Raw genomic sequence first — 230686 nt, forward strand, 5'->3', positions numbered from 1 at the left:
AGGAAAGGAGCCTACAAATTTGAAGCATTATGTGGCAAAAGGATTAACAATTACTTCTTTATTCATAATTTCAGGATGTTCTAGCAACGCCGAAACAGCACCATTGAAAAAAGAAACGGTTCAATCTCAACCGAAAAATAAAGAAACTGCAACTGCAGTACCATCCAACTTCTATAAAGAAATTGCATCCGGAAAAATCGCGCACATTCACGGAATTGGCTATGCAGGAAATATGCCGGGTATTTCTATCGCAACTCATAATGGTATAAAAGTTTATCAAAATGGAAAATGGTTTGAGACTACTACACAGTTACACGATTATATGGGCTTTCAGGCAACGAAAAATGGATTTTTTGCCAGCGGACATCCTGAACGAGGTGCAAATTTAAAAAATCCTTTAGGGTTAATGAAAAGCTCTGATGGCGGTAATACCCTTGAAAAGCTAGCGTTCTATGGAGAATCTGATTTTCATAACCTTGCTGTCGGATACAATACGGAAGCAATTTATTTATACAATGAGCGTCCAAATTCTAAATTACAACAAGGTTTTTATTTCAGTACAAACAACGGACAAGATTGGAGAAATAGTAAGTTAAAAGGTCTTTCAAGTACGATGCATTCCTTTTCCGTACATCCGGATCAAGTTAGTGTAGTCGCGGTAAGTACTAAAGACGGTGTTTACTTATCTACAGATTACGGAAATACATTTGAACTATTCTCTACATCACTTGAATCGACAGCAGTTACATTAAGTAATGAAGATGTTATTTACGCCCCTATCAATAAACAAATCATAACGAAGAAATCAATTGCTACAAATGAAGAGACAAATATACAAACTCCATCTTTAGATGCTAAAGATGCAATTATGTACATATCACAAAACCCTCAAAATTCAGCTGAAATAGTATTTGCTACACTGAAAGCAAATTTGTTCCTTTCTACAGATGAGGGTAAAACGTGGAAGCAGATTACGAAAGAGGGAGCATTCCAATTTAATTAGAAGGGTGAATATAACTTGTTTTCAACAATTAGTGAATGGAGCTATCAACTCATGTCTCCTTTAATGGATGTCGCGAATGCTACGAAATCAGTACCTCTTTTATTTGCGTTTTTATTAGGCGTAGTAGGTACCCTTGCTCCTTGCCAATTAACAGGAAATATTAGTGCTATTACACTTTATGGCAATCAATCTTTACAAAAAGGACATGCATGGAAACATATATTGTTATTCATTTTAGGAAAAATAATAGCTTTTACAACACTTGGACTATTCGTGTGGTTTTTAGGAAAAGAGATTCAGCAAATATTAACTTTGCACTTCCCGTCGTTACGAAAAATAATTGGACCTTTATTAATTTTAATGGGGCTAATGTTGGCAGGTATTATAAAGAGCAGAAATTTCTTCTCGATCAAATTTATACGAAAACAAAATGAAGTGGGCTCATTTTTACTTGGATTCTTCTTTTCCTTAGCTTTCTGTCCGACTATGTTCGTTCTATTTTTCGGAACGCTAATTCCTTTATCTTTCTCATATAATTATGGATACTTGTTTCCAACATTCTTTTCGATAGGAACTGCTCTCCCTATCGTTATATTAATGTTTATCATCTCCTACCTTGGATTAAATGGGGCACTACTTAAAAAGAGCCGGAAAGTAGGAAAAAACATTCAGCTTATAGCAGGGATATTACTCATTTTAATTGGCCTTTATGATACTACTCTATATTGGTAATACTTACAAAAAGTAAGCTACAGTGAAATGAGCTTACCTTTTGTATCATTTTATTTATTCATTTTTTCTTTTGTTGTAGTTGGCTTAGTAAATTCATAACAAACGCCAGAAACAGTGGATCATTCTCTTTTTTAGGTGACCACTGCATAATAAGTTGTCGTGGAATTCTAATTTCTATCGGTTGCACAATGAAATCATTAATAATTTGCTTATGTAGTCCTGATACTGGAACAATTGTTATACCGTTAACCTGTAAAGCAAGTGCTAATGCTGAACTAATAGTCTCTGATTCCATTACTTTATTAACTACTATTTCATTTTTCATCAAATATGGTTCAAGTACTTCTTTACAACCAGAAAGCGGCATAATGAAAGGATAATTTTTCAACTCTTTAATAGTAAGATTAGATGGAACAAACTTTGAAGAAACCATAACATACGGATCTTCACCAATGACATCATAATGAAATCCTTGTATCAAATTTTCTTTTATAGAAATAGAAAAATCTGCACTTCCAGAAGACAACCAATCTAAAACTTCTTGATAGCTTCCCTCTCGAACTGCAAGCACATACTGACTGTGATCAAAATTACCTAATTCGATACACTCAGCCAAACAATATACTGTAACTGACGGATAAGTAGCTAATACAATCTTATACAGGCTTTTATTTTTCAATTTTAAAGCTGTTTCTTCAAGATTTTCATACTCGATTAGAAGTCGATCTACACAAACTAAAAATTCTTTTCCATTTTCAGTTAAAAGAGTTCCTTGTCTAGAGCGATCAAATAAAGTTAAAGCATATCGTTTCTCTAATTTGTTTATGATATGAGTTATAGCCGGCTGTGTCATATGTAATTCCTTAGCAGCTAAACTAATACTATTCAAACGAGCCACGTATTTAAAAACTTTAAAATCAAAAACGTTCATTCTGTTCTCCTTATATAAAAAATATTTATATCATCTATAAATAAGCTTCATTATATTTATCAACTCACTTCATATAAACTAATTATACATCATCAATATTACGAAAAAATAACCATATAAACATTAGAGGAGTGTTGATTAAATGAGTACTTACGTTTTAGTACATGGAGCATGGCAAGGTGAATGGGCATGGGAATTAGTAAAACCTCAGCTTGAGGCTTTAGGTCACACTGTTATTACACTAGACTTACCTGGAAGCGGGAAAGATATGACTCCCTCCCAAAATATAACGTTAGATTCCTATGTTAATGCAGTAACAGCTACTATAAATCAACAAAACGAAAAAGTTATTCTTGTTGGACATAGTATGGGTGGAATTGTGATCACGCAAACCGCTGAACTTATACCAAATAAAATCGATAAATTAGTATATCTTTGTGCATTCTTACCACAAAACGGAGAAAGTCTTGGTAGTAAATTAAATGGAGAAAACGGACCACAATTCTCTATAAATGAGAATGACTTGACTGCAGAACTTATACCAGAGTTGATTGAACAAACATTTTTAAATGCTACAGAAGACGGTTCTATTAAAGAATCATCTTTTAATCAAATGCGTCCTCAACCACTAGGACCGTTCCAACAAGAGCTAAAAATATCAGAAGAGAATTTTGGAACTATAAATCGGATTTATATCGAAACAACTCTAGATAGAGCGATTTCGATTGATTTTCAGCGCCGAATGAATACAGAGACCCCTTGCACGAAAATAATTACTTTGGAAGCTGATCATTCACCATTCTTTTCTAAAGCTACAGAACTTGTTAATTACTTAAATGAGTTAAGCTAAATCTCATTTAATGAAAATAGACACCCGCGGGTGTCTATTTATTATGCTAACTAGAGATTGTATTTTCTTCTCTACATTTGCATGCCCTTTTGCTTCATCTCCCACTTTCTATACAGTAGTACTGCACCAAATAAAAATACCCCTGCAACAAATGAAGCTACTGGTAACATTTTTATCATTTCATCTGGAAATACGAGCGGCAATAATGGAAATGCATACGCTACCGGAATACGTACACCAACGATTTTTAATAAAATTAGCATCAATATCATATTTAATAATGTAACTATAATCCATGAACCAATTGCAAAATACAATACCGTTCCAACAGTTGCCGATATAGTTAGTACTACTATTTGTTTAAAAGCCATTCTTTCATTGTACATCGGCTTTTGAAGTGATTCATACACGACAACTAATATTGGTGGAATAACTGCTAATTGTTCATAACCAGTTATCCAACATAAACTGATCCACACGAAATTCAGTATTAGTAGTTACCTTCATTCTTTCTCATCCCATACACTTACAAAACAAGGAGTATTTACAGGCATTGACACTTATTAAAAGATACGTTACAATTACTATACATTAATAAGTAACTAATGTAATTAAATCTAACTAGAGGTGAAAACAAATGAAAAACATTTTATTCCGTATTAATGAATTATCAAAAAAAGAAAAAGCATCTGGATTAACAGTTGATGAAAAACAAGAACAACAAATGTTGCGTCAAAACTATACACAAACATTTCGTGGAAGCTTAGATTCCATTTTATTAAATACAAAAATTGTTGATCAACATGGTCTTAACGTTACACCAGCGGCATTACAAGATGCTCAAATACGTTTAAAATTAAGCAAATGAGTTCCGCGCTAAAGAATTTCAATAAAACCTAAAAAGAGCTGGATTTCCTATATAGAAATTCCAGCTCTTTTTATTGTCTTTTCTAATTTAGTAAACGAGCGATACATCGCAATTCTCCACGATACAATCATCGCAAATGCGAGTAAGAAAAACATTCCGCTTAACTGTGCTAAATCAATTGATTGACTTAAATATGATTTTAACGCTACTCGTACAACCAATAATCCGACTAAAATAAATATGAATGCTTTTGACGGTTTCATAAATATATGCTCGGCCCTTATTTCGAGCTTAGTTGTTTTAATTAGAAATATAGAAAAAATAAGTCCTACACTAATTGCCTCTACTATTTCTAACGATGTTAATCGAAACTCCGGTAAGAAGTACATCATTGCACCAGTACTCATAAAAATTGGCGGTAATATAATTTTCTTTTTCGTTACCGGTTTTTTCGCTGCTTTAAAGCGCAGAAACATGACACCAACAGCCATACAAACCGCTACAATACTTGATAAAAGTGCTATCATACTCTCCCCACTCCTATCTATTTAACAGACTTTTTGAGCAAAATCATAAACCAAACGAGCCCGATACTTATAATAACATGACCTAATCCAGCCATATGGCTTAAACCGTTAAAGTCAGTTCCATTTACTTGTAGAAGACCTCTCCATAACATTGTAGCAATAGTAAAAATTAATCCTACATTATAAACAACAAACCATGCACAAAAACTCTTTGTTTCTTGTACATGAAACACTTTACATAAAGCTAAAGCAATTAAAAAGAATACGAAACCGAGCACTAATACATGTGTATGCACCAATTGCAACATTGTGGACCCTTTAATTCCTTGTGCTTTCGTATACTCTCTTGCAAATACTCCTGATAATAGACCAATAATTAAGTAAATGAATGCCGTATTATATAATCTCTTCATTCTATTCCTCCTGTTGTAAACTTTCTATATTCGCTGCAATTATTTTAAGCAAAGTTTATGAACAGAATATGAACAAAATATTACATTCAACTTTCAAAAATAAAAAAGCCATTCCACAATTCATATTTGTGGAATGGCTTTTCAATTTATTTTAAATCTTCTATTGAGAAAGCGCCTGGAAGTAATTGCTCAACAGTCACTTCTTTTTCATCGCCTTTTACATTCGTTAGTAAAACTGGCATTTTTGGTTCACAGAATTCAGCTATCACTTGTCTACAAGCACCACATGGTGAAATTGGTCCATCCGTTTCGCCTGTAATAACCAAGTAACTAAAATCGCGTTCACCTTCTGATACTGCTTTAAATATTGCTGTTCTTTCTGCACAGTTACATAAACCGTAAGAAGCGTTTTCTATATTACAACCAGTATAGATTTTACCTTCTTTCGTAACTAATGCTGCACCAACAGGAAATTTAGAATACGGAATATATGCTTTCGATAACATCTTATTTGCTTCTTCAATATATTTTTTCTTATCCATATTATTTCCCCCTCAAAGTAAATGTAATGATAATTAGTCAGTAATAACTGTATGAACTAATTTAGGAGCCACTGCTGTTTCAGCGATAGAAATGTTTTCATAAATTTTAGCTTTTACATCTTCTACATTTTCGCGATTTGCATAAATCGTTACGAACGGCTCGCCTTCTTTTACTGCATCGCCCACTTTTTTACGTAACATTAATCCTACCGCTAAATCGATTTCATCTTCTTTTGTTGCACGACCAGCACCAAGTAGCATAGCAGCGATACCGATTTCATCTGCAACAATGTTTGAAATAACACCTGAAGTTTTAGCAGGTACATCAATTACATACTTCGCCTGTGGCATTTTTTCTGGATTGTCTACAATTGAGCTATCTCCGCCTTGATTGCTTAAGAACTCTTTAAACTTCTCAGTTGCTTTTCCGTTTTTCATAACTTCAATTAGCATTTCACGAGCTTCTTCTAATGTATTTGCTTTTTTCGCAAGTACGACCATTTGACTTCCTAATACGAGTACTAATTCTGTTAAATCTTCTGGACCTTCACCTTTTAACGTATCAATCGCTTCTTTCACTTCTAGAGCATTACCAATCGCGAATCCAAGAGGTTGTGACATATCTGAAATAACAGCCATAGTTTGACGTCCTACATTATTTCCGATACGTACCATTGCATGTGCTAATTCTTTTGCATCTTCTTCTGTTTTCATAAATGCGCCAGCACCTGTTTTTACATCAAGTACGATTGCGTCAGCACCAGCTGCAATTTTTTTACTCATAATTGAACTTGCGATTAGAGGAATTGAGTTTACTGTTCCTGTTACATCGCGTAATGCATAAATCTTTTTATCTGCAGGTGTTAAGTTTCCTGTTTGTCCAATAACAGCTACTTTGTCACGGTTTACAATATCAATGAACTGCTCTTTCGTAATTTCAACGTGGAATCCTTCTACCGCTTCTAATTTATCAATTGTTCCACCTGTATGTCCTAAACCACGACCAGACATTTTGGCTACTGGTACGTCTAAAGCAGCTACTAATGGTCCTAATACTAAAGTTGTTGTATCACCAACGCCGCCAGTTGAATGTTTGTCTACTTTAATTCCTTCAATTGCTGATAAGTCGATCGTTTCTCCCGATTCAACCATTGCCATCGTTAAATCTGCACGCTCACGATCTGTCATATCTTTAAAGAAGATTGCCATTGCAAGTGCACTCACTTGATAATCAGGAATACTTCCATCTGTATATCCATTAATAAAGAATTTGATTTCTTCAGTCGTTAATTCTTTGCCGTCACGTTTTTTCGCAATAATATCTACCATTCTCATTACAATCACCATTCCTTTTTATATGATATGAATCTATTAAAATAATAAGCCCACGATTGTTGCGGATAAGAAACTTACTAATGTTGCACCGAAAAGTAATTTCAAGCCGAATCTTGCGACTACATTCCCTTGCTTTTCATTTAAGCTCTTAACTGCCCCTGCAATAATTCCAATTGAAGAGAAGTTTGCAAATGAAACTAAGAATACAGATATAATCGCTGTCGTTCTATCTGAGAAATTAAAGTTTCCTTGTGCTAAATCTGTCATAGCGACAAATTCATTTGATACTAATTTCGTTGCCATAATATTTCCGGCGTTAACTGCTTCATGCCAAGGTACACCCATAATAAATGCAAATGGTGCAAATACATAACCAAGAATTTCTTGGAATGAAATACCGATTACACCTTTAAATACTGCATTAATGAATGCGATAAGAGCAACGAAACCAACTAACATAGCTGCCACTGTAATCGCAACTTTAAATCCGTCTATAATGTATTCTCCTAATACTTCAAAGAAGGTCTTTTTCTCTTCCTCTTGTACTTCTAACATATCTTCTTCTTCAGTAACTTCATAAGGGTTAATAATAGAAGCGATAATAAAACCACCGAATAAGTTAAGCACTAAAGCGGTTACAACATATTGTGGTTTTAATAACACCATATATGATCCAACGATAGACATTGAAACAGTAGACATTGCAGATGCACATAATGTATACATTCTTTTCTCTGGCAATAATCCTAATTGTTTCTTAACTGAAATAAACACTTCAGATTGTCCTAAAATCGCAGAAGCAACAGCATTATATGATTCTAGTTTTCCCATTCCATTTACTTTACTTAATGCTAGACCGATAGATTTCACAATAATAGGTAATACTTTAATATGTTGCAAAATACCTATTAAAGCTGATATAAATACGATTGGCATTAATACACTTAAAAAGAATGAAAACTCTTTTTGATTTACTAATCCACCAAATACGAAATTCACACCGTCAGCGGCATATTTTAATAGCTCTCCAAAACCATCTGCTATTCCGCTAATTAATATGTTCCCCACACTTGTATTTAATAATAAAAACCCCAAAATGAATTGTAATATAACCATCGTTATGATTGGGCGATATTTGACTTTCTTTCTATTATTACTAGCAAGCCAAGCGATACCTAAAATCAATACGAGGCCAAAAATACCAATTAAGTATTTCATAAGCCGTCTCCTCCCATTCGTATCCGCTTACATTTTTTGAAAGTTGTTAAAGCAATAGATACACTTTACTTTGTGTATCTATTGCTTTTGACTTCATTAATGATTAGTAGTTATCTGTAGCACCTTTTGCATCGTTTAATACGATTGCAACACTAGCACTTGCTCCAACGCGAGAAGCTCCAGCAGCCACCATTTTGTCTGCATCTTCACGTGTACGAACGCCACCAGATGCTTTTACACCAACGTTTGGTCCTACTGTTTTGCGCATTAATGCGATATCTTCAGCAGTTGCTCCGCCAGTTGAGAATCCAGTTGAAGTTTTTACGAAGTCAGCACCAGCTTTTACTGATAATTCACAAGCGCGTACTTTCTCTTCATCTGTTAATAGGCAAGTTTCAATGATTACTTTTACAAGAGCTTTTCCTTTTGCTGCTTGTACTACTTCATAAATATCTTTTTCAACGAACTCATTGTCACCATCTTTTAATGCACCTACGTTGATTACCATATCAACTTCAGTTGCACCTTTTGCGATAGCATCTTTTGTTTCGAATGCTTTTGTTTCAGTCGTACTTGCTCCTAATGGGAAACCGATTACAGTACAAACATCTACATCATGTCCAGCTAATTCTTCAGCAGCTAGCTTTACCCATGTAGGATTAATACAAACAGAAGCGAATTTATATTCCTTTGCTTCTTCGATTACTTTCATAACATCTTCTTTTGTAGTATTAGCTTTTAAAATTGTATGGTCAATTAACTTTGCAATATTCATTATCTTCACTCCTCATATCTTTTAACAACTTCATTCTAACTCTTAGTTGAACAAATGTAAATATACTTTTGAAATTTTGTTCATTCTTTTTTAGAAGGAATCTCTTGTAGTAAATAAAGTGCATTCTAACTAAGAAACAATTCATATATATAATGAAAACTTTTATATTAACAATGGTAGTATGTATCTCAATATCCATAATTATTTTTAAAAAGGCCATTTGTATTCAAAAACACTCCCATAATTCATACATAGTAAAATAAAAGGCTTTCTCAAAATTAAAATCTTGAGAAAGCCTTTTATTTCTAATCTTTTTGATAATGTAACAATTCCTTCGCCGTATGCTGATCAATAATTAATACATTTGCATACCCGCCACGTAACGCACCATCAATTGATTTTATTTTTCTATTGCCACCAGCAACTAAAATAGAGCGTTTCTTCAATTTTAATTCTTCTAACTCAATCCCAATTGTACGTTGATTAATTTCTTCACTACTAATACTTCCGTCTCCATCAAAGAATCGTGAACAAATGTCACCGACCGATTGTTTTTTGAGTAAACTTGTTTCATCCTTATCGAAATAACCTAATCGGAATAATAGTGCTTCGTCTCGCACTGTCCCTACAGTGAAAATTGCAATATTTGCTTGTTTCCCCATTTCGATAATGTGATGAATATGTCGATCCTGCTCTACTAATTCCTTTGTCACTGCATTATCAAATATTACTGGTAGTGGTAAATTTCTTGGCGTCGTTTGAAAAGCATCTGCAAATAAAGCAATGGTCTCATTCGCATATGTATTTACACTCGAATGACTAATACCACCTTTTAACTGGACAACTTCTACACCTTTTACATGTTGCGGTACGATTTTTCTAGCGATTTCATACATCGTCATTCCCCAGCTTACACCAACGATATCACCGTTTTTAACCGTCTTTTCCATATACTCAGCTGCATATTTACTAATATACTCTGTAATCGTTGCATATTCTGGCACTGGTGAAAACACAACATGTGCCTCTAACAAGTTGTACTTTTCTTTCAATAAATTCCCAACGTTATCTAAATCCGCAAATGGATCGGCTATGCTAATTTGAACAAATCCTTTTTCTTTCGCGTATTTTAATAATCTAGAGATCGTCGGTCTTGAAATATTTAATTTATTAGCAATTTCTTGCTGACTATAATCTGATTGATAATATAATCTTGCAACTTCAACGCTTAATTGTTGTTTATCTTTATCCATAGTAACTCATTACAAATCCCTTCCTGTATTTCCCTTTCGTTACAAGCATTATACAGCTTTATGCAAGAAATTTCGACTACCGAATTTTATCCACCTATACTTCTACACCACTTAGTATATACAATGAAACTTTATTGCGCTGCTTACTTTTTACACCCTTATAGGAGTTGGGCGCTTGTTTATAAGCGCCACTCCCCTTCTTTGATACACTTCCATTTGCTAGATTAATAAGCATTTCAAATGCCATAACACGATTTCCTAGTCCTATTGTTATTCCTCACTTTCCACTTGAAATATTTTATCATTGTAATATCTGTTTATTAACTATCATTTCTCTGAACACTTACTTTACTTCATTCATAAATAGTCTAACGTTTTCAGCGATTTCTTTGAATTTGGTATGGTGTAAATAATGTGATCCATCCATGGTTACTACTTTTCCGTGTACCGAGTCTTTGATCTGCCCTTCATGCAGAGGTATCCATCCTGCTACACCTTCATTATTCGCTTGTACAAAGAGAAGAAGTGGAAGATATTTAGGGAAGGTTAAACCTTGAGCACCTTTAAAATTAGACGAAATATGGTCCATCTCATTCAAAGTTGTGTCATTATACATGTTTTTATTCGAAATCATTTTCATTTGCTCTACGGTTTTTTCATCAAATGCCAGTCCAGCATAGGGGTCAGCACTGATTTTCATAGTCAATCTTAAGAGACCTGATTTTTTGAGATATGCAAACGTTTTTAATGGGAAATTGATATCCATACCCGGTTGTGTTGCAACACTGCTATCGATTCCGACAAATGCAGTCACCTCGTTTGGATATTTGTTCACATAATCAATTCCATAAATGCCTGTAATGGAGTGGCCCATGAGCATATATCTGTTAATATTAAGCTGCTGTAGAGCTTCATGAACTTCACTTACCATATTCTCCGTGGTTCGCTCTTTTACAGTTTCATCACTTAATCCATAACCGAAAGGCTCTACCGCAACAACTTTGTAAAATGGAGATAATTCATCGATAAGAAGCTTAAAATCAAGCCCTGGAGTAGCTGTTCCATAACCAGGCAGGAGCACGATGGTTTCCTCGCCCTCGCCTTGAATTAGCACATTCATGTTTTTCCCGTCTACAGATACGTGCTGCCCGTAGGGCACTATTCGTTTTTGCTCCGAATGACTACTCATCACATTTACGATATAAACAATACCTAAAAAAAGTACAATGCCTAGAACGATTGCTCCTATGATTTTAAGTAAGATGTTTCGCACTTTCTTTATTTTCATTCCACTCAGCGTTTTCTTTTCCTCTTGTTGTGTCACTGTCATCTTCTCCTGTCCTGATCTGTTTGTTTGCCTTCCTTCATGTGCCTGTAATGAAACCTTAACCAATGAAGATGTACTCCCCATGACGACAATATGAACTGAATATGAACGGTCAAAAAAATGCTACGGCTCTATATGCAAGTAAGCTTGCATATGAGTCGTAGCATAGAGAATGAATCTAACTAATCTGTTGGTGTAGTGATTGGCAAGGTGACAATGAAGGTCGTTCCTTGACCAGGTTCACTTTTCACTCGGATGTCACCTTGATGAAGCGACACGATTTGTTTAACGATAGCGAGTCCCATACCACTTCCGTCATACTTCCGACTGTGGGAACGATCGGCCTTAAAAAAACGCTCGAATATACGCTTCTGGTCGTCAAGGTGAATACCAATACCAGTGTCGGATATTAGGATTTTCACGTTTTTGATATCTTGTTTGATGCTTACGTTAATCACGCCGGCATCCTCGGAAAATTTGATGCTATTTCTGAGGATATTCGTCCATACCTGATTTAACAGGTCATGATCAGCCGTTACTTTAACTGTCTGTAAATCAAGCTCAAAATGTATATCGCGAGCAGACCATTGTGGCTGGAGTGCCACGATTATCCGTCGGATTTGTTCATCGAGGCTGAGCGTGACGAGCCGCAGTTGCTTTGACTGCGATTCAAGCAAACTCAGTTTTAGCAGGCTATCGCTCATTTTGGACATCCTTTTCGCTTCAGCGATGATAATATCAAGATAACGGCTTCGTTCGTATTCTGAAAGTTCAGCTTGCTTAAGCACTAGAGCATAACCAGATATCGAAGTGAGCGGAGACTGAACCTCGTGTGACACGTTCGTTACGAATTCCCTGCGCATCTGCTCCAGTTGCTGCAGATCGTGCATCATTTCTTCGAAGCTACGAGCCAAAGTACCCAGCTCACTCGTTTGCTTAATATTCAACTTGACGTTGAAATCTCCAGATGCTATCCGCTTGGTCGCTTTTGTCAGCTTTTTGATCGGTCTTACCAGGAATACAGAGGCAACTAGAATCAATAAGCTTCCTGCAATCAACGAACATGTTGCAAAGACCAATGCCCACTTTATGACAAAAGAGGCTGAAGGAGGGGCGAGCGATTCCAAAAATATCGCTTTCGTTCCCATTTCCGTTTTCAACGGCAACCCTAAGAGGACCGTGGCAATACCATTAGGAGTGTCCTGAACAACACCTCCATCTAATACTTTCTTTAGTTGCTCCATCGTCACAGGCGCAGGTTTGTGTCCATGAAGTTTACCGTAAGACTTGAACTGACCCGTTGCTTCGTAAATTCGAATATAATAAGAATCGAGCTGCTTCATTTCACTTACGAACAAGTCCGCTTCATGTAACGGAAGGGTCTTGTAAATCCGGACGATGTCTTGGCCAAAGTTACGTAAGTTGATTTGAGCATTTTCGTTCAATTTATCTTCGAATATCCAAGTTGACACAAAAAAAGAAATGATCGTGCCCCCGATGATGGAGACTAAAAATGTCAGGATAACACGTATATATAAGGATCTGATCATTCATAAACCTCAAGCCGATACCCAAGCCCGCGCACCGTTTCGATCCGAAAATCGGGTGTTGTCGCGAACCGTTCACGCAGCCGTTTAATATGTACGTCAACCGTTCGATCATCTCCGGCGTAATCGATACCCCAAATCTGATCGATCAACTGCACGCGCGTATAGACTTGTCCGGGTGTTCCAGCGAGCTTATACAATAATTCGAACTCCTTTAGCGGCAATGTAAGCGACTCCGTCCCTTTCATCACCTTATAGGTCTGTCGATCAAGGATGATGTTCCCGAAATGGATCGTCTGCGTGGAGCCAATCTTGTATCGTTTGAGTAGTGCCCTAACACGAACCGTCAACTCTAACGGATCGAATGGTTTGGTTAAATAATCGTCCGTCCCAAGTTCGAAACCTTTCACTTTCTCCCAGGTTTCTCCTCTCGCAGTCAGCATAAGTAAAGGTAGATCAGGATTGGCTCTTCGGAGCTCCTTGATTAACGTCCAACCATCCATAATCGGCATCATAATGTCAAGTACGACAAGATCGACATTCGTTGAGATGTAGACGGCCAGTGCTTCCTTGCCGTCCGCTGCTTCAACTGTTGCGAATCCGTCGTTGCGTAGAAATAAACAGACGAGTTCGCGAATGTTCGCATCGTCGTCAGCAACTAGTATAGTAGGCATCGGTTCCCTCTTTCCCCTGTTTTCCACCGCATTATTTCAAGCAATCATTATACTATAAATTAACACGTATGTTGGTTAACCAAAGTAATACAGTTTCTTGATTTATCGACCTGTAGAATTCAAGTGTTTCTTTCAAACTAATTTGCTACTCAATTGACAAGGCTTCACAAAGAAACAGGCGTGTGAAACCTGCAAATGACAAGCGTTTGTTTTGTCGTATAATCTGTATATATTACCATATAATTACCTCCTGATTTTTGTATATTATAGTACTACATCGACACATAATATATAACTTTTTCTCATTGCTTCTTGAACTAATCTGCTCCGTTCAAGAAGAACCCTATTAATTTAAATAACTCAGATTTTAGCAAAATTAAATCAATTCAAATGATACCCACCTTTTAGTAATCTCAGAAAATTTCTTAGTCGCGAGTGCGGTTGGTTTTCTTATAGCTAATCCAATAGTTCGATAGCTATCACTTTCAAGTGGAATGGCTGTAAAAGAAATTTTTGATGTCGGTATAATCATTTCTGGCAATATACTAATTCCTAGATTATTCTCCACCATGGAGATCACTGAGTATTCATTCATATTTTCGAATCGAATATTGGGGCTAACTTTATTCTCCCTAAATATTTTTTGAATATCATCATAACACTGATATGTTGGCATAATAAAAGGTACATTTTCTATTTGTTGCATTGATACTTGGTTTTCCTTACATAATGGGGATTGGTTAGATACAACACATAAAAGTCGATCCCTCTTCAATTGTACGATTTCAAAGGATTTTTCAAATGATTCAAAGTAAGTACCATTATTAATAAATCCACAATCTAATCTCCCGTTTTGTAACCAATTCTCAACCTCAGCATAGTTTCCTTCCAGTAATTCGATTTCAATATTTGGAAATTTATCCTCCGTTTTTTTAAGAATACCAGGAATCCAGTTTTTAGAAACACTCGAACCCCCCCCCCACTCTTACTGTTCCTTTTTGGAACCCATTGATAGCGGCTACTTCCTGCTTCAGCATGTTGTTATAGTATAAAATTTTCCGAACGGTAATTAAAAGCTCCTCTGCATTTTTGGTCAATGTTAAAGTAGAGTGATTACGAATAAATAAAGGAAAGGAAAACTCTTTTTCCAAACTGCTAATTGCATGACTTACAGCAGATTGGATGAAACCTAACACTTCTGCAGCTTTTGTAAAACTATTGAGTTCTACCACTTTGTTAAAGTCACTATGGTCCTCCTCATGAATTTTATTCATGTTCCCATTATATTTCTTCGTTTTATTTAATGCCATTACCAAAATATAATAAGTGCATGCTCTATTATATGACCCTTGACAAGGGATGTATTTTTCATGGAAGGATGAAGTGCAATGCAAAAAATTTTAGTTACAGGTGCTGCAGGTAAGATTGGCCAGGATGTTACAAGGCCCCTAGATAAGCAAGGGAATTACCAGTTACGGCTAGCCGATATTAACTTATCTGCTTTAGAAACTTTTAAAGATACAAATCACGAAATCATATATTTAGATGTTTCTGATTTAGCTGCTTGTCAAGAATTTACGAAAGGTATAGATATAGTTATACACTTGGCAGGTAATCCTTCACCAAATGCTGATTTTTATGGCTCCTTATTAGAAAATCATATAAGGGGAACCTATAATATTTTTAGAGCTGCTAGTGATAATAATGTATCCAAAGTGATAGTTGCTTCCAGTGCTCAAACAATTGAAGGCTATCCTTTGGATTATCAACCACATGCTTATTCACCCACGAGACCCAAAAATATGTACGGGGTAAGTAAATGTTTTGCAGAGGCTGTTGCTTCTTATTTTGCTTATGAAGAAGGGTTACAAAGTCTTGCTATTCGTATAGGTGCATATGATGATTATAATCCATATGGTAAACCACTAACAGCTAGAGATATGAGTGCATACTTAAGCCCAGAAGATTTTATGGACCTTCTCTTAAAGTCGATGACGGCAAAGAACTTACCTCCATTTTCAATTTTACATGGTGTATCTAACAACAGGTTTAAACGAATTGATATTGAAGGAACAAGAAAGTTAGTTGGTTATAGCCCAAGTTCTGATGCTTTTGTACTAAGTGGTATTAAGTTCTTTGATTCTTGATAAAGGCATATCTAGAAAAGAGATTATATTATTGTTATTTAGCTTTTATGTGTTCTATTTTCAATAGCTACAGTTTCTATAATCATAAATATTCCAATTTACCCAGATAGAGCACACTATTCTTCTGTCTCATTTGCAGAACAGATGTTCTTTTCCTTTTCAACATAATAGATACCCCTTTAGACAATCATATCTAAAGGGGTAAAACCAAGCCATGTTCTGCTAAAACACTCGTTAGTTGAAGAACAGAACTATTATTCCCAGGCATAATCCCTATCACTTCTAATGTGTCCGTGTCCACAAATACAAGTGGTGCAGCAAGGTTATTATTATCAATTTGACCAAACATTACCCCAAGGCTACATTGATAAAACACATGGCAAGCTTATAGGTAAAATTACAAACCCGGTTCTCACAAAAACCAGGATAAAAAATAAACAGTAGAACTGGTCCACTGTTTATTTCAACACGCCTTCATGTAATTTTTCTGTATAATCTTTTACATCCTTCCAGCTATCTTTCGCTGTATGTAAATCCTCTTTTATAAACGCAAACTCTTCAGGGCTTATTCCTTTTACGTTTTGAAGTAAGTTATTATATTTTGCCCCTACTGTATACCACTGATTTGATATGTTTTGCAGTGCCGTAATTGCTGCATCGATTGTTTCAGTCATGTTTGTTGTTTTATTTTTTACATCTGTCAAAATTGCGACTTCCGCTTGCGCTCCAGAAATTCTATCTTTTAAATTGGCTATTTCTCTTTCTGCATTTGCGATATCTTTTTTCGCAATCGCAATCATCGGTCCGCCAGCAAGACATGTTATTAATGCTACGCAAAGTACACCACCCGCGATAACCATATCATTACTCTTTTTAATTGAATCGTTATATGTATTAATTTGTTGCTCTAATGCTGGAATACCAGCATTCGTACTCGCCAAAATCGAGGTTAATTGATTTGTGTCTTCTTTAAAACTGTTTGTATCTTTCGCCATTCTATCGCGAAAAGCTTTCAAATTACTTAGTAATACATCTACCTCATTTTGATTCTTTACAATATCGGCATACAATTTTTCTAAATCCGCTTTTAACTTTACGTTATCCTTTTGATCAATCGCTATTAACATGTCATTATAATACGCTTGAAAAGTATTATTGTAATCTATAATATTTTGATCCGTTTTCATAATTTGAGGCTTCATACTATTTAACCAATACGCCGCATTAATTTTTGCATCTCTTTGGTGCTGAATCATATTTCCTTTAAACTCACCATTAATCGAACTTATTTTACTCAAGTCAGTCTCTTGCTGATTTTGAATTAATTTTGCATATGAATCCATTGCAAATATGCTCGATGTCGTTTGTGCCATTACATCTTGGAATCCTGCTGGTCCGAGAGAATAGCTTTTCGCACTTTCTTGTAATGCTTTTACGTTTTGTTCTGCTGCAAAAGGGTGCAAAGGAAATGCATTACTCGTTGCCACCCCAGCAATCATTAGCGTCAATAGACATTTTTTATAAAAGCTTCTCTTCATACTTTTCACCTATTTTCTTTATAAGAATATAAAAAGCTCCTGCTCACAACTGAACAGGAGCTTCAACTCATCCATCAATACGTAACGCTCTAACGATTCGTATTTGATTATGCTTTTTTCGTATCTACTACTTTAATATCTTCCGCATAGATCTTTTCTGCATAGTCTTTAATGTTTTTCCAGCTATCTTTTGCAATGTTCAAATCTTCTTTAATGAAAACAAGATCGTTTGGACTAATTGAATCTACATTTTGAAGTAAAGAATTGTATTTTGATCCCATTGTGTACCATTGATTTGAAATATTTTGCAACGCTGTAATTGCAGTATCAATTGTATTTGTTAAATACTCCGTTTGTGTTTTAATGTTTGTTAATCCAGCTACTTCTAATTGAGCGGTTGTAACTTGTCCTGTTATTTTTTGAATTTCAGCTTGTGCATTATCAAGCTCTTTCTTCGCTAATACGATACCAGCTGTACCACCACCTACAGCGGCTGCACCACCTGCAATTAATGCGACCCCTAGCGGCGTTCCTGCACCTGTCGCAATAACTACTGCACCACCGATAATTGCAATTGGGCCTAGTGCTGTCGCCACTGATGAACCGATAATAATTGCATTATATTTACTAATTGCTTCATTGTACGTTGTAATTTGATTTTGCAGAAGCGGGATTCCTGCATCTTGACTTGCTAAAATAGATGTAATTTGATTTGCATCACCCTTAAAGTTTTGCGTATCAGACGTCATTTTATTTCGGAATTTCTTCAAGTCTTCTACTAACTGATCTACTTGCGCTTTATTTTCATTAATACTACTTGATAATCTAGTTAACCCTTTTGTAAGAGTCGCTTTATCTTTTGCATCTACCGCATCAACTAAAGTATCATAATAGTTTTGGAATTTCGTATTGTAATTGATAATATTTTGATTCGTTGAAATAAGCTGTGGCTTTAATACATCTAACCATTGCTTCGCATTTCCTCTCGCTGTATCTTGATGCTGAATGACTTTTCCTTTTAAAGCCGCATCAACAGATGATACATTACCAAAGTTAACATTACCTTGTTTAATAATTGTTAAAGCGTACAGATCCATTACTAAAGCATTTGAACCTGTTCTTTCCATTGCATCTTTTAAGCCTTCTGGTCCTAATGAGTATTCTTCATAGTCATTATAAGCTTTTGCTACCGCATGAACTGGAGCTTGTTTCACTGTGCTTTCAGCTGCATACGTATGGGCTGGCATGATGTTTCCTGCTGCAAATACTGCCATAAGTGCTGATAGAGCCATTACTTTATATGGTTTTTTTGTCATTTTTCTTCTCTCCCTATATCGCTAATTATTTTTTTGTTTAATGTACTTCAACGTTTGTAATGTAATCTTCAAATTGATTTGTTTGTTTATTCATTTCATCACTTACTTTTTTAATTTGATTGAAATGTTTTTGAAGTAAACTACTGTCTGTATATGTGCCTTCTTCAACATTCTTTTGAATTTGGATCATATTATTGTTTAAAACTTTCCAATCCGTTAATAACGTTTCTAAAGTTGTAATTTGACGATTGATTAGTTCTGTAAAGCTACTTACTTGATCTTCAACAAATGTAATTTGTGTCGCCTCTGCTTCAGTTTGTGATAACTTTTGAATAAGTGGTAGTAGCTCTTTTTGCTTTTGCTGAATGCGAAGAGCTGCTTCTCTCGTTTGACTATCGGCAGCATTTACAATTTCATTACTTAAAGTACCGATAGAAACGAAATCAATTGTTTTCGTCTGCGCAGTTTGATTTGTAATTGTAAATACTTGTTTACCGATATTAATAGAACCTTTAATAATTTCTTGAGGCCTGTTCAAAATAGTCGTTAATTCAGCTTGAATTTCCCCTTGAATTCTTTTAATATCTTCTCTTAATTTCACAATATCTCCACTTGATCCTTGTAGTGTTTTTATTGCTTCATCAGCTTTAATTGATAAGTTGCTACTATCTTTGTCTAATACCGTTTTAAATCGATTTAACTCTAATAAATCTTGCTCCATACTCTCTTGAATGCTTTGTACTTGTAATTGTAATTTTCCATATGCGCCTGTAAAATCTGCTTTTGCTTGTTCATCTTCATTTATGTTTCCTGCTAGTTCATAGAGTTTACTATAATAGCTATTAAATCGAGTGCTATATCTCATCATCTCTTGATTTAAATCGATTAGCTTCGGATTATATTCATCAATCCACTCTCGTACATTTGCCTTTGCAAACTTTTGATGATTCGTTAAGCTGCTCATCGCATTCACCTTAATGTCTGGCTGTTGTAAAATAACCAATCCGTATGCTTGTATAAGCGGTGACTGTGATCCTAACATTCTAATTGAATTGGATAATGTATTTGGAGCAATTACATTTTGTGCATATACTGTTTTCACTTCTGGTTGCCCCTCCTTAGCGTAAGCGCTTACAGGAATGAAGCAACTCGTAGATACTGCTGTAACCAATAACCCTGTAATTAAAGTTTTTTTCACTTTAACTCCTCCTATGTATTAGTAACTATTACTATCCCATTTTATTATTCTATTTTCTTGCACGTAATTTGAGATGGTTAAAATAGAGAACGTTCTCACCGTGATTCATGTACGAACCATCTCTCCCAACTTTTATTGCTACAGTACTTACTTATTGTTATAAAACATTTCATATGTGATTAGTATGAATAACATTGTATAAAATTTCTATTTTATAGCCATTTCCACATTCACACAGTGAATATATTACATAAAAATATTATTCATTTTAAACTAAATAACGTACGTAAATATGAAATTCCGTTTTGTTTTCATGTAAGTTTTGTACTGTAAGGTCATTTAAACACAGCTATTTATATAACGTAAAGAAGTATTTTGATTCCCTTTATTTTCAAGATTCTCTGTCCTTATTTCAAAATATAATCCACTTCACTTTCCCGATGAAAATATCCATATGTAACAACAAAAAACACTACTTACTTACAATCGATAAAATTATACTAATATATCTTTTGAACCCGTATGCAATTATGCATAGTATATACATAAAAGGGATAGCTTCAATTTCTTGAAGCTATCCCTAAAAATCTTCTTATTTTTTCAAATGATATGGAACTGTCGTAATAACAACATTTCTTTTATAGAGTAAATACGCACGTATGAGTAAACTAGATTGATTATGAAGAATGTTATGCCAACCTTTTTTCGGTATGAACTGTGGTATAACGACCGTAACTCGGTAATTTGATTCACTCGCTTTATATTGCACTGTATCAATAAACTTTGTTAGCGGTTGAATAATACTTCTATAATGAGAATGTAAGGTAACAAGTCTTACTTCAGGTTGCCACTTCTTCCACTTCTCTTCAAATTTCTTTTCTTCTTCTCTGTCAAAAGCAACATATACAGCGATAACTTGATCTGCAGAAAGAGCCTTCGCATAGTTCAATGAATTTTCCACCACATGAGTCATACCCGCTACAGGAACGACAATTACATTTCCCTCAATTGGAACAAGTGGTTCACAAGTTTTTAAACTTAATTGATCACCCACTGCATCGTAATGCTTCTTAATTCTATGGAACAAGAAGATGATGGCAGGTAAGAAAATAAGGATCGACCAAACTTGTGCAAACTTAGTTAAAAAGAACATGCTCATTACGATAAAACTAATAACTGCACCAATTAAATTGACCGTTAATCTCAAAGCCCATCCTTCAGGTTTTTCACGAAGCCATTTTAATACCATACCACTTTGAGAAAGTGTAAATGGAATAAATACACCTACTGCATATAACGGGATTAAATGTTCTGTTTGTCCTTGGAAAGCTACAATTAAAATAATCGAAGCGATTCCAAGTATAATAATACCGTTTGAGTAGCCTAGGCGGTCTCCTCTAATCGTAAACATTCTCGGAATAAACTTATCTTTCGCAAGGTTAACTGCTAATAGCGGAAATGCAGAATACCCTGTATTAGCAGCAAGAATTAATATTAAAGCTGTTGTACCTTGTATGAAATAGTACATGAAATTACGTCCAAATGTTTGTTCAGCAATTTGTGAAACAACTGTTACTTCTTTACTTGGATTAATTCCATAATAATAAGCTAAAAAGACAATTCCTGAAAATAAAACTGCAAGTAATGCCCCCATTGCAAGCAATGTTTTCGCTGCATTGTTAGGTGCAGGATCCTTAAAGTTCGGAATTGCGTTAGAAATCGCCTCAACACCTGTTAAGGCAGAGCTTCCTGAAGCAAATGCTCGTAACAGTAAAAACAAACTAATGCCTGCAACTGGCGTTCCAATCGGCGTGTGTAAGGCCTGCGACACGTGACCAGTTAAAATATTGTATATCCCTACCCCAATTAATATAAATAGTGCTAGAACAAATAAATAAACAGGATATGCTAAAACGGAAGCTGATTCCGTTACCCCTCTTAAATTTAATATCGTAATTAATATAACAAATACAACTGCAATAATTACACTATGTGCATGTAAGCTAGGAAAAGCAGACGTGAGCGCATCTGTACCTGCAGACACACTTACTGCAACAGTTAAAATATAATCGACTAATAAAGATCCTCCAGCTATTAACCCTGGATTCATCCCTAAATTTTCTTTTGATACAACATACGCTCCTCCGCCATGCGGGTAAGCGAAAATAATTTGGCGATAAGATAAAATAAGAGCAGTTAATAACACTAATACCCCAACAGCTATCGGAATGGAATACCAATAAGCTATTGCTCCAAGACCTGCTAATGCGATTAATATTTGCTCTGGTCCGTATGCGACCGATGACAATGCGTCAGAAGATAAAATGGCTAGCGCCTTCGTTTTATTAAGCTTTTGCTCTCCTAACTCAGTTGATTTTAACGGCCTTCCAATTAAAAATCTTTTGATTGATGAAACCACTGCTGTCCACTCTCCAATAATTTTGTACGAACTTTTCTGCTAGTTACAGCGGATAAACTATTTTTTCAGAAAACAAAAAATGTCTACAAGCCATAACGAAATAGACTTGTAGACATTATTTTTTTTGTCGCACAAGCTCCACCTTCCTTCTCAATATAACGCTTACGAGGTTAGCTGTCGGATTCGGGCCTATGAGTAGCCCTACCTTTTTAAGGATTCACCCCATTGGATTAAGTAATAATCCATAAGAACGGGTCCCCCGTACCATGCGGTTTCAGCGATTTAGAAAATTGAAACTGTGGATTATAATACTCCTTTATTTTCAAAATGTAAACAAAAATTTTGAAAAAGAAAAAATTTAAAATGATTGCGCATAATCCGCTGATAAATATACATAATGAATATTAAAAAATCGATAAAGGAGACCCATATGTCTAAAGAAAAGAAGCCTATTTTTTCCGATTCCTATTTAGATGCATTAGCAAATGAAATTAATCAATTATACGATAAACGTGAACAGGAAATAAATTTGACAGATAGAACGAAAAGAAATAAATAAGTTGTCATAAAAAAGAAAGCAATACACTTATATATTGCTTTCTTTTTTATTTTTTCATACATCCAATTCTATTGCTGATTTGTTAAAGGTCCTTTCTTCATACACCTTTAAATTTTGATATACCGCACCCAATAACGGCGCTTCTATAGAAAATTGTTCTGCTGCATCTAGTAAATATCCTTGTAAGTGCTTCCCTTCAATAGACGAACCTTTTTCCATATCCCGCTGCATCGATGACTTCATATCATACGAAATTTTATCAATTGTTTTCATATGTTCCTGGGCAATATCTTCCTTAACTGGTGCCCCTATATATTTCATAATTTGCACACATTCTTCAAATAAGTTTTGGATAAAATCACGTCCACCTTCACTTTCGCGAATCGGTCCTATTGGTGCACGCATTAATGTTGTCACACCTGACATTACAGTAATAAATAAATATTTATGCCACATATCTTGTGTAATATTTTCACTTAAAACAAAACTAGATTTCGTACCTGCAAATGCTTTAGCAATATGCTTTATTCTCTCTGAATCTTGAGGCTTCATTTCTCCAAACAGAAGTCTATTGGCAGCGCTAGTTTGTACAATTTCTCCTTGATCGTTTAACGTCGTCTCGATAAAGCATAAACCGCCAATCACTTTCTCCACGCCAAATTCTTTTTGTAATAGTGATACATGAGCAATACCATTTAGCAATGGAATTATGGCAGTATTTTCACCTACAAACGGCTTCAAATCTTGAATTGCCTCGTTTAAGTGATACGCTTTTGTTGAAAATAGAATAACATCAAACGGAGAAGTTCTATCTTCTTTCGTTATTAATTTCGGTTCAAAGGAAAAATCCCCGTTAACACTACGAATAACAAGTCCCGTTTCCTCTAATTGCTGTTTTCTTTTACTGCGGACAAGAAACGTCACATCTTCCCCTTTTTCGACTAATCGGCCACCAAAAAATCCTCCGACGCCACCCGCTCCTAATACTAAAATACGCATACAAACATCCCCCTTTTCAAAATACAATTTTATAACATTTAGTATACATAACATTATACATGTCCCCTACTAAATAAGCTGAATTTTCATTCTTAATCAAGTGTAAAACAGTGGTTATTTTCAAATAAATTTGGGCATGTTGTTTTTATAGCATATATGAAAGGAAACAATGTAAATGGAGGCAATACAAACAATCGAGGAAAAAGATGTAACAACAGCTATATTTCAATTTATATTCCCGTTTTCTTTTAAAACTGGATATGAACAAAATATGTTCCCTTTCTTACAGAAAAATGATTTTCGCCCTTTTCGACTCGATCATCTTGAAAATGAAAATACATACTACGGAAAGTTTCAAGTTTCGCATCAAAATATGGAAGCATACTATCTTTCATTTACAAATAAAATTCTATTTCCTCACTCAGAGCATCAAAAAGGATTACAGCGCTATTCTAAAGACCTTAACTTAACTGGACATTTAACAACAAATTTGATTTCTGTTCCATTCAAGATTCATTCTATTGACGTAACACTTTGTCCTTATGAGCTTGGCTTCTTAACAATTCGAACAGAAGTAGAGTCCGCTCCAAACATAACATTATCAGAAGCAATTGAATTCGCCGCTCGCTTCCGTGTACTTGAAACTAAAAATGATACAAACGAGACTATCTGTATTGAATGTAATGGAAAAAAATATTCACAAGTAGAGAAGCTCATATTCGGCGATTTATTTCATGGCTTAACAGACTTCTTTGAGAACAAAAGATTGCGGAGTTCTTACTTCCAAACATTCCCCTTCTTTGAAGATCAACGAATGTATGTACAAACTTTATTATCCATAAGCAAAGAGTCAGACCTTCATGTAATCGATGTATACCGAGCTTCCAGTCTTTCCGGATTAACAGACGATGGTAAGCCGTATATTAGCGCAAATAATGTTCCTTATATTCAAGATTATTTAATAAAACATTCTTATCAAAGATGGGCTCCTAATCGCTACTTTATTATGGAAGAACATATTTTCACATGTATAACAAACGAAGGTGAACACGAATTCGCTAAACTTGCTAGTCAAATGTACGGGGAGTTTTATTACGCTTTGTTATTAAATCTATTTCATAAAGTTGTTTTATTAAAAATGGCAAACGCTTATGCTGAGCTTAATATTGAACAAGATACAAATGAAATAGAGAAATTAATTTATTCAATCAATTCATTTACAGCGAATTACTTTTCTTTAGAGCTAGTATCCCAATCACAGAGTGAAGATATTTTCTTCCGCTTAAGAAATCTATTTAACATTGAGGTACTATACTCGAATGCAAAACAAAATCTTGATAGTTTGTTTAAATATCAAGAAAACGTCGCTTCTAAAAAAGATAGCCTTTTACTATTAATTTTAACGCTATACTCTGTAGTAGGCCAAATGTTAGGATTTACAATGATTGATCTTTTAAGAAACACCGATTCAAACAAAATATCGTCGCCACTTGAATTTTTCGCTCTTTTAATAGCAATTAGCGGCATAGCCATTTCATTTATTTTAGGTGCGCAAAGTTTATACCAATGGAGTCTACAACTTAAACAAAGAAAATCATGGGTAAAACAAACTGTACTTTCTGCTGTGAAAGAGAAAGATGATAAGAAGTAAAGAAGGTCATTTTCAAATTACAAATACGTGGTACGCTTCAGTAAATGAAATTTTTATCAGCGATTTTCCAAATATATCGACTTACCGACAAAAAAGCAGAACCGGACAATATAAAAAAGGTACTCCACCATAAAGTTTGGAGTACCCTTTTTTATTACACGAATTCCACTTACTTCCCTGCTTCGATTTTCTCTAATGCAGCAGCTACTTGCTCTTCCGTTAATTCATGTTGTATTACGTAGCGGTTACGTGGGCTTACACGACATTCATGAGAACATGCGCGTAAGTGTTTCGCTTCGTTTTCTTCAGAACATAAAATTTTCTTGTTACATTCTGGATTTGAACAGTTTACATAGCGCTCACAAGGTTCACCAGTAAAGTGGTCTTTACCAACAATAACATGTTCTTTTTGGTTTACTGGTACAGCAATACGCTCATCGAACACGTAACATTGTCCATCCCATAGCTCACCTTGTACTTCTGGATCTTTTCCGTACGTTACAATTCCGCCGTGAAGCTGACTTACATCTTCATAGCCTTCTCGAACTAACCAACCAGAGAATTTCTCACAGCGAATTCCGCCTGTACAGTACGTTAAAATCTTTTTGCCTTCAAGTGTTTCTTTATTTTCTCTAATCCAGTCTGGTAATTCACGGAATGATTCAATATCTGGTTTAATCGCACCTTTAAAGTGACCTAAATCAAACTCATAATCATTTCTTGCATCAATGATAACTGTGTCTTCTTGTTTCATTGCTTCATAAAAATCTTTTGGCTCTAAATACTTCCCAGTTACTTCGTGTGGGTTGATGTCATCTTCTAGACGAAGTGTAACTAACTCTGGACGAGGACGTACGTGCATTTTCTTGAATGCGTGTCCCTCTTCTTCATCTATTTTAAATACGATACCGTCAAAGCGTGGATCGTTGTTCATTGCTTCCATGTATTTCTCTGTTTGTTCTACAGTACCAGAACAAGTTCCATTAATACCTTCTTTAGCTACAAGGATTCTTCCTTTTAACTCAAGTGAATTACAAAATTCTAAATGCTCTGCAGCGAATTCTTCTGGGTTTTCAATTGTTGTGTACATGTAATATAGTAATACTCTATATGGTTTTGTAGTTGCCAATGTATTTCTACCACCTATCTAATTTTTAAAATCATGTATAAGTTAACGTTCATATCAAAACATATATAATAAGAAAATGAATTCACATTTTCTTCTCTTTATACTATTTTCTATCAGTTAACAAAAATAAAAAACAAGATTACACATCAAAACACTATGGTTAAGTTGTAATCCCAATATATTATATATCATACAAATGCAATTCCATCAATGAATATGCTGTATTATCGGCTTTATGTTCACATAAATTTCAAAAACAGCCCTTTAATTCATTATGTTTCCCCACGCCATCACACCATAAACTCCCAATTTTTTATAACACCACACCATCCATTGCATAAAGGCATATAATTTGCACTAAGGAAACATTTATGTTCAAATAAAAAATATCATCTCATACATTTAAATGTATTGAAATAATGTGTAAGAATAAATACAATAATTTCATCAAGTTAACATTTCAAAGGGGAAAACTACTATGAATAAAGATATAACAAAAGATGAACAAGTCCCTTCTCAAAGTACAACTGTTCAATCAGCACACTTAGCTTTAAGTGGCGAAACGAAAGGTTGGAAAAGACTGTTACCGTTTTTAGGACCCGCTTTTATCGCGTCAGTTGCTTATATTGACCCTGGTAACTTTGCTACAAATATCGCAGCTGGTTCACAATATGGATATTTACTATTATGGGTTATATTCGCTTCTAACTTAATGGCAGTATTAATTCAAACTTTATCAGCTAAATTAGGAATTGCTACGGGAAATAATTTACCTGAAATCGCTCGCGAACACTTTCCAAAACCTGTGTCTATTGGCTTATGGATTCAAGGTGAACTCGTTATTATGGCTACAGATTTAGCTGAATTTATCGGGGCAGCACTCGGATTGTATTTATTATTTGGAATTCCGATGTTACCAGCTGCTTTAATTACAGCAGTCGGATCATTTATTATTCTTGAGTTTCAACGCAGAGGATTTCGTCCACTAGAAGCTATTATTACAGGGATGATTTTTATTGTAGTAATAGCATTTGGGATTCAAGTTTTTTATGCAAAGCCAGAATTAAGCCCTCTACTTTCAGGACTTTTCATTCCAAAATTCCAAGGTGTAGACAGTATATTACTGGCAGCAGGGATATTAGGTGCAACAGTTATGCCACATGCAATCTATTTACATTCTGCATTGACACAACGCCGTGTGGTCGGTACAACTGACGAACAAAAGAAAAAGATTTTCCGTTTTGAATTTATCGATATTATTATTGCAATGGTTATCGCTGGAGCAATTAATGCGAGTATGTTAATTGTTGCTGCTGCACTATTCTTTAAAAATGGCTTGCATGTTGAAGATCTTGATGTTGCTTTTAACCAGTTCAGTACTTTAGTCGGTCCAGTATCGGCTGCTTTATTTGGAATTGGGCTCTTATCAGCAGGACTATCTAGCTCTTCTGTCGGTACAATGTCAGGTGATATTATTATGCAAGGTTTCATTCGAATGCATATTCCGTTATACTTACGCCGCTTTATTACAATGATTCCACCATTAGTTATTATCGCTTTAGGTGTAAATCCAACTTACGCTCTAGTCATGAGCCAAGTCGTCTTATCATTCGGTATTGCTTTTGCATTAGTACCACTTATTATGTTTACAAGCAATAAAAAAATTATGGGTGCGCTCGTCAACCACCGCATAACAACCTTTATAGCTTGGATCATTGCTGCACTTGTTATCATTTTAAATATTTTCTTACTGTATCAAACATTTGTAGGATAATAGAAAAAGGTATTCCAATAAAACTGGAATACCTTTTTTCATTACCACTTATGTATGTACCTCTTTCTGGCATTATCGCACCTTTCTCAGTTCGAAAGTAAAGTGGTAATCCTTCCGAACAAAACATGCTCACCTTGGATGGATCCTGCCTTTGATGATGAATATGTAAATGCGGCTCACTTGAACTTCCAGAGTTACCGACTTGGGCAAGAACCTCTCCTTCATTTACATGTTGTCCTTCCCTCACTTTAATTGATCCTTTTTTTAAATGGGCAAGAATCAAAAATGTCCCTGATTCATCTAGTCGTAAATAAATATGATTCCCCGCCATTGACTGAAAATCATCCTCTCCTGGAACTACATCTATTTCATCATTATTGATAGATACAACTGTTCCAGAAGCTGGTGCCATTACTTTCGCTCCATATATTCCATAATCCCCTAAATTACTACTTTTCACTTCAGCAGGCGGAATAAGAATATCATATGCCCATCGTTCATTTGGTTTTATAACATGATAGTTCGTTTCTAATCGATCACCGCCCCAGCCCACTAATGTTCGTTCATTCAAAGGAAAGCGAACGACTGCTTTAGGACTCATAGATTGTACATCTGCTGGGTAAGCAAGTCCCCCTATATTAGCAAACCATCCTAAAGGCCAAGCTCCAATTATAGAGAAAAGAACGATGAAGAGTATTGTTCTATCTATTCGATTTCTGAAAATTCCTTTCCACAAAAATAGTAATACTGATCCTATCAAAATAAAGATTGATACTAAGCTAAAGGCTTGTAAACCCCACCAAACAATGACTGATATAACACCATGTGCTAAATAAACTACACTCCAACTTATAATTAAAAACGCAACTAAAATTACTAATACATATTTCTTCCACATGCTGTATCCCCACCCTCATATCTTTGTTCTACATGATACGAAGTGAAAATTACGACATATAAAAGAAATACTTACGACTTTCTTACAATTCTTGATAATGCGGTAAAACGGTGGTGAAAACAGTTTCTTTCTCGTTACTGCACACAGTGATATCCCCTTTATGAAGCTCTGCTATACTTCTCGCAATTGCAAGTCCCATTCCTTTTCCACCCGTATGAGAGCTACGTGATTTTTCACCACGATAAAACTTCTTAAAAACGTAAGGAAGGCTCTCATTTGAAATGCATTGTCCAAAATTTTTAATTTCTATTTCAACATTCATACCTCTTTTAGAAACTTGAATAAAAATCTCCTTTCCGTCTTTCCCGTACATAATACTATTACTAATTACATTTTCGAATAGTCTCACCATAAGCGCTACATCCATTTCCACATGTAACTCCTTATCACCATTAATACAAAAGCTCATATCGGCATCATCTAGTTGTGGTACAAAATCAATCATGATTTGTTCAATGAACGCTTTCATATTTACTACACTTTTATGTAATTCAATCTCCCTATAATTTATTTGACAATACTCTAATAAATCATCTACTTGATTTTTTAATTCATAACTTTTTCGCTTTAATATACTTACATACTGTTCACATTCTTCTCTATTTGAATGAAGCTGATTTCCTAACAGGTCCGCGTAACCGATTAGAGATGTTACAGGTGTTCGTAAGTCATGAGAAATATTACTAATCATTTCAGTTTTCATTTCCTGCGATTTTTTTTCATTTTCGATAGACTCTTTTAAACTTTTAGCCATTCTATTAACATTCGCTGCTAATTCACCAATCTCGTCATTTTTTGAAATAGGTATATGTATTTCAAAATTACCACTACTTATTTGCTTCACACTCTTGTTAATTTCAGATAATCTTTTCATCATTGTTTTTGTCATGAATGCAAAGTATATTGTAGTAAAAGTTAAAAAAGCTATTAAATATAAAAATGAATATTTTTTCTCTAATTCGGTAACTTGACCATATATATTTCCAATTAATATTTGAAACGTTATTATACTTACAGTTGCTAATAAGATGCTACATATGAATGCGATAAAAAACTTAGCTCTAATGCCTTGGAATGATTTAATCTTCAATTTTATATCCGACTCCCCAAACATTTTGAATAAACTTCGGCTCTTTTGGATTCTCTTCAATTTTATTTCTTAATCTTGCAATATGAACCATTACTGTATTATTACTTTCATAGGCCCTTTCTTTCCAAACGCTCTCATATATTTCTTCAATAGTAAATACACGATTCTTTGCAGCGGCCATTAAGTACAAAATATCATATTCAGTTCTCGTAAGATTGATGGTTTCTCCATATAACATTACTGTTCTAGACACTTCATCTATTTCTAGACCTCTAATGTTTATTTTCTTTTCTATTCCTTGGACCGCATTTTGATTGAAATATGTATACCTTCTTAATTGAGCTTTCACTCTCGCTATAAATTCAATTGTACTGAACGGCTTCACAATATAATCATCTGCTCCAGTACTAAATCCAACGACTTTATCTAAGTCCGATGATTTTGCACTTAAAAACATAATTGGTAAACTATGTTTCTCTCTAATTCTTCTACACAATTCTATACCATCCATTTGTGGCATCATAATATCCAGAATAGCAAGTTGAATACTGTTATTATTTATTATTTCTAAAGCCTCTTCTCCATTATGAGCACTAAAAACTTTAAAACCTTCTTGCATTAAATTCGCTTTAACAAATCGAACAATATCTTGATCATCATCTACAATTAAAATTGAGTTTTTCTCCATATACAAACCTCTTTTTGAAATATATTCCACAATTAATTTTATCACAAATCAAAACCATACTTCCCTCTTGAATAATCTTTATTTTCAGATTACATTATATAATAACAACACATTCTAGTTTCAGAAGAAATGGAGTGAAAGCATGTTTCCTATATTGAAAACCGACCGACTCATTTTACGAGAACTTACCGAAGAAGATGCACCGGGTATACTACAATGCTTTTCTAATACTGATGTACTGCGCTATTATGGCCAAAAACCATTACAAGATGTTGATCAAGTAAAACAAGTCATTCATAACTTTAAGCTCAGTTACAATGCAAGAAGCGGTATAAAATGGGGAATCGAATTAAAAGACAAGAAAGAACTCATTGGAACAATCGGGTTTCATGATTGGTCTTCTGAGCATAAACGAGCCAATATAAGTTATGCCTTTCTTCCTGAACACTGGGGAAATGGATATGCTACTGAAGCTGTTTCTGAGGTTATATCATACGGTTTCCATACCATTCATTTAAAGCGTATCGGGGCAATTGTATTTCTTGAAAATGAGGCTTCCAATAAAGTTCTATTAAAATTAGGTTTTGAAAAAGAAGGAGTTCTAAAAAATTATATGTATCAAGATGATATTCCATATGATACGAATTTTTATTCTTTATTAAAATCGCTTTAATAGACTCTATTATTAAGTAAAGACCTTCCTATAGCTAGGAAGGTTTTTACTTAATAGGGATAAATAACATTATATTTTTTAAGTTTTTACCAACCTGTACCATGTTCGGAGTATTGAATAATTTCAGTTTGAGATGTAATACTTGATTTAACTTGCTGTGTATCTTTAAATACATTCACATTTAATAGCGTAAGAACTGCTAACAAACTTAATACCCCAATTTTTTTCATTTTAATGCCCCTCTTTCATTTCTTTTCTCATAAAACTGAGAAGCTATTTGCTGTGAGTAATCTTTTACATATCCAAAAACTTTCTTTAACTCCACTTATTTCATCAAAAAGCAAACTATATCTTAAATTAATAAGTGCATAATATAACTTTATATTTAGATCCTTAATAGTATCAATTTGGTACTCAATAGTTTCCTTATGTTGTTTTGCTTTTGCTATATTTCTCAAACGAATTTCACAATTCCACCCATGAAGCAATTTTTCATTTCTTCCATTGTAACCACGTCTATACTCATGGAATTTATTCTCCCCTTTACTTAAAATTAATATAAGTATAACAAATTACAAAAGAATAAAAATAGAATATTAAGAATTTTAATCTTTCTCAACGAAAATCATACTTTAGTATAAATAAACACAGTAACCATATCTATTATACTTAAAATACAAAAAAACTAAGTACTTATATAAAGCACTTAGCCTTTCTCTTTTACTCCTTAATTATATAAGCATTCTTATAAGTATAAACACCACCAAATTGATGCTTTTCAATTCCCTTTACGTAATCCTTTTGTACATATGCTGAACCAATATGATACAGCGGTGCTACAGCTGCATCTTCTAATAATACTTGCTCAGCTTCTAGCAATGCTCCCCATCGTTTCTCTGGTTCTAGTACAAAATCAGTTTTCGCTTTCTTTATTAATTCATCGTAACGAGCATTAGAGTAATTCATTTTATTATTTGGATTACCCGTCGTAAATAGCTCTAAATAACTAATTGGGTCTTTATAATCAGGTCCCCAATTTGCCATAGTTATATCGTAATCCCCGGTTTGTTCTAACTGTAATTTTTGCTTAAATGGCTGTTGTTTAATTTGTATCGTTAATCCATGCAAATTCTTTTCTAAGTCACCTTTTATATATTCTGCCATACGTTTTGCATTATCTTGTTCAAACGTTAAAAACTCGAGGTTTACTTGCTCTACTCCAAGCTCTTTTTTCGCTTCTTTCCAAATCTTTTTTGCATTTTGCAAATCATATGAAGATAGATCTCCGTTTTCTTTTCTAAAATCTTTACCAGTCTCTTCGTTTACATGACCAACTGGTACAAGTCCGCTTGCAGATTTTGCCCCATTATTAATAAAGTTAGCAACAAAGTCCTCTTTATTTAACGCTAATGAAATAGATTGACGCACCTTTTTATTTGCTAACGCACTATTTTTCTCATTAAAACGTAGCATAGCAATTCCAGGATCACTCGACATATGTAATTCCTTATTCCCTTTATACTTGTCTACAAATTGAGAATTAATAGGCACCCGGTCTAAATCACCAGCTTCGTATAAATTAACAGCCGTCATTGTATCCTTTACAATCTGAAAGTTTATCTCGTCTAATTTCACTTTCTTTTGATCCCAATATGTAGCATTCTTCTTTAATTGAAACTCTTGTTCATGCTTCCATTTCTCTAATACAAATGGCCCGTTATATATGAGATTACTAGGTTCCAATGCATAATTCTTTCCTTGTTCTTTCAAAAATGATTCATGCTGTGGTAAGTATATCGGCAGTGCTAACAACTGTAAAAAATACGGAATTGGCTGTTCGAGTTCCACTTCTAACTTATAATCATTTATTGCTTTAACGCCAAGGTTATCAAGAGGCATTGTTCCTTTATTAATTTCTTTCGCATTTTTCACATGAAAGAGCATGTACGCATATTGAGACGCTGTTTCAGGATTAATTGCACGTTTCCATGCAAATATAAAATCATTTGCTGTCACACTGTCTCCATTTGACCATTTTGCATCTTTACGCAAATTAAATGTATATTTTTTACCATCTTCACTTCTTTGGAACGATTTTGCTACTGCTGGAATAGGCTGATCTTGATCATCTAATACATACAAACCTTCAAATATGTTTTGCATAACGTGTGTTGATGTACCATCCATTGTTTTCGCAGTATCAAGAGAAGGAATTTCTTCTGCTACTGTTACATTTAATACTTGTTTTTTTGCCTCAGTGTCACTTTTATTCGCTTTATTATTACAAGCTGTTAATAATAAAGTTGTAACAAGTGCCATTACCATTAAATGGCTCTTTTTTCGCTTCATGAATTGTTCTCCTTAAGTATAAAATATTATAAAGCGTTATATATTATAGCAGAAATATGAACAGAAAGATGCGACATTCTTTTGAATATTTATTCGTTCCAGAAAAAAAGCTATCCTTTTAAAAAAGGATAGCTTTTTCAAATACCTATCTTTGTAAACCTCGTTTATAACGACTTGCTTCAAATATAATACGCTCTTCATCTAACGTTTTACATTCACCATTCCAAACGACACGTTTTCCGTTAATAATTACATCGCTTATATCTTTTCCACTAGCTGCATATACAAGGTGCGATAATACTTCATCTGCTGGTTGTAAATGCGGCTTATTAGATGGGTCAATCGTAATAAAATCAGCACACTTTCCAACCTCAAGTGATCCTGTTTGTTTCATGCCGATTACTTCAGCAGCTCCTTTAGTCGCAAGTGTAAGAGCAGTTTCAACTGGTAACGCTGTTGCATCTTGGTGAATACCTTTTTGTAGTAAAGTCGCTATACGCATTTCTTCAAACATATCTAAATTGTTGTTAGATGCCACACTATCTGTTGCAATTCCTACTTTCATTCCTGCTTCTAGCATCGCTTTTACATTCGCTATACCAGAACCTAGTTTTAAATTACTATTCGGGTTATGTGCTACTCGAACATCATGTTCTGCTAAAAATGCACGCTCATTTTCATTTAATACTACACCGTGTGCAATAACTGTTGGGCGTTTAAACAACCCACAACTTGCTGCATATTCGACTGGACGCTTTCCGTACTGTGCTTCAATATCACGTACTTCACGCTCTGTTTCCGAAAGATGAATATGAACCATCGTTTGATTTTCTACTGCAATACGTGCACATTCTTCTAACAGTTCAGTAGAACATGTATATGGACTATGCGGTGCAACCATCGTAGTTAACATGCCACTTTCGTTATAGTAACGCTTCACATATTTCTCAGCTTCTTCAATTGCTTTCTTTTCATCTTCCTTCGTTCCGAAGCTAAATAAAGTTCTTGAAACAGCAGCTCGCATTCCACTCCTTGATACCGTTTCCATAATTGCATCTTGATCTACTCCAATTGGATTAAACATGTCAGAAAATGATGTTGTACCACTTTTCACCATTTCAAGTAATCCTAATTCCGTGCTAGCGACCGCAAGCTCTGGAGTAAACTGACTTTCCAGTGGCCAAATTCTCGTCTCCAGCCATGGCTGTAATAACATATCATCGCCAATACCTCTTAAGAGACTCATTACAACATGTGTATGTGTATTTACAAGCCCTGGTAAAACCCACTTTCCTTTCATGTCAATTACTTCATCTACTGCAAAATCATTAGTGAATTCTCCGCTCTTTACATCTATAATTTGATCATTTTCTACAATGATATATCCATTTTCTATCACTTCGTTTTGTTCATTCATCGTTACAATTGTAGCGTTTACATAAGTTGTTTTCAAAAGTATTTCCCCTTTCAACTCTATGAAGTTCCCTTTAATAAGTTACCACCATTATAGTAACTTATTAAAGATTAAGAGTCAAAAGATAATTTGAATTCTTTCATTATCTTTTTCTTCAAAATGCTATATTGTTTTTCATTTGTATCTGCAAATGCTTCTTCTCGATTTGATTTCTCATCCAAATAATTCAATTTCCGACTGAATTGAGTCTCTGTAAAATCAAACCTCTGTCCATTTATACAGTTATAAAAGTGCCACACCTCCCCTATTTTTGTCTTCTTAATTTTTCCTCCGCATATACCTTGAACGACTAAAGCCGTTACACCACACTGTCCCTTTGCTGGATTTTCAAGAGTCCACTTTGAACTTGTTTCAATCGACCACGATTTTATTAGTGCTTCATATATTCTTTTTGCCTTTACGTCATCCATTTTCAGCTTCTCCTACTATTAATTGTTTTACACATCATATTTCAAAAGAGGTAGTAATCGCCCCTTAAAAACCGTTGATGGTGTTTCCCCGATTAATTTTGCTCCCATCTTCAAGTAAAACCCTTTTGCATTCGGATCACTATCAATCGTAAAACTTTTTATTCCTAGTTCATTTGCTTGCTCTATTACAAACTTCCACATTATTTTGCCATATCCATTCCCTTTGTAACGAGGATGAATGTATAAAAAGTCGAGAGCTTTATCATTACGTAAAAATGTGAAAAACCCAATCTTCGTATTATCGTTTTCTAAAACATATACAAAATTATTATTTATGTACTCTTCTGTAATTGTTAAATCTTCCTTACAAGCAAGTATGAATGCTTCACTATATTTCCACGTTGCTTTTGAGTGTAATGCGAGTTCACTTAATTCATTTGCTTCACTTAATAACGCTTTTCTTATCTTCATGATGCTTTCTCCTCACCTTCAATATGTAACCTATTAAAATGATTCGAAAAGTAATTAAAAAAACCTCTTATTTCCGTAAATAAGAGGTTACTTTTATAATTCTTCAGAATAGGTAACAATTTATTAAAAGAAAAAGAACGCCATTCCTGAAAATTGGCGTTCTTTTTCTTTTAACCTTTATAGCATATTATATTAAGAATCATTTTTGCACTTCTAAACAGTTTCTACTACCCCTTCAAGCATTGTTCCATTTTTAGCATAATTCGTATGCCAAGAAAAAGCTTTTTCTAAAACATGAGGAGTTTGTCCACCTCTTGTTTGTGCTTCTTCGTAATAAGCTCTTAGCTGGTCACGATACATTGGATGTACGCAATTCTCAATAATTAGTTCCACTCTTTCTCTTGGCGCTAATCCTCTTAGGTCAGCATACCCTTGTTCAGTGACGATAACATCTACATCATGTTCCGTATGATCTACATGAGAAACGAAAGGAACGATACTTGAAATGTTACCACCTTTTGCAATCGATTTAGTAACAAAGATAGCTAGACGTGCATTTCTCGCAAAATCACCAGAACCACCAATACCATTCATCATCTTTGTGCCTAAAACGTGAGTAGAGTTAACATTTCCGTATATATCTAATTCCAAAGCCGTATTAATCGAGATTAATCCAAGGCGGCGAATGATTTCAGGGTGATTAGAAATCTCTTGCGGGCGCATCATTAATTTGGCACGATATTTTTCAAAATTGGAAAATACTTGTTGCATTTTCTCTTCAGAAAGCGTAATTGAGCAGCAGGAAGCAAAATTGACTTTCCCAGCATCCATAAGATCAAAGACCGCATCCTGTAACACCTCAGAATACACTTCTAAATCTTCAAACTCGGAATCTAACATTCCATGAAGAACTGCGTTGGCCACTGAACCAATTCCCGATTGTAACGGTGCTAAACGATTTGTTAATCGACCTACTTTTACTTCTTTTCGAAGGAACTCTATTAAATGCTGTGCCATAATAACAGTTTCTTCATCCGGAGGAACAATTGTCGATGGTGAGTCCAGTTGGTTCGTAAACACAATCCCTTTCACTTTTTCAACATCAATCGGAATGCCAATTGTTCCAATTCGATCATCCGTTTTTACGAGCGGAATTGGTAGTCTTTCCCCTTGTTTACCTGGTTCATATAAATCATGTAGCCCTTCTAGCTGCGCGGATTGAGCCATATTCATTTCAATGATAATGGACTTAGCATTTAAGGAAAATGCTAAGGAATTTCCAATTGAAGTCGTTGGAATAATCATTCCGTCTTCAGTAATCCCAACCGCTTCCAAAATAGCAAAATCTATATCCATAACGTCAGCACGAAGTAACTCTGCTGTATGAGATAAGTGCTGATCCACAAATAAAAAGTCTCCGTTATTAATTCCTTTTCGCATAGTCGCATCAGCTTGGAAGGGTAATCTTTTCCTTAAAATTCCTGCTTCCGCAAATAATTTATCTACATCAGAACCTAAAGAGGCACCAGTATAAACATTTACTTTAAAAGATTTATCATTCTTAACTCGGTTTACAAGCGCAAATGGGACTGCTTTCACATCACCTGCACGTGTAAACCCACTTAAGCCTAAAGTCATTCCACTTTCAATCCATGAAGCTGCTTCTTCAGGTGTAACTACGCGATTTTTCAGACGTTGATCCCTAATTCTATCCAAATTATTCTCCATATGTAATCCCTCTCCCTGTAAATATTCATAATTATTTTACACTTTAACAGTATCCAAATAGGGATTTCAGTATACAATGCCGAAAATTCAGATAAAACAGCGAATCTAGGTTCTAAAGCAGAATAATTTAGAATCCTAGAAGCTTACGAAAATAACTGGCGTATGATTGACTAACTGGTACCCTCTCTCCGTTATCCATCGAAAGTACAAAAGTAGAATGCGTATCAGGATAAATCGCTTTAATATGATTAACATTTACAATAAAGGCACGGTGGCATCTAATAAATGAATCTTTCGGAAGCAAGTATTCGAATTCTTGCAGAGAGTATTTATGTGTGCCTGTTAACTCTTCTGAATTCACATACGTCTTTTTATCTTTCGCCTCTAAATACATCACCTTTGAAAAAGGGACCGGAATCCAGCCGTCCGTTGTTTTTAAAGTAACGACTGACTTTCCATCCGTTAAAGCTGGGTAAATAGCTGTCACGCAACCTTCAAGCTTTCCATTATTTGAGAATGGTACGGCCATACCATGATAAGGAATACCAAAAACATCCCGATTAATAAACTCAGAAGTTTTTTGGTTCGTCACCATTGCTTTATGAGCAATCGTGCCTTCCTTTATAGGATCACCGGCGCTAATCTTTAAATCAATTCGTTTACTTGGCCGATAGTATATATATTCTTTCGTATTCGATACAGCAATCGAAATTTCATCTGAAAATAATTCCCCAACAACATCTAATAGTAAACCTAATGTTTTATCTTCCATCCTATTAACACCTCATTCACTATTATACTACTATTTGAATAGGTATCTGTTGCTTTTAGATGTAGTGCAAGTTCACTGATTTCACCAGCTTCAATTACTATCAATTTTCTCACTCTCATAATTGTTTCCCACCACCTTCAAAATATGAACTACTCAAACATTCCGAAAAGCAATTTAAAAACCATTATTTTCATAGTCTTTAAATCAACTTGCTTCTTATATTACTTGCATTATAAAATAGAAAAGTATGCTAAAAAACATTTCATTTAGGGGGAATTGCCTATGCCGTTGGATTCCATTTCAGGTAACGAATATTCCAACATTTAAAGGAGTGCCTGAAATTTGTTAAATTCATATATCAATTCATTCTTATATAAAAATGCCGAAAGATTTAACGGAACAATTTTAATAGCCCATAAAGAAGAGACTCTTTATAATCAATCATTTGGAAAAGCTAATTATAATTGGGACATACCTAATACATCTACAACGAAGTTTCGTATCGGATCCATAACTAAAATCTTCACAGCAGTTTCAATTTTAATGCTTGTGGAAGAAGAAAAATTACAGCTACATGATACTTTAGATCGATTCATTCCAAATTTCCCAAACGGAAATCAAATTATGATCAAGCATTTATTAAATCATACTGCTGGAGTCGGTAATATTACTGCTCAACATGACTTTTTATTACAATCTTTACAGCCTCGAACACCGGATGAATTAATACAATGGATTATTGCATGTCCCTTTGAATCTAGACCTGGTGAAAAATTCAATTATTCGAATTCAGGTTATATTATACTAGGAAAAATTATTGAAGTTATAAGTGGCATGTCTTATGAGGAATTTCTTAAAAAGAGGATTTTCTACCCACTCTCTATAATAAACACAGGTGTTGATTTGAATCATTTCATTCAAAAACATAAAGCAACTGGGTATGAGTTACATCCGAATCACGGCCTACAGAACGCAGCATTTATTCATATGTCCAATTCATATTCAGCTGGTGGATTAGTTTCTACAGCCGAAGATTTATATAAATTTGATAAAGCGCTAAAAAAAAATCGCTTATTATCAAGTATGATGACGTCTCGTATGTTTACTGCAGAATCTTACGGATATGGTTACGGTTGGAATATTGCTATGACTGAAAAAAATAATAAACTTATATTCCATCACGGCGGAATTAACGGCTTTACGTCCTCCTATTTACGATTAATTGACAAAGAGGCTACAATCATCATTTTAAGCAATGTATCTACACTATTAACATCGATTCTTGCTAATGAAATAGCTTCTTATATAGAAAGTAATTTTTAAATCTATTATAATTTGTAAAACCGTTCAGCAATTTGAACGGTTTTACAAACAATTTAGTTCACCTTAGCCCCATAACATCTTGCTACTGCAACTGCCTGCGCTATATCTAATTTCACATTTTTTAAATTAAAACTTGTAAAATCTATTCTATCAACTATCGCCCCTTTTAAATCTGCACCGCTAAGTTTCGCCTTACTTAATATTGCACCTGTTAAATCCGCTTCACGTAAATCTGCTTTTTCTAGATTACATTCATATAGGTCAGCTTCAATTAAACGTATACCCTTTAACATTTGTTTACTTAAGTTCGCAAACCTTAAATTCGTATATGACCAATCGCCCGATATTATAGTTATTCCGTCTAAATTCGCTTCTTCAAAATCAGAACCAGTCATTTTACATTCTTCAAACTTGGATACGAATAAATTCGCACCAACAAACTTACAATTTGCAAATGTAGTTCCTTGATGGATAGAAGCGTTAAAAAGAGCACCGGTAAAATCACATTCTATGAAATTACAATTTTCAGTAGAAACTTCTGATGCATCTATCCCTCTAAAACGGCATTTTATGAAAGTACAATTTTTCAATTCCTCTTCTTTAATCAAAACATCTTGAAAATCTATTTCTACATATTCTTTATTTACAAATTCACTCATAACTATTCCTCCATCTCTTTAAAGAAACCTCACTTCAAAAAAGTGAGGTTTCTTCTCATACGATATGCTTATCTAACCATAAAATCAAATCTTTAAATACTTCATCTCGATTTACTTCATGGAACATCTCATGTCTGCCATTTTCATATAAACGCAGTGTTACATCTTTCACGTCACATTTTTTATAGTTTTCATATACTTCTTTTACACCTTTCCCCATATCCCCAACAGGATCACGATCTCCTGAAAAAATATGTATTGGAAGGTTTTTCGGTGTTTTCTTGAATTCTTCCAGTTTATTTACTTCTAATACACCAGAAAATAATTCTCGATAAAAACTCGTCGTACAAATGAATCCACATAACGGATCCGCAATATATTTATCAACTTGATTATTATCTGAAGATAACCAATCAAATTTTGTACGATTTGGTTTAAAGTGTGAATTGAAGTTTCCGAAAGATAAAAAGTTTAGCATCGGACTTTTCGTTTTTTCCCCGCGTAATTTCATCTCAATTGTCGCTACTTTATGACCGATACTTCCTAAAAGCCCTGGATTTCCACCAGTTCCTGAAATAAGGAATCCATCATATAATTCACCTTTCAGTTGTACAGCACGTCTTGATAAAAAAGAACCCATACTATGTCCAAGTAAAAATAACGGGCATGTCTGCTCTTTTCTTATCGTTTCTGATACAAAAATCACATCAGATACAGCCTTACTCCAACCTACATTTGGTTCAAAATGACCATAATCTTCTTCTCTTTTCACTGTTTTCCCATGACCTTTATGATCATGTGCATAAACACCATACCCTGCTTCTAATAACGCAGCAATAAAGTCTGTATAAACACCTGCATGTTCTGTCATACCATGTGCAATTTGAATAATCCCTCGCGGATCTCCTTCTGGTAGCCATTTACGTAAATAAATTTCCGATCCATCCAATGCCGTAACGAAACTTTCCTGTACGTTCATTTCGTCAGCCCCCAACTCTATTATGTATATCAAAAAATGAATATCCATTCATTATTCTTATTATGTATTATATGCAATTGCCTTCATTATGACAAATGCCTTCAACTGTCAAACTATTATGTTGACGGAACGAAAATAAAATTATATAGTTACTTACATAAAGTAATTATTTTTTTTTTTAGGAGGTTTCTATTATGATGCCATCATTATTTTTAGCACACGGGTCACCGATGCTCGCTATTCAAGATACAGACTATACAAGTTTTTTAAAAACACTCGGAGAAACATATAAACCGAAAGCAATTGTTATTTTCACTGCTCACTGGGAAAGTGAAGTATTAACGATTTCTTCATCAGATAACGAATATGAAACAATTTATGATTTTGGAGGTTTTCCTCCTGAGTTATACGAAATCAAATATCGTGCGAGAGGTTCTTCTAACATCGCATCTATGTTAGAAACAAAATTTAAAAACAAAGGTATTCCAGTCCATCATAATATGACGAGAGGTTTAGATCATGGCTCATGGACACTCTTGCACCGCATGTATCCAGAAGCAAATATTCCTGTCGTCCAAATTTCAGTCAATCCATTCCTTCCTGCAAAAGAGCAATTTAAGATTGGAGAAGCGCTTAAAGGACTTGGACAAGAAGATATCTTAATAATCGGTAGCGGTGTTACCGTTCATAACTTACGAGCTTTGAAATGGAATCAAACGACACCCGAACAATGGGCAATTGAATTTGATGATTGGATTATTAAACATATGCAGACTACTGATAAAGATGCATTATTTAATTGGGAGAACAACGCCCCTCATGCACAATTAGCAGTACCAAGAGCAGAGCATTTTGTACCTTTATTTATCGCTATGGGAAGCGGTGAAAATAACGGTGAAATCATTCACCGCAGTTACGAGCTTGGTACATTAAGCTATCTTTGTCTTCAATTTTAAAGAAAAGGATGAAGCAATCGTTGCTTCATCCTTTTTCTTTTTCATTCACTTAGTTAACTAACTTCCAAATGTCGTTTCTCTGATACCTCTTCGTTCTTATTGTGAAAATAAACCCAAATGCACGCAATAAATAGTAATGATGAAGTAGAGAAGAAAACATATTGGAATCCCGCATGTGCTGCAATTTGTCCACCAAGTACTGGTCCAATCATATTCCCTAAAAACTGAAACGATTGATTATATCCAAATATTCGTCCCGTGACATGGGTTGGTGTATGTTGTTTTAGTAGAGTTTGTACGGAAGGTAATAGTCCTGCTTGTGCGATACCTAATAAAAACCGAAGAATTAATAGTTGCCAAGCTGAGGTTACAAATGCTTGCGGGATAAAAATAATTCCTGCAACAAACAACGCTACAACTAACGTTTTTTGAGGACCGATTTGATCTGATAATCTTCCTAGTCTTGGTGCTGCCAAAATAACCGCTAACCCTGTCGCTGACATAACTGCGCCTGCAATCATTTCAATATGAGCTGTTCCTGGGCCTTCTAAATTCTTTACATACAATGTAATAATAGGTTGAATTGACATGTTTGCAAGTTGAATAATAAATGTTGTTACAAACAAACTAATAATTAAATGCTTCGCTGGAACCATCGTCCATACTTTTTTCGTTTGTACTTTTTTTGCTTGAGCGGAGTGATTCTCTTCATGTAGGAAGAAAAAAACGATGAGAAAAGAAAGGAATAAAAAAGCTCCTGTAACAAGAAAAACATGGCGCATTCCAATTAACTCAGACAAATATCCTCCAAGTAATGGGCCGAGTAAAGAACCGCTCACGCCACCAGTTGAAATTGTGGAGATTGCCCAACCTGAATGCTCTTTTGGAGTTTCTGCTGCAATAAATGTCATCGCTGTTGAAAGGAAACCAGATACTGCTCCCATCAAAAATCTTAGTGCGACTAGTTGATACACATCCGTTACAAATCCCATAAGCGTCATAATAATCGCCATACCAAGGCTCGCACGAATAAGCATCAATTTCCGTCCATGTATATCACCAAGTTTTCCCCATATTGGTGATACGATCGCACCCATTAAAAATGTTATACCAAATGCAAGTCCCGACCACTGTGCAATACTAGAAGTGCCAGTTACTCCTAATTCCTCAATATAAAAAGATAAAAAAGGAATTACTAAACTCATACCGGCTGCAGTGGTAAAACAACCTAGCCAACAAATCATCAAATTTCGTTTCCAGCTGGCCATTTTCACACCTTCTTTCTTTAGATACCCATTCTACACCCTTTCTTGTAAAAAGTTTAGTAATTTGCTTTATTTGTAAGATTTACTACAAAACCCGCTATTTTCTAGTAAGAATCACTACATCTCTACATGTTTTTCATAAAAAAACCAACTCCCCGATATGGAGTTGGTTACTTATTCTCTATCGGTATTAAACGAGCATTACAATTTCTTTCATAAAACTCAATCGGACCTGCTTGTCCAATAATGGCATATTCATACCCATCTTGCTTCATACTATGTAAACAACGATGTAACAATTGCTTCCCTACACCTTTCACACGATTTTGCTTTGCTGTGCCCATTGGACCAAACAATACTTTCTTCCCTCTCACTACATCGTAACAAGCGAAACCTACTATCACTTCTTCTTGTTCTGCTATATAAATAGGTACATTTTCTTTATATGTACGAAATCCATACTCTATTGAATGTAACCAACGTTCACCAAATTCCTCATTAACAAAACTTGCTAATTTTTCAAAATCAGAAGGGTTAGCCTTTCTAACAGTACAAATTAAATCATTATAAGTAGGATCAAAACATTTTAGATCGACCGCTAAATCTCTTGGATCAGCTAGAATACGTAATATATCTTTTTGTATTTGTGCATTTCCAATAAACGTATTCGCGCGAAATAGTGCATCTATAACATGTCCTTCATTTATTATTACTTGCTGGAAACGTTCCATACGTTTCTTCGCTATTTGTAAAATTTCTAGCACCTTATAAGATACCTTATATTGTCCTATTTTTTTATACTCTTGATCCGGTGAATCATATTGTTTTCGTATCGAAAGTTTTTCTAAAAAATCCGTACCCACGTTACGAAACAAATACATATACAACTCGCTGCAAACTCCCGTACCTTCTTTACACATGCCGATAAACAGATGAGTTGGTTGAATAATATTACTTTCTGCCTCTTCTGCTGCAATATGCATTATGTTATGAACACGTTTCGTAAATTGAAATTCCTCCATATGTATCTCCACCCCCTATTACTTTACTATTAAACCGTAACCGTAAATAAGTGAAACAATTATACCAACTACCAATATACCTGGCAGTAAATTTGCCACCTTAATTTTAATAACACCAAGTAAGTTCAATCCAATAGCAGCTATCATAATACCACCTGTAGCTGTCATTTCTACTATAAATTGATTCATTAATTCTTTCGGGACAACACTATTAATTTGTGTTGCAAAAACTGCAATACCTCCTTCGTATAAAATAACGGGAATTGCCGAAAACACTACACCAATTCCTAAAGTTGTCGTTAATATAATAGAAATAAATCCATCGATAATCGCCTTTGTAAATAAAATATCATGATTGCCGCGAATCCCGCTGTCGAGTGCACCAAGTATCCCCATCGCGCCAATTGCAAAAATTAAAGTAGCTGTTACAAAGCCTTCTGATATGCTTCCTTTCCCTTTCGATCCAACTTTATTTTCTAACCAATCTCCTAACTGTTTTAACTTTTCTTCTAATTGTAGCCATTCCCCGATGACGGTACCAATTACAAGACTTAGTATGACAACAAGGAAATTTTCACTTTTCAATGCCATTTGAAGTCCAAGCACAGTAACCGCTAAACCGATTGCATGCATAATTGTTCCCTTCATACTTTCTGGAATTCTACTACATAATTTACCTAGTAAAGTACCAAATATAATACAAATCCCATTTACAACTGCTCCTAATATAACCATTTCTCATTCTTCACCCTTCGAATTCTTTATTTCTATATTTTGGTTTATTCATTGATTTACAGGTTATCTATATGTTAACTTAATATTGAGAATATTAACAAATGTTTTTCACTACATAAACCGCAATTTTTTGTAGTTATACATAAAGTGAAACTTTAACTAACGCGGGTTTTACTGCCTACAAATTGCGGTATAAACTCAAAAGGGAAGGTATTTATGACAACTTTACTAAAACGATTTCTGTTAATAGCCTTTTGCATTACACCAATTGTTTTATTAGTTAACTACTCTTTTACTTCAAAAGCGAAAGACAAATCCGATTTGCAAAACAAATCTAATAAAACCGCTTCAACAAGTGAAAAGAAAATAGAAGACCCGGAAATCACACTCACCTTCTCTGGTGATACAATGTTCGATTGGCAATTACGTCCTGTAATCGAAAAAAACGGGGCCGATTATCCATTCCAACATGTAAAAGAAGAAATAACAAAAGCTGATATTTCTTTCGTTAATTTAGAGTCAGCATTTACAACGAGAGAAAAGAAAGCTCCTGGACAACTATTTTGGATTAAAAGTGATCCCTCCACATTACAAGCGATAAAAAACACTGGATATGACATCGTAAATATCGGAAATAACCATACTCTTGATTATGGGCAAGATGGATTATTAGACACGATTTCTCACGTAGAAAAATTAAAGTTCCCTTACATTGGAGCCGGAAAAAATGCAAAAGATGCATATACAGCACGTGAAATGACCGTAAAAGGGAAAAAGTTCAAATTTCTTTCCTTCGTTCGATTTATGCCTGATACGAATTGGGTAGCTGGTGACAATAAACCTGGTGTTGCGAACGGATATGATTTAAATCTCGTAACAAAAACAATTAAAGAACAAAAGCAAGATGCAGACTATTTAATCGTCTATATGCATTGGGGCGTTGAAAAATCAAATCGTCCGGTAGAATACCAAAAGCAATATGTTCCTAAAATGGTTGAAGCAGGAGCTGACGCGATTGTCGGAAGTCACCCACATTGGCTTCAAGGATTTGAGTATTATAATAAAGTTCCTATCGCTTACTCATTAGGAAACTTTTTATTCCCAAGCTATGTGAGCGGGAAAAGCGCCGAAACTGGCGTATTAACTTTAACTTTTAAAGGAAAGGATGTCCAAATGTCATTCAATCCTTACATCATTCGCAACAACCAAATCTCCCCTGTAAATGAGGACGAAAAGAAAAAAGCTCTACAATATTTACAAACAATTTCAACTGACGTAGAAATTGATGATACAGGGAACATAAAAAACAAACGAAACTAGACACCGCAAGATTTATTTCTCTGTAACATACTTTACAGAATAGGTGATGAACATGCTGAAAGACTTATTAGAAAATGTAAGTTTGTTAGAGAATATTTATAAAATATCTATAGCCGTTCTACTTTTATGTTCATTTTTTTCTGTTAGACTTCTAAAAAAAATAAAACGTGAACGAAAGCTTACTACCTTTGAATTTACTATGTATGTAATCATTCGTATTGCGATATTCTTTTGGTTAACTAGCTTTATCCTTCTTGAATATGGAAAATATATTGTTTAATTATAAAAAGATAGATACAAGCAGCATTTCCACTGTTTGCATCTATCTTTTTTATTTCAGGTACAACTGTATGTTTCCTCTTTCCTTCTATTAAATAAGTAAATCAAACAAAACAGGATTTTTATTCAGCTCCATAAATTGAATATTATTTTCTTTAAAACGAGTAATTAATTGCTCATAATCCTCTTTATGTTTTAATTCTACGCCGACTAACGCTGGACCATTTTCTTTATTATGTTTCTTAATGTATTCAAAGCGCGTAATATCATCTCCTGGCCCTAATCCTTTATCAAGGAATTCTCTTAGCGCACCTGAACGCTGCGGGAATTCAATGATGAAGTAATGTTTTAGTCCTTCATAAATGAGCGAACGTTCTTTCATTTCTTGCATTCTATCAATATCATTATTTCCACCACTTAGCGTACATACAACCGTTTTACCTTTTATTTCATCTTTGTATAAATCAAGCGCTGCAATAGATAGTGCACCAGCAGGCTCAGCTACAATTGCATTTTTCTTATACAGTTCTAAAATCGTCGTACAAACCTTCCCCTCTGGTACTAAAACAATGTCATCAATTACATCTTTACAAGTTTCAAATGTTAATTTCCCTACCTTTTTAACAGCTGCCCCATCAACAAAACTATCTATTTTCTCCAATGCGACATTATCATTTTGAAGAAAAGCCTCTTTCATAGATGCAGCTCCCATTGGCTCTACACCAATAATCTTTGTAGCAGGACTAACACCTTTAACATATGTACCAACACCTGATGCTAATCCACCACCGCCAATTGCTGTAAAAATAAAGTCAACCGATTTCTCCATATCATGCATAATTTCAACTGCCACTGTTCCTTGACCAGCAATAACATACGGATCATCAAACGGATGAACGAACGTCATTCTATTTTCCTCACAATAGCGCTGTGCTTCTTGGAATGAGCTATCAAATGTATCACCAACTAATACAATTTCCGCAAAATCACCACCGAAAAATTGTACTTGCGATACTTTTTGTTTAGGTGTCGTTGTTGGCATGAAGATTTTCGACGGAATCTTCAATAAATTACACGTATAAGCAACCCCTTGTGCATGATTGCCAGCACTTGCACAAACAACGCCGTTTTGTAATTGTTCTGCCGATAAACTTTGAATTAAATTGTACGCACCACGAATTTTGAAAGAGCGAATCAATTGTAAGTCTTCTCTTTTTACATAAACGTCACAATCATATTTCTCAGATAAAACTGTATCACGTTGTAACGGTGTTTTAATAACGATATCTTTCATGCAATTATGAGCCATTAAGATATCTTCAATTTTCACTCTCTCCTTTACCTTCTGCACCATTTCATATCATCCTTATCTCTTTTAAATTGGCTCAATCGAAATTCGGGATTTTTAGGACTGCACCTGTATTCGCCGATGTTACCATTTGTGCATAACGCCCAAGCCAGCCAGTTTTCACTTTCGGTTCTGGTCGTTTCCATTCTTTTTTACGCTGATCTAATTCTTCATCACTAACTCTTACTTCTAACAATCTCTCCTCAACATCGATACAAACGATATCCCCTTGTTTAAGAAGTGCAATCGTTCCGCCTGCAGCTGCTTCTGGTGAAATATGCCCTACCGAAATACCACGTGAAGCACCCGAGAAACGTCCATCTGTTAATAGCGCAACATCTGCACCTAATCCCATACCAGCAATCGCTGAGGTTGGTGCTAACATCTCCGGCATACCTGGACCACCTCTTGGTCCTTCATAGCGAATAACAACTACATCGCCTTTCTTAACTTTCCCAAGCATAATGCCCGCAAGCGCCTCATCTTGTGAATTAAAAATAACGCAAGGTCCTTCAAATCGTTTTACTTCGGTCGCTCCGCTTTTAATAACTGCACCATCTTTCGCAAGGTTTCCTTTTAATATACGTAATCCCCCTTCTTCACTATGAGGGTTTTCGAGAGAATGAATCACTTCTTTATCTTTAATCTCTGCATGAGCAATATTTTCTCTTAACGTTTGCCCAGTAGCAGTAATACGGTCTAAATGAAGTACCCCTTCTTTTCGACTCATCTCTTTCAAAATTGCACTAATCCCGCCTGCACGATCAATATCTTCCATATGCCAATTGGAAGCAGGGCTTACTTTACATAAATGAGGTACACGTCTTGAAACGGCATCGATACGGTTCATATCGTAATCTAATCCAGCCTCTTGCGCGAGCGCCAATGTGTGCAACACTGTATTTGTTGAACCGCCCATCGCCATATCAAGCGCGAATGCATCATCAATTGCTTCTTCTGTTACAATGTCGCGTGGTTTAATATCTCTTTCAATTAAAATTTTTAATTTTTCTGCTGCTTGTTTAATTAACTCCTCACGTCTTGGATCAATCGCTAAAATACTCCCGTTACCAGGAAGAGCTAAGCCTAACACTTCACATAAACAGTTCATAGAGTTCGCTGTAAACATACCGGAACAAGAACCACAAGATGGACAGCCATGATCTTCAATATCCTTTAATTCTTCTTCTGAAATTTTACCAGATTGATAAGCTCCTACTCCTTCGAAAACAGAACTTAAATCGACAACGTCTCCTTTTGACGTTTTTCCAGCCGCCATCGGGCCACCTGAAACGAATACAGTTGGAATGTTAATACGAAGTGCAGCCATCATCATACCAGGTGTAATTTTGTCACAGTTTGGAATACAAATCATGCCATCAAACCAATGTGCATTTACAACTGTTTCTACTGAATCTGCAATAATTTCACGACTCGGAAGCGAATAACGCATACCGATATGGCCCATCGCAATACCGTCATCTACTCCAATTGTATTAAATTCAAATGGAACCATACCTGCTGCACGCACTGCTTCTTTAACAAGTTTCCCAAACTCATTTAAGTGCTTATGACCTGGAATAATTTCAATAAAAGAATTACAGATAGCTATAAACGGTTTATCAAAATCTTCATCTTTCAAACCAGTTGCTTTTAATAAACTACGGTGCGGAGCTTTATCAAAACCTTTTTTAATCATGTCACTTCTCATCTTGTCAAATCCCCTCTTACGTATTTTTCACTTACAATCACTTACTCTATTTCTTTACTAATTCTTTCGGTGCATGAATCCAACTCATCATTTCACGAAGCTCTGCCCCTACTTTTTCTAACTGATGATTTTGCTCTGCTTTTTTCATCGCATTATATGTTGGACGCCCAGCTTGGTTTTCTAAAATCCATTTCTTCGCGAATTCACCTTGCTGAATTTCTGTAAGTACTCGTTTCATTTCTTTCTTCGTTTCATCTGTAACAATTCTCGATCCTGTTACATAATCTCCGAACTCAGCTGTATCTGAAATAGAATGGCGCATGTTCGTTAAACCACCTTCGTACATTAAATCAACAATTAACTTTAATTCATGTAAACATTCAAAGTATGCAATTTCAGGACGATATCCACCTTCTGTTAATGTTTCAAAACCAGCTTTCACAAGTGCAGTTACCCCGCCGCAAAGCACTGCTTGCTCTCCGAATAAATCTGTCTCCGTTTCTTCTTGAAATGTCGTTTCAATTACACCTGCACGTGTACAACCTACACCTTTTGCATACGCAAGCGCTACACGTAATGCCGTACCCGTAGCATCTTGATGTACTGCGACTAATGCCGGAACACCATTTCCTTCTTGGAATACACGGCGAACGAGATGACCTGGACTTTTTGGTGCGACCATCGCTACATCTACGTAACTTGGCGGATTAATTTGTCCGAAGTGAATATTAAATCCATGTGAGAAAAGTAACATTTGCCCTTCACAGAGATTCTCTTCTACTTCTGCTTTATACACATGTGCTTGCTGTTCATCTGGCAATAACATTTGTACAACTTGCGCGGTTCGAACCGCTTCTGAAACAGACATTACTTCAAATCCATCTGTTTTTGCTACTTCAAAAGACTTACCATGGCGAACACCAACTACAACTTCCACACCAGAATCACGTAAATTTTGTGCCTGCGCATGACCTTGAGATCCATAACCAATTACCGCAACTGTTTTCCCTTGTAATAACTCTAAATTTGCATCTTTCTCATAATACGTTTTCATATTCCATACACCCCTTATAATTTATTTACTTGCAGTACATCAATTAATTTTTTTAACTGACCAACAAGTAATGTCGCTTCATTTTCAGTACAAACTGCTGTGAGTTTCATTTCAGAAACGCCACTAGTATCTCTTTCGTTTAAATGTAAAGAAGAAATATAATAACCACGCCGAGCAAAAATTCCACTTATACGTAATAAGACGCTTGGCTCGTTATGAATAACGAGTGAAAAAGTATGACTCATTCTTCCCACCTCTTCATAATCATTTCGTTATTCCCTTTGTTTGGCGGAACCATCGGAAATACGTTTTCACCTTCTTCTACACAAAAATCAACTACGACAGGACCTTCATGAGCAATTGCTTCTAACATCACTTGTTTCGCCTCGGTTGAATTCGTCGCTCTTAATCCCTTCACTCCATAAGCTTCTGCCACCTTCACAAAATCTGGCGAGCCGATTTTTGATTCTGATAAACGATTTTCATAAAACATTTCTTGCCATTGCCTTACCATCCCTAAAAATTTGTTATTTATAATAAATACTTTTACTGGAATATTATTTTCAGCAATTGTTTGTAGTTCTTGAATGTTCATTTGAAAAGAGGCATCGCCTGCAATACAAATGACGAGTTCTTCTTCTTTTGCAAGCTGAGCACCAATTGCCGCCGGGAAACCAAACCCCATCGTTCCTAGTCCGCCAGATGTTAGAAAAGTCCGTGGATTTTTCGCTTTATAAAAATGCGCAGCCCACATTTGATGCTGTCCTACTTCTGTCGTAACAATCGCTTCACCATTCGTTACTTCACTTACTAGGCTAATAACATGTTGTGGTTTTAACTCACTTTCTTTTTGATTGTAGGAAAGAGGGTATTCAGCTTTCCATTCCTTGATTTTCGTAAGCCATTCTTTTGTTTGTGTACAAATTTGCATATGTAACAGCTTGTGTAACGCCTTTTTCACATCACCGACAACCGGATATTCCACAGTTACATTTTTATGAAACTCTGAAGAATCTATATCAATATGTACCTTTTTCGAATGCGGAGAAAAGAGTTCTAATTTTCCTGTTACACGATCATCAAAGCGAACACCTAAAGCAAGTAGTAGATCACATTCTGTTACTGCCATGTTTGCGGCATACGTTCCATGCATGCCGAGCATTCCTAAAAATAATAAATCTCCCGGCGGATATGCACCAAGTCCCATTAAAGTGGAAACGACAGGAATACGGTTCTCCCTCGCAAATTTGATGAGTTCATCAGATCCACCCGAATGAATGACACCTCCTCCAATATAAAGAAGTGGGCGTTTAGCTTTTGAAATTTCTTTAGCCACCTCTCTAAGCTTTATACTGTCTGGCATAGGCTCTATTTTATATCCTGGAATTTCAATTACTTCATTGTAAAAACTTGTTACCTTTTCATTTTGAACATCTTTTGGAATATCAATTAATACTGGTCCTGGTCGCCCGCTTTCGGCGATATAAAAAGCTTCTTGTACAATACGTGATAAATGATTCACATCACGAACTTGATAATTATGCTTCGTAACAGGTACTGTAATCCCGACAACATCTGCTTCTTGAAATCCATCTTTTCCGATGAGAGGTGTTGCAACTTGCCCTGTAATGACAACTAAAGGAATCGAATCCATATAAGCATCCGCTAAGCCTGTAACTAAATTTGTCGCCCCTGGGCCAGAGGTAGCAAAGACTATCCCGACCTTTCCAGAAGCTCTCGCATATCCTTCTGCCGCATGAATGGCAGCTTGTTCATGACGAGTTAAAACGTGCTTCAAACCACTTCCGTATAACGCATCATACACTGGCAAAATCGCTCCGCCTGGATAACCGAAAACGGTAGTTACACCTAAATTCTTCAAGCATTGAATAACGTGTCCAGCTCCTGTCACTTCTTCACAATGCAATTTCTCACGTGTTGTATACTGTTGCTCCATTTCAATTAACTCCTCCCCCTACCTACAGTAAGCTTTCCGCTAATCCTGGAACACGTACTCCTCTTTCTCTCGTTAACTTTTTAAATTCCTCTGTCAATTGTTTCGTTACACTTCCTGGCTTCCCATCTCCAATTTCTCTTGAATCAACTTTTACAACTGGAATTAATTCTGCTGCCGTTCCCGTTAAAAATACTTCATCTGCTACATATACGTCATGGCGAGTAAACGGTCTTTCCTCACACCGAATATTAAGTCGCTCACATAGCTCAATCACACTATTTCTCGTAATACCTTCTAGCGCTCCTAAATAAGAAGGAGGTGTTAACACTTTTCCATCTTTCACAACGAAAACATTATCTCCAGATCCTTCACAAACATATCCTTGTTGATTTAACATAAGGGCCTCTAGCACCCCTGCTTGTGCCGCTTCAATTTTTACAAGTACGTTATTTAAGTAGTTCATTGACTTAATGCGTGGATCTAATGCATCTGGCGTATTACGTCTTGATGCAACAGATACAATGCTTAAACCATTATCGTAAAATTCCTGAGGGAATAACTTTAATTGTTCTGCAATGATAATAATGCTCGGTTTCACACAACTTCTCGGATCGAGCCCTAAGTCACCTTTTCCTCTTGAAACAATTAACCGAATGTAAGCATCCGCATACTCATTTTTTTGCAATGTTTGTAAAACTGCTTCTTCCATTTCGTCAACCGTCAGCGGGATTGTAAGTAAAATAGATTTTGCCGATTCATATAATCGCTTTACATGTTCTTTTAAACAAAATACATTTCCACCGTAACTACGAATCCCTTCAAATACACCGTCTCCGTATAAAAAACCGTGATCATATACTGAAACAACTGCTTTTTCTTTTTCTACAAATTCCCCATTCATATAAATGTACTGGTTTCCCATCTCACATCGCTCCTCTTTTTTCTCTCTATTTTTGCAATCTATTTCTATATCGATTGCTGAGATGAGTATTTTTAACAGAATATTCAGTATATAAACCTTAAAAATATACTCGTCTCAACAATCGATTACATTCATACTTGTAGCAATCCATTGCTGAGACGAGGGAATCGTGGTACCACTCAGCTTCCTTACACTTCTCACGAAATATAAGCTCTGCAAGTCCAATTAGACTTTTTGTTTTTCTATCGGAAACAACTCCGCTACTTTTTACTAGTTTTCAAAAGTAGTGCTCCGTGGTGATCTTCAATGATGAAATTGTTACTACCCTCACAGCTTGTAGGCAGCTCTCTGAAACAATTTTTATCATTTACTCTCCGCTTCTACGCATTCTCTTATTTTATTTTTAAAATAAAAACTCTCGCCTCAGCAATCAACTACTACAATTTAGTAGCTTTGATTGCTGAGGCGAGAGTTTCGCGGTACCACTCAGCTTCCTTATACTTCTCGCGAAATATAAGCTTTGTAGGTCCAATTAGACCCCCGTCCTTTTACCGGAGACGATGCCGTCCGCCCTCTACTCAGTTTCCCTTTCGCAAGCGATGCTCCGAGGTGATCTTCAATGATTCGATTGTTACTACTCTCACAGCCTAGGAGTAGCTCTCTGAAACGATCATAACCATCTACTTTCCTCTTCTTTGCATATACAACATATAAAGTTAGAAAATTCTTAATTCACTTTTATTTGTTAAACGTATTATAGGACGTTGTTCTTTTCATTGTCAACATATTTTCAGAAAATATTTTTAATAACGCATATATTTCCGAATCTTTTTTATTGCGCAATAAAACTTTTTGTATAATACTATATAAAACATATACATTTAGGAGGATTACAGCAATGTCCGAAAAAACATACGAACTCGCAACCTTCGCAGGCGGTTGCTTTTGGTGCATGGTAAAGCCATTTGATGAACTTCCTGGTATTCATAAAGTACGTTCTGGCTATGCAGGTGGTCATGTAGAAAACCCAACATATGAACAAGTAAAAGCCGGTACATCTGGTCATTTAGAAGTTGTACAAATCACATTCGACCCTTCTATTTTTCCATATGAAAAATTACTAGATTTATATTGGCCACAAATCGATCCAACTGATGATGGCGGACAATTCTTTGACCGTGGTCCATCTTATCGCACTGCTATTTTTTATCATACTGAAACGCAAAAAGAGCTTGCTGAAAAATCAAAACAAACTCTTGCAAAAAGCGGTATATTTAAAGACCAAATCGTAACTAAAATTCGCCCGGCTGCACCTTTTTATGAGGCTGAAGAATACCATCAACATTTCTATAAAAAGAACCCAGAGAAATATGCTACTGAGCAAAAAGAATCTGGCCGTGAAGACTTTATAAAAGAAAATTGGCAAAAAAAATAATAAAAATGGGGCTGTCCCAAAAGCTCCATGCAGCAGATTTAAGTTTAATTATTTTCTACATATCCTATTCCATAATTACTCCTAAAATGAACACTCCCCCACTTAGCAAAGCTTGAAGTGGGGTTTCTAACGTTTCGACCTAACGGACGATTAACGTCAGGGGAGTTAACACATTAGCGAGCTGTTTCACGCCTAACCCCTCTATCCCATTTGTCCATGCATTTGGGATTACTTTTCGTAAAATGTTAGCCGCAGCATTTACATCTGCATTAATTAAAGTTTTATTTGCTGAACGATATATGCCGCGCTTTATTCGTTTTCCTGAAAAAGTTGTATTTTGGTCATTTTCTCCATACGTTGGAATGAAGTCGTTATCCAGAAAACTTGCTTTCGATGTATATGATTCTTCAGTTACAACAACTTGAATGCCTACAGCATTTGCTTTGTATGTAATCATTTGAATCAGTAAATTATGCGGGATATGACAAAACGATTGTTTATTTCTTTTTCCCATATTCGTTTCTTGTTTCCAACTTTTGTTTTGACCAATAACGATTTTACAAACTTCTTCTTCTTGAGCTAGTTTTACGATGTGGTGACTAACTTTATGGAAGACGTCTTTTATTTTCAAGTAACGTTTTTGATGAAGTTTTTCTATCCTTTTAGAAGTAAAAGGTCCTTCATTCGTTTGTTTTCCATTTCTAAGAATGCTTGTAAAATGACTCTTCATTTTGTTGTAATATTGATTTATGCTTTTGACATGTTTGCCCTTAACAAGGACAGGTTTCATACCTGTGTTTGTTACGATGGTTGCAAGGTTATCAATCCCTAAATCAATACTCATATAACGAGCATTCTCTTCCATAATTTGTTCTTCAGAAGGAACATCAATTACCAATTCCACTACATATTCATTGTATTTTGGAATCACACGAACTTGTTTCAGTGTACCTTCAGTGAAACCTAGTTTCCCAATATTTAATTGTAATTTCGTCTTTGGAAACTTTAAAAATCTACCGTTTTTAATGATGCAATCTTGGTTTGTATACAGAATCTCTTTTTCAGAAGAACGAATATACTTTGGGATCCCAGGCATTCCAGCATATTTATTTGGATTCTTTTTATAGTCTTTTAAACTAGCAAAAAAAGATTTCCAATTTTGGAACAAACCTTTCATGATTGACTGGCTACATTGCGTAGGCAAAGCTCGATAATCATTTTGAATCATAGCCTTAAATAGTGCATCCAGAAAGTTGTAATCTACATAAGGTTTTTCAAAATTAGGTTCTGAAAACAAATTACATGTAATCTCTTTCTGTTCTTCTTTAGGCTTTAATTTCTCTTTTTCCAATTTCTTCTGATAGGCAAGAAGTTGTGTGTCATTCATCTTACCAATATTTTTATGAATATGATCCAGAACTTCTTTTTGCAAAGGCTGCAACTCTTTTTCTTGTGTTAATCCAGTGTACACCTGGCGTATATAAAAGTTTGTAGTGTTGTACATATTCTTAGCGTTATGACAACATTCTTGAAAATAAGAATACATACGATGCCCTTTTTTAATCCAAATTTGAAGAGTTTTATAGTTTGATGGATTTTCCTTTGTCATTTTATTCACCTCCTTGTTAAGGATATTATAGTAAAAACGGAACATACGTTTCTGTTTTTTTCTTAAAAATAAAATATTTCTTTCGATTCACCTCACCACCTTCATTTACGTTTAGAGGTGGGAGTCCTCTCGAAAGGCATGATAGAATAATATTACTAATGATTTATTGTAAATTAACTATTTGCCAGGTAATCGAATGTTACGCCAGCTACTTACGTCGCATTGACCATATGTATTATCACCTACCGCTACCAGCGTGCCGTCTGATTTCAGGCCGACCGTATGTGCACACCCCGCCGCTATCGCTACAATACCGTTCCAATCGCTTACATTACATTGACCATACTCATTCGAACCTACTGCCGCTACAGTACCATCTGATTTCAGAGCAATTGTATGATTACTCCCTGCCGCTACTGCCACAATATCTTTCCAGCTGCTTACATCACATTGACCATGTTTATTATTACCGACAGCCGTCACCGTGCCATCCGATTTCAGACCCACAGTATGAAGATAACCTGCCGCCAACTCCACCATACCACGCCATCCACTTACATTGCATTGGCCATATCGATTATTCCCCACAGTGGTCACTGTGCCGTCCATTTTAAGACCGACTGTATGCCAGTCACCCGCCGTAATCGCCACAATATCTCTCCAGCTACTTATATTACATTCTCCTTCTTTATTTCGCCCCACTGCTATTACTGTGCCATCCGGTTTAAGGCCAATAGTACGACGCCACCCCGCTGCAACCGATACAATATGATGCCAGTCGTTCACATCACATTGATCATGCTTATTCCATCCCACCGCTTCCACAGTATTATCACATTTCAGAGCGATAGTATGAGCATTACCGGTGTTCGTCGCCATATGAACATTGCCGGCTGCGACTGCTTCCATATCATACCAGACGCTTACATTACATTCCCCTTCTTTATTTCGCCCCACTGCTACTACCGTTCCATCTGATTTCAGAGCAACTGTATGACCACGACCTGCCGCTATCGTATCTTTAGGCCACCGTTTCGCTTTTAATATCTCTTCGTAATTCATGTTCTACCTCCTTGCATATAATCAACTGTATCCAAATAGATATTTTTATCAAATTTCATTATAAATGACATGACTTTTTTTATAAATTTACAACTATAAAAGAAGCCCATTATTACTTTTTCAAAAAATAAAAACCTCCAGTTCACATACTAGAGGTTCCTTCTTTATTTCTTCAATCGCTCAATAAAATCGTTCAATTTATCAAGTGATTTCATATTCTGATTACAAGCTACACCATCTTTGCAAATATAGTTTCCCTTTTTAACGAAAGTTCCTGGTACATCACCTTTAATTTCAACTAAAAACATTCCTACTTCTTCATGCCCATGACATAATGAACAAATGCTTTTTTTATTTAAACTTTGAAACGTACCTTGCAGACCAACAAACTTATTTTTATCATTTTTCGCTATAATAAATTTCCTGCTTGACCCTTTATCAATCCAGCTTAAATAAGATAATTCTTTCATATCCAGTTCTTCCATATCAGGAAGTTTTAACTTTTTCGCTTTAGGAAATAATTTTTTTAATGTTTGCGCTGTAACTTCCTGAAACGGAATGACATACGGATTTATTTTCATTAAAAACGATTCTGCATCTTCTCTATTTTGAACTGTTAATACCGTATCAATTAACTCTTTCTGTTCATCCGTTAAATTCTCAAATACATGTATTATCTTTTCAATCGCAAGTGATTTTAACGCTTGAATTACACCTCTATCATTTGCCGTTGCATGCCCATTTGCTAAAATATAAGCTTGTGACTTTATAAAATTATATTGATCACTTCTAATAAAAGCTTCCATCTTTATCACTCCATACAAATTGTTGATCTAGTTTTATTGTATACAAAGATTCAGCTTTTTGATATGTAAAAGATAACTTAGAAACGAATATTACATACTTCGATTATGTTCTACCTCTTCATTTCCTGACAAAAGAAACCATCGTCTGTTTTCCATTCTGCATATAATACATCCTCAAATTTAGTAATCCCTTTTTGCTTTATTTGTTTATACAGCCATCCTTCATCAAAGCCAGCTTCTCTCAAATTATCTTTCACTACTTTTCCATCACTAATTAATGAAATCGGTAAGTATACAGGCTTATGTTTTAAACTTAAATCATTTATAGTGGGTGATTCGTATTTACTTTTCTTCAGAACGCTTATGTTTCCATTAGGTTCCAAAATCATATATTCAACTTCTCTGATTGAAAATATGTCTTTTTGCTGCCTAAGCATTTGTTGTAGTTGATTAATATCCAAATGATTTGAACTTAGTTGTTCCCTATCAATATATCCATTACGAATAATGATTGAAGGGGAGCCTTCAAAAAAACTTCTCGTCCCTCTAAATTTTTGTGTTATCACTTCTATTGAATAGATTAACACTACCCATACAAGTACTGCATATAAAATAGACCATATTTTTATTTCCGGATCATATATAGTATTTCCAACTAATTCTCCAAGAACAATGGCAGAAATAAAATCAAATGGCGTTAACTGAGATATTTGTGTCTTCCCTAATATTTTAGTAGCAATCAATAGCACAAAAAAACCAAAAAATAGTTCTATCGTTATTTGTCCTAAATGATTCATATATGCTCACCTTTCTGCTTTTCACTCAAATGCTCTATATCCTAGTAAAAAAACGGCACATTTTTTCTATTATCTTGTCCATTCATACACAATATATCCGATACATACAAAGATAAAAGAGTCTAGTTCAAAATAATATTTGAACTAGACTCTTTTATCTTCATTTAGAATACACTATCTTTTTAATCGTTTCTCCGGAAAGAAAATACTCCTCTGCAAGTTGATGAACAGAAACCCCACTTTTAAACGCTTCTTTAATCGCTTTATTTCTTTCATCTAATTGTTTTCTTCCTCCAGATCGTGTACCCCATTTATAACGTTTTGTTTCTTGTTTTGGAATGTAAATTGTTTCACCTTGTATATACTTTTGAATTTCAGTAATTAAACTTTCTGGTAAAACCGTCGCAGCTTTAACGTATTTCATTTCTGCTCGCCCCTTATTTTTTATGGTTCATTTCAATAAGGTGCAAAGCCAAATATAAAAAATGATACGAGCTCATTTAGGCGATTGTATATTACTTATCTACCTCACGCAAAGTATCGCCATTTCCATACTTGGCTTTGCATGAGACGTTGCAGTGTCTGGCAATTGAATTATAATCGCCATATAAACACCTCCTAATATACCTTTTTCATTTTATTATATGATAAATTCCTTCCCCTTGCATCCACATCCTTTTTGAAGGTATTTTAGACTCATTATCTAAGAAGGGCTATCAGTTCGTAACGGTAAACGAACTGCAAAAAAGAGCAAAATAAAAAGGTAGCGTATCATAGAGCGATACGCTACCTTTCTTTTTAAATAATCCCAAGTACATTTAAGAATACGATAATAATCGCGATTGGTGCAATAAAGCGAAGTAAGAATAACCATAACACGAACAGTTTATAGCCTTTATTTTTACTTACACCCAGCTCTTTCATTAATACATCTTTCTTCATTTTTAAAGGAACAAAGATAGAAACTAATAAAACACCAAGTGGCATTAGTACGTTACTAACTGCATAGTCTGCTAAATCAAAGACTGTCTTTCCGAAAATCTTCAGATCACTTAATATACCAAATGATAATGCTGATGGTACTCCAACAACGAAGATTAATAATCCAACGATTAATGCCATTTTTTCACGTTTCCCTTTACCTTTTGCAGTTAAAGATGCAACGCTAATTTCTAACATCGAAATTGCTGATGTAATAGTCGCAAAGAAGAATAGTAATAAGAAAACGATGAAGAATAATTTCCCGAATGCCATTTTACTGAAAATAGCTGGCAGTACGATAAATAATAGTCCCGGTCCTTGTGACGGTTCCATTCCAAATGCGAACACAACTGGGAAAATTGCAAGTCCTGCAAGTAATGTAATAACTAATGTTAAAGCAACGATAGAAAATGCTGAACGCGGTAAACTTTCTTCTTTCGGTAAGTAAGAGCTATACGTTACCATAACGGCTACACCGACAGATAACGAGAAGAATGATTGCCCCATTGCATATAAAATGATTTCTGATGTTACGTTTGAGAAGTCAGGTTGTAAGAAGAAACGAACGCCTTCTCCAGCACCATCTAACGTAAGTGCACGAACGATTAATACAAAGAATAAAACGAATAGTGCTGGCATGAAATATTTATTTACTTTTTCAACACCATTTTGTACACCTTTACTTACGATGAAAATAGTAATAAGGATGAATAATAGCTGTGATCCTACCGCTAAATACGGATTGGAAATGATTTCACCAAACGTAGCTTCGTATGCTCCATTTCCTTCCCATAGTCTACCTGTAATTGCATTCCATAAGTATAATATAATCCAGCCTCCTACAACACTGTAGAAAGAAAGTAGTATGAAACAAGTTACAATCCCCAATTTCCCTAACCACGGCCATAATGTTTTTGGTGCGATTTCTCTATAAGCATCAACGGCCTCTTTTTGTGTACTTCTGCCGATAACAAATTCAGCTAATAATAGCGGTAAACCAATTAATAATGTGAAACCGATGAAAATAAGGAAGAACGCGCCGCCCCCTCCAATTCCGGCCATATACGGGAACTTCCAAATCGCCCCTAGACCAATCGCTGAACCTGCTGCAGCTAATACGAAACCTAATTTCGATGTCCATTGCTGTGAATTCATTTATTAATCTCCTCTCTATCTCTTTTTCTTTGTTACAATTCCGTATTTATATTGTTCTATCCATACTCTTTTCTAATACGTTCACTTCCTCCCTAATAATAAAAAAACGCCCCTACGCAAATACGTAGGGACGACAAAAATATCGCGGTACCACCCTAGTTATGAAGATACAACAAAAGTAAGACCTAAATAAAAAACGCCCCTACGCAAATACGTAGGGACGATAAATTATCGCGGTACCACCCTAGTTATGAAGCCACAACAAAGTAAGACCTAAATAAAAAACGTCCCTACGTAAATACGTAGGGACGATAAATATCGCGGTACCACCCTAGTTGTGAAACAATCTTCACCACTTTATTTGATAACGGTATAAACTACCGTCTTTCATTTCCTCATAATGTGAGATTTATGAAAGATGCTCCAGGACGAACTTCATGAATAATCTATATACTGATTCACACCAACCATCAGCTCTCTGAAATAGGGAGATATTCACTACTATACCCTTTCATTGCCCAAATATTATTTTCCGAATTGATTACTATCATTTTTATCACACATTAAAAATAGTGTCAACTTATATTTTGAATTTTTATGTATTACATTCTATTTAAAAATTCAAAATATGACTTTTGTATGAATAGTATTAGAACATTTATGGTTTATACTGTATTAACTTCTCTAGCAGGTTTATAGTAGTATACGATGAATGCAAGGCAGCACGAGTAGGAGGAAAGCATTTTGTCTACTTCAAAAGTTTTAAAAGGTACTGCTTTATTAAGTGGTGCAACAATGATTTCACGTATATTAGGTTTTATATACTTCTTCCCTTTTCAATTATTAGTCGGAACACAAGGGGTCGCTTTATATGGATATGCATATTCTTGGTACGGTATTTTATTAAGCTTCTCAACTGCCGGTATTCCTATTGCCGTTTCCAAATTTGTTGCAAAGCATAATGCGCTCGGTGATTATAGTACAAGTAAAAAATTATACAACTCTAGCGTAAAATTAATGTTGTTTATGGGCTTTTTAGGGTTTTTAACTTTATTTATTGGAGCACCGTACATATCACAATTTATTATTCGCTCGAAAACGCCAGATCCACAATTTATCGCCGATGTAACACTTACGATGCGAGCATTAAGTTTCGCACTTATTATCGTACCAGCTATGAGTGTTACACGTGGTTATTTCCAAGGTTTTCAACATATGAAACCAAGTGCCGTGTCTCAAGTCGTAGAACAAATTGCGCGCGTGGTTTTCATTTTAGTTGGCAGTTTTATCGTCTCAAAACTATTAGGGGGTTCCGTAGCTTCTTCTGTTGCAGTTGCTACGTTTGGCGCTGTTATCGGAGCGCTTGCTAGCGTTTCGATTTTAATGGTGTACTGGAAAAAATATAATAGATTAAAGCCTCCCGAAGGAGAACTAAAATCTAGGGCTTCGAATATCCCATTAAAAAATATTTATATGGAATTACTTCGATATGCAATCCCAATTGTATTTGTCGGCATTGCAATTCCGCTCTATACGTTAGTAGATCAATATACTGTTGCTGATGTCCTTAGAGCGATGGGAGAGCCGTTAGAAACAGCGAATGCCGTGTTCGCTTATATAACGAACTATGCACAAAAGTTGATTATGATTCCCGCTTCACTTGCAACTGGATTCTCGTTAACGATCATTCCGGCTATAACGAAATCTTATACAAGCGGGAAACTAGAAGAATTACAAGAGCAAATTGCAAAGATATTTCAAGTCTTGTTATTCTTCACTATCCCAGCTGCATTCGGTCTTGCTAGCATCGCTTACGATGCATTCCGTATGGTTTATGTAAATCCTGAAATTGCACTTGGTGGATCACAATATTTAATTTCATTTGCACCTTCAGCTATATTAAGTGCGATTTTCACAGTTTCAGCAGCTATTTTACAAGGAATCGATTATCAAAGAAAAACGATGATTGCTTTCTCAGTCGGTATTCTCGTTAAAGTTTTAGTAAATACACCGCTCTTACATTTATTTGGTGGACACGGTGCTGTAATTGGAACAATTCTTGGATACCTCGTTTCCAATGTTATTATGTTGTACTGCATCATTAAGTTTGCGAAATTTAAAATTGGCGAAACAGCAAAAACAGTACTCCTTATTACGATTTACTCCGCAGCAATGTCTGCTGTTGTAATTGCATTAAAAGCAATTTTAAAATGGATTATTCCTGGACAATCTTATATCGAATCACTGCTTATTGTATGTATTTGTGGCGTCGCAGGAGGACTTGTTTACCTTTTATTCGTATTAACAAGCGGACTTGCTTCACATATTCTCGGTGATAGGATTCAGCGATTACCCGTACTAGGTAAATTAGTCAAATAAAAAGAAGGGATGTAACGCATTGTTACATCCCTTCTTTTCTATTTTGCATATTGAATATGTTTTTGTTGTTCCGCAATATGTAATTCTGGAGCATGTTGTTCTACTAAATGTAATAGCTCTTCGATTAACACTTCTAACTCCTGTACACTATACTCCGGTTTCCCTATTAACGTATTCGCCATTCGCTCATATAAATTTTCAGGCTTCACACTCATTCGTTCCACATTATTCGGCATCCATTTAAACGCCGGGTGATGCACATACATTCGGTTTAAACCAAATAAAACCCCAAATATATTTCTTTGTACTTCACAAATAACATCATATAACATAAGCCAGTCTTTTCGTTTTAAAAGTGCCTCTCGATTATGCCAGCGATTGCTTAGCCAAAGGTTTTCTGAAATCATCTGTGCCGCAAGCTCTTCTGGATATGAGACCACCCTATCTTTTAATTCATTCACTTTCTCTTCTCCATACAAACTAACACCGTCATGAACGGATGATACGATACATTGTTTTTCATAGCTTATATCATATTGATCCACCACATCCGAAATAACTTTCTCTACTGTTTCTGTTAAAAAGTTACTAATCTCTAATTTAATTCCCTCTTTTGTCAAATATGTTTCCGACCATTCTTCTTCCTCGTAAGGATGATATGACAAAATCGCTCCACCAATATGATGAATAGGCCCTTTACGATCCTCATCCTCTGGTGGTACTGACCATAAAATATGTAATTCTATATCTGAATGTTTATCTTCTAACTTTCTAGCCACTGAACCTGCTAAAATAATAGCTTCGATCTTCGGATTTCTCCTATAAATCTCCGACATTTCTATTGCTTTCTCTTTTAATCCCACTTCATTTCCCCCTAAAATTGCAGTACATCGTTACTTTTTCATTTATCTATTTCGATATAACCTTTTCAAATTCCTACTAAATCATATTTCTATCCAATAACGCTGAACAATTTCACCTGTATGAGAAGAAACCACTTCATCTTCTAACACACCGCCAACCTTGTGAATCGTTTTTGCCGATGCAATATTAACTTTATCGCAAGTTATTAACACTTTCTGCACCCCTAACTTTTGCGCTTCATATAATGCGAGCTTCAATTGTTTTGTCGCGTAACCTTGGCGACGTTTATTCGGATGAACACTATATCCAATATGACCGCTTTCTCGCAATAATTCTTGGTTTAATCGATGTCTAATATTCACAAAACCTATAAGTTCCCCGTTTTCAAAACTTAAAAATTGGCTAGACGGTACTCGATTACCTTGTAAGTTTTCTCCCACTTCTTGTTTACTCACTTTTTCAAACCATTCATCAAGTGCATCAAAATTTTGTAAAGAACTACTGCCATGTGGTTGTTCATCCGCATGTAAAAATGCCTCTCGATACTCCATAATTTGTTCGCTAAATTCATTTGTCGGTTTTAATAGTTTCATTGTGTTTCTCCCCTCTTAATAACCTATAACAAACCCCTTAATAGCGCTATTTCACCATTAAGGGGTTTCCATCATTTTTATTCAAATAATCCCATACTCAAATATCGTTCTCCCGTATCAGGTGCAATACATAAAACCTTTTTACCAGCGCCTAATCGTTTTGCTATCATAATCGCTGCGTAAACAGAAGCTCCAGAAGATGGTCCAACTAATAACCCCTCTTGTCTTGCTAAGTTTCTCATTGTCGTTAAAGCCTCTTCGTCTGCAATTTGAATAATTTCGTTATACACTTCTGTATTTAAATTTTTCGGGATAAACCCTGGACTTGTTCCTACTAGTTTATGAGGACCTGGAACACCGCCCGATAGTACGGGAGATCCTTTCGGTTCTACTACTGCAATATATAAGTTTGGTAGTTTCTCTTTTAACGTTTCACCAGTCCCTGTAATAGTTCCACCAGTTCCTGCCGTTGCAACAAAAGCATCAAGCTCTCCATCCATTTGTTCATAAATTTCAATTGCAGTCGTATAACGATGAATATTCGGATTTGCTGGATTTTCAAATTGTTGTGGAATAAAACTATTTGGAATTTGCTTTTGCAGTTCTGATGCCTTCGCAATTGCTCCTGGCATTCTTTGTTCTGCTGGTGTTAAAACTACTTCTGCGCCGTATGCTTTCAATAAATTTATACGCTCTTTTGACATATTGTCTGGCATAATTAAAATCGCTTTATATCCTTTTGCAGCTGCATTCATCGCTAAGCCTATTCCTGTATTTCCGCTTGTCGGTTCAATAATTATATCTCCTGGTTTGATGAGACCATTCTCTTCTGCAACATGCAGTAAATTATAGGCAGCACGGTCTTTCACACTGCGTGACGGATTAAACATTTCTAGTTTTACATACACATCTGCTGCGTCTTCTGGAATAAATTTAGATAATCGGACGACAGGTGTATCCCCTATTAATTCTGTAACATTTTCACATAATTTCATAGTGCATCCCCTATTCTATCGTTTTCTTATCACTTGGTAATAACCAAGAAGTAAGTCCAATTAATGGTAGACAACTACATAGTAACATAATGAATTGTAGACTATATATATCAGCTAATTTCCCAAGAATTACAGAACCTAAAGCGCCCAGTCCAAACGCAAGTCCTACAATTAATCCAGATACCATCCCTACTTTTCCAGGAACAAGCTCTTGCGCATAAACAACAATTACACTAAAACTACTTGAACTAATAAAACCAATACATAAAAATAGCGGTACGACCCACACGAGCGAAACATGAGGTAATAACAGGGCAAGTGGCGCCGAACCTATCATTGAAAATACAATAATTGTTTTCTTTCCAAATCGATCTGCTAACGGTCCACCAAAGAAAGTTCCTAATACACCGGCAATCATAAATGCGAATACGAAATACTGGGCATTTTTTATAGATAAACCGTAATGTTCAATTAAGTAAAATTGATAAAAATTCCCGATACCAGCACCGTACCAAGAACGTACAAAAGTAAGAAAAACAAGAAGTAGAATAACAAATTTAATATGTGTACTTACAATCGCATTTTCCGCCTCAAGCGCAGCCCTCTTTTTTCTTCTCACAGCGCCAGTTGCTAATTCATTCCTATACCAATTTGATACGAAAATTAATAATACAATTCCTACTGCTGCAAAAGCTGTAAAACCTAAAGAGCCAATTTGGCCGAGCGGAACGAAAATTAACGCTGTAAAAATAGGAGCTAGGGAATTCCCTGTATTTCCTCCCACTTGATAAATCGCTTGTGCTAAACCTCGTTTTGCCCCTGCCGCCATATAAGCAACGCGAGCACCTTCTGGATGGAAGACTGCGGAACCTAATCCGATAAATAAAACAGAAATAATAACAATAATAAAGTTCGGTGCAAAAGCAAGTCCAATCATCCCAAGCATACTCGAAAACATACCAAGCGGTAATAAAAATGGTGATGGCTTCTTATCCGAATACATACCAAAAACCGGTTGCATAATCGATGACGTCATATTTAATGCAAACGCAATCCATCCTACTTGCATATAGGATAAATTCATCGTTTTTTCCAAAATAGGAAACAACGCCGGCACAACTGCTTGCATCGAGTCATTTAAAAAATGACCGAAACTAATCGCAAATAGTATTCGATATATCGTCGGTGTTTCCATTGTATTTTTTTTCGAAACTGCCTGCATATATGAATCTCTCCTTCCTGTACAAAATATATATTTATTACAGTAGGTGTAATAAATTCTGACTTTTGAAACATTTATATTCTATACTGGTTTCATTTCTTTTTCCAGAAATATCACTTCTTACATAATATATTTTTTCTATACGTTTTATCGGATTTATTTATAGAAATTTTCTATATTTTCTTTTATACTAGGACAGAGATGAAGGGAAGGATGACAACTATGAAGAAAAAAACTAAAGGAATCGTTGCACTCTCAATCACATTATCTATTTTTTTAACAGCATGTGGTCAAAAACAAGAGACAACAACTACCGGGGAAAAGAAAAAAGAATCTTCAAAACGCGTATTAAATATTGTAGAAGCTGGGGAAATTTCTACACTTGATTCGTCTATCGCAACCGATGGGTTTTCTTACGCTGCATTAAACAACGTAATGGAAGGATTATATATGCCTGGCCCTGACAATAAACCTGTTCCTGCGGCAGCTGAATCATACAAACTGAGCGAAGACGGAAAAACATATACATTTACATTACACGATTCAAAATGGTCAAATGGCGATCTAGTGACTGCTCATGATTTTGAATACGCATGGAAACGTGCCGTAAATCCAGAAACTGCTTCTGAATACGCACATATTATGTTCGATATTAAAAATGCAGAAAAAATAAATAAAAAAGAATTACCAATTGATTCATTTGGTGTAAAGGCGATTGATAATAAAACGCTTGAAGTGCAGTTAGAACACCCTGTTCCATACTTTTTAGGGTTAATGGGATTTGCAACATTTTATCCTCAAAACCAAAAGGTTGTAGAAGCGCAAGGGAAAAATTACGGACTTGAAGCTGCAAATGTAGTGTATAACGGGCCGTTCCAATTAAGTGAATGGAAACATGATACAAGTTATAAAATGACAAAAAATCCGAACTACTGGGATAATAAAAATGTGAAGTTAAATGAAATTAATGTAAATATCGTAAAAGATACTTCAACAGCCGTTAATTTATTTGAAAGCAAACAAGTAGACCGAATTACGATTAATTCAGAGTTTGTTGATAAATATCAAAAAGATCCGAGCTTAAAGAAGATGGAACGTCCTTCTATGACATTTTTCCGATTTAGCCAAAAGAATCCTTTATTAGCTAACAAAAACGCTCGAAAAGCTATTTCGCTAGCTTTTGATAAACAAGGAATCGCAACAACAATTTTAAATAATGGTTCTATACCTGCGAATGCATTCGTTCCGAAAGGATTTGTAAAAGGACCTGATAATAAAGATTTTCGCAGTACAAGTAATGTAAAAGTAGAAACAAATGTGAAAGAAGCTAAAACACTATGGGAAACTGCGAAAAAAGAAACAAATTTACAAAATGCTTCTCTTTCCATCATAACAACTGATGAGTCTAACGATAAAAAAATTAGCGAGTTTTTAAAAGGTGAATTGGAGAAAAACTTACCTGGATTAAAAATCACATTACAGCCCCTTCCAGTAAAAGCATTTTTAGATCGTGAAGGAAATGGTGACTATGACATTTCACTTTCTACATGGGGGCCAGATTATCCTGATCCTACAACATTCTTAAATATGTTTGTCACTGACGGACCGTTTAATAAAATGAGTTATTCAAACAAACAATACGACGAATTAATTGAGAAAACGAACTCTACTTTAGCAACTGATTTACCAGCACGTTGGAAAGCGTTCCAAGATGCAGAGAAAATCTTACTCGAAGATGATGCAGCTATCGCTCCAATCTTCCAATCAGGACTTGTATATTTAGAACGACCAACCGTAAAAGGTGTTGTTATTCGTCCATTTGCAGGAATTTATTCTTATAAATGGGCCTCTATTACAGAATAAGAAAAAGGCGATCCTAACATATATTAGGATCGCCTTTTTTATTAAATCGCAAAACGCTTATACTTTTCGTAATCACTCGTCTTACATTCTACTTCTAGTTTCGTACCTTCGTTTTCATAACTCGTAGATAAAACGTGCGCATGATTATTGAAATAAGAAACTACCTGTCCTTGATCATACGGAATTAACATTTCGCACTTCGTATACTCTTTATAGATGTGTGAGCGAATCATTTCGACAAGCTCTTCTATTCCAATATGTTTCTTCGCCGATAAATAAACGCGTTCTTCTTGTACTTTCGGAATTTCAACATCTACCATATCTGATTTGTTATAAGCATAAATGGTTGGAATATTTTCTACTCCAATTTTCTTTAACGTTTCATTTGTAATATCAATTAACTGTTCATAATTTGGATTAGCGTAATCTACAACGTGAATAAGTAGGTCCGCTTCCGCTACTTCTTCTAACGTTGAACGGAACGCTTTCACAAGGTGATGCGGTAATTTGCTCACAAATCCAACTGTATCTGTTAATAAAAATGACTTGTTATCTGGCAAATCAATATTTCGCACAGATGTTTCTAACGTCGCGAATAACATATCTTTTTCAAATACTTGTTTTTCTTCTGTACCATTATAAATTTCAAGCATCGCATTCATCGTCGTTGACTTTCCTGCGTTCGTATAACCTACTAATGCTACAACTGGTACTTCATTTTTCTTACGCTGCTTTCGTTGCGTTTGACGCTGGGCAACAAGTGCTTCTAGATCTTTATTTAAAACTGAAATCTGTTCTTCAATTTTACGACGATCTAACTCTAATTTCTTCTCACCGACACCTTTATTTTTCGTACCAACTCCGCCGCTCTGTCTTCCTAACGATTCACGAAGCCCGATTAAACGAGGCATCATATACTGAAGATGCGCTACCTCAACTTGCAACTGCGCTTCTTTCGTTTTCGCACGTTGCGCAAAAATATCTAAAATTAATATAGTACGGTCAATTACTTTGCAATCTAAATCCGCTTCTAAATTTCGAATTTGAGAAGGCGATAATTCGTCATTAAAGATTACCATATTCGCATCTACTTCATTTACATAGGCTGCTACTTCTTCAATCTTTCCTTTTCCAATATAATGTGACGGATTTACTCGTTGTAAATTTTGTGTCACTTGCCCGATTACCTCTACATCACAAGCTTCTGCAAGATTCGTTAACTCTTCCATCGAATATGCAAAATCATCTTCATTACCTAAATTTACTCCAACTAAAACTGCTCTTTGTAATAATTCTTCCATATATTTATTCCTCCATTTCGATTACGTAAAATAAAAAACACAGATCACTGCCTGTGTTTTCGTAAACGGATAAGGGTTCACCAAAGAAATAGAAGAAAGTTATACTTTCATCCTATCTCATAGTCAAAAAGTCCCAAGATCATATACGTATCCACAATAAGTGTTCACCTATACGATCCCATTCTATTTATAAAGGCAAAACAAAAAGAGGGCGTATTCGTCCCTCCCTCTTTTTCACATATAAGCTTAATAAAGGGTTCCTTTAAAATAGGCAGACCAATCCCGTTCACTCTGCACACAGACAGAGCCTTTGAGCGCTATTCAATTATTGGCACAAAGTATTGAGACGTAATCTGATTAAGATCAAAGGAAGCCCCTCCGTTCATTTTAAGTTACATAAAGTGTAGCATAAGTAATTCGCTTTCACAAGATTAAACCACCTATAGAAACAGAAAGAAAATCCTTATATATTTACTTTAATCGTCATTTTTTGCGCGTTCTTCTTACAATAAAAATCGCAAGAGCTACTATCAATAACAGACCTATAGAAAGGGTAACAACTTGCCACCAACTGAAACCGCTCACCATGTCATCTTTCAAATTGACTTTCTTCGTCGGAACAGATTCTTTTGCAATTTGACTTAAAGCCACTTTGTCCGCCCCTGCCTCATCTAATCTCTTCGTTCCATTGCACATAGATGTCTCTAACTTTCCTTCTCCTCTATTAAAAGCAAAGACTAAATACTCTCCTCCCTCCCCAAAAGGAAATGTACAGCTACTAAAACTTGTATATATAATAATTTGCGAAGAGCTTGTCCCTTTCCAAATTCTCTTCACTTCAAATAATATTTCCATTTTCCCGTCCTTCTTTTGAACTTCTAATACCTTACCTTCAAATACTACATCTGTTTTTTGTAACCTCTCTTCTGGTGATGCTTTCATACACTCACAAGCGTAAGACTTCTCTGGTAAAATAAAATAAGTAAAGCTACAAATTAAAACTAGAGACAATACATATACGATTCTTTTCAAGAATCTCAAACCCCTTTACTATCAATTTTAGAAGCTTCCGTATATTATTTGGACATCACTCCTCAAATCCCTTTTCGCTTTATTAAAATATACTGATTTTCACAAACGAAAAATCTTTATTGACATATTTATGACTTGATATTAGTATCAGGTTATAAAAATAAGTTAGGAGATGTTCCTATGCTTTCTAAATCTCGTATTACTGCAATTGGTACTTATGTTCCAAATCAAATATTATCTAATAACGATTTAGAGAAAATGATTGATACGAATGATGAATGGATTGTACAAAGAACAGGAATGAAGGAAAGAAGAATTGCTTGCGAAGACGAATACTCCTCACACTTAGCCATTAAAGCAATTGAAAATTTATGTACAACTTTTAAAAAGAACTTAGAAGATATAGACTGTATCATCGTCGCTACAACAACCGCTGACTATGTTTTTCCGAGTGTCGCGTGTCAAATACAACAACACTTCAGCATACCTCATACAATAGCATTTGATTTAAATGCGACTTGCGCTGGTTTCACATATGGCCTGCACGTTGGGAATAGCTTAATCACTTCTGGATCACACGAAAAAGTACTTGTCGTAGCGACAGAGACATTATCTAAAGTTACTGATTACACCGATAGAACGACTTGTATTTTATTTGGCGATGGTGCTGGAGCTATTTTATTAGAAAGAGATGAAAACAAACCAAGCTTTATCGCTGCTCATATGGGAACAAATGGGCACGGTGGTATTCATCTATACAGAACAAACTTATCTACTACTATGAATGGCACACAGCTGCAAACAAATGAAAAAATCGTGCAAAATGGGAGAGAAGTATATAAATGGGCAACACGTACGGTGCCAGCAGGTATAAAAGAACTATTACATACCGCTAATATGCAAATAGATGAAATAGATTGGTTCATTCCTCATAGCGCTAATTTACGCATGATCGAATCTATTTGTGAAAAATCTCAAATTCCAATACAAAAAACATTAACGAGCGTGGAATATATGGGGAATACATCTTCTGTCTCTATTCCACTCGCTCTAGATTTAGCTAGAAAAAAAGGAAAATTAAATAATGGAGACACACTTTTACTATACGGGTTTGGTGGTGGTCTTACGCATTTAGGGCTTATTGTGGAGTGGGATTTAAACTAAAATTTTTCTTTTATACAACTAACTACAAAAAAGCTGCATTCAAAGATTGGTTACCTCCCTTTGAACGCAGCCTTTTTTATCTTAATTTTATTTACCTGTCCGAGCCCATATCACAACAGGAATAAGCATGAAAGCTAACACTCCTCCAGCTAATGACAATGCTGCATAACTTGAATTCGCTACTACCATTCCTGACATTGCTCCGCCTGAAGCTCCCGCTAGTGCAATAAACACATCTATTTTCCCTTGTGTTTTTGCACGTGTGGAAGGGATAGTTGCATCAACAATTTGAGCCGTACCACTTATTAAACCGAGGTTCCATCCTAATCCAAGCAAAGACAAAGCAACAATTAATAGTATTAAAGAATCACTTGGCGCTATCGCCGCTATACTACCAGCTGCTAGTAAAATTACTCCTCCAGCTATACTCATCGTAGTTCTGCCAATTTTATCAATTAACATTCCCGTAACGAGAGATGGAAGATACATTGCACCTACATGAAAACCAATTACAAGACCTACTGCACTTAAACCGTGTCCGTGGTGTCCCATATGAACTGGCGTCATCGTCATAATCGCAACCATCACGATTTGTGTAAGTATCATTACGATTGCTCCAACAGTAATTCCTCGTTTATTTTCTATCGCTTCCTCTGTTACCACTTGCCCTTTATATGTATGTTCTTGTTTATATGTTTCTATCATATTAGCAATAAGTAACGGATCTGGACGAAGCATAACAAATAGGACAATACCCGCCAGTATAAATGCAGCTGCCGATAATATGAACGGACCAGCTAGTTCAGGGATTCCAATTGAATGAGCAAACGTTCCCATTACACCTACTAAATTCGGTCCTGCAACTGCACCAAAAGTCGTCATTACCATCGTAATACTAATAGCAGTTGCTCTTTGCTTCTTATTCGCTAAATCCGTTCCAGCATAACGCGCTTGTAAATTCGTAGCTGTGCCCGCGCCATATATGAGTAAAGAAACTAGTAAAAGAATAATACTATTTGTTAAAGCTGCTAATACAACTCCAATAGCCCCTAGTCCACCTACTATAAAACCTGCTGCAAGTCCTATGCGACGACCATGTTTTTGCGATAACTTTCCAACAAAGAAAGCTGCTACCGCCGATCCCAATGTAAACATAGCAGCCGGTAATCCTGCATATGCATCTGTCCCAAGCATTTGCTGTGCAAGTAGTGCACCTACTGTAATTCCAGCAGCTAACCCTGCCCCGCCGAACATTTGTGAAATGCTTACGATTAGTAATGTTCTTTTGTATAATTTTTGTTGTTCTTCTTCTGTATATATATGATTACTCTCTAAATCCCCCACCTTATCTAACAATTCCTCATCCTCCCTTTGAAATGAAACCCTCTTGTTAATGTACTATAGAACAACAAAATCCCCAAATTTAAAATGCTGAAATTTATTTATACATGTAAAGAGCCCCACGGTTTATGTTTTTCCCATTACCGAGGGGTTCCCAAAATAATTATACTAATTTTATCACAGCTAGCAATCCATCATTTGAATATAACTCACCTTTAGATTATTTCCCTTAGACTCCCCCTATAACTCTTTCCCCTCTCTTTTTACTCAAAGTCTTTCCTTCCCAAAATAACAAACTTACTAAAGCAAAAACTAAAATAATTGGCACACTCACTTTATATAAATCTGTAAAACTCATAGCCATCTGATTCTTAGCATAATGATTCACATCATTCGAAAATGCGAGTACTTCTTTCTTTATACTTTCTTCTTGTTTTTCAACTTCATTTGTCACTTGACTCATAACTTCTTCTCTTTTTACATCTCTATATTCTACTGGAACTTCTCTTAATACTTCATCCACCTTTTGGTGAATTAATTCATCTTTTTTCTCTTTATTTAACTCTACAAATGCTTCATTTTGATCTTTTTCTACATTTGTTTCTATACTTTGGTTCTCTATTTTTCCTTTTGTTATTTGTAATATCTCAGCTTGCTGAGCACTACTCACATGAATATTACGCACTTTTTCTTCTGCATAACGATATACCTTCTCTTTATTTACAGTTATGTTGTGCGTTAAGTTAGATACAAATATTGCAACTGCTAATACAATTCCAACTTGTCGTAACATCGAGACAACACTTTGAGAAGCAGTTAATAATTCCCCTTCAAACGAAGAAGCACTTAAAACTGTAATTGGACCTACTACTAAACCATATCCAACACCTAATATCATGCATGGAATAATTATTTCTATATTTGTTGAATTAACATCAATCATTTGCAACCAATAATAAGATAGACCCATAACAAGAAAGCCTGACAAAATAATAGTTACTTTGCCAAGCTTTTTAATTAATGTTGCTGCAACTGGTGAGACTAAAAATATCATTGCTGAAATAGGTGTCACTAAAAAAGCTGCTTCGATTTCCGTTCGACCTTGTATTTTCGTCAAGAACGTTGGAAGTAATACAGTTACTCCAATTAAAAACAAATTACTTAATATTACAACGATAGATGCTCCAACAAATATTCGATCTTTAAATAAATTTAAATTCACCATTGGATTATGAATCTTTCGTTCCACTAGAACAAATAGAATAAGAGAAATAGTGCTAATTGCATAACAAGACACAGCTATATTACTTTGCCATCCCCATGTATTGCCTTTTACTAATATGAGAGTAAAAGAAAAAATTGCTGTGCTACTTAATAGCAGTCCTATCCAATCTATTTTTGAGATAATACGTTCTTCATTTTTTATTTGTAACATAATGCAGCATAAAATGATTCCAAGAATACAAATTGGAACATTAACGAAGAACACCCATCTCCAACCGAAATTTTGTGTAATAATTCCACCTATTACTGGTCCCATCGCAGCTGATAATCCTTGTGATACTCCTAGAATTGCAAGTGCAACATGCCTCTTAGCTAATGGCATTGCTGATACACCAATTACCATACTAGTCGGAAATAAAATCGCTGCACCTACACTTTGTATAAAGCGAGAAAAGATAAGGAAATCGCCCGTATTAGCAAAAGCGCAAAGTATTGATCCACCACCAAAAATTATCAAACCAAGAATATACATCTTTGCTTTCCCAAAAATATCAGCTATCCGCCCTAGTGGAATGGCGAGTACCGCAATCGTCATCGTATATACATTTAATACCCAAGACATCTTTTCTAATGACGTATTTACACTCGTTTGTATCGCGGGTAAAGCTATATTCATAATTGTCGTATCAATCATACAAAGAAATATACCTAGACACATTAAAAAGACAACCTTAATACCTTTTGATTGCTCCATGTTCATCTACCCCTTTATTTATTATGAACAGATTTTTCATTCTTCCATTTTATTGTGTTCTTTTGCTTCTAGTTGCTCTAGTTTTCTTTTCAACGTCTCTACTTGAGCACTATACGATGCGATACCTACATCGAGTGAAATTTCCTCAACAAAAGTAATACCTTCTCTCCACTTTTCATATTTCAAACGAAGATCCGCAATGTATAGCTCTTTCCTTTCAATTTCGTCCGCAATCCATTTTTTTATCGCCTTATCATCGCTATAATTACCGAAATACATCCTCATTAAAAAATCTGAACGTAAAACATCTTTCTCTACATCTGTTTGCATGTATTGATAAAACTCTTCACGCCCTTCATCTGTAATAAAGTACATTTTCTTATTTGGTTTCCCTTCTTGCATAATAACCTCTTTCTTTATTTTCCCCTCTTTTTCCAACTGTCGTAACGTTGGATAAATCATTCCAAAACTCCCATCAAAAAAATGAGTAAATACGTCTTCGAACACAATTTTAATATCATAACCAGACAATTCTTTTTCCATCAATAAACCTAAAACAACATCTCTTCCCTTCAAAATAAGACCCCCACATTGTATATAATCAATAATCATATTAACAATGTTAATATGATTATTGATTATATACCTTATTCCGTTAATTGTAAAATGTTTCTAAATAAAAAAATACCCTGTAATTTTATTGTTCAAAATTACAGGGTAACTCTACTTTATATTTCATATGTAAACTCTGTACTATTTTACAACTGCATCTTCATTAGCTGCAAAACCCTCTGTCTTTCCCTCTTTTATTTCATGATAATACGAAGGTAATTCTATATTATGTTTTAAGAGATACTCCTCAATTAATGAAATAATCACTTTCAACGTTTTCAATCGAGCGTATAATTTATCGTTACTCGCGATAATTTGCCATTTCGCATTTGGCTTATTTGTTTTTTCAAACATGTCTTCCATCGCTTCAACATATTCATCCCATTTTTCACGGTTGCGCCAATCTTCGTCTGTAATTTTCCATCTTTTCAAAGGATTGTTCTCTCTATCTTTAAACCTCTTTAATTGTTCGTCTTTACTAATATGATAGAAAAACTTTCCGACTATATAATGATCATCTGTTAATAGTTTTTCAAAATCATTAATCTCATCATACGCTCTCGTCCACTCTTCCTTTGTAGCAAAACCTTCAACACGCTCAACTAACACACGGCCGTACCATGAGCGATCAAAAATAGTAATTTGCCCGTACTGAGGAAGTTTTCGCCAGAAACGTTGCAAGTAATGGTACCGTTTTTCATGAAGTGCTGGTGCTCCAATTGGATTTACTTGAAACCCACGCGGATCAAGGTGTTCCGTCACTCTCTTAATCGCCCCGCCTTTCCCAGCTGCATCCCAACCTTCCATAACGAGCATAACTGCAATTTTTTCTTCTTTTACAATTTGCTGAAGTGCTAATAAACGTCTCTGATATTTTTCAAGTTTCTTATTATACTTAGATTTTGATTCTATTCTTTTCGTTAAATCTATTTTAACAAGATGTCCATTTTCCATAAAACAAATCCCCCTTGTTGTATGACAATGTTATTTTAACATATTATTGGAAAATTTTCACATTAGAAAAGTTGTGTAGAAAATCTCTACACAGCTCTCATAAAGAATACAGCAGTTAATATAACCGTAATAACCGCACCTACAATATAAGATGTGTTCAACGGAATATTAAAACCAATTGTTGCATGTAAAATGCAACTTACATTCATGGGTGTCACAAATAGCATTTCACATTATATGGTATATCATCTCAAAAAGAGAAGATAATAACAAATATATTCATTAAAGAATGGGAGTTCTCTAAAAATGAAACGAAAAATATTTTCTCTCTTTGCACTAATCTGTTTAGCACTACCAATACAAGCTAGTGCATACACATTTCAATCACTACCAATCGCATCAAAGTCTAAACAATGGTATATCGAAATTGATAATTCTCATAACGTAAACAAGCAAGCATTGCAGCCAAAACAAGGTGTATACGATACATATAGTTTACTCGTAAAAAACATCGGTAATGATGTATCAAACGTAGCTGTGGAAATACTTGATAACACCCCTACCTCTAAAGCTACTTTTAATGCTACCGCTTTAAATAACAACGTTTCGAAAAGTGATACAAGCTTTGATTACATCGTATTCCCATTAGACTTTAACAGCCATAATTTCAAAGTCGTCATAACTTGGGAAGAAAAGAACTTCTCTTACAACGGCCATCCAGTAAATGAAAGTAAAAAAATGAAACAAACATTTGTATTTAATGAAGAGTAAGCCCTAATTTCTTTAGGGCTTACTCTTTCTTTTTGAAACCAGCTTGTATCGCTTCTGTCGCTTCTTTTGTAATTTCCAGTTCTGTTGCTGTCATACTAATTTTCTTATGCCAAATATGTACGGAAGGCTTTTCATTATAAAGATGTTTTATTAATACTAGTTGATTATATGTGAACTTGTTTTCTCTATGGATGGCTATATAGACTGTGAAATTTTTTGCTTCAAAGATCTTTTCCTGCAAAGTGTATTCGCTGTCCAATTCCTTTGCTACTATGTCGTTCAAGTTTTCTATAATCATATAAGTTATTCTCCTTTCCCTTATATCATCAATCAAATCGTCGAATACTCGGCACACATAACGCTACTCCAATTGTTACAAGTACTAATATAGCTAGTGTTATAATCGTTATCTCGCCACCTATGACAGTAGCTAACCACCCTACTACCACATAACCTAGTGGCAATAAAGCAAATGAACCTAACATATCAAGGCTTGCCACTCTTCCAAATGCTTCTTCTGGCACAAGCTCTTGTAAACTCGTTTCCCAAATGAGTCCAAATATCATCATACCGAAACCTTCAATTGCCATTAATGCAATTAATGCAGGTGCCCAAGCAATAAACGGCATTATTAAAAGCGCACAACTACTTATTAAAACACCACCATAGGCAAGTAGCCCCCGCTTATGCCACCGTTCTCTCCCGCCAAATATTAGCGCGGCAATTACAGCTCCAACACCAGAAGCTGCCATTCCTAATCCATACACGTATGCTTCAAAATGATGATGAACATTAAATAACCATGGAATTAATACGACGATAATTCCTGCATAACAAATATTGATGAAAGAAAAGACTAAAATTGTAATCCATAGCCACGGATGACTTTTTAAAACGAAAACACCCTCCATAAACTCTTGTTTGTAATCAATCTTCCTCTTTTCGATGGGTTTTACTTTTTTAAACTTTATTTCTCTTAAAAATAATAAACAAAAAAATGATAGCAAATATGTTACTGCATCTAGTCCAAATCCTATTCCCGCAGATGCAACTGAAACGATCAATCCTCCAAGAGCCGGTCCAATTAGTCGTATACCTTGATTACTCATTTGTGTTAATGCATTAGCTGCATTTCGAATTTCCGGTACAAATACTTTCGCTCTTACAGCCGCATACGCCGGCTGAAATATCCCTTCCATAAGCCCATACAATGCTACGAGTATATATAGAAGTGGAATTGTTAATACATCCATAAATATAAGTGTTGCAAGCAATAGCATTAATACGCAACGAATTATATCTGTAAATAACATTACTTTCACCCGATCGATTCGATCTACGACTAATCCAGCAAACGGTAACGCAAGAATATTAGGAAGCATGTACATTGCCATAGTCATTCCCATTACAACTGTTGAACCAGTCAACGAATATACAACGACTGGCAAAATCACCATCGTTATCGAACTACCTAATGCCGAAAGTAATTGACCAATCCATAAAAATTTAAAATGTGGTGACGCTTTAACTGGCAATAACAATTTACCGACATAACTTACATTTTTCTCTGTTCGTATTTCTCCTTGCATATCTCTCTCCTCTTTTCAAATGACCTTAATCTCTGGATTTAAATACAGAAAATTCACTCTTCACTTCTTTTAATTATATATGAAACTATTAAATTTTTGGTAAAAATATCAATTAGCAATAATAAATTGTATAATTTTGTATTATTATTGCGTTTTTTGGAACTAATCACTATAGTTAAACTATAAGAGACTCATTTTATAAGAGGAGAGATTCGGATGAGTACGAATTGGAAAAGTATCGAACACCGCATTTATACAATGTGTATGGTTCAGCGGAATAACGAAGTATTGCTAATACAGCGCCCCGATCATCTAGGCTTCCCTGGTTACATCGCTCCTGGCGGTAAAGTAGATTTTCCAGAAAGTATCGTTCAAGCTGCTGAACGAGAAGTAAAAGAAGAAACTGGATTATTTGTTTCAAATTTGACTTTTAAGGGATTAGATGAATACGTAAATCCGAAAGAAAATGTTCGATATATGGTATTTAACTATTGGACAGATTCATTTGAAGGCGAACTTCTTATAGACCCTCCAGAGGGCGAATTATTATGGATACCAATCGATACAGCATTAAATCTACCTATGCAAGATTGGTTTAAAGAGAGATTCCCATTATTTTTTGAAAAAGGTACGTTTGAAATTCAACGTGTTTGGGACCGAGACTTAGATAAACAAGTTGCTATGACAATTACTCATACGTAAAAAAGCTTGGAATCTCTCCAAGCTTTTCTTACTTCTCCTCTATTTTCTTAATCTCATAATCAATTTCTAAAAATTCGATTCCGAATATCCACATTTTATGGTTAGCTTCTAACATTTGATTTGCGCCCTCTTTAATAATAAAAGTCTCTGCTAATGGTAAACGTATTGTAAAGAAACGAGTATGTAAATAAATCCCCTCATCTCCCTTACTATTTCTTCTCAGCTTACTAGTAATGATTAAATCATTACACTTATTACGTAATTTCAAAACTCCCGTCATATTCGAATATGGTAAAGGTAATGCAATATTCATATATGTCTCGTTCATATATGTATGCTTTGAGTAAAGAGCTAAAAAAATAGACTCTCCTGCTTCATTTTTTCTTAACCAAGCCCTTACGTTCTCTCTTCCATCTTTCTCATCTATTACACCAACGATAGAGCCATGCATCGTTTCCCACTTGCCGCCCATTCCTAAATGTATTTGTCCTACACGTTTACTCATTTTCTCATAACAAAATGCAAATGGACGGAACCAACGAGCCCATTGAATATTCGATTGTAACTCATACGCTGTTGTATTTTCATAAAAGCGAATAATACTCATAGGAATCTTTGTCACGTCAAATGCTTCACTATGAAAATCATTCATTTTATCAACTAGACCACTGTATTCCTTGCCATCTACTAAATTTCTACTATGTAAAAATGCTCCACCAATCTTCACTTTTCCTCTTAACCTGCTCATTGGTTTCCCATAGTATTTATAATTTGGAACACTCTTTTCAATCATCCAACCGACAAATGCTGGCAACGCTACTCCAATTCCATTTACCACACCGTGAATCCAAACCATTTGTGCAATTGTAATCGTCATTACTTGTTTGAAATTTCCGTATGAGTATATAAGTGAGAACATAATTGTTACCATGAGCGTACTAGACGAAATAATTAAGAGAACCTTTGCAGTGATAGAATTAAATTTCGCTTTCCAAACGTAAATACCATATCCATAAATAGCACATAAATATATGAACACTGCAAAAAATTCAAATATCCTTGAGTATGTAATTCCTATCGCAACTGTCATAGGTGAAATAACTATGATAAACATAATTACATCATATACTTTACTTCTCTTTTCTCTTTTCCTTCCTACTAAACCAGCTGATAAGGGCAATAGAAACGCCGAATAATGAAAGTGGGCAGCTGTGAGTAAAACAATATCAGAACTAAAGTTCATAATTGAAAGCCTTGCTACTGAAGCAAAAAACCAAAAACCACCTAAAAACAAATAAATAAACGCACTATCTATAGCCGTTTCTTCTAATGGCTTCCATCCTCTTTCTAGTAATCTATTTATACCGAATAACGCAACGATCCCCGTATATACAAACCAAATTATCGCAAAGAAATATTGATTTGTTACAAATGATAACATTGCACTAATTGCTGCGACCGGATATAAAAACGATACGGCTTTATAAAATAATACATACGATCCATTTCGTGTTCTTGTATCAATAATACAAAATGACATCGGTATAAATAACAAAATAGATAATAATATAATTGCTTCAACAGGGTTTACATACGGCCACTCACATATTAGAAAAACAATATAACAAGCAAGACCAAATATTATATTTCTCATATCGTTTATTCCCTCTCTACAAATGTTCCTTTATATGAAAATAATGAACTAATTAACGGATTTCGTACTTGTACGTGAATTCGAAAACATTGTAATTCGTCATCATAACTTTCAACAATTTTTGCCTCTCCGTATAAAAGTTTCGGCAAAGGAATTTTTCTCCCAAACATATAAAACCATTGTTTCTTTGAAGCAATATGCATTGCTCCTAACTCATCAATATGAAAATTTAAAGTAGAAACGAGGATATGTGGTTCACCAAAATAATCTACAATTTCATTATTCTCTTCATCCAGTTGCATAACCGCATTAAAATATCTTTCCTTATCATGAAAATAAAACGTGCGATTCCACCTTACAATTTCTATTCCATCTTTATCTCGTCCAGCAGTATTATGTATCACAAACGGAACTTTTTTCCCTCGCTCAGAGAAAAACATTCGGAACTTCGATGCAATTTTCAAAATCAATTTAACGAAAAAAGAGCCACCGTAAATTTCATCCATTTCCCCTTCCCCAATAAAGCTATTTTCCTTCGTTATCGCATATCGTTCCTGCAATTTTGGATGAAGCCTTTTATAAGAATCCCCTAATAGTCTTTCATACATATTAGACATACATTATCCCTTTCTCGTCCTCTTGCAATTTTTTGCACTTGGCAAATCGAAGCTATTCATATAACCGACAATCGATACTCCAATTAGAAGCAGATTTAACGTAATTGGATTAAATGGCTCTGTAAAACTTGCAACATTCGTAAATCCTGCTGCTATCGTTAAGGCTATTAACATGAAAATATGTAGTATAAATAAATTACGTTTTGGAAATGGAAGTAACCATATGACACCAAAAATAACTTCTAACAACCCAATTATTTTAAGAATAAAAATACTATTTTCAGTTGAATCAATTATGACCGAAAGCATTTTCACTTCTTCTGGATGGGTAAAGATTATTTTCGGTACAATCCCTTGATATAGCCATACAAAAGCAAATAAAAAACAAACGAGCCAATATGTCATTGTTCTTCTAATTAGCAACCTAGGATGAAGCCCCTTTTCTAACCATAATTTTAAAGCATCAAAACTCCAAGCAGTCGCAGAACCTAATAACGGGCGAAAAACATATGAATCTATTACATTCCCTATACGACCAAATCTTGTATCATAATCATATTGTGTTTCAAAATGAATATATTCATTATTCGGTGTATATTTCCAATACCCACGTCCAATTTGTATAAGTGATAATTGATTGTCTGTCCAAAATTTCAAAGAAGAAATCCGTTCTCCAGTTTCTTTTCTTATCTCACCTAGCGATTCCCCTTCTCCGGCTATTTCAAGTCCAAATCCAATTTTTGTCTTATATAAAAACTTCTGTGGTTCTCCTGCTTTTTTCTCTAAATACGTGATTTCTGTAAAACGAACATCCCACTCTGTATGTATATGTGGTTCTTGTGTATGCTCCCATAATTTCTCCATTGTTGTGTTCATTTTTGTTGCTACATAAATAGGCTGTATCTTCCCCATCCTTCCACCTCCTATACTCTATATTTTTAATGTACATGCAATGAATTGATTTTGCTACATTTTTCACAAACTAATCCGAATAAAAGATAGAATTTTTAAAATATATATAAAACACTTGATTCCACGAAAAATTTAAATTATTATAAAACAAATGTTACCAACAACTTCATAAATCAAACACTCTCGCCTAAAACGTGAGATAGAGGTTGCAATACTTATGATTATTCTAATGGAGACACAGAGATGTCTATGAAATTAGATGAAAGGAAGTATTGCCGAAATCGATAATTTTCTCTGCATTTATCGATTGGGGCTGTTTTCGAATAGAAACAGAACTGTCATATGTACAGAAGTGTACGTGTGAAGAGCTATCTACAAAAAAGAGATATCATTTTCATGGTATTCCTTTTTTGGCGGTTTTTTTATTAGCTCCGTTTTCTGTTTCCCTTTTCCTGTAACAGCACCATCCTCACTTATTTGAGATGGTGTTTTTTGCTTTTCTCTGGTAACTACAGGAATATTGGGATTTATATATGTCCTAATCTATTCTTAAAAATGGATGAAAGAAGGAATTCGTAATGGAAACGATTGTACAAAAATTCGGTGGCACTTCTGTCGGAAATGTCGCGCGCATTCAACATGTAGCAAATTTAATTATTGAAGAATATGAACGAGGGCATAGTATCGTCTCTGTCGTTTCAGCAATGGGAAAGAGCACAGATGAACTTGTAGCACTTGCTAACGCTATTACAGAAAATCCGAGTAAACGCGAAATGGATATGCTTCTATCAACAGGAGAACAAGTAACCATTTCATTGTTAACAATGGCACTACAAACAAAAGGTTATAACGCGATTTCATTAACAGGATGGCAAGCTGGTATTACGACAGAATCTGTACATAGTAGTGCACGGATTACTGACATTCATACAGATCGAATTCAATCTTATCTTACTGAAGGTACGATTGTTATCGTAGCTGGCTTCCAAGGAGTTAGTGAAAACCATGAAATTACAACGCTTGGCCGCGGTGGTTCTGATACAACTGCTGTTGCATTAGCCGCTGCATTGAAAGCAAAAAAATGTGATATTTATACAGATGTAACAGGCGTATATACGACGGATCCACGAGTTGTAAAAGATGCTTATAAATTAGATGAAATTTCTTATGACGAAATGTTAGAACTTGCAAACCTCGGTGCTGGTGTATTACACCCTCGTGCTGTTGAATTCGCTAAAAATCATAATGTTATTTTAGAAGTTCGCTCAAGTATGGAACAAGAAAACGGAACAATTGTAAAAGGAGAATGTAACATGGAACAACAATCAATCGTTAAAGGTATTGCATTTGAAGATAATATTACACGTGTCACAATAAAAGGATTAGAACAAGGATCGCTTTCCACTGTTTTCTCTACATTAGCAGCTGCACATATTAATGTAGATATCATCATTCAAAGTATTACAAATGAAGGAACTGTTCATCTCTCCTTCTCCATCCACTCGAGTGATTTAAAAGAAACTTTAGAAGTGTTGGAACAAAACCACGAAGCACTTCACTATGAATCTGTAGAACATGAAAATCATTTAGCAAAAGTATCAATCGTAGGATCTGGTATGGTATCTAACCCTGGAGTTGCCGCGAATATGTTCACTACTTTAAAAGAAGAAAATATTCATATTAAAATGGTAAGTACATCAGAAATTAAAGTGTCTGTCGTTATTGACCGCCTTCATTTAGTAACAGGTGTTGAGGCGCTGCATCAATCATTTATGGCGAAAATTGAGCCTTTAGTGCAGATGAGTTAATTTTCACCGGTAAAACTTAAAACAAATGAGATGAATCTATTTCCTTCCTATATAAATAGAAAAAGAGCGGGAATATTTTGTGGGAAAGTCGAAGTCGTTCTATAGAATAACAACTACACTATCAAGTTCTTAAAACTACTTGGACATGATAGTATTCACGAAATAAAGTTCATACGTATCTCAATAGTAGAAGATTTTCGAAGTGTTGTTCGTTAACAAGATGCTATATGATATACTAAAAAAACACCTTGTCACATTCTCCTACACTGTGACAAGGTGTTTTTGTTTAGAAGGAATTTGTAACTTTTTAATAGTATAATTATGGAGATGCTTAGATAACACACTTTTATATATAAGGAGATAAAGACAATGACAAAAAACAAATTACTAAGAATGGACAATGTCAGCATCGTTGTAGAATCCCTTGATAACGCAATCTCTTTCTTCGAAGAGATTGGTTTGAAACTCGAAGGGAGAGCAACTGTCGAAGGTGAATGGGCTGGTCGCGTAACCGGACTCGGTTCTCAGTGCGTAGAGATTGCTATGATGGTTACCCCAGATGGCCATAGTCGAATTGAACTTTCGCGATTTCTCGCCCCAGCTACTATAGCAGATCACCGAGCAGCTCCTGTAAACGCCCTCGGTTATTTGCGCGTCATGTTTACCGTTGAAGACATTGACGAAATGGTAAATAGACTTACTAAGCATGGTGCAGAGCTCGTTGGCGAAGTAGTTCAGTACGAGGACTCGTATCGACTTTGCTACATTCGTGGAACCGAAGGCATTTTAGTCGGTTTAGCGGAAGAACTCGGTAACAAATAATGAAGTGATGTATTATATATTAAACCACTATATTTTTAACCACGTCCTAACTTTAGAACGTGGTTATGCTTGTTTGAGCTTTTAAAAATGTATTATCATTTTACACATAGATTTCAAGACTCTATCCAAATCGTTCTTTAACATATTACCAACATCCAAAAATCATTATAAAATAATTTAATTATTCATTTTATCCTTTCCTAGGAAATATAACTGACTCTTCTCATTTTATATCTTATCGCTCTTTCCCATGAAAAAACGATCTATATTCATTCAAAATAACTTTCTTCACGTCAGAGTAAAAGACCATCATGAATAGTGCAACGCCTAAGACAACCACCTGTATTCTTTCATAGTCAATGAAAGCACTCATAATTAATAAACCGCAGCCAATATAAAAACCAAATTCATTCTCTTTCTCAAAATCTTCATCTTCTTCATCAATATGTATTTTCTCTTTAAAGCTTTGGTTTCCTTTTATTAATTCATCTAGCATGACATTATACATTTCGCTAAGCAAAATTAAATTATCAATATCCGGACAGCTTTTATCATGTTCCCACTTATACACAGCTTGCCTTGTCACACCAATTTTCTTAGCAACATCTTCCTGCGAAAACCCTTTTGACTCTCGTAATCTTTTAAGTTGTTGTCCTAAGCTCATAACGTCCCCTCCTTTAACAAATTATTACATAAAAGGATCCAAAAAAGAAAGAAACCATTAGTAAAACTCACTGTAAACCACTCGTTTACACTATAAAAAAGAGAGAATAACTCTTTGAGTTATCCTCTCTCTTCTATTAAAACAGATGAATGTTTTCTTTTTTGCAAGCTTCACGTAAATCGTCAGGCCATACAGAAGATTGAACTTCACCGATATGTGCTTTTCGTAAGAAGTACATGCACATTCTTGATTGTCCAATACCACCGCCAATTGTTAATGGTAGTACGTCTTCTAAAATACCTTTATGGAAATCGTACTCACGTTTGAAATCTTCACCTGTTTTCGTTAATTGCTCATCAAGTGATTTGCTATCAACACGAATTCCCATTGATGATAATTCGAATGAAGATTGTAATACTGGGTGCCAAAATAAAATGTCACCGTTTAATTTCCAATCATCATAATCAGCTGCGCGCCCATCATGCTTTTCACCTGAACGAAGTGCATCACCAATTCCGATAATGAAGACTGCACCGTGTTCTTTTGCAATTGCATGTTCACGATCTTTCGGTGTTAATTCTGGATATTTATCTTCTAGTTCTTGGGAAGTAATGAAAACAATTTCTTCTGGTAAATACTTTCCAAGGAACGGATACTTTTCAAATAAGTGGTCTTCTAAATATTTGAATATTCCATAAATTGTTTGTACTGTTTTTTGTAAGTAATCTACAGTACGCCATTCTTTTTGAACGATTTTTTCCCAATCCCATTGGTCGACGTAAATGGAATGTGTTGCATCAAGTTCTTCATCACGACGAATCGCGTTCATGTTTGTATATAAACCTTCACCAGCTTCATATCCATATTCATGTAAAGCAAATCTCTTCCACTTCGCTAGTGAGTGAACAATTTCTAATTCTTCTCCTGAATGTAACATATCAAATTCAATTGGACGTTCTACACCGTTTAGATGATCGTTTAATCCTGATTTTTTCGTTACGAATAATGGTGCAGATACGCGGAATAGTTCAAGGCGTTTTGCTAATTGATCCTCAAAAAATGTTTTAACTTCCTTAATTGCGATTTGAGTCTCTCTTACTGTCATTAATGATTGATACATGGTGGTTTCCTCCTAAAATGTTTGGATGTTGTGAAAAGAAGCCAACAAAAAAAGCCCTTCTTTCCCAAAAAACTGGGACGAAAGACTTTGGTTCCGCGGTACCACCCAAATTAGCAACAGAGGTTGCTCACTTATACAGTACGGAGATGAAATATCTCGATACTGTTCTTCTTGTAACGGCGAAGTACCCGGCTAAGTCTACTTTCCTGTAAAGGATTTCGGTTAGCAACTCCAGGAGGTTCTTCATAATAGGCTTCGTATCAGGCTCACACCACCCCTGACTCGCTTAGACTACATCCTACTACTACTCGTCCTTTCATAGTCGTTTTGTTGTCACATCTCTGAAACATTTTATTAATGATTATTCTATACAAAAAATAAAGAAAGTCAACAAAAATTTAAAAATATTTTTCAATTCTTTATTTTACGGCTTTATTGATTGTTTTCAATATAACATCTTCACTTCTTTTGCCTTGTTAATCCAAAAAACGTTTCACTAAGCGAGACTAACATATACACAACAAGTAATGTAATCGTTCGAAATATAGAATCCGCAGTATTTCGTATTATTTTCATTTTCTTTATAATTCCTTTCAGTTTACTTGCAAATTCATGTTATACTATAGCATTCAAGCAGTTTATTTTTACTTAAAGTAAACATAGTCATTTATAAAGAGTATTTTCTAAATCATTGACTATTATCAAATAAGATTTTTATATAACGGAGTGATCATATGAGTAAAACGAAAGCAAAACCGAAAAAAGGTGTAGGACAAGGTACAGGAAGTAAAGGGTGGAACCGTTGGCAATCAAGTGCAAAGAAAAAGGCAGCTGCCAAGCCATACAAAAGTAAAGGCACAAAGAAGTAATCTAAATAACATTTGATTTCTTTACTTTGTACAAAACAAAATATAATTATTACAACAAAAAAGCTATGCCCTCATACATTTGAAGGCATAGCTTTTTATGTTAGATCATTAAAATATCTCGAATTTCTTCCTCAGTAATTGAGGACAATTTCTCTTCTCCCGGCTCAATCACTTCAGCGATTAAATTTTTCTTACTCTCTTGCAGTTCATGCATTTTTTCCTCAATTGTTCCGTGAGCCACTAATTTAATAACTTGTACCGTATTTTTTTGTCCCATTCGATATGCTCTATCTGCTGCTTGTTGTTCAACAGCTGGATTCCACCATAAATCGTACAATATAACCGTATCGGCACCCGTTAAATTAAGACCCGTACCACCAGCTTTTAAAGAAATGAGAAATAGATCCCCTTCTCCTTCGTTAAACCGGTCACATAGCTCTACACGTTCTTGCGAAGGTGTATTTCCGTCTAAATAAAAGTATGGAACAGCTTGACGGTTTAACTCACGACCAATAATAGACAGCATCTTCGTAAATTGAGAAAAGATTAAAATTCTCTTACCAGTACTTCTGCATTCCTCTAATATCTCTAACAGCTGCTCAAATTTAGCTGAACTCCCCTTGTAATCATCAACGAATAAAGCGGGATGATTACAAATTTGTCGTAATCTCGTTAAGCCAGCTAAAATTCTAATTTTATTTTTACGTAACGTATCTTTATCTAAATGCTTTAACGTTTCTTCCCTTAATTTCGCTAAATAAGCAGCATATAGTCTCTTTTGATCTGGTAATAACTCCGATGACTGTAAGTGCTCTATTTTATCTGGAAGCTCCTGTAATACATCTTCTTTTAGTCGTCTTAATACGAAAGGTTTTACGCGCTTTGCTATATCTTCTCGCCTTAAATCACCGAATTCTTTTCTTCCCGGTAATAATTCCGGAAAGACGACATGGAAGATAGACCATAGCTCTTCTAATGAATTTTCTACAGGCGTTCCCGTTAGTCCGAAACGATGCTCAGCTTGAATAGTTTTCACTGCTCTTGCAGTTTGCGTTGTAGGATTTTTAAACGCCTGTGCTTCATCAAGAAATAGTGTATGAAACGGCCTCGCATACGATCTTATATCTCTTCTCAGTAACGGATATGACGTAATTACGACATCAAATTCCGCTACGTCCTTTAAAATTTTTCGTCGTTCTGTTTGATTTCCATCTGCAATAACCGCTCTAATATGCGGGGCGAATTTTTTCAATTCACTAAACCAATTGTAGACGAGCGAGGACGGTGAAACGACTAATATAGGTAGCTTCTTCTCCCGAATTTCAGGCAAAACAGAATCTATAAAAGCAATACTTTGCAGCGTTTTTCCAAGTCCCATATCGTCTGCTAAAATACCGCCAAAACGGTAATAGGCAAGTGTTTTCATCCATTCGAATCCGTATACTTGATACTCTCTCATTACAGCATGTAAAGTTTGCGGTACTGTAAACTTTAATTTTTTCGGGTTTTGAATGCTTTCAACTAAATCTTGAACAGACTCATCTAAACTTAAAACATGACCCTCGTGAAGTCCGTTCATCCATTTTACACTCCGAATAAGCGGAACATTCACTTCTTCCCCGTGTAAAAACTCTTTTCGAATACCTGATTCTTTTACAAACTGATTAATTTCATTAAACTCTTTGCTCTCTAGTGATAATAAAGAACCATTCGCTAATCGGTAATATTTGCGTTTCTCTTCAAGAGCGACTAATACACCTTTAATTTCCGCTTCCGGTATTCCTTTTATATCAAAACGAAATGACAACCAATCAATTCTTTCTTTTCTTCTTACCCGAATAAGAGGCGCTGTATCCCCTTTATGAATACGTAATTTGATTGCTGTTGTCGCGTAAATATCAACTAAGCCTTTTAACGACGGAACGACGTGATATAAAAAGTTATACTCCGCTTCTTCATTATGCATAAAATAGCCGCCTTCTGTTTTTGCAAAGGCACTTTCACTCATAATGTCTAAAATCTCTTTTTCCTTTTTCTCATCACGATTAAAAACAGACGGCTGTCCGTCTTCTTCTAACGGATTGATTATGACATTTCCATAATGGAATTCAAGACCTGCTAACAAACGATTTTTCACTCGATCTAAATATAGCTTCGCTTTTAGCGACGGCGTTTCAACACGATCTGATATTACTTCATCAATGCGTACCGTTCCTAGTTTCATTAATCCTGGCACAACTTTCGCTACGAAATGTTCCATCTTATTTTCAGGAATATAAAACTGATTGCTATTTGAGCGGCTCATCATCTTTTGTAGTTCAATAAGTCGCATACAATCTTCCATAGGCAAATGATATAGTTTCCCATCGTAAAGAGCGTTGTTATACATTTCCATAACTTGAACACGATTTAGGCCGGCTATATGAAGTGTGAATCCACCATTATTTCCTTTCGTAAATTCAAAATGTAATGGCAATAAACCGTTTGACATTTGTAAGCCATGAAACAGCTGCTCATTTTGTTTCAGCTGTACATACTCAACTTTAGTAAGTGAAGAGAGCATATCTTTCCACGAAGCTGGCGGTATGAATATCATACTTTCATCTTGTTTCGCATGTACTTCTAACGCATCTTCATACATTTTTTCATTATGATACATTTTAATGAGTTGTTGTATAATCGCGTCCGTTTCTTGTTTAAAACTGTGTACATCTGGCGTGTATGTAAATTCATTGGAACAATGAAAAGTCTCTCTCTTCTCCACTTTAGAAAGAAATTCTCTAATATGATTTATAAAATATGTTTTCGCAAGTTTTAACTGAATTCCAAGAAGGGCCCCACCACTTTTCGTAGCCACTGGTGAACATATAAAGGCAACATCTAATATTTCACGTGTATCAAAACGGTGTTGTTTACTTTTTGGCCTCAGTGGTTTGTCTGCAAACAACTGAAACATCCCATTCGTTAATTGATCATTTCCGCTCATATTTTCACTACTAGCAGGGAGCATGCCACCCGTTTGCTGATTATAATTTATTTGTATGAGTACGGCTGCAACATGTTGACAGTACGTTTGAAAAGACGCTAACGAAGGACAACTACATCTCGCAACTACATCTCCCTTTTTAGCTTTTTCTACTGTAACATGAAAATCTTCATTCCCTTTTACCGTCGCCTCAAAAATTTCTTTCGTTTCATCATAATGATTCACGATTACTTTATTTGCTTTATAATAAGCTTCGCCTCTTTTATATGAGGTTTCTCCGCATACTTCTTTAATAATCGATTTATTTAATGTAAAACTCATTGTTTTGACACTTCCTTAATGTAAAACCATTTTCTCTTACTTAACATTTTACATGCTTCACGAGAAAATATAAAATGTTGATTTAACAAAAAAAGATGCTTATTTATAAGCATCTTTTCACTCTATCTCCATCAACCGTTTCGCCTCAAAATACAACACTTGAATAAATTTTTTCGTATTAATTCGTATGTGGCCAGAAGTTGCTACTTCATCCTTCGTCATTTCTGTCATCCGTTTTCTAACTACAGTGAAATCAAAAAATTTTGGAGCATAGCTTTCAAATTTCGGATTTGAAAAGTCCGTTAGTCCGAGGGAGGCTAAATGATTCAATGATTGATAAATCGCTCTTCTTACACGTTGTTCAGATGCTTTTCTTTCCTTATCTATATCTGCATCCGAAGCTATATGATCTAATTTTTTTAATGTTATTTGGTGAAAAATATCTTTTAATGCCGGAAATCCAAATTCAAATGTTTGCGCCTTTTCTTGTCCATATAAATATTCCAGCATACTAAGTAAATCTTTACTTCCGTTCTCTCCCGCAATACCTAGCTCTGATAGTAAGAAGCGTCCGGAATCTGCTATCTTTTTTGCTTCTTGCACCGGTTCATTGCGCATTTGCGGCTGCTCCCACTGAAACACGTTATTCAATGATTTTTGAATATCATGTATGGAACGCTCCAAGCGAATCCGTTCCATTACTTTTCGTACGACAGATTCAACTTCAATTTTGTTTAGTGGTTTCGTAATATAATACTCAACACCAAGTGTATACGCCTCACCAATGAGCTGTTTCGATTCAACTTGGGAAATCATAATAATTTTCCCATTGAATGAAGGCGCTATATGGCGAACTGTTTCAATGCCGTCTCTCATTGGCATGAGTAAATCAATAAATAAAATATCTACTTTTTTATAATTTAACTGTTCTGCTTCAATAAACGCTCCATCTTCCGATTCTCCAATTACTTCCCCAAGATCGCCATCCTCAATAATTTGCGAAAGCATTGAACGGAAAACTTCATCATCATCTACAATATAATAAAACAAACCTATTCCCCTTCCCGCTTTAAACTATACTCCGGTAAACAAACGATAAACTTACACCCTTTTCCAGTTTCATTGTCTTCTAATCTTACTTCTCCGCCAAGCTCTGTTACCATTTCGTGTATGTAAGAAAGTCCAATACCTGTGGACGGTGTTCCCGTTTGATCATACTTTGAAGTAAACCCAGGCTTAAATACTAATTCCTTATACTTTTGTGCAATACCAGGGCCATCGTCAATTACTTCAAAGATTACATGTTGATCCCATTTATATAACTTAATATTTATGAGACCTCTATCTTCAATTGCTTCCACTGCATTGGCAACTAAGTTATTAAAAATTGATAAGACTGTATACACGGGATATGCAGCGTGTTCACCTTCTATATGTTTAGAAAAACGTATATCTTTCTCTAGCATTTCAGCATACTTTTCATTTATTCTTACAATCATTTCTGTAAGCTCATGTCCTTCTACATACTCAGCCACATTTTTATCTAATAACAGTTTAGATAATCCTGCAAAAATTCTTTGATTATCTTTTTTTATTTCGTGCACTTCTCCTGCTATTTTCAATGCTGTTTTACTACTGGAATCATCGTTCGCTTGTAAGTTTCGATATAGTTGATATGCTTCTTGTGTAATCAATTCTGCATTTTGTAACGTTTTTTTCAAATGAACAGATTCTACATATAAATTGGACAAGTGCATTAACATTTTTTCATTTTCTTTTCGAACTTGTGATTCTTTTAATTTCGTTTCATATAAATTCATCATATTTAAAAAACCGAGTGCAAAGAAACTACGAAAAATAGCAATAATAATTAACTTATTCACTTCAGAAATTGTTATTGTTGTACCGAGCACTACCATATGATATATCGCTAGTTCTGACATACTTGCGATCATTTCAATTGTAATCCCAAGGCAACCAATAACAATTGGATTCTGATGAAACTTATTCACCCTACAAAGCGAAAAAAGACTTCCATAAATAAAATAATAAAAGAACACAGGATAGCGCAAATAAAATGATTCTGTCATATGAAATGAACCTTGCATAATCCAGTCAAGACATACGCGGAATAAAACGACACATATTCCGACAAGAACACCTGCAGCTGCTGCTGGTATTCTTCTTAAAAATAGTAATAAAAAGAAGAAAAGCGGTGTCCCAAAGCTAACGCGAAACGTATCGTTAAAAGGATGAAAATTAAGCTCTCCAGCAATCGGAACAACAACCATTAATATAATTAAAAGGGATATATCTTTCTTCCATAACTGATTCCAATTCAAAGGTGCCACTTCCTATACTTTTTGTCAGTAGTAAAAGTGAAAGCCCGTTTATTATAATAAACGGGCTTTATTTCTATATTCTAACCTTTTCTACCGCTTTTATTTGGCGATACTCTGGCTCCCAGATTGCTTCCTTCACTGCAATCTTGATATCGTTATCACTTAAGTTCTCTCTAGCAACACCTTCTGCAACAGCAACTTTCGCTACTTCAATTGCAACCATTTCCGAGATATTACGTAACTCTTCAACTTCTGGCAAAATAGGTGCTCCTGGCTGACTTGTATCTACCATGCTTGCAACTGCTTCCGCAGCTGCTGCAAACATTCCATCCGTCATGACGCTTGCACGTACGACAATTGTTCCAAGACCAAGTCCCGGGAAAATAAGTGCATTATTCGATTGTCCAATCACATACGTTACACCGTTATACGTAACCGGTTCAAATGGACTTCCTGTTGCAACTAACGCTCTTCCTTCTGTCCACTCAATTAAATCAACCGGTTTTGCTTCAGCAAGTGGCGTCGGATTCGACATTGGTAAAATAATTGGTCTTTCTACATGAGAAGCCATTTCTTTAATAATCTCTTCTTTGAATGCTCCTGCAACAGTTGATGTACCAATTAAAATTGTCGGTTTTACATGCTTCACAACTTCAGCAAGTCCGATCACATCATTTTGTTTCCACTCACTTACTTCCGCTTCTCTTCTTGCATATGGAATTTGGAAATCAAGAAGATCTTCCATATTATCTGTAACTAACCCGTTACGATCAATACACCAGAAACGCTTATATGATTCTTCTTCTGATACGCCTACGCGGACCATTGCATCTCTAACTTGATCCGCGATACCGATTCCAGCCGTCCCAGCACCAAACACAACAACGCGGTGTTCACTTAGCGGTACACCCGAAACTTTCACTGCCGATAACACAGCCGCAAGTGAAACTGCACCTGTACCTTGAATATCATCATTAAATGTACAAATATCATGACGATATTTATCTAAAATTTTTCGTGCATTTCGAGAACTAAAGTCTTCCCAATGTAATAGTGCTTTCGGGAATTGCTTACTTACCGCTTGTACAAACGTATCAATAAACTCATCGTAAGCTTCACCAGTTATACGAGGGTGACGGTTTCCAATATAAAATGGGTTGTTTAATAGTTCTTCACGATTTGTACCTACGTCTAGAATTACCGGTAGTACACGACTAGGATCGATTCCAACCGCAGCCGTATAAACAGCTAATTTTCCGATGGCGATGTTAATACCACCAACGCCCCAGTCACCAATTCCAAGTATGCCTTCTCCATCTGTTACAACGACTAAATCAATATTTTCTGCTGTTGCACCGATATTCGCAAATGCTTCTTCAATACCTGACGAATCGTTAATTGATAAATACACACCACGTGGTTTACGATATTCATGACTATATCTTTGAATCGCTACACCGACTGTTGGTGTATATACAATTGGTAACATTTCACGTAAATGATTTGTTAATATACGATAAAATAATACTTCATTTCGATCATGCAATGCTGTTAAGTATACATTCTTTAATAAATCATCCGGCTGAGAACAAAATTGCTCGTATGCTCGGCGTGCTTGTTCTTCTAATGTTAAAACTGCTGGCGGTAATAACCCTTTTAAACCTAATTCTTCTCTCTCTTCTTGCGTGAAAGCGACCCCTTTATTTAAAAGTGGTGTTGATAATACTTCTACTCCTCTTAATGTCGTTTCTAATGAACCATTAGAAGCTACTGTAAACTTACTCATAACATCCCTACCTCTATTCATATATAGCATTTCTATATTGTAAACAAAAAAGAGGGGCTTGTCCCCCCTCTTTTTTTAATTTTTCTTTAAAAGAGTTGCTCCTGCAATCCCTGGGTGTGTCATTTCGAATGGATCTAGAATTAACTCTAAGTCTTCTTGTGACAATACACCATTTTTCACACAAAGTTCTCGAACGGATTGCCCTGTCGCGATTGCTTCTTTCGCAACGCGAGCTGCTGCTTCATAACCGATATGAGGGTTCACGGCTGTAATAATTCCTACACTCTTCTCAACATACTCTTTTAAGCGATCTTCATTCGCTTCAATTCCTTTTAAGCAATTATCTGTAAAGGCACGGAAACCATTATTCATAATGCTAATTGATTGAAGTAAGTTGAAAACAAGTACTGGTTCCATAACGTTTAATTCTAATTGTCCTGCTTCTGAAGCAAGGCAAATTGTATGGTCGTTACCAATTACTTGGAATGCAATTTGATTAATTACTTCTGGCATAACAGGGTTTACTTTCCCTGGCATAATAGATGAACCTGGTTGACGAGCAGGTAGCATAATTTCCGCTAAGCCAACACGTGGACCTGATGCCATTAAGCGAAGGTCATTTGCAATTTTAGACATATTCATCATACACACTTTAAGTGCTGCAGATACTTCAGTGTATGCATCCGTATTTTGCGTTGCATCTACTAAATCTTCTGCACCAACAAGTGGTAGTTCACTAATTGTAGCTAAATGTTTTACAACTGCTTCAATATATTCTGGATCCGCATTTAAGCCTGTACCAACCGCAGTTGCTCCCATATTTACTTCATATAAGTGTTGACGTGATTGCTGAATTCGTTTCATATCACGTTCAAGTACGCGAGAGTACGCTTTAAATTCTTGTCCAAGACGAATTGGCACAGCGTCTTGTAAATGTGTACGACCCATTTTAATAACATGATCGAACTGATCTGCTTTTAATTCAAATACATCGTGCATATAGCCCATCGTTTGTAATAAACCTTCTAATGCGTTTAATGTTGCGATATGAATTGCCGTTGGGAATGCATCGTTTGTTGATTGCGCCATGTTTACATGACTATTTGGACTAATATAATGATAGTCTCCCTTTTCCATTCCTAATAATTCAAGAGCACGATTGGCCATGACTTCATTTGCATTCATGTTCATTGAAGTACCTGCTCCGCCTTGGATTGGATCCACGATGAAATGATCATGCCACTTTCCATCAAGAATTTCTTGAGCGGCTTCTGCGATCGCGCCGCCCTTGTCCAACTCCAATCTTCCTACATCTGTATTAGCAAGCGCTGCAGCTTTTTTTACAATTGCGAACGCTCTAATTAAACCTTCATGGATTTTGTATCCTGTAATTGGGAAGTTTTCAACCGCACGCATTGTTTGTACGCCGTAGTATGCATAGTTTGGTACTTCTTTTTCACCTAAAAAATCTTTTTCAATTCGAACGCCATTTTTAACTTCAGTTAATGTTGCCATGATTATTCACTCCTTAACGATTTCTTATGCTGCTTTTGTTTCTTTGACTGTTTCTACATATTGTTTTGCTTTCTCGTCATCGAATTCGCCTTCCCACTTCGACATAACAATGGCCGCTAATGCATTTCCTAATACATTGACAGCTGAGCGAATCATATCTAAAATGCGGTCAATTCCCGCAATCAATGCGATGCCTTCTAGCGGTAATCCCATTGATCCTAACGTTGCTAATACAACAACGAATGATGCCCCCGGAACTCCCGCCATACCTTTGGATGTTAACATGAGAACGAATAATAGCGTTATTTGCTCCGTCAGTGACATGTGAACACCGTACATTTGTGCAACGAACAATGCCGCTAACGCTTGATAAATAGCTGATCCAGTCAAGTTAAATGTATAACCTGTCGGAATTACGAAAGAGGCAACTGCCTTTGGACAACCGAACTCTTCCATCTTTCTCATTATATTAGGTAAAACAGCTTCTGAACTTGCTGTCGTAAATGAAAGAATAAGTTCTTCTTTTAAAATTTTCATTAATGTAAAAATGTTTACGCCAACCATTCGTGCATTAATACCTAATACAATCACAACGAATAGTATAACAGTTACGTATACAGCTAGCACTAGTTTTCCTAAAGGAAGTAGTGTTGCTACACCAAATTTTGCAACCGTAACAGCAATTAATGCGAATACACCAAATGGTGCGAATTTCATCACTTGATTTGTAACCCAAAACATCGCTTCAAGTACACCTTCAAAAAAGTTAAAAACAGGCTTTCCCTTTTCACCGATTGCTGCAACTCCTAAACCGAATAGTACTGAGAAGAATATAATCGGTAATAAGTCACCTTGTGTAATAGACTCAAATATATTTTTCGGTACAATATGAACAATCGTTTCTGCAAAGCCTTTCTTCTCTGTTGCATCTGCTGTTTGTTTATAAGAAGAAATATCACTTTGCTGTAAATTACTCATATCAACGCCAGTACCTGGTTGGAATATATTCGCTGCAAGTAATCCCATTAAAATAGCAATCGTCGTAATAATTTCGAAATAAAGAATTGTCTTACCGCCCAGTTTCCCAAGCTTTTTCATATCGCCTACACCAGCTACCGCAACAATTAATGCTGAAATAACAATTGGTACTACAATCATCTTAATTAAGTGAATAAATATATCCCCAATTGGTGTGATATAAGAAATCGCCGTTTTATTGCCATAAAAGACTGCCCCTACTACAATCCCTAAAACAAGCGCGACAAAAATTTGTGTTGCCAATCCGAATTTTTTCATTTATGTTCATCCCCTTCATGCGAACGCTTTCAATTTGAATTTATAAAAGCTACTCACACATCTTATAAGCAAACCTACAAAATCATACAAAAACCTACAAGTTCGTCACAAAAAATTCGAAAATTTTTCTTTTCTTTTTCATTGACACCTTTTCATTAAAAAGAAATAAAATATACTTGATAAGTAGTCAGATTGTTTCGTATAATCAAAAAGATATATACTTACAAAAAATCAAAATGAAAAGGAGTGGATGGTATGAAAAATTATGTACAAAAATTCGTCCTATCTTCTTCTTTTCTTTTTCATTTTCTTCAAAAGGAACAAAGGCATTTGCCTTTGTTCCTTTTTTATTGCGATCTATATAGGGGGAATTGTTATGAGGCCATATAAACGTGTCTTAATTAAATTAAGCGGCGGTGCACTTGCCGATCAAACCGGAAATAGCTTTAACTCCAAAAGATTAGAACATATCGCAAATGAAATTTTATCCATTGTTGATTTAGGTATCGAGGTATCTATCGTCATCGGTGGCGGTAACATTTTCAGAGGTCATTTAGCTGAAGAATGGGGAATTGATCGTGTAGAAGCTGATAATATTGGTACGTTAGGTACAATCATTAATAGCTTAATGCTACGCGGCGTGTTAACAAGTAAAACAAATAAAGAAGTGCGCGTTATGACTTCCATCCCGTTTAATGCTGTAGCTGAACCATACATTCGCCTCAGAGCAGTACATCATTTAGATAACGGTTATGTTGTCATTTTTGGCGGTGGTAACGGGCAACCGTTCGTTACGACAGATTATCCAAGTGTTCAAAGAGCCATTGAAATGAATAGTGACGCAATATTAGTCGCAAAACAAGGAGTAGATGGCGTCTTTACTAGCGATCCAAAACATAATAAATCAGCGAAAATGTACAGAAAACTAAACTATAACGATGTTGTTAGGCAAAACATACAAGTCATGGATCAAGCCGCTTTACTACTGGCCCGTGATTATAATTTACCCGCACACGTCTTTAACTTTGATGAGCCTGGGGTAATGAAAAGAATTTGCTTAGGTGAGCATGTCGGGACATTGATTAATGATGATGCTTCATTGCTTGTGCATGAAAACTAATTATTTCTCATTAAAAAAGGGTGTCTATAAAAGACATCCTTTTCCATTAACCCTTATAAATAAAAATCCACCAATCCTGCTAATCTCTCCTTACAACGCTCCCAAAACGATAACTTCTCAAAAAATTCTTTCGTCATTTCTTTCGAATCATGAAAATCTTGCGCTAATGCCGTATTCACTTCTGATACGATAGTTCCCCCATGAATATACAAGTTCATCTCATCATTTATATAAAAGCTACGAGCCGTAAAGTTTGTAGTACCGATAACGGTTAATTCATTATCAATAAGCATTAACTTCCCATGAAACATCCCTTTTTTATAACCGTATACCGCAATCCCGTTATTAACAGCTTGGCGAATATAAGGATACGCTGCTTCTTTAATAAGAGGAATATCTGGTTTATATGACCAAAGTACCTTTACTGTAACACCACGTTTTTGCGCTTCAATTAAAGTATTCATTAGTTCTTTATTTTTTGCTATAAAATAAGGGGTTGTAATTACGATTGAATGCTTCGCTTCTTTTATTAATTCGATATATTTTTCAGCGACGTGATGCCCATTGTAACTAGCCATAGAATGCAACGTGTTCCCTTTACTAGCTTTATTCGTACTTCTCTTTATATGTTCTGTCGTATCTCGTTTCCAATCTAAAGCGAATTGCTCTTCTAAATCTTTTGCTCCTTCTCCTTTTATCCGCACATGATAATCACGCCAATATCCAAATCGCTTATCTTTTCCTAAGTACTCATCTCCCATATTAAACCCACCTGTATATCCAATCTCCCCATCAATCGTCGTAATACGGCGATGATTACGATGATGAAGTGAATAAAAGCCAAATGGCAATTCAGGTTTTCTACTATATGTAAAATGCACACCACTTTCCCGCAATTCATTTATCATCTTTCTTTCAAATGATAAATCATTAATGCGATCAACGGATAAATAAACGTTTACTCCTTCTTTTGCCTTCTCTTTTAATAAGTTTAAAAAAGTATGGCTACTTTTATCATCCGACAAAATATAAAAATACGTGTAAATAGATTGCTTCGCCTCTCTTATATCCGTAAATAACTGTTTATAAAATGACTTCCCTTCTACATATAATTGAAAGTCACTATAATGAGGAGCGTACTCTGTCGGCATATTTTTCCCGGCTTCCATTTTCCTTCCGAGCGTAACGTCTATATGCATACAAATTAAAATAAAAATAACAATCGCAATAATAATAGAAGTAACTCGCAATATTTTTTTAATCATTTTGATTTCCTTCCGCTCAAATTACTTTCTACTTCGTAGTGTTTCATTTAAATATGTTTTCATACGAAATGTATTTCTTAATTTTTAATCGATGTTAAACAGGTAAAGGAGAGGAGAATATGAGAAAAGGAAAAACCCCTATTGTTTTTATCCCAGGGCTTTTCGGTTCTATGAGTAATATTATTATTCCTGGTACCGGTAATTGGAGCTTCGGACTTTCTGCGTTTATTTATGAACCATTCATCATGATTTTAGAAAGTATGGGGTACAAACGAAATAAAGACTTGTTCATCTGTTTTTATGATTGGCGACAGCGCATTGTTTTTTCTACCCAAAAATATTTATTACAAACGATTGCCTATGCGAAAAAAATTACAGGCTGTGATAAACTAAATCTAATATGCCATAGTATGGGCGGGCTTCTTGGACGTACTTACGTTCAAAGTGACGAATATAAAAATGATGTGAACCAGCTTATTATACTCTGTACACCAAACGCTGGATCTCCGGCAAATTATAGTTATTGGACTGGAGGTAGTCTTCCTGTCCATGCCTCTTCTAAAATAAATATCGTTCATTTTTATATGGAACAATACATTCACTATTTAAGCACCTTATATAACACGAACACAGTTGAGGCGATACATCTTTACTTTCCAGGATTACAAGATGTTATTCCGTGTAAAGATTACGGAAATTATTTATTTATAAGATCTGGCTCTTCGATTGCATTTCTTCCTTATAGTGGGATGAACACGAAAAACCCTTTCCTCGATACATTAAATGAAAATAGATTTATGATACAAAAAAGAACTATTGAAACTACATTCATTGCCGGAGATGGAGAGGAAACCATTCAATATTTACAAGTTGTCCCTTCACATTCCAAACTGAAATGGACAGACGGCAAAGTCGTCGGTGATATACTTACAAAACATGGTGATGGTAACGCTGTTCTACATAGCGTTTTTCTTCTAGAGGGAAATAAATATGTTGTGCATGCTTCACATAACGAAGTGCTCTACAAAAGCATTCCTATATTACAAAAGATACTCTAAATTACGAACAAAAAAGGTGCGGCATGAAGCCACACCTTTTTATATTTAAACAAAGTTTCTCGCATCATTATTTCTTCCAAACTTATAAATTGCAATTAAGAAGAATGCTACCGCAAAGGCGAATAAGATTAAAATATTTACATACAACTCTGAAAATGGAATTCCTTGTTGTAGTTTTGATACTGTATCTAACAACCATCTCTGCGGAAGAAAATCAGCTACTTTTTGCACCGCTTTTGGCATAATGTCATATGGAAAATAACATCCAGCGAGTAAACATGTTGGTACAATAATCATATTTTGCAGTGCATTTGCTGATGCTGAGTTTTTCGAAAAAGCGACAAGGACTAACGATATTCCAATCGCTATTAAAGCAAATAGCATGAGTACACCAATCATCACTATGAAAGGCATATTGATATTTATATGAAAAACATTCGTTAGGAATAGAATTGTAATCAGAATTTGTACTGTTAATAGCATCATATTTACCCCGACATTAGATAATATAAATTTCTTCCCATCTATTGGCGTTGATAAGAGTCTAAAATACGTTCTATTTTCTTTTTCTTTTAAAATATAACCTGATAAGTTCGCTGCTGAAAATAGCATAAACATAATAAGATAACCCATCGTTTGGTTTGTCATATCTTTATTTTTCGAAGTATCTTCTAGCGTCTCAGTTTTCATTTTAATTGAACCTTTTTGATATCCTGCGTACATACTATCAAATGCACTTTGATCTGTACCTGCTACTTTACTAATAGCTGCTACATTATCAATATAATTGTATAAATATGATTTTATAAATCCTGTTACTTGATCGCCTTTAATCGATGAAATTTCAATATGAGCTGGTTTCCCTTCTCGAACACTTTTTGAAAAACCAGAATCTAATGTAATAACTCCATCAAGTTTTTTGGAAGTGAGTTTATCTTCTACTTCAGATTCTTTAATTTTACTTACCTTTACATGATTTAATCCTTCTAAAAATTTCACCGTATCATTTGCTATAGATTGATTTTCTTTATTTATAACCCCGATATTTAACGTCCCTTGCCCCACATTCCCATACATTGAGAAGGAGATTAGTGTTCCGATTATCGGCAAACTAATAATAATGAATAACCCTTTTTTATTTTTCAAAAGTACAGATAACGTTTTTTGTATGAGCCATAAAATATCTTTCATACTATAGCCCCTCCCGTCTACGTAATGCAATAATCGCAATTAATAAAAAGAATGCTGAAATTCCAAGGTTTAAACATATTACTGGCAGTGCTGCTCCTACGTCATTTGCATAAATAATTTTCATGACAGCTGTGTTTGCCCACGTTAATGGTGATAAATTCGTAACAAAATTTTCTTCTATTACGAAATATGCACCACCAAAAATAGAAGCTAATTGCACAATAACCATAATAATCGCTCTAGATGATTCCGGTGTTTTTGTAATATATCCAATTCCTAAACCGAAGCTAATTGCTAGAAAGACTTGTGTTAATAAAATAAGAAATATGATTCCAAGATGGTCGCCCCAATTCGCTTGAAAAACATATTTACTAAATAGCATAACGAGTAATATGCACAGGGCATTTGCTACTAGGCTACCAAGTACTTTTCCAATGAATATTTCAGCCTTACTTATAGGTGCAGCAATGAGACGATCTCCTGTTTTACGTATCCGTTCTCCTCGGATTAAAGAACTTGCTCCCATCGCAGCATATAGTGCAATCATTGTTGTCATTACAACCGCATAGTAATCCATAGAACCTGGTTTTTTCGCAGCTTGTAAAGATGTTTCTTTTATATAATCATTATGATTTCCATTTGAAATAACTGCGCTCACCTTACTAGGATCAACTTTTGCAACTTCAGCCGCTACATTGTACTTATCAACAAATGTTGTAAGCATGCCTTCCACAATACTTCCCTCAATACTACTTTTGTCACTTCCGTAAAATTTCGCACCATCTTTATTTAACTCTACATAAGCAGCATATTTATTTTGCTTCACTTCTTCTTTCCCATCTATACTGCCGGAAGCTTTTTTAAAATGAATACCTGATTTATCGACTTCTTTCGTAAATGCTGCAAACGATTGAGAAAGTGTGCTACTTGCTTCATCTTTATATAGCACTTGTATATCCTTAATCGATTGACTATCACTATTAAATGCATTCGTTAACGCTGTTCCTAACACAAGCATAAGCACAATAGGAAATGCTAACATAAAAACTAAAGTTCTTACGTCTCTGAAATCTCTTTTAATATGCATAACTGCAATATTGAAGATGTTCAATTGTTGAACCTCCCTTTACCTTTTCTTCATTTACCTTTTATTTATCTCGTAAGTTTCTTCCAGTCAACGTAAGAAATACTGTTTCTAAGTTTGGAGCCTGTTCCTCTAACGAACGGATTTCAATGTCATGATTAATGAAGTGCTGAATAATTTTATTTAAATTGTTTACTCCTGCATCCGAGTTTACCTTGATTACGTTCTCTTCAATTTGAACAGCTTTCACACCATTTATCTCTTTTAACTTTTCTACATCTAAATTTTCTACTGACTTCACTTCAACCCAAATGTCTTTCGTATCAGTAATAATCGCTTTTAACTGTTCTTTCGTACCTTCTGCTATCACTTTACCGTGATCTACAATTGCTATTTTCGTACAAATCTCTTCTACTTCTTCCATGTAGTGGCTCGTGTAAATAATCGTACTTCCCATTTCATTTAATTTCCGAACAGACTGAAGGATATAGTTTCTTGACTGTGGATCAATTCCAACTGTCGGCTCATCCATAATAATTAACTTCGGTCTATGTGCAATTGCACAAGCGATATTCAGTCTTCGTTTCATCCCGCCAGAAAAGTTTTTCGGGTAACTTTTATGTTTATCGCTAAGCCCCACAAATTGAAGTGCTTCCTCTACTCTCGCTTTTAATTCAGTCCCTCTTAGCCCGTACAGTCCAGCAAAAAATTTCACATTTTCATAGGCAGTTAACTCTTCATAGATTGCAATATCTTGCGGAACGATACCGATATTCATCTTCGCAAACCGATTATGTTTCTTTATATTTTTTCCTAATATGCTAATTTCACCTTCATTACTTCTTAACAACCCAGCAATCATATTTATCGTGGTACTTTTACCAGCACCATTTGATCCTAAAAAGCCAAATATTTCTCCTTCTTTAATAGATAAAGACATATTATCTACCGCGATGAAATCACCAAATTTTTTCGTTAAATTTTTAATTTCTAATGTATTCATCATTTCACCCCTATTTCGGTTTCTCTGCTTTTAGTATAAACAAAAAAAATGAACCTGCTCAGTGCAGAAGTTCATTCTTTTCACATGAGATTATTCACTTTTTTCATATGAGATGATTCATCTTCGTCCCATTTTCTTATATCGGCAACAGCATTGTTACTGAAAAACCACTAGTTCCATCTACAATAATTTTTCCGTTTACTGACGCTGCTCGCTCCTCCATCCCCATAATCCCTAGACCTTTCTTAACGAGAGCTGCACCTTTTCCGTTATCCTTCACTTGTACTTTCACCATCTTGTTCAGTACATGAATATCGATTGAAATGACTGTCGCATCAGCATATTTCATCGCGTTCGTTAGTGCCTCCGTAACATTTTCACCGATAATCTTCCACTGAATTGGTGAAATCATATCTAAATTTCCTTTATATACGAAAGGAATATTTAGATCATGCTTACCGGCAAATTCCTCTATGAATAATTTCATACGATGAATACCAATTTGCTCAGTTGGTGGCTTCATATTTTTTAATGTAACCCGAATACTTTCAATTCCATCTTTTGAAATATGTATTGCATTTTGTAATAACTCCGCAGATTTTTCTTTATCTATCCCCATTAACCGCTTTGCTGCTTCCATTTGAATGAGCGCCCCTGTCATCGAGTGGCCAATTTTATCATGAATTTCTTGTGACAACCGATTTCTCTCTTCTAACTTAAATGTGTACTCTGATTGCTTTATGTACTCTTTATTTTCATGTAAGCTTTTCGTCAGCCGCTGCATATCTTTTCGCATCTTATCATTTTGTGATTCAATCTTTAATACACGCGATATATACCGTTCTGCCATAGTTAATACAATGAAAGAAAATGCAACAATTAATCCATATGTCATTCGAATACTTTCATCTGTAAAGATAATAGGAATCATCATAATGATAAAGAGCTGCCATTTCTTCTCTATATAACGAAATATAATTTCATATAAGTTCAATGGTAAAAACAAAATAAAGAACGGATGAATCTTCCATGTGAATAAAATAACTACGCCAATTGACACAAAAGTTAATATGTTTTTGTACGTATCTTTTTTAAATATAGAAATCAGCACGTTTACAGAAAGATATAAAAGCAAAGTCAGTATAATCCATGGTAAGTTCTCAACATTTAAATAAATGTAACTAAACACAATATATATAAAAACAATTAATTTACTTATAGTTAACCAAAATTCCATAACATTAGTCTACTTTCCCTGTTAAGTAATAAATCGCAATTTGCGTACGATGTTCAAGTCCAGTTTTCCCTAAAACTGATGTAATATAATTTGCGATTGTTCCTTCTGATATAAAAAGTTGCTTCGAAATTTCTTTATTCGAGAAACCTTTCGCAATTAATGCGATAATACTAAGCTCTCTTTCTGTAAAAAGATTTTTATCTATTTTACATTCGTCCTCTTTTCTTTCCATTAAATTGCATTTAATTTTATCAAGCACTACATCTTGCATAACAGTTTGACCGTTATATACGCCTTTTATCGCATCACGAATACGCTCTGGATCATTATTTTTTAATAAATAACCTTTCGCCCCATTCTTCACTGCGTCCAAAATATATTCATCATCATCAAACGTCGTTAAAATTAATGGTTTCGTTTTCGTCTCTTCACAAATAAATTTCGTCGCCTCTACCCCATTCATGTTTGGCATGCGAACATCTAAAAGGGCGATATCGACGTCGTTTTTTTTACAATATTCCACTGCTTCTTTCCCATCATTTACTGTATCTACCACTTCGAACTCTTCATATGTATTTAAAATAATTTTCATGCCTTCCCTAATAAAAGAATTATCATCTGCTATTAATATTTTAATTTTCATGTTTGTTAGTATGGACCTTCCCCTACTAACATTCACATCCTTTCTTCACGTAACATTTCCTACTTGCTCATTATATACTTCTCTTTACCATTTTTTCACACCTTTTTTCATATAGCCTCTTTCCTAAAAATATATTATTCTTTTTTTACAACATGTGTAGGGTGACCTGTCATTTCTTACGTCTATATAATAGAATGCGTCAAAAAGGAGGGAGAGACCCATTGAGGAAAAACAATTAATTGAAAAAGCACAGCAAGGAAGCGAACATGCTTTTCGTATCCTTGTGCAAACATATCGTCATTATATTTTCCAAGTTATCTTTTCTATTGTAAGACATGAAGAAGATGCGAAAGATGTTACACAAGAAGTATTCGTAAAAATTCACGCCTCTCTCCCAAATTATCAATTTCGCGGATTAAAAACGTGGATGGCGCGTATTGCCACCAATCACGCTATTGATTATAAGAGAAAGAAAGCTAGAGAAAACGAAGAACTCTCCTTATGTAAAGAAACTGAGGAAAATATAAAATCCTCTCATAATATTGAGGCTTTATTAGTGACGAAAGAGCAAAAATTACTCATTGCTCAAAAGCTGAGAGAACTTCCCGAAAATTACCGTGACGTCGTTCTCGCACATTACTTAGAAGAAAAAAGCTATCAAGAAATTGCTTTACAGAAAAACATTGAAGTGAAAACAGTTGAAATGAAACTGTATCGGGCAAGAAAATGGATTAAAAAACATTGGAAGGAGGAAGAGTTTCTATGATGCATTATTCAAAAGAAGATTGGCGCAATTATACATTAGATTTTATAGAGAGCAATGAACGTGAATCTATGGAAGAACATCTTTATGAATGTGATCATTGTTTAGCACTTTATATGGAAAGTATTGATGAACAACATGAAAACCTTCCAATGATAAATGATGATTCATTTACGAACGAAGTTATGACGCAAATTAATTTTGAAACGCTACAACCTAATGAAAATATAAAAACAAACTCACTAAAGCGCACCATTATTCACTACATAATTGCGACCGCGGCTACAATTATTTTCATGGTAAGTGGTTTATTCCAATATATTTTCACAGCGACATCAAATTTCGAGAAATCTTCAAAACATAACGAGTCTTCTATCTCACAACAAATTGTAAACAAATCGGTAGACTCATCAAAAAAGGACGGAGGTTCAAAGCATGAATAAAAATCCCTTTTTAGCACTTGTATTAGGGCTAATTCCCGGGCTTGGTCATTTATATTTAAAGAAGTTCGGACGGTTTATTTTATATGGCGGAGGGGCTTTATTACTATTTATCTTTGCAGCATTTTGTACAATAGCATTAGGAGCGCGTGATATTGCTTTTCTTTCTCTATTTTTACTAGTCGTGCTATGGGCGATCAATTTATTAGACTTAGTTATCACTATTATTAATCAATCGAAAAAACAAGCAACCGGAGAATTTACAGAGTCCTCTAAAGAGAGCGAACGATTTTATATCATTCTTCTATCAATCATCCCTGGACTTGGTCATTTTCAATTAGGACTTATGCAACGTGGACTTACATTTTTAGTAGCTTGTACAGGAATCGGGAGTATGATCATTTTCGTCGCACTCTTAACATCTCAAGGAAGTTTCCTTATCTTCCTTATTACATTACCTGTTTTATGGATTTATAATTTCTTCGATGCTGTTCAGCAACTACAGAAAAAAGAACGCGGCGAACAATTAGTTGACCGTACTATTTTCGAAGATTTTGAAGAGCACCGTGAACAAGGAAAGAAAAGTAAAACATTCGCTTCTATTTTAGCGATGTTCCCCGGAGCTGGGCATATGTATTTAGGCTTACAACGCCGCGGCCTTCAGCTTATGGTAGCATTTTTACTTTCAATCTATTTACTCGACTTATTAAGGCTTTCTGCATTTTTATTTTTAGTACCAATCATTTGGTTCTATAGCTTTTTTGACGCTTTACAACAAACTGCAAAGTATGGAAAAGAACGTGTAAATGACGAGCCGATTATCGATTATTTTATCAATCATCAAAGATGGATTGGTATTGGGTTAATTACACTCGGTGGTTATTATTTATTAGATCAAACAGTCCTTCCTATTTTGAATGATTACTTTGCAACTATATTTAACATTCATCTTAGCGAGCTGTATTATCGCTATTTCCAAACATCTATCGTTGCACTCCTCTTAATTGGTGGCGGCTTTAAATTGTTACTTGGAAATAAAGAAAACAAAGGTGGTACAAACGAATGAGAACATGGCGCGTTGGAACATTTTCAATGGGGCTTTCTATTATTTCATTAGGTTGCTTCTTACTATTTTCAGTTATCAAAGGTACTGAGGTATTAGATTCCTTAACAGCTTGGTGGCCTGTTTTACTTATTATACTCGGCGTGGAAATTTTACTATACCTTCTATTTTCTAAGAAGGAACAATCATTTATTAAATATGATATTTTTAGTATTTTCTTTATCGGCGTTTTAGGAAGCGCTGGAATTGCTTTTTACTGTTTATTATCAACTGGATTACTCGATGAAGTTCGCTACGCCATTAATACAACTAGACAAACGAACACGATTCCAGAAAGTAAACTTAGCATTCCTGAATCTATCAATAAAATTGTAGTAGATGCAGGTACAGACAACCCTCCTCTAACGATAGACGGAAGGAACTCAAATGAGGTTAGCCTTCTTGGAACATACGAAATGACGACAAAAGGAAATGAAAAACCAAATTTAAAACAAGAAGATTTTCTTTCAGTGCAAACGACTGGAGAAACAATGTATATAACATTAAAGTCGTTACCGTTTCATCAAAGAATGTTCGGTCATGAACCACGCGTAAAGCCGACGCTTGTACTACCACAAACGAAACATGTAGAAATTCGTGCTTCTAATCGCGATCTTTCTCTTTATCCAGGTCAATTACAAAACAATTGGTTTGTACAAGAAAGCTCAGGTGTATCTGTTCATTTAATAAAAGAAAGTGACATCTCTCTAACAGCAGTAACAAACCAAAAAGAAGCTATCGGAAATACCCCTTGGGAACAAGTAGAAGATTTAACGAAAAAAGAAGATAATACTTCAGAAGAAAATCCAGAATTAAACAACCAAGAACATTGGTATAAAAATTCGATTAAAACAGGCAACGGAACGTACAAGCTAAACATTGAGAAAGCTTACAATTTAAATATGAGTGTTATCGAAAAATAAAAAACCTTCCACAATTGTGGAAGGTTTTTTTCATATAATCGCTTTAATTCCTTCTAACACTAATCCAATCATAAATCCGCAAACAGCTCCGTTAACTCGGATCCACTGCAAATCTTTACCGACATTATTTTCAATCATTTCAATTAACGTTTTATCATCTAACTTATCAAGGTTTTCTTGCACAAGTTTTCCAATTTTCGAATGATTCTTTTCCACAAGTGTGACAACTTGTTTTTGTAACCACTCTTCTATTTTTTGAACAGTTTGTTCGTCTTCTTTTATTTTATTCATTTGTGTTTGTAAAAATGGAATAACATACTTATCCGTAAATTCTTCATTTTTCACAAAAGTAATTGCTCTTTGTTGTACTTGCTCCAGCATCTCTTTAATTTTGTCAGTAGCATTCCAATTCGTGATCCATTTTTCTTTCCAATTTTCTAATTCTTGTAGTAACGCTTCATTTTCTTTTACATTAATAATTTCCTGCCGAATTTTAGCTAATATAAGTTGTCTTGTGCTATTATCGGCATCTTGTAAGCTGTTAATATTGCTAATAATAAACTTCTGCAAAATGCCGCCAATTTTATCTTCATCTACAATATTCATAAATGATTTCAAAGTAAACTGCAAGAATCCATCTACTTTTATATTTTCCATCGCCTTCATACCTAAGCTTCCGAGCTGATAACGCGCTTCATCTTGCGCTGTCCAATCTTTCACTTTTACTAATAGGTAATCAAGTGTCTTTTCATCATATTCTTGCACAACTAATTGATCAACAAGCACTTGTAAAATGTTACTTGTATTAATTGTATGCAAATACGTTTTTAATTCTTTTTCAATAATAACAGCTAACTTTTCTGTATCTATTGAAACAATCGCTTTCTCCGCAATCGTTACAATTCCTTTTTTCACAGCGTCAGACTGCATCTCTCTCTCAGCAATTTGCAACACCATTTGTGCTAGCTGCATTTCTTTTACTTTATTCGTAATACTTTCTTTCGTTAGCCACTCATTTTCTAACGTATGAATGAGACCTTTTGTTACTCTTTTACGATTTTTAGGTAATAACGCTGTATGCGGAATTGGAATTCCCATCGGGTGACGGAATAATGCTGTAACCGCGAACCAATCCGCAAGTCCACCAACTAATCCAGCTTCAAATCCCCCTTGAATAATCTCCCCTGCTACCGTTCCTTGAAAAGGGATAGAAGCCGCAAAACCTACTCCCATAACCCCAAGCGAAATACCCGCTATATATTTAGTCTGTAATGACATCGTATACACATCCTCTTATTATGTAAAATAAAGCTTTTTTGTTATGTTTATTTGATATAAGTTCTTTATATCTATACTATAATGAACTAATGCGAAAATAACAAAGAATTTATAATAATACATATGTCATATAAATAAAAAATGAGGCCACAATTAGCCTCATTTTTCTAATATTGTTAATGACTCACCTGTTTTATAATACCCATTCATGACAGCTTTTGGAACCATACTACCTCCAGTTCCCCACACAATATGAGTACCTTTCTTCAGCTTCTCTGTTAACTGTTGTTTTTGTAAATACGCATCTTCTTTACATACTTTCACTGGCCCTATCATACCCGCTAATGCAGAAGGCTCTAAATAAATATTTTCCGTATCAGCTAGTTCTTTTAACAATCTATATAATTCTTCATCACTTACTGTGTAATTCCCACTCAAAAATGGTTCCATCGTTTTCCCGACAAACCCAGATGGTCTTCCTACCGCTAGTCCGTCCGCGTCTGTTACATTATCAATCCCGATATCTTGAACGGCAATTTTATCATGAAGTCCTGTCATTAAACCGAGTAACATACATGGTGAATGTGTTGGCTCTGCAAAGAAACAATGGACATTGTCTTTATACAATAACTTTAAACCAAATGCTACTCCGCCAGGTCCGCCCCCTACTCCGCACGGAAGGTAAACGAATAAAGGGTTTTCTTCATCCACTACAATCTCTAACTCTTCTAATTGTTTTTGTAAACGCGATGCTGCTACTGCGTATCCTAAAAATAAATCATGTGAGTTTTCATCATCTACAAAATAACAACTAGGATCTGCATCTGCTTGCTGACGCCCCTCTTCTACTGCTTTACTATAATCAGCTTCATATTCAATAACGTTTACACCTTTACTTCTTAATAAATCTTTTTTCCATTGTTTCGCGTCTGCTGACATATGAACAGTTACGTTAAAACCTAGTTTCGCACTCATAATTCCAATGCTTAATCCTAAGTTTCCTGTTGAACCTACCGCAATTGAATATTTTGCAAAAAACTCTCTACATGGCTCACTATCTAAAATGGAATAATCATCTTCTTCTGTTAACATTCCATGCTGCAAAGCTAATTGTTCAGCATGTTTCAACACTTCATAAATCCCGCCCCTAGCTTTAATTGAGCCTGATATCGGAAGTTGGCTATCACATTTTAATAATAATTCTCCTAGAATAGGTTGCTCGTAATTTTTCTCTAAAGCTTGTTTCATAGAAGGAATTTTCACTAAAGGTGATTCAATTATACCTTTCGTCTCTTTCGTTTCAGGAAAAACTTTCGCAATGTATGATGCAAAACGCTTTAACCTCTCCTCCGCATCTTTTACATTCTCTTCATTCAGTGGCGAATCTATTATTGCCGTTTCATACTTTTCCATATTCAGATTCACCCAAAACACTTCTTCTGTCGCGATTAATTTATTTAACAGTGGATATTGTTCTTTTAATTTCTCTATTCCCTTCATTTCTCTTCCTCCTCATCACCTTGTAGCTTACGATTTAATAAATTATAATTAAATTAATTTTAATATAGTTTAACATAAAAAATTAATTTAAGTTAATTTTAATTTAATTTATTTAAATATAATTTAATAACCATTAAGGAGCTTTTCATTATGGAAAATATAGATATTGGTAAAAAGATTGAAAAACAAAGAAAAGAAAAGGGTTTAACGAGTAAAGAACTAGCAACGATGGCAGGTATTACACCATCCATGTTAAGTCAAATTGAGCGTGGGTCTGCTAATCCTTCTATCCAAACATTAAAAGTACTCGCTAAAGCTCTTGATGTTCCAACATTTAGCTTTTTACTTGAAGATACAAATACAGACGATTTAATTGTACGTTCTCATAAACGCAAAAAAATGATTATCGATAATTTATCATATGAAATGCTATCACCTGATTTCACAGGAAATTTAGCAACAGCGATTATGACCGTTCCTCCAAATACAGCTTCATCAGAAAATGTACTAGAACATAAAGGTGAAGAATTAGCATTTGTATTAGAAGGGCAAATCACATTACATTTAAATGAAGAAGAATACATATTAGAAACGGGTGATAGCGTAAAAATACCCGCTTATTTAAAACATAAATGGGTAAATCAATTCGAAAAAAATGCGATTGTTTTATTTTCTGTTACTCCGCCGATTTTTTAATATTCTCCTATCGATCATGAGCTTGCACCAATCGATCTACCAAAAATATCGGGATAAATACAGGAAACTCCTTGCAAATCAAGGAGTTTCTTTCACATATTAATAAAATTCTATTTACAGTAGAGGTCTATTTTGTTATTCGGAGAAAACTTGTTATATATAATTTATATTGAGGTGTTATGAAATGAGCATTCACAAAAAAACGAAACCCCGTATTCATGTTAATTCGTCAATCTCATTAATTGATTCTCCCGTTCAAATTTATATAACTGGATTAGAACCTTTACAAGAAGTAACAATAAGAGCCTCCAGAATTGCCGAGGGAATAAATGATATATATTTAGAATCAAATGCTACCTTTATTGCAACTAAAGATGGTAATGTAAACCTTACTGAACAAGCGCCCATTACTGGCTCTTATACAGGGGTGGATGGAATGGGATTATTTTGGTCCTTAGACATTATTAAAATAGGCGAACGTTACGAGTCTACGCAAAATGATAAGAATCCACTGTCGCCTCAAAACTTAACTTTATCACTCGAAATTGATGGATCTATTATTGATGAAATAAACATATCAAGATTATGGAAATCAAAACAAATCGTTCGGTATCCAATTAGAGAAAATGGGTTGGTCGCTACTTATTTCTACAACGAAAATAAGAAAGCGCATCCAGGAATTATTGTACTCGGCGGTTCAGAGGGTGGATTAAATGAATACCTTTCCGCTTTACTTGCATCACATAATTTTTCAGTACTCACCCTCGCTTATTTCGGAATCGATAATCTACCAAAACAACTTGTAGAAATTCCCCTTGAATACATAAAAACAGCCATTGAGTGGATGAAACAACGAGAAGAAGTCACCAACAATTGGTTAGGTATACATGGGACCTCTCGAGGAAGTGAACTAGCCCTTTTATCAGCATGCTTTTTCCATGAAATAAAAGCTGTTACTTCTCTAAACGGTTCATCTATTGCATTAAGTGGGATTGTACCGTGGTCTAATGCTACAACATTACCTCCTGCTTGGACATATAAAGGAAAAGCATTACCTTATGCATCTCCGGTAAATCCCATCACCGTCGCACTCGAATGTCGTAAAATGTTTGAAGAACATAGGGGTATGCCCTATCGAAAGTGGTATAATGCTTTAACTTCAGATTCTATAGTTGTAGAGAATGCTACTATACCAGTTGAAAAAATTAATGGGGATGTATTGCTAATTGCTGGTGAAGAAGATGAAGCTAATATTGTAAGATTATCAAAAAAAGCGATTGATAGATTGGATACATTTCATTCTCCTCATTTTTATAAACAACTCGTATATAAAGGGGCTGGACATTCTATCGGCATCCCTTATTTAAGAATAAATTATAATCAGGGGAGCAAAAAAGATAACGCTTTTGCTAGTATTGATTCGTGGAAGAAGACCATTCATTTTTTTCAAAAAAGCTCACAATCCCAATTATAAAGAGGTATGCATGTATGAAAATTTCATACATGCATACCTCTTATTTTTTCGGCACCAACAAAATCCCTAAACTAATAACAAAGAAGCTCATTATTTGCTGTGCTGATAAACCAAATAGAACCGAATTCTGTTCACTAACAAGCGAAATAATAATATGAGCAAACCCCTCAACAATTAGAAAAACGCTTATATTCTTTCCATTTCCGAGCCTTTCATTTTTCATCCATAACAAGCCCATTATACAAAGGGCAAGGATGATTTCGTATACGAATATAGGATGATATAAAAATTTAGATTCATATATTTTCATTCCCCAAGGCAATGTCGTTTGTACACCTATTTTTTGGTGGAATAGAAAATAAAAAATAATACTCATACATAGTCCAATAGGTAATGTATCAAGTAAAATACGATGCGAAAATTGCTCCTTTTTACTTTTCCAAACAATATATGCACTCGCAATTATACATCCTGCTATAATATGCTTCATGCTTCCTATAGCTAATAATGCTTGCAATGGTGACCTAATAGTCCATACTGGATTTAAAATTGCCGGTGCAAATTTCCATACAAATACGATGATAAGAAAAGCATTTGTTACTGCATCCATCATTTTTTCATATGGTACACTTTCGTTCTTCATCTTGCGTTTCATCAACATAAATCCAAATAGACTTCCAATTATAAGAGATACGGGTTGTAACCTCACGATCCACTCCATCACTATGAAATCCCCTCTTAACTCTCAATTAATTTCTTAAATTTCTCTTCTAATTGATCTGGAGGTAATACGCCTCGTACTTGCTCTACGATAATTCCATCTTTATTAACAAAAAATGTCGTTGGTAAAGAAAATACTTTATAATCCAATCCAGCTACTCCGTCCATATCTAGTAAAACAGGAAACTTAAATCCGTGACGATCTGCAAATGCGCTCGCTTCTTGTACTGGATCTCCGATAGTTGCATTTACCGCAAAAATTTCAACATCCTTTTTATATTTGTCATACATATGAACTAAGTCAGGTGCCTCCATTTCACATGGTCCACACCACGATGCCCAAAAATTAATAAGATACGGTTTTCCTTTTGCATCATTTAACGAATGCAGCTTCCCATCTAATCCTTTTAACGTTATGCTTGGTGCTTTAAACCCTACTTGTGGTAATACTTCTGTTTCTTGTAACTCCGCTTGTTTTGCTTTTCTTTCTTTTTCTTCTTTTTTTGTATTATAAAAGTTAACCCCGGCCCAAATTAGTGCACCAGCCAGTATAATCGCAATTAGTTTCTTCACTTTTTTTCCTCCTCATTATTAAAAACCTGTAAATCCACCAAACAGACGAATAAAGAATGCTGTAATTTTCGTCATTTGATTTGTATACAATAAAATACCTGTTACAATCATCATTCCACCGCCAATTTTCATCATGACATTGGCATATGTAACAATCCATTTTACCTTCCCAATAAAGAATGCCATCACGAAAAATGGAACCGCAAATCCAAGCGTATACGCTGTAATATAAAGAAGTGCACCTTCAGGATTCGTCGCCCCAAGCATGAGTACAGCTGAAAATATCGGTCCAACACATGGCGTCCAACCCGCTGCATATGTCATACCGACTAAAATCGAGCGAATATATCCAGTCGATTTACTTCTATACTGCACCTTTTTCTCTGCCATAAGCCACTTAGGCTGAAACAAGCCCGTCATAAATAGCCCCATTAAAACAATAAAAATCCCACCAATTTGTTGAATCAATTTTTGGTTAGATGAAAATGTTATTCCAATCCAACTTACCGATAAACCTAACGCGTAAAATATAACCGAAAATCCAATTATAAAAAATACGGTATGTATAATCGCTGATTTTTGCATAATCCCACGATTTTCTTTTAAATCTTGAATAGACACACCTGTAATATAAGATAAATAAGATGGATATAGCGGTAAAGAGCACGGTGATATAAATGACAATACTCCCGCCCCAGCCACAAGCCAAATTGTTAAATCTGCTGCATTCATTTTATTCCCCCAAACACACTACAATGGGTAGTGTTAATCTTTAAAAAAAGAGGCTATATGCACTCTCCGACAATAAGTACAACCGATATACAGAATAAAGCTAATGTTACATATACTGAATTCGTATGTAATGGAATAGTAAGCTTTACGACTTTTTCATTTAACACTTGATTGATTCGTAAATTTATTGCTGTTTTTGCAAATGAAGCTGTAACACATCTATTTTCCATTGTCTTTATTTTAATTAATTTTAATAATGCGCTACCTAACTCGAATTTAGATTTCATTTTTCGCATTGCATATTTATCTGCAGCTAACTCCTGATACACATGATAGCGTTGCAATAGCGCTTTTAATATCGGGATGTATATCATTCCTTCTGCTAATAACGTAAAACAAAATAATTTTAACGGATCTCGATTATTTTGATGATATTCTTCATGAAAAATAATTGCATCCATTTCTTCATCTGAAAATGTTTGAAGCATCCCTTCTGACATGACAACTTTCGGACGAAATAACCCAATTGTAAATGCCGCAACTTCCGAGGTCGGCAATATATATATTTGTTTTCCTTTTCGAATGAAAGGGATAAGTACTTTTTGTAATTTTTTACTATAGAAAAATTGTCGCCAAATTCTTTTACAAACTATGAGTACAGTAAGTAATAGTAATCCAGCAATTATAATACGAATGAGCGATAATTCTTTCATATGTTGTTCTAACTGGAACAAGCAAAACTTTGAAAGAAAGAACGCCTTATTTTGAAACAGAAATGGATATGTAACGTAATACACTAACATACTGAAAAAGAGGGTACTAACAATTACTGCTAACAATACGATTTTACGCATTTGCCATTTCATTTTATTGATCCTCTTTTTTTAACTGATTCAATTTGTCTTCTAATTTTTTTATTAAAATCGGATCAGCCTGTTCTAACTCATCTAGCATATGATTTACAACTAAATCTCCAAACTCCCCCATCAATTCCTGTGTCATTTTCTTCGTTTGATTGGATAAGAATTCTTCTTTCGTTTGTATAGCACGATATATGCCACTTCTTTTCACAGTCTGTTTTTCTAAGTGTAACTTCTCTACTAACCTGTTCATAACTGTCATTACAGTATTAAAATTCACAGGTGATTCTTCACTTAATTTCTGCTGCACTTCTTTAATTGTAATACCTTCGTTAGACCAAACAATCTCCATAATCTTCGCTTCAAGCGGTCCAAAGAAATGATTTAACCCTTGCTCATTTAACTTATAGTTTTGAGTAAACATAGTATGGCTCCTTTCACACTACGAATTGTAGTACAAATTAAATGAAAGGTCAAATGCGAATGATATACACGAAAATTCACTACCCTAAATACGTACGCCATTCCATTCCATTCCTTATAATCCTAGCTTCTCTCCAAATGTTTCAAACAGATACTGCTCTAATATTTGTACACTAAACTTCTCATTACGCCCAAGTGCAAATAATTCCCGATCTTTCGCTACGATCGTATCTAACGGAATAACGACATTATCCACTATTTTTGTAATTTCAATGATGTTACTTTTTACATTTACCTCTGTTTTAAATTCAACATTTTCTAATACGATATGCGAGCGTCTTCCTGATGCCAAAAAAGTAAAGTTAGGATTTTTATAAATGCCAATTTCACTCTCTAATGGGTATAAATACTGAAAAATGATATCTCTATGTCCATCTTTTATTATTTTTTCATCCTTCTCATCATCTAAGTATTCTTTCACCTTCGTTGTAAATTCAAATCGAAAATCCACTTTTTTCACGCTCCCTCTTTGTATTTTTATATTAAATAAATATACTGAAATAATTTTACCATATTGTAATACAAGTTCCTATAAAAAGTAAAAACTCATTTGTAAAATCTCTATTATTTCCGATTTTTTTTTTAAGTATAAGCACTCATTCAATATGAATTCATGCTTCGTTATATCCATTTAAACATATTGTTTCCATATTTTGAAACAATAGTATGAAGTATTATATATCAATAAATTGTTTCTAGTTCATTTCTCTATGTAACCAGCCTCTGCTTTACTATTCCGATATATTTAAACTATATTTTCTACTTATTCATTACATTACAGAAGGAATGTAACTCTCTTCTATCGAATTTTTATATAACAAAAATGATTAGGTGGTGCTTTACTATGAAATTAGCTGTCATTGGTGGCGGTGATTTACAAGATTCAAATCAATCGCCTATTAATGAGCGACTTATAGCATTAACAAATAAACAGTATCCAAAAGTATTATTCATTCCTACAGCAAGTCATGATGATGAAAGCTATATAAAACTATTTTTAGATACGTTCGAAAAACAATTACACTGTGAAGTACAAATTTTACGTACTATAGCTGATACACCTTCTAAATATGAAATAGATGAAATGATTCAATCAGCTGATTTAATTTATCTCGGTGGCGGGAACTATATTCACATGCTTACACAATGGAAAGAACATAAACTAGACGAAAAATTATTATTTGCTTTGCAACAAGGAACTCTCATCGCAGGATGTAGTGCTGGTGCTATGTGTTGGTTCACATCTAGTATCCGCTCAGATTATGAAGATTCTGGTTATATAGAAAGCAACGGCTGGGGGATTGTGAACAAAAGATTTTGTCCACATTATAATCAATTAAATAGAATGAACGCCTTCCATTCCTTTTTACAAAATCATCAAGGTAATATAGAAGGAATTGCACTAGAGGATAATTGTGCTTTATATATTACAGAAGAATCTTTTGAAATTATCGGTGAACCTGAAAAAGCGTGGGAGTTTTATATGAGTGATAACAAACTCATTAGACAACATTTTGATATCACTTTAAAAAGCTATTTATAAACCTACACTTACAAAAAATGTCCCTAAGTATAATAACTTAGGGACATTTGCATGATTTAGCTCACTAATCGTGTAATTCGTTTCTTCTGCCATGAAAACTTATAATATGCATACTGTAATACCAAGCTGACAATAAATGCTGCTGGGTACCCAATCCATATCCCTTCTATACCAAGACTTGTATGATAAGAAAGGTAATACGCTACAGGTACTTCAACAAGCCAAATTGATACAACGCCGATAACAGTTGGCCATAATACTGTACCACTTGCTCGCATTGTCGCACTAATAATTTGCGCATGCCCGAAAATTAAATAGCTCCATAATGTAATCATAACAAGGCTGTGAGCAATATCAATTGTAGTTTGACTCGTTAAAAATAGTGATAGTATGTCTCTTGAGAACAAGTAAATAAGAGATATTAACACACCACCGATGACATAGTTCATGATAATTCCGGCTTTCACGACTTTCTGTAATCGATCAAATTGATTTGCCCCAATTGATTGTGCTGCAAAAATGGAAACTGTAATACCAAGGCTAACTGCTGGCATTTGTACATAACTTGCAACCTGGTTCACGACGCCATAAGCTGCTGTTGCATCCGAACCGTAACGATTTACAAACGCGATGACCGCAATTTCAGATAATGAAACTAATATCATATTAATACTCGCCGGAATACCGAGTCGTAGCAATAGCTTCAATAACTCCCCATCCATGCGAAGATATTTCCTTACCGTACTATCTAATTGTAGTGGGTGATTTTTCTTCTTTAAATACACTAACATAACGATAAACGTAATAACTGTAGATATAACAGAAGCATACGCTGCTCCATACACATCTAATTTCGGAGCTCCTAACCATCCAAAAATAAGAATTGGTAATAAGATCATATTTAGTGCTGTACTTACAATTAAAAAGTAAAATGGCGTTTTAGAATCTCCTGTACCTCTCATAAATGTTGTATATGCGAAATATAAAAATAATACTGGCATCGATATAAATAATATCCGTGCGTAATGTACACTTATTTCAATAATATTTTCTGGCGTTCCCATAAGGCGCATAATATCCATTGCAAAAATACTGCCTACTATCGCCAACACAACTCCAATAATAAAGGTAAATGTCAGCGTCGTACCAACGATAGCTTTTAAACGATCTTCGTTTTTAGCGCCAAACGCCTGACCAATTAAAATAGAACTACCTGAACCAATACCAATTACAAATGAAACGAGTAAGAAAAATAGAGGAAAGAATGCTGATATGGCTGCTAAATCATTAACTCCAAGCCATCTTCCTACTACTACCATACCGAATAATTGTCCAATCGATTGTAATACATTACTTAATAGTAACGGTACTAAAAACATGGACATCGACTTCCAAATCGGTTTACTCTCACTTTCTAACTTATGTGACTCCGCACCTTCTTTATTGTTATCTGTAGGTGGTTTCAAATTTCATTTCTCCTTTTATTAAAAATCTGTTTTTCAACTTCTATCTCTTTGTATAGTTGTTATTATAATGTGCTTCTATTCATTTTCTTTTCCGTATGGATTATAACTTCACCCAATATTGGCTTCCATCAGCTGTTCTATCTAAAAACCCATATTCAATTAAATATCTTCTTAACGTTACAAAATCCGGATATACACTTTCTATGACAGTATTTACTTCTTTTTCAGTGTACTTTTTATTACTATCAAACTTCGTCACTAAATGGCGTAATATAATTAATTTACGCTTTTGTTTTTTCGGAAATTTAGAAAGCGGTCCATCTAATCCTTCTGTGAAATGTACTTTTAATACTTCATCATTTTCTTCTTCCGTAATATTGTAGCGATCATCTACCATCGTCGCTGTTCTATGAATGGGTACAAATTTCGTTTGTACTTTTGATTTTTCTTCTGACAGTTCCATTAAAGCTAAAAACACTTTCGCTTGCTTCATTTTCTCTCGAAGTGTAAATCGATGATTGCGAATGGTTGAAGTACTTCCGCCATCCATCTCTTTTACAATCTCTTTATCATTCAGCCCCATATGGAAAAACTGAACCATTTTCTTTTGCAAATCAGTTAAGCCTGTATACTTCTTATCAAGATTTAATAAATAATCAAACATAGACGTATGTTCATTTTGCACATGCAATTGTACAAACTTCTCTGCTTCATACAAAACTTGATTATCTTGATAAATTACGCCCTTAATAAATGCCTCTCCACAAGCTAAACAAATATATTCCTCTGCTTCCGCTTCAAATACATACCCTTTCTTCAATTCTTCTACCGAAGCATCCCAAAACTTCTCTGAAATATCACTCATACTAAACACTCCTTTAAAATGTTTATTTAAAAACAGACAAATCTCAATATTGTTTATTACCACTTCATCATCTTAACACAATTAAAATAAACATTTCAATGTTTCGTTTGCCTATTTTATAAACTTTTACAAAAACGTCTATTAAAAGAATTTAATACAATGAAAAGCGAATGTGTTTATATAAATTCATTTTATAAGATGTGAAATAGGAGCTAAATATTCTACAAGACCCGTGGTTTACCATTAAGCAAATCGCAAAAAATACATATGCGATTAGTGAATATGGACATTGGGAGAAAGTACATTCAATTTTAACTACAAAAAAGGTGTTTCCGTATAAGAAAACACCTTTTACTTTTTATATATTCTATTTACAGTCTCTACTAAAACCTTACTCGCTTGTACAAATGTATGCTTTCGATTTCTATCTTCAACAAATTTATTAGCATAACTACCTATAATCATCATACAACTAATTATAACTAACGCTATCTTTCTATTCTTGTCAGTCACTTCATGCCACTCCACTTTTACAAAACTTCTTTTGAATTTATTCCCTCAAGAAATTTTACATGAATAATAAAACGTGTGAGTATGCAATTCTGCATATTCACACGTTTTATTACGATGTTGTGATTTAATTTAGTTACAGTACACGTATACCGAGGTGACTAACTTGAAATTTAAAGCGAAAAAGAATCCATTTCACATCATTTTTATTACATTATTTATCATTATTTTTCTCGTTTCGCTATTCTTCCAAAATGAAAATTCTATTTTTTTCACTCTCATGATGCTGCTAAATATAGTGAATCTTTCTTCATTCTATTTTTCTCACTACAATATAACTGCATCATCTCTTATTGTAAAACACGGTTTCATATTTCATACTGAAATTCCATTTGAAGATATTCGTCACGTTAAATACTCTGGTAAAACACTTCATTCAAAAAAATGGACTAGACAGCAATTAGAAATCCATTACAATTTATTTGACTCAGTAACCGCTTTTGTACCACTAGAAGAAGAAAAGTTCATTTCACTCTTAAAAGAAAATTGTCCACATATGAAAGTAATGAATATGCCTGCTAACAAATAATATATTTTGAAGCTTGTAGGAGTGCAAGTGGATGAAACATAAAAGGAATAATAAAAGAAGCCAAGATTCTATACTAAGAACCTTGGCTTCTTCTATTATTCTTTCGGAGCAATCATTTTTTTAGGATCGACAATTTCATCAAATTGTTCTTCTGTTAGTAGTCCAGATTGCAATGCTGCTTCTTTTAAAGTTAACCCATCTTTATGAGCATGCTTCGCAATTTTCGCTGCATTTTCATATCCGATATGCGGATTTAATGCTGTTACAAGCATTAATGAACGATTCACATTCTCTTTGATTACTTCTTCATCAGCTTCAATACCAACTGCACAATTATCATTAAATGAAACAATTGCATCTGCTAATAAGTGAGCGGATTGTAAGAAGTTATATGCAATAACAGGTTTAAATACGTTTAACTCAAAATTTCCTTGACTCGCAGCAAATCCGATTGTTGCGTCATTTCCCATCACTTGCGCTACAACCATCGTTAACGCTTCACTTTGCGTTGGATTTACTTTACCTGGCATAATAGAGCTTCCTGGCTCATTTGCCGGAATAATAATTTCTCCTAGACCACTACGTGGACCACTTGCCAGCCAGCGCACATCGTTAGCGATCTTCATTAAATCCGCTGCTAATGCTTTTAATGCACCATGTGTATATACAACTTCGTCATGGCTCGTTAATGCATGGAACTTATTTGGTGCAGAAATAAATTGCTTACCTGTAAATTGGCTAATTTCCTCAGATACCATCTCACCAAATTTAGGATGAGCGTTAATACCTGTTCCAACTGCAGTACCACCAATCGCAAGCTCTTTCATATATGTATTGCTCTCTGCAATCATACGCTCTGTTTTTTCAAGCATACGGTGCCATCCACTAATTTCTTGTCCTAATGTTAACGGTGTCGCATCTTGTAAATGTGTACGACCAATTTTTATAATATGTTCAAATGCAGTTACTTTTTCTGCTAACGTTTCTTTTAATTTCGTAATTGCTGGTAATACGTGATTTTCTACTGCAATTACACATGCTACATGAAGCGCTGTTGGAAATGTATCATTTGAACTTTGAGACATGTTCACATCATCATTCGGATGAATATGTACGTCAGATCCCTTCTCTTTCAAAATCTGATTCCCTCGATTTGCAATTACTTCATTCACATTCATATTTGACTGTGTACCACTACCCGTTTGCCATACGACAAGCGGAAAATGTTCATTCCATTTCCCTGCCATCACTTCGTCAGCTGCTGCCACAATTGCTTCTGCTTTTTCTTCTGATAGCTTTCCTAATTTTTGATTGCTAAGTGCTGCACTCTTCTTTAAAATGGCAAATGCTTTTACAATTTCAAGCGGCATTTGCTCTGTTCCAATCGGGAAGTTTTCTTTACTACGTTGTGTTTGTGCTGCCCATAATTTATCAGCTGGAACTTTTATTTCTCCTATTGTATCTCTTTCAATTCTGTACTCCATTTTTTCATCCCCTTGAAAATAAAATACCTACATTTCTTATAATAACAGACTTCCTCTTAAATGATAAGAATTCTCACTCATATATATAGATATTTTATATTTATTTTTAAAAATTCCTCTTGACCTAAACTTAAGTTTAGGCTGTATCCTTTCCTTTGTAACCTACTATAACAATACTGGAGGAATTCAATATGAAAAAATATGCTTTCATAACAGGTGCGAATAAAGGCATTGGATATGAAATTGTTCGTCAATTAGCAGAAAAAGATTATCACGTATTTTTAGGCGCTCGTAATAAACAACTTGGTCAACAAGCTGTAGAATCCTTACATGTTCCAAACGTTTCCTATATTCAAGTAGACATTTCTAGTGCTCAATCCATTCAAGAAGCAATCAAGAAAATCCACGAAACGACTGACCAATTAGATTTATTAATCAATAACGCAGGCATAGCACTCGACTTCCATACGCTACCTAGTGAATTAAATATTGAAATTTTACGCCAAGGATTTGAAGTTAACTTTTTCGGAACATTCCAAATGGTGCAAGCCTTTTTACCATTATTAAAGAAATCAAGCAACAGTAAAATTATAAATGTAACAACTGACATGGCTTCATTAACAATGTTTGCTAACGGTGAAACACATCCAATTAATGCATTAGGGTATAATTCTTCAAAAACAGCTATTAATGCTTTAACATTAGCTTTTAGTAAAGAATTTAGTACGAACGGCCCAGAAATTTTCGGAGTAACTCCCGGCTTTACAACTACTGACCTTAATGATAATTCCCCAGGTGGCCATACGACCAATGAAAGTGCTAAAATTATTATTAAATATGCATTAAGTGAAACAAACTATAATGGTAAAATACTAAATAAAGATGGAATTATAACTTGGTAGTAAAAGGATGAATTCTATGTATTATACGATCGGTCAAGTCGCCAAAATGCAACACTTAACTATTTCTCAAATACGTTATTACGATAAACAAGGACTGTTCCCTTTTCTTCAAAGAAATGAAAAAGGAGATCGAGTTTTTGACGAAGAAGCACTGAAATATGTAGAAATGATTTTATGCTTAAAAAACACCGGTATGCCCATTCAAAAAATAAAACAATTCATCGACTGGTCTATGGAGGGAGAGCCTACTATCCTTCAACGGTTGGAATTAATGAAACAACAGGAGGCCAATGTCTTACAGCTCATTCAAGACACTGAAAAAAACTTAAAAAAGATACAACAAAAAATTGCTAAATATGAGAACGAAATAACTTTAGCAAATACTATTACCAAATAAAAAAATCACCTTCTACATGTTGTAGAAGGTGATTTTCATTTTATGATGCTTGCTTTCCTTTATCTGCATCATCCACATACCAAATGAATTTGCCTGTATATCCGTAAATAACTGCTAAGATTAATGAAACAAAGCTTAACCACATAAACGGAACATATGAGAACGTTGCTACACCTAAAATACCAGCCATAAAAATACCATTATCAGACCATGGAACCATACCTGAAGTTAGCGTTCCACCTACTTCTGAGTTACGCGCTAATACACGTCGATCTATTTTTAATTTATCATAGCTATCTTCCATGATTTTTGGTGTTAAAATTAGTGATACGTACATCGCACAACCAAATATATTTGCTAAGAATGCCACGATTAATGTAGACAACGTTACATTACCTGCAGAATTTAATTTCTTTTCGAATTTTGATACGATTACTTTTAAAACACCTAATTTTTCAAGTAATCCACCAAATCCTAAACCGAAAATAATAACGGCTACTGAGCCAAGCATACCGTTAATTCCACCACGGTTTAATAACTTGTCAACAAATTCAACACCAGATTGAATTGAAAATCCGTTATACGCTGTTCCAATCGCCTCTCCAAAGTTCATTCCTTGGAAAAGAGTTGCCCAAATCGCACCAATTAAAGCTCCCATTGCAATTGTTGGCATAGAAGGTTTCTTCATCGCTAATAAAGCAATAACAATGACCGCCGGAACAAGCATCCATATTTTAATATCAAATTCCTTTAATAAAGCTTCTTTTAAAAACTCTACTCGATTCAAGTCTACATTATCGCCGCCGTACATCCAACCAGCTACAGTAAACATAATGCTAGTAATAATATAAGCCGGAACATCTAATACGAGCATAGCTCGAACGTGAGCAATAACATCTACTTTTGCCATAGAAGCTGCAAGAACTGTACTATCAGAAAGTGGTGATAATTTGTCGCCGAAATAAGCTCCTGAAAGAACTGCACCAGCAACAAGTGGAAGTGGTAAGCCAAGCCCTTCACCAATCGCCATCATAGCAATACCTGCTGTTCCAACTGTTCCCCATGATGTTCCTGTCGCGATAGAAGTTATCGAACAAATAATTAATGTTGCTAATAGGAATATGCTAGGGTGAATAAATTCTAATCCATAATAGATTAATGTTGGTACAACGCCACCTGCAATCCAAGTTCCAATTAAAGCACCTACTGCAACTAAAATCAGTATTGCTTCTAATCCGTTAGAAATCCCTTTCGTAATTGCATCTTGCAATTCTTGATAACGAAATCCTAATCTTAATCCAAGCGCAATTACTAAAAACCATGAAATAAATAGCGCTAATTGAATTGGGAGATCAAAAATCGTTTGGAAGGAAAAGACAACAGCAAGAAATAGTAATAAAAGAACTATGATTTCTAGCATCGATGGTAATCTTACACTTTTCATTTTTTTCTCTCCTTACAAGTCGATAACATGACGTATGTCGTCTTACATGTATGTAATATACAATTAGCGAAGACAAAACAAAATTTTCATATTATTTCGATTTATTTTTCCAGTATAATATATTGGACACCTTTTCTATTGTAAAAGTAGATGTTACTTTTCGCAATGGAAAATATAAAAAATGTTACATTTTTATTTAGATAGAACAATTCAAGAATAACTTTTTTAATATTTGCCATAACAAATTTTTTTACTATTATCCTCACCTTTTAAGGACTACCATTTTTCTCCACAAAAAAAGCACACATCATTAAAATGATGCATGCTCCACTTTTATTTATACATATTTTGTATTTCGTCTTTATTTTTAAGTATTTCAACAAACTTATCGCTACAACCTTTCGGAAATAACACTCCGAGTCCATATGAATGCTCAAACTGAAAATGAGGATGCTGCGCTTTGACCTCATTCCAAAACTTATACACGCCGAAATCACCACTTCTAACTTCAATATCATGAAATAATACAATACCATTTTTCGCGACTTTAGGTAACCACGTTCTATAATCATGAGAAACAGCTTCATACGTATGATAGCCATCAATATGCAAAAGATTTATTGTTTCATCTTGAAACTGATCTACAGCATCATCAAAAGTAGAACGAATTAAATTCCCTATATTAAGGTAGTTATCGCTCACCACTTTTTCTACTATTTGAAAAACGCCTTCTCCATATGGACCTGTATGCCCATCTCCAGCCCAAGTATCTATAGCAAAACACTTCGTAGCTAGCCCACCATCTTTTACCCCCTGACAAAAGCTAAAAAAAGAAGCGCCTAGATGTGTACCTAACTCAACCAAAGTTTCTGGTTTTTCAAATCGTACTAAATCATATGCAAAATCTAAATGTCCACTCCACGCAGATTGTGCCCGAATAATATGACTATAATTGTCAAATTCAAATGTTGGTTTATGAGTAACCCAGCTCATCACATTTCTCCTTCTACATATATTTTTAACAAACCAAATTACTCTTATCTTTATTTTTTTATCATTGTAATTATGATTTTATTTCATAAAAAGATGAAGAATTTACTCTTTCTTATTGAGGTAAAGCATCATATACATATGGATCTGTAGGCGTATTGATTTTCTCTACTTTGCTTACTTTGACAAGTGGAAATAGTGTACCTTTATATGTCGTTTCATCTAACAAACCTGTTATTTTCACCCATGTTTCCTCCGGGAGCTTTTTTACGTTTTCCCCTGCAACAATCATTCCCCAGACTGATGCATCCGCAATACAACAAGTTATACCGTATCGCGCCACTACCGCTTTATCACCCGTCACATCCTTATCATTATATATAAATCCTGAGAATGTAATTTCTTTCCCTTTAAACCCATTTACATCTTGGCCAATTGCATTCATTGTCTGTACATAATCCTTATCCTCTACTTGTATTTCTCGTTGCCCTAACATACTTTTTTCTAATTGTGATTCCACTTGATCATTCGCTTTTAAATTCGAGGTTTCATCTTGTTCTTTCCAATCAAAATTTGCCTGTATTCCCTCTTTTTCGTTCTTTTCCATACTTCTCGCCTGTACACTTTGATTCATACCCCTTTTCCCCGCTAAACTTCCATCAATTGTTACACCGCCAAATAGAAAAGCGCTAATAATTGGAACAACAAATAAAACATATACAAAGTATCGTTTCAGCCCCAATTTCAATTCCCTATGATGCACACAACAATTACAATTATCTTGTTCCTCTCTCTCATCTCCCCAGACCTGTAACGAACCAAGAAGTAAAATTACTACAAAAGCTATATACGTAAATTTAATCATTTTTGGAGCGATAAAATTATAAATATTCCCTGTTACAAGTAGTTTAAATAAGAGCATTGCTAAACCAATTAATATAATGCCACGAATATAGCGATGATAGGCCTTCTGTTCCTTTTTCTCCACTGTTTCACACCTCCTATAACGTTGTAATTTGCACAATTGTGTACACCGATAAAATAATAATTCCAATCAAAAAGAATACAAATCTCTTTTGAAAATACGCAAATAGCATGAACGTATTTTTCATATCAAGCATAGGCCCAAACACAAGAAATGCGAGAAGTGCTTTTACAGAGAAAACATGTCCAAAAGATGCCGCTATAAATGCATCTGCTGCTGAGCAAATGGATAAAACATAGCCCAATCCCATCATAATAATTGGGGAAATCACTTCATTATGCGCCACTGTATCAAGTACATTTCGATCAAAAAATGTTTGAAATACGCTCGCAAAAAAAGCACCAACCAACAAATATTTACCCGTATCAAAAAACTCATCTACAGTGTGATTCACAACATTCCTCCAGCCCCTTTTTTCTTTTTTTTGAATCGGTTCCTTTATGTCTTTTAAAACATTTTTCCCGCGATAGAAATAATACACAATTAGCCCTACTAATAGCGCCGCACAAATTGTTATCCCAAAGCGTGCATATACAATTACATCATTTTTTTGAAATGCATATACGGTAGATAAAAGAACAATCGGGTTCATAATAGGTGCACTCAGTAAAATTACAATTCCTATATGAAGAGGGAGTCCTTTTTGAATAAGTCTTCTTACGATTGGTATAATGACACATTCACACATTGGAAAAATAATTCCCACAAATACTGCTGGAATCATTGCAACAATTGGAGATCTCGGCATTACTTTTTGAATCATATCTTCTGTCACAAACACTTGAATGAGAGAAGAAACAATTACCCCTAATAAAATAAAGGGTATTGCTTCAAATATAATACTTAAAAACACCGTATTCATATTCAACCATTCTTTTGGCATACCTTTATGTAAATTTGCTAAACTTGTAAAATCTACAAAAAATAATAAAAAAAGAAAAATAGCAATAAGGACTATTCCTATTAATTCTTTTGAAGCTCTATTAAAGACCAACATTATCCCCCCACTTTATTCATATTAAATTGTATGCTTGTCCAAATGCCCTACACTACTACAACACAAATTTTATAGTTTATTTCTATTCTTAAATCGTAATCGTTATGATTTATTGTTGATTTTTTATTTTTTATCGCTTAATATAAAACGTAATCATTACGATTTAAAGGAGAGAGATTATTTCATGAAAAAAATACCTATTACTGTATTAAGTGGATTTTTAGGAGCTGGTAAAACCACTTTACTGCATCATATTTTGACTAATAAAAATAACTTAAAAGTAGCTGTTATCGTTAATGATATGAGTGAAGTAAACATTGACGCGTCCCTTATAAAAAAAGGTGGGTTTTCACGCACAGAGGAAAAACTAGTAGAAATTCAAAATGGTTGTATTTGTTGTACACTACGAGAAGATTTAATGATAGAAGTGAATCGGCTTGTTAAAAACGGTGATATTGACTATATAGTTATTGAATCTTCCGGTATAAGTGAGCCGATTCCAGTTGCCCAAACCTTTACTTATACAGACGACGTTCTTAACATTGATTTAACGAAAAATTGTCGCCTCGATACGATGGTTACAGTTGTAGATGCAAATAGATTTTGGGATGATTTTGCAGATGGAGAAAGTCTACTAGACCGAAAACAAGCAATTGATGAAAATGATACACGAGAAGTTATTGATTTATTAATAGATCAAATTGAGTTTGCAAATGTAATTATCCTTAATAAGGTAGACCTACTAGAAAAAGAAGATGTGATAGAACTCCATCATTTACTAAAGAGACTAAACCCTAGTGCAAAAATTATTGAGTCTTCATTTAGCAACGTACCACTGCAAGAAATTTTAAATACAAATTTATTCAATTATGAGGAAGCCAGTCAATCGGCGGGCTGGATGCAAGAATTAAATAGTGAACATCACACACCCGAAACGGAAGAATACGGTATCAATTCCTTTGTATACCGTCGTAAATACCCTTTCCATCCTGAACGCCTTATGAATTGGTTAGAAAAATGGCCTGTAGATGTTGTAAGAGCGAAAGGCTTTTTCTGGCTCGCATCTCGTAATAATATGATAGGGCTTCTATCTCAAGCAGGTTCCTCTATTACAATTCAAGGAGCCGGCGAATGGATAGCAGCACTACCCGAAAACGAAAGAAAACAAGTCCTTACAGAAGAACCTGAAGTATTGAAAAATTGGGATGAACGATACGGAGATCGAGTAAGTGAACTCGTATTTATCGGCGTTGATATGAATCATTCTCTGATTGAACAATCATTAGATGATTGTCTATTAACAGAAAAAGAAATGGAACAAAACTGGAATACATTTGTTGATCCTATTCCAGCTTTTACTTACACTTCATAATCAACAACAAAAAGGCTTCCGTAAAATGAAGCCTTTTCTACTTTATAGCACTCTTATTCAACAGATTCGCTTTAATAATAAACACAATTGTACCTAAAACAACTAATGCAGTATATACGATCCCAACCACATCACCTATTTTTTCTAGGCCAAATGGTAATATTATTGTACTAACTCCGACTATATAGGAAAACATCCCTGAAAGCTTCGCTAATTTATTTTTATCTCCAACAAACGTTTCTTCCTGATAACCTGCCAACAAAAACAATCGCTTTTTCACATGTATTTGATATCCTAAAAAAATTATAAATAATCCAACAAATAAACAAACCAAAAATCCCGCTAGCATATTACCACCAACCTTTCTAGAATATTTTACCACATAAAAAGTTCATCGTTCTTAATAAAAAATGTTTTCAATTAGAAATTTCAGTTTATTTACACTCCATTACGTGATATATTGCATATTGTATCCAATATATATTTTTGAAAGGAGGACTATATACCTTATGGATCCAAATCGCTTAAAAGGAATCATTATGGTTATAATTGGGGCTTGTTTATGGGGATTGTCCGGGACAGCTGCACAACAACTTTTCCAATATGAACACGTTTCTACTGAATGGTTAGTTACTATTCGATTGCTTATATCCGGTGTTATCTTGCTCATTATTTCGGCATTCGGAACGAGAAAAAAAGAAATATTCGGCATATGGAAACAAAGATCTGATGCTTATAAAATGGTATTGTTTGGCCTATTCGGTATGCTTGCAGTACAGTACACGTATTTTGCTTCTATTAAAGAAGGCAATGCCGCCGTCGCAACACTATTACAATATTTAGCTCCTATATTTATCACTGTATACTTACTTTTCAAATGGAACGTTCGTCCATCAAAAATTGATTTTATTTCAATTGCCCTCTCATTAGTAGGAACTTTCCTCTTGCTAACAAACGGGTCTGTTCATAACTTGGCTGTTTCTACACCAGCTATTATTTGGGGAATTTTATCTGGATTATCTCTTGCTTTTTATAGTTTATATTCAAAGGAATTACTAGATAGATGGTCTTCTTCTGTTATCGTTGGATGGGGCATGATTATTGGGGGTATTGGTGTAACATTACTACACTTTATTTCTACAAAAGAATTCATTTTATTATCAACTATGAAATATGTAAAACTAAGTACCCTACCGCTTATCACATTTGTCGTCATTTTCGGGACACTTATTGCATTTTATTTATACTTAGACAGCATACGATACCTGACTCCGAAAGAAACGACATTATTCGGTTGTACAGAACCACTCGCAGCTATTATTTCTTCTGTACTTATATTACACGTACCATTTCAATCTTTTCAGTTATTGGGCGCTTTTTGTGTCATTGTAATGGTGCTTATCTTAAGCCAAAAACCGGATGAAGGGAAACCCGAATTAAAGCTTGTTCATGAGAAAACGGAAAATATACAATGAAAGGATTGAATTCACTATGCCTATCCCTCAAAATTATAAAAAACAAGGAAGAGTTTCAGCAAAATCAATCGTTTTAAATCAACTACAAGATTGGATTATTGAAGGTGTACTGCAGCCTGATGAAAAAATTAATGATGGGGAACTGGCTGAAGCACTAGGAGTAAGCAGAACACCTGTAAGAGAAGCACTTCAAATATTAGAGCTTTCTGGATTAGTGGAAATGGTACCTGGGCAAAAAACAAAAATTGCTCCTATTAAGTTAGACGACATTCCTATCATTTATGAAACGATGGCTGGTCTTCACTCTATTATAGGAAAGCAAGCACTTCAAAACATTACAGACGCTAATTTGAAACTACTTTCTGAAATAAATGATGATTTCCAGCGCTCTATAGAGGAAAAAAACGCAAAACAAGCTTTAGAACTAGATATACAATTTCACAATACAATTTCTTCTATTGCTAAAAACCAATATATTGAACCCTTTTTAGAAAATATGCAACTTCACGTTTTACGCCTTGAATATTTGTTTTTCCAAAACTTTGTTCCAGCAAGTCAATCTATTGAAGAACATCATTCTATCATTCAAGCACTGCAGAAGCAGGACGAAAAACAAATGGAACAAATGATGTCTCAAAACTGGCTTCGTCCAATGAGAGAAATACAAAAAATAATTTCTACAAAATAATAATAGAGCTGGTTACACAAAATCGTAACCAGCTCACCTTTTACTAATCTATATAGCTATGCCTGAATATCTGCATAATCTTCCATGTCCTCATACTCTTTTTCCAATTCCTCTAAAGACAGCTCGTATAATTGTCGGTCACGAATCTTAAACACACCTGCTCCAATTAACTCATCAATTAAATGCCTCTTACGATTTTCAACAGCAAAACGGAGTTGACTACTCATCTTTTAAAAAACTCCTTTCTACGATCATTGAAAATGATAATCTTTATCAATTACCACTTTTGATTATAAAAGATGACTCTTTATAAGTAAAGTAATTTCATGAAATATTTACCTTACAAAGTATTTGTGGCCACATTATATATATGTATGCCGTGCGAAAAATGTTATGACACATTTTCTTATCCTTTTTCTTTCATACTTTGCAAGTTGTCTCACTATGATTAAATTCACCATCTATTTCTACTTGAATGGTGACATGTTCTACATGAAATTTCTCCTTCAATACATCCGTAGCCTCTTTTAATACACTTTGCGTTTCATTATCTTTAATAATCAAATGGCAAGTTAATACTTGAAAATCAGATGTGACAGACCATATGTGCAAATCATGAACTTCTTTTACAACCGAAATATTTAATAATGTATTTTTTACCTCTTCAACATTTATGTGCTGCGGTGCACCTTCCATCAATATATGAACCGTATCACGTGTTACACGCCACCCACTAATAATGACTAAAATAGACACAAGAATACTAGCAATCGCATCTGCAGCAGTCCATCCGAAAAATTTAATACATAGCGCTGCAATAATCGCTCCGACTGATCCTAATAGATCGCCTAATACGTGTAAGAAAGCACTTCTTAAATTCAAATTTCCCTTCACATCTCCGCCTCTCATTAATATCCAAGCTGATAAAATATTAATAAGCAGACCAAGTACAGCAATAATAAGCATCCCATTACTAGCAATCTCAACTGGTTCTTTAAAACGGCGAATTGCTTCAATAAAAATGTATACTGAAATGACAATAAGAACGACACCGTTACATAATGCCGCTAACATTTCGACTCGCTTATACCCGTATGTTTTCGCAGTTGTTGCTGTTTTTTCTCCAAGCTTAAACGCAAGTAAACTTAAAGCTAAAGATACCGCATCACTTAGCATATGCCCCGCGTCAGATAGTAGTGCTAAACTATTTGTTACAAATCCCCCAATAACTTCAGCAATCATAAAACTTGTCGTTAATACGAAGGCAATTAGTAACGCCTTTTTATTTTTTGAATGACCATGATCATGTGAGTGTCCCATACGAATGCTCCTTTAAGTGCAATATCTGTATGTTAGTATGAAACAAACTCACTCCCTTTATCCCCGATTAACTGTCCGTAAACAACCACTTCCTTCTGTATACACACTTCGCTATTTTTCAAACAAGTCCTTTTTCTCAAGCAAAAACAAGACTACTTCTTTTTTATTTTCATATTCTTTACTAAAGAAAGAATTTTTGAGGAGGGGACAAAATTGAAAAGATTATTTCTCTGTATGGAGCGTGAACTACTTGTAGTAAAAGAACAATACGGTAGCTTTGAAACAGCGTATCACTTACAAAATATGCAACCTACCTGTATCACCGTTGATCCATTCCAACAAAACCGTGTATATTGCGGAACATTTGGACGAGGTCTCTGGTTAAGTGACGATAGTGGAGATTCATGGAGACCGATTGGAGATTCTTATCGTTACTTTGATTTTCCAAAAGAAGATGGTATTCTACACTCTTCTATTACTTCCATTACGATAAGCCCTAATGAACAAGTGAACGGCTATGGCGTCGTTTATGTCGGCACAGAACCGAGCGCTTTATTCCGTTCTGAAAATGGTGGTGAGACGTGGACTGAACTTAAAAATATGAAATCATTATTATCTTCTTATACGTGGGCTTTCCCGCCTAGACCTTTTACTCATCACGTACGCTGGATTACAGTTGATCCAAACAATCCAAATACAATCCATGTTTCAATTGAAGCTGGTGCTGTTATTCAAAGTAACGATAAAGGCCATACATGGATTGATAAAAAATTTGGTGCTCCTATCGATGCTCATCAATTACTTATGCACCCTGAAGCCCCAAATCGCCTTTATGCATCATGTGGTGACGGATTTATGGGCGGACCTGATCGCGCATACCTTGAAAGTTATAACAGTGGAAACAGCTGGATATCATGCAGTGAAGGACTTGAACATCATTATTTATATAGCATGGCTATCGATCCGGCTGATTGTGATACAATTCTCGTTTCTGCCGCACCGAGTGCTGATCTCGCTCATCACCGTATACCTTATGAATCTTATATTTATCGTAAAACGAAAGATACTCCGTTCCAGCAAGTACTGCAAGGACTACCATCAGCAATCGGTACAGTCATTTCGATGTTTGCGACAAACGAAGCCGAACCACATACATTTTACACTTTAAATAACAACGGCGTGTTTCAATCCAATGATAGCGGCGAATCGTGGGAACAACTAAACATTCCGTGGAAAGATGAATATAAAACGCAACATCCGCATGCTTTACTTGTGACTAGTTCTTAACGAAAAAAAGACTGCCTAACGGTTTTAGGCAGTCTCTCTTTTATTTCTTTAAATCAATTACGATATCATCTAGAACAATATCTTTACTCTTCGCTTCTTTTTTCGGCACTTCTATTTTCTTCTCTTTTCCATTCACATACTCCACTCCACCATGATTTTCAGGTGTATGAACTCGCAAGTGTACGCGAGGTGTAACGATAAGCTTTGTTGCATTTTCGTTTAGTTTTTGGAAGGTGGCACTCCAACTACTTTTATGTGGCTCCGCTACTGTACTAGTTCCGCCATTTCCTTCACCAGCATAATGATTGCCTAAATCATCTTTTATTTCTAACTCAACATCCGCACTATCCCATATACTTCTTAATGCCTTAGATTCTTCCTGATTGAAAAAAACGATATATGACATCGGGGTTACTTCCATTTTGTCTATATTTACTTTTATTAATTCATTTTCAGAAACCTTATTAACTTTTAATTCCTTACTATCCATCGCTTTTAAACTAAGCGCGAAATTCCAGTTCCCCTTTATTGCATTACCTTCATAATCCAACTCAATTGCCTCTATATCCCACCAAACATTTGCAACATCTAACCTTTCACTACCATGACCACTCATCGTAGTCATACCTACATATTTTCCCTCTCCAACTTTTGTAACGTTCGAACTACCTCCTCCGCCATTAAAGCCCCTAACTTGCGGACTTCCAAATGGGAACGGTTTCTCTCCTAAATCTTTTTCGCTTTCAATAGAATATGTGATTGTAATTGTTCTACCATCAAACACAGCATCATTAATGGTAACCTTAACCCCATTACTCTCCCGCGTCATATTCAACTCAGTCGAAAACTCTTTATAATTTTCATATAACCCTGTTCTACCATTATCTAAAAATCGGAATATGTCACCTACAATTGGCAATCCTCCGGCATATGTAGGAAACCCGATACCAAGCGTTGCAACTGATAATCCTACTAAAATAGATGCAGCAGCGACACCTTTTTTCCAACTTTTCATCTTTTTCTTCGTACGTATCGATTGTTTTACATTACGTTTTACTTTTTCTTTTTCAATTTCAGAAGCCTCAATTTCCTCAAGCTCTTTTTCATCTATATCAATGTCATTTAATAGTTCATAAATGTCTTTCATATTGCACTACCTCCAAAATTAATATTCGTAGCATTTTGTTGTAGTTTCTTTTTCCCTCGGTACACTCGATTATCGATCGCCGCCCGGGTTAGTCCTAACTTGTCACCTATTTCCTCTGTCTTCATACCGAGAAGGTATTTCATAATGAACACCTTTTGATCTAGCGGTTCTAATTGATTAATAAGCTTTAATAACTCTTCCCTATCTTCCATAACGATTAATTCATCTTCAGCTGACTTTTCCGTACTGATATGAAACTCATCTGAAATAATTTCTACTTTTTTAGTCGCTTTCCGGTAATAATCAATCGCCTTAAATTTCGCGATTGCCGCAATCCATTTTTTAAAATCATTCGGCTCTCCATGAAATTTATTTGCGTTATTCCAAACGGAAAGAAATATATCGTTTACACATTCCTCTATCAATCCATCATTTTGAACTGGAAGAAGAACTTTATGCGTTATCCCCTTTATGAGTGGTAAGTATGTATCGACAACAAATTCTAGCGCATCTTCTTTTTGCCCTTGTAATCTTTTTATAAAATTTTTCTCATTTGATTTCATGTAGCGATTCCCCTTATTTTTTTGTAAAAGCTTTTACACCCTATATAACGTCTAAATAAATATTTTCTCTCATCTTTTTATTATTTTTTGTATGTAATGGAATACTTTCCCTTAGCCATTGTCTCACATAACTATGCGTTCAAAGAAAATTTTCTCAAGTCTGCAATTTAATTCATGTAGTACACTATTTATATAGTCATTCTTTAACTTAGTGTACATTTCACCCCGCATTAACGGGCAGTAAATCCCACCTCAAAATTGTGCGAATGCGAGGATCTTAGGTGAGGGATAACTGCCCGTTAAAGCCCGATTGGTTCAACTAATAATCATTGGGGGCTGGACACCCCCCAATGATTAAATTTTCACTTTATTTCATTAATCTACTTTTCAACATTTTAAATTAGGAGATGAGATGTGTATGTGTGGAATTACAGGTTGGGTAGATTGGAAGGAAGACCTTTCAAATGAACATGTTATTTTAGAAAAGATGGCAAATAGTATTCAGCATCGTGGTCCTGATGCTGAAGGATTTTGGTTTTCACCTCGCGCGGCCTTTGCACACCGCCGGTTAATCGTAATTGATCCAGAAGGCGGAACACAACCGAAGACATTTCGTGCTGGTGATTATACGTATGCTCTTACTTATAATGGAGAAATTTATAATTTCCGTGAACTGAGAGAACAACTTCGAAAATGTGGTCATGCATTTGAAACGCATTCAGATACAGAAGTGTTACTACATGCTTATTTAGAATGGAAAGAAGGCTGCGTACAACATTTAAACGGCATTTTCGCTTTTGCCTTATGGGATGATCAGAAGCAACAACTGTTTTTAGCACGTGATCATTTAGGCGTAAAACCGCTCTTTTATACAGAAAGAAATGACAGTATTATTTTCGGATCTGAAATAAAAGCATTATTAGCTCATCCATCTGTTCCTGCTGAAATTGATGCGAATGGCATAAATGAAATATTTGGATTAGGCTTATTTCGAACTCCAGGATGTGGCGTCTTTAAACATATTCAAGAAGTGCGTGCTGGACATTCTATAACGTTTACACGTGATAAAAAAGTAGTTACGAAGTATTGGAATTTAGAAAGTAAGGTCCATACAGATTCAATAGAAGATACATCATCACATATTTTATCTATTTTACAAGATACAGTAAAAAGACAATTAATTGCCGATGTTCCTCTCGTCTGTATGTTATCAGGAGGATTAGATTCTAGCGGCATTACTGCACTAGCGGGGAAAGAATTTGCTGCTGAAAATAAAACACTTCATACGTATTCCGTTGACTTCGTAAATAGCGCAAAAGATTTTGAACTGACATTTGCTCGCACTGGTTTAGACGCTCCTTGGGTAAAACGCGTTTCTGAGCATGTAGGGACATCGCATCATGATATTATTGTGAATGCTGAAGAATTAGCAAATCACTTATTCGTTCCCCTTCGTGCAAAAGATTTACCGAGTGCTGGTGAAATGGAAACTTCACTATATTTACTATTTTGCGAAATGAAAAAAGATGCAACTGTAGCTTTATCTGGAGAATCTGCTGATGAAGTATTCGGTGGATATCCTTGGTTTCACCAAGAAGAATTACTGTATGTAGATAAGTTTCCGTGGCTAACTAATTGGAAAAATACATCTCCTCTTCTACTAAATGAAGTAAATAACCAATGCAACTTAGAAAACTATATTGATACACGATTCCAAGAAGCGATACTTGAAGTACCTACTCTTGAAGGCGAAAACAAAAAATCCGCGAAACAACGTCAAATGTTTTATTTATTTTTAACGAGATTTCTCCCGTTCTTACTTGACCGTAAAGACCGTATGAGTATGGCGGTAGGATTTGAAGTTCGTGTACCGTTTTGCGATTATCGATTAGTTGAATATTTATGGAACGTTCCTTTCAACATAAAAAGCATTGATAATATTGAAAAAGGCATTTTACGTAGAGCACTGCAACCTGCTTTACCTGACGATGTACGTAATAGAAGAAAAAGCGCTTATCCAACTTCACAAGATCCACATTATTTACAAACAATCCGTCACTTATCACTCGACATGTGCAGTAATAAAAACAATCCTATTTTCTCACTTATTAATCATTCCACATTACTTGCGATTGCCGATGAAAGCAATAAAGAAATTAACGATTTTGAAGCAAGAAGTGCTATGGAATACATGCTTCAAGTAAATGAATGGTTGAAAACATATCACATCCATATCGCTTAACAAAAAGGAGTTCAAGGATAAAAACCTTGAACTCCTTTTATATTAATTAGCGCATCGTTTATTTTCAGTATCAATGGACCATCCAATAATAGTGGCACAATCTCTACCTTTCCACTGTAGTACATTTGTTAATACTGGCTCAATCTGTAAGCAACTTCCGTCGTGCAATATTTCTACTAAAGATTGATCATCATCAAACCTTCGTTTATCACACTCTAAAATACCGTCCGTTGCCATTACAATGTGATTCATTCCTTTTTCTAATCCTCTTACACCTGACGTAAAGCAAGGTGTATTTGCTGCGAAAATATTTTTTCTACCAATATATTCGTAATTCTTCCGTTTATTTAATCGCCCTTTACCATTCTTCGTTTTCTCAGAATGGAATAAATATGCGAAACAATCACCAACTGATAGCCAATATAAAAATTCGCCTTTTCGTAAACAAATTAAACATGCAAGTTCCTCATCATCTTGATCACATTTTTCAATAAACAACTCATCTGTAAATAACGCTAATAAGTACATATGTGTATGATGAAAAGCTAAGTGTATCGGGTAGGAAAATAACTCTTTTAATTTCTCTTTTCTTTCTGAAATTGCTTCTATTATATAATCAATATTTTTTGTTTTATGGTGTGTATCAAAAATCATAACAAATTCAAATTGTAATTCAGGATCCCACCAAGCAAGTACCGCATCTCCTCGTTCATACGCATCACTCTCTTGATTTCCCCCATATACGCCGACTGAAAGAGGACCACATTTTTCAACATGTATTTCATCTACATACATCTGTTCATGACTCATCCATTTGAATGTATTCACAGCTACCATCCTCTCTCTTGCTAAATGTATACCTTTACACATAGATTACCTTATATTTCAATAAAAATAAACTTTTTCAACATTTTTTATCCAAATAAAAGGATTTTATTTCTAAACTAACGAATATATCTTATTATACGATATAAAAATAGGAGGGGATTTATCATTATGAAAGAAATCAATCAACATTGGGAAAGTATTTATTATCACTTACGATATGAATATGAAGACAACCTTTCCCACCAAGCCATTCGTATTTTACAAATCGTTTCTCGTGAGAAAGATATAACAATTGGAAAAGTCGCTACTGAGCTTAATCTCTCTCATAACACAGCGTCTGAACACATAAAACGCCTTATTCAAAAAGGATTTATCATGAAAGAAAGAAACAAACAAGATGAAAGGGTTGTGAACCTTACTTTAACGAAAGAAGGAATTGAAGTATTAGAAAAGCATACTTTACTAGATAAAGAAAAAATAAAAATATTAGAATCACAGTTATCAAAAGAAGAACAACAATTAATCGAAAAAGCCTTTTCATTATTAGCGAAGGAGGCAAAGTATGCATTTCCTCGTTAAAGTAATCGTTTCCGCACTTATTATTGGCGTTATTACTGAAGTCGCTAAACATTATAGTACGATAGGCGGCTTTATTGCTGCCCTTCCACTCGTTAGTTTACTAAGCCTATTTTGGATTTCTGTCGAAGGTGGGAACAAACAAGAATTAAGTCAATTTGCTATAGGCGTATTATATGGATTTCCTGCATCCGCACTACTATTATTTATCGTCTATATTAGTCTAAAAAACTCTTTTTCACTTAGTACATCTGTCCTGTTCGGTATAGGTGTTTGGTGTATCGTTTTTGCTTGTCAAAAATTATTTCAAGCTTAATTAGGAGGGTTTATTATTTATAAATTTGTAGAGGTATTGGGGCAAACTATAGAAGTATATATAAAAGGAAGTAGTAAACAAACGGTAGTCATTCAAACCGGAATGACTTGCTCATTTTATGATTGGTTTCCTATTATAGAAAAGCTTTCACAGCACTTTACAGTCATTTCATACCATCGCCCAGGTTACGGAAAAAGTGAACTAGGGAATCATTCCCGTACTACATTACAAGTAACAAAAGAACTTCATTTATTGCTACAAAAGCTGGCTATTCACGAGCCAATCATTCTAATCGGTCATTCCTATGGCGGCTTATGCGCACAACATTTTGCGATGTTACATGAAGATAAGCTGCAAGCACTTATTTTAGTTGATTCTACTTCCATGAACTTACACCGACTAGATGAACTTCATTTACCAATTTCTGATCAGACTGACTCGGATGATATGTGGCTTCAAAAATATAATACATACTCCAAAATGAATGTAGACATGCTTTATAATGAACTAAAACCTATACTTGCTAACCAATCAAGACAGTACATTGAATTTTCTATCTCTCCTCTATTATATAAAGCGACAGCTGCTGAACTGTCCGAGTGGAAATATTGCGCTCGCTCAATAAAAAAACAACATAAAACATTAGAAATACCATTAATCGTTATCGGTAGAGATCCTCAATATTCTACTAATCAATTGATTGAGGGTGGTATGCCAAAAGAAGAAGCTACACAACTTGAAAGTATGTGGCAAGAACTTATTCGTGAACAATTAAATCTCTCAATAAACAGCCAATACATTTTAGCTGAACATGCTAGTCACGGGATAGAAAATGATCGCCCAGATACTATCATTGAAGCCATTCACTCATTGTCCATAAAAAAAGGAAGCAACTGAAGTTGCTTCCTTACTTATCTATTCATAGTCTTCTTCGTCATCATCAACTTCTTCATAATACGAACTCCCATTGCTTACATATATAGGGCCATTCGCAACATCAATACGTAATACCCATGCCCATGGCACAGCTAAACGTTTATGTATTGCTCTCCAAAAGTTCATTGATTTTCTTTCGTACTCCTGGAACTCCTGAAGTAACTCTTTGTAGGAGGAACCGTCTAACTGAATATTTGCTTCTAGCAAACGAGAATGGGCATAGTACTGCAGCTCTAGTTCAGCAGCAATCTCCATTTCTTCTTCCGTTGCCATACCTATAATTGCTCCATCTGCTGGTGCGATTTCATATACGTTGTGAACTTCAATAAGCCCTTCTTTCTCTTTCTCAAACATGTAAACAGCCTCCTTTAACCAATATTTTTTATGTTACAAAGTCATACTTCTACAATACCTTCTCTCTTTCCTCTTTTTTTGATAAACTTTTACAAAATGTTTATCCGATGACCTGTTTTCTCTACTCTTTCAGCAGAGCTGAAACAATTATTATCAAAAGTTAATTTATACACATCAGGCATATGAAGGGTTCTCCAAAACTGAAAATCATATTTCGAATCAAAATAATTCATGAGTAATACCATAATATTCCCATGAGTACCTATTACAATATTCTTACCTTTATATTTTTTTAATATACTTTGCATACATGTTACAGCACGTCTTTGTGCTACATCATTTGATTCTCCGCCTTCGTATGCAAAAGTCCAGTCTTCCCATACCTTCTGAAGAGCATTATTAAAATCCTGTACTGGTTCTTTACTTAATAGCCTTTCCCGTAAATCTTCTTCCAGTTGTATTGATAAATTATATGTATTCGCTATCCCTTGCACGGTTTGAATCGCCCTTTTGTACGGGCTAGAGATTACAATATCAATATGTTTATCTTTTAATAAACGTGTTACATTCTCTGCATCACAATACCCTTTATCAGATAAAGGCCGTTCCCGTTCTTCTTTTGTATATGTAGAGTGGGCATGGCGAACGAAATATATTGTCGTCATTTTTCAACTTCCTTTCTTATTTTCAATTTATATTCAATGAGGTAAATAAGAAATCCTGTATCATAAAAAGAAAAGGACACTTTCTAAAAAGCGCCCTTGTTTACATAATAAAATTATTTCATTATAATTTCCTTCTAAACTCTTCATTTGTTACAGCGTCTTGAATAAAATAATCTATATTATTTCTCAATTTTTGGTATGCAACTTGATCTTCTATATCGTTAAACATAATTACAACTTCTACCTTATTCCCCTTCTTATCTGTAGTATACAGACTTTTTGTCAATACGAATGCGGTAGAGCCACCTTTTTGCCCAGCGAATTCTAACTTACTATTATTAACTGTTCCTTTGAAAATATTCTCGATTTCTTCTTGCATTGATTTTGGAAAATAATTTCTACTATTTATCTTTTCCATTATACTCATATAATCTTTAGCGTTTGCACCCACTAATCGATCCGACCAAATTCGCTGAAATTCCATATCTACTTTTAATGGAATATCCCGTTTTTTCCATTCTTCTTCATCTTTCATCCATTCATGTATTTGTAACACATGTTTATTATATTCATCCTTTGACATGTTACTTATCATTTCTAACGATTGATTTTCTGGCTCATGAAGCTCTTTTTCTACATATCCTCTCATATATAGTGAAGCAGTATACGAAGAGAACTTGTCATGACTAGTAAGCTCTAACTCTTTTATACTTTCATTTACTCTTTCTATTCCAAGCTTATCTAACAAATATGTTGTATTTGCATTAGAACTATAATGAATCATCCCTTTAGCGACTTCTTCTAAAGCGATCTGTCCATTTTTCACTAATTCTCTCGCTTTGGCATCTTCTAACCAGTCAGGATGTGCGCCACCATCAGTGTTTTTAACGTAATATTTTTCTAGCTCATGCAATGAAATTTGTTCATCTCGACTTATTTTTCCTTCTGACACTTGTTTAGCAAATTCAACAGCTATTACGATCTTTGCCGTACTCGCTAATGGCAATTTTACATTTTCATTTATAGATGTTAATACTTCCCCATTTTTTCTAATTAGTAATGAACATGTTTTATCATCTTTATGTTCTTTTATGTACTTTAATACATAATCAGGATCTTCTTTTGACAAATAGTACTTCATAATAACAAAGAAAGCTATAACGGCTACTATAATGACTCCTGCAACAATTCCTATAATCTTTAATATGTTCACAATATGCCCCCTCTAGAAATTCCCTTCTATATAATAATTATAACGAATTGAATTACAAAATTAAACAAAACAGAGTAACTCTTCCTAAAATAGAAAGAGTTACTCTATTTCACATGATGTTATTTGTCCGTTTAACGTAACGATTATATTTGAGTCGTGACTTTCTTTAACGCTATTTAGTCGATTTGAATTAGGAGGACCAATTACAACTGACTCCTTAATTGGCGAAAGGTCCTTTCCTAATTTTTCTGCACTTACACTGTATCGTATGAAAAACATGTATGTGCCTAATCATTCACATAACAAAAAAACATGCCTTCATGATGAGAGCATGTTTTGTGATATCCTTCACATTGTTTAGTTAAAAAATAAACGTTTACTTACCATGATGTAACATTAAATCACTTAATTCTTCTTCAATGTGATTTAATTTCGCAACGCATTCTTTCCATTTATGAATATAACGTGAAACCCCAACGAAAAATAAAACGATAATTGTAGAAAGAATAATACCATACACGATTGCTACAGTACTCATAGTTACACTTCCTTATAATTAGTAATGTTGTTATTAGTTATATTTTTATTATAAACCTTTTTCTTTTAAAATACTTCGATTTCAACTTTTTGTAACAAAATTGATTTTTCTAATATTTCGTTCATAAAAATGGCATATTTTTCACAAATTATACAAAACTTCACCATATGTACTATTACCATATGAGTTATATTGTTAAATAGGATAAAGTGAAATTTTAGTCAGTACGGGGTATCTATCCCACACTGATTATTAGCCCGCACCAACCATGATTTTACGGACCGTTACTGTGGGATAAAGGGGATGAAATACTATGACGACTTGGTTTATTGTTATGTTAGTTGTATTTGGAGCATTTAAAATTATCGTTTCTAGCCTTCCTAACTCTGTTATTGAATCTATTATTAGCAAGTACGAAACACATCCACAACTTGAAGAAGAGAATGTGACTATTACAATTCACGGAAATAACGTAGAAGGCGAACAGAAATCCAAAATTATTCATGATTTTAACGAAGGTTTATTTTTAGATCGCTATTATGCACCGCCACACAATGAGGGTACTCCTTTAATTATCAATGCAAAACGTGGCAAAAAAGATTTTACATTTTATATTTATAGTCATGAAGAGCATGTTGATGTTGTAAAGCAACATAAAAAGAAGGTCGTTGCTTATAGTTTACGCTCTAAAAACCTTCAAAATAATGATATGTTCGTGTCAGCTGATTTAGCTTAATACCCATATATAAAAGGAATCCATGGCATATGGATTCCTTTTTACTATTTATTGAAAAATAAGCTCTGTCTTCAAACTATCTTTCGGTAACAGCCATCCTTTTTGATCTAAACTCTGCATTAATAATTCTCTTTGTTCTTTTGCAATACTTTCCTCTTTTGTTTTAAACGAAACTTCTATTACGAAATCATCTTCTATCTTCCCTGTATTACTTAGTGGCCAAACTTCAATATTCGTTTTAATATTTTCAAATTCACCTGTATACCTCTTCATTAATATAGGACCATAAATACGAGAATTTTTGAGCATTTCTTCTCCCCAATTCGTATACAACCATTTGTTCATTTTCCCTGGCAATTTTTCTATTAACATGTTTTGAGCGGCTCGTTCGTTTGGTAAATCAAGTACTCCATATCCTTTAGCGCTGTAACTTTTCTTATTTGAAATACTTAATGTTTTCTTCTCAAATCCCCAATCTATTTCTGCCTCATAATTATCAGTTTTACTGTCAAATCCATCTTTTTTAGCTACTTCTAGTGCATCTTGAATTACACCGTTTTGAATAGGGTATCTTTTTTTATATGTTAGCTCAAAATCTTTACTAAATTCTTTCTTTCGGATTCTGGCAAACCAGCCTTCATTACTTAAATTTTTATTTGCCGTATCTAAAAACTGTACTTGTATCCTTTCATAATTTGTACCAGCCTGGAAATGCTCTAGTACATCTTGTTTCATCTCTTTGTTAGGACCTAGTACTTGTTCTGGCTTTAATAATAACTTCACTTCAAAACTAGGTGTCATTGGACTAGCAGCAACCCCCTCCTTAACGTTATAAAGGAAGCAACAAAAGAAAATACTTACGAATACAAATACTCTTTTCATATACCTATCCCCTTTACATTTCAAATGACTTCTATACGTTCCATAGTAAGTGAATATACATTTTCATACCCTGCCGTGCTAAGCTTTTTCTGTAATTGATCCGTATCCTCTTTCAAAGCGTGTACTAACACCGTATGTTCTGGTAATAATGTATTTAACATTTCTTTAACATCACTTATATTTTGGTGAACCTTATACGGAACTCGTTCCACTCTACATCCTTTACTTACACGTTCTTTCATCACCTTTTCTGCAAAACTCCCTTTCGCAATATGTCCAGTAAAGATAATGGAATTTCGTTCTTCATGCCGAAGTTGTTCATAATACAACTGTGCTCGTTTCGTTTGCATATTCGCATCACTCATTACAACTATTCCATAACTATGTTGCGTACCGATGTCATCATCCATAACTATTACGTTTCTTTTTAAACTCTCCACTAGCTCTTCAAGTTCTTCATTATTTTTGATCCAATCTTTATATACGATCATCTCTTCGAATCCATCCAAAATTTCTTGATCTACTATAATGGGCAGTTCTTTATATTTTTCATATAAATACAATACGATATCTTGTGCTCTACCAAGCGGTGGCAACGGTAATACTGCTATTCCCTTCTTCCCCGCAACTCGTACAATTTCTGCACACAGTTCGGCTACTCGTTCATTTTGCGAAACATCATCAGTGTGATACGCGGCATCTACGATGGCAACTTTTATATCGCCACGCAATTTCTCAGGTAAATTAGCTCGTAGTATATTAGACTCTGCTGAATAATCGCCAGAATAAAATACATATGTATGACTCATATCCACTAAAAACCAAACAGCGCCTAATACATGACCACTATAGCCCCATTGAAAGCGCAATGTAGGAGTAATTTGTATCCATTCATTTGGATTACTAATCTCATCAATATATACATAATTTAAATCTTTTATGTTTTGGTCACTATAAGGTACATTCCATCCTCGCGTCAGATTGTATTTTCTCCATTTTTCATAATAAGCTGGAAGTTGCTCCTTCGTATAACGAGTCGTCCAAATTTTTTTCTTATATCCATACTTCGCTAATAAAGGTAAACCCATCGTATGATCTTCATGAATATGCGATAAAAATACTGCATCTAAAAACGGCACAACTTCCCTCTCTATTTTTGGATAACTATCCTCATATGATCGATTAATACCACAATCAAATACTATTTTCGTCTCTTTATTTTTTACGAAGTAGCAGGAACGACCGTATTCTCCCGCTCCTCCCCATACTTCCATCCTCATCATGATACCCCTTTTCGTTTTTGCTCCATATGTTGCAGAAGTAATAAGCACATTGTTGTAAGTCCAACAGAAACGACAGCCATCGCCATTCCTATAGATACTTCCCCTTGTTCGAATTGAGCAAAAATAAATGTTGCTGATGTTTCTACTGATGGAGGTAGTACGAGAAGCGACGCTACTAACTCTCTTATCGAGATTGTAAATGTCATCGCCCATCCGGCAAGAATGCCCGGAATAATAAGAGGTAATATTATTTTTCTAAAAATATAAATATAATTTCCAGAAAAAATACTTCCTGCCTGTACAAGAGAATCATCAATTTGTCCGAGCGATGCTTTTACATACTGCACCGTATAAGGTAAAAAAAGAACAACATACGTTACGATAACCATGACTGGTGTATTGTAAATTGACATAGGCATATATGGTGAATTCCAAAATAAAATAAGCCCTACAACCATCACGATTCCTGGTACCATATTCGGTAACATACCGCACATATCAAGCCATTTTTCAGAGGACTTTTTCCCCTTTCGGATCATAAGCGCCAAAAACACTCCAATCATAACGGCAATAATCGCTGTTATAAGCGAAAAAAGAAAACTATTCCATAAAGCTTCTAATCCTGGAGATCCCATTGTAAATAATGCTTCATAATGGCTCGTTGTAAAGTTATTTAACTGTAAGCCGCCGCCTCTTAATTTCGATAATGAAGCAATCAGTATAGAAAAATACGGGATTCCAATTGATACGATTAATAAACCGATTACATAAACCCATGCTACAATGCGCGTAAATATAGACAATGTATACCTTTTAGATTTCACACCTTTTCCACTAACCATTGCATATGAATATTTTCGATTTAATACATTTTGCATATACCAAATGAGCATACACGCGCTAAGTAATAAAGAAGACAATGCTGTTGCACTACTAAAATCAATCGGCCAACTCGAAATAAATTTATGAATTTCTGATGTTAACACATGAAATCCTATTCTTCGTCCGAATGTAGCCGGCGTTCCAAATTCTGCAATCGTCTTTACGAAAATAAGTAAGGCACCCATTACATAACTTGACACTAATAGCGGCAATATTATTTTTCTTAAACGATAGAAGAAGCTTCCGCCATGAACTGCTGCTGCTTCTTCTTTACTACTCCCAATCTGAAGTAACGTATTTTTCAACATGAAATAAAGGAATGGGAATAAATGCAGACTCATAATTACAACCATACCTCCTAAACTAAAAAACGAGGATGATATCGTCTTTAGCATCGGAAAAAACTGTTCGAAATAGCCGTTCGGTTGCATGAACAAAATCCAGCCCATCGACCCAATATACGGCGGTGTCATAAATGGGATCATAAAAACAACATCTAGCTTGCTGTACTTTCCAACATCTGTTTTGCTCATAATGAACGCTAATGGAAATGCAAATACGGTAGCTCCTATTACTACAAGTACACCGAGAAGCATCGAGTTTAGAAAAATCCCAGCTAATCCACCACTCTGCATCACTTCAAAAGGCTTTAAAAAATTCCAACTACTATTTTCATATACACTAGAAAGTAAAATGAGAAAAAGCGGAATGACGATTAACATCGCCACAAGTAACGACGCTACCGTCATTCCAACTTGTCTTACTGACACGAATCGATTTACCATGTAATCACCATCTTATTGAAATACTTTCTTAAACTGTTTTCCTATTTCATCCTGTTCTTTCTCCACTGTTTTCCAATCAATATTTAATACTGGAATTTCTTCCACATTTGGTCTATTTTCAGCTTGTATATCTGTTCTACCAGGCAATAAATATGCTTTAGAAATTTGTTTTTGCACATCATCTGATAATAAATAATCAATAAACTCTTTTGCATCTTCTACATTTTTACTATCCTTCATAATGCCTGCTGCGCGTGGACTAATGACTGTTCCGCTTTTTGGATATACGATATCAACTGGTTCACCCTTTGCTTTTGCACTGTACGCCATATAATCAACACCAGCAATTACCATATCTTTCGCACCTGTTACAACTGGATCTAACGCTTCTTGGTTTGCCCCTGCTACTGTAACTTCATTTTTCTTAAGCTGTTCAAATAAATTCCATCCATCTTTTCCATTCTTCTTCACATATCCTGTTACAAAGTCTAAAGCTGAACCTGAAAGTGCTGGATCTGGAAGATTCACCTTCCCTTTCCATTCTCCTTTTGTTATGTCGCTCCAATCTTCAGGTGCTGCCTTCACATTTTTTGTATTGTACACAATTCCTAATGCCGAAGCACTATACCCGAAATAATGCCCTTTATCATCCGACCATTCCGAACGAAGCTTATCAGCTTGTTTCGCTTCTTTATAAGCTAACGTTTGACCATCTTTCTTTAATCCTTCCATCGCTGGTAAAGAAGCAAGTACCACTACGTCAACGACTGGTTTTTTCTTTTCAGCTTCCATTCTCGCTAAAATTTTTCCAGTTGTCCCTTGAAACATTTCCACTTTTACACCCGTTTTCTTTTCAAAGTCCTTTTGAATTTTTTCTGCCAATCCTTTTGGTCCCGCACTATATACAACAATTTTCTTTTCATTCGTAGTTTTACTTTTTGCATCTGCATTACCTGTCTTTGAGCTACACCCTGTTACTACTGCAGAAAACAGTAAAGTACATATAAATAAAGACTTAAGCGAACTGAATTTCTTCATACGATTCTCCCCCTATATGATGAATACATTTTTTTGGCACATATAACGATACTGGTTTTCCAATGCTTAATTTACTATTGTGATAAGCTGTCCATATTCCAAGTGCACCCATGTTTACTTTCATTTCATACCGTTCTCCTACATATGTAACGTGCTGAATTTCACCTGTATACATTTCGCACAATTCTTTTTTTGTCCAGCTCACATGCTCTGGACGAATCATTTGTTTACCCTCTACAAGCCAATTTGCCTTACCAACAAATTTTGCAACAAATTCATGAGACGGTTTCACATAAATGTCTTCTGGTGTTCCTTTTTGTAATACCTCTCCTTGTTTCATTACAATAATTTGGTCTGACATTGACATAGCTTCTGTTTGATCGTGAGTAACATACAATGCCGTTAAACCGATCGAATGAACGATATCCATAAGCTCTAATCGCATTTCTTCTCGCAAAATGGCATCGAGTGCACTCAGCGGTTCATCAAACAAAATAAAATGCGGTTTTGTTACAATTGCTCTAGCAAATGCGACACGTTGCTGCTGTCCACCAGAGAGTTCATGCGGATATCTTTTCTCCATCCCTTGCAGGCGAACTCGCTTTATTGCATCTTCTACTTTTTCCTGTAATTGATTCGTTTGCCTTGTAGCCCTTAAACCAAATGCGACATTTTCAAATACATTCATGTGTGGCCATAAAGCAAAATCTTGAAATACCATACCGATATTACGTTCATGAGGAGATGTTTTTATTTTTTTCGCACCAGAATACATGCACGTATCTCCGAAATATATTTCACCTTTATCTGGCTCTTCAAGTCCTGCAATCATTCTAAGTAAAGTCGTTTTCCCGCATCCCGAAGGCCCTAAAAGTGTGGTGAATTCACCTTGTTTCATGACAATTTGTAACGGCTTTAACGCCTGCGTTTTTCCAAATTTCTTTTCTAACCCACTAATTTTAATGTCCATCGTTTCACCTCTCTCCCCTCACTCTTAACCTGCTTTCATTCTATATGGAAGATTTATACTGAATGTTAATGTACTGTAAAGATTAAATTAAAAAACTTCTAATAAACTATTTATTTCTATAGATTTTTTCTATAGTTAAAATAAAAAAGGCGGCAATTCATAATGAATCTCTTAAAACTGGAAATTGTAGTGCTTATTAAGAAATACAAAAAGCTTACGATCGTTGCAGAAAAACTAGGTGTTAAACAACCTACTATTACATTCCATATAAAAAGCCTAGAAGAGGACCTCGGTGTATCTTTATTCGAATTACGTTCGGGAAGGTATTTCTTAACAGAGGCTGGTGAGGCATTACATCATTATGCTTGTAAAATAGATGCACTCATGAAAGAAGCTAGACGGGTCACGCAAGAGTTTAAAGATTTTCATAAAGGCGCTATAACAATTGGCGCTAGTTATGTACCAGCGACTTATCTTTTACCAGCAATTGTTCACCAATTTCAATGCGAATTTCCAAATATAAAAATAACACTTATGGCAAAAACAGCTCCTGAGATTCGAACGATGCTACAAAATCATGAAATTGACCTCGGTGTAATTTCTGCAGCACCGTTTGATCAATCCCTTTTAAAACAGACGAATGTAATGCCTGATACACTTGTTCTTGCTTTCTCCAAAGAACATCATTTTTCAAAAAAAGAAAATATATCACTACAAGATATTGAAAAAGAACGTATACTATTGCATCGTAATCCATCTACAACGAGAGATTTACTTACAAAATGGATGTTAGCTCATAACATTACATTCCAATCTGAAATTGAATTAGATTCATTAGAAACGATGAAACAAATTTTAAAATATGGTAATGGCGTCGCTTTTATTTCTAAACTTGCTATTGAACAAGAAGTACAACGAAATGAACTATGCTATATACCCATCCCTGGATTTGAATTTCAACGTAACATTTATACGATTCATCATGAGGACAGATGGAATTCTAAAATTATTTCTTTTTTACTACATAGCATCACTTCTTATGCAGAAAAAAGTTAAAAGGCTGTCGTTATACACGACAGCCTTTTAAACTATAACTCTATTTATTCTTCTTCGCTTCAATTTTTGCTTGCGCCTCTTCAGCCTTATCTAACGCTTCTGAAACTTTCTTCTCTTTTTCTTTCACGTCATCTATACTATCGACAGCTTTAATGAGTTTATCGATTCCTTCTTCTTCTACTTTTCTACGCTTTGCTACTCTTTCATTCACTTTCTCTTCTACATCTTTAGCTTTTTGAAGCATATTCTCGGCATTTGATGTTACAGCTGTTTCAAGTGCATCGTCTTTTTTCATTTGTAACACTTCATTTGAAATGTCTTTCGCTTCTAAATACTTACCGTCTTTCAATGCTGTTGCTCCGTGATCCATTCTCTCAGCAACTTCTTTATATGATCTCGCTTCATTTCCTGATTTCTCTTTTTCTGCTTTTGTAAACCACATCGTTGCATCACTATATTTTTCATTTTTCAATGATTGCATACCTGTTTCAATATACGTGTCATAATTACTACATCCAGCCATTACGACTAACAGAAAAAGCATTACAAAACTTAATTTTTTCATGATGTTTTCTCCTTTTCTTTGCCTGCTCACTTTACTGTAACATACATGAAAAAGAGTTTCAAAAACTAAAATACTAATTCGGTCATTTTTATAATGATAAGTCAAATTTTTATTATTTTCAAGCCGACACATCCACTTGTTTTTTCGCCATATGTTGTTTTACTCCAACTAATACAACTAACAATAACCCTCCGCCTATTGTCATCATAACAATGCTAGTTGGCAACATATCTAATAAGAATCCATATACAATCATACCTAGCGGCGCGATTGCAGTAGCAATTGTTTCAAGTAGACCGAATACACGCCCTAAGTAGCTCGGATCTGTCGTCTTTTGCATATATACTTGCATCGGAATATTCGCAAGCATGATTGATATACCAATTAACATCATAAAAGTGCCATAGTAAATAAAACTTGCCACTTTTGGAATAGTAACTAACAACGGGAAGACTGTACATAAACTTAAACCCGCAAACAAAAACAGTCCCGTATAAATAGAACGAAACGGATTATTCAATTCTTTACGTACTGATAAGGCAATCGCACCCATTAGCATCCCGACTGCTAACATTCCCTCTACAGTACCGAGTTGCTTTGAAGATAAATGCAATGTATGGACGATAATATATGGAAGTGCAACGGTTAGCCCACACGCAAAAAAGTTTACCCAAAGTGCTATTTTCATTAAACCATATATTTCATGCTGTCTTTTTACATATGAAAAACCTTCTTTTATACTCGTCAAGAAATGCTCTTTATTCTCAGCCACTTCTTTTTTGTATAAATCAAATACGATAAATAATTGCAGAATCACTGCTAAAAAGAACGTAATACTATTTAATAAAAAGAACGACTTAATTGAAAAGAAACCGAATACAACTCCGCCAATAATTGGCCCTAAAATATTTGATAAAGAAGCTGCCGTTTGATTTAAAGCACTCGCTTTTTGAATACGCCCTTCATCTACTAAATTAGGAATAGATGAGGTTAATGCAACAGAATAAAAACTTGCACAAATTGATAATAATGCTGCTGAAATATAAATAAAAAGAAGTGACGGCCCAAATATAGTAGCAAGAATAAACATAATAAGCATCGTTAAGCTACTTAATAAATCAGTACCAATAACAAGCCACTTACGATTCACGCGGTCAGCTACAGCACCCGCAATCGGACCACAAATCATCCTTGGAAGTGATCCACAAACAAGCGTAGTAGCGAACCCCATCCCTGAACCAGTAGTCTTTAATACGTATAACCCCATGGCAAATGTATAAATTCCCGCTCCTAATAAAGAAGTCATCTTTCCAATCATCATTAAAATGATATTTCTCGTCGCAATCTTCATTCTCGAATCATTTTGACCTATACTTACATCTCCCATTATGACACTCCCTTTAAAAGTTAAATTGTGTTAAACTTATTATATAATCAACTTTCCAATTTTTACAACAAAAAGTTAAATTATATTTAACTTTTTAATTATAAAGGAGCAATGATATGGCAACTCTCGGAGAAAAAATTAAAGCATTACGAAAAGAAAAAAAACTTACACAAACAGAGCTGGCGGGTTCGGAACTAACAAAAAGTATGCTTAGTCAAATTGAAAATGGAAAAGCTACACCTTCCATGAAAACATTACAATATATTGCTGAAAAACTTGAATGTGAAACGAGCTTTTTATTAGAGGAAGATGAAGGAGAAATTGTAGAACTCATTCAAAAAATGGAGCAACTCATAAAGGCAAATAAATGCGATGAAGTATATGAGGCCTTACTACCTATCGTTCAGAAAGAGCTACCTTCTACTCTAAATACGGCTCGTTTATACAAACAATTTGTAACTGCTGCAGCGATTATGAAAGATTACAACATTGAATCTTACGTAGAAAAAGCTGTTTCTATTTTTGAAAAATATAAGTTATACCGCGACAGTACAGAAACAAAATTAAAATTATCTTTTGTGATATTCACACGTAAAAAGTATGCGGAATGTTTACAACTTATAGCTAGTATTAGAAATGATTATGAAGAGAAACATTTAGAAATGGATCTTATTATACATATTGAATTATGTTTATATAAAGCCATCATTTTACTAGCATGTGGCGATTATGAAAAATGTGAAGAAACGATATTAGAAGCACTCGCATTTTCAAAAAAACATCAAGTGTATTATAAAACAGACGAATTTTACCGGATTTTATCTTATCAAAAAGTCATTACAGCTGATAAAGAACAATATTTATATTACATAAAAAAATCTGAGCAATTTGCCATTTTTACAGAAGATACTCTATCCATTGCGATGATTGATATTTTAAAAGCTTACTACTACAACACGATTACTAATGAATATACAATCGCATTAAAACATCTAGAACAATTTCGAGAAAAACTAAAAGGGCAGCCAATTTTCCAAGACGACGGATTGTATTATCTTGAAAAAGGAAAAGCTTTATACGGATTAAAACGTTACGAAGAAGCTTTACAAGCATTGCAGCGTGGTATTATACCGGATTATATGAACCATCCACTGGATCAAGCGTGGCTTACAACCGCAGGTGCATATCGTGCCCTTTGTTATGTAAAACTAAACGATAAAAAAAGAGCTCTTAAGGAGGCTACAGACGCCACAAAAAAAATACAATCCTATCCGGATTCCATCTTTTCTTCTTTTGTTAAAGAAACATTACAAATAATACAAAAACTTTAAGAATGTCTCGAAATGGTATATTATTCCTCTTTTTTAGCAAAGATAATAATGATGGGAGGAATATAAATGAATATTCAACGTGCAAAAGAACTTTCTGTGTCATCAGAACAAGCAAATGTCAGTTTTCAAGGCATGCCTGTTACAATTCAACACGTCGACGAAAGCAACGAAACCGCCCGCATATATGAAGTAAAAAATCCCGGACGCGAATTAACTGTTCCAGTTAATAGCTTAGAGGAAATATAAAAAATGCCACTTCGATTTTGAAGTGGCATTTTTCTTATGAAGCACAGATACCACTATTATTTCTTCATCTTATAATAAGAAAATGTAAATTTTATACTCTCATTCTATATTTTATGATATTGTATAATTTGGAAATGTTTAAATCTTTATAGATAAATAATATACACTTATAAATCTTTCATTTCCCACTTTATGCATGAAGGAGGAATTTTATGAACCTTTCTATATACGAAGGTTTAAGTATTATTTTTTTCATAATCATTATTACTTATGCTCTCGCCCACAAATATTTATGGTCAAAGAAATTGCTCATTATTCTATTTCTCGTTAGTAATGCTATTTACCTTATTTGGCGAACATTTTATTCACTACCAACTATTAATCTCATAAGTATTATTGCGGGTATTGTATTGTTAATTACAGAATGGGCTGGTTACTTGCAATCTATCATTTTTAGCATCGTTTCATGGAAACCGTATAAACGAAAAGAAGTACCGTTATCTACTTTCGAAACATTACCTACTGTCGATATTTTTATCGCAACTTACAATGAGCCACTTGATTTATTAAAACGAACTGTCGCTGGTTGTACAATGATTACTTATCCGAAAGAGTTGCTTAATATTTACATTTGTGATGATGGTCGACGGGAAAGTGTGAAACATCTTGCTAGTGAATTTTCTGTTCACTATATTACTCGTACTGAAAATAGTCATGCAAAAGCAGGAAACTTAAATCATGCCATGACCCATTCGACAGGTGATATTATCGTTACAATGGATGCTGATATGGTCCCAAGGGCCAACTTTTTAGAGCGAACGATTGGCTATTTTTCTAAAAATAATGTTGTATTTGTTCAAGCACCACAAGTGTTTTATAATGCTGATCCATTCCAATATAATTTATTTTTTGAAGATAACATCGCCAATGAACAAGATTTCTTTATGCGTCAATTAGAGGAAGGAAAAGATCGATTTAACGCTACGATGTATGTTGGTAGTAACGCTCTATTTCGCCGTACTGCTCTTGAAGAAATTGGAGGATTTGCAACTGGAGTTATTACTGAGGATATGGCAACTGGTATGCTACTACAAGCGAACAAATGGGAAACTGTATTTGTCAATGAAACACTCGCTGTTGGATTATCCCCAGAAACGTTTAGCGATTTATTAAAACAACGTGATCGCTGGTGTCGTGGGAATATTCAAGTCGTAAAAAAATGGAATCCTTTCACTTTAAAAGGATTATCTTTTATGCAGCGTGTTTTATATGCAGATGGCATCCATTATTGGTTTTTCGGCGTTTATAAAATGATATTTTTACTAGCACCACTATTATTTTTAGTATTTGATATTTATAGTTTAGAAATTAATTTCATGCAATTATTTATGTTTTGGGCTCCTGCCTTTTTAACGTCACAGCTTATTTTCAAAGCTGTTTCGAATAAAAAACGAACAACTACGTGGAGTCACGTATACGAAGTAGCTATGGCTCCTTATATGGGATTTGCTATTTTATCTGAAACGTTCTTACGGAAAAAGTTTCAATTTCATGTAACGAGAAAAGGCGTCCAAAATAACACGAGGCATTTTTTATGGATTGCAAGTGTCCCTCATCTCGTGCTACTAATATTAACAATTATTGCACTTATTCGGGCAACACTTATGCTCTTATACCCTACACAATATCATATTGAAAGAGAAAGTTTATATATTAATATTTTCTGGGTACTTTACAACGGAATAGCTATTATCACTTCATTATTTGTAGCATTTGAAAGACCACGTTTCCGAAACTCTGAACGTTTCGTAGTAAATTTACCAGGTACTTTACAAACCGAAGATATGACGATTTCTTGCCACGTCCTTGATATTAGTGAAACTGGTGCACGTTTTGAAGTAGATTCATCCATTCCGTTTGAAACTTTATCAAGTCTATCTTCCTATACATTATCTTTTGGGGAGGTAGAAAAGATTCATAGTACAAAAAAATGGATCCGAAGACAAGCAAATTCAGTACAAATTGGTGTATCGTTTCATGATGTATCCCATGAGCAATATTGTAAACTCATTCTTCATCTATTTAGTAAACCTGTTAATGACCGGGTGGAAAAGGTATACGATAAAGCATTTCTTACACTAGCAATTGCATCGTTCATAAAAAACACAAAGAAATCACCAAGACAATTTCGCAGGCAACATATACGTGAACAACTGATGTCTCCTGGAACATTGCATATGAATGGGATGCCGATTGAAGCGACCATTATCGACTATAGTACAGGTGGGTGCCAAGTACAAACGAATACCCCACTCGCGATTGACCAAATTATACAGATAACAATGAATGAGCGTCATATTCAAAAGAAAAAAGCGAAAGTATGTTGGATTCAAAAAAAGGGTCGTAAAATATATGCTGGATTAAAATTCACAGCGTAAAAAAAGAAAAGAAGCCTCGTGCTTCTTTTCTTTTTATTTCGTGCTAAAATTCAAACTATGAAATAATTTTCAAGGAGGAATTTGAATGAAGAACAGATCGCCAAAAAAGAGTCATTATTATGCAGTTATATTCACTTCTAATTTATCAAATGATACAACAGATTATAGTACCGCCTCTGACAAAATGGAGGAACTTGCAAAGCAGCAACCTGGATTTCTAGGTGTAGAAAGTGCACGAGAGCATTCGGGACTCGGTATCACAATTTCTTATTGGGAATCACTTGAGGCAATTGAAAATTGGAAACAGAACGCCTTACATAAAGAAGCGAAAAAAAGAGGCCGTGAGCAATGGTATGAAAACTTTCATCTTCGTATTTGCCTTGTAGAGAAAGAATTTAAGTTTCATAGAGGCACATTGTAACGATGAAGAAAAAATTAGCTCTCATTGCTGTTCATGAAATATATGGTGTGAACGACCATATGCATCACGTTACCCACTACTTCACTTCATCTCATATAGATGTATTCTGTCCTAATCTTCTACAATCGCAACATACATTTCATTATAGTGATGAAGAAAAAGCATATCATTTTTTTATGAATCATATTGGATTTGAGGATGGAAAAAAGCAAATTGACGAATTCATTACTTATCTCTCTAGTAGTTACACACACATTGGACTTATTGGCTTTAGTGTTGGCGCTACCATCTCATGGCTATGTAGTAACAATCCGAAAATAGATTTTATTATCGGATGTTACGGTTCCCGTATACGTGACTATATTCATATGAAACCAACATGTGCTACCTTACTTATTTTCCCTGAAAAAGAATCTAGTTTTTCAGTATCCTCTTTCATTCAAACATTACAGCAACAAAAGAACCCTTTATTAGAAATACAACAACTACACGGTGAACATGGTTTTCTAAATCCTTACACTGAAAAATATAACGGGCACTCTACAAAACAAGCATACAATTTAATAGATTCATTTCTTGTAAAAAGCACTCTTATAAAGGAGATTTAAATGACTCTTACATTACTCTTACTTATTTTCATATTCATTGCCTTTTTCTCCGTGCTAACTATTATTTTAGTAACCGTAAAAAAGGGAGCGTTTTCCAAACGCCCCTACTTACAATCTATTATCGTTTGCATTTTATTTTTTACAAATTGGATCTTATATTTATCAACTTTTTATGCGTTACTTCCCGAAAAAATTAGTGAGTTCCTATTTCTGCCCATTTGGTTTTTCCTTTGTATATTAGGTTTTATCACTTTCTGGCACGAATGGAGAAACAATCGTGTGTTCGCAATATGTATCGGTTTTCTTTCCTGTATTAGTTTTCTATTTGGGTTATTGTTGTTAGTTCTTTCGGGGATGTAGCTATGAAATGGGAGTAAAGACCTTATTACTTTCTTTCATTAGCAGCTTTGACCTGAACTTGGTATAATATCAAGTTCAGGTCTTTTAATTTCCCCCTAATTTTTATGTGGTTATTATATATCATCTATTTAACACTCTCTTCTTACAACCATTTCATTTTCTTTTAAAGTTAGAAATTCATAGTACTAAAAAATTGCTCAGCTACTGCATTCTCCTCAATGTACTTTTGAAGTCGTATAATCATACACAATCTTAATCCATTCACAAATTTTTTTTAACAATTGAACTCCCTTCTTTTAAACAAATTGAAACTATATGGCATTTTCTTAATGATCGTAAAACCAATGTAAAAAATTATTAATCTTTATACTTTATTATTTACGTGTTCAATTAAATAGATTACCCTCTTTATCGAGAAGGCCTCTCAATAATAAAATAACAAGGAGGAACACATGAAAACAAAAATTTTTTCTATTATTACTGCTTTAACCTTACTAACATGTTTCGCTATACCAACATTAGCAGTATCTAGTAGTTACAGTTTTAAAATGGACTATCGAGTGGTAGATGGTAGTAAAAACAAACAATTTCACACCCTTTCTAAAGGTAGTGTATATATCAATGGGAGTGCATATGTATACACTACTGATGGAGGAGCTGTGGGACCTTACGATGTAAATTATACTCTGTATAGATCTGCATGGGGTTCGGATCCTAGTTATGGCACAGTTACTGGTGCATAAATAAACCTTTCTCTGGTGCATATAATGTTGATAAAAATTCAAATGAGTACTACTTATTTATTTGGAAAACAAATGACGATGGACAAAATGTGCGAGGGAATGGAAAAATAACTAATTAAAGTATCACTACTAAACTATGAAAATATGAGGGTTTTACACATGCTAATTGACTTTGATGGTTTTATTCTTATTGGAGCGTTTATTATGTTGTTATTTTTACTTCTCTTTTTTAAGTTACACCTAAAAAAGAGAAACATGTACTTACTATTTTTTTCAATATTTTATTTGTACCTTTGTGTAGTATTTAATTATACTCAATTCCCAATTATTATAGATGAAAATATGAAAAAAGAAATTGGACAAAATGTATGGAGAGATGCTAATTTTATACCATTTAACACGGAACATTTTGCTATAACAACATCAATACTTAATATACTACTAACAATTCCTTTTGGCTTTGGTTTTCCTTATATAAAAAAGACGAATTTCAAACAGGTTGTTTTATTAGGAATTGTATTAGGATTCTTATTAGAAACTTTACAACTTTTATCAGCACTTTATGCCGGATTCACTTTTCGATATGTCGATATAAACGATGTAATATTTAATTGTATGGGTGTCATTTTAGGGTACGGTATATCAAAAGGTTTTACCCTTGTGTATAGAGCATTTATACACAAATTTGATATTAAATTGAATTCCTTTTTAAGATATATTTATGAAACAAACGACCGGTCTATATAATTTGTTCTTTAAAATTAATACAAACACAAGTATATATGAAGCGCGGACAAAAATGGATATTCTAAAAATAGTTACTCAGCTATCTTTGGAACATCTCTCAATCTTTTTATATTGTATCATACATAGAATTATTAAATATAAAGCATAAGCAATAACCATCTAAATAGTAAAAAAAGGAAGAAAAGCCAACTTTCAACTTTTCTTCCTTCTATGTTTACCTTTAGATTTCACTGTCACTGATTCACAAGGTGTGTAATATATTTGAGGCGTCGCCTTATCAACAAACATCATAAATACAATAAAACCGATAATAAAGAAAATAAACAACGTTAACAAAATTGCTCCTATCGTTAAAAGTATCATAACACCACCCCTATATTTTTCATGTTATTACACCTTTCGCTATTATATGAGCGTAATCCTTTTTAGAAAAAGAAACGTAACAAAATAATCACAATCACTCCCGTTAATACTGTACCTAATAAACTACGAGTATATATCGCTACAAGAAATGTTGGAATTGCTGCAATAAGGTAATCCCACTGCATCGTCTCATGCATAAATAAAACTTGTGCTAAAAGTGCTGCTAATATTGCAATTGGTATGTAATTTAACCATTTTAAACCCCAGTCTGGAATTTGTAGTTTGCTAAATACGAGTAGAGGTAAAATACGTGGTACAAGTGTGACAGCTCCTGCTGCTAATAAAAGTAATAATACGTCTAATCTCATTTCCATTTTTCAATCACCACTCCAATCGTCGCAGCTAATAGTGTTGCAATAATAACCGCTATACTATCAGGCATAAATAAGTGTGAAACGTATGCAATCATAATCGCTACAATTGCAACAGTAAGGTGAATTGCTAGTTTCGGTTTACTACTTATGAGCTGAAGTACAAATAATCCGATAAACATCGCTGGTAATGCATAATCCATCCCGTACGTATGCGGGTCTGGTATCCATTCACCAAATAGACCGCCAATAATGGTAGCAAGAATCCAATTTAAATACGCTGTTACGTTAAGCCCGATCATCCATCTTTCACCTAAATATCCTTTTTGCGCTGCATGCTGAACTGCAACGCCGAAAGTTTCATCCGTAATTTGCGAACCGATGATTAAGTTTTTAAATAGAGGAATTTTCGTAAAATACGGCGCAAGCGCTGCACTCATTAATAAATGGCGTAAATTAACAAAAAATACGGTGAAAATAATTGCAGAAGCAGGTGCACCAGCTGCATACATACCAGCTAATATAAATTGGGCAGAACCTGCATAAATTAAAGTGGACATAAACGCAATTTCAATGATGGAAAAACCTGCTGTTTTTGCAATAACACCAGCTGCTATACCGATGCTCAAATATCCAAATACAGTTGGTAAGCAATCTTTTACTCCTTGCTGAAATGTATCCTCGCTCTGCAAAGCTACATGTGCCTGGGCTTTACTCATCCGTGTCATCCTCCATTCCTTCTAAAGTTCGTTTTCCTGTTACGACATGAACTAAATCTATATTTTCACGCCATAACGTATCTAACTTATCCGCACCAAATTCCTTCGTGATTTCTTCAACCATAATATCGTGTCGCACATACTCTGTAGCAACGAGAACTAAAGCTGGGTCATACGTTGTAACCGCCCATGAAGTACTATCATTTGAGAAGTTCGCAATTAATACTTCCTCTCCATCACGCGCGATAACAGTTAAATGACCACCCATTCTCTTTTCAACAACGTGGGGCGTCATATAATTATGGTGAAATGTCGCGCCTATTGTTGTATCCGGAGCACCGAATAAGATTGAAAATATATGTACGCCTTCCTCTTCCCTTTGATGAATATATGGCTCAATTTCATGCACTTGATCTTCCCATACAGAAATCCATAACTCTTCCTTCGCTCTACTAATTATATTGCATATTTCTTTTAAAACACGATCATTTGAGCGAATATGCGAAATTACATCTATTTGTCGCTCTTGTTCTAAACAATTTAATTTCTCATCTAAAAATTCAAAGGACTTCTCAAAATCTTTTCGCATTCGATTCATTAATTCGGTAGCTGATACCGGTACATATTTCACCGGTTCTGACGGAACGATATGCACCGCTCCTTTATCCATCAATTTACCGAGCACTTCATAAATCATAGAACGAGGTACTCCTGTCTGTTTACTCACTTCATACCCTGTTACTGGAGAATGTTTTAATAGTCCAATATACGCTTTACATTCGTACTGGGAAAAACCTAACTTTTGTAATTCCTTTATAATTTCATCCATCAGTACCCCTCACAATCTATATAACTCTCATTTCAAAACGATGCATGTATGTTAGTAGTTATTAGTATACCTACTAATATAAAAAAACAGACCTATAAAGTCAATTGATAATTCTGAAATTTGATTCAAAAAATAAAAAGCCTTCTTATGAAAGGCTTTTTGTACGTAACACTCCTGTTATTTTAACTGCAATGTTTTTGAGGTATGTCCCTCTAAATGCTCCCGTAAAGTAGAACCTGTATACTCTTCCCTAAATACACCGGCCTTCACAAATAAAGGAATGACCCTACTTAAGAATAGATCCAATGACTTTGGAGGTCCTCCTGGAATAGCAATAAATCCATCTAACGCTCCTGCCTCAAACCTATCCATAATTTGCTTCGCAACATCTTGCGCTGTACCAACCGCAACCCAATGAGCGGAGCCAACAACTTCTGGTCGTTCTAGTATTTGTTCAAGGGTTGGTTCATTTTTAATGATGAAGTTCCGTAATAATTCGGCGTGTGTTTTACTGCGAACAGTTTGATCTCGACTTGGCAGCATCTCTTCCGTAATCTTACTTTCTAGTGGAATTCCTCTAGCATCTAGTCCGAGAACCATTTCAAGTAACGCATATCTCTTTTCTTTTGTGAGATGTTGATGAGCTTGCCTATGCATTTCTAACGCTTCTTCATATGTATCACCTATAAAGAAATATAATCCAGGTAATACGCGTATATCATCTTGCTTCCGACCATGCTGTTCTGCTCTTCTTCTTAAATCTTGACGCAGTTCTATTCCTGACTCTACATCTGGCGTTGCAGCAAAAATGGCATCCGCAACAGAAGCAGCAAAATTCCGGCCTGACTCTGAAGCACCAGCTTGAAATAATGGCATTTCTCCTGAAATATGCTGCGGAATATTAAGTGGCCCTTTCACCTCAAAGTATTCACCATTATGCTCAATAGGCTTTACCATCTCTCTAATTAAATCAGGATTATCTACTTTCAATACTTCATTAGGGTGACTCCCCCAAAGTTTTCTTACTAACGCTGTACATTCTGCCGCTTTCGCGTATCGTTCCTCAGATGATGGCATCCCTTCCTCACCAAAATTTTCAGCGCCGTCAATGGATGTGACAATATTCCACCCTACTCGGCCGTTACTAATCCAGTGTAAAGATTGTAATTGCCTCGCTAATATATATGGTGGATAAAACGAAGTTGAAGCAGTCGTAACGACTCCAATTTTTTCTGTTGCATAAGCAATAGCAGTAAACAGTAACGTCGGATCTAAAATGACATTTCCCTTATTACGAGCAATTAAATCTGGGTGCGCCACTAAATAATCTGCTTTAAAAACAAAATCTAACTTAGCCTTTTCTGCCTGTTTCGCTAACTCTACTTGTTCGTTAATTCCTGAATCAAATAGACTATCTTCTTCTTTCTTTCTAGAAATTAAACATAATCCAATGCACAGTTGTTTTTTTGTAGACATACACACCATCCCCTTGTTTTTAATTCACTTAGTTAAACAAATGTTACTGTCATTATGAAATTCCATTCCTATAGAAGTGCATAAAATGATAATGATTATCAATATCATTTTATGCTGTAACTGCAATAAAAGCAATAATAAAAAAGACTCCCACTAGCGGGAGTCTCCTATCTCAATATTTCATTCGCTTCTTTTTCATAAATTTTATCAAATGAAGTCATAACGCGTTGTGATGCTGAAATCATTTTTTGATCTGTCATAAGATCAGCCATCTCTTTCGTCATATCTACATTTGAATTTTCTAGCATATAATTTTTTACTGTCCCTACCCCGTTCGGTAAATCAGCAATGTTTCCTTCTGCTAGAGTAAAGCTTTTGTTCTCTCTTTGTACGAGACGATTATTCGCATCTGCACCTACTGTTTTTGTTTGCAGGCGAGCAATATTATTTTGCGTCACCGCATCATATAACGTACCGTCTGCTTGTACAGCTACCTTTGCTCCTTCTGGAATACGAATACGTTCATTATTCTCACCCATTACGAAAGCACCTGAAGTTGTTTGCAGATAACGATCACTATTTAATGTAAAACTACCGTCTCTCGTTAAAAACGTTTCATTATTTTTAGATGTAACGAAAAACGAAGCTGCGCCAGACGTACCGTCATCTAAAAAGAAATCTGTAGCACTATTTGTCATTTGTATATTTCCTTGTACTAAGTTCACATGCGTTGCGGCTGGTACTACAGCGTAATCAACCGAACCGATATTTGTCACAGCACCATCTCCGCGGCGATATGTGTCTTGTACATCAAATACTTTAGAAGTCATATTTTCTGCTTTAAATCCTGTTGTTTGAGCATTTGCAACGTTATTCGAATGAACATTAATGCGCTGCATGTAATTCATCATACCCATAGAACCTATATAAAGACCGTTCATATTCGTTTGAATAAGGCAGTTGCCTTATCCTTCACCTCTCTTCTACGATGTTTGTAACATTTGTTTCGCTAAATGTTCCGCTGTAGCGATATGTATATGTTGCTTCACGTCTTGTCCGTCTGTCATTAATACAATTGGAGCTGATGATACTGCTGGAATTTTCAACAATTCACCACTACTTGCTGTTTCATCAAATTTCGTAAATACGATACCATCAATATGAATATCTTTGAAATTCGTAATGATTTCAATCATGTCTTTACTTTTCATCGAAGCTGATAACGTTAAACAAATATAATCTGGCTCTACTTGTCCCATCGTTTCAATCATTTCTTCTACTGTTTCTGACGCACGATAATTTTTTCCGGCGGTATCAATTAAAATATAATCGACGCGCGCTTCTTCTTTAAAATACGTAAGCGCTCTTGTCATTGCAGCTTCATCACGTACAGCGATTACTTCAAATCCCATTGTTTTTACGTAATCTTGCAGTTGCTGTACTGTTCCAATGCGCGAATGATCTGTCGTAATAAAACCGACCGTTTTTTTCTTACCGTGAAACTGCCATGCCATTTTCGCAAGTGTCGTCGTTTTTCCAACTCCAGTTGGACCGATTAATGCAATTGTTTGCACTTCTTTTTCAAAAACGTTTTCCGTGTTGAAATGGGATCTCATATCTTCCAATATGTATCCGATCACTTCTTCTTCTGTAATCATCGTTGCATTCTCAAACTTCACTTTTAACTTTTCAGCATATGCATGAATGAAGTATTGTTCTACATCGTTTTGCTCTAGCATTCGAATTACTTTTTGAATAATAAACGGTACAGATTCTTGGTTTTCTTTTTTTACAACCACTTCTTCTTTCTTGACCGGAACAACTTTTTTCACAGCTTTTTGCTTTTTCGTTACTTTCGTTTCTTCCGTCTGTTTCACAACGACGATACCTTTTTCAAACAACTTTAATAGTTTCTCTTTCTTTCTCGTCCATTCTTCACTATTTCCTGTTTGCATCGCCGCGTATGACATAGAAGTCGTCACGTTTTCTAAATTGTGCAGTACCGATTGAATTCCGTTCGCCTTCACAATTTGTTCTGAAGGATCATTCACAACATCCATTAATTGTTCATGAAATTGACCTGTGCCTTCGTTCACTTCTTCCTGTTTATCCTCTGGAAAAGCAACTAACATTTCATAATTCTTTTTCCAAAAAAACGGGATATTTCGTTTTACACTTTCATCGACAACGTAATAATAATCTGTACCATATTGGTCAAATAACTTTCGATACAATTCATTTTTCGAAGCTGCTTTTATTCGCATTAACGCTTCTTTCTTTTCTGTACTTTCCATTACTTCACCCCCTACTATTCAATATAGGCAATTTGATCTACAACAATTTCCGGTGCTAATTCGCTAATACAAAGTACTTGCGCTTCTACTTGATAACGCTCAAGAAGTCTTACAATCGCAAATCTGAAATCTTTTCTACGCGTTAATAATACTGGTTCTCTTCCCATTAAACGAGCTTGTTTAAAGACACGCTGTACTTGTTCAACAACACGTGTTTCTAAATCTAAATCCCAGTTTAATAAATAACCTTGATAAGGATTGTTCACAACGTCCGCATCTAATTCGATTGAATCAGAGAAAAGCGCCGCATAAATTTTCCCGTCAGGATTTTTCGCATTTTCACAAATAACTTTTGAAATACATTCACGGACGAATGACGTTACACCGTCAACGTGGTTTTGATAAATTTCTTTTCCGTCAATAATACCTTCAATAATGGTTGGTAAATCACGAATAGAAATTCCTTCTTTTAGCAATTGTTTAATAACATTTTGAACGAGTGATAAGTCGATTTCTTTCTTCTTAATCTCTTCTAATAAAACGCCGTTATCATTTTCAAGCGAGTTAATTAAGTCTTTTACATGTTGACGTTGAATTAACTCATGAAGATTACGTCTAACGACAACATCTAAATGCGTAATTAATATACTAAGTGGCTCTAATACTTGATAGCCTTTCATTTGCGCATCTTGTACCATATGCTCTAAAATCCAATATCCATCTTCGCCGAAAATTGGATCTTTCGCTGGTTCTGCATCTAAATCAGCCATTACGTTCGGTGTTTTCAGTGCTAATAAATAACCTGATTTCAAAACACCTTCAGCTGCCTTCGCACCTTTAATACGAATAATGTAACGTCCGCGTGGTCTAAAACTCGTATTATCTTTAAAGTTAATGCCAGGAACGTTAATACCAAGGTCGGTAATAATCGACTTCCTCATAAGAACAACTTTATCACGAGCTGTTTCTCCGTTAATTTTCTGCTTTACAAGTGCTGCTAAATCTAAACCGAGTTCTACAATAATTGGATATTTATCTGTAAATACTCCGAATGAATCTTCCACTTGTTGCAGTTGTTCATCTTCGCCTTGAATCATTTCTAATTCTTTTTGAAGCTCGTCTTCTTTTTCTTTCTTTATTCGGTTTTTATTGCGAATTCCTAAGAAGATAATTGTTCCACCAACGAGTGCGAATGGTAGAAATGGTAGCGGAGTAAAAATACCCATTGCGATAAATAAACCACCAAGCGCATAGACAACAACTTCATGTGCTAATAACTCTTTAAAGATACCTTCTGTTACTGTATCCGCTGAACCATCAAATACACGTGTTACGATAATACCAGTTGAAATCGCAAGCATTAACGAACCAATTTGGTTTACAATTCCGTCACCGACAGTTAACTGTGTATAGTGAATAGCTGCGTCAGCAAAGCTCATGCCCTGCTGCATCATGCCAACAATTAAACCGAAAATAATGTTTACGAATAAAATGACAATCCCGAAAATAACGTCCCCTTTAATGAACTTCCCGGCACCATCCATCGCTCCGTAAAACTCTGTTTCCATATTTAACTTTTTTCGTTTTGCCTGTGCATCTTTTTCAGTAATAATACGCTGGTTTAAATCAGCATCGATCGACATTTGTTTCCCCGGTAAAGAATCAAGTGTAAAACGAGCTGCAACTTCAGCTGTACGAGATGCACCGTTTGCAACGATAAACTGGAATATGATTAATACTATGAAAATAACGATACCAATTAATAAGTTCCCGCCAATTACGAACTGACCGAACTCTTCAATAACATGCCCCGCATTTCCGTCTGTCAAAATCGCTCGCGTCGTCGATACGTTAATCGATACGCGGAAAATCCCGATTAATAACAGCATCGTCGGAAATGACTTTAATTCATCCCACTCGTTAATACTTGTTGCTCGCATATAAATAAGCACTGACATACTTAGTAAAAAAACGATAACGATATCAAGTATAAATGGTGGAAGTGGAATTAAGAGCGCCACTACGAATGACGCTGCTAAAAAGATAGAAAAATAGGTTCTTGCAGAATCTATCTTAAACACAAGAGATCTCCTCCAACCGCGCTATTATACTTCAAGTTCATTCGTTTGAATTAAATAGCGCATAACTTCAATTACAGCTACGTATAAATCTTCTGGAATCGTCTCATCTTCCTCGACTTGATAATATAAAGAACGAGCAAGCGGACGGTTTTCCACCATTGGTATTTCTTGTTCACGGGCAAGCGTTCGTATATATAATGCGAGCTCATCTTCCCCTTTTGCAACGACAATTGGAGCTGCATCAACTTGTTTATTGTAACGAAGTACGACCGAAATATGAGTTGGATTGTTTACAATAAACGTTGCGCCATCCATCTTCTTCGCAATTGTTCCTTGCAAGATCGCATGCATAAAGTTTTTTCGTTTCCCCTTTACTTGTGGGTCCCCTTCATTATCTTTATGCTCCCTTTTTACCTCTTCTTTTTTCATCTTAATATCTTGTTCGTACTCCCATTTTTGATAAATAAAATCAATAATAGAAAGAACGATTAATATAATTAAAATAGCTAAAAAGATAAATTTAATTTGCCTAATAATTTCAGTAAGTGACGCAGTCCAGTTAAATCCAATCATACTCACGATTTTCTCTAAATTCTTTTTAAAGAGAACGTAAGCAACGTAACCAATTAACCCCATATAAAACAGTGATTTCAAAATATCTACTAAACTTTTACGACTAAACAATCTCGTAAAATAGTTTTTTGGGTTAATACGTGACGCTTTCGGCTTAATGACTTTAGAAGAAAATAAGAAACCGACTTGAATCATATAATTGAATAAATGAAAAGCGTATACGAGTATTAAGATTGGAGCTGATACTTTTAGTAATAAAATCCCCATTAAATAAAAATACTCAGTTGAATCTGTATTTTTCCCAATCTGATTAAACAGCACCGCTACAGAATTTGCAATCTCAAACCCTAACCAATCTCCGAAAAAGTAAACGACAACTGCTAATACTAGTATGGAAAATAAATTATTTAAATCTTTACTCCGGGCAATATTCCCTTCTTCACGCGATTTTTTACGCTTCTGCGGGGTGGCCTTTTCTGTTTTATTATCCTTTGCCATACGCGTCCCCCTACTTCGTTAAGAAAAAGTTAAATAGTTTCGTATATTCCTCAAGCAATACATCCGTCATATTTTTAAACACATAACCGAGCATCGGTACACTCATCGCAATAAACAAAATACCACACGTAATTTTAATGACAAATGCATTCATAAAAATATTTAATTGTGGCGCGTTCTTTGCGATTAAAATTAAAACAAAGTTAATGATGAATAAACTTCCCATAAGCGGCAGAGCAATTTCAACCGCTGATGTTATCGCAAATAATAACGTTGCGAGTAGACTATCTAAAAAACTAGTCGTCAACAATTTTGAAATCGCCTCTGTATATTGAAACGACTTTAAAATCGTGGCAACGAAATAGTTAATGCCGCCAAGTGAAATAAAAATAATAAGAAAAAATATATCAAAAATGGTTGATAGTAAAGTAGACTGTGAGCCCGCATTTACATCAAACAAACTTGCTTGTGATAAACCGATATCAAAGTCTAAAATATGCCCTGCCATTTTCGGAATGTTCCACAGCATCTCTACAATTTTTGAAAGTGATAAACCAATTACAATTTGCGTTGCTGCATAAGCTGCAACGTCCCAAACTGTCTTGATGTGAGAGACATCCACTTGATCGGCCACTGTAATTGAAAGAGCAAGTCCAAATGTAACCTTTGCCATCGCCGGAATTGATCGACCTGAGAAAAACGGTAGAAAATATAAAAATGAAGTAATGCGACAAAACGCAAAAAACGTCGCCGCCCATAATTCCATATTCATTTCAGTTCACCTATCTTAGTACGAACGCAATAGCGATGGGATTTTATCAAATAAATCTAAAATAAGCATCGTTAACTCTTGGAACATCCACGGACCTAAAATGATAATAACGAGCACAATACTTGCCATTTTCGGTAAAAACGTCAGCGTTTGCTCTTGAATTTGCATCATTGCCATAATAACCGCGATAATAATAACGACAATCAGACTTACAACGGCAATCGGCATTAAAATCATAACCCCTTTATAAAAAAAGGTTTGGAAAATATCTATAATTGGTGACGTATTCATTTATATGACTCCTATCACATAGCATCAAGCGCTTCAGGCGACCGTCTTAAACATAATATCGACGATTTTTGTATATCCACCTAAATATACGAAAACGAGTATTTTAAACGGTAAACTTAAAATCATCGGCGGTACCATCATCATCCCGAGGTACATTAAAAGTGTACTAATAATCAAATCTATAAATACAAACGCTAAATAAATGAACATCCCTGTTAGTAAACCTTTTTGAATTTGCGTTAACGTAAAGGATGGTACGAGTGTAAATAAGGAAAGATCTTTCAAATCTTTCGGCAACTCTTCTCCGCGTACTTTCAGCATCATTTTCAAATCATGCTTATACGTATGCTTTGACATATATTCTTTCATAATAGGAGCTGTCGTTTCCGCAGCTTGGCTTACTGTTATTTTCTCTTTCGTCATCGGATCCCACACATCGCTCTTCAGTTGCCCGAGTACAGGCTGCATCGTAAAGAGTGATAAAAATAATGCAAGTCCAACAAGCACTTGGTTTGGTGGTAAATTCATTACCCCAAGTCCTTGACGTGTAATCCCAAGAACGATCATAAAATAAGTAAAATGTGTAAATAATAGAACGATAGAAGAAGATAATGATAAAAGGGTAACGAGCGCAAATAGTTGTACACTTGAATTACTCGTAAACTCTTTTCCATTTTCGAAATTAATAAAACCGTTCGGGGCCGCATACGCTGGATTTACAAAAATAATTGAAAAAACGATAGAAAATACGAAAATAACGGCTAATAATGATAACTGTTTCTTTATTCTCATAATGGATCCTCTACTTTTTTCGTTTCAGTCTTCACCGCGTCTTCTAGTGCTTGTTGAAACTGATTTCCTGTTCCGGTTAATTGCACAGACTGCACACCGTTATTACTAATAACAGTGAACACTTGCTTTCCGTCCACTTCAAATAAAAAGGCACTCGTTTGATGATTTAAATACACGCCGTCTTTTACTTGAATATGGCCATTTTCACCCTGCTTAAAAAACTGCTGTTTGCGCGTCTTTTTCGTCATATAATATGCACCGTAACCGAGCGCACCAAACAGTAAAACGACTTGAAATAAGGTCGTCATATACGACATATGACTCCTCCTCTACTCTTTATCTTGCATTTGACTTTGCGCTTTCATAAGCGCCGCTTGTTTCTTATCAGCTTCAATTTCAGAAATGATAATACCGAATTTCTCGTCCATTACGATTGCTTCACCGATGCCGACTTTCATATTACTTAAATACACATCTACTTTATGTCCTAAGTTTTTCTCTACTTCAAGAACATCCCCAACTTTTAACTGCTTTACATCACCAAGCGTAATAGATGACTTTCCAAGCTTTACACCAAGTTCAATCGAAATATCTGAAACAGTATCAATATGTGCTTTACCTGCTTCATTTCGCTTTCCTGCAAAATCTTCTAGTCCCATTAATGACACAGGAGATACTTCATGCTTCATATGGATCCTCCTACTCTACAAAACTTTTAAATAGGAGCGCCTTACGCGTTCCATCTTTTCCAATAAAACAATTAAATTTATGCTTTCCATCTACATAACCAAGTAATTCATCCGAAACTTTCGTATGAAGCGGAATAATATCGCCTTCTTCAATTTGTTCAATCTCACTCATTGTCATTTTCTGCTCACCAATCGCAACGTGAACAGGTTTGTACACTTGATTTACTTTCACTTCCACTTCAGACGTATACTTCCTACGTTTGTCCGAAGAATGTTCGACAATATTTTCAGACGTTAACTTATCCATAATTTCTTCAACAGATAAGAACGGAATCCCGATACGCACCGTCGTATTCCAAAAATCTGTTTTCATATTTACGTTAAGTAATGAAATGATATCGCTCGCTGTCGTAATCTTTAATGCATTCGGATCTGTTTCCGTCGTTACAAATTTCGGTTCAATCGCAACAACACTTTCAAATGATTGCTCTAAATTTTTACAAAGAAGCAAGAATATATTATCAAGCGTTAAAAACTCAAATGCTGTTAACGGTCTGCGCATCGTAAAGTTACGCTTACTATCTCCGCCAAGCCAACATTCATGAATATAAATAACGAATGCTAAATCAATCTCAATAACAATTTCTCCAAGCTCTGGTAAACCGAGATCAATTACGCAATATAAATAATAATCTTTCGGCATTTTCTCCACATACTCACTCGTAAATGGAACTTGCTCAACCGTTGAAGGCTCTAGTTCAATTGGAATACGCATACGCGCTGATAACGTCTGTGACGTCTGTTTCCCAAACGTAGAAGCAATCGCTTGCAAACTACGTAAATGCTCAACACCGAACTTCTCTGGTCTATTAAAATCATACTCTTGAAATTTCTCTTGCTTTCCTGCTTCTTGTGCGAAAGCTGGCATTTCCTCGCCTTCATTTACCGCCTTCAGCAGGGCATCAATTTGCTCTTGGCTTAATTTTTCGCCACTCATGACAATCCCCTTCCCTACCTTTTCAATTCAACGATTTCAACGTACATCTTCCCATTCTTCGTCAAAATCTTTCCGGTTCCAATCTCTTCATTCTCAAGCATAAGACGCACCGTATTTTTCGCTGAATTTTCAAGACGATACAATGTACCTTTCGTAATATGAAGCAGATCTTCAATTTTCTTTTTCGTATTTCCGATTTCAAAATAAATTGTTAACGGAATATCATCTTGTAATTTCAAATCTAGCCAACTCCCATATCATGTTCACGAAAATTTCATGTTCTCTCTATATATGAAACTTCTTATTTTGAAACGTCGATATTTAATATTTTTTTAATATATCCTTGCGTTTCTTTAAATGGCGGTACGCCTCCGTACTTTCTCACATTGCCAGGACCAGCATTGTAAGAAGCAAGTGCCAATACTAAGTCGCCGTTATTTTTCTTTAAATAACCGCTTAACTCTTTCACACCACCTTCAATACTTTCAGCTGGTGAAAAGGGATTCTTCACACCCATCTCTTTCACATTGGCTGGCATAAGTTGCATAAGACCCATCGCACCTGCATGTGACACCGTTTTCGGATTAAAATTAGACTCTACTTCAATCATTTTTTGAATTAACGTTTTCGGAATTCCGTATGTACGGCTAGTGCGATCAATAATATCCTCATACTTCCCTTCATTGGAAGAACGTATTTTTTGAATATTATACTTCTTCGTTAATTCCCACGTATCAGCAGCCTCATTTTTCGTTTCTGGGAAACGTCGTTCAAACTCTTTTTGCGCAACTTGCACTTCATCTGCTTTCTTCGTTTCAACCTTTTCTTCAGGCTTACTCGCTTCCTCTACTTTATTAATAGTTTCTGCCGGTTTATTAACAACCGCTTCTATTTTCGTAGATTGTACCGGCTGACTCATATCCTCTACTTTTGCCGGCTGCGTAGTTTCTTTCGTCTCCTTCGCAGGCTCACTCTGCAACTTCTCTTGAAAACGACTACTAACAAATGCTTGTGGACTACTTAGCTTTTGCTGAATTTGTCCTTTTTTATATGCAAGCACTTCTTTTACTATATTTCCAACTAACATAATATCACCTTTTCGGTAAACAAAGATAATCTAATATTAGAGTTTTTTTTTAAAGTTTGCAATAATCCTTTTAATAATTATGTAATAAAAAAATGAATATATTGTTAAACTGTTATTTTTTTATATTTATTAATTCGAATTTTTAGTTGACACCCGTTGTAGCAAGGATTACAATAAATCTCGAAATTGATTTTTTCGCATATTACCGTTTTTCAATTTGCAGAAAAGTCAATATAAAAAAATGGGGGTTTCTTAACATGAGAATTAATACAAACATTAACAGCATGCGTACTCAAGAGTACATGCGCCAAAACCAAGCTAAAATGAGCAACGCTATGGACCGTTTATCAAGCGGTAAACGTATCAACAACGCTTCTGACGATGCAGCAGGTCTTGCAATCGCAACTCGTATGCGTGCACGTGAAAGCGGATTAGGTGTTGCAGCTAACAACACACAAGACGGTATGTCATTAATCCGTACAGCTGACTCAGCAATGAACTCAGTATCTAACATCTTACTTCGTATGCGTGACCTTGCAAACCAATCTGCAAATGGTACAAATACTGATGAGAACCAACAAGCTCTAAACAAAGAGTTTGCTGCATTAAAAGATCAAATTGATTATATTTCTAAAAATACTGAGTTCAATGATAAGAAATTATTAGACGGATCTAACAAGTCTATCGCAATTCAAACATTAGATAATGCTGATACAACTAAACAAATCAATATTGACCTATCTAATGTCTCTACTGATTCATTAAACATTAATGCATTAGCTATTAACGGAAAAACAAATAAAACTATTACAATTTCTGCTGAAGACATTAATAAAGCAACTGCTGACATTAATAAAGCAACTCAGGCTCAACAGGGTCTTGCCGACCTAACAGATACAACACCTGCAGTTCCTGACACACCTCCAGTAGTAGGAAGTGGAACTCCAGAAAATCCTCAAACTCCTGGAGTTAAAGGTACTCCAGAAATCCCTGGATCTTCTCCTGCAGAAATCGCTAAAGCTGTTGCTGATTTTAAACAAGCTTTCGATAAAGTTAAAGGTCTTATGAGTGATTCCGCAGTTGCAGCAATGGAAACGAAATTTGCTAATTTTGAAAAAGATAAATCTTTAGCGAATGCAAAAGAAATTGGTACTACTTTTACAGCTCCAACAGCTGGTACTATTACAAAGTCTGAACAAAATGCTTCTGGAGCTATCAAATCTATCGATGCAGCTCTTGAAAAAATCGCATCTAACCGTGCAACTCTAGGTGCTACATTAAACCGTCTTGACTTTAACGTAAACAACCTGAAGAGCCAATCTTCTTCTATGGCTTCAGCTGCTTCTCAAATCGAAGACGCTGATATGGCGAAAGAAATGTCTGAAATGACTAAGTTCAAAATCTTGAACGAAGCTGGTATCAGCATGCTTTCTCAAGCAAACCAAACTCCACAAATGGTTTCTAAATTATTACAATAAGCCATTTGAGTTAGTTTCCTGAATAAACCTCTCTGCTTGCGGAGAGGTTTATTTTTTATAAAAACTTCTTTTTTTTTTGATGGAAGAGAGCATCTGCGGTGCATAGAAGCGGTTAGTGCTTATCTTGATCCCCTCTTATGCTAAAACACAAGCAACAAATAAGCATAAGCCTTTTTATCTTTTCATGACCTTTTATTAGCTTTAGAACACTGACTATATCAATCTATAAGGAGTGTCTATTATGCGTATTGGTACGAATGTTTTGAGTATGAATGCTAGGCAGTCGTTGTATGAGAATGAGAAGCGTATGAATGTTGCGATGGAGCATTTGGCGACTGGTAAGAAGTTGAACAACGCTTCTGATAATCCCGCTAATATTGCAATTGTGACTCGTATGCATGCGAGAGCGAGTGGTATGCGTGTGGCGATTCGTAATAATGAGGATGCGATATCGATGCTTCGCACGGCGGAAGCTGCCCTTCAAACTGTGACAAATATTTTACAGCGTATGCGTGATTTAGCCGTTCAATCTGCGAACGATACAAATTCAAATAAAAACCGTGATTCGTTACATAAAGAGTTTCAATCTTTAACAGAGCAAATTGGCTATATCGGTGAGACGACTGAGTTTAATGATTTATCTGTATTTGATGAACAAAACCGTCCTGTTACGTTAGATGATATTGGTCATACAGTAAATATGATAAAACATATTCCCCCTTCCCCTACACAACATGACATCAAGATTTCAACAGAACAAGAAGCAAGAGCTGCAATTCGTAAAATAGAAGAGGCTTTACAAAATGTATCACTTCATCGTGCTGATCTTGGGGCTATGATGAATCGTTTACAGTTTAATATTGAAAATTTAAATAGCCAAAGTATGGCCCTAACAGATGCATCATCTCGAATTGAAGATGCGGATATGGCGCAGGAAATGAGCGATTTTTTAAAGTTTAAATTGTTAACTGAAGTTGCACTTAGTATGGTTTCACAAGCAAATCAAATACCGCAAATGGTTTCCAAGTTACTACAATCTTAAAAAATTATCTTCCTTCTTTGAAACGATTCCATACAAAACAAAAGGGAAATACATATAAACTATGTATCTCCCTTTTATTTTGTACCCAAATTTTATTACTGCGTTACAGTCATAACCTGCCCACTACGATCAACCATAATTTTCATTTTACCGTCTTGTGCGTTATATAACCCTAATTTATGCAAATCTTGTTTACATTCTTTTACAAAGAAAGGCAATGTGCGAATTTGATTAATATCAGAGCTCGTAATGAAATGAATTAAATGATGCGTCATTTCTTTTATATCATGAACAAGCTCTTCCTTTTCTCGTTTTAGCCTTTCATTTTCAGCTCGTAATACATGTAATTCACCTTCGAGACCACGTGCGTTCTTTTCATCTTTTGAACGCTCTGCAGCCATGCGAGAAAGCTTATAGATTCCTTCCATGAACTGATGTAGTTCATGCTCTTTTCTTTCACTACACTGGCTAATCGTTTCAAAATTATCAACAATACCCGATATAACTGTTACAAGGCTTTTTTCACTCTCTGTATTTTCAACTTCTTTTCTTAATTCTTGCTTGTTTTCTTTTTTCATTTCAACGATTGTTTCTTTTTCAGGCGTATATTTTCGCTTTCGTCCTGGTTTTTGTTTTTCAATATTTTCAAACGGTATTTCAAGTTTTTTTAATTTGTAATACGTATTTTGCAATTGACTTGCTGTTTTTGGAAAAAGATTTAATTCTTTTTTACTAACGTATTTTGAAATATTAATAATGTTTAAATCGTGACGTTGGGAAAATTGATACACTTCATACAGTAACTCTAGCTCAGACTTCAGCCATGTAATTGTTGATTTTTCATACGCCCGCATCCCACCATTTTTTTCTATATCTATTTGAAATAATACCATTCTATTATGTAAATCAACTAGTTCTTCATATTTTACTTGGAATTGTTTTTCTATTTTTTTAAATTCCTCTTCTAGTTGCACATCGTTCATTTTATTATTTGACATGTTTTGTAAAAGACTTAATACATTGATTGCTGTGTGGTGATACATAATCTGTGTCACTCCCCCTCATCCTTTCACAATTCTCATCTGACTCCCATGTCTTCTCAGAAAATAGCAATTTTTTCATATCCATATTATAACATTTCGAAATTATCTGTCAAATATTAAACATACAAAAATGTATAGAAAGTATAGAAATAGAAAAATTATTTTTAATTAATATGTATAATTACATATTAATTATATTATATGGTATTTCGGATATATTTTCACCGAAAAAGTTTGCGTTACCACGAAATATTACTAAAATTATCCAAAGGTACATTTTTTTATATTTTTAAATCAAAAATCTTCAAATGAAGATTTTTCATACTTACAACCACAAACACTCCAAAAAGGTTCCATTTTTCCTCCTATACAGAGTATAGAATACTAAAAAGGAACTAACCAATACTACATATGGCTAGTTCCCCTCTCTCCACTAGAAGAATAGAGTTGTAAATAGTGTCTGCAAATCCTCACTCGAAGCCTCACTTCTTCTACTTACCTAAAACCACTCCATATCTCTGATCTCACATCGCATGAGGCTCTATTAGACAACTGATCGCCACCACGCATGGCTAAAGCTTCTATTCTAGCTAAAAAGAATCAGATTGTACACGTACAATTCTACAACTATCTCGGTGTCCCACTTCTCCCATTTATCTAAAACCACTTCATATCTCTGGTCTCACATCGCATAGGGCTCTATTAGGCACTGACCGCTCTACGCATGGTTAGAGCTTCTATTCCAGCTAAAAAAAGCTTTTCAAAACGTTTTTTACAGCACTAACTTATCAACTAAACCAATTAACTCTTGAATATCTGGCTTACTTACTTGCGCATTTGCTCCTACAGCTTCGCCTTTATGGAATAATTCATTTGTAATTAATGAAGAGAAAATAATGACTGGTAAACGATTCATTACTTCACTATCCTTAACAACTTTCGTTAAATGATGTCCATCCATTTTCGGCATTTCAATATCAGTAATTAGCAAGTGAATATGTTCAAACATTTTTTCCCCTTGCTCTTTCGCTAATTTTTCAATTTGCGCTAATGCTTCTGCACCATTGCTGAAGAAATTCATTTTCGTATATCCAGCTGATGATAATGTTTCTTCTAATATTTGGCGAAGCATCGCTGAATCTTCTGCAATATAAATAACTTTTTCAGCTCGATCTGTTTTTTGCTCTAACCCTGCAAGTGATTTGTTGTCATAACCAGTACCGCTAATTTCACATACAATTTTTTCATAATCTAATAGTAAAATAATTTTCCCATCTAGTTTTACAATACCAGATGTCGTTTCTTCTAGTCCCATAGACAATGAAGCTGGTTCATCAATTTGTTCCCACGAAATACGTTGAATACGATGCACTTCATCAACACGGAAAATAACTTTCATTTGATTTAATTCTGAAATAATAAATTTCGTTTGATCAAGTGGCTTTGTCGATTTTAAATTAAGAGCTGTCGCTAAGTTAATAACAGGTAAAATTTCACCACGTACTTGAACAACACCTTCAACTGCATGATGAGATTCTGGCACAGTTGTAACAGGGAATGGATTAATGATTTCACGTACTTTCATTACGTTAATACTAAATAGATTTTCACCAACAGTATATGTGACAATCTCTAATTCATTTGTTCCACTTTCTAATAAAATACTTTGTGCTTGTGACATAAAGGTGTCGCTCCCCTTCCATTAATTCCGTATATCTAATTATTAAGCTTTATTAAAACGAAAAAGTCAACTACCTATATAAAAAATATAGATAGTCGAACGATTTATTTTAAAAGGCGCTTACTCTTGTATAAACGAAGCAAGTGCCTCTAATAACACTTCTTGTGCTCCTACAATTTCTGTCGGCAATGCTTCCCACTTTTTCGAAAGCTCCGTTGCTACTCTTATTCTTAGCTCCGAATCCATTTCTTCTAGCACATATTCTTTCGTCGCTATATCAACATCAAGTAGCGCAAGCGCATATAATTCTGGATCATTTATTTTTTTAAATAATTGTTTCAATATAGCTGGTGCTATATGTTTTAATTTTTCAATATGAATTTCTTTATCAGAAAATAGTAACTCATATTGAATAAACGTAACATTTTCTTTAATCACTTTAAAATAGCAATTATTTTTTTTATCATTTACAAAATAACCGTTCGGGTCTGCAATAATACTCTCTACTTTACGAATTAAATCCGGCAAACTACTCGCCGCCATTACAGTCCGCTGCTCAACCTCACTTGGCGAAATGAATGTAACGCGATACTTATTCTGCGCCATCCTCCTCACCTCTCCTTTTATAGAAATCTATCTTCACATACTATCCAGAAGGCACTGGTCTACTATGAAATGATTATATCATCCCCAACCATCTCAGTACGCCTCCATAGCTCTATTCTTACAACTAGCAGCTCGTCTGGATCATAACTGTTTATCCACACTAAACTTCGCTTACCTCTTCTTATACTATCCTAGTAACTCTCCATACCTCTGTCCTTACACACCAGTCGAGGCCCTATTAGGCACTAACCGCTCCTAAACAACGCTGGGTCCTCTCTTCAACCCTAAAAAGAGCTTTTAAGGTCTTTTTAGATCTTTTTAAGAGCTTTTCAATAACTCGATGTTATTGAACCAAAATGCAATCTGCTGATCCGTTATCCCTGATAGTGTAATAAAAAACTCACGGCACTTCATCTCGTCCTTAAACAATTGATACTTCCATTCTCCTTCGCTACCAACACTTACGAAATAAAACTCATGAATACGGCCAATAGTTGATTGCTTTTCACCAAATGAATATGCAGGTACTTGCTTAATTTCAAATTGATCAGGTAAATATATATGCTCTTCTCGTTCCATTTTTAACACTTGCTCTGCAAGTTCACGTTTATTTTCGAAAAAAGGCAATTGTAAAATTCGCTCTTGTCTTGTCGTCATACGAATAAAAAACCCTTTCTACTACATTACAATTTTACTTTATGATATATTATCGAATTAAGTTTACAACTTCATTTAATACTTCATCTGAAACTTTAATTACTTTCGCATTTCCTTGGAAGCCGCGTTGATAAAGCATTAAATCAACAAATTCTACAGATAAATCTACGTTTGAACTTTCTTTTGCTGATCCTCGTACATTACCTGCACCATTCTCACCAGCAACACCTACCCCTGGAATACCCGCTGATGGTGTTGCAACGTAATTTCCATTCCCAGTTTTCATTAATCCACCTGAATTCGGGAATGTAGCTACAGCTAGTTGTCCTACAACTTTCATACTACCATCCGAATATTTCATCATAACGAAACCACCGTCAGAAATAGAATAGTCATTTGCAATTGCAGCTGGACGCCCCGTTACTTCTGTTGTAGAAAGAGTTTTCCCTGTCGGATAATTTGTTAAACCGCTTAAATCTAGTGTCAGACCATCGCCAAAAGGAATTTTAACGGTTCCACCATTAGTAATTTCACCAGTTACTGGATCCTTTTGTACAGGTTCATCTGTTTGCTTTAAATTCCCTAATGTATCAAATATAAGAGGTTTGTTGTCCGGCATGCCTTCAATAGGCTTAAATTCTTTTTCGTTTTTAGAATCATTTCTTACAGAAACTGAATATGTATATTCACCTGCCTTTGGTTTTTTAACTTCTTTACCATCTACCATCTCTGATTCAGTCTTTTGCTTAATATTTACACGTAATGTTAATGAGTTTCCTTCCTTATCAAAAACTGTGAATTCGTGAGATAATTCATTTTGGTTTCTAGGAAGGTTTCCCCCTATTGTCGCTTTATCTGTTTGAATCCCACCAACAGCTGATCCCATTGGAATATGAATTGGGCTTGGTCGTGAAGAAAAATCTACTTCTTGTGTTCCTGTTTTTACACCATAACCTAGTACATACTGTCCACCTGTATTTGTAACATAGCTATCTTTCGATACACCGAAAGACCCTTTTCTCGTATACTCTACATTTCCACCGTTACGATCACCAACTAAAAACAAACCGTTTCCTTCTATCGCTGTCTCCATCTTATCACTAGTTAAAGTAATAGAACCATCACTAAAATCTGTAGATGTCCCACTGAACTTTACACCGTTACCAATACTCTTTGGATTCGTACCAGCATAAGCACCATCACCACGTGAACCAACCGTATTATTGTATAGCAAATCATCAAAAATAGCTTTTTGCTTTTTATATCCAACTGTTTGTGCATTTGCAATATTATTTGAAGTAACACTTAATGCATTTTGTGCTGCATTCATCCCTGTAATACTTGTATATAACGCTTTAATCATAACCTTTGTACACTCCTTTTATTAATCTTGCTTAACCTCTTCATTTTTTTCTATATCATCTTTCTTCTCATCTTCCGGATTAGTTTCTGTTATCGGTTTATCAGAAACCCTTTCTATGAAACGAAGTGAGACAACTTGATTATCAACAATAAGTTGCACATCGTTATTTTCAGCAAGTCGAACTGTTTCCACTTGACCAGTCACTTGCTTTCCATTATTGCTTACACCTCTAACGTACTTTCCTAAAAACTTCATCCCTCCATCAAGAGCCGTCGAATACATCGTTGATTGCAGTTTATCTACTGCTTTCGTCATATTCTGTACTTGCTCCATAAGCGATAGCTGTGCTGTTTGGTTCATCATTTGGTTCATATCCATCGCATTAAACGGATCTTGATGTTGAAAGCTTGCTAAGAAAAGTTTCAGGAAATCATCTTTATCCATAATACCGGGTGTTTTTTGAGTACTTGCTGATACTCCGTTTGCTTGTTGAGCTGTCGACTGTGCACCAGTAACAGATGCGTTTTTTGTTTGTGCTCCTGCTTGTAACGGAATATGATTTGTACTCGTTGTATTTAATCCAACTGTTGGCACACTTTATTCCTCCAATAATCCCGCAAATTCTTTTGATTCTTGTTTCTCATGTTTTGTACTTGCTAATTGCTGCTTTTGTCTTTGCTCTTGTTCTCGCTGTTCTTTTCGATTTTCATCTTTATCTGCATAGCTAATTTGAATATTAATTTCTTTTTCTTTTAACTTCAGTCTCAATTCATCAAAAATGATTTCAACACGTTTTTTCGCATCATGTTTTTCCATTTCTACGTGAACATCAATTTGATCTCCATGTTTTTTCATAAACACCGTTAATGTACCCAGTTTTTCTGGATTTAACTGAAATAAAACACGCTCTTGTTTCACTACAAATTTTTGCAACGCTTCTACTTGTGCTTCCATTTTCTTTCCTAAGTCAGGTAACGTAACTTTCTCAGCGCCACTATTTGATTTTCCTATTTGATCCGTACCCGTTGCTTTATTTAGTAACTCCGCACCCGTTGAACTCGAATCGTTTAACACATCACCTTCCGGCAACTCTATCTTTACATCATCGCCCTCAGCTTTTGGAAGATCTACATCTAAGTCTTTGGCATCTTCTTGTTTCTTTGCAATATTACAAGTTTCTGTTTCTACAATTTTTAATGCTTGCATCGTTTGCTCTGGCATCTTCATTTTGTCTAATGTCATTTGCATTGTATCTTCTAAACATATAGCATTTTTGATATTCATATTTGAAAGAAGTTCTTGTAATTGTTGTAATTCTGCTGCGGGTAATTCGTTAAGTTTTATATTTCCATATTCTTTATACAGCTCTTGTATTTTTTGTATGTATTGATATAACAATTCTGGTTGCACACGTAATTGCTCAATTGCAACCATTTGCTCAGATACAGCTAATAACAACTGTTCTGTCTCTTTTTTTTCTTCTTTTTTTACAATTGGCTCTTCTTTCGTTACTGATTGTTTAGAAAGAATATATTCCTTTTTTTCTTCTTTTGGTGCTTCTTCTCGTTTCATTTTCTCCGTTTTCGGCTGCTTTTTATTTTCCATTCTCATCGTACGATCGAATGAAGAATCTTCACTTTTTGATTGTACTTCTAGCCCTTTTTCTTTTTGCGGAGGTAAACTTTGTTGCACCGGTAATACAGACTGTATCACTATATTCACCTCATCCATTCATACACATTTTCAAATCAAGAAGCATTTTTTCTTCCTGCTTTTCTCGTACTTTAGCAAGCTTTCTACAACCTTCTTGATACATCTCATCAATGACACGTTCTTTTTCTTTTACTTGCTCTAAAAGGCTTTCATTTTTTTGAATAAAATCTTCCGTTTTTTTAATTTTCCGATTCCATTCTTCTATTCTTTCAGGTGAAAACGTATGTGACGAAAGCATGCCAGCCATTATACGCTGCCCAGTTTGTACGACTTTACTACGCGATTTTACAACATATAAATCATATTCTTTTTTTTGTTCTATTTTTCTTTTTTCAGCTGTTAATTCATACACTTCTTTCAAAATCTGTTCTTTTTCTTGATTTATTTGCAATTTTATCGTGTCGTACTGCTGTTTATCCACCTGTTTTCATAGCCCCTTCCTATTATAACGTTCTCTTTTTCTATTATATAGTTTTTTTCCAAAAAAATCTGTGAAATATTAAAAAACAAAAAAATAAGACCTCTTGGGCAGAGGTCTTATACTGTATGGTGCATCGCTTCAACAATATCATCAAATTGGAAACTATCCGATCGACCTTGTTTTAAAAACGTATTTATACCTTCTACTTTGTTTTTACATTCAAAAATATAAGCATTTTCTGCATTTTCTTGAATCGTCCCTAATTTAAAATACAATTCATTTTCTTTATAAACAGATAAGATTTTTCTCATTTCATTTGCAAGTTGCCAATGAGTCGACGAAACGATTTCTTCCATAATCCTACTCACTGAGTCTAGCACTGAAATAGCAGGGTAATGACTGAGTGTTGCAAGTTCACGCTTTAACACAATATGCCCATCTAAAATACCTCGTGCTAAATCTGGTACAGGTCCGTTTAAATCATCCCCATCGACGAGTACGGTATAAATACCTGTTATGGATCCCTTTTGTGTTTTCCCAGAGCGCTCTAACAGCTTCTTCATATAGCTTTCCATTAAGAGTGTTTTACCACCGATCGGCAACTCTTTAACGGCAATATCGACACTTCTACGCGCGTCAGCAAAACGAGTAACAGAGTCCATCATAAGTAGTACGTTATTACCTTGATCACGGAAATATTCAGCAATAGACGTTGCAAGTTTCGCTGCACGAAGTTGCATTAGGTGACTTTCATCTGACGTCGCTACAACAACGACGCTTTTTCGCATTCCTTCTTCACCTAATTCTTTTCGAATAAAGTCTTTTACTTCCCGGCCACGTTCTCCTACTAAGCTAATAACATTAATGTCAGCTTTTGCATTTTTTGCAATCATTCCGAGTAAAGTAGATTTACCAACACCAGAACCTGCAAAAATACCAATCTTTTGACCGATGCCAATTGTTAGCATAGAATCAATCGATTTGATTCCAGTTTCAAATACGTCGGTAATTTCTTCACGTTCAAATGCATGAATAGGCGGGGCATCTAGTTTTATTTTTTGTAATGGAATATTCTCTGCATCCTCATTTAGTACTTCGCCATTTGCGCTTAACACTTTTCCGAGTAAATGATTCCCACGAGGTATGACAACATCTTCTGCAACTAATGTAACTGAATCTCCATAACATACTTTTTCTGTTTGCTCAAATGGAAGTAGCATATTGTTTTCTTTTTCAATCGCAATCACTTCACATAAAACATTATGTTCCCCAACGAAACAAACATCTCCAATTTTCGCCTTTGGCCCTTTCGCTACGAAAAACTGTTCTTGTACACTATGAACTTTACCGACTTTCGTATAAAACGGGGTTTCAATAAACGTATTCCATTTATGGTTTTCATTCATTAATAGTCGATTCATACATTTTGCTCCTCAAATACCTTCTCTTCTTCCCATTTCTGGCGAAGTTTCGCAAATATAGGTGCAAATTTAAATTCAAAGAACTCTTTCTCTTCTTCTAGAACAAATTCACCGAACTGTAAGGAGAAATCATATTTCCATTCTACTAATTGTAGTAACCAATACTCTTTCGTATTTTCCTTCTCTTCTTGAATACGTTCAAATGTTTCTGGGTGTACTGTAATGACTAATTTTTCAAACGAAGTAGGCAACGTTTGAACGATACCAGTTAAAATGGGTAACACATCAAGCAATCGTGAATCTACCGCTTGATTCACGATTTTTTCTGCTAGTTGAAAAGATTGATCCCATAATAACTCTGTCCATTCATATGCTGTTTCTTGTTGTTCTTTTTGAAACTGCATACGTGCTGCTTCCATCTGTTCCATTTGTTCATGAATATGCATTTGAAATTGCTCTTTATCTTGCAATAGCTGTTGACGCTCTCGTTCTAGCATTTGCTGTTCTTGCCTTAGTTGATTCAGTTCAGTATGTAATGATTGTTGCTGTGCAAGAAGCTCTTCATGGTCCACCTGTATTTCTTCTTCTACTTGAACTGGTATTGGTTTTGGAAATTGTAATTCATACGTTTCTTCAGAAAAAGAAACAGAATTCTTCGGAATTCTGTTTTTAAATAAGGACATCATCTTCACCTCTTTGAACGATAATTCTTCCTTCCTTCTCTAGCTTTTTCACTGTGCCTGTAATCGTTTGCTGTGCCTTTTCAGCATCCGTCATCTTAAGCGGTCCTAAGCCATCTAATTCTTCTAGAATCATCTCTTTACGGTTTGAAGACATACATGTAAATAATTTCTCTTTAATTTCTTCTTTTGCAATTTTAAGTGCTTTCGCAATAACACCGTTATCTGTAATTTCTTCTAATACACGACGAAGTGCAAGATCTTCAAGTCCGAGTAAGTCTTCAAATACAAACATGTTTTCTTTAATTTTCTCAGATAACTCATAATCCATTTCATCCAGCTTTTGAAAGACTGTTTTTTCAACACCTCGTGAAACATTATTTAAAATGTTTACTATTGTTTTCAAGCCATCCGTTTTATTAATTGCATTAAATGCCATATTATTTAATTTTGATTTTAATAAATCACCAATTTGATTTATTAATTCACCATCAACTTGCTCTAGCTTTGCAATCCCCATTACCGTTTCTACTCGCTTATGATCTGGTAATCTCTCAATTAATTGAGAAGCAAGCTGCGGTTTAATATAAGAAGCGATAATCGCAATCGTTTGTGGCGATTCATCATTAAGTACAGTAAGAAGCGGTTCTAAATCCGCAAGTGAATTTAAGAATTCAAACGGATTATCTTTGTTATACCAAAGATCTTCTAATAATTTTTCTAGTTCGTCTTCTGGCATATTTTTAAATATGCGACGAATATATTCTTTATCCGGAGTCACTAGGTTTAATTCTTTTACATTTAATTCATACAAGAACTCCCCTAGTACATTTTCTAACGTTTCCGGTTTATATACACGAAACTTCGCGATTTCACGAAGTAATACTTCTTTTTCCTCAGCCGTCATATATTCAATGACTTTTGCTGCCACCCCTTCTTCTAATGTACGAATAAGGATGGCAGCTTTTTCTTTGGAGGAGATTTCATCTAACATCGTTGTTCCTCCCTTACTGTCCATTTAACCATTTTTTAATTACTTTTGCAGTTCCTTCTACATGTTCTTTCGTAGCATCATGCACTTGTTCATCTAACGTTGGTTCTTTCGGTTCTTCTGGTTCTGGTTTTGGCTCTGGTACTATTTTTTCTTCAGGAATTTCCATAATACTTTCATTACTTGCAGCAATTTCCTCTTCTGCTAAGTATTCTTCATATTCCTCTTCTTCTTTCTTTCTCTTACGTCTTGCTAATAAGAACCATACTAGACCACCAATCGCTAATAAACCAGCTGGAATTCCACCAAATAACCACCAGTTTATACCGCTTTCTTCTGGTTCTTTCTTCTTCTCTTCTTTCGGCTGATCAAACTGAACCGTTACAACGTTAACTTGACCGTTTGTAAAGTTCCCATTTGGATCAGCTTGAAGCCCAGCTGCTGTACCGATTGCTTCTTTGAAAGTAGTCATATCCATTTTTCGTTTTACTAACGTATCATTGTCTACCCATACTACAACATTTGTTTTCGTTAATTCTGGATGTTTCTTAATCGTTTCAACCGTTTTATCTATTTCATAGTTTTCAATTTTGTTACCATTTTTATTATCATAGACGATTTTACCATTTTGATTATTGTTCGTACCGTAATTTGGCACTTCACCGTTCGCTGTAATACCAGCACCTTGTTTTGTCTCTGCTCCTTCTTGCGCAGTAGAGCTTTCTTCTTGCTCTTGTTTACTACGAAGTACACCTTTATCACCATATTTTTCTGACTGGCGTGTAACTTCATCATAGTTTACAGACACTTTCGTATTCACTTTATATTCATTCGGTTTAAACATCGTCATTAATGTTGCATCAATATCTTGCTTTAATTTACCTTCAATTTGTTGCTGCATCTCTACTTCTTTTTCATAAGAAGAGGAACTAGTAGAATGTGCTTCATCTGCTCCTTTTGAGATAATACCTTTTTTGCTATCAATCACACTTACTTCTTCTGCTTTCACGCCAGGAACTGCAGCACTAATCATTTGCTGTATACCTGCAACTTGATCTGCCGTTAATAATTGGCCACGTTTCACACCAACAGTAATCGCAGCTGTTCCTTTTGCTTTTTCTTCATCAAAAATTGTTTCTTTTTCAGGCAATGTAATTTGAACATTCGCCGTTTCAACTGTCGCAAAGTTCCTTACGATATCTTGCTCCAATTGCTTTTTCGTACCGACAATTTGCTTCATTTTTTTATCTTGCTCACTTGAACCGAGCGAGCTTTCTAATAAAATTTCCTCACCGCTTTTAGAATTAAACGGTAAGCCCATCCCATTCATTTCTTTTCGAACCCATGGAGCATCATTCTTTTGCACACGAATCGAACCATCGGCTGCTAATTGATAATCGACACCCAACTTTGATAATTCTGCTGTAATCTCTTGCTTATCTGCATCATTTAAATTTTGATATACAACAACATATTTATCTGGCAAGGTGAAGTATAAAAGTGCTCCTGTTACAATTGCTAAAAGCGCAGCACCGATTACTAACTTATGCCACGTTTTTAACGATTGGATAACATTTTTCATCTTTTCCATTTAAACACACCCGTCCACTTTCCTAAATTTGCATATTAATTAGTGACTTATAATTTTCAATAAGATTATCACGTACGAGAGCAGCCGTTTTCATTTGAGACTCAGCCTTCTTCTGCTGAATTAAAACGTCATGCGTTTCTCCTACCCCTTTAGTTAGTAAATCATATACTGCTGTTTGTGCATTGTTTTGCGTTTGATTCATATCTTCCAATAAATCAATAAACTTTTTCCCTTCAACTACAGATGTTTGAGAAGTTTTCGGTGCACCAATTGACTGAATTGCTCCAAATGGCTGCGTATTTAACATTGGTTGGATTTTCATATTACTATATTCCCCCTTATCCTCTGCCGATTTCTAAATCTTTATCAAGCATTTTTTTATTCGCATTTAATACACTTGTATTCGCTTCGTACATTTTTTGGGCAACCATTACATTCGTCATTTCAGCAGTCACATCAATATTTGGATAACGTACATATCCTTCTTCATTTGCATGCGGATGTGTTGGGTCATACACTAAGTTTTCAGTTTTATCGGCTTCAATACTTTTTATTTTCACCCCATTAGTAGGAGACCCATCTAACATATTTGCAAAACTATTGTTTGATTCTAGTACTACGCTACGACGCTCATATAAATCTGCCCCCGGAGCAGCCGTTGTATTTGCATTTACAATATTGTTAGAAGTAACTTCCATCCACTTTCTCGCTGTCGTTAGCCCTGAGCCACTTGCATTAATTGCCTGAAACATCGTTGTCTCTCCTTCTACTTTTAACGTCCGCGTGCCGCTTGGTTAATTGCATATTGTGTATTAATCGCGTTAATTGAAATACCGTATAACTGATTTGCTTTCATTAAATCTAGCATTTCTGTCGTTACATCCACACTATTCCCATCTTTATTCGTTTGCATTGACTTCGTTTGAATCTTTGCATATGTATTTTTCGTATTCACTGTCGGTAAGTGCATTTCATTCGTTTGATATAACTCTGGATTGCTCTTTAAATCTGCAGCATTGTTCTTATATAATGCACTACTTTTATTCATCTGCTCAGCAAATGCTACATCTTGTGCTTTATATCCGGGTGTATTCGCATTTGCAATATTACTAGAAACCGTATTTCGTTTCGTCACTAAATAATTCATATAATGGCCTACATCACTCACTAAATCTGGCATATTCCACACCCTTTCTTTTCTAACTTCATGATCCACTGATGGAAGTTTCACTTCATTATTTATTTTCTTATATGTATTTATTAAAATATTAACAATCATGTACCCTTACATATTTTATTCCATTTTTTCATTGTTGTCTTTAGAAAAATACAAAAATATAAAAAAGAATACAAAAAAACTGTATACACGCAATAATCTATGAAACATTTCAATATATGATCTACAAACTAAAGCTCATTTTTACATTATTTAGATTACTACTTTTCTTCATTACAGTCATAAAATGAAACCTCAATCAGCGGAAGTCTTTATTTAAACAAAGGAATGGATCCCCTTTTAAAAGGGGAATCCGTTTCTAAACTCTATCACTAAAATTTACCGTAAAATGAATTAGCTTTCATGCGCCCATCATTTGTCATAATCATTTCTTCTAAGATCTTTTGCTTATCTCGAATATGCTGCGCCGCCTTAATAATGAATGGGCTTACTTCTGCTGCAACTTGCGCACGCATTTCCTCATCCAATGTCATCATCCAGCGATTTAACATTTCACTCTTCTCAGCAAACTCTCCATCTGACACTTGCAATTCACCGATTTCATTAAAACAGCCGACAAACGTCCGATAAATATCATTGTTCATTTTCAAGTGCTCCACGATAACCATCTATTAAATCTTGTAACACTTTCACAATCGCATCCATGTCTTTTGCTTCACGCGTTACTTTCATCGTTTGAATTTGAATGCTAATCCAATCGTATAAACCATATAAACTATCATATAAATCTTTCGTAATTTCAGGATTTAATTGAAGTTTTAATTCTTCAAAAATACGTTCTAACTTTTCAAGAAGTGCATCTCCTTCTTGTAGTTTAAAAGTCTGTAAAAGCTCTTCTAAATTACGAAACTCTACAATACATCTTTCATAAATAAAAATTGTATTTTTAATCGGATTACTCGTCATAATATCATTTTGCATATAACGTTGCCATGCTTGCATACGATCACTTCCTCAACTTTCATTAATCATCACTTTTTTGTTTTGTCATTGCTTTAATTGTTTTTAATTGGCTATCAAGCGCCGCTAATGTACTCTCTAGCTTTTGATACTTCTTCACAATTTCATCTTGCTTTTGCAAGTTTTGCGTTTCAATATCTTTAATCTTTTTATCTAAATCACTTACACGTGAATCAATGTTTTTTACTCGTTCTCCAACTACACCTTTATCACCAAATAACTTATCAAGTGGCTCTTCCATCATTTTACCTAAACCGTTAGAACTAAAGAAAAATTGCTTCGCTGCATCCGGTTTTTCTTTTAACGCTTTCGTTAATGCTTCGTCATTAACTTCCATCGTTCCATCTTGCTTTAATTGAATACCAAATGTGAATAAATAATTACCATCTTGTGAAAATGTTACAACATTGTTCATAGCTTGGCGCACACTTTGCATAACGGCTTGACCTTGGAAAGCTCCACCTTTCCCAGCAAAGATATCTACTGTAGAAATAGCTTTATTATAATCTGCAACCATCTTTTTAATAATATTTGATGCGTCTGTTACGTTTGAATCACTTACTGTGAATTTTAGATCTATGCCTTTTGCTTTCGCCTCTGTTGTCTTTGGATCAACCGCTGTCTTCTCACCATCTGGTTTTTCTTCTACTTTTTGCTCAGTTACTTTTAACAATTCAATTTTCACGCCAGGAAGAGCTTCAACTGTATTGGTAGAACTATTACCTTTAATACCATTAATCGTATATTCAGCATTTTGCGCTTCATTAATTACATTAACCGCTACGCCATCCTTATTAGCTAACCCTATATCTTGAAACAATGTAGATGTATTGTCCTTAAAATTAATTACTCCATCTTCTCCCTCTTTTTTTGAGGTCATGAAAATTTTATTCCCAAGTGTATAAGCTGATACGCCGTAATCTCCATCATTAATTTTATTAATTAAATCTTTATATGTCATATCAGTTGTTACTTTTAATTCTTTACCACCTAGTTGTAATGTTTCATCTCTATTAAGCTTTGCATCTATATCGTCAATTTTATCAGAAGCTATTTGATGACGCTGCGCAAGCTGTGTAATCGTCATATTAAAAGTTCCCGCAATAGCCCCACCATCAGCTTTGACATTAATATAACCGTCTTGTGATGTTGTTACCTTTTTCTCATTTCCTTTAAAAGCCGCTAAGTTTTTAAAAGTTTGCGTGAAAGAGCTAAATTCTGATTTTAAACTTGTATATAATAGTTTATCTTGTGAAAGTTGGTTCTTTTCATTAGCATAAGGTGTCTTTCTCATTTCTAACGCTTGCATTTCTAATTCTACAAAGTTAGATGTATCGATCATATTATTTCCAAGGTTCCATATTTGTTGTCTACCACCGATACCCGTTAATGTTCCTGCCATAATTTCTCACTCCTTATAGATTACATGTAGTCTAAAATACTTGTTTTACTCATCGTACTAACAGCTTTTAACGTAGCTTCATACGTTGCGTTTATATAAGCTAAGTCAGAAATAGCTACCGCTAAGTCCACATCTTCAATGTCTTTACGGTTTTCTTGAAGTGCTAAGTTTTGCTCGCTTAAAATTGTTTTAAACGTCTCCATTGTGTTCATTGTCGAACCAACTTCAGTTGTACGGTTAATGATGCCATCTAAGTTTTTCTTATTTTCTCCTAATAACGGTTGTAAAGCTTTTTGATCACCTTTTTGCATCGCTTCACTTATCTGTTTTAACGTTTTTATAACAGGGGATAATAACGCTTCACCGTTACGAAATGCTTTTAATTCATAGCCGTCATTTAGTTGCCAGTTCACATCATTTTGTCCACCTTGATATGTACCATCTTCTGTAAATGGTGGCTTCTCTGCACTATCACCACCGAAAATATAACGCCCTTGCTCTTTCGTATTCGCTAAATATACAACTTGTTTTAAAATTTGATCAATCTCTGCACCGATAGCCTTCAATTCTTTTTCACCATTTTGCTCACTTAATGCCTGCAACATTAATTGATCTGCTCTCGTTACAGATTTAAAAACACCTTGTAAAGTATTTTCAGTTTGTGTTAATACATTTTTCGAATCCGCTAAATCTTTTTGCATTTGTTCAATATTCGCCAATGAATGTTGAATCGCAAATGATTTACTTGCCGCAAGTGGATCTTCACTCATAAGAAGGTTTTTCTTCCCTGAAGTTACTTGATTTCGGTGGTATTGTTGTTGCACATTCAAATCCATTAACTGATTCTTTGCCCAGCTTGCATTTTGAAATGTAGATACTCTCATTTCTATCTCCTCCTTATATATTTCCAATCAATTACTATCACTTATCGAATAATCGAAAATAGACTATCAAACACTTCATTCATCGTAGAAATCGCTTTAGAGTTTGCAACGAAATATTTTTGGAAGGCCATTAAATTAACCATTTCTTCTTCCATATTAACGCCTTCGACACCCATCTTTTCTTCCTGAATTCCCTCTAATAAATCCCCATGAATTTTTTGATATGCATTCACTGCACTTTTATCAGACGCAATACCAACTACGAATTGGTCTAATGCTTGTTTATAAGAAAGACCTTCTTTATAATTTCCATCTGTAATCGCTGCTAGTTTATTTGCTGTTTCAGCTGATATTTTCATTTTTGAAACATCTTTTGCAAATTCAGGGTTTAATTTCATATCTTTCGCTTGATCTCCAACGAAGAATTCTTTCCCCATTACTGTGTTCACTTCATTCTTTACAGAACCCATTAGTTCTTCAAGGTTTTTCTTATAACTAGCAATCTTCGCTTTCGTATCAATCGCTGATTGGATTGCTCCACTAGTTAAAGGAATTTCCGAACCGTAAATTTCAGCAGTCATTGGCTCTTTTTCTTTATTTAATTGAAGTGGATATGTATCTTGTCCATTTACTGTTAAAACACCATTCATTCTAACACTCGCGATATTAGGATTCATAGATTCATAAGACACTTCTATATTTGCATACTTAGACATTTCTGTAATGATACGATCACGTTCATCTAAAAGCTGATTTGGTACTTGTGTACCTGCTTGTCCAATTTTTTTATTCGCTTCCGCTAAACTAGCAGCAAGACGATTAAATTCATTGACATGCGCTCCAATATCTTCTGTCGTTTGTGCTGCTGCTGTATCTAAGCTTTTCGCCAGACGATTTACTTGACTTGTAAACTTCCCAGTTTCAGAAATTAATGTATCGTAGTAATTTGGTTGTTCTGGATTCTTTGCAACTTCACGAAAGGCATTGAAGAAGCCATCCATTAAACTAGATAATGAATTCTTTCCTGTCGTTCCAGCCATAGACTCTACACGTGATAAAGTCGAATTCATGTAGTTGTAGTAAGAGAGTTGAGATAATTGATCGTTAAACTGTTTCGTCTTCACTTCATCTGTAATACGGTCAACACCTAACGTTTGTACACCGTAACCTATTTTTTGTTCCGGTGAATAGCCATGACTTGCTCCAGCCGATCCGTAATTCACCATTTGACGCACATAACCAGGCGTATGAATGTTAGATAAATTTTGTTTCGTCGTTTGTAATCCCATTTGTGCCGCTAACAAACCCGATAACGGCGTATTATAATCAGATAGTCTCATAATGTTTCACTTCCCCTTTACAATAGTTCGTTCATAAAGATTTGTGAATTATTGTTTCGCTCTAAATTATATTCAGAAACGGAATCCACAATACTTTCTGTAGTTTTTAATAGTACGTTTAAGTAATATTGATTTTTCAAAAGAATCATTTTTACATTCTCTTCTAATTCAGCTACATTTTTTTGTAATTCTTCCATTTTTTCAATTTCTTCGTTAGAAAAATGCGAAAATAATGCACTTACGCGAAATGATTCCACGCCCTTTTCTTTACAAAACTGAACAACCATTTCTTCAAATGAACTTGATAACTTTTTTAAACCATCAATGTACTGCAATTGCTCTACTTGTAACTTTTGAACTGCATTTACATTTTTATGTTTTAAATTCTCATATATTTGTTCTCCGAGCGTTTGAATATTTTCATACGCTTTTTGAATAATAACGAGCTTTTCATATAATTGTATGTACATATAGCTTCCTTCCCTTTTACAAGACTAAATTTACAATTAAACCGTGGATTTCTCCAATCTGATTTAACATTTCTAAATGTCCCGTTTTCGTATTAATTAAATTCATAACATCTTCTAGCTCATTTAATCCCATTTCCGCCTGTTTTACAATCGTCATTTTCTGTGAATATCCGTAACGCGGATGACGAGACATGACATCTTTATATTGCAATACATTATCTACGTAAAAATTCAAAAATGATTTTACTGTGTTTTTGTATTCCATTACATTATCAAGCGTTAATTCCATTTCAATTTTCTCTTTAATTTCTCCAATGTTATCGACAAATGCTTCCATTTGTTCTAACAATTTATCTTTTTTCGGATCTGCATGCAAATTATCCGAAAATGCAAGTCCTGTCCTGACATTTGCTTCTTTCGGCATTTGAGTAGCAGGCGGTATATGCGATAAAATTGGATTATGCGAGATCGAACGCAGCATATATATCACCTATTTATTTTTTTATTTCTTCCTAAACTTAATCGTAAAATCCAGTTATTTATAATTATACTCTGAACACTAATATTTTGCAGTTATTTTTTATAAAAGATATGTTACAATTTAGCATGAGGTGGCACAAATCTATGAATATTTTTCTTTGTGGTTCAAATCAATTAACAGCATTAGATCAAGAAGAAATAAAAAAATTTTTAACTGACTATGCTCACAAACATAAAATTTACATATTATGTTATAAATCTATCGAAAATGAGATTCTTCGTTTTTTCATCGAAAACGAAAGACTCGCTCAAAATTTATGCCTTTACACGCTACAGCCGTTACAAGCATTAACAGATGAATTTCAAGAGGTCGTTGATTACTTAAAAAGACACGGAGCCGAGTATGTTGCTTTTGATCATCCTTCCGACTCCATTTACCGATCAGATTATATGTTTTTTGTAAAACAAATAATCGAAGATACTGATTTAGTTCTCTGTTTTTATAATGGGGACAAACATACATCTGTCATTCCCGTTGACGTTGCAAAAGATGCAGGAATTGATGCTGTTATTTATGATTTACCTGGTTTACATGAAAAACAGATGAAAAAAAACTTTGAACAAAAAATCCGTATGATGTAAAGGGGGAGGCACAATATCGTTATTGTGCCTATTATAAATATGATAATTGAACAAGATTATGATCATTTTATCGCAAGTTTTAAACAACAATTTAATATGGATATCGCTTCATATAAACAAGATAGAATGCGTCGTAGAATCGATGCTTTTATTTCGAGAAAAGGCTTTGAGAACTACACTAATTTTTTAAGTAATTTACGTACCGATCAAAATTTATTTTTAAGTTTTATTGATTATATTACAATTAACGTTTCAGAATTTTTTAGAAATAAAGAACGTTGGCAAACGTTAGAGACGAAAGCACTACCAAAATTACTTAAACAAAATAACGGAAAATTAAAAGTATGGAGTGCCGCTTGCGCTGCCGGTGAAGAACCATATACACTCTCTTTGATTTTATCGAAGCATCTATCTCCATTTCGTTTTGAAATACAAGCAACAGATCTTGATTTTCACATTTTAGAAACTGCAAAACGCGGTCAATATACAGAACGTTCTTTAAAGGAATTACCTGCCGATTTAAAAGAGCGTCATTTCACAAAAGAGAATGATATATATTCATTACATCAAAATATTAAGCAAAACGTCACGTTCAAACAACACGACCTGTTAATGCAGTCGTTCGATACAAATTACGATTTAATCATTTGTCGCAACGTAATGATATACTTTACTGAAGAAGCAAGGGTAAAACTTTATGAAAAGTTTAGTCGTTCTTTACGAAAAGGCGGCGTACTATTTGTTGGTAGTACCGAACAAATTTTAACACCTGAACGTTATAATCTTCAGAGATTTGATACATTCTTCTACGAAAAAATATAGAAAAAACAGGGTGAATTCACCCTGTTTTTTTGTATTTTTTCACCAAAATCATAACAAGAAATTGTGGGATTACATTCAAAAAACTAACCAATAGTAATAATTGATACGGCGTAAACGGTTTAAAATAACCCCGATGCCAACTAACGCCAAATTCAACCTCCATCTTGTATAGAAAATAATATGAAATGATTATAGATAGTATATTACCTATAATAAGAGGAATGGTATTGCTAAAAAATTTAGAGAAAAAAGCAAGAATTGAAGTCCCTATCACCATGATTACATAACCAAGCATAGATTCATTCGTAAAGTCTTGGTACATTGAAAAATATACAAAAGGAAAGCAGTATAAACAAACTATTAGAATCGTAACGATTAACTTCCTCACAGTTTCGCCCCCTTTTTGATTACATTTCATCCGTAGTGTAATTTTACACTACGGATGAAGTAATTATAAGAGCACTTTATCATATAGTTTCATACCAGTTCTAAAAACATTAAGTAATACCTTTCCCTTGTTGATGTTCTTATAAACATACAAAACCCCGAATCACGGGACTTTTTTCATGTCCACGATTCGGGGTTTCGTTCATTTTCTTATATAACTCGAATTAAAATAATAGCAACAATCCATACAAAGAGAAAAAGAAATGTCATAGACCATTTATGTTCTTGCATCGTTTGTTTCAGGGCCTGTGATAATTGTGTCATATTCATTTCTGCGAGCGCTCTCCATACACTTACATCCCGCTCTTTAGCAGTGCGATCTGTAACGCTAATTAAAATAGTTTCGTTAGACAATTTCGTTATGTAAGCAGTAATAACTGTTACCATTAAATTTATATTTCCTTCTGACGAATCGCTTTCCACTCTAGAAAGGAGTGCACTTACATCTAATAAGGGAATATGTACTTTTCTACCAAATGATAGTTGTACTTCTGCGAAATCATACGTTCCATCTAACAAAGGAAGTTCTTTTATATGCGCCTGCTTAACAAGCCCTTGTAAACTTCTCATTACTTGTTCAAATACTTTTTCTGTTTGCTTCCCTTCTCCAGATAACGTATGTAACTTTTTAAAGAGTTGTAATACTGTATCCATCTCTTTAGAAAGCATTTCCTTCATAACCTTTCCATCACCTAAACTCGCAAGTAAAATCCCAATTTCATTATTTCTCGAAATAATCTTAGACTGTCCAGTAAACACTAGATTACTATGCTTTCGTTCTTTCTGGATTTCATGTTCCGAAATAGCTGCAGGCTGTTTTAATGGTTGTAGCGTCTTATTTTCAATTGTCGTACGTTTAATCTCCATCTAAGCGCCTCCACTACTATGAAATTATTAGCCCCATTCTTTATTACTTTTTAAAACTAAAAACAATACGAATAAACCTGACATGATAGCAAATACATTAGAAGCTTGTATTCCCTGTTCGCTATTTGCTTCTTTCTTCTCTTCTGGCTCTTCTTTTTTCTCTTTCTTTTTAGAAACGACTTGATTATTATTATCTTTATCTTTTTGAGCCTTCGCTTTATTTACTTCCTTGTTGTCTGTGAGAGGCTCTTTTATAACATAAGTAATTTTTTCTTTCTCTTTCAATGGTTCTTTTATAAGATCGTTTACTTTCTCTTCTTTTTTCGGAATTTGAACAACTGGCGGTTTTTCTTCTGGAAGCGGGATTTCTACTTTCGAGTCTTCCTGCTTCTCAGTTTCTTTCTTATCTTCTAATCTATCTTCATTCTCTCGTTCTTCTATCTTTTTATCATCTTCTGTTTTTTGCTCCAAAACAGAAACGATATACTCACTTTCCTCAACGAGTTTATTGCCGGCCGCATCCACTATCTCTACAAGTAATTCGTATGAGCCAATTGGCAACGCATCCGTTATTTCAAATACTTTTTGCCAATCCATATCGCGCTTATTGTAATCTAATAAAAATGTAGTCTCTTTATTTTCTTTCCCCTTTAATGTCACGCGGACCTCTTTCACAACCGATTCTTTGTCTGCTGCCTTCACTCGCACACGTATAGAATCGCCTTGTTTCCGTTCAATTAAGTTCTCTGTTGCTTCATCAATAGTAACCTTCTGCAACTTCGGTAACTCTTTATCTATAGTCGGCGTTTCATTATTTATATGGATGAGCGGGACTTTCACTTCATTTTCAGTGAGTTCTTCTTTCTCATTTTCTTTATAGCTTTGAATGAGCTGCAGATTCCAATCACCTTGCAAATCAAAAGTTTCGACCTTGTAGTTAGCAATCCATCGCTTTGTTTCCTCTTCATACTTAAACGATAGCATTCTTTCTTGTTCATACTGATCGCCGTTTTTGGGCAAGCGCAAAATACCTTTTATACTTTGAACATTTTGCTCTTTCGGCTCTACAATAACCCGCACTTCTTCGCCAACTTTTAATTCCGGCTTATTTACTGTAATAATCCCTTGATCTGTCTCTATCTTTTTTTCGACCTCTTGTTCATTTGCTACTTCTTGTTGTTGCTCTTTACCTTGATTCACTTCCACTTGCTCTGACCGCTCTTGCACTTCTTTGTTTTCTTCTTGCATATTCACTTCATTTATTTTTTGAGCTGGCTCAATTTGTTCTTCCGCCTGACTTTGCAGAGGGACGAACAGACACATATGTATAAATAACCAGCTCATTAGAAAAAACTTTACGTTTTTCATCTACTAACTCAAACTCCTATTTCAACGACTTATAGCGATTTCGTTACTTTTACTCCGAAAAATCCATCTACATTTACAAGTTCACCATACGCCACTAATACATCATTTACATAAATACGAATTGGTTCGTCAATATCCTCATCTAGTACAACTGCTTCATTCTCTTGTAAACTTAAAATATCTTGAATTGTTTTCACTGTGCTTCCAAATACAAATTTCACGTTCATCTCTACATTTTGTAGGATGGATGTGTCCATGTATACTGGTTCCATTTGTTTTACTTCTTTAAATTCAATAGGTTGCACAACAGGTTCTACAATTTTTTCTTCTTCAATTTCTTCCGTAACAATCTCTTCTTCCTCTTCCACCATTGGATATAGAAGTCTTCTTACCATTTCTTTCGCTTCTGAAATCGGTAAAATTTGATACATTTTCGATTGAAGCAGGTCGCCAATTTCAAGGTTGAACGTAATTTGAACGAGTTCGTCCACTTTCATTGACTCTCCCAAATATTCCATTTCTTCTTTTAAGGTTACAAATTTAACATTTGGTGGTGTCATGTCCATTTTTTCTTGAAACATTTCTGACATCGCCGTCGCAGCATGCCCCATCATTTGGTTCATAATTTCTTTAATACCGCTCAGTTCTAATTCACTAAGCTCCTTCTCCGGATCAACTTCACCTGTTCCCATCATCATTAAATCTACCATTGTTAAAGCGACATCTTTCGTAAATACAAATACATTCTCATTCTTTAGTCCTTCAACAAAATCAACATTTAAAATAACAAACGGGACTGGTACTCCGTCATAATGACGAACATTGATTGATTCTACATTGGGCGTACTAATTGTAACTGGCTGATTTAATAGTGTTGACAATACTGTTGAAGCTGAACCAATTGAAATATTTGCAATTTCACCAAGGACATCTTTCTCTTCTTGTGTTAAATGCTCTTTTTCAACTTGTTCTTCTACAATCTCAGTTTCCACTACTTCTGCTGGCTCATCTTTTTCTTCTACTCCACCAGATAATTGCATTAATTTATTTACCATTCGTTTCGCATGTTCAACTGAAACAATTTGCACAAGTTTAGAGTTTACAAGATTATCTATCTTTAAATCAAACGATACTTTAACAATCGTTTGATTCCCATCAATCTCAGAAATTTTCTCCATTTCTTCTGATAACTTTACAACTTTAATTGTCGGCGGAGACATATCTACTGTATCTTGAAAGAATTCTGACATAGATGTAGCTGCGAACCCCATCATTTGATTCATCGCTTCTTGTACAGCACTTAGCTCTAATTCACCAAGTTCTTTTCCGTCTTCCACTTCACCTGTTCCCATCATCATTAAATCAGCAATGGATAATGCAACATCTTGCTTAAGGACAAGAAGGTTTTCCATATCTAATCCTTTTGTAAAATGAATGTTTAATACAACGTGTGGAACTTCGACGTCGCTTGAATCATATAAATCTACCAATTCTATGCGAGGAGCAGTAATGCTTACTTGCCTATTTAAGATTGTTGATAATACAGTCGAAGCTGAACCAAATGATATATTTGCAATTTCGCCAAGAATATCGCATTCTTGAGGCGTTAAATGCTCATTTTCTTTTTCTAGCACAATTGTGCTCGTATCCCCTTTTGTGTGTTGCTCAGGCATTTTCTCTGCCTCCTCATTTCTGTTTTTCTATCAAATGATATAAACTCTCATTTTATTTTAACAAACTTATTATATAAAACGTTAATATGTATTTATTCCCACTTTTAGATTCGTAACGATTAACCAAAAAGCTCCCCAATTGTATACAAGTGGGGAGCTTTCCTTCATTCCTATTATAAACCTTCTGGGTTTAAAATGAGGACCACTCGTCCATCACCGAGAATTGTCGCACCAGAGAAATAATTAGAACTCTCTGCAAAGAAGTCACCTAATGACTTTAGGACTATTTCTCTTTGACCGATAATTGTGTTTACAATAAGTCCATAGCTGCGATGTGTATTACGAACAATTAACACAGGAACCATTTGACCATCATATGACGCAAACGCCTCATCTACTGTTTTTTCACCAAATACAGTACTTAAATGCTTCACTTCAATAATTTGATTACGGTAATTTAACACATCTTTTCCTTGTAAGGATTGGATGTCTTCTCTCTTAATCCGAATTGCTTCAACAATATTACCAAGAGGGAAAGCATAACGTTTATCATTCGTTTGAACAAGCATAGATTGAATAATGGACAACGTTAATGGCAGTTCAATTCTAAATGTACTACCTTTTCCTTCTTCAGAATCAATAATTAAATGTCCACCTAAACTATGGATCGTATGTTTTACTACATCTAATCCAACGCCACGACCAGAAAGGTCGGATACAACTTCAGCTGTACTAAATCCTGGTTGGAAGATCAAATCAAATACTTCACGATCCGTTAATTTATTTGCCTCAGATTCTGTTACAACACCATTTTTAATCGCTTTTTCTAATACTTTCCCTTTATGAATTCCATTTCCATCATCCGTAATTTGAATAACGACATGATTTCCACTATGAAACGCTTCTAATTTAATCGTACCTGTCTCATTTTTCCCTGCATCACGACGTTGTTCAACAGTTTCAACACCGTGATCAATTGCATTACGAATTAAATGAACGAGTGGATCACCGATTTCATCAATAACAATTTTATCAACTTCGGTGTCTTCACCTGTAATTTGTAAATCGATTTTCTTCCCTAAATCTTTCGCTAACATACGTACCATACGCGGGAAACGATTGAATACCGTTTCAATTGGTACCATACGCATGTTTAGTAGTACATTTTGAATATCTTTTGAAATATCGCCTAATCGATTTAAATGCTCAATTAATTCCTTGTTTTGAATTGCTTGTGCCAATTCATCTATACGACCACGCTCAATTACACTTTCTTCAAACATGTTCATTAATCTTTCAATTTTTTCTAATTGAACACGTATGGAACGATTTTCCACTTTACCATTTTTCGTTTTTGCAGCGCTTTTAGCAGGTGTAGCATTAGCAGATTGCTTCGATACTTCTTTAGTTGATTCCACATGCGTAGCCGCTTGTAAACCTTCCTGCATAGCTTCTTGTGTACCCAATTCTTTCGAGACTACTTCTTTTAATGTATGTCCTTGCTTCACTTCTACTTTCTCAATTTCAGAAACATGAAGCACTACTTGTTTTAATTCTTCTTCACTTTGATCAGTATCCATAAATACTATGAACTCAAACCCGAAAGCATCTGCTTCAATTTCTTCAATACTTGGAACTGTTTTTTGTACATTACCTACATTTTGCAGTGCTTCAATACACATAATGGCACGTACTGCTTTTAAAATAGCATGTTGCTCAACAGTTATATGCACTTCATGCGAAGCTGCATCATTATTTATAGGTTCTTGCTCAATATATTCCGCAGGAGTTTCTACATTGCCATTCAATAATGCTTCTAATTTCTGCTTAGTTGTAATTACATCAATATTGCCCATTCCGCCTTGTTGCACATCTGCAACCATCTTCTCTAAATTATCAATGCACTCAAAAATCACATCAATAATCTCTGCATTTACAACTATATTCCCATGACGAATTTCATCTAAAACGTTTTCCATTTTATGCGTTAAATCCGCCATTTCCGTAAATTCCATACTCGCTGACATACCTTTAAATGTATGGGCTGAGCGGAATATTTCTCCCACAACATCCATATCAGTGGGATTTTGTTCTAAGGTTAGCACATTTTCATTTAGCGATTGTAAATGTTCTTCTGATTCCTCAAAAAATATATTTAATAGATCTGTTTGCATTTTCATCCCCTACCTGTCTAACAAACATTTCATTTATGTATAACAATTTAGTGTTTTAAAGCAAGAAAAAAGGGGGCCACACGCATATCCGCTATCAATGTTTAGATTCCTTGTGGCACCCCTTCTATATTAGCTGTTTGCTACTTTTGTTAAAGCTTCAATTACTCGATCCGCTTGGAACGGCTTTACAATAAAGTCTTTTGCTCCACCCTTAATTGCATCTAATACCATACCTTGTTGTCCCATTGCAGAACAAATAACGACTTTTGCACTTGAATCAATTTTAATAATTTCTTTTAATGCTTCAAGTCCGTCCATTTCTGGCATAGTAATATCTAATGTTACAATATCCGGTTGAAGTTCTTTAAACTTCTGAATTGCTTCTACTCCATTCTCTGCTTCACCAATAATTTCAAATTCAGAATTACTTTTTAATAAGTTTTTAATCATCGTTCGCATAAACATCGCATCGTCTACAACTAAAATTTTATGTGCCATTCTTTTTAATTCTCTCCTTCTATGTATAAATATATCTTAATATTTCACCTTATCATTCTCACTCATTATACAAAATAAAATGATAAAATTTAATATTTTTTTAAAAGAATTTTCGTATTTTTATTATTTTATTATCAAAATAATAATATACTATTCTTTTATATAAATGACAACGCGACGGTTTTTCTCCCAATTTTGCGGTGAATCATTTGGTACAACTGGCTTGGTATCTGCATATCCTACCGCAGCTAACCTTTTATCATCCACATTATACACTTCAATTAAGTGATGAATCATATTAGCTGCCCTTGCTGAAGATAACTCCCAATTAGAAGGGAATTTGTCGTTATGAATCGGTCTACTATCTGTATGCCCTTCAACAACAATCGGATTTGGTACTGATTGGAAAAATCCAACTAATTGACTTATTATCTCTTTCGCTTCCGGTTTAACATTTGCGTCACCCGTATCAAATATTAAATTATCTACTATAACGACACTTACCCCTGTATCCTCACGATATACATTCACTTGACTAATACCGTTATTATCTACATATGCTTTTAATTTCTTATATAATTCATCCATTCTTTTTTTCGAGACCATTTTTTCATCATTTTTTTCATGCGAAATATCTAGTATTGTATTTTCCATTACTTTCGCATCTACTTGCTCCGCGTCACTAAACTTTTCAAGCATCTTTGACAATTTTACTGCATCCTGCTTTGATGTAGCAACTAGTAATACAAAGAAAGTTAATAATAACATCGTTAAATCTGTAAAAGTCGTCATCCAACGAGGCGATCCCTTTTGCGGTCGTTTCATCATAACCATACCACTCCTTGAAATATTAGGCTGCTCGTTTTACTTTTTTTATCTTTGTTTCGTATACATATGTATCGAGTTTCAACTTTAATTTAGAAGGAATTTGACCGCGATATAATTCTGAAATCGCTTCAATAACAAACTTCTTCTCTGTATATAAATCTTCAATACCACGATACACTTTTTCAGCAAGAGGGATTGCAATCATATTTGCAAGTACTGATCCATACAATGTCGTTAACATCGCAACTGCCATCCCTGTACCAATTTGCGATGTGTCTTGCAAGTTTTGAAGCATAATGATAAGACCGATTAAAGTCCCTATCATGCCCCAAGCTGGAGCGAAATCACCAATTCTATCTAACAATATCGCTCCCTTTCTTAACTCATACACTTCCGTTTCAACATCTTTCATTAACACTTCTTTTAATTCATCTTCATCGTAACCACTTAACATTAATCGAATCCCTTTTTGAATAAAAGGATTGTCTACTTGCTCTCCATCAACTTCTAAAGAAAGTAGGCCGTGTTTTTTAGACTTTTTCGAAAAATCAACAAATAAATCTGTTAACTGTTCTAAATTTTCTTCTTTTCTATGTAAAACAGTAAAAATGCTTTTCGTATATTTTTTTATTTCTCCAAATCGATATGCCACAACAATTGTCGCTGTTGTTCCCCCTATAACAATTAAAATAGATGAAACATCTAAAAAGTTTTTAAAAGCTTTTATTCCACCGCCGCCAAGCATAATTGCCGCTATTACAATAGCAAAACCTACTATTATGCCCACTGGGCTAGAAATATCAAACTTCCTTTTTTTTCTTTCTGGTCTAGCAAACACTTGATTTTCGTCTCCCATATTTCTGCCCTTCCCTTTTCATTTTTATAAAACATTTTTTTATTTTAATAATGCGTTTTCACATATAATAAGTATTATACGCTTATCATCTATTTATCGCAATATACTCATAGAATTGACACATTTCATTTCCATATTAGAATTATAGTATGGAAATATGAGGAGGATCACAATGGAACATAACATTTTACAAGTCATTGCACTAGCAGAAAAACTAAAATATGAAATGCGACATAGCTGGCTTTCTAACGGACGTCAAGAAAGCGTTGCTGAACATACGTGGCGCATGTCTCTAATGGCCATTTTAGTCGAGCCTTATTTAGATCAAAAAGTAAATATTGAAAAATTACTTAAAATGGTTATCATTCACGACCTAGTCGAGGCAGAAGCTGGTGATATTCCTGCTTTTGATACAATGAATAGTCATGAATTACAATTACAAAAACAAAAAAATGAGCAAGAAGCCATTTTAAATATTAAACGAACATTAAAAGGTTCTCTCGGTGAGGAATTATATGATTTATGGATGGAGTTTGAAGCGAAAGAAACGTACGAAGCAAAAGTTGCCAACGCACTTGATAAGCTTGAGGTGAAAATTCAGCATAACGAAGCTGATATTGATACGTGGCTACCAATTGAGCATAAAATGACATTCCAAGTGGCAAAGCATACAAACTTTGATTCTTTCCTATCTAAATTACAAAAAATGATTGAGCAAGATGGAGAAAAGAAATTACTAGCTGCCGGCATTGACGTGGAAGCTTGCAAAAGATAATGAAATAAGACACTCATATTGAGTGTCTTATTTCATTATTGTTGATACAGCCTGCTTGTAAATAAGTTGTTGTTTTCCATCAACTAACATTAAAACAGTAAATTTATCTATCGCAACAATTTCTCCTACTATTCTAACGCCACTCTTTAAAAAAATTGTAACGATACCTTTTTCTTCTTTTATTTGTTTATACAGCTCTTCTTGTAAATGTTCCAAATACTGTTCTCTCCTTCTTTTATAAAATATCTTAATATAAAAAACTACAAATTATTTATTTATGTACTTTATCTTTTACATTCATAAACTTATTAATTAGTATATCTAAATCTCGGCTAAATAACAAAACTTTATCATGATCCAATCCGTGTCTAGCAACAAGTTGAATTAGCTCTTTCTTTTTGTTTTCTATTTTATTTTGTAATTGTCCCATCTCCATCTCTTTACTAAAACTCCCTTTTCCCATAATATTACTTGTAAAATTATAGTACAAATCCTCTCATAAAAAAATATAAAAATGGTTTTTTTTACAATTTTATATTTTTTTATGAACAATTCGTAAAACATATAACGATTCATTCATACATCCCTAGCTCAATATACACTTAAAATGACCACACAGGCGTTTGTCTAATTACAAAAGAGACTGGCTCCTTTTCCACACAAAGAACATACTGTATACAGTAGTCCATGAATTATATAGATTAACTTATTTAAAAGGAGGAAAACATATGAGCTATGGTGGAAGTTGCGCTGGTTTCGGCGGTGGATTTGCTTTGCTTATCGTACTATTCATCCTTCTAATCATCATCGGATGTAGCTGTTGGGGTGGCGGCGGATACGGATACTAATATATCCTATCCTTAACAAATGAACGAAAAACTATACGAAAACAGCTCATATTTGAGCTGTTTTTTCATACTTTCGTATGAAGTTATGTCCCTCTTTTTTGTGATTTCAACTACAAAAAAAACGTTTATTATGAAATCAGAAACATTTGTATTAAGGAGGATTACAATGATTAAAGGTCTTTACGAAGCACATTTACCTGTCCGTAACTTAGAGATATCCATACCTTTTTATGAATCACTTGGACTGAAATTATATAAAAGAGGAGATGATATTGCTTTCTTTTGGATTAAAGAAAATGAAAGTTGGCTCGGCCTTTGGGAAGGCACAGAATACAAAGTGAATTATCACCCCTCTTTGCGACACATCGCCTTTCAAGTATGCTTACATGATTTAGAAAATGCGATTCATTGGCTAAACCAAAAAGGAATTTCCGCACGAAAGGACTTTGGAATGGAACCAATTGAACCAATTGTTTTTCCAGAATTAGCACATGCCGCCGTATACTTTAACGATCCTGATGGAAATAGTTTAGAATTGATTGCACAATTACCTGTTGGCCTTCCTACAAAAGAGAAAGTGTATGTAAGCGAATGGAAAAAACAAGTTCAAGCAGCATCATTACATAAGGATTAATCTTTTATGTCAGTTTCTTATAGCACACTTCTGAAAACAAATAATAACTTCAAAAAACTATTTTATGGGCAAACATTAAGTGTACTTGGAGATTGGTTTCATACTGTAGCTTTATTAACATTCGTCTATAGTACAACGGAATCGCCTTTTATGGTCGCCCTTACTTTGATAAGTAAAGGTTTACCACAGCTTCTTCTTAGTCCATTCATAGGTGGAATTGTAGATCGTTTTTCTAAAAAGAATATTATGATTTTTACCGATATTACACGGGGAATTCTAGTCCTTACATACTTACTCGCAAGCTATAATATTGAAATTATTTTCATTGCTAATATATGTTTATCTGTACTTTCTTGTTTATTTGAACCAGCTAAACAAGCAACCTTAAAGAATATCGTACACCAAAATCATTTCGTAACTGCTAACTCTCTTTCTAGTACAATGAATGGTTTTATGTCTATTATGGGGGCTTCTTTGGGCGGGATAATTGCACAATCATTACATATTGAGTTCGCTTTTTTAGTAAATAGCCTATCATACTTTATTTCAGCCTATTTTATTTATAGTATGAGTATCCCTTCTCATGATACTTGTAACAAGAAAAAAGCATTTTTTACTGATATAAAAGATGGTTATACATACATACTACAAACAAAAATCATTTTGACATTAATTCTTGTCGGCATTTCATGGGGCATTATTGGCGGCGCTTATCAGCTACTTCTAACGATCTATGCCGAAAAAATTTTCCACACCAACATTGGAGTTTTATATTCGGTTCAAGGGGCTGGGCTTATCCTTGGAAGCCTCCTCGTTAATCTTTATCTGTCTCATAATAAAGAGAAAATGAAAAAAGCATTTGGTTGGGCCTACTTACTACAAGGAATTTTCTTTCTCGGATTCATTTTATCTGATCAACTTATTATCGGTATCATTACATTGCTCTGTATGCGCATAGCAGGAGGAATCATCGTTCCACTTGATACGACATTACTTCAAACGTACACGCACGAAAATATGATTGGTAAAGTTTTTTCCTTTCATTACTCTATTTATGGTTCACTTATACAGTTATCTATGCTCATTACAGGATGGCTATTAGAAATACTTTCTCCTCAAATTATTGGTAGTTTACTAGCTATATGCTGTATCTTTGTAAGTTTCATATGGCTTTACCTGTTTTATCGCGGGAAACTTAGTGAAGAATCTACTATCACTTAATAGCATGTTTATGTACATGCTATTTTTATTTGTGTCGAAATATAAAGGAAAAAGGCGATTTATTTACCTTACGTTCTAATTTTTTAGAATGTACAATAAATTTAGATTATAAGAAAGGAGATGCCATTATGTTTGACGATAGACTTACTATTTCGGCTGAGCAGCAGAAGCTCATTTCTAATGCAACTCGCATTCAAATTCTTCACCTTTTAAAAGATGAAGCACTTACTGCAAAGCAACTCGCTACTAAACTAAACAAATCTGCTGGTAGCGTACATTATCACGTTCAAATTTTATATGATGGAGGGTTACTTGAATTAGTAGACACGAAGGAAAAACGAGGAATTATTGAAAAATATTATAAAGCAAAAGCTGCTCATTTCTATATTGAAGAAAGTGGCACAGAAGGAACGAATACAGGAAGTCATATTGTTTCTCATTTATTTTTAACTCCGGAAGAATTACAACAGCTTACTTGGGAGATTACACAAGTTTTATTACGCTGGGAAAACAAAACCGCTCGTCAATCAAACTCTGAAGAGGAATACGCTATTTCCTGCAGGATTAAAAAACAATGAAAGAAAGGGCCATTTATTCATGAAAAATAAATTATTATTATTGTCGGGAACAGGAATTTCTCGTTTAGGTGATTTTATGTATCTCATCGCTCTAAACATAATGGTATTAAATAGCACAAACTCACCTGCTGCTGTAGCAGGATTATGGATTGTAGGTCCAATTGCGACCGTTGTTACAAAAATATGGTCTGGTAGCATAGTAGATCGATTAAACAAACGGGCCATTATGCTCATCACAGATATAATTCGAGCAGCTCTCATTGGCTGTATTCCACTATTTGATTCTATTTGGGCCATTTATATTTTTATCTTTTTAACTCGCATCGCTACATCATTTTTCGATCCAGCATCATTTTCTTATAGAACAATGCTCATACGAGCTGAAGAACGCGCTCAATTCAACGCTTGGAATAACTTTTGTACAAGCGGGGCTTTTATTATCGGTCCAGCCCTTGCTGGAATACTTCTCACCATGTACTCAGCACCCTTTGTAATTTACTGCAACTCACTTTCCTTTCTACTTTCTACCATTCTCATTTATTTCTTACCAAACATTACATTACAAACAAAGCAAAACGAAGAGGTTGCAAATACTTTCGTACAAACATTACGAAGTGATTTGAAACAAGTTTTTTCATTCGCTCGAACTGAAACTTACATCATTCTCATATTCGTTTTATTTCAAGCGACTATGCTTGTTTCTATGGCGCTCGATTCACAAGAAGTTGTATTCACAAAACGAGTACTGTTTTTATCCAACATGGAATATAGCATGCTTGTTAGTATAACTGGGGCTGCGTATATTTTCGGTTCATTTCTTGTTTCTCTCTTTGCTAAACGATTACCGATTCAACATTGTATCGGATTCGGTATGATTTTCACAGCAATAGGCTATGTAATTTTCGCCTTTTCAAATTCATTTATAGTCGCAGCAGGCGGTTTCATTTTACTGGGCATTTCTTCATCATTTGCTGGTACTGGCTTTATCACATTTTATCAAAATAACATCCCTGTACATATGATAGGACGTATCGATAGCGTGTTTGACTCAATAAAAAATTTCATCCAAATCTTTTTCGTTTTAGCAATTGGGGCATCCGCACAATTTCTTTCCGTCCAAATTACTGTAATCAGTAGCTCATTACTCATTCTTTTCCTTTCCTGTTTATTAGCAATCCGGGTAATGACCCCTTCACGAGAAAAATATTTTAAAGCTACCGGGTCATCATTGGAATATTAAACGCAACATAAAAAGCGGCTATTTAGCCGCTTTTTTCTCGTATTAAGACAGGCAGTAAAGGTCCTATTGATGTGGGTTAATAATCAGTGGGGATGAATCCCCCACTGATTAAAGTTTCACTTCATGTTAAAATATGTATTAGATTTAATTATGTAGGAGGGCTTTTTTGAATACTATATTCATTTTCATATGTATTATATTAGTAGCTTCTATTTTACAAACAAGTACAGGTTTTGGCTTTTCTATTATGGCAACACCTTTCTTACTCATGTTATTTCTACCACAAGAAGCTATACAAATAAATATCATTTTATCATTAATTATTTCCATATCACTCATTTGGAAAATAAGAATGGATATTGATTTTGTACTACTGAAAAGGTTAATTTTCGGTAGTATAGTTGGTGTTCCTTTTGGTATTTTCATCTTCATTTCCATTAACATCAACACGTTTAAATTAGCAATTAGCATCCTCCTCTTACTATTAACGTTGATGCTAATATGCAACTTTAAGATTAAATCAACAAAATCTAGAGATTTCTTAGTGGGCGGATTATCCGGTCTTTTAACAACAAGTATCGGTATGCCAGGACCACCCCTGTTACTGTACTTTACAGGAACTGATACGAAAAAAGAGAAGCTGAGAGCAACTACGTTAGCTTTTTATCTGTTTATATATTTCATTAGTTTACTAACTCAAATACTCTTTACTGGAACGGACATAACAATTTGGAAATCAAGTTTTTATGCAATTCCAATTGTATTTTTAGGTTTGTTTATAGGTCAGATTATTTTCAAATGGCTTAATCAACGGATTTTCAAAATATTTACGTACATCCTTTTGAGTTGCACGGGGGGTTATCTTCTTATTGAAAGTTTGCATTTGTTATAAATAAGTTTTTCAAGATAATAGATGCTTTAGATTGTGTAATTACTATATTTTTAAGTGCAGTGGAGTATTTCACATCAAAAATAAGAAACATATTTCCGAGGTACAAAATCATAAATAAAATACTAACTAAACGATAAAAAGCGGCTATTTTGCCGCTTTTTATTTTCACATTAAATATTTAAAAACTAGAAGTCCAGCTATCGCTATTACAAACACATTGAAAAAAATCATCCAACTTTTTTCAAAATCTTTATATCTCTCTTCTTTCACTCCACATTGTTTTAGCTTTCCAATTAAAATTGTTAATTCTTGATTATACTCTTTACTTCCTAATTGTATATAATTGTTATTTATTTTAATTCCATATACATTTTTCATTTTTTTATGTTGCGAAACTGCTTGAATTGAGTTTACTAGTACATCGTATTCATTTAACCTTTTAAAATAACAATCTAACGCTATAATTTGTAACCTTGTATTAGTTAAAACAATGTAATAATAAAATGTAGCACCTGTGGTAAATATATTAGGAATAACTTTAGAATTTACAAGGCTCCCTTCTTCCACTAATATTTCACATTCGATTTCTTCCCCTTCTTGCAACTCTTTCCGAACTGATTCTTCCAACATTTGTACCGTTAATTTCTTCAATAACTCCCCGTTTTTCACATAATACTTATCTATATTTATAGACTCATTCGCTTCTTTCTCTAAACGTACAATTTCTTCTTCTGAATATTGGAGCTCATTTAACATAGATAATAATCTTTTATCCATATTACACACTCCCTTTCCACAGTTTTTGAAGTTTTTTCTTCCCACGAGAAATTCGATTGTATATATAATCAGCCGTTACTTTTAATTCTTTTGCAATATCGTCAATGGAATATCCATCAATATACCTCTTTAAAAAGATATATCGATCCTTCGTATTTAAATCTTGTACGATTTTCATAATCTCTTCTTCTTGTTCTATTTCATACCTATCATGGATACCTGTATCTACTTCTACATCTTTATCGATTTTATTCTCTTTATATACTTTCTTTTTATATTCCAATGCCTTTAATTTAGTAATACCAATCATCCAAGATTTTAAGTTGCCCTTTTCTATATCAAATTGGTCGATATGAAACCAAATGACAGTAAATACATCATTATAACAATCATCCACATATTGTTTTTCAATAGGGGTACTTAATGATTTATGAATAATGTACAAAATTAATTTTCCATATTGATCAATCACTTCTTTCAAAGCATCTTGATCGCGTTTTTTCATAGCTATAATTAAATCCTCTTCAGAATCGAAAATCATAAACATCTTCCTTCCTCAGTTCCCCTTTAGCAGCTGCTTTTACTTACTATTGGCATTTCATTCTCATTTTCTATCACTTTTGTAAAAATTTATTAATTTTTATTCCTATGTATAGGATAACAAATAAAATACCTAAGTTCAGAAAGTGATATCTACATTCTGAACTTAGGTATTAACAATTAAATTATTCACTTATACTAACGTTTCATCACAAATCTCTATTACATTTTTAAAGTATTGCAAGTTCTCCTTCACTTCAGCTTCGTTAAATAAATTGAGCTGCTTCATTATTTCAGCAGCAAATTCAACGTACGCAGACCCTACCGCTGTTATGATTTTTCCATCAACAGTTACATCTTTATTTTGTTTAAATTCCCATTCATGTAAATGCGCTAATTGTTTTTCATCTGATGTTAATGATGTTGAGAATTTCTTCTTATTAAGCACGCCTGCTGCATGTAGTAGAGCTGTTCCTGCACAAATTCCTGCTATCCACTTATTTTGCTTATGTAATTCGTTCACAATAAATAAAAGTTGTTCATTTTCTAAATGGTGAAAAATATGCCCTCCTGGTACGATAAACACTTCATAGTCCATTACTTCAACATGTTCTATAGAGACATGTGGTTGACACAAGAAGCCACCTTCTCCTGTAACGTTTTTTCCATCTACAGTTGCTGTTATTATTTCAAATTCCTTACTTATCAAAAATAAACTCGCTATATTCACTTCAAATTCCGCAAATCCATCAAATAAAAAGATTAAAGCTTTTTTCATATTATCTCCCCCTCTATACTTATTCGAAGACAATTATCTTTCTCCTCCAAAAAAAGGCAGACCTGCATGCAGGTCTGCCTTTTTACTCATTTCTTATTAAATCCTTTCTCACTTAAAAACTCTTTCATATGCATTCTTTTTTCTTTAGACATAAACGAGCTCATTGATTCCGTCCATGTTACGCTTTTCTTGTTTGATGATCTTTCTTTATAATACGCACTCATCGTTTCATCGTATTCATTTAATAATTCATCATATTTCTTTTCATCATATCCATTTTCATGAAGGATTGCCGCTACTGGTAACCGTGGTTTCACTCCATGATCTTCATCTGGTACACCAACTGTCATTCCGAACACCGGATATACTTTATCTGGTAAATGAAGCAATTCACTCACTTCTCTCGGATTATTTCGAATACCACCAATATAACAAATACCGTAACCTAACGATTCTGCTGCTAACGCTAAATTTTGTGCAAAAAGTGAAGCATCTACCGTCGCTACGATAAAGTCTTCTACTCCTTCATGCTTTATTTCTGTACCATGTTTTTCACATGCCATTTCAAGTCGTTTTAAATCTGCACAACAAACAAAGAATGCTGCGCAGTCTTTCACGTGACGATTTCCGGATAGCTCTGCTAATTTAGCCTTTAGGTCTTGATCAGTTACATATATAACAGAATAGGCTTGTACAAAATGCGAGGAAGCGGCATGTTGCGCAGCTTGCACCATTCTTTCTACTACATCTTTCGGAATTGATTCTTCTTTATATTTACGAACTGAAACGTGTTGCTCCATTTTATGTATAATCTCATTCATGAAAAACACTCCTTTTTTCTCTTCATAATGAAAAATTAACATATCTTTTTCAATATTCACAACTTATAAGCACAAAAAGAGCAATTCTTTTTGAATTGCTCTTTTTAAAACGCCTATTAGTACGGTAAATGAAATTATACGAACGATTTTTCAAAAATATTGACTTACCGGCAAGTACCGACATATTTACGGCAAATTATTTCTTGGCTTATTACGCCGTTTTCAAAACTTTAATACCTTTTACGATATTCCAAATGAAGTAATAAATCCCTACAAGAATGAATACTGCATATGTGATCATCATTCCAATTCCAGCACCGTCAGATTGATTGAATCCTAAACCGTATATTCCTGATATCGCTAATCCTCCGAATAAAATTGCATACGGGGAAACATGTGACCAAAATGCTTTTTTTGCGTGATATTTCACTTCATCTTCTGCAACGAAGTACACGATAATTGGTAGTAAAAATGGTGCAAAAAAGATACTAAAGTAACATAGTGAAGATAATATATTATTTCCTTTCATCCGATTCACCTCTAAATGTTTTTGTTATCTTCATTATGTCAGGAATCCATTCTAGAAACTATCGCTTTACCTTTCACAAACATGACATTTTTGTAAGATTTTCATCAAAAATAATCCCGCCTGGATTTCCAGACGGGATTATTTTTCTCTATATTCGATTCATAAACCAATATTGCGTAATGGCTAAATACTCTCGTATATTCGATGGAATGACAATTGGTTTCGGTGTTTTGGCCGGAAGACCTTCTAATTGTAACCCTTGTTTTGCTGCTATTTTTTTCGCTCTAAACATATGGAAATCGTTTGTTACGATCATTCCCTTTTTCATATTGTCCGGAATTAACGGTTTTGAGAATTTAATATTCTCATCTGTACTCGTTGATTTATCTTCCATTATGATTCGGTCTTCTGCAATTTTTAGTTTCATTAATCCATTTTTCATTGCTAATGCTTCTGAAATATCTTCCCCTTTTCCTTTCCCTCCAGATACTATAGCAATTGTTTTCTCATGTGATTGTAAATATTCAGCTGCTTTATCAATACGATATTGCAATGAGTATGATGGTTTCGTTCCGTTGACTTTCGATCCTAATACAATTATATAATCCGCATCGTAGGTCGCATTCATTTGCCCATGTTTATAAATGTTATATTGTAAAAATCCCGCATAAACGGCGCAAACCATTATAATTCCTATTATATACTTAATTATTTTCTTTTTTTTCATATCCGTATACTCCTATGTTCTTTGCTTCTTTCATCATAATATCCATTTATTTGTTTGTATACAGACAAATTCCAATTCACCCTAATTTATCCTCTAGAAAGTAATATTTATATTCCTTTCGGGAACAGTAAGTACAACTTTGCACGAAGGAGTGTCTCTATTGCTTCTCTTTTTATGTAACGTATCGTTCTTTTTTATCTTATTTCTACTATCACTTAAGATGCTCGGTAAATCTGCTTTAGCACAACTAACCCCTCATGATTTTGGTGCTATTATCTTTTTGTCTTATTTAGCTTTTCAAGCCATACCAGTCTCTGGTGCTTTGCAAGCTTTTCTCGGTATGGTCGTTATTACCTGTTTGCATTTAATCCTTACAAAATTAAGCCTATTCAACAAACTAAATCGTTTCATTCTCGGGCACCCCATTATTTTAATTAAACATGGTGATATTATTTTTGAGAACTTACAAAAAAGTAGATATCCAATTGCTGAACTACTTTCTAACCTTCGCGTCGCAGGATACCCAAGTGTTCATGAAATTGAATACGCTATTTTAGAAGCAAACGGAGCCATTAGTATTTTACCAAAGCGTGAACTTGTACCATTAACTCCAAAAGATTTAAACATAGATGTTAAGTATGCTGGATTACCAATTGCCCTTATCGTTGATTCGCAAATTCAATACGATAACTTAAAGTTAATTCATAAGGACGAAAAATGGCTATATAAAGAATTAAAAGAAAAGGGCATCACTAATATTAAAAGCGTTGCTTTCGCATCTGTTCAAGAAACAGATGGATCTTTTGCAATTAGTCTAAAAGAATAAAAAAATCCCCTTACTTGTTCAAGGGGATTTTCTTCATTATATCGCTTCTTTCTCTCCCGCCATATTTAATGGAACAGGATGTTTCATACGATTCATCGTAAATACGATAATCGCTGTCAATACTTCAGCTACTGGCATAACGAGCCAAATTCCATTTATCCCAAATAATTTTGGCATAATCCATAATAATGGAATAATAAATAGTAACCCTCGGCTCATTATAATCAGCACTGATTTTGTCGTTTGTCGCACTGATTGGAAGTACTCTCCATACACAATGTTATAGCCTAAAAATACATATTGGATAAAGAACAAGCTAATACCCGTTAATGTTAACTCCAATAGCTCTGGAGATTGGACATCAAATAGACCAATAATATATTTCCCAAAGAATAATCCGACAATTATTGCAATACCACCGAGTACTACCGCAATTTTTACAGCGAACTTTAATCCTTCGCGCAGTCTCTCTGATAAATTTGCCCCGTAATGGAAGCTAGCAATTGGTTGCAATGCAGCACCTACACCAAAGAATAATAGTAATGTCATCGCATGAATACTATTCACCATCGCATAAGAAGCGACTCCTACTTCTCCTGCATATTGAACGAATGCGATATTAAAACCGATTGTTACAATCGCTACTGTACTTTCTGCTGTAAAGCTTGGGAAACCTATTATCATAATTTGTTTAACTGTACTCCACTCAAAATGGAATTTCGTCCATTTTAAAATACTACTTTTTCTAAAGAAGTGCGTTAATAATACAAGGAAACCAATCGCCGCTGAAAGGATAGTCGCTGAAGCAGCACCTGTTACACCCCATCCAAAGATGAAAATAAAGATATAGTCAAACACTATATTTAATACAGCCGTTACGACTAAACCTGCCATTGCTAAATTAGGATTTCCATCGTTACGTATAAATGTACTTAAAATATTTTCTAAAACATATATCATTCCAAATGTTAATAACACATGTAAATAGTCTAGCGCATACGGTAAAATCACTTCATTTGCACCGAATACGTATGCTAAATCTTCTATTCTCCATAAACAAATCGCTGCTAAAACACCTACGATAATTACTGCTACCGTCATGGATTGCGTAAAAATAGACCTTGCTCTTTCTATTTTATTTTCACCTAGTGCAATGGAATATAACGTTGCCCCGCCCATTCCAATCCATAATGAAATAGAGAAGAAAATTGAAAACGCTGGAATAGCCACGTTTACTCCTGCTAAACCGTTTGCTCCAACTCCTCTACTAATCATAACCGCATCAATTACGATATTAACTGACATTAATACCATTCCTAGAACGGCTGGTATTAAATAAGAAATAAATAAACTTTTTATCGGTTTTTCTCTTAATTTTTCTGTTGCTTCCATACTCTAATATGCTCCTTTTTTTCAACGCTCTTTCCTTAGTTTAAACCTTCAAGTAACTTGAAGGTCAATAGAGAATTTGAAAAATAGGTAACTTAATTATCGTGTTTAACGCCAATTTGTAATGATACAAGCCCTACAACTTTTCGCTTTATTTTTTCATTATAGGAATTTGAATTTCTGTTACTTGTTCCTCTGGGTCATCTGTTACAGACCAATCAATTAATGCAATCTCAATCGCATCTCCACTTACTTCGTATCCTTCTTGATCAATATATTTTATTAACTTCTTATACGTTTCATCAGTTTCTTCATATGGTCCATGATGGTATACACAAGCGAACATGCCTTCTTTAATTTCATCTGAACTATGCACTTGAAAAGGCATGTAATCCAGCAGAATAAAAACACTACTATACGCTTGGAACTCATTTTGCATTAATCCTTTTTTAGCAACTGTTACACCGATATCTCCAGAAAATAAGCTATCATCCATTTGCTTCATATTTTTTTGCAACGAATGGATATAGTACTCAAACATATCATCCGTCGTATCCGGGGCAACCGCAATTGCTGTAATGTTTCGCTGTGGGATCTCTTTCATTACCATTTGTTCAGCTTTTGCTTTTGTTGCTTCCTTAATTAAATGAATTCTATGCTCCATTTTCGCCAAAGCGTACTCAATTTCTCTTTGTTTTTTCAACATCATTTCTTGTTGTTTTTCCAGTAAATTGAGTGCGTATGCTGGGTTCCTTTCATCAATATATTTCTTAATTTCCTTTAATGGAATATTTAATTGGCGTAAAAATTTAATTGTATCTAATAGTGAAAATTGATCGATTGTGTAATAACGATAATTTGTTTGCGGGTCCACAATGGACGGATGAAAAATTCCTTTTTCATCATAATACCGTAAAGTAGATTCCGCTATATTATGCATTTTTGCCATTTCTCCAATTGTAAAGCGTTTATTTAATAACATATTTCTTTCTCCAATTCATAAAAATGTAGCCCTATTTCTTCTTATTATATAGTGATTCCGATACGATAAACTTAACTAAATCTATACAATTCAATCAAATTTACACAAGTTAGTGCTTCATCGTGTTCTCGCAGCCCCAAAGGGACGAGGGGTATAACACTCCACACGAGGCAGTATCGTTACCTCCTATTATCAAGCATTTATTTTATCCATCTTGATAAATTTATCGCAGCATTTACATCCCTATCGTGATGGCTATTGCATGAAGCACAACGCCACTCACGTATTTTTAAACTCCACTGTCCTTCTGGTTGAACTGAATGGTCATATTTTACTCCACAACACGAACAAATCTTGCTTGAAGCGAACCATTTATCAGCTTTTACATACTCAATGCCGTACTTCTCACACTTGTATGATAAACATTGAAAGAAGAAGTGTAATTTTTGAAAGGAAAATGCTTTCGATAGTTTTTTGTTTTTTAACAGGTTTGAGATAGATAAGTCTTCCACAACAATCCTCATTGGTTTGGTTTTCACCAATTTAGCTGTTGCTTGATGGATATGGTTATTTCGGATATTCATAATTTTCCTAGATAACCGCAGGTGCTCAGCTTTCGCTTTTTCATATCCGGCCGACTGAATTTTTACACCTTTTTTAAATCTCCTAGACATATCTCTTTGTGCTGATTTTTTCCTTTTCAAAAGCTTTTTAACCTTGGCATCTTTATTTATATTTCGTTCTTTCGTACCATTAGAAGCTACAAACAGCTCTTTTAAACCAACATCCACACCAATCGACTCATTGGTTAGTTCTTGTGATTCAAAGTCTTCTTGGAACCCTACACTAATCCACCAGTGACGACCATCAAAGGTAACTCTTGGATTGGATGTTTTTTTGTTTCTTGGTAGTTGTTGGCTTGTTTTCACTTCTCCAATGGACTGAATATGAACTACTTTCTTTCCTATAATCAGTCTTTCATAATTGGCATAAAATCCTTGGATTACATCTTTTTTGGATTTATAAGAAGTGTGATAATCGTTTTTATACTTTTTGAACGAATGTTTCCTCGCCGTATCAAAATCTTTTGAAGCCTGTTTGAGAACTTGTGCGTTGATGTCTTTTAACCACTCATATCTCTTTCGCTTCTTGATCTTTGTAAATCGTTTCTGTAAAGCTAACTGTGAAACAGATTTTCCAAATAGCTTATAGTATCTATCACTCATTCTTTTACAATAGTTATAAGCGAATCTTGCAGCACCAGCATGGTTTCTAAGCACTTTTTCTTGTTCAGGCGTTGGAATCAGTCTGACTTTCTTCGCCAATATCATCAGAATGTAACTCCTTTAATGAAAGATTTGTTCTTCTGAATAGTAGCGTGTTCCACCAGCATTCTCCTAAGACGACTAGGATACAAACCTGTTAATTCCGATACTTGACTAACTCGTGAAAATTTCATTATTATTCTCACCTCATTGAATCCAACGTAGCACATACGTTCGATAAATTCAATAAAGTTTGATAGATTCAATAAAATTTATCTCGTTCAACTAAGGGCGCAATTCCTTAGCCAGTTCTCTTATGAACTTCTCATGTTTTCACATGAGCGCAGACTATATGTTTATCTACTTAGAGATAGCATATTTTTCCATCACCATAGGCTTGTGGTGTACTCTCGTCAGTTATACGAGATAATCGCCTCGAATCATCTTATCTATTTTGACTTAGACGATTCGAGGCGGAAGACCCACTGTTCTAGTGTTTAGGATTTAACCTTGCACCATCTGATTGATTTTTCTGCTTTCGCAACATTCACGCTCACCATTTCTAGCCACGTTGTAGTTCAATCAGCTTTAGGGATTGCCCGCAGTTAACCCTCACTACTAGCCAATCACTTGACTAGCAGGGCTTACTGATATATTTAATTAACTTTGGTTATAATTGGTTAAATAAATCATAACAGTTAGTTACCCTCCATACCTAAATCGAATCCTATCATGAAAATCTGCTATTTTTTCATTGATTTTTCATGCATTTTATTATATATTAATTACAGGTTCAAATTACGAGTTCAAAAGAACTTGTAATCAGACCCTTTGTTTAATGGGTTTTACATATTTTCATTAGGCAAATTCCGAGAAATCGTATGATAAAAATAAAAATGATGAGGAGAGGATCCGATGGAATTCGAATTTTTCTTTCAAATTGCACTTATTTTATTAAGTACAAAGCTTGCTGGTGATCTTAGTGTTAGATTAGGCCAACCTTCTGTACTAGGTAAATTAATTGTCGGTATCGTTATCGGGCCAGCTGTATTTGGTTGGATTGAAAATTCAGAGCTTTTAACACAATTAAGTAATGTCGGTGTTATTCTTTTAATGTTTATGGCAGGACTTGAAACAGACTTAGATGAATTAAACGCAAATCGTAATTCCTCTTTAGCTGTTGCCCTTGGAGGTATCGTTCTTCCATTCGTAGGTGGTTACGTTTCTGGTCTTGTTATCGGAATGGAACAAGGAAATGCTGTATTTTTAGGATTACTTCTATGTGCGACAAGTGTTAGTATTTCCGTACAAACACTTCGCGATTTAGGAAAAATGAAAACGCGCGAAAGTACAACTATGCTTGGCGCAGCTGTATTTGATGACATTCTTGTTGTTATTTTATTAGCATTTGCAATGAGCTTCTTAGGTACAGACGATGTTAACTTAACAATGATTATATTGAAGAAAGTTGTATTCTTCGCTTCTATTATTTTAATCGGATGGAAAGGTGTTCCTGCGATTATGCGCTGGTTATCACCACTACGCGTATCTGAGTCTATCGTGAGTGCGGCTCTTATCATCTGTTTCTCATTCGCATATTTCGGCGAACTATTAGGAATTGCTGGTATTATCGGTGCTTTCGCAGCTGGTATCGCTATTTCTCAAACGAACTACAAACATGAAGTAGAAAAGAAAGTAGAACCAATCGCTTACGCTATGTTCGTTCCAGTATTCTTCGTAAGTATCGGTATGAATATTACATTTGACGGTATTGGCGATCAAATTTGGTTCATCTTAGCATTAACGGTTATCGCTGTATTAACGAAACTAATTGGTTGTGGTGTTGGTGCACGAATGACTGGATTTGACGCTAAGTCTTCTGCTATTATCGGTGCTGGTATGGTTTCTCGTGGTGAAGTTGCACTTATCATCGCAGGTACAGGACTTTCATCAGGTCTATTAGCACAAGATTACTTTACAGCAATCGTTATCGTCGTTATTTTAACTACTATGATAACACCACCAATGTTAAAATACACTTTTGGTGCAAAAGATAAAGCAATGAATGCAAGTAAATAAGTTTTATATAAAAAAAGGAGATTGCTATCTTATAAGATAGCAATCTCCTTTTTTATTTTATCTTTAAACAATTCCATTCGTTTTTAACCAGTTTTCAAAAATAGTTCGTGCTTCTTCATCATCAACATCATTACGAAATGAATACACCATAATTCCATAATCATCGATATATTCACCTAACTTCATTTCCTCCACTTTCTTATAAAAATCACCTGCCTCGTAGTGCGGAATATAAGCATCCCAAACCGGTTCATTTATTCTTTTGTACGCCGTCACTTCTAAATCATATCCATCTTCATAATATCCGATGTGATAATGTTGATTAGGATCATATTTCTCCATAAAAAACTCCTCCTACTAAACAAAAGCGAGCTGTAATCTACAGCTCGCTCGATTCATTAAATGCGTTCCATCGCTGTCTTCAACGTTCCAACAACAAAAGCAATTTCTTCACTTGAAATAACAAGCGGTGGTGCTAATGTTAAAACGTTATTATATCCTGCTGTTGTCATACCGTTTCGTCCAATAATTAAACCTTTTTCTTTACAAGCATTTACAACACTTGCAATTTTGTCGTTATCAATTGGCTCTTTCGTCTCTTTATCATTTACTAGTTCAATTCCAACTAGTAGACCTTTCCCTCTAATATTCCCAACAAGTGGATGCTCTCCAATTTCTTCTTTTAATTGCTCTAATAAAAGCGAGCCCATTTGTGCAGATCGCTCAATTAAATTTTCATTTTCCATAATCTCTAAGTTTTTAAGCGCTAATGCACAAGCTGCAGGATTTCCACCAAATGTATTAATATGACGGAAGAATTCATATTCTCCCTTCCCTTTAAATGCTTCATATATTTCTTTTTTCACAGCTGTCGCTGATAATGGTAAATATGCGCTCGTAATCCCTTTTGCCATCGTAATAATATCTGGCTGAACGTCATAATTCATAAATCCAAATGCTTTTCCTGTACGTCCGAAACCGCAAATCACTTCATCGCTAATGAGAAGTGCACCGTGTTTTTGACACGTTTCATGAATAGCTTTCATATAGTCTTGTGGCGGCATTAAAATGCCTCCGCCCGTAATAATTGGTTCCATAATAAAAGCTGCAATCGTTTCACTTAATTCCCATGTCATAACGCGATCTACTTCTTTTACACATTCTACATCATAAATATTCTCGCTTTCTATTCCAGGCATACGATAACAATCTGGAGGCGTTACATGTAGAAATCCTGAAGCAAATGGCTCATATTGATATCTACGCTGTGCTTGTCCCGTCGCTGCCATCGTTGCCATTGTATTTCCATGATACCCACGGTAACGTGACATAAACTTATAACGATGCGGTTCACCTTTTTGAGCATAGTATTGCCTTGCTATTTTAAAAGCCGTTTCGTTCGCTTCCGAGCCACTATTAGAGAAGAAAATAACATACTCCCCTCCAAGCCACTCATTTAATTTTTCTGCAAGCTTTATAGCTGGTTCATGCGATTGTGACATCGGAAAGTATGATAATGTTTGTAATTGCTTATATGCCGCCTCTGCGAGTTCTTTTCTTCCATATCCACTATTCACGCACCAAAGACCACTCATACCATCTAAATATCTTTTCCCTTCTATATCTTCAACCCAGCACCCTTCTGCTTTTGCCCCTACCATTGTACTATTTGGACTAAAGGGACGCATTCCGTGCCAAACATATTGCTCATCTTTTGCTAATAATTCATCAGTCTGTTTCGTTTTCATCATTTCTTCCACCTTCCATAACAACTTATTTTTCACAAAAGCTGCGCTGGTACCATGATGATTTAAATTTCTCCCTACTATTTTCATTCCACAAAATTAAGACAAAATCCTACTAACAATACAGTAATATTTACAAGAAAATGACAAAAGAAAAAAGAGCTTTTCTTATCTATCGAAAAGCTCTTCTTTTATTTAATGCGAAGACGCATCGCTAATGCCATGACCGGTATTAGATTTCACGAGAATTTCATCAAATTTCGCTGCATCTTCTTTCTTACTAGATAAAATGGTTCCTAAATATGCTGCAAGGAATCCGAGCGGGATTGAAATAATTCCAGGTGTCGTATATGGGAATATCGCTTCTCCAACAAATATAGCTTTTCCAGCTACAGGGTTCCAAACATTCGGGCTTAACGCTACGAGAACAATTGCTGATACAAGACCAACAACCATACCCGAAATGGCACCTGTTGTATTGAAGCGCTTCCAATATATTGTGAATAATATAACTGGTAGATTTGCACTCGCTGCAACTGCAAATGCTAATGAAACTAAAAATGCTACGTTCAATGTTTGAGCAAATAACGCTAGTATAATGGATAATACCGCTACTCCAATAGACGCATAGCGAGCCATTGACACTTGCTCTTTTTCCGTTGATTTTCCTTTACGAATAATCTCATTATAAAAATCATGTGCAAATGCTGATGCTGCCGTTAATACAAGACCTGCCACTACAGCTAAAATCGTTGCAAAGGCAATGGCTGATACGAAAGCAAATAAGAAATCTCCACCTAACGCTTTAGCTAATAAAGGTGCTGCCATATTACCAGCAGGGTTTGCTTTCATAATTGCCTCATTCCCTACAAATGCCGCTGCCCCAAATCCTAAGAAAATTGTCATAATATAAAATGCGCCAATTAACCACGTAGCGTATACAACAGATTGACGTGCTGTTTTTGCATCACGCACTGTAAAAAAGCGGACAAGAATATGTGGTAATCCAGCTGTACCAAGAACTAGTCCTAAATTTAAAGAAAGTGTATCAAGACCATCCTTATACTTTACTCCTGGATTTAAAAACGAATCTTTTAATGGAGTAGCAGTTTTCATTTGAGCGAACATTTCAGTCACACTGAAATTAAATTTGGAGAAAACGATAACAGAAATAATAAACGTACCAGCCATAAGTAATACAGCCTTAACAATTTGCACCCAGCTCGTCGCAGTCATTCCGCCAAAAATAACGTATACTGTCATTAATGTACCAACGATTAAAACGGATGTCGTATATTCGATCCCTAATAATAATTTAATAAGTGCACCCGCACCAACTAATTGTGCAATCATATAAAAAATCGAAATCGTCATCGTATTAAGCGCTGCAACACCGCGAACTTTTTTCGCATCAAAACGCGCTGCAATCATATCCGCTAACGTGTACTTCCCTAAATTTCTAAGCGGTTCTGC

The 230686-nt window shown here is 34.8% G+C and carries 232 protein-coding genes, 8 pseudogenes, 2 riboswitches and 3 other annotated features (1 of these 245 only partly in view); of the genes and pseudogenes, 66 read left to right on the forward strand and 174 right to left on the reverse strand.

Annotation, left to right across the window (positions count from 1 at the left end; genetic code table 11):
* Positions 1-19: 19 nt before the first annotated feature.
* Together KVT31_RS07005 and KVT31_RS07010 are read left to right on the forward strand one after the other, a co-directional pair.
* Positions 20-1003, forward strand: coding sequence for a F510_1955 family glycosylhydrolase (locus tag KVT31_RS07005; RefSeq protein ID WP_088096020.1), 984 nt, complete (start codon positions 20-22; stop codon positions 1001-1003).
* Positions 1004-1018: 15 nt separating this feature from the next.
* Positions 1019-1735 (forward strand): urease accessory protein UreH domain-containing protein, encoded by a 717-nt coding sequence (locus KVT31_RS07010; protein ID WP_226545430.1) that lies wholly within the window; start codon positions 1019-1021, stop codon positions 1733-1735.
* 58 nt (positions 1736-1793) lie between these two features.
* Here KVT31_RS07010 and KVT31_RS07015 read toward each other — a convergent pair whose 3' ends face one another.
* Positions 1794-2666: a LysR family transcriptional regulator gene (locus tag KVT31_RS07015; protein ID WP_088096018.1), complete on the reverse strand. Its 873-nt coding sequence runs from the start codon at positions 2664-2666 to the stop codon at positions 1794-1796.
* 142 nt (positions 2667-2808) lie between these two features.
* Between KVT31_RS07015 and KVT31_RS07020 the strand changes: the two genes are divergently transcribed.
* Positions 2809-3516, forward strand: coding sequence for an alpha/beta fold hydrolase (locus KVT31_RS07020; RefSeq protein ID WP_088096017.1), 708 nt, complete (start codon positions 2809-2811; stop codon positions 3514-3516).
* Between the two features lie 71 nt (positions 3517-3587).
* Here KVT31_RS07020 and KVT31_RS07025 read toward each other — a convergent pair.
* Positions 3588-4010: pseudogene (locus KVT31_RS07025) on the reverse strand (hypothetical protein); the annotation flags it as partial.
* Positions 4011-4153: 143 nt separating this feature from the next.
* Between KVT31_RS07025 and KVT31_RS07030 the strand changes: the two are divergent.
* Positions 4154-4384, forward strand: coding sequence for a DUF896 domain-containing protein (locus KVT31_RS07030; RefSeq protein ID WP_063224254.1), 231 nt, complete (start codon positions 4154-4156; stop codon positions 4382-4384).
* A gap of 47 nt (positions 4385-4431) precedes the next feature.
* Here the strand turns inward: KVT31_RS07030 and KVT31_RS07035 are convergent, their stop codons facing one another.
* The 12 genes and pseudogenes from KVT31_RS07035 to KVT31_RS07090 all read right to left on the reverse strand — a co-directional run bounded on the left by KVT31_RS07035 (position 4432) and on the right by KVT31_RS07090 (position 15269).
* Positions 4432-4911, reverse strand: coding sequence for a CcdC family protein (locus KVT31_RS07035; protein ID WP_088096016.1), 480 nt, complete (start codon positions 4909-4911; stop codon positions 4432-4434).
* 17 nt (positions 4912-4928) lie between these two features.
* Complete coding sequence (locus KVT31_RS07040; protein ID WP_088096015.1) at positions 4929-5324, reverse strand: DUF2871 domain-containing protein; 396 nt, start codon at positions 5322-5324, stop codon at positions 4929-4931.
* A 146-nt stretch (positions 5325-5470) separates the two neighbouring features.
* Complete coding sequence (locus KVT31_RS07045) at positions 5471-5866, reverse strand: cytidine deaminase (RefSeq protein ID WP_000358539.1); 396 nt, start codon at positions 5864-5866, stop codon at positions 5471-5473.
* A gap of 33 nt (positions 5867-5899) precedes the next feature.
* Complete coding sequence (locus KVT31_RS07050) at positions 5900-7201, reverse strand: pyrimidine-nucleoside phosphorylase (protein WP_001983022.1); 1302 nt, start codon at positions 7199-7201, stop codon at positions 5900-5902.
* 36 nt (positions 7202-7237) lie between these two features.
* Positions 7238-8419: a NupC/NupG family nucleoside CNT transporter gene (locus KVT31_RS07055; RefSeq protein ID WP_000876173.1), complete on the reverse strand. Its 1182-nt coding sequence runs from the start codon at positions 8417-8419 to the stop codon at positions 7238-7240.
* 103 nt (positions 8420-8522) lie between these two features.
* Entirely contained in the window at positions 8523-9194 is a 672-nt protein-coding gene (deoC, locus tag KVT31_RS07060; RefSeq protein ID WP_001017444.1) for a deoxyribose-phosphate aldolase, read from the reverse strand.
* A 305-nt stretch (positions 9195-9499) separates the two neighbouring features.
* Positions 9500-10447 (reverse strand): DNA-binding transcriptional repressor DeoR, encoded by a 948-nt coding sequence (locus KVT31_RS07065; protein WP_088096013.1) that lies wholly within the window; start codon positions 10445-10447, stop codon positions 9500-9502.
* A gap of 153 nt (positions 10448-10600) precedes the next feature.
* Positions 10601-10715, reverse strand: a pseudogene (locus KVT31_RS07070) (Holliday junction resolvase RecU); the annotation flags it as partial.
* 75 nt (positions 10716-10790) lie between these two features.
* Entirely contained in the window at positions 10791-11771 is a 981-nt protein-coding gene (locus KVT31_RS07075) for an alpha/beta hydrolase (RefSeq protein ID WP_088096211.1), read from the reverse strand.
* A gap of 185 nt (positions 11772-11956) precedes the next feature.
* Complete coding sequence (locus KVT31_RS07080) at positions 11957-13324, reverse strand: sensor histidine kinase (protein WP_088096011.1); 1368 nt, start codon at positions 13322-13324, stop codon at positions 11957-11959.
* A complete protein-coding gene (locus KVT31_RS07085; RefSeq protein ID WP_088096010.1) occupies positions 13321-13995 on the reverse strand; it encodes a response regulator transcription factor in 675 nt (224 codons plus the stop codon). Before KVT31_RS07085 ends, KVT31_RS07080 begins: the two co-directional genes overlap by 4 nt.
* A 376-nt stretch (positions 13996-14371) precedes the next feature.
* Positions 14372-15269: pseudogene (locus KVT31_RS07090) on the reverse strand (LysR substrate-binding domain-containing protein).
* A gap of 114 nt (positions 15270-15383) precedes the next feature.
* Here KVT31_RS07090 and KVT31_RS07095 point away from each other — a divergent pair.
* Complete coding sequence (locus tag KVT31_RS07095; protein WP_088096009.1) at positions 15384-16142, forward strand: NAD-dependent epimerase/dehydratase family protein; 759 nt, start codon at positions 15384-15386, stop codon at positions 16140-16142.
* Between the two features lie 193 nt (positions 16143-16335).
* Here the strand turns inward: KVT31_RS07095 and KVT31_RS07100 are convergent, their stop codons facing one another.
* From KVT31_RS07100 to KVT31_RS07120, 5 genes are all read right to left on the reverse strand, one after another.
* Entirely contained in the window at positions 16336-16491 is a 156-nt protein-coding gene (locus KVT31_RS07100; RefSeq protein ID WP_170930129.1) for a hypothetical protein, read from the reverse strand.
* A 109-nt stretch (positions 16492-16600) separates the two neighbouring features.
* Complete coding sequence (gene nheC / locus KVT31_RS07105) at positions 16601-17680, reverse strand: non-hemolytic enterotoxin NHE subunit C (protein WP_088096008.1); 1080 nt, start codon at positions 17678-17680, stop codon at positions 16601-16603.
* 107 nt (positions 17681-17787) lie between these two features.
* A complete protein-coding gene (nheB, locus tag KVT31_RS07110; RefSeq protein WP_088096007.1) occupies positions 17788-18996 on the reverse strand; it encodes a non-hemolytic enterotoxin NHE subunit B in 1209 nt (402 codons plus the stop codon).
* 37 nt (positions 18997-19033) lie between these two features.
* A complete protein-coding gene (gene nheA, locus KVT31_RS07115; RefSeq protein WP_088096006.1) occupies positions 19034-20194 on the reverse strand; it encodes a non-hemolytic enterotoxin NHE subunit A in 1161 nt (386 codons plus the stop codon).
* A gap of 592 nt (positions 20195-20786) precedes the next feature.
* A complete protein-coding gene (locus KVT31_RS07120) occupies positions 20787-22613 on the reverse strand; it encodes an APC family permease (RefSeq protein ID WP_088096005.1) in 1827 nt (608 codons plus the stop codon).
* 144 nt (positions 22614-22757) lie between these two features.
* Positions 22758-22903: riboswitch (cyclic di-AMP (ydaO/yuaA leader) on the reverse strand.
* Between the two features lie 140 nt (positions 22904-23043).
* Here KVT31_RS07120 and KVT31_RS30580 point away from each other — a divergent pair.
* A complete protein-coding gene (locus tag KVT31_RS30580; RefSeq protein ID WP_255260280.1) occupies positions 23044-23172 on the forward strand; it encodes a hypothetical protein in 129 nt (42 codons plus the stop codon).
* Between the two features lie 54 nt (positions 23173-23226).
* On the opposite strand, the gene panE is transcribed toward KVT31_RS30580, so the two are convergent.
* Positions 23227-24171, reverse strand: a complete 945-nt coding sequence (gene panE / locus KVT31_RS07125; protein WP_088096004.1) for a 2-dehydropantoate 2-reductase — start codon at positions 24169-24171, stop codon at positions 23227-23229.
* 175 nt (positions 24172-24346) lie between these two features.
* Between panE and KVT31_RS07130 the strand changes: the two genes are divergently transcribed.
* On the forward strand, positions 24347-25822 hold the full coding sequence (locus tag KVT31_RS07130; protein ID WP_088096003.1) for a hypothetical protein: 1476 nt from the start codon (positions 24347-24349) through the stop codon (positions 25820-25822).
* A gap of 169 nt (positions 25823-25991) precedes the next feature.
* Here the strand turns inward: KVT31_RS07130 and trhO are convergent, their stop codons facing one another.
* Entirely contained in the window at positions 25992-26951 is a 960-nt protein-coding gene (trhO, locus tag KVT31_RS07135) for an oxygen-dependent tRNA uridine(34) hydroxylase TrhO (RefSeq protein WP_088096002.1), read from the reverse strand.
* A gap of 478 nt (positions 26952-27429) precedes the next feature.
* Here trhO and KVT31_RS07140 point away from each other — a divergent pair, with 478 nt between their 5' ends.
* Entirely contained in the window at positions 27430-28725 is a 1296-nt protein-coding gene (locus tag KVT31_RS07140) for an Nramp family divalent metal transporter (protein ID WP_088096001.1), read from the forward strand.
* Here the strand turns inward: KVT31_RS07140 and KVT31_RS07145 are convergent.
* The 3 genes from KVT31_RS07145 to KVT31_RS07155 all read right to left on the reverse strand — a co-directional run bounded on the left by KVT31_RS07145 (position 28682) and on the right by KVT31_RS07155 (position 31461).
* Positions 28682-29623: a M23 family metallopeptidase gene (locus tag KVT31_RS07145; protein ID WP_088096000.1), complete on the reverse strand. Its 942-nt coding sequence runs from the start codon at positions 29621-29623 to the stop codon at positions 28682-28684. The genes KVT31_RS07140 and KVT31_RS07145 overlap by 44 nt on opposite strands.
* 82 nt (positions 29624-29705) lie before the next feature.
* Positions 29706-30773 carry a sensor histidine kinase gene (locus tag KVT31_RS07150; protein ID WP_140392421.1) on the reverse strand — a complete coding sequence of 356 codons (1068 nt, stop codon included), beginning with the start codon at positions 30771-30773 and terminating at the stop codon, positions 29706-29708.
* Positions 30763-31461: a response regulator transcription factor gene (locus KVT31_RS07155; RefSeq protein WP_088095998.1), complete on the reverse strand. Its 699-nt coding sequence runs from the start codon at positions 31459-31461 to the stop codon at positions 30763-30765. The genes KVT31_RS07150 and KVT31_RS07155 overlap by 11 nt, the downstream gene beginning before the upstream one ends.
* A 142-nt stretch (positions 31462-31603) precedes the next feature.
* Between KVT31_RS07155 and KVT31_RS07160 the strand changes: the two genes are divergently transcribed.
* Positions 31604-32134, forward strand: coding sequence for a GNAT family N-acetyltransferase (locus KVT31_RS07160; protein ID WP_088095997.1), 531 nt, complete (start codon positions 31604-31606; stop codon positions 32132-32134).
* Positions 32135-32220: 86 nt separating this feature from the next.
* Here the strand turns inward: KVT31_RS07160 and KVT31_RS07165 are convergent, their stop codons facing one another.
* The 8 genes from KVT31_RS07165 to KVT31_RS07200 form a co-directional block, all read right to left on the reverse strand.
* Positions 32221-32364, reverse strand: coding sequence for a hypothetical protein (locus tag KVT31_RS07165; RefSeq protein ID WP_170930128.1), 144 nt, complete (start codon positions 32362-32364; stop codon positions 32221-32223).
* A gap of 27 nt (positions 32365-32391) precedes the next feature.
* Positions 32392-32622, reverse strand: a complete 231-nt coding sequence (locus KVT31_RS30790; RefSeq protein WP_088095996.1) for a response regulator aspartate phosphatase — start codon at positions 32620-32622, stop codon at positions 32392-32394.
* Positions 32623-32854: 232 nt separating this feature from the next.
* Positions 32855-34483, reverse strand: coding sequence for a peptide ABC transporter substrate-binding protein (locus KVT31_RS07175; RefSeq protein WP_088095995.1), 1629 nt, complete (start codon positions 34481-34483; stop codon positions 32855-32857).
* 145 nt (positions 34484-34628) lie between these two features.
* Positions 34629-35954, reverse strand: coding sequence for a bifunctional S-methyl-5'-thioadenosine deaminase/S-adenosylhomocysteine deaminase (locus KVT31_RS07180; protein WP_140392420.1), 1326 nt, complete (start codon positions 35952-35954; stop codon positions 34629-34631).
* 53 nt (positions 35955-36007) lie between these two features.
* Complete coding sequence (locus KVT31_RS07185; protein ID WP_088095993.1) at positions 36008-36367, reverse strand: YunG family protein; 360 nt, start codon at positions 36365-36367, stop codon at positions 36008-36010.
* Between the two features lie 27 nt (positions 36368-36394).
* Positions 36395-36838 carry a GNAT family N-acetyltransferase gene (locus KVT31_RS07190; RefSeq protein ID WP_088095992.1) on the reverse strand — a complete coding sequence of 148 codons (444 nt, stop codon included), beginning with the start codon at positions 36836-36838 and terminating at the stop codon, positions 36395-36397.
* A 213-nt stretch (positions 36839-37051) separates the two neighbouring features.
* Positions 37052-38566: a succinyl-CoA:acetate CoA-transferase ScpC gene (locus KVT31_RS07195; protein WP_088095991.1), complete on the reverse strand. Its 1515-nt coding sequence runs from the start codon at positions 38564-38566 to the stop codon at positions 37052-37054.
* 127 nt (positions 38567-38693) lie between these two features.
* Positions 38694-39338: a LytTR family DNA-binding domain-containing protein gene (locus tag KVT31_RS07200; RefSeq protein ID WP_088095990.1), complete on the reverse strand. Its 645-nt coding sequence runs from the start codon at positions 39336-39338 to the stop codon at positions 38694-38696.
* A 342-nt stretch (positions 39339-39680) separates the two neighbouring features.
* Between KVT31_RS07200 and KVT31_RS07205 the strand changes: the two genes are divergently transcribed.
* Positions 39681-40661 (forward strand): serine hydrolase domain-containing protein, encoded by a 981-nt coding sequence (locus KVT31_RS07205; protein ID WP_088095989.1) that lies wholly within the window; start codon positions 39681-39683, stop codon positions 40659-40661.
* 53 nt (positions 40662-40714) lie between these two features.
* Here KVT31_RS07205 and KVT31_RS07210 read toward each other — a convergent pair whose 3' ends face one another.
* Complete coding sequence (locus KVT31_RS07210; protein ID WP_088095988.1) at positions 40715-41320, reverse strand: pentapeptide repeat-containing protein; 606 nt, start codon at positions 41318-41320, stop codon at positions 40715-40717.
* Between the two features lie 55 nt (positions 41321-41375).
* Positions 41376-42299 carry an alpha/beta hydrolase gene (locus KVT31_RS07215; RefSeq protein WP_088095987.1) on the reverse strand — a complete coding sequence of 308 codons (924 nt, stop codon included), beginning with the start codon at positions 42297-42299 and terminating at the stop codon, positions 41376-41378.
* A gap of 194 nt (positions 42300-42493) precedes the next feature.
* Here KVT31_RS07215 and KVT31_RS07220 point away from each other — a divergent pair, with 194 nt between their 5' ends.
* Positions 42494-43255, forward strand: a complete 762-nt coding sequence (locus KVT31_RS07220) for a DODA-type extradiol aromatic ring-opening family dioxygenase (RefSeq protein ID WP_088095986.1) — start codon at positions 42494-42496, stop codon at positions 43253-43255.
* 53 nt (positions 43256-43308) lie between these two features.
* Here KVT31_RS07220 and KVT31_RS07225 read toward each other — a convergent pair whose 3' ends face one another.
* From KVT31_RS07225 to KVT31_RS07235, 3 genes are all read right to left on the reverse strand, one after another.
* Entirely contained in the window at positions 43309-44523 is a 1215-nt protein-coding gene (locus KVT31_RS07225; RefSeq protein ID WP_088095985.1) for a multidrug efflux MFS transporter, read from the reverse strand.
* Positions 44524-44690: 167 nt separating this feature from the next.
* A complete protein-coding gene (locus KVT31_RS07230) occupies positions 44691-45542 on the reverse strand; it encodes a GNAT family N-acetyltransferase (RefSeq protein WP_140392419.1) in 852 nt (283 codons plus the stop codon).
* A gap of 18 nt (positions 45543-45560) precedes the next feature.
* Entirely contained in the window at positions 45561-46277 is a 717-nt protein-coding gene (locus KVT31_RS07235; protein ID WP_088095983.1) for a DUF554 domain-containing protein, read from the reverse strand.
* Between the two features lie 216 nt (positions 46278-46493).
* Between KVT31_RS07235 and KVT31_RS07240 the strand changes: the two genes are divergently transcribed.
* Together KVT31_RS07240 and KVT31_RS07245 are read left to right on the forward strand one after the other, a co-directional pair.
* A complete protein-coding gene (locus KVT31_RS07240; RefSeq protein WP_061676656.1) occupies positions 46494-47597 on the forward strand; it encodes a CapA family protein in 1104 nt (367 codons plus the stop codon).
* Positions 47598-47649: 52 nt separating this feature from the next.
* The gene (locus KVT31_RS07245; RefSeq protein ID WP_000910220.1) at positions 47650-47877 is read left to right on the forward strand and encodes a hypothetical protein; all 228 of its coding nucleotides are present in this window, start codon (positions 47650-47652) and stop codon (positions 47875-47877) included.
* 90 nt (positions 47878-47967) lie between these two features.
* On the opposite strand, the gene ilvA is transcribed toward KVT31_RS07245, so the two are convergent.
* Genes ilvA through ilvE form a run of 6 tightly spaced genes read right to left on the reverse strand, consistent with a single transcriptional unit; the run spans position 47968 to position 54868 of the window.
* Positions 47968-49230: a threonine ammonia-lyase IlvA gene (gene ilvA, locus KVT31_RS07250; RefSeq protein WP_088095982.1), complete on the reverse strand. Its 1263-nt coding sequence runs from the start codon at positions 49228-49230 to the stop codon at positions 47968-47970.
* 31 nt (positions 49231-49261) lie between these two features.
* On the reverse strand, positions 49262-50935 hold the full coding sequence (gene ilvD / locus KVT31_RS07255; RefSeq protein WP_088095981.1) for a dihydroxy-acid dehydratase: 1674 nt from the start codon (positions 50933-50935) through the stop codon (positions 49262-49264).
* A 46-nt stretch (positions 50936-50981) separates the two neighbouring features.
* Positions 50982-51989, reverse strand: a complete 1008-nt coding sequence (gene ilvC / locus KVT31_RS07260) for a ketol-acid reductoisomerase (RefSeq protein WP_088095980.1) — start codon at positions 51987-51989, stop codon at positions 50982-50984.
* A gap of 14 nt (positions 51990-52003) precedes the next feature.
* Entirely contained in the window at positions 52004-52234 is a 231-nt protein-coding gene (locus KVT31_RS07265; RefSeq protein WP_000019914.1) for an ACT domain-containing protein, read from the reverse strand.
* Positions 52231-53946: an acetolactate synthase large subunit gene (ilvB, locus tag KVT31_RS07270; RefSeq protein WP_088095979.1), complete on the reverse strand. Its 1716-nt coding sequence runs from the start codon at positions 53944-53946 to the stop codon at positions 52231-52233. The genes KVT31_RS07265 and ilvB overlap by 4 nt, the downstream gene beginning before the upstream one ends.
* 22 nt (positions 53947-53968) lie before the next feature.
* Positions 53969-54868: a branched-chain-amino-acid transaminase gene (gene ilvE, locus KVT31_RS07275; RefSeq protein ID WP_088095978.1), complete on the reverse strand. Its 900-nt coding sequence runs from the start codon at positions 54866-54868 to the stop codon at positions 53969-53971.
* Positions 54869-55019: 151 nt separating this feature from the next.
* Positions 55020-55260: a binding site (T-box leader), on the reverse strand.
* 506 nt (positions 55261-55766) lie between these two features.
* Here ilvE and msrA point away from each other — a divergent pair.
* Positions 55767-56303, forward strand: a complete 537-nt coding sequence (msrA, locus tag KVT31_RS07280) for a peptide-methionine (S)-S-oxide reductase MsrA (RefSeq protein ID WP_088095977.1) — start codon at positions 55767-55769, stop codon at positions 56301-56303.
* A 139-nt stretch (positions 56304-56442) separates the two neighbouring features.
* Here msrA and KVT31_RS07285 read toward each other — a convergent pair whose 3' ends face one another.
* The 5 genes from KVT31_RS07285 to KVT31_RS07305 form a co-directional block, all read right to left on the reverse strand.
* On the reverse strand, positions 56443-57912 hold the full coding sequence (locus KVT31_RS07285; RefSeq protein ID WP_088095976.1) for an RNA-guided endonuclease InsQ/TnpB family protein: 1470 nt from the start codon (positions 57910-57912) through the stop codon (positions 56443-56445).
* Between the two features lie 177 nt (positions 57913-58089).
* Positions 58090-58974 (reverse strand): RCC1 domain-containing protein, encoded by an 885-nt coding sequence (locus tag KVT31_RS07290; protein ID WP_088095975.1) that lies wholly within the window; start codon positions 58972-58974, stop codon positions 58090-58092.
* Between the two features lie 164 nt (positions 58975-59138).
* Positions 59139-59780, reverse strand: a complete 642-nt coding sequence (locus KVT31_RS07295) for a FusB/FusC family EF-G-binding protein (protein ID WP_000387067.1) — start codon at positions 59778-59780, stop codon at positions 59139-59141.
* 110 nt (positions 59781-59890) lie between these two features.
* A complete protein-coding gene (locus KVT31_RS07300) occupies positions 59891-60577 on the reverse strand; it encodes a DUF421 domain-containing protein (RefSeq protein ID WP_088095974.1) in 687 nt (228 codons plus the stop codon).
* Positions 60578-60737: 160 nt separating this feature from the next.
* Positions 60738-61001, reverse strand: coding sequence for a CD3324 family protein (locus KVT31_RS07305; protein WP_088095973.1), 264 nt, complete (start codon positions 60999-61001; stop codon positions 60738-60740).
* A gap of 257 nt (positions 61002-61258) precedes the next feature.
* Here KVT31_RS07305 and KVT31_RS07310 point away from each other — a divergent pair.
* Positions 61259-61336 (forward strand): annotated as a pseudogene (locus KVT31_RS07310) (polysaccharide deacetylase family protein); the annotation flags it as partial.
* Positions 61337-61375: 39 nt separating this feature from the next.
* Here the strand turns inward: KVT31_RS07310 and KVT31_RS07315 are convergent.
* Positions 61376-62713 carry a sodium-dependent transporter gene (locus tag KVT31_RS07315; protein ID WP_088095972.1) on the reverse strand — a complete coding sequence of 446 codons (1338 nt, stop codon included), beginning with the start codon at positions 62711-62713 and terminating at the stop codon, positions 61376-61378.
* 301 nt (positions 62714-63014) lie between these two features.
* Positions 63015-63237, reverse strand: a binding site (T-box leader).
* A gap of 220 nt (positions 63238-63457) precedes the next feature.
* Here KVT31_RS07315 and KVT31_RS07320 point away from each other — a divergent pair.
* Positions 63458-65092 carry a putative polysaccharide biosynthesis protein gene (locus tag KVT31_RS07320; RefSeq protein WP_088095971.1) on the forward strand — a complete coding sequence of 545 codons (1635 nt, stop codon included), beginning with the start codon at positions 63458-63460 and terminating at the stop codon, positions 65090-65092.
* A gap of 38 nt (positions 65093-65130) precedes the next feature.
* Here KVT31_RS07320 and KVT31_RS07325 read toward each other — a convergent pair whose 3' ends face one another.
* From KVT31_RS07325 to KVT31_RS07340, 4 genes are all read right to left on the reverse strand, one after another.
* Entirely contained in the window at positions 65131-65955 is an 825-nt protein-coding gene (locus tag KVT31_RS07325) for a DUF4037 domain-containing protein (protein ID WP_088095970.1), read from the reverse strand.
* 81 nt (positions 65956-66036) lie between these two features.
* Positions 66037-66549, reverse strand: coding sequence for a GNAT family N-acetyltransferase (locus KVT31_RS07330; RefSeq protein WP_088095969.1), 513 nt, complete (start codon positions 66547-66549; stop codon positions 66037-66039).
* A gap of 77 nt (positions 66550-66626) precedes the next feature.
* Positions 66627-67544 (reverse strand): cysteine synthase A, encoded by a 918-nt coding sequence (gene cysK, locus KVT31_RS07335; RefSeq protein WP_088095968.1) that lies wholly within the window; start codon positions 67542-67544, stop codon positions 66627-66629.
* Between the two features lie 10 nt (positions 67545-67554).
* On the reverse strand, positions 67555-68766 hold the full coding sequence (locus tag KVT31_RS07340) for an MFS transporter (RefSeq protein ID WP_088095967.1): 1212 nt from the start codon (positions 68764-68766) through the stop codon (positions 67555-67557).
* A gap of 222 nt (positions 68767-68988) precedes the next feature.
* On the opposite strand from KVT31_RS07340, the gene KVT31_RS07345 reads away from it, so the two are divergent.
* Positions 68989-70629, forward strand: a complete 1641-nt coding sequence (locus tag KVT31_RS07345) for a peptide ABC transporter substrate-binding protein (RefSeq protein WP_088095966.1) — start codon at positions 68989-68991, stop codon at positions 70627-70629.
* A 41-nt stretch (positions 70630-70670) separates the two neighbouring features.
* Here the strand turns inward: KVT31_RS07345 and hflX are convergent, their stop codons facing one another.
* Both hflX and KVT31_RS07355 read right to left on the reverse strand, forming a co-directional pair.
* Positions 70671-71930: a GTPase HflX gene (hflX, locus tag KVT31_RS07350; RefSeq protein ID WP_000391884.1), complete on the reverse strand. Its 1260-nt coding sequence runs from the start codon at positions 71928-71930 to the stop codon at positions 70671-70673.
* Positions 71931-72413: 483 nt separating this feature from the next.
* A complete protein-coding gene (locus KVT31_RS07355; RefSeq protein ID WP_140392418.1) occupies positions 72414-72962 on the reverse strand; it encodes a cobalamin biosynthesis protein CbiN in 549 nt (182 codons plus the stop codon).
* 180 nt (positions 72963-73142) lie between these two features.
* Between KVT31_RS07355 and KVT31_RS07360 the strand changes: the two genes are divergently transcribed.
* Positions 73143-74126: a ketoacyl-ACP synthase III gene (locus KVT31_RS07360; RefSeq protein WP_088095964.1), complete on the forward strand. Its 984-nt coding sequence runs from the start codon at positions 73143-73145 to the stop codon at positions 74124-74126.
* Between the two features lie 87 nt (positions 74127-74213).
* On the opposite strand, the gene KVT31_RS07365 is transcribed toward KVT31_RS07360, so the two are convergent.
* The 5 genes and pseudogenes from KVT31_RS07365 to KVT31_RS30190 all read right to left on the reverse strand — a co-directional run.
* Positions 74214-75482: an MFS transporter gene (locus KVT31_RS07365; protein WP_088095963.1), complete on the reverse strand. Its 1269-nt coding sequence runs from the start codon at positions 75480-75482 to the stop codon at positions 74214-74216.
* Between the two features lie 214 nt (positions 75483-75696).
* Positions 75697-77445: an MFS transporter gene (locus tag KVT31_RS07370; protein ID WP_088095962.1), complete on the reverse strand. Its 1749-nt coding sequence runs from the start codon at positions 77443-77445 to the stop codon at positions 75697-75699.
* Between the two features lie 36 nt (positions 77446-77481).
* A complete protein-coding gene (locus tag KVT31_RS07375; protein ID WP_088095961.1) occupies positions 77482-78021 on the reverse strand; it encodes a PadR family transcriptional regulator in 540 nt (179 codons plus the stop codon).
* Between the two features lie 177 nt (positions 78022-78198).
* Entirely contained in the window at positions 78199-79011 is an 813-nt protein-coding gene (locus tag KVT31_RS07380) for a polyphosphate kinase 2 family protein (protein WP_088095960.1), read from the reverse strand.
* A gap of 86 nt (positions 79012-79097) precedes the next feature.
* A pseudogene (locus KVT31_RS30190) lies at positions 79098-79235 on the reverse strand (carbon starvation CstA family protein); the annotation flags it as partial.
* 82 nt (positions 79236-79317) lie between these two features.
* On the opposite strand from KVT31_RS30190, the gene KVT31_RS07385 reads away from it, so the two are divergent.
* Complete coding sequence (locus KVT31_RS07385; RefSeq protein WP_088095959.1) at positions 79318-79782, forward strand: hypothetical protein; 465 nt, start codon at positions 79318-79320, stop codon at positions 79780-79782.
* A gap of 19 nt (positions 79783-79801) precedes the next feature.
* Here KVT31_RS07385 and KVT31_RS07390 read toward each other — a convergent pair whose 3' ends face one another.
* Together KVT31_RS07390 and KVT31_RS07395 are read right to left on the reverse strand one after the other, a co-directional pair.
* Positions 79802-80080 carry a hypothetical protein gene (locus tag KVT31_RS07390; protein ID WP_088095958.1) on the reverse strand — a complete coding sequence of 93 codons (279 nt, stop codon included), beginning with the start codon at positions 80078-80080 and terminating at the stop codon, positions 79802-79804.
* A gap of 28 nt (positions 80081-80108) precedes the next feature.
* Positions 80109-81371 carry an MFS transporter gene (locus tag KVT31_RS07395; protein ID WP_088095957.1) on the reverse strand — a complete coding sequence of 421 codons (1263 nt, stop codon included), beginning with the start codon at positions 81369-81371 and terminating at the stop codon, positions 80109-80111.
* 216 nt (positions 81372-81587) lie between these two features.
* On the opposite strand from KVT31_RS07395, the gene KVT31_RS07400 reads away from it, so the two are divergent.
* On the forward strand, positions 81588-82073 hold the full coding sequence (locus KVT31_RS07400; protein WP_088095956.1) for an 8-oxo-dGTP diphosphatase: 486 nt from the start codon (positions 81588-81590) through the stop codon (positions 82071-82073).
* A gap of 28 nt (positions 82074-82101) precedes the next feature.
* Here KVT31_RS07400 and KVT31_RS07405 read toward each other — a convergent pair whose 3' ends face one another.
* Genes KVT31_RS07405 through KVT31_RS07415 form a run of 3 tightly spaced genes read right to left on the reverse strand, consistent with a single transcriptional unit; the run spans position 82102 to position 85256 of the window.
* Positions 82102-83727: a YndJ family protein gene (locus KVT31_RS07405; RefSeq protein ID WP_088095955.1), complete on the reverse strand. Its 1626-nt coding sequence runs from the start codon at positions 83725-83727 to the stop codon at positions 82102-82104.
* Positions 83728-83732: 5 nt separating this feature from the next.
* Positions 83733-84344: a DUF4166 domain-containing protein gene (locus KVT31_RS07410; protein WP_088095954.1), complete on the reverse strand. Its 612-nt coding sequence runs from the start codon at positions 84342-84344 to the stop codon at positions 83733-83735.
* Positions 84345-84347: 3 nt separating this feature from the next.
* Entirely contained in the window at positions 84348-85256 is a 909-nt protein-coding gene (locus KVT31_RS07415) for a DoxX-like family protein (protein WP_088095953.1), read from the reverse strand.
* A gap of 192 nt (positions 85257-85448) precedes the next feature.
* A riboswitch (Lysine riboswitch) is annotated at positions 85449-85635 on the forward strand.
* A 199-nt stretch (positions 85636-85834) separates the two neighbouring features.
* Between KVT31_RS07415 and KVT31_RS07420 the strand changes: the two genes are divergently transcribed.
* Positions 85835-87064, forward strand: coding sequence for an aspartate kinase (locus KVT31_RS07420; RefSeq protein WP_088095951.1), 1230 nt, complete (start codon positions 85835-85837; stop codon positions 87062-87064).
* A 369-nt stretch (positions 87065-87433) separates the two neighbouring features.
* The gene (locus tag KVT31_RS07425) at positions 87434-87886 is read left to right on the forward strand and encodes a VOC family protein (RefSeq protein ID WP_088095950.1); all 453 of its coding nucleotides are present in this window, start codon (positions 87434-87436) and stop codon (positions 87884-87886) included.
* A 235-nt stretch (positions 87887-88121) separates the two neighbouring features.
* Here KVT31_RS07425 and KVT31_RS07430 read toward each other — a convergent pair whose 3' ends face one another.
* Complete coding sequence (locus KVT31_RS07430) at positions 88122-88550, reverse strand: helix-turn-helix domain-containing protein (protein WP_088095949.1); 429 nt, start codon at positions 88548-88550, stop codon at positions 88122-88124.
* A 136-nt stretch (positions 88551-88686) separates the two neighbouring features.
* Entirely contained in the window at positions 88687-89670 is a 984-nt protein-coding gene (gene asnA / locus KVT31_RS07435) for an aspartate--ammonia ligase (protein ID WP_088095948.1), read from the reverse strand.
* 70 nt (positions 89671-89740) lie between these two features.
* Positions 89741-89999, reverse strand: a binding site (T-box leader).
* Positions 90000-90404: 405 nt separating this feature from the next.
* Between asnA and KVT31_RS07440 the strand changes: the two genes are divergently transcribed.
* Positions 90405-90539 carry a DUF3934 domain-containing protein gene (locus KVT31_RS07440; RefSeq protein WP_000047588.1) on the forward strand — a complete coding sequence of 45 codons (135 nt, stop codon included), beginning with the start codon at positions 90405-90407 and terminating at the stop codon, positions 90537-90539.
* Positions 90540-90639: 100 nt separating this feature from the next.
* Here KVT31_RS07440 and KVT31_RS07445 read toward each other — a convergent pair whose 3' ends face one another.
* From KVT31_RS07445 to KVT31_RS07470, 6 genes are all read right to left on the reverse strand, one after another.
* Complete coding sequence (locus KVT31_RS07445) at positions 90640-93846, reverse strand: DEAD/DEAH box helicase (RefSeq protein ID WP_088095947.1); 3207 nt, start codon at positions 93844-93846, stop codon at positions 90640-90642.
* Positions 93847-93963: 117 nt separating this feature from the next.
* Entirely contained in the window at positions 93964-94896 is a 933-nt protein-coding gene (locus KVT31_RS07450) for a response regulator (protein ID WP_088095946.1), read from the reverse strand.
* A 2-nt stretch (positions 94897-94898) separates the two neighbouring features.
* On the reverse strand, positions 94899-96197 hold the full coding sequence (locus KVT31_RS07455) for a sensor histidine kinase (RefSeq protein ID WP_088095945.1): 1299 nt from the start codon (positions 96195-96197) through the stop codon (positions 94899-94901).
* A gap of 64 nt (positions 96198-96261) precedes the next feature.
* On the reverse strand, positions 96262-97974 hold the full coding sequence (gene malS, locus KVT31_RS07460; protein ID WP_140392415.1) for an oxaloacetate-decarboxylating malate dehydrogenase: 1713 nt from the start codon (positions 97972-97974) through the stop codon (positions 96262-96264).
* A 75-nt stretch (positions 97975-98049) separates the two neighbouring features.
* On the reverse strand, positions 98050-99489 hold the full coding sequence (aspA, locus tag KVT31_RS07465; RefSeq protein ID WP_088095944.1) for an aspartate ammonia-lyase: 1440 nt from the start codon (positions 99487-99489) through the stop codon (positions 98050-98052).
* Positions 99490-99513: 24 nt separating this feature from the next.
* On the reverse strand, positions 99514-100785 hold the full coding sequence (locus tag KVT31_RS07470) for a cation:dicarboxylate symporter family transporter (RefSeq protein ID WP_088095943.1): 1272 nt from the start codon (positions 100783-100785) through the stop codon (positions 99514-99516).
* A 376-nt stretch (positions 100786-101161) separates the two neighbouring features.
* On the opposite strand from KVT31_RS07470, the gene pyrH reads away from it, so the two are divergent.
* Positions 101162-101905 carry a UMP kinase gene (gene pyrH / locus KVT31_RS07475; protein WP_088095941.1) on the forward strand — a complete coding sequence of 248 codons (744 nt, stop codon included), beginning with the start codon at positions 101162-101164 and terminating at the stop codon, positions 101903-101905.
* 53 nt (positions 101906-101958) lie between these two features.
* Here pyrH and cls read toward each other — a convergent pair whose 3' ends face one another.
* Positions 101959-103170 carry a cardiolipin synthase gene (gene cls / locus KVT31_RS07480; RefSeq protein WP_140392414.1) on the reverse strand — a complete coding sequence of 404 codons (1212 nt, stop codon included), beginning with the start codon at positions 103168-103170 and terminating at the stop codon, positions 101959-101961.
* Between the two features lie 119 nt (positions 103171-103289).
* On the opposite strand from cls, the gene KVT31_RS07485 reads away from it, so the two are divergent.
* On the forward strand, positions 103290-104228 hold the full coding sequence (locus tag KVT31_RS07485; RefSeq protein WP_217613517.1) for an esterase/lipase family protein: 939 nt from the start codon (positions 103290-103292) through the stop codon (positions 104226-104228).
* A gap of 45 nt (positions 104229-104273) precedes the next feature.
* On the opposite strand, the gene KVT31_RS07490 is transcribed toward KVT31_RS07485, so the two are convergent.
* The 5 genes from KVT31_RS07490 to KVT31_RS07510 form a co-directional block, all read right to left on the reverse strand.
* Positions 104274-105419 (reverse strand): ABC transporter permease, encoded by a 1146-nt coding sequence (locus KVT31_RS07490; protein WP_088095938.1) that lies wholly within the window; start codon positions 105417-105419, stop codon positions 104274-104276.
* 1 nt (position 105420) lies between these two features.
* On the reverse strand, positions 105421-106530 hold the full coding sequence (locus tag KVT31_RS07495) for an ABC transporter permease (protein ID WP_088095937.1): 1110 nt from the start codon (positions 106528-106530) through the stop codon (positions 105421-105423).
* 37 nt (positions 106531-106567) lie between these two features.
* Positions 106568-107506 carry an ABC transporter ATP-binding protein gene (locus tag KVT31_RS07500; RefSeq protein ID WP_088095936.1) on the reverse strand — a complete coding sequence of 313 codons (939 nt, stop codon included), beginning with the start codon at positions 107504-107506 and terminating at the stop codon, positions 106568-106570.
* 136 nt (positions 107507-107642) lie between these two features.
* Positions 107643-108743, reverse strand: coding sequence for a sensor histidine kinase (locus KVT31_RS07505; protein ID WP_088095935.1), 1101 nt, complete (start codon positions 108741-108743; stop codon positions 107643-107645).
* 4 nt (positions 108744-108747) lie between these two features.
* A complete protein-coding gene (locus KVT31_RS07510; RefSeq protein ID WP_088095934.1) occupies positions 108748-109386 on the reverse strand; it encodes a response regulator transcription factor in 639 nt (212 codons plus the stop codon).
* A 283-nt stretch (positions 109387-109669) separates the two neighbouring features.
* Here KVT31_RS07510 and KVT31_RS07515 point away from each other — a divergent pair, with 283 nt between their 5' ends.
* The 4 genes from KVT31_RS07515 to exsE are packed head-to-tail and all read left to right on the forward strand — an operon-like array spanning position 109670 to position 112614.
* Positions 109670-110152 (forward strand): RNA polymerase sigma factor, encoded by a 483-nt coding sequence (locus tag KVT31_RS07515; RefSeq protein WP_249276704.1) that lies wholly within the window; start codon positions 109670-109672, stop codon positions 110150-110152.
* A complete protein-coding gene (locus KVT31_RS07520) occupies positions 110149-110592 on the forward strand; it encodes a hypothetical protein (RefSeq protein WP_088095932.1) in 444 nt (147 codons plus the stop codon). The genes KVT31_RS07515 and KVT31_RS07520 overlap by 4 nt, the downstream gene beginning before the upstream one ends.
* On the forward strand, positions 110585-111655 hold the full coding sequence (locus KVT31_RS07525) for a hypothetical protein (RefSeq protein ID WP_088095931.1): 1071 nt from the start codon (positions 110585-110587) through the stop codon (positions 111653-111655). Before KVT31_RS07520 ends, KVT31_RS07525 begins: the two co-directional genes overlap by 8 nt.
* Positions 111652-112614, forward strand: a complete 963-nt coding sequence (gene exsE / locus KVT31_RS07530) for an exosporium protein ExsE (protein WP_088095930.1) — start codon at positions 111652-111654, stop codon at positions 112612-112614. Before KVT31_RS07525 ends, exsE begins: the two co-directional genes overlap by 4 nt.
* Positions 112615-112644: 30 nt before the next feature.
* On the opposite strand, the gene KVT31_RS07535 is transcribed toward exsE, so the two are convergent.
* Entirely contained in the window at positions 112645-113892 is a 1248-nt protein-coding gene (locus tag KVT31_RS07535) for a DUF445 domain-containing protein (protein ID WP_088095929.1), read from the reverse strand.
* A gap of 159 nt (positions 113893-114051) precedes the next feature.
* Positions 114052-115392: a D-serine ammonia-lyase gene (gene dsdA, locus KVT31_RS07540; protein WP_088095928.1), complete on the reverse strand. Its 1341-nt coding sequence runs from the start codon at positions 115390-115392 to the stop codon at positions 114052-114054.
* 150 nt (positions 115393-115542) lie between these two features.
* On the opposite strand from dsdA, the gene KVT31_RS07545 reads away from it, so the two are divergent.
* Together KVT31_RS07545 and KVT31_RS07550 are read left to right on the forward strand one after the other, a co-directional pair.
* Entirely contained in the window at positions 115543-116088 is a 546-nt protein-coding gene (locus tag KVT31_RS07545) for a helix-turn-helix domain-containing protein (RefSeq protein WP_088095927.1), read from the forward strand.
* 184 nt (positions 116089-116272) lie between these two features.
* Positions 116273-117562, forward strand: coding sequence for an acyl-CoA thioesterase/bile acid-CoA:amino acid N-acyltransferase family protein (locus KVT31_RS07550; RefSeq protein ID WP_088095926.1), 1290 nt, complete (start codon positions 116273-116275; stop codon positions 117560-117562).
* 40 nt (positions 117563-117602) lie between these two features.
* Here KVT31_RS07550 and KVT31_RS07555 read toward each other — a convergent pair whose 3' ends face one another.
* From KVT31_RS07555 to KVT31_RS07580, 6 genes are all read right to left on the reverse strand, one after another.
* Positions 117603-118283 carry a prolipoprotein diacylglyceryl transferase family protein gene (locus tag KVT31_RS07555; protein WP_088096208.1) on the reverse strand — a complete coding sequence of 227 codons (681 nt, stop codon included), beginning with the start codon at positions 118281-118283 and terminating at the stop codon, positions 117603-117605.
* Positions 118284-118300: 17 nt separating this feature from the next.
* The gene (locus tag KVT31_RS07560; RefSeq protein WP_088095925.1) at positions 118301-118855 is read right to left on the reverse strand and encodes a TlpA family protein disulfide reductase; all 555 of its coding nucleotides are present in this window, start codon (positions 118853-118855) and stop codon (positions 118301-118303) included.
* An 18-nt stretch (positions 118856-118873) separates the two neighbouring features.
* Complete coding sequence (ccdA, locus tag KVT31_RS07565) at positions 118874-119587, reverse strand: cytochrome c-type biogenesis protein CcdA (protein ID WP_065212091.1); 714 nt, start codon at positions 119585-119587, stop codon at positions 118874-118876.
* A gap of 53 nt (positions 119588-119640) precedes the next feature.
* Complete coding sequence (locus tag KVT31_RS07570; protein WP_088095924.1) at positions 119641-120453, reverse strand: M56 family metallopeptidase; 813 nt, start codon at positions 120451-120453, stop codon at positions 119641-119643.
* A gap of 1 nt (position 120454) precedes the next feature.
* Positions 120455-120871, reverse strand: coding sequence for a BlaI/MecI/CopY family transcriptional regulator (locus tag KVT31_RS07575; protein WP_088095923.1), 417 nt, complete (start codon positions 120869-120871; stop codon positions 120455-120457).
* 114 nt (positions 120872-120985) lie between these two features.
* Positions 120986-121381, reverse strand: coding sequence for a DUF3942 family protein (locus KVT31_RS07580; protein WP_140392413.1), 396 nt, complete (start codon positions 121379-121381; stop codon positions 120986-120988).
* 393 nt (positions 121382-121774) lie between these two features.
* On the opposite strand from KVT31_RS07580, the gene KVT31_RS07585 reads away from it, so the two are divergent.
* Complete coding sequence (locus KVT31_RS07585) at positions 121775-122473, forward strand: peptidase E (protein WP_088095921.1); 699 nt, start codon at positions 121775-121777, stop codon at positions 122471-122473.
* A gap of 56 nt (positions 122474-122529) precedes the next feature.
* Here KVT31_RS07585 and KVT31_RS07590 read toward each other — a convergent pair whose 3' ends face one another.
* The 3 genes from KVT31_RS07590 to KVT31_RS30195 all read right to left on the reverse strand — a co-directional run bounded on the left by KVT31_RS07590 (position 122530) and on the right by KVT31_RS30195 (position 125317).
* Positions 122530-123939 carry an MATE family efflux transporter gene (locus KVT31_RS07590; protein ID WP_088095920.1) on the reverse strand — a complete coding sequence of 470 codons (1410 nt, stop codon included), beginning with the start codon at positions 123937-123939 and terminating at the stop codon, positions 122530-122532.
* 100 nt (positions 123940-124039) lie between these two features.
* Positions 124040-124804 (reverse strand): DUF2087 domain-containing protein, encoded by a 765-nt coding sequence (locus tag KVT31_RS07595; protein ID WP_088095919.1) that lies wholly within the window; start codon positions 124802-124804, stop codon positions 124040-124042.
* Positions 124805-125155: 351 nt separating this feature from the next.
* The gene (locus tag KVT31_RS30195) at positions 125156-125317 is read right to left on the reverse strand and encodes a hypothetical protein (RefSeq protein ID WP_226545457.1); all 162 of its coding nucleotides are present in this window, start codon (positions 125315-125317) and stop codon (positions 125156-125158) included.
* A 163-nt stretch (positions 125318-125480) separates the two neighbouring features.
* Here KVT31_RS30195 and KVT31_RS07605 point away from each other — a divergent pair, with 163 nt between their 5' ends.
* A complete protein-coding gene (locus KVT31_RS07605) occupies positions 125481-125903 on the forward strand; it encodes a PH domain-containing protein (protein ID WP_088095918.1) in 423 nt (140 codons plus the stop codon).
* Between the two features lie 95 nt (positions 125904-125998).
* On the opposite strand, the gene fumC is transcribed toward KVT31_RS07605, so the two are convergent.
* The gene (gene fumC / locus KVT31_RS07610; RefSeq protein ID WP_088095917.1) at positions 125999-127387 is read right to left on the reverse strand and encodes a class II fumarate hydratase; all 1389 of its coding nucleotides are present in this window, start codon (positions 127385-127387) and stop codon (positions 125999-126001) included.
* A 191-nt stretch (positions 127388-127578) separates the two neighbouring features.
* Here fumC and KVT31_RS07615 point away from each other — a divergent pair, with 191 nt between their 5' ends.
* Both KVT31_RS07615 and KVT31_RS07620 read left to right on the forward strand, forming a co-directional pair.
* A complete protein-coding gene (locus tag KVT31_RS07615; protein ID WP_088095916.1) occupies positions 127579-128289 on the forward strand; it encodes an SDR family NAD(P)-dependent oxidoreductase in 711 nt (236 codons plus the stop codon).
* Between the two features lie 16 nt (positions 128290-128305).
* Complete coding sequence (locus KVT31_RS07620; protein WP_088095915.1) at positions 128306-128686, forward strand: MerR family transcriptional regulator; 381 nt, start codon at positions 128306-128308, stop codon at positions 128684-128686.
* Positions 128687-128726: 40 nt separating this feature from the next.
* On the opposite strand, the gene nhaC is transcribed toward KVT31_RS07620, so the two are convergent.
* From nhaC to KVT31_RS07640, 4 genes are all read right to left on the reverse strand, one after another.
* Positions 128727-130130, reverse strand: coding sequence for a Na+/H+ antiporter NhaC (nhaC, locus tag KVT31_RS07625; protein ID WP_088095914.1), 1404 nt, complete (start codon positions 130128-130130; stop codon positions 128727-128729).
* Between the two features lie 333 nt (positions 130131-130463).
* Positions 130464-131123 carry a class I SAM-dependent methyltransferase gene (locus tag KVT31_RS07630; RefSeq protein ID WP_088095913.1) on the reverse strand — a complete coding sequence of 220 codons (660 nt, stop codon included), beginning with the start codon at positions 131121-131123 and terminating at the stop codon, positions 130464-130466.
* 112 nt (positions 131124-131235) lie between these two features.
* Positions 131236-132108, reverse strand: coding sequence for a TIGR03943 family putative permease subunit (locus tag KVT31_RS07635; protein WP_088095912.1), 873 nt, complete (start codon positions 132106-132108; stop codon positions 131236-131238).
* Positions 132109-132121: 13 nt separating this feature from the next.
* Positions 132122-133099: a permease gene (locus KVT31_RS07640; RefSeq protein ID WP_088095911.1), complete on the reverse strand. Its 978-nt coding sequence runs from the start codon at positions 133097-133099 to the stop codon at positions 132122-132124.
* A gap of 187 nt (positions 133100-133286) precedes the next feature.
* Between KVT31_RS07640 and KVT31_RS07645 the strand changes: the two genes are divergently transcribed.
* Positions 133287-134474 (forward strand): GTP-binding protein, encoded by a 1188-nt coding sequence (locus KVT31_RS07645; RefSeq protein WP_088095910.1) that lies wholly within the window; start codon positions 133287-133289, stop codon positions 134472-134474.
* Positions 134475-134511: 37 nt separating this feature from the next.
* Here KVT31_RS07645 and KVT31_RS07650 read toward each other — a convergent pair whose 3' ends face one another.
* Positions 134512-134823, reverse strand: coding sequence for a DUF3784 domain-containing protein (locus tag KVT31_RS07650; protein ID WP_088095909.1), 312 nt, complete (start codon positions 134821-134823; stop codon positions 134512-134514).
* A 160-nt stretch (positions 134824-134983) separates the two neighbouring features.
* On the opposite strand from KVT31_RS07650, the gene KVT31_RS07655 reads away from it, so the two are divergent.
* Together KVT31_RS07655 and KVT31_RS07660 are read left to right on the forward strand one after the other, a co-directional pair.
* Complete coding sequence (locus tag KVT31_RS07655) at positions 134984-135949, forward strand: DMT family transporter (protein WP_088095908.1); 966 nt, start codon at positions 134984-134986, stop codon at positions 135947-135949.
* Between the two features lie 16 nt (positions 135950-135965).
* Entirely contained in the window at positions 135966-136637 is a 672-nt protein-coding gene (locus tag KVT31_RS07660) for a GntR family transcriptional regulator (protein WP_088095907.1), read from the forward strand.
* Positions 136638-136693: 56 nt separating this feature from the next.
* Here the strand turns inward: KVT31_RS07660 and fbpA are convergent, their stop codons facing one another.
* Positions 136694-136864: a Fur-regulated basic protein FbpA gene (fbpA, locus tag KVT31_RS07665; protein WP_000098301.1), complete on the reverse strand. Its 171-nt coding sequence runs from the start codon at positions 136862-136864 to the stop codon at positions 136694-136696.
* Positions 136865-137057: 193 nt separating this feature from the next.
* Entirely contained in the window at positions 137058-137957 is a 900-nt protein-coding gene (locus tag KVT31_RS07670; RefSeq protein ID WP_088095906.1) for a cation diffusion facilitator family transporter, read from the reverse strand.
* Between the two features lie 213 nt (positions 137958-138170).
* On the opposite strand from KVT31_RS07670, the gene KVT31_RS07675 reads away from it, so the two are divergent.
* A complete protein-coding gene (locus KVT31_RS07675; protein ID WP_088095905.1) occupies positions 138171-139244 on the forward strand; it encodes a WD40/YVTN/BNR-like repeat-containing protein in 1074 nt (357 codons plus the stop codon).
* Between the two features lie 40 nt (positions 139245-139284).
* On the opposite strand, the gene KVT31_RS07680 is transcribed toward KVT31_RS07675, so the two are convergent.
* Entirely contained in the window at positions 139285-140391 is a 1107-nt protein-coding gene (locus tag KVT31_RS07680) for a DUF4179 domain-containing protein (RefSeq protein WP_088095904.1), read from the reverse strand.
* Positions 140388-140954 carry a sigma-70 family RNA polymerase sigma factor gene (locus tag KVT31_RS07685; RefSeq protein WP_088095903.1) on the reverse strand — a complete coding sequence of 189 codons (567 nt, stop codon included), beginning with the start codon at positions 140952-140954 and terminating at the stop codon, positions 140388-140390. Before KVT31_RS07685 ends, KVT31_RS07680 begins: the two co-directional genes overlap by 4 nt.
* A gap of 418 nt (positions 140955-141372) precedes the next feature.
* On the opposite strand from KVT31_RS07685, the gene asnB reads away from it, so the two are divergent.
* Positions 141373-143196, forward strand: a complete 1824-nt coding sequence (asnB, locus tag KVT31_RS07690) for an asparagine synthase (glutamine-hydrolyzing) (protein ID WP_088095902.1) — start codon at positions 141373-141375, stop codon at positions 143194-143196.
* A gap of 42 nt (positions 143197-143238) precedes the next feature.
* Here the strand turns inward: asnB and KVT31_RS07695 are convergent, their stop codons facing one another.
* Positions 143239-144066 carry a PP2C family serine/threonine-protein phosphatase gene (locus tag KVT31_RS07695; RefSeq protein WP_088095901.1) on the reverse strand — a complete coding sequence of 276 codons (828 nt, stop codon included), beginning with the start codon at positions 144064-144066 and terminating at the stop codon, positions 143239-143241.
* Positions 144067-144192: 126 nt separating this feature from the next.
* On the opposite strand from KVT31_RS07695, the gene KVT31_RS07700 reads away from it, so the two are divergent.
* The 3 genes from KVT31_RS07700 to KVT31_RS07710 are packed head-to-tail and all read left to right on the forward strand — an operon-like array spanning position 144193 to position 145813.
* The gene (locus KVT31_RS07700) at positions 144193-144603 is read left to right on the forward strand and encodes a MarR family winged helix-turn-helix transcriptional regulator (protein ID WP_088095900.1); all 411 of its coding nucleotides are present in this window, start codon (positions 144193-144195) and stop codon (positions 144601-144603) included.
* Positions 144587-144916, forward strand: a complete 330-nt coding sequence (locus KVT31_RS07705; protein WP_088095899.1) for a DUF3147 family protein — start codon at positions 144587-144589, stop codon at positions 144914-144916. The genes KVT31_RS07700 and KVT31_RS07705 overlap by 17 nt, the downstream gene beginning before the upstream one ends.
* 60 nt (positions 144917-144976) lie before the next feature.
* A complete protein-coding gene (locus KVT31_RS07710; protein ID WP_308162437.1) occupies positions 144977-145813 on the forward strand; it encodes an alpha/beta fold hydrolase in 837 nt (278 codons plus the stop codon).
* Positions 145814-145831: 18 nt separating this feature from the next.
* Here the strand turns inward: KVT31_RS07710 and KVT31_RS07715 are convergent, their stop codons facing one another.
* The 6 genes and pseudogenes from KVT31_RS07715 to KVT31_RS07740 form a co-directional block, all read right to left on the reverse strand.
* Positions 145832-146206, reverse strand: a complete 375-nt coding sequence (locus KVT31_RS07715) for a hypothetical protein (protein WP_000461761.1) — start codon at positions 146204-146206, stop codon at positions 145832-145834.
* A gap of 89 nt (positions 146207-146295) precedes the next feature.
* Positions 146296-146871, reverse strand: coding sequence for a histidine phosphatase family protein (locus KVT31_RS07720; protein ID WP_088095897.1), 576 nt, complete (start codon positions 146869-146871; stop codon positions 146296-146298).
* Positions 146872-146992: 121 nt separating this feature from the next.
* Positions 146993-148084, reverse strand: coding sequence for a serine hydrolase (locus KVT31_RS07725; RefSeq protein ID WP_088095896.1), 1092 nt, complete (start codon positions 148082-148084; stop codon positions 146993-146995).
* Positions 148085-148183: 99 nt separating this feature from the next.
* Positions 148184-148351 (reverse strand): annotated as a pseudogene (locus KVT31_RS07730) (cupin domain-containing protein); the annotation flags it as partial.
* A 109-nt stretch (positions 148352-148460) separates the two neighbouring features.
* Positions 148461-148622 (reverse strand): hypothetical protein, encoded by a 162-nt coding sequence (locus tag KVT31_RS07735; RefSeq protein WP_016088490.1) that lies wholly within the window; start codon positions 148620-148622, stop codon positions 148461-148463.
* Positions 148623-148687: 65 nt separating this feature from the next.
* Positions 148688-148804 carry a hypothetical protein gene (locus KVT31_RS07740; RefSeq protein WP_002018064.1) on the reverse strand — a complete coding sequence of 39 codons (117 nt, stop codon included), beginning with the start codon at positions 148802-148804 and terminating at the stop codon, positions 148688-148690.
* 131 nt (positions 148805-148935) lie between these two features.
* Here KVT31_RS07740 and KVT31_RS07745 point away from each other — a divergent pair, with 131 nt between their 5' ends.
* Positions 148936-149358 (forward strand): YfmQ family protein, encoded by a 423-nt coding sequence (locus tag KVT31_RS07745; RefSeq protein ID WP_088095895.1) that lies wholly within the window; start codon positions 148936-148938, stop codon positions 149356-149358.
* 48 nt (positions 149359-149406) lie between these two features.
* Here KVT31_RS07745 and KVT31_RS07750 read toward each other — a convergent pair whose 3' ends face one another.
* The 5 genes from KVT31_RS07750 to KVT31_RS07770 are packed head-to-tail and all read right to left on the reverse strand — an operon-like array spanning position 149407 to position 155198.
* Positions 149407-150240 carry a hypothetical protein gene (locus tag KVT31_RS07750; RefSeq protein ID WP_088095894.1) on the reverse strand — a complete coding sequence of 278 codons (834 nt, stop codon included), beginning with the start codon at positions 150238-150240 and terminating at the stop codon, positions 149407-149409.
* A gap of 20 nt (positions 150241-150260) precedes the next feature.
* Positions 150261-151523, reverse strand: coding sequence for an MBL fold metallo-hydrolase (locus KVT31_RS07755; RefSeq protein WP_140392411.1), 1263 nt, complete (start codon positions 151521-151523; stop codon positions 150261-150263).
* Positions 151520-153190, reverse strand: coding sequence for an ABC transporter permease (locus KVT31_RS07760; RefSeq protein ID WP_088095892.1), 1671 nt, complete (start codon positions 153188-153190; stop codon positions 151520-151522). Before KVT31_RS07760 ends, KVT31_RS07755 begins: the two co-directional genes overlap by 4 nt.
* 12 nt (positions 153191-153202) lie before the next feature.
* Positions 153203-154228 (reverse strand): ABC transporter substrate-binding protein, encoded by a 1026-nt coding sequence (locus tag KVT31_RS07765; protein ID WP_088095891.1) that lies wholly within the window; start codon positions 154226-154228, stop codon positions 153203-153205.
* Complete coding sequence (locus KVT31_RS07770; RefSeq protein ID WP_088095890.1) at positions 154206-155198, reverse strand: ABC transporter ATP-binding protein; 993 nt, start codon at positions 155196-155198, stop codon at positions 154206-154208. Before KVT31_RS07770 ends, KVT31_RS07765 begins: the two co-directional genes overlap by 23 nt.
* 162 nt (positions 155199-155360) lie before the next feature.
* Here KVT31_RS07770 and KVT31_RS07775 point away from each other — a divergent pair, with 162 nt between their 5' ends.
* Entirely contained in the window at positions 155361-156254 is an 894-nt protein-coding gene (locus KVT31_RS07775; protein WP_088095889.1) for a LysR family transcriptional regulator, read from the forward strand.
* Between the two features lie 40 nt (positions 156255-156294).
* On the opposite strand, the gene KVT31_RS07780 is transcribed toward KVT31_RS07775, so the two are convergent.
* Both KVT31_RS07780 and KVT31_RS07785 read right to left on the reverse strand, forming a co-directional pair.
* Positions 156295-156819 carry a COG3014 family protein gene (locus tag KVT31_RS07780; RefSeq protein WP_088095888.1) on the reverse strand — a complete coding sequence of 175 codons (525 nt, stop codon included), beginning with the start codon at positions 156817-156819 and terminating at the stop codon, positions 156295-156297.
* A gap of 118 nt (positions 156820-156937) precedes the next feature.
* Positions 156938-158206, reverse strand: a complete 1269-nt coding sequence (locus KVT31_RS07785) for an MFS transporter (RefSeq protein WP_088095887.1) — start codon at positions 158204-158206, stop codon at positions 156938-156940.
* A 116-nt stretch (positions 158207-158322) separates the two neighbouring features.
* On the opposite strand from KVT31_RS07785, the gene KVT31_RS07790 reads away from it, so the two are divergent.
* The 8 genes and pseudogenes from KVT31_RS07790 to KVT31_RS07825 all read left to right on the forward strand — a co-directional run bounded on the left by KVT31_RS07790 (position 158323) and on the right by KVT31_RS07825 (position 165100).
* Positions 158323-159537: a helix-turn-helix domain-containing protein gene (locus tag KVT31_RS07790; protein ID WP_088095886.1), complete on the forward strand. Its 1215-nt coding sequence runs from the start codon at positions 158323-158325 to the stop codon at positions 159535-159537.
* Positions 159538-159603: 66 nt separating this feature from the next.
* A complete protein-coding gene (locus KVT31_RS07795) occupies positions 159604-159783 on the forward strand; it encodes an H-type small acid-soluble spore protein (RefSeq protein WP_071723071.1) in 180 nt (59 codons plus the stop codon).
* A 212-nt stretch (positions 159784-159995) separates the two neighbouring features.
* Complete coding sequence (locus KVT31_RS07800) at positions 159996-162221, forward strand: glycosyltransferase (protein ID WP_088095885.1); 2226 nt, start codon at positions 159996-159998, stop codon at positions 162219-162221.
* Between the two features lie 85 nt (positions 162222-162306).
* Positions 162307-162642, forward strand: coding sequence for an antibiotic biosynthesis monooxygenase family protein (locus KVT31_RS07805; RefSeq protein ID WP_088095884.1), 336 nt, complete (start codon positions 162307-162309; stop codon positions 162640-162642).
* A 2-nt stretch (positions 162643-162644) separates the two neighbouring features.
* Positions 162645-163250 carry a dienelactone hydrolase family protein gene (locus KVT31_RS07810; RefSeq protein WP_088095883.1) on the forward strand — a complete coding sequence of 202 codons (606 nt, stop codon included), beginning with the start codon at positions 162645-162647 and terminating at the stop codon, positions 163248-163250.
* The gene (locus KVT31_RS07815; protein WP_088095882.1) at positions 163251-163610 is read left to right on the forward strand and encodes a hypothetical protein; all 360 of its coding nucleotides are present in this window, start codon (positions 163251-163253) and stop codon (positions 163608-163610) included. It begins immediately after the preceding gene.
* Positions 163611-164062: 452 nt separating this feature from the next.
* Positions 164063-164472, forward strand: a pseudogene (locus KVT31_RS07820) (hypothetical protein).
* Between the two features lie 40 nt (positions 164473-164512).
* Positions 164513-165100 carry a VanZ family protein gene (locus KVT31_RS07825; protein WP_088095881.1) on the forward strand — a complete coding sequence of 196 codons (588 nt, stop codon included), beginning with the start codon at positions 164513-164515 and terminating at the stop codon, positions 165098-165100.
* Between the two features lie 192 nt (positions 165101-165292).
* On the opposite strand, the gene KVT31_RS07830 is transcribed toward KVT31_RS07825, so the two are convergent.
* From KVT31_RS07830 to KVT31_RS07910, 17 genes and pseudogenes are all read right to left on the reverse strand, one after another.
* Positions 165293-165463 carry a DUF3951 domain-containing protein gene (locus tag KVT31_RS07830; protein ID WP_088095880.1) on the reverse strand — a complete coding sequence of 57 codons (171 nt, stop codon included), beginning with the start codon at positions 165461-165463 and terminating at the stop codon, positions 165293-165295.
* Positions 165464-165525: 62 nt separating this feature from the next.
* Positions 165526-165837 carry an AzlD domain-containing protein gene (locus KVT31_RS07835; protein ID WP_000425942.1) on the reverse strand — a complete coding sequence of 104 codons (312 nt, stop codon included), beginning with the start codon at positions 165835-165837 and terminating at the stop codon, positions 165526-165528.
* Positions 165828-166553, reverse strand: coding sequence for an AzlC family ABC transporter permease (locus KVT31_RS07840; protein ID WP_088095879.1), 726 nt, complete (start codon positions 166551-166553; stop codon positions 165828-165830). Before KVT31_RS07840 ends, KVT31_RS07835 begins: the two co-directional genes overlap by 10 nt.
* Complete coding sequence (locus KVT31_RS07845) at positions 166546-167382, reverse strand: TrmB family transcriptional regulator (protein ID WP_088095878.1); 837 nt, start codon at positions 167380-167382, stop codon at positions 166546-166548. Before KVT31_RS07845 ends, KVT31_RS07840 begins: the two co-directional genes overlap by 8 nt.
* 177 nt (positions 167383-167559) lie before the next feature.
* Positions 167560-168858, reverse strand: coding sequence for an NtaA/DmoA family FMN-dependent monooxygenase (locus KVT31_RS07850; protein ID WP_088095877.1), 1299 nt, complete (start codon positions 168856-168858; stop codon positions 167560-167562).
* A 167-nt stretch (positions 168859-169025) separates the two neighbouring features.
* On the reverse strand, positions 169026-169799 hold the full coding sequence (locus KVT31_RS07855; protein ID WP_088095876.1) for a flagellar basal-body rod protein FlgG: 774 nt from the start codon (positions 169797-169799) through the stop codon (positions 169026-169028).
* Positions 169800-169841: 42 nt separating this feature from the next.
* Entirely contained in the window at positions 169842-171152 is a 1311-nt protein-coding gene (gene flhF / locus KVT31_RS07860; RefSeq protein WP_071743532.1) for a flagellar biosynthesis GTPase FlhF, read from the reverse strand.
* Positions 171153-171166: 14 nt separating this feature from the next.
* Positions 171167-173233, reverse strand: a complete 2067-nt coding sequence (gene flhA / locus KVT31_RS07865; RefSeq protein ID WP_088095875.1) for a flagellar biosynthesis protein FlhA — start codon at positions 173231-173233, stop codon at positions 171167-171169.
* Between the two features lie 24 nt (positions 173234-173257).
* On the reverse strand, positions 173258-174304 hold the full coding sequence (flhB, locus tag KVT31_RS07870; protein WP_088095874.1) for a flagellar type III secretion system protein FlhB: 1047 nt from the start codon (positions 174302-174304) through the stop codon (positions 173258-173260).
* Between the two features lie 10 nt (positions 174305-174314).
* Complete coding sequence (locus KVT31_RS07875; protein WP_088095873.1) at positions 174315-175076, reverse strand: flagellar biosynthetic protein FliR; 762 nt, start codon at positions 175074-175076, stop codon at positions 174315-174317.
* A 15-nt stretch (positions 175077-175091) separates the two neighbouring features.
* Positions 175092-175367, reverse strand: coding sequence for a flagellar biosynthetic protein FliQ (locus KVT31_RS07880; protein WP_001098080.1), 276 nt, complete (start codon positions 175365-175367; stop codon positions 175092-175094).
* Between the two features lie 33 nt (positions 175368-175400).
* A complete protein-coding gene (locus KVT31_RS07885) occupies positions 175401-176159 on the reverse strand; it encodes a flagellar type III secretion system pore protein FliP (protein ID WP_001220582.1) in 759 nt (252 codons plus the stop codon).
* The gene (locus tag KVT31_RS07890) at positions 176156-176476 is read right to left on the reverse strand and encodes a hypothetical protein (RefSeq protein ID WP_000121177.1); all 321 of its coding nucleotides are present in this window, start codon (positions 176474-176476) and stop codon (positions 176156-176158) included. Before KVT31_RS07890 ends, KVT31_RS07885 begins: the two co-directional genes overlap by 4 nt.
* A gap of 12 nt (positions 176477-176488) precedes the next feature.
* On the reverse strand, positions 176489-176848 hold the full coding sequence (fliN, locus tag KVT31_RS07895; RefSeq protein WP_000680010.1) for a flagellar motor switch protein FliN: 360 nt from the start codon (positions 176846-176848) through the stop codon (positions 176489-176491).
* Positions 176849-176858: 10 nt separating this feature from the next.
* Positions 176859-177845, reverse strand: a complete 987-nt coding sequence (gene fliM / locus KVT31_RS07900) for a flagellar motor switch protein FliM (RefSeq protein ID WP_000012361.1) — start codon at positions 177843-177845, stop codon at positions 176859-176861.
* A 14-nt stretch (positions 177846-177859) separates the two neighbouring features.
* On the reverse strand, positions 177860-178084 hold the full coding sequence (locus tag KVT31_RS07905) for a flagellar motor switch protein FliN (RefSeq protein ID WP_002011999.1): 225 nt from the start codon (positions 178082-178084) through the stop codon (positions 177860-177862).
* Positions 178085-178167: 83 nt separating this feature from the next.
* Positions 178168-178932: pseudogene (locus KVT31_RS07910) on the reverse strand (transglycosylase SLT domain-containing protein); the annotation flags it as partial.
* A gap of 257 nt (positions 178933-179189) precedes the next feature.
* Between KVT31_RS07910 and KVT31_RS07915 the strand changes: the two are divergent.
* Together KVT31_RS07915 and KVT31_RS07920 are read left to right on the forward strand one after the other, a co-directional pair.
* Positions 179190-180410 (forward strand): flagellin N-terminal helical domain-containing protein, encoded by a 1221-nt coding sequence (locus KVT31_RS07915; protein WP_088095871.1) that lies wholly within the window; start codon positions 179190-179192, stop codon positions 180408-180410.
* A 241-nt stretch (positions 180411-180651) separates the two neighbouring features.
* A complete protein-coding gene (locus tag KVT31_RS07920) occupies positions 180652-181452 on the forward strand; it encodes a flagellin N-terminal helical domain-containing protein (protein WP_088095870.1) in 801 nt (266 codons plus the stop codon).
* Positions 181453-181547: 95 nt separating this feature from the next.
* Here the strand turns inward: KVT31_RS07920 and KVT31_RS07925 are convergent, their stop codons facing one another.
* The 22 genes from KVT31_RS07925 to KVT31_RS08030 all read right to left on the reverse strand — a co-directional run bounded on the left by KVT31_RS07925 (position 181548) and on the right by KVT31_RS08030 (position 200393).
* The gene (locus KVT31_RS07925) at positions 181548-182495 is read right to left on the reverse strand and encodes a DNA-binding domain-containing protein (RefSeq protein WP_140392435.1); all 948 of its coding nucleotides are present in this window, start codon (positions 182493-182495) and stop codon (positions 181548-181550) included.
* Positions 182496-183267: 772 nt separating this feature from the next.
* Positions 183268-184176, reverse strand: a complete 909-nt coding sequence (locus KVT31_RS07930; RefSeq protein WP_064459934.1) for a chemotaxis protein — start codon at positions 184174-184176, stop codon at positions 183268-183270.
* A 120-nt stretch (positions 184177-184296) separates the two neighbouring features.
* A complete protein-coding gene (locus KVT31_RS07935) occupies positions 184297-184782 on the reverse strand; it encodes a LysR family transcriptional regulator (RefSeq protein ID WP_088095868.1) in 486 nt (161 codons plus the stop codon).
* A gap of 318 nt (positions 184783-185100) precedes the next feature.
* Positions 185101-185439: a DUF3964 family protein gene (locus KVT31_RS07940; protein ID WP_088095867.1), complete on the reverse strand. Its 339-nt coding sequence runs from the start codon at positions 185437-185439 to the stop codon at positions 185101-185103.
* Between the two features lie 49 nt (positions 185440-185488).
* Positions 185489-186802 carry a flagellar hook protein FlgE gene (gene flgE, locus KVT31_RS07945; RefSeq protein WP_088095866.1) on the reverse strand — a complete coding sequence of 438 codons (1314 nt, stop codon included), beginning with the start codon at positions 186800-186802 and terminating at the stop codon, positions 185489-185491.
* A 21-nt stretch (positions 186803-186823) separates the two neighbouring features.
* On the reverse strand, positions 186824-187396 hold the full coding sequence (locus KVT31_RS07950; protein ID WP_001143483.1) for a flagellar hook assembly protein FlgD: 573 nt from the start codon (positions 187394-187396) through the stop codon (positions 186824-186826).
* Between the two features lie 3 nt (positions 187397-187399).
* The gene (locus KVT31_RS07955; protein ID WP_140392410.1) at positions 187400-188515 is read right to left on the reverse strand and encodes a flagellar hook-length control protein FliK; all 1116 of its coding nucleotides are present in this window, start codon (positions 188513-188515) and stop codon (positions 187400-187402) included.
* A 10-nt stretch (positions 188516-188525) separates the two neighbouring features.
* Positions 188526-188936: a cytoplasmic protein gene (locus tag KVT31_RS07960; RefSeq protein ID WP_070168636.1), complete on the reverse strand. Its 411-nt coding sequence runs from the start codon at positions 188934-188936 to the stop codon at positions 188526-188528.
* A gap of 116 nt (positions 188937-189052) precedes the next feature.
* A complete protein-coding gene (gene fliI / locus KVT31_RS07965; protein ID WP_088095864.1) occupies positions 189053-190357 on the reverse strand; it encodes a flagellar protein export ATPase FliI in 1305 nt (434 codons plus the stop codon).
* On the reverse strand, positions 190354-191040 hold the full coding sequence (locus KVT31_RS07970; protein ID WP_088095863.1) for a FliH/SctL family protein: 687 nt from the start codon (positions 191038-191040) through the stop codon (positions 190354-190356). The genes fliI and KVT31_RS07970 overlap by 4 nt, the downstream gene beginning before the upstream one ends.
* Positions 191027-192031 carry a flagellar motor switch protein FliG gene (locus KVT31_RS07975; RefSeq protein WP_000883360.1) on the reverse strand — a complete coding sequence of 335 codons (1005 nt, stop codon included), beginning with the start codon at positions 192029-192031 and terminating at the stop codon, positions 191027-191029. The genes KVT31_RS07970 and KVT31_RS07975 overlap by 14 nt, the downstream gene beginning before the upstream one ends.
* A gap of 13 nt (positions 192032-192044) precedes the next feature.
* Positions 192045-193619, reverse strand: a complete 1575-nt coding sequence (locus tag KVT31_RS07980; protein ID WP_088095862.1) for a flagellar M-ring protein FliF C-terminal domain-containing protein — start codon at positions 193617-193619, stop codon at positions 192045-192047.
* A gap of 22 nt (positions 193620-193641) precedes the next feature.
* The gene (fliE, locus tag KVT31_RS07985) at positions 193642-193941 is read right to left on the reverse strand and encodes a flagellar hook-basal body complex protein FliE (RefSeq protein ID WP_000701682.1); all 300 of its coding nucleotides are present in this window, start codon (positions 193939-193941) and stop codon (positions 193642-193644) included.
* A 16-nt stretch (positions 193942-193957) separates the two neighbouring features.
* Positions 193958-194371: a flagellar basal body rod protein FlgC gene (gene flgC / locus KVT31_RS07990; protein ID WP_000484673.1), complete on the reverse strand. Its 414-nt coding sequence runs from the start codon at positions 194369-194371 to the stop codon at positions 193958-193960.
* A 20-nt stretch (positions 194372-194391) separates the two neighbouring features.
* Positions 194392-194799, reverse strand: coding sequence for a flagellar basal body rod protein FlgB (gene flgB, locus KVT31_RS07995; protein WP_088096207.1), 408 nt, complete (start codon positions 194797-194799; stop codon positions 194392-194394).
* A 368-nt stretch (positions 194800-195167) separates the two neighbouring features.
* The gene (locus KVT31_RS08000) at positions 195168-195440 is read right to left on the reverse strand and encodes a flagellar biosynthesis protein FlgG (RefSeq protein ID WP_120340500.1); all 273 of its coding nucleotides are present in this window, start codon (positions 195438-195440) and stop codon (positions 195168-195170) included.
* Positions 195430-195798, reverse strand: coding sequence for a flagellar export chaperone FliS (locus tag KVT31_RS08005; protein ID WP_088048444.1), 369 nt, complete (start codon positions 195796-195798; stop codon positions 195430-195432). Before KVT31_RS08005 ends, KVT31_RS08000 begins: the two co-directional genes overlap by 11 nt.
* A gap of 22 nt (positions 195799-195820) precedes the next feature.
* Positions 195821-197218 carry a flagellar hook-associated protein 2 gene (locus KVT31_RS08010; RefSeq protein WP_088095860.1) on the reverse strand — a complete coding sequence of 466 codons (1398 nt, stop codon included), beginning with the start codon at positions 197216-197218 and terminating at the stop codon, positions 195821-195823.
* Positions 197219-197238: 20 nt separating this feature from the next.
* Positions 197239-198102 carry a flagellar hook-associated protein 3 gene (locus KVT31_RS08015; protein ID WP_088095859.1) on the reverse strand — a complete coding sequence of 288 codons (864 nt, stop codon included), beginning with the start codon at positions 198100-198102 and terminating at the stop codon, positions 197239-197241.
* Positions 198103-198143: 41 nt separating this feature from the next.
* A complete protein-coding gene (gene flgK / locus KVT31_RS08020) occupies positions 198144-199442 on the reverse strand; it encodes a flagellar hook-associated protein FlgK (protein ID WP_088095858.1) in 1299 nt (432 codons plus the stop codon).
* A 17-nt stretch (positions 199443-199459) separates the two neighbouring features.
* Positions 199460-199912 carry a hypothetical protein gene (locus tag KVT31_RS08025; protein ID WP_002135377.1) on the reverse strand — a complete coding sequence of 151 codons (453 nt, stop codon included), beginning with the start codon at positions 199910-199912 and terminating at the stop codon, positions 199460-199462.
* Positions 199913-199928: 16 nt separating this feature from the next.
* Positions 199929-200393 (reverse strand): YaaR family protein, encoded by a 465-nt coding sequence (locus KVT31_RS08030; protein WP_000946323.1) that lies wholly within the window; start codon positions 200391-200393, stop codon positions 199929-199931.
* A gap of 143 nt (positions 200394-200536) precedes the next feature.
* Here KVT31_RS08030 and KVT31_RS08035 point away from each other — a divergent pair, with 143 nt between their 5' ends.
* Entirely contained in the window at positions 200537-201034 is a 498-nt protein-coding gene (locus tag KVT31_RS08035) for a hypothetical protein (protein WP_064470780.1), read from the forward strand.
* A gap of 39 nt (positions 201035-201073) precedes the next feature.
* Positions 201074-201856: a protein-glutamate O-methyltransferase CheR gene (gene cheR / locus KVT31_RS08040; RefSeq protein ID WP_120340496.1), complete on the forward strand. Its 783-nt coding sequence runs from the start codon at positions 201074-201076 to the stop codon at positions 201854-201856.
* Between the two features lie 597 nt (positions 201857-202453).
* Here cheR and KVT31_RS08045 read toward each other — a convergent pair.
* The 7 genes from KVT31_RS08045 to KVT31_RS08075 form a co-directional block, all read right to left on the reverse strand.
* Positions 202454-203170, reverse strand: a complete 717-nt coding sequence (locus KVT31_RS08045) for a hypothetical protein (RefSeq protein WP_088095855.1) — start codon at positions 203168-203170, stop codon at positions 202454-202456.
* A gap of 27 nt (positions 203171-203197) precedes the next feature.
* Complete coding sequence (locus tag KVT31_RS08050; protein ID WP_088095854.1) at positions 203198-204538, reverse strand: transglycosylase; 1341 nt, start codon at positions 204536-204538, stop codon at positions 203198-203200.
* 29 nt (positions 204539-204567) lie between these two features.
* Positions 204568-206211, reverse strand: coding sequence for a flagellar motor switch protein (locus tag KVT31_RS08055; protein ID WP_016088543.1), 1644 nt, complete (start codon positions 206209-206211; stop codon positions 204568-204570).
* Positions 206212-206384: 173 nt separating this feature from the next.
* Entirely contained in the window at positions 206385-208385 is a 2001-nt protein-coding gene (locus KVT31_RS08060) for a chemotaxis protein CheA (protein ID WP_088095853.1), read from the reverse strand.
* A gap of 129 nt (positions 208386-208514) precedes the next feature.
* A complete protein-coding gene (locus tag KVT31_RS08065) occupies positions 208515-208883 on the reverse strand; it encodes a response regulator (protein WP_000940570.1) in 369 nt (122 codons plus the stop codon).
* Between the two features lie 150 nt (positions 208884-209033).
* Positions 209034-209711 (reverse strand): OmpA family protein, encoded by a 678-nt coding sequence (locus KVT31_RS08070; RefSeq protein ID WP_088095852.1) that lies wholly within the window; start codon positions 209709-209711, stop codon positions 209034-209036.
* Between the two features lie 22 nt (positions 209712-209733).
* Positions 209734-210567, reverse strand: coding sequence for a flagellar motor protein MotP (locus KVT31_RS08075; RefSeq protein WP_088095851.1), 834 nt, complete (start codon positions 210565-210567; stop codon positions 209734-209736).
* A gap of 172 nt (positions 210568-210739) precedes the next feature.
* Between KVT31_RS08075 and KVT31_RS08080 the strand changes: the two genes are divergently transcribed.
* The gene (locus KVT31_RS08080; protein ID WP_000400774.1) at positions 210740-211342 is read left to right on the forward strand and encodes an HD domain-containing protein; all 603 of its coding nucleotides are present in this window, start codon (positions 210740-210742) and stop codon (positions 211340-211342) included.
* Positions 211343-211369: 27 nt separating this feature from the next.
* Here KVT31_RS08080 and hfq read toward each other — a convergent pair whose 3' ends face one another.
* Both hfq and KVT31_RS08090 read right to left on the reverse strand, forming a co-directional pair.
* Positions 211370-211558 carry an RNA chaperone Hfq gene (gene hfq, locus KVT31_RS08085; protein WP_000400658.1) on the reverse strand — a complete coding sequence of 63 codons (189 nt, stop codon included), beginning with the start codon at positions 211556-211558 and terminating at the stop codon, positions 211370-211372.
* A gap of 55 nt (positions 211559-211613) precedes the next feature.
* Positions 211614-211832 carry an aspartyl-phosphate phosphatase Spo0E family protein gene (locus KVT31_RS08090; RefSeq protein WP_060630268.1) on the reverse strand — a complete coding sequence of 73 codons (219 nt, stop codon included), beginning with the start codon at positions 211830-211832 and terminating at the stop codon, positions 211614-211616.
* Between the two features lie 238 nt (positions 211833-212070).
* On the opposite strand from KVT31_RS08090, the gene KVT31_RS08095 reads away from it, so the two are divergent.
* From KVT31_RS08095 to KVT31_RS08120, 6 genes are all read left to right on the forward strand, one after another.
* Positions 212071-212190, forward strand: coding sequence for a YjcZ family sporulation protein (locus KVT31_RS08095; RefSeq protein ID WP_000120179.1), 120 nt, complete (start codon positions 212071-212073; stop codon positions 212188-212190).
* 166 nt (positions 212191-212356) lie between these two features.
* On the forward strand, positions 212357-212824 hold the full coding sequence (locus KVT31_RS08100) for a VOC family protein (RefSeq protein ID WP_088095850.1): 468 nt from the start codon (positions 212357-212359) through the stop codon (positions 212822-212824).
* A gap of 6 nt (positions 212825-212830) precedes the next feature.
* Complete coding sequence (locus KVT31_RS08105; RefSeq protein ID WP_088095849.1) at positions 212831-214045, forward strand: MFS transporter; 1215 nt, start codon at positions 212831-212833, stop codon at positions 214043-214045.
* Positions 214046-214173: 128 nt separating this feature from the next.
* Positions 214174-214623: an ArsR/SmtB family transcription factor gene (locus KVT31_RS08110; RefSeq protein WP_016088550.1), complete on the forward strand. Its 450-nt coding sequence runs from the start codon at positions 214174-214176 to the stop codon at positions 214621-214623.
* 19 nt (positions 214624-214642) lie between these two features.
* Positions 214643-215863, forward strand: coding sequence for an MFS transporter (locus KVT31_RS08115; protein WP_088095848.1), 1221 nt, complete (start codon positions 214643-214645; stop codon positions 215861-215863).
* Positions 215864-216029: 166 nt separating this feature from the next.
* The gene (locus KVT31_RS08120; RefSeq protein ID WP_088095847.1) at positions 216030-216755 is read left to right on the forward strand and encodes a sulfite exporter TauE/SafE family protein; all 726 of its coding nucleotides are present in this window, start codon (positions 216030-216032) and stop codon (positions 216753-216755) included.
* Positions 216756-216920: 165 nt separating this feature from the next.
* Here the strand turns inward: KVT31_RS08120 and KVT31_RS08125 are convergent, their stop codons facing one another.
* The 6 genes from KVT31_RS08125 to KVT31_RS08150 form a co-directional block, all read right to left on the reverse strand.
* Positions 216921-217532, reverse strand: coding sequence for a flagellar motor switch protein FliG (locus KVT31_RS08125; RefSeq protein WP_140392409.1), 612 nt, complete (start codon positions 217530-217532; stop codon positions 216921-216923).
* A 1-nt stretch (position 217533) separates the two neighbouring features.
* Positions 217534-218079, reverse strand: a complete 546-nt coding sequence (locus tag KVT31_RS08130; RefSeq protein ID WP_140392408.1) for a sigma-70 family RNA polymerase sigma factor — start codon at positions 218077-218079, stop codon at positions 217534-217536.
* A 186-nt stretch (positions 218080-218265) separates the two neighbouring features.
* Complete coding sequence (locus tag KVT31_RS08135; RefSeq protein ID WP_088095844.1) at positions 218266-218850, reverse strand: DJ-1/PfpI family protein; 585 nt, start codon at positions 218848-218850, stop codon at positions 218266-218268.
* An 86-nt stretch (positions 218851-218936) separates the two neighbouring features.
* On the reverse strand, positions 218937-219671 hold the full coding sequence (gene nfsA, locus KVT31_RS08140) for an oxygen-insensitive NADPH nitroreductase (RefSeq protein ID WP_088095843.1): 735 nt from the start codon (positions 219669-219671) through the stop codon (positions 218937-218939).
* 211 nt (positions 219672-219882) lie between these two features.
* Positions 219883-220200 carry a magnetosome magnetite crystal formation protein family gene (locus tag KVT31_RS08145; protein WP_088095842.1) on the reverse strand — a complete coding sequence of 106 codons (318 nt, stop codon included), beginning with the start codon at positions 220198-220200 and terminating at the stop codon, positions 219883-219885.
* A gap of 148 nt (positions 220201-220348) precedes the next feature.
* Positions 220349-220927 (reverse strand): YdcF family protein, encoded by a 579-nt coding sequence (locus tag KVT31_RS08150; RefSeq protein ID WP_088095841.1) that lies wholly within the window; start codon positions 220925-220927, stop codon positions 220349-220351.
* A gap of 160 nt (positions 220928-221087) precedes the next feature.
* Between KVT31_RS08150 and KVT31_RS08155 the strand changes: the two genes are divergently transcribed.
* A complete protein-coding gene (locus KVT31_RS08155) occupies positions 221088-221753 on the forward strand; it encodes a DUF421 domain-containing protein (protein ID WP_075308853.1) in 666 nt (221 codons plus the stop codon).
* A 36-nt stretch (positions 221754-221789) separates the two neighbouring features.
* On the opposite strand, the gene KVT31_RS08160 is transcribed toward KVT31_RS08155, so the two are convergent.
* The 3 genes from KVT31_RS08160 to KVT31_RS08170 all read right to left on the reverse strand — a co-directional run bounded on the left by KVT31_RS08160 (position 221790) and on the right by KVT31_RS08170 (position 225455).
* Entirely contained in the window at positions 221790-223145 is a 1356-nt protein-coding gene (locus KVT31_RS08160) for an MATE family efflux transporter (protein ID WP_088095840.1), read from the reverse strand.
* A gap of 148 nt (positions 223146-223293) precedes the next feature.
* The gene (locus tag KVT31_RS08165; protein WP_088095839.1) at positions 223294-224124 is read right to left on the reverse strand and encodes a MerR family transcriptional regulator; all 831 of its coding nucleotides are present in this window, start codon (positions 224122-224124) and stop codon (positions 223294-223296) included.
* 200 nt (positions 224125-224324) lie between these two features.
* The gene (locus KVT31_RS08170) at positions 224325-225455 is read right to left on the reverse strand and encodes an RNA-guided endonuclease InsQ/TnpB family protein (RefSeq protein WP_217613518.1); all 1131 of its coding nucleotides are present in this window, start codon (positions 225453-225455) and stop codon (positions 224325-224327) included.
* Between the two features lie 849 nt (positions 225456-226304).
* Here KVT31_RS08170 and KVT31_RS08175 point away from each other — a divergent pair.
* The gene (locus KVT31_RS08175) at positions 226305-227468 is read left to right on the forward strand and encodes a cation:proton antiporter (protein ID WP_088095837.1); all 1164 of its coding nucleotides are present in this window, start codon (positions 226305-226307) and stop codon (positions 227466-227468) included.
* A gap of 63 nt (positions 227469-227531) precedes the next feature.
* Here the strand turns inward: KVT31_RS08175 and KVT31_RS08180 are convergent, their stop codons facing one another.
* The 3 genes from KVT31_RS08180 to KVT31_RS08190 all read right to left on the reverse strand — a co-directional run.
* Positions 227532-227810, reverse strand: coding sequence for a DUF3986 family protein (locus KVT31_RS08180; RefSeq protein WP_088095836.1), 279 nt, complete (start codon positions 227808-227810; stop codon positions 227532-227534).
* Between the two features lie 56 nt (positions 227811-227866).
* The gene (locus tag KVT31_RS08185; protein WP_140392407.1) at positions 227867-229216 is read right to left on the reverse strand and encodes an aspartate aminotransferase family protein; all 1350 of its coding nucleotides are present in this window, start codon (positions 229214-229216) and stop codon (positions 227867-227869) included.
* 192 nt (positions 229217-229408) lie between these two features.
* Positions 229409-230686 carry the 3' portion of a solute symporter family protein gene (locus tag KVT31_RS08190; protein WP_088095834.1) on the reverse strand. The gene runs 273 nt beyond the window's last position, so the window shows 1278 of its 1551 coding nt (coding positions 274-1551); its start codon lies beyond the right edge, outside the window; it ends in the stop codon at positions 229409-229411.

Origin of the sequence: Bacillus sp. GbtcB14 (assembly GCF_019091205.1) — a bacterium.
In the GTDB taxonomy this organism is placed as follows: domain Bacteria; phylum Bacillota; class Bacilli; order Bacillales; family Bacillaceae_G; genus Bacillus_A; species Bacillus_A cereus_AG.

Excerpts from the sequence above, each read along its gene's own strand:
- KVT31_RS07015 (WP_088096018.1), bottom strand. The coding sequence starts at position 2,666 with ATGAACGTTTTTGATTTTAAAGTTTTTAAATACGTGGCTCGTTTGAAT.
- KVT31_RS07020 (WP_088096017.1), top strand. The coding sequence starts at position 2,809 with ATGAGTACTTACGTTTTAGTACATGGAGCATGGCAAGGTGAATGGGCA.
- KVT31_RS07030 (WP_063224254.1), top strand. The coding sequence starts at position 4,154 with ATGAAAAACATTTTATTCCGTATTAATGAATTATCAAAAAAAGAAAAA.
- KVT31_RS07035 (WP_088096016.1), bottom strand. The coding sequence starts at position 4,911 with ATGATAGCACTTTTATCAAGTATTGTAGCGGTTTGTATGGCTGTTGGT.
- KVT31_RS07040 (WP_088096015.1), bottom strand. The coding sequence starts at position 5,324 with ATGAAGAGATTATATAATACGGCATTCATTTACTTAATTATTGGTCTA.
- KVT31_RS07045 (WP_000358539.1), bottom strand. The coding sequence starts at position 5,866 with ATGGATAAGAAAAAATATATTGAAGAAGCAAATAAGATGTTATCGAAA.
- KVT31_RS07050 (WP_001983022.1), bottom strand. The coding sequence starts at position 7,201 with ATGAGAATGGTAGATATTATTGCGAAAAAACGTGACGGCAAAGAATTA.
- KVT31_RS07055 (WP_000876173.1), bottom strand. The coding sequence starts at position 8,419 with ATGAAATACTTAATTGGTATTTTTGGCCTCGTATTGATTTTAGGTATC.
- deoC (WP_001017444.1), bottom strand. The coding sequence starts at position 9,194 with ATGAATATTGCAAAGTTAATTGACCATACAATTTTAAAAGCTAATACT.
- KVT31_RS07065 (WP_088096013.1), bottom strand. The coding sequence starts at position 10,447 with ATGGATAAAGATAAACAACAATTAAGCGTTGAAGTTGCAAGATTATAT.
- KVT31_RS07080 (WP_088096011.1), bottom strand. The coding sequence starts at position 13,324 with ATGATCAGATCCTTATATATACGTGTTATCCTGACATTTTTAGTCTCC.
- KVT31_RS07085 (WP_088096010.1), bottom strand. The coding sequence starts at position 13,995 with ATGCCTACTATACTAGTTGCTGACGACGATGCGAACATTCGCGAACTC.
- KVT31_RS07095 (WP_088096009.1), top strand. The coding sequence starts at position 15,384 with ATGCAAAAAATTTTAGTTACAGGTGCTGCAGGTAAGATTGGCCAGGAT.
- KVT31_RS07100 (WP_170930129.1), bottom strand. The coding sequence starts at position 16,491 with ATGTTTGGTCAAATTGATAATAATAACCTTGCTGCACCACTTGTATTT.
- nheC (WP_088096008.1), bottom strand. The coding sequence starts at position 17,680 with ATGAAGAGAAGCTTTTATAAAAAATGTCTATTGACGCTAATGATTGCT.
- nheB (WP_088096007.1), bottom strand. The coding sequence starts at position 18,996 with ATGACAAAAAAACCATATAAAGTAATGGCTCTATCAGCACTTATGGCA.
- KVT31_RS30580 (WP_255260280.1), top strand. The coding sequence starts at position 23,044 with ATGTCTAAAGAAAAGAAGCCTATTTTTTCCGATTCCTATTTAGATGCA.
- panE (WP_088096004.1), bottom strand. The coding sequence starts at position 24,171 with ATGCGTATTTTAGTATTAGGAGCGGGTGGCGTCGGAGGATTTTTTGGT.
- KVT31_RS07130 (WP_088096003.1), top strand. The coding sequence starts at position 24,347 with ATGGAGGCAATACAAACAATCGAGGAAAAAGATGTAACAACAGCTATA.
- KVT31_RS07140 (WP_088096001.1), top strand. The coding sequence starts at position 27,430 with ATGAATAAAGATATAACAAAAGATGAACAAGTCCCTTCTCAAAGTACA.
- KVT31_RS07145 (WP_088096000.1), bottom strand. The coding sequence starts at position 29,623 with ATGTGGAAGAAATATGTATTAGTAATTTTAGTTGCGTTTTTAATTATA.
- KVT31_RS07155 (WP_088095998.1), bottom strand. The coding sequence starts at position 31,461 with ATGGAGAAAAACTCAATTTTAATTGTAGATGATGATCAAGATATTGTT.
- KVT31_RS07160 (WP_088095997.1), top strand. The coding sequence starts at position 31,604 with ATGTTTCCTATATTGAAAACCGACCGACTCATTTTACGAGAACTTACC.
- KVT31_RS07165 (WP_170930128.1), bottom strand. The coding sequence starts at position 32,364 with ATGAAAAAAATTGGGGTATTAAGTTTGTTAGCAGTTCTTACGCTATTA.
- KVT31_RS07175 (WP_088095995.1), bottom strand. The coding sequence starts at position 34,483 with ATGAAGCGAAAAAAGAGCCATTTAATGGTAATGGCACTTGTTACAACT.
- KVT31_RS07185 (WP_088095993.1), bottom strand. The coding sequence starts at position 36,367 with ATGGATGACGTAAAGGCAAAAAGAATATATGAAGCACTAATAAAATCG.
- KVT31_RS07190 (WP_088095992.1), bottom strand. The coding sequence starts at position 36,838 with ATGAAGATAAGAAAAGCGTTATTAAGTGAAGCAAATGAATTAAGTGAA.
- KVT31_RS07195 (WP_088095991.1), bottom strand. The coding sequence starts at position 38,566 with ATGGAGAATAATTTGGATAGAATTAGGGATCAACGTCTGAAAAATCGC.
- KVT31_RS07200 (WP_088095990.1), bottom strand. The coding sequence starts at position 39,338 with ATGGAAGATAAAACATTAGGTTTACTATTAGATGTTGTTGGGGAATTA.
- KVT31_RS07210 (WP_088095988.1), bottom strand. The coding sequence starts at position 41,320 with ATGAGTGAATTTGTAAATAAAGAATATGTAGAAATAGATTTTCAAGAT.
- KVT31_RS07215 (WP_088095987.1), bottom strand. The coding sequence starts at position 42,299 with ATGAACGTACAGGAAAGTTTCGTTACGGCATTGGATGGATCGGAAATT.
- KVT31_RS07220 (WP_088095986.1), top strand. The coding sequence starts at position 42,494 with ATGATGCCATCATTATTTTTAGCACACGGGTCACCGATGCTCGCTATT.
- KVT31_RS07225 (WP_088095985.1), bottom strand. The coding sequence starts at position 44,523 with ATGGCCAGCTGGAAACGAAATTTGATGATTTGTTGGCTAGGTTGTTTT.
- KVT31_RS07230 (WP_140392419.1), bottom strand. The coding sequence starts at position 45,542 with ATGGAGGAATTTCAATTTACGAAACGTGTTCATAACATAATGCATATT.
- KVT31_RS07235 (WP_088095983.1), bottom strand. The coding sequence starts at position 46,277 with ATGGTTATATTAGGAGCAGTTGTAAATGGGATTTGTATTATATTTGGT.
- KVT31_RS07240 (WP_061676656.1), top strand. The coding sequence starts at position 46,494 with ATGACAACTTTACTAAAACGATTTCTGTTAATAGCCTTTTGCATTACA.
- KVT31_RS07245 (WP_000910220.1), top strand. The coding sequence starts at position 47,650 with ATGCTGAAAGACTTATTAGAAAATGTAAGTTTGTTAGAGAATATTTAT.
- ilvA (WP_088095982.1), bottom strand. The coding sequence starts at position 49,230 with ATGGTGCAGAAGGTAAAGGAGAGAGTGAAAATTGAAGATATCTTAATG.
- ilvD (WP_088095981.1), bottom strand. The coding sequence starts at position 50,935 with ATGAGAAGTGACATGATTAAAAAAGGTTTTGATAAAGCTCCGCACCGT.
- ilvC (WP_088095980.1), bottom strand. The coding sequence starts at position 51,989 with ATGAAAACGTATTATGAGAAAGATGCAAATTTAGAGTTATTACAAGGG.
- KVT31_RS07265 (WP_000019914.1), bottom strand. The coding sequence starts at position 52,234 with ATGAGTCATACTTTTTCACTCGTTATTCATAACGAGCCAAGCGTCTTA.
- ilvB (WP_088095979.1), bottom strand. The coding sequence starts at position 53,946 with ATGGAGCAACAGTATACAACACGTGAGAAATTGCATTGTGAAGAAGTG.
- ilvE (WP_088095978.1), bottom strand. The coding sequence starts at position 54,868 with ATGGGAAACCAGTACATTTATATGAATGGGGAATTTGTAGAAAAAGAA.
- msrA (WP_088095977.1), top strand. The coding sequence starts at position 55,767 with ATGTCCGAAAAAACATACGAACTCGCAACCTTCGCAGGCGGTTGCTTT.
- KVT31_RS07285 (WP_088095976.1), bottom strand. The coding sequence starts at position 57,912 with ATGACAAAGGAAAATCCATCAAACTATAAAACTCTTCAAATTTGGATT.
- KVT31_RS07290 (WP_088095975.1), bottom strand. The coding sequence starts at position 58,974 with ATGAATTACGAAGAGATATTAAAAGCGAAACGGTGGCCTAAAGATACG.
- KVT31_RS07295 (WP_000387067.1), bottom strand. The coding sequence starts at position 59,780 with ATGGAAGCTTTTATTAGAAGTGATCAATATAATTTTATAAAGTCACAA.
- KVT31_RS07300 (WP_088095974.1), bottom strand. The coding sequence starts at position 60,577 with ATGAATCATTTAGGACAAATAACGATAGAACTATTTTTTGGTTTTTTT.
- KVT31_RS07305 (WP_088095973.1), bottom strand. The coding sequence starts at position 61,001 with ATGAAATACGTTAAAGCTGCGACGGTTTTACCAGAAAGTTTAATTACT.
- KVT31_RS07315 (WP_088095972.1), bottom strand. The coding sequence starts at position 62,713 with ATGAATTCACAGCAATGGACATCGAAATTAGGTTTCGTATTAGCTGCA.
- KVT31_RS07330 (WP_088095969.1), bottom strand. The coding sequence starts at position 66,549 with ATGAAACTATTAAAACCGACAAATGAATTTAGCGAACAAATTATGGAG.
- cysK (WP_088095968.1), bottom strand. The coding sequence starts at position 67,544 with ATGAAATTATGTGAAAATGTTACAGAATTAATAGGGGATACACCTGTC.
- KVT31_RS07340 (WP_088095967.1), bottom strand. The coding sequence starts at position 68,766 with ATGCAGGCAGTTTCGAAAAAAAATACAATGGAAACACCGACGATATAT.
- KVT31_RS07345 (WP_088095966.1), top strand. The coding sequence starts at position 68,989 with ATGAAGAAAAAAACTAAAGGAATCGTTGCACTCTCAATCACATTATCT.
- hflX (WP_000391884.1), bottom strand. The coding sequence starts at position 71,930 with ATGGAAGAATTATTACAAAGAGCAGTTTTAGTTGGAGTAAATTTAGGT.
- KVT31_RS07360 (WP_088095964.1), top strand. The coding sequence starts at position 73,143 with ATGCTTTCTAAATCTCGTATTACTGCAATTGGTACTTATGTTCCAAAT.
- KVT31_RS07370 (WP_088095962.1), bottom strand. The coding sequence starts at position 77,445 with ATGGAGCAATCAAAAGGTATTAAGGTTGTCTTTTTAATGTGTCTAGGT.
- KVT31_RS07380 (WP_088095960.1), bottom strand. The coding sequence starts at position 79,011 with ATGGAAAATGGACATCTTGTTAAAATAGATTTAACGAAAAGAATAGAA.
- KVT31_RS07385 (WP_088095959.1), top strand. The coding sequence starts at position 79,318 with ATGAAACGAAAAATATTTTCTCTCTTTGCACTAATCTGTTTAGCACTA.
- KVT31_RS07390 (WP_088095958.1), bottom strand. The coding sequence starts at position 80,080 with ATGATTATAGAAAACTTGAACGACATAGTAGCAAAGGAATTGGACAGC.
- KVT31_RS07395 (WP_088095957.1), bottom strand. The coding sequence starts at position 81,371 with ATGCAAGGAGAAATACGAACAGAGAAAAATGTAAGTTATGTCGGTAAA.
- KVT31_RS07400 (WP_088095956.1), top strand. The coding sequence starts at position 81,588 with ATGAGTACGAATTGGAAAAGTATCGAACACCGCATTTATACAATGTGT.
- KVT31_RS07405 (WP_088095955.1), bottom strand. The coding sequence starts at position 83,727 with ATGAGAAATATAATATTTGGTCTTGCTTGTTATATTGTTTTTCTAATA.
- KVT31_RS07410 (WP_088095954.1), bottom strand. The coding sequence starts at position 84,344 with ATGTCTAATATGTATGAAAGACTATTAGGGGATTCTTATAAAAGGCTT.
- KVT31_RS07415 (WP_088095953.1), bottom strand. The coding sequence starts at position 85,256 with ATGGGGAAGATACAGCCTATTTATGTAGCAACAAAAATGAACACAACA.
- KVT31_RS07420 (WP_088095951.1), top strand. The coding sequence starts at position 85,835 with ATGGAAACGATTGTACAAAAATTCGGTGGCACTTCTGTCGGAAATGTC.
- KVT31_RS07425 (WP_088095950.1), top strand. The coding sequence starts at position 87,434 with ATGACAAAAAACAAATTACTAAGAATGGACAATGTCAGCATCGTTGTA.
- KVT31_RS07430 (WP_088095949.1), bottom strand. The coding sequence starts at position 88,550 with ATGAGCTTAGGACAACAACTTAAAAGATTACGAGAGTCAAAAGGGTTT.
- asnA (WP_088095948.1), bottom strand. The coding sequence starts at position 89,670 with ATGTATCAATCATTAATGACAGTAAGAGAGACTCAAATCGCAATTAAG.
- KVT31_RS07440 (WP_000047588.1), top strand. The coding sequence starts at position 90,405 with ATGAGTAAAACGAAAGCAAAACCGAAAAAAGGTGTAGGACAAGGTACA.
- KVT31_RS07445 (WP_088095947.1), bottom strand. The coding sequence starts at position 93,846 with ATGAGTTTTACATTAAATAAATCGATTATTAAAGAAGTATGCGGAGAA.
- malS (WP_140392415.1), bottom strand. The coding sequence starts at position 97,974 with ATGAGTAAGTTTACAGTAGCTTCTAATGGTTCATTAGAAACGACATTA.
- aspA (WP_088095944.1), bottom strand. The coding sequence starts at position 99,489 with ATGGCAACATTAACTGAAGTTAAAAATGGCGTTCGAATTGAAAAAGAT.
- KVT31_RS07470 (WP_088095943.1), bottom strand. The coding sequence starts at position 100,785 with ATGAAAAAATTCGGATTGGCAACACAAATTTTTGTCGCGCTTGTTTTA.
- pyrH (WP_088095941.1), top strand. The coding sequence starts at position 101,162 with ATGAGGCCATATAAACGTGTCTTAATTAAATTAAGCGGCGGTGCACTT.
- cls (WP_140392414.1), bottom strand. The coding sequence starts at position 103,170 with ATGATTAAAAAAATATTGCGAGTTACTTCTATTATTATTGCGATTGTT.
- KVT31_RS07485 (WP_217613517.1), top strand. The coding sequence starts at position 103,290 with ATGAGAAAAGGAAAAACCCCTATTGTTTTTATCCCAGGGCTTTTCGGT.
- KVT31_RS07490 (WP_088095938.1), bottom strand. The coding sequence starts at position 105,419 with ATGAAAGATATTTTATGGCTCATACAAAAAACGTTATCTGTACTTTTG.
- KVT31_RS07500 (WP_088095936.1), bottom strand. The coding sequence starts at position 107,506 with ATGAATACATTAGAAATTAAAAATTTAACGAAAAAATTTGGTGATTTC.
- KVT31_RS07505 (WP_088095935.1), bottom strand. The coding sequence starts at position 108,743 with ATGGAATTTTGGTTAACTATAAGTAAATTAATTGTTTTTATATATATT.
- KVT31_RS07510 (WP_088095934.1), bottom strand. The coding sequence starts at position 109,386 with ATGAAAATTAAAATATTAATAGCAGATGATAATTCTTTTATTAGGGAA.
- KVT31_RS07520 (WP_088095932.1), top strand. The coding sequence starts at position 110,149 with ATGATGCATTATTCAAAAGAAGATTGGCGCAATTATACATTAGATTTT.
- KVT31_RS07525 (WP_088095931.1), top strand. The coding sequence starts at position 110,585 with ATGAATAAAAATCCCTTTTTAGCACTTGTATTAGGGCTAATTCCCGGG.
- exsE (WP_088095930.1), top strand. The coding sequence starts at position 111,652 with ATGAGAACATGGCGCGTTGGAACATTTTCAATGGGGCTTTCTATTATT.
- KVT31_RS07535 (WP_088095929.1), bottom strand. The coding sequence starts at position 113,892 with ATGTCATTACAGACTAAATATATAGCGGGTATTTCGCTTGGGGTTATG.
- dsdA (WP_088095928.1), bottom strand. The coding sequence starts at position 115,392 with ATGAAGGGAATAGAGAAATTAAAAGAACAATATCCACTGTTAAATAAA.
- KVT31_RS07545 (WP_088095927.1), top strand. The coding sequence starts at position 115,543 with ATGGAAAATATAGATATTGGTAAAAAGATTGAAAAACAAAGAAAAGAA.
- KVT31_RS07550 (WP_088095926.1), top strand. The coding sequence starts at position 116,273 with ATGAGCATTCACAAAAAAACGAAACCCCGTATTCATGTTAATTCGTCA.
- KVT31_RS07555 (WP_088096208.1), bottom strand. The coding sequence starts at position 118,283 with ATGGAGTGGATCGTGAGGTTACAACCCGTATCTCTTATAATTGGAAGT.
- ccdA (WP_065212091.1), bottom strand. The coding sequence starts at position 119,587 with ATGAATGCAGCAGATTTAACAATTTGGCTTGTGGCTGGGGCGGGAGTA.
- KVT31_RS07570 (WP_088095924.1), bottom strand. The coding sequence starts at position 120,453 with ATGAAATGGCAAATGCGTAAAATCGTATTGTTAGCAGTAATTGTTAGT.
- KVT31_RS07575 (WP_088095923.1), bottom strand. The coding sequence starts at position 120,871 with ATGTTTACTCAAAACTATAAGTTAAATGAGCAAGGGTTAAATCATTTC.
- KVT31_RS07585 (WP_088095921.1), top strand. The coding sequence starts at position 121,775 with ATGAAATTAGCTGTCATTGGTGGCGGTGATTTACAAGATTCAAATCAA.
- KVT31_RS07595 (WP_088095919.1), bottom strand. The coding sequence starts at position 124,804 with ATGAGTGATATTTCAGAGAAGTTTTGGGATGCTTCGGTAGAAGAATTG.
- fumC (WP_088095917.1), bottom strand. The coding sequence starts at position 127,387 with ATGGAGTACAGAATTGAAAGAGATACAATAGGAGAAATAAAAGTTCCA.
- KVT31_RS07615 (WP_088095916.1), top strand. The coding sequence starts at position 127,579 with ATGAAAAAATATGCTTTCATAACAGGTGCGAATAAAGGCATTGGATAT.
- KVT31_RS07620 (WP_088095915.1), top strand. The coding sequence starts at position 128,306 with ATGTATTATACGATCGGTCAAGTCGCCAAAATGCAACACTTAACTATT.
- nhaC (WP_088095914.1), bottom strand. The coding sequence starts at position 130,130 with ATGAAAAGTGTAAGATTACCATCGATGCTAGAAATCATAGTTCTTTTA.
- KVT31_RS07630 (WP_088095913.1), bottom strand. The coding sequence starts at position 131,123 with ATGAGCTGGGTTACTCATAAACCAACATTTGAATTTGACAATTATAGT.
- KVT31_RS07645 (WP_088095910.1), top strand. The coding sequence starts at position 133,287 with ATGAAAAAAATACCTATTACTGTATTAAGTGGATTTTTAGGAGCTGGT.
- KVT31_RS07650 (WP_088095909.1), bottom strand. The coding sequence starts at position 134,823 with ATGCTAGCGGGATTTTTGGTTTGTTTATTTGTTGGATTATTTATAATT.
- KVT31_RS07655 (WP_088095908.1), top strand. The coding sequence starts at position 134,984 with ATGGATCCAAATCGCTTAAAAGGAATCATTATGGTTATAATTGGGGCT.
- KVT31_RS07660 (WP_088095907.1), top strand. The coding sequence starts at position 135,966 with ATGCCTATCCCTCAAAATTATAAAAAACAAGGAAGAGTTTCAGCAAAA.
- fbpA (WP_000098301.1), bottom strand. The coding sequence starts at position 136,864 with ATGAGTAGTCAACTCCGTTTTGCTGTTGAAAATCGTAAGAGGCATTTA.
- KVT31_RS07670 (WP_088095906.1), bottom strand. The coding sequence starts at position 137,957 with ATGGGACACTCACATGATCATGGTCATTCAAAAAATAAAAAGGCGTTA.
- KVT31_RS07680 (WP_088095904.1), bottom strand. The coding sequence starts at position 140,391 with ATGAAAGACATTTATGAACTATTAAATGACATTGATATAGATGAAAAA.
- KVT31_RS07685 (WP_088095903.1), bottom strand. The coding sequence starts at position 140,954 with ATGAAATCAAATGAGAAAAATTTTATAAAAAGATTACAAGGGCAAAAA.
- asnB (WP_088095902.1), top strand. The coding sequence starts at position 141,373 with ATGTGTGGAATTACAGGTTGGGTAGATTGGAAGGAAGACCTTTCAAAT.
- KVT31_RS07695 (WP_088095901.1), bottom strand. The coding sequence starts at position 144,066 with ATGTGTAAAGGTATACATTTAGCAAGAGAGAGGATGGTAGCTGTGAAT.
- KVT31_RS07700 (WP_088095900.1), top strand. The coding sequence starts at position 144,193 with ATGAAAGAAATCAATCAACATTGGGAAAGTATTTATTATCACTTACGA.
- KVT31_RS07705 (WP_088095899.1), top strand. The coding sequence starts at position 144,587 with ATGCATTTCCTCGTTAAAGTAATCGTTTCCGCACTTATTATTGGCGTT.
- KVT31_RS07715 (WP_000461761.1), bottom strand. The coding sequence starts at position 146,206 with ATGTTTGAGAAAGAGAAAGAAGGGCTTATTGAAGTTCACAACGTATAT.
- KVT31_RS07720 (WP_088095897.1), bottom strand. The coding sequence starts at position 146,871 with ATGACGACAATATATTTCGTTCGCCATGCCCACTCTACATATACAAAA.
- KVT31_RS07735 (WP_016088490.1), bottom strand. The coding sequence starts at position 148,622 with ATGAGTACTGTAGCAATCGTGTATGGTATTATTCTTTCTACAATTATC.
- KVT31_RS07740 (WP_002018064.1), bottom strand. The coding sequence starts at position 148,804 with ATGGTAATAGTACATATGGTGAAGTTTTGTATAATTTGTGAAAAATAT.
- KVT31_RS07745 (WP_088095895.1), top strand. The coding sequence starts at position 148,936 with ATGACGACTTGGTTTATTGTTATGTTAGTTGTATTTGGAGCATTTAAA.
- KVT31_RS07750 (WP_088095894.1), bottom strand. The coding sequence starts at position 150,240 with ATGAAAAGAGTATTTGTATTCGTAAGTATTTTCTTTTGTTGCTTCCTT.
- KVT31_RS07755 (WP_140392411.1), bottom strand. The coding sequence starts at position 151,523 with ATGATGAGGATGGAAGTATGGGGAGGAGCGGGAGAATACGGTCGTTCC.
- KVT31_RS07760 (WP_088095892.1), bottom strand. The coding sequence starts at position 153,190 with ATGGTAAATCGATTCGTGTCAGTAAGACAAGTTGGAATGACGGTAGCG.
- KVT31_RS07765 (WP_088095891.1), bottom strand. The coding sequence starts at position 154,228 with ATGAAGAAATTCAGTTCGCTTAAGTCTTTATTTATATGTACTTTACTG.
- KVT31_RS07770 (WP_088095890.1), bottom strand. The coding sequence starts at position 155,198 with ATGGACATTAAAATTAGTGGGTTAGAAAAGAAATTTGGAAAAACGCAG.
- KVT31_RS07775 (WP_088095889.1), top strand. The coding sequence starts at position 155,361 with ATGAATCTCTTAAAACTGGAAATTGTAGTGCTTATTAAGAAATACAAA.
- KVT31_RS07780 (WP_088095888.1), bottom strand. The coding sequence starts at position 156,819 with ATGAAAAAATTAAGTTTTGTAATGCTTTTTCTGTTAGTCGTAATGGCT.
- KVT31_RS07785 (WP_088095887.1), bottom strand. The coding sequence starts at position 158,206 with ATGGGAGATGTAAGTATAGGTCAAAATGATTCGAGAATGAAGATTGCG.
- KVT31_RS07790 (WP_088095886.1), top strand. The coding sequence starts at position 158,323 with ATGGCAACTCTCGGAGAAAAAATTAAAGCATTACGAAAAGAAAAAAAA.
- KVT31_RS07795 (WP_071723071.1), top strand. The coding sequence starts at position 159,604 with ATGAATATTCAACGTGCAAAAGAACTTTCTGTGTCATCAGAACAAGCA.
- KVT31_RS07800 (WP_088095885.1), top strand. The coding sequence starts at position 159,996 with ATGAACCTTTCTATATACGAAGGTTTAAGTATTATTTTTTTCATAATC.
- KVT31_RS07805 (WP_088095884.1), top strand. The coding sequence starts at position 162,307 with ATGAAGAACAGATCGCCAAAAAAGAGTCATTATTATGCAGTTATATTC.
- KVT31_RS07810 (WP_088095883.1), top strand. The coding sequence starts at position 162,645 with ATGAAGAAAAAATTAGCTCTCATTGCTGTTCATGAAATATATGGTGTG.
- KVT31_RS07815 (WP_088095882.1), top strand. The coding sequence starts at position 163,251 with ATGACTCTTACATTACTCTTACTTATTTTCATATTCATTGCCTTTTTC.
- KVT31_RS07825 (WP_088095881.1), top strand. The coding sequence starts at position 164,513 with ATGCTAATTGACTTTGATGGTTTTATTCTTATTGGAGCGTTTATTATG.
- KVT31_RS07830 (WP_088095880.1), bottom strand. The coding sequence starts at position 165,463 with ATGATACTTTTAACGATAGGAGCAATTTTGTTAACGTTGTTTATTTTC.
- KVT31_RS07835 (WP_000425942.1), bottom strand. The coding sequence starts at position 165,837 with ATGGAAATGAGATTAGACGTATTATTACTTTTATTAGCAGCAGGAGCT.
- KVT31_RS07840 (WP_088095879.1), bottom strand. The coding sequence starts at position 166,553 with ATGAGTAAAGCCCAGGCACATGTAGCTTTGCAGAGCGAGGATACATTT.
- KVT31_RS07845 (WP_088095878.1), bottom strand. The coding sequence starts at position 167,382 with ATGGATGAAATTATAAAGGAATTACAAAAGTTAGGTTTTTCCCAGTAC.
- KVT31_RS07850 (WP_088095877.1), bottom strand. The coding sequence starts at position 168,858 with ATGTCTACAAAAAAACAACTGTGCATTGGATTATGTTTAATTTCTAGA.
- KVT31_RS07855 (WP_088095876.1), bottom strand. The coding sequence starts at position 169,799 with ATGAACGGTCTTTATATAGGTTCTATGGGTATGATGAATTACATGCAG.
- flhF (WP_071743532.1), bottom strand. The coding sequence starts at position 171,152 with ATGGAAAGTACAGAAAAGAAAGAAGCGTTAATGCGAATAAAAGCAGCT.
- flhB (WP_088095874.1), bottom strand. The coding sequence starts at position 174,304 with ATGGCAAAGGATAATAAAACAGAAAAGGCCACCCCGCAGAAGCGTAAA.
- KVT31_RS07875 (WP_088095873.1), bottom strand. The coding sequence starts at position 175,076 with ATGAATATGGAATTATGGGCGGCGACGTTTTTTGCGTTTTGTCGCATT.
- KVT31_RS07880 (WP_001098080.1), bottom strand. The coding sequence starts at position 175,367 with ATGAATACGTCACCAATTATAGATATTTTCCAAACCTTTTTTTATAAA.
- KVT31_RS07885 (WP_001220582.1), bottom strand. The coding sequence starts at position 176,159 with ATGAGAATAAAGAAACAGTTATCATTATTAGCCGTTATTTTCGTATTT.
- KVT31_RS07890 (WP_000121177.1), bottom strand. The coding sequence starts at position 176,476 with ATGTCGTATATGACGACCTTATTTCAAGTCGTTTTACTGTTTGGTGCG.
- fliN (WP_000680010.1), bottom strand. The coding sequence starts at position 176,848 with ATGAAGCATGAAGTATCTCCTGTGTCATTAATGGGACTAGAAGATTTT.
- fliM (WP_000012361.1), bottom strand. The coding sequence starts at position 177,845 with ATGAGTGGCGAAAAATTAAGCCAAGAGCAAATTGATGCCCTGCTGAAG.
- KVT31_RS07915 (WP_088095871.1), top strand. The coding sequence starts at position 179,190 with ATGAGAATTAATACAAACATTAACAGCATGCGTACTCAAGAGTACATG.
- KVT31_RS07920 (WP_088095870.1), top strand. The coding sequence starts at position 180,652 with ATGCGTATTGGTACGAATGTTTTGAGTATGAATGCTAGGCAGTCGTTG.
- KVT31_RS07925 (WP_140392435.1), bottom strand. The coding sequence starts at position 182,495 with ATGTATCACCACACAGCAATCAATGTATTAAGTCTTTTACAAAACATG.
- KVT31_RS07930 (WP_064459934.1), bottom strand. The coding sequence starts at position 184,176 with ATGTCACAAGCACAAAGTATTTTATTAGAAAGTGGAACAAATGAATTA.
- KVT31_RS07935 (WP_088095868.1), bottom strand. The coding sequence starts at position 184,782 with ATGGCGCAGAATAAGTATCGCGTTACATTCATTTCGCCAAGTGAGGTT.
- KVT31_RS07940 (WP_088095867.1), bottom strand. The coding sequence starts at position 185,439 with ATGACGACAAGACAAGAGCGAATTTTACAATTGCCTTTTTTCGAAAAT.
- flgE (WP_088095866.1), bottom strand. The coding sequence starts at position 186,802 with ATGATTAAAGCGTTATATACAAGTATTACAGGGATGAATGCAGCACAA.
- fliI (WP_088095864.1), bottom strand. The coding sequence starts at position 190,357 with ATGAATCGACTATTAATGAATGAAAACCATAAATGGAATACGTTTATT.
- KVT31_RS07970 (WP_088095863.1), bottom strand. The coding sequence starts at position 191,040 with ATGTCCTTATTTAAAAACAGAATTCCGAAGAATTCTGTTTCTTTTTCT.
- KVT31_RS07975 (WP_000883360.1), bottom strand. The coding sequence starts at position 192,031 with ATGTTAGATGAAATCTCCTCCAAAGAAAAAGCTGCCATCCTTATTCGT.
- KVT31_RS07980 (WP_088095862.1), bottom strand. The coding sequence starts at position 193,619 with ATGGAAAAGATGAAAAATGTTATCCAATCGTTAAAAACGTGGCATAAG.
- fliE (WP_000701682.1), bottom strand. The coding sequence starts at position 193,941 with ATGAAAATCCAACCAATGTTAAATACGCAGCCATTTGGAGCAATTCAG.
- flgC (WP_000484673.1), bottom strand. The coding sequence starts at position 194,371 with ATGTTTCAGGCAATTAATGCAAGTGGCTCAGGGCTAACGACAGCGAGA.
- flgB (WP_088096207.1), bottom strand. The coding sequence starts at position 194,799 with ATGCCAGATTTAGTGAGTGATGTAGGCCATTATATGAATTATTTAGTG.
- KVT31_RS08000 (WP_120340500.1), bottom strand. The coding sequence starts at position 195,440 with ATGAACAATGATATTTATCGGACGTTTGTCGGCTGTTTTAATGAAATC.
- KVT31_RS08005 (WP_088048444.1), bottom strand. The coding sequence starts at position 195,798 with ATGCAAGCATGGCAACGTTATATGCAAAATGATATTATGACGAGTAAT.
- KVT31_RS08010 (WP_088095860.1), bottom strand. The coding sequence starts at position 197,218 with ATGGCAGGAACATTAACGGGTATCGGTGGTAGACAACAAATATGGAAC.
- KVT31_RS08015 (WP_088095859.1), bottom strand. The coding sequence starts at position 198,102 with ATGAGAGTATCTACATTTCAAAATGCAAGCTGGGCAAAGAATCAGTTA.
- flgK (WP_088095858.1), bottom strand. The coding sequence starts at position 199,442 with ATGAGACTATCTGATTATAATACGCCGTTATCGGGTTTGTTAGCGGCA.
- KVT31_RS08025 (WP_002135377.1), bottom strand. The coding sequence starts at position 199,912 with ATGTACATACAATTATATGAAAAGCTCGTTATTATTCAAAAAGCGTAT.
- KVT31_RS08030 (WP_000946323.1), bottom strand. The coding sequence starts at position 200,393 with ATGCTGCGTTCGATCTCGCATAATCCAATTTTATCGCATATACCGCCT.
- KVT31_RS08035 (WP_064470780.1), top strand. The coding sequence starts at position 200,537 with ATGAATATTTTTCTTTGTGGTTCAAATCAATTAACAGCATTAGATCAA.
- cheR (WP_120340496.1), top strand. The coding sequence starts at position 201,074 with ATGATAATTGAACAAGATTATGATCATTTTATCGCAAGTTTTAAACAA.
- KVT31_RS08045 (WP_088095855.1), bottom strand. The coding sequence starts at position 203,170 with ATGGAGATTAAACGTACGACAATTGAAAATAAGACGCTACAACCATTA.
- KVT31_RS08050 (WP_088095854.1), bottom strand. The coding sequence starts at position 204,538 with ATGAAAAACGTAAAGTTTTTTCTAATGAGCTGGTTATTTATACATATG.
- KVT31_RS08055 (WP_016088543.1), bottom strand. The coding sequence starts at position 206,211 with ATGCCTGAGCAACACACAAAAGGGGATACGAGCACAATTGTGCTAGAA.
- KVT31_RS08060 (WP_088095853.1), bottom strand. The coding sequence starts at position 208,385 with ATGCAAACAGATCTATTAAATATATTTTTTGAGGAATCAGAAGAACAT.
- KVT31_RS08065 (WP_000940570.1), bottom strand. The coding sequence starts at position 208,883 with ATGGCACATAAAATTTTAGTTGTAGACGATGCGATGTTTATGCGAACG.
- KVT31_RS08070 (WP_088095852.1), bottom strand. The coding sequence starts at position 209,711 with ATGATGAAACGACCGCAAAAGGGATCGCCTCGTTGGATGACGACTTTT.
- KVT31_RS08075 (WP_088095851.1), bottom strand. The coding sequence starts at position 210,567 with ATGGGAGACGAAAATCAAGTGTTTGCTAGACCAGAAAGAAAAAAAAGG.
- KVT31_RS08080 (WP_000400774.1), top strand. The coding sequence starts at position 210,740 with ATGGAACATAACATTTTACAAGTCATTGCACTAGCAGAAAAACTAAAA.
- KVT31_RS08095 (WP_000120179.1), top strand. The coding sequence starts at position 212,071 with ATGAGCTATGGTGGAAGTTGCGCTGGTTTCGGCGGTGGATTTGCTTTG.
- KVT31_RS08100 (WP_088095850.1), top strand. The coding sequence starts at position 212,357 with ATGATTAAAGGTCTTTACGAAGCACATTTACCTGTCCGTAACTTAGAG.
- KVT31_RS08105 (WP_088095849.1), top strand. The coding sequence starts at position 212,831 with ATGTCAGTTTCTTATAGCACACTTCTGAAAACAAATAATAACTTCAAA.
- KVT31_RS08110 (WP_016088550.1), top strand. The coding sequence starts at position 214,174 with ATGTTTGACGATAGACTTACTATTTCGGCTGAGCAGCAGAAGCTCATT.
- KVT31_RS08115 (WP_088095848.1), top strand. The coding sequence starts at position 214,643 with ATGAAAAATAAATTATTATTATTGTCGGGAACAGGAATTTCTCGTTTA.
- KVT31_RS08125 (WP_140392409.1), bottom strand. The coding sequence starts at position 217,532 with ATGGATAAAAGATTATTATCTATGTTAAATGAGCTCCAATATTCAGAA.
- KVT31_RS08130 (WP_140392408.1), bottom strand. The coding sequence starts at position 218,079 with ATGTTTATGATTTTCGATTCTGAAGAGGATTTAATTATAGCTATGAAA.
- KVT31_RS08135 (WP_088095844.1), bottom strand. The coding sequence starts at position 218,850 with ATGAAAAAAGCTTTAATCTTTTTATTTGATGGATTTGCGGAATTTGAA.
- nfsA (WP_088095843.1), bottom strand. The coding sequence starts at position 219,671 with ATGAATGAGATTATACATAAAATGGAGCAACACGTTTCAGTTCGTAAA.
- KVT31_RS08145 (WP_088095842.1), bottom strand. The coding sequence starts at position 220,200 with ATGAAAGGAAATAATATATTATCTTCACTATGTTACTTTAGTATCTTT.
- KVT31_RS08150 (WP_088095841.1), bottom strand. The coding sequence starts at position 220,927 with ATGAAAAAAAAGAAAATAATTAAGTATATAATAGGAATTATAATGGTT.
- KVT31_RS08160 (WP_088095840.1), bottom strand. The coding sequence starts at position 223,145 with ATGGAAGCAACAGAAAAATTAAGAGAAAAACCGATAAAAAGTTTATTT.
- KVT31_RS08165 (WP_088095839.1), bottom strand. The coding sequence starts at position 224,124 with ATGTTATTAAATAAACGCTTTACAATTGGAGAAATGGCAAAAATGCAT.
- KVT31_RS08170 (WP_217613518.1), bottom strand. The coding sequence starts at position 225,455 with ATGATATTGGCGAAGAAAGTCAGACTGATTCCAACGCCTGAACAAGAA.
- KVT31_RS08175 (WP_088095837.1), top strand. The coding sequence starts at position 226,305 with ATGGAATTCGAATTTTTCTTTCAAATTGCACTTATTTTATTAAGTACA.
- KVT31_RS08180 (WP_088095836.1), bottom strand. The coding sequence starts at position 227,810 with ATGGAGAAATATGATCCTAATCAACATTATCACATCGGATATTATGAA.
- KVT31_RS08185 (WP_140392407.1), bottom strand. The coding sequence starts at position 229,216 with ATGAAAACGAAACAGACTGATGAATTATTAGCAAAAGATGAGCAATAT.